This window comes from Neobacillus sp. SuZ13 (assembly GCF_030123365.1).
In the GTDB taxonomy this organism is placed as follows: Bacteria; Bacillota; Bacilli; order Bacillales; family Cytobacillaceae; genus Neobacillus.
In genome coordinates, this window is record NZ_CP126107.1 from 5,830,135 (window position 1) to 6,060,820 (window position 230,686).

220 protein-coding genes, 4 tRNA genes and 1 pseudogene (2 of these 225 running past the window's edge) are annotated in these 230,686 nt (G+C 41.7%); 55 read left to right on the plus strand and 170 right to left on the minus strand.

Annotated features, from left to right (window positions below; translation table 11 throughout):
* Positions 1 to 430 carry the 3' portion of a YwpF family protein gene (locus tag QNH17_RS28610; RefSeq protein ID WP_283876675.1) on the plus strand. Its footprint begins 5 nt before the window's first position, so only the last 430 of its 435 coding nucleotides appear in the window; its start codon lies off the left edge, out of view; its stop codon occupies positions 428 to 430.
* 52 nt (positions 431 to 482) lie between these two features.
* Here the strand turns inward: QNH17_RS28610 and QNH17_RS28615 are convergent, their stop codons facing one another.
* The 5 genes from QNH17_RS28615 to spoIIID all read right to left on the minus strand — a co-directional run bounded on the left by QNH17_RS28615 (position 483) and on the right by spoIIID (position 4,093).
* Positions 483 to 881, minus strand: coding sequence for a hypothetical protein (locus QNH17_RS28615; RefSeq protein WP_283876676.1), 399 nt, complete (start codon positions 879 to 881; stop codon positions 483 to 485).
* Between the two features lie 139 nt (positions 882 to 1,020).
* Complete coding sequence (gene fabZ / locus QNH17_RS28620; RefSeq protein WP_098571481.1) at positions 1,021 to 1,455, minus strand: 3-hydroxyacyl-ACP dehydratase FabZ; 435 nt, start codon at positions 1,453 to 1,455, stop codon at positions 1,021 to 1,023.
* 73 nt (positions 1,456 to 1,528) lie between these two features.
* Entirely contained in the window at positions 1,529 to 2,203 is a 675-nt protein-coding gene (locus tag QNH17_RS28625; RefSeq protein ID WP_283876677.1) for a DNA-directed RNA polymerase subunit beta, read from the minus strand.
* A 429-nt stretch (positions 2,204 to 2,632) separates the two neighbouring features.
* Complete coding sequence (gene mreB, locus QNH17_RS28630; RefSeq protein ID WP_283876678.1) at positions 2,633 to 3,634, minus strand: rod shape-determining protein; 1,002 nt, start codon at positions 3,632 to 3,634, stop codon at positions 2,633 to 2,635.
* A 186-nt stretch (positions 3,635 to 3,820) separates the two neighbouring features.
* Positions 3,821 to 4,093, minus strand: a complete 273-nt coding sequence (gene spoIIID, locus QNH17_RS28635) for a sporulation transcriptional regulator SpoIIID (RefSeq protein WP_026568271.1) — start codon at positions 4,091 to 4,093, stop codon at positions 3,821 to 3,823.
* Between the two features lie 651 nt (positions 4,094 to 4,744).
* Between spoIIID and QNH17_RS28640 the strand changes: the two genes are divergently transcribed.
* Positions 4,745 to 5,053 (plus strand): MGMT family protein, encoded by a 309-nt coding sequence (locus QNH17_RS28640; RefSeq protein ID WP_283876679.1) that lies wholly within the window; start codon positions 4,745 to 4,747, stop codon positions 5,051 to 5,053.
* A gap of 241 nt (positions 5,054 to 5,294) precedes the next feature.
* Here the strand turns inward: QNH17_RS28640 and QNH17_RS28645 are convergent, their stop codons facing one another.
* The 3 genes from QNH17_RS28645 to spoIIQ form a co-directional block, all read right to left on the minus strand.
* Positions 5,295 to 7,292 (minus strand): penicillin-binding transpeptidase domain-containing protein, encoded by a 1,998-nt coding sequence (locus QNH17_RS28645; RefSeq protein ID WP_283876680.1) that lies wholly within the window; start codon positions 7,290 to 7,292, stop codon positions 5,295 to 5,297.
* Entirely contained in the window at positions 7,225 to 7,392 is a 168-nt protein-coding gene (locus QNH17_RS28650) for a hypothetical protein (RefSeq protein WP_283876681.1), read from the minus strand. Before QNH17_RS28650 ends, QNH17_RS28645 begins: the two co-directional genes overlap by 68 nt.
* 164 nt (positions 7,393 to 7,556) lie before the next feature.
* Positions 7,557 to 8,414: a stage II sporulation protein SpoIIQ gene (spoIIQ, locus tag QNH17_RS28655; protein WP_283876682.1), complete on the minus strand. Its 858-nt coding sequence runs from the start codon at positions 8,412 to 8,414 to the stop codon at positions 7,557 to 7,559.
* A gap of 159 nt (positions 8,415 to 8,573) precedes the next feature.
* On the opposite strand from spoIIQ, the gene QNH17_RS28660 reads away from it, so the two are divergent.
* Entirely contained in the window at positions 8,574 to 8,990 is a 417-nt protein-coding gene (locus QNH17_RS28660) for a VanZ family protein (RefSeq protein WP_283876683.1), read from the plus strand.
* Here the strand turns inward: QNH17_RS28660 and QNH17_RS28665 are convergent.
* From QNH17_RS28665 to QNH17_RS28700, 8 genes are all read right to left on the minus strand, one after another.
* Positions 8,956 to 9,954, minus strand: a complete 999-nt coding sequence (locus QNH17_RS28665; RefSeq protein ID WP_283876684.1) for a nuclease-related domain-containing protein — start codon at positions 9,952 to 9,954, stop codon at positions 8,956 to 8,958. The two genes, QNH17_RS28660 and QNH17_RS28665, sit on opposite strands and share 35 nt — an antisense overlap.
* Before the next feature lie 611 nt (positions 9,955 to 10,565).
* Positions 10,566 to 11,603 (minus strand): stage II sporulation protein D, encoded by a 1,038-nt coding sequence (gene spoIID / locus QNH17_RS28670; protein ID WP_283876685.1) that lies wholly within the window; start codon positions 11,601 to 11,603, stop codon positions 10,566 to 10,568.
* Between the two features lie 305 nt (positions 11,604 to 11,908).
* Entirely contained in the window at positions 11,909 to 13,219 is a 1,311-nt protein-coding gene (gene murA, locus QNH17_RS28675) for a UDP-N-acetylglucosamine 1-carboxyvinyltransferase (RefSeq protein ID WP_283876686.1), read from the minus strand.
* 32 nt (positions 13,220 to 13,251) lie between these two features.
* A complete protein-coding gene (locus tag QNH17_RS28680; RefSeq protein WP_283876687.1) occupies positions 13,252 to 14,031 on the minus strand; it encodes a YwmB family TATA-box binding protein in 780 nt (259 codons plus the stop codon).
* A gap of 169 nt (positions 14,032 to 14,200) precedes the next feature.
* Positions 14,201 to 14,443 carry a DUF1146 family protein gene (locus tag QNH17_RS28685; RefSeq protein WP_144550790.1) on the minus strand — a complete coding sequence of 81 codons (243 nt, stop codon included), beginning with the start codon at positions 14,441 to 14,443 and terminating at the stop codon, positions 14,201 to 14,203.
* Between the two features lie 189 nt (positions 14,444 to 14,632).
* A complete protein-coding gene (locus QNH17_RS28690) occupies positions 14,633 to 14,815 on the minus strand; it encodes a hypothetical protein (protein WP_283876688.1) in 183 nt (60 codons plus the stop codon).
* Positions 14,816 to 14,888: 73 nt separating this feature from the next.
* A complete protein-coding gene (locus QNH17_RS28695; protein ID WP_283876689.1) occupies positions 14,889 to 15,209 on the minus strand; it encodes a YflT domain-containing protein in 321 nt (106 codons plus the stop codon).
* Positions 15,210 to 15,370: 161 nt separating this feature from the next.
* Positions 15,371 to 15,844 carry a TraR/DksA C4-type zinc finger protein gene (locus tag QNH17_RS28700; protein ID WP_283876690.1) on the minus strand — a complete coding sequence of 158 codons (474 nt, stop codon included), beginning with the start codon at positions 15,842 to 15,844 and terminating at the stop codon, positions 15,371 to 15,373.
* A gap of 163 nt (positions 15,845 to 16,007) precedes the next feature.
* On the opposite strand from QNH17_RS28700, the gene QNH17_RS28705 reads away from it, so the two are divergent.
* Positions 16,008 to 16,262: a GlsB/YeaQ/YmgE family stress response membrane protein gene (locus QNH17_RS28705; RefSeq protein WP_283876691.1), complete on the plus strand. Its 255-nt coding sequence runs from the start codon at positions 16,008 to 16,010 to the stop codon at positions 16,260 to 16,262.
* 108 nt (positions 16,263 to 16,370) lie between these two features.
* On the opposite strand, the gene QNH17_RS28710 is transcribed toward QNH17_RS28705, so the two are convergent.
* The 4 genes from QNH17_RS28710 to QNH17_RS28725 form a co-directional block, all read right to left on the minus strand.
* Entirely contained in the window at positions 16,371 to 17,837 is a 1,467-nt protein-coding gene (locus QNH17_RS28710) for an alpha-amylase (RefSeq protein WP_283876692.1), read from the minus strand.
* A gap of 13 nt (positions 17,838 to 17,850) precedes the next feature.
* Positions 17,851 to 19,350: a cardiolipin synthase gene (gene cls, locus QNH17_RS28715; protein WP_283876693.1), complete on the minus strand. Its 1,500-nt coding sequence runs from the start codon at positions 19,348 to 19,350 to the stop codon at positions 17,851 to 17,853.
* A 122-nt stretch (positions 19,351 to 19,472) separates the two neighbouring features.
* Positions 19,473 to 20,450 carry a CheR family methyltransferase gene (locus QNH17_RS28720; protein ID WP_283876694.1) on the minus strand — a complete coding sequence of 326 codons (978 nt, stop codon included), beginning with the start codon at positions 20,448 to 20,450 and terminating at the stop codon, positions 19,473 to 19,475.
* Positions 20,447 to 23,164: a CHASE3 domain-containing protein gene (locus QNH17_RS28725; RefSeq protein ID WP_283876695.1), complete on the minus strand. Its 2,718-nt coding sequence runs from the start codon at positions 23,162 to 23,164 to the stop codon at positions 20,447 to 20,449. Before QNH17_RS28725 ends, QNH17_RS28720 begins: the two co-directional genes overlap by 4 nt.
* A 297-nt stretch (positions 23,165 to 23,461) precedes the next feature.
* On the opposite strand from QNH17_RS28725, the gene QNH17_RS28730 reads away from it, so the two are divergent.
* Positions 23,462 to 23,926 carry a Dps family protein gene (locus QNH17_RS28730; protein ID WP_283876696.1) on the plus strand — a complete coding sequence of 155 codons (465 nt, stop codon included), beginning with the start codon at positions 23,462 to 23,464 and terminating at the stop codon, positions 23,924 to 23,926.
* Between the two features lie 210 nt (positions 23,927 to 24,136).
* On the opposite strand, the gene QNH17_RS28735 is transcribed toward QNH17_RS28730, so the two are convergent.
* The 4 genes from QNH17_RS28735 to QNH17_RS28750 form a co-directional block, all read right to left on the minus strand.
* Complete coding sequence (locus QNH17_RS28735) at positions 24,137 to 25,279, minus strand: PP2C family protein-serine/threonine phosphatase (RefSeq protein WP_481858642.1); 1,143 nt, start codon at positions 25,277 to 25,279, stop codon at positions 24,137 to 24,139.
* 95 nt (positions 25,280 to 25,374) lie between these two features.
* Positions 25,375 to 26,169, minus strand: coding sequence for an RNA polymerase sigma factor SigB (gene sigB / locus QNH17_RS28740; RefSeq protein ID WP_283876698.1), 795 nt, complete (start codon positions 26,167 to 26,169; stop codon positions 25,375 to 25,377).
* Complete coding sequence (rsbW, locus tag QNH17_RS28745; RefSeq protein WP_283876699.1) at positions 26,135 to 26,617, minus strand: anti-sigma B factor RsbW; 483 nt, start codon at positions 26,615 to 26,617, stop codon at positions 26,135 to 26,137. The genes sigB and rsbW overlap by 35 nt, the downstream gene beginning before the upstream one ends.
* Entirely contained in the window at positions 26,614 to 26,946 is a 333-nt protein-coding gene (locus QNH17_RS28750) for an anti-sigma factor antagonist (RefSeq protein WP_283876700.1), read from the minus strand. The genes rsbW and QNH17_RS28750 overlap by 4 nt, the downstream gene beginning before the upstream one ends.
* A 247-nt stretch (positions 26,947 to 27,193) precedes the next feature.
* Here QNH17_RS28750 and QNH17_RS28755 point away from each other — a divergent pair, with 247 nt between their 5' ends.
* On the plus strand, positions 27,194 to 27,361 hold the full coding sequence (locus QNH17_RS28755; RefSeq protein WP_186328727.1) for a hypothetical protein: 168 nt from the start codon (positions 27,194 to 27,196) through the stop codon (positions 27,359 to 27,361).
* An 82-nt stretch (positions 27,362 to 27,443) separates the two neighbouring features.
* On the opposite strand, the gene QNH17_RS28760 is transcribed toward QNH17_RS28755, so the two are convergent.
* Entirely contained in the window at positions 27,444 to 28,376 is a 933-nt protein-coding gene (locus tag QNH17_RS28760) for a magnesium transporter CorA family protein (protein WP_283876701.1), read from the minus strand.
* A 162-nt stretch (positions 28,377 to 28,538) separates the two neighbouring features.
* Between QNH17_RS28760 and QNH17_RS28765 the strand changes: the two genes are divergently transcribed.
* Together QNH17_RS28765 and QNH17_RS28770 are read left to right on the plus strand one after the other, a co-directional pair.
* Complete coding sequence (locus QNH17_RS28765) at positions 28,539 to 28,811, plus strand: hypothetical protein (RefSeq protein WP_283876702.1); 273 nt, start codon at positions 28,539 to 28,541, stop codon at positions 28,809 to 28,811.
* Positions 28,808 to 29,599, plus strand: coding sequence for a hypothetical protein (locus QNH17_RS28770; protein WP_283876703.1), 792 nt, complete (start codon positions 28,808 to 28,810; stop codon positions 29,597 to 29,599). Before QNH17_RS28765 ends, QNH17_RS28770 begins: the two co-directional genes overlap by 4 nt.
* Positions 29,600 to 29,789: 190 nt before the next feature.
* Here the strand turns inward: QNH17_RS28770 and QNH17_RS28775 are convergent, their stop codons facing one another.
* Together QNH17_RS28775 and QNH17_RS28780 are read right to left on the minus strand one after the other, a co-directional pair.
* A complete protein-coding gene (locus tag QNH17_RS28775) occupies positions 29,790 to 31,085 on the minus strand; it encodes a hemolysin family protein (protein WP_283876704.1) in 1,296 nt (431 codons plus the stop codon).
* Positions 31,086 to 31,160: 75 nt separating this feature from the next.
* Positions 31,161 to 32,666: a mechanosensitive ion channel gene (locus tag QNH17_RS28780; protein WP_283876705.1), complete on the minus strand. Its 1,506-nt coding sequence runs from the start codon at positions 32,664 to 32,666 to the stop codon at positions 31,161 to 31,163.
* Between the two features lie 275 nt (positions 32,667 to 32,941).
* Here QNH17_RS28780 and QNH17_RS28785 point away from each other — a divergent pair, with 275 nt between their 5' ends.
* The 3 genes from QNH17_RS28785 to QNH17_RS28795 are packed head-to-tail and all read left to right on the plus strand — an operon-like array spanning position 32,942 to position 34,035.
* Positions 32,942 to 33,247, plus strand: a complete 306-nt coding sequence (locus tag QNH17_RS28785; protein ID WP_283876706.1) for a hypothetical protein — start codon at positions 32,942 to 32,944, stop codon at positions 33,245 to 33,247.
* 19 nt (positions 33,248 to 33,266) lie between these two features.
* Entirely contained in the window at positions 33,267 to 33,437 is a 171-nt protein-coding gene (locus QNH17_RS28790; protein ID WP_283876707.1) for a CsbD family protein, read from the plus strand.
* A 37-nt stretch (positions 33,438 to 33,474) separates the two neighbouring features.
* Entirely contained in the window at positions 33,475 to 34,035 is a 561-nt protein-coding gene (locus QNH17_RS28795; RefSeq protein ID WP_283876708.1) for a general stress protein, read from the plus strand.
* 330 nt (positions 34,036 to 34,365) lie between these two features.
* Here QNH17_RS28795 and nuoN read toward each other — a convergent pair whose 3' ends face one another.
* The 44 genes from nuoN to QNH17_RS29015 form a co-directional block, all read right to left on the minus strand.
* A complete protein-coding gene (gene nuoN / locus QNH17_RS28800; protein WP_283876709.1) occupies positions 34,366 to 35,880 on the minus strand; it encodes an NADH-quinone oxidoreductase subunit NuoN in 1,515 nt (504 codons plus the stop codon).
* A 6-nt stretch (positions 35,881 to 35,886) separates the two neighbouring features.
* Entirely contained in the window at positions 35,887 to 37,395 is a 1,509-nt protein-coding gene (locus tag QNH17_RS28805; RefSeq protein ID WP_283876710.1) for an NADH-quinone oxidoreductase subunit M, read from the minus strand.
* The gene (gene nuoL / locus QNH17_RS28810; RefSeq protein WP_283876711.1) at positions 37,392 to 39,263 is read right to left on the minus strand and encodes an NADH-quinone oxidoreductase subunit L; all 1,872 of its coding nucleotides are present in this window, start codon (positions 39,261 to 39,263) and stop codon (positions 37,392 to 37,394) included. Before nuoL ends, QNH17_RS28805 begins: the two co-directional genes overlap by 4 nt.
* 179 nt (positions 39,264 to 39,442) lie before the next feature.
* Entirely contained in the window at positions 39,443 to 39,757 is a 315-nt protein-coding gene (gene nuoK / locus QNH17_RS28815) for an NADH-quinone oxidoreductase subunit NuoK (protein ID WP_026568243.1), read from the minus strand.
* Entirely contained in the window at positions 39,754 to 40,272 is a 519-nt protein-coding gene (locus QNH17_RS28820) for an NADH-quinone oxidoreductase subunit J (RefSeq protein WP_283876712.1), read from the minus strand. Before QNH17_RS28820 ends, nuoK begins: the two co-directional genes overlap by 4 nt.
* Positions 40,269 to 40,688 (minus strand): NADH-quinone oxidoreductase subunit NuoI, encoded by a 420-nt coding sequence (gene nuoI, locus QNH17_RS28825; protein ID WP_144551613.1) that lies wholly within the window; start codon positions 40,686 to 40,688, stop codon positions 40,269 to 40,271. The genes QNH17_RS28820 and nuoI overlap by 4 nt, the downstream gene beginning before the upstream one ends.
* A gap of 50 nt (positions 40,689 to 40,738) precedes the next feature.
* Complete coding sequence (nuoH, locus tag QNH17_RS28830) at positions 40,739 to 41,743, minus strand: NADH-quinone oxidoreductase subunit NuoH (protein ID WP_283876713.1); 1,005 nt, start codon at positions 41,741 to 41,743, stop codon at positions 40,739 to 40,741.
* Positions 41,743 to 42,843: an NADH-quinone oxidoreductase subunit D gene (locus QNH17_RS28835; protein ID WP_144551619.1), complete on the minus strand. Its 1,101-nt coding sequence runs from the start codon at positions 42,841 to 42,843 to the stop codon at positions 41,743 to 41,745. The genes nuoH and QNH17_RS28835 overlap by 1 nt, the downstream gene beginning before the upstream one ends.
* Positions 42,844 to 42,846: 3 nt before the next feature.
* Positions 42,847 to 44,172, minus strand: coding sequence for an NADH-quinone oxidoreductase subunit C (locus tag QNH17_RS28840; RefSeq protein WP_283876714.1), 1,326 nt, complete (start codon positions 44,170 to 44,172; stop codon positions 42,847 to 42,849).
* Between the two features lie 3 nt (positions 44,173 to 44,175).
* Positions 44,176 to 44,688 carry a NuoB/complex I 20 kDa subunit family protein gene (locus tag QNH17_RS28845; protein ID WP_283876715.1) on the minus strand — a complete coding sequence of 171 codons (513 nt, stop codon included), beginning with the start codon at positions 44,686 to 44,688 and terminating at the stop codon, positions 44,176 to 44,178.
* Positions 44,679 to 45,053: an NADH-quinone oxidoreductase subunit A gene (locus tag QNH17_RS28850; RefSeq protein ID WP_283876716.1), complete on the minus strand. Its 375-nt coding sequence runs from the start codon at positions 45,051 to 45,053 to the stop codon at positions 44,679 to 44,681. The genes QNH17_RS28845 and QNH17_RS28850 overlap by 10 nt, the downstream gene beginning before the upstream one ends.
* Before the next feature lie 865 nt (positions 45,054 to 45,918).
* The gene (locus QNH17_RS28855) at positions 45,919 to 46,323 is read right to left on the minus strand and encodes a F0F1 ATP synthase subunit epsilon (protein WP_283876717.1); all 405 of its coding nucleotides are present in this window, start codon (positions 46,321 to 46,323) and stop codon (positions 45,919 to 45,921) included.
* 21 nt (positions 46,324 to 46,344) lie between these two features.
* Entirely contained in the window at positions 46,345 to 47,766 is a 1,422-nt protein-coding gene (gene atpD / locus QNH17_RS28860) for a F0F1 ATP synthase subunit beta (RefSeq protein WP_098571519.1), read from the minus strand.
* 177 nt (positions 47,767 to 47,943) lie between these two features.
* Positions 47,944 to 48,801: an ATP synthase F1 subunit gamma gene (gene atpG, locus QNH17_RS28865; protein ID WP_283876718.1), complete on the minus strand. Its 858-nt coding sequence runs from the start codon at positions 48,799 to 48,801 to the stop codon at positions 47,944 to 47,946.
* A gap of 101 nt (positions 48,802 to 48,902) precedes the next feature.
* Positions 48,903 to 50,414 carry a F0F1 ATP synthase subunit alpha gene (atpA, locus tag QNH17_RS28870; protein ID WP_026568221.1) on the minus strand — a complete coding sequence of 504 codons (1,512 nt, stop codon included), beginning with the start codon at positions 50,412 to 50,414 and terminating at the stop codon, positions 48,903 to 48,905.
* 25 nt (positions 50,415 to 50,439) lie between these two features.
* Positions 50,440 to 50,976 carry a F0F1 ATP synthase subunit delta gene (locus QNH17_RS28875; RefSeq protein WP_283876719.1) on the minus strand — a complete coding sequence of 179 codons (537 nt, stop codon included), beginning with the start codon at positions 50,974 to 50,976 and terminating at the stop codon, positions 50,440 to 50,442.
* A complete protein-coding gene (locus QNH17_RS28880; protein ID WP_283876720.1) occupies positions 50,973 to 51,503 on the minus strand; it encodes a F0F1 ATP synthase subunit B in 531 nt (176 codons plus the stop codon). The genes QNH17_RS28875 and QNH17_RS28880 overlap by 4 nt, the downstream gene beginning before the upstream one ends.
* Before the next feature lie 99 nt (positions 51,504 to 51,602).
* A complete protein-coding gene (atpE, locus tag QNH17_RS28885) occupies positions 51,603 to 51,827 on the minus strand; it encodes a F0F1 ATP synthase subunit C (RefSeq protein WP_026568218.1) in 225 nt (74 codons plus the stop codon).
* A gap of 75 nt (positions 51,828 to 51,902) precedes the next feature.
* Positions 51,903 to 52,616: a F0F1 ATP synthase subunit A gene (atpB, locus tag QNH17_RS28890; RefSeq protein WP_283876721.1), complete on the minus strand. Its 714-nt coding sequence runs from the start codon at positions 52,614 to 52,616 to the stop codon at positions 51,903 to 51,905.
* 22 nt (positions 52,617 to 52,638) lie between these two features.
* Positions 52,639 to 53,013: an ATP synthase subunit I gene (locus QNH17_RS28895; protein ID WP_283876722.1), complete on the minus strand. Its 375-nt coding sequence runs from the start codon at positions 53,011 to 53,013 to the stop codon at positions 52,639 to 52,641.
* Positions 53,014 to 53,015: 2 nt separating this feature from the next.
* Positions 53,016 to 53,240: an AtpZ/AtpI family protein gene (locus QNH17_RS28900; protein ID WP_026568215.1), complete on the minus strand. Its 225-nt coding sequence runs from the start codon at positions 53,238 to 53,240 to the stop codon at positions 53,016 to 53,018.
* A 363-nt stretch (positions 53,241 to 53,603) separates the two neighbouring features.
* Positions 53,604 to 55,817 (minus strand): S8 family serine peptidase, encoded by a 2,214-nt coding sequence (locus QNH17_RS28905; protein ID WP_283876723.1) that lies wholly within the window; start codon positions 55,815 to 55,817, stop codon positions 53,604 to 53,606.
* A gap of 736 nt (positions 55,818 to 56,553) precedes the next feature.
* A complete protein-coding gene (gene upp, locus QNH17_RS28910) occupies positions 56,554 to 57,183 on the minus strand; it encodes a uracil phosphoribosyltransferase (RefSeq protein ID WP_283876724.1) in 630 nt (209 codons plus the stop codon).
* A gap of 133 nt (positions 57,184 to 57,316) precedes the next feature.
* The gene (glyA, locus tag QNH17_RS28915) at positions 57,317 to 58,558 is read right to left on the minus strand and encodes a serine hydroxymethyltransferase (RefSeq protein WP_283876725.1); all 1,242 of its coding nucleotides are present in this window, start codon (positions 58,556 to 58,558) and stop codon (positions 57,317 to 57,319) included.
* A 284-nt stretch (positions 58,559 to 58,842) separates the two neighbouring features.
* Entirely contained in the window at positions 58,843 to 59,409 is a 567-nt protein-coding gene (locus QNH17_RS28920; protein WP_283876726.1) for a TIGR01440 family protein, read from the minus strand.
* A 51-nt stretch (positions 59,410 to 59,460) separates the two neighbouring features.
* A complete protein-coding gene (rpiB, locus tag QNH17_RS28925; RefSeq protein WP_283876727.1) occupies positions 59,461 to 59,907 on the minus strand; it encodes a ribose 5-phosphate isomerase B in 447 nt (148 codons plus the stop codon).
* A 171-nt stretch (positions 59,908 to 60,078) separates the two neighbouring features.
* Complete coding sequence (locus tag QNH17_RS28930; RefSeq protein WP_283876728.1) at positions 60,079 to 60,516, minus strand: low molecular weight protein arginine phosphatase; 438 nt, start codon at positions 60,514 to 60,516, stop codon at positions 60,079 to 60,081.
* A gap of 69 nt (positions 60,517 to 60,585) precedes the next feature.
* Positions 60,586 to 61,143, minus strand: coding sequence for a manganese efflux pump MntP (locus tag QNH17_RS28935; RefSeq protein WP_283876729.1), 558 nt, complete (start codon positions 61,141 to 61,143; stop codon positions 60,586 to 60,588).
* Positions 61,144 to 61,362: 219 nt separating this feature from the next.
* Entirely contained in the window at positions 61,363 to 62,406 is a 1,044-nt protein-coding gene (locus tag QNH17_RS28940) for an L-threonylcarbamoyladenylate synthase (RefSeq protein WP_283876730.1), read from the minus strand.
* A 184-nt stretch (positions 62,407 to 62,590) separates the two neighbouring features.
* The gene (locus QNH17_RS28945; protein ID WP_283876731.1) at positions 62,591 to 63,037 is read right to left on the minus strand and encodes a GNAT family N-acetyltransferase; all 447 of its coding nucleotides are present in this window, start codon (positions 63,035 to 63,037) and stop codon (positions 62,591 to 62,593) included.
* A 144-nt stretch (positions 63,038 to 63,181) separates the two neighbouring features.
* Positions 63,182 to 64,144, minus strand: a complete 963-nt coding sequence (gene spoIIR, locus QNH17_RS28950) for a stage II sporulation protein R (RefSeq protein WP_481858643.1) — start codon at positions 64,142 to 64,144, stop codon at positions 63,182 to 63,184.
* A 140-nt stretch (positions 64,145 to 64,284) separates the two neighbouring features.
* Positions 64,285 to 65,199, minus strand: coding sequence for a peptide chain release factor N(5)-glutamine methyltransferase (gene prmC / locus QNH17_RS28955; RefSeq protein WP_283876733.1), 915 nt, complete (start codon positions 65,197 to 65,199; stop codon positions 64,285 to 64,287).
* The gene (prfA, locus tag QNH17_RS28960; RefSeq protein ID WP_144551670.1) at positions 65,192 to 66,265 is read right to left on the minus strand and encodes a peptide chain release factor 1; all 1,074 of its coding nucleotides are present in this window, start codon (positions 66,263 to 66,265) and stop codon (positions 65,192 to 65,194) included. Before prfA ends, prmC begins: the two co-directional genes overlap by 8 nt.
* Positions 66,266 to 66,624: 359 nt before the next feature.
* Entirely contained in the window at positions 66,625 to 68,139 is a 1,515-nt protein-coding gene (locus tag QNH17_RS28965; protein WP_283876734.1) for a DHA2 family efflux MFS transporter permease subunit, read from the minus strand.
* Positions 68,140 to 68,159: 20 nt separating this feature from the next.
* A complete protein-coding gene (locus tag QNH17_RS28970; protein ID WP_283876735.1) occupies positions 68,160 to 68,783 on the minus strand; it encodes a TetR/AcrR family transcriptional regulator in 624 nt (207 codons plus the stop codon).
* Positions 68,784 to 68,912: 129 nt separating this feature from the next.
* A complete protein-coding gene (locus tag QNH17_RS28975; protein WP_283876736.1) occupies positions 68,913 to 69,422 on the minus strand; it encodes a hypothetical protein in 510 nt (169 codons plus the stop codon).
* 355 nt (positions 69,423 to 69,777) lie between these two features.
* Positions 69,778 to 70,395 (minus strand): thymidine kinase, encoded by a 618-nt coding sequence (locus QNH17_RS28980; protein ID WP_283876737.1) that lies wholly within the window; start codon positions 70,393 to 70,395, stop codon positions 69,778 to 69,780.
* Positions 70,396 to 70,503: 108 nt separating this feature from the next.
* Positions 70,504 to 70,719, minus strand: a complete 216-nt coding sequence (gene rpmE, locus QNH17_RS28985) for a 50S ribosomal protein L31 (RefSeq protein ID WP_283876738.1) — start codon at positions 70,717 to 70,719, stop codon at positions 70,504 to 70,506.
* Positions 70,720 to 70,959: 240 nt separating this feature from the next.
* Positions 70,960 to 72,225 carry a transcription termination factor Rho gene (gene rho / locus QNH17_RS28990; protein ID WP_026568198.1) on the minus strand — a complete coding sequence of 422 codons (1,266 nt, stop codon included), beginning with the start codon at positions 72,223 to 72,225 and terminating at the stop codon, positions 70,960 to 70,962.
* Positions 72,226 to 72,719: 494 nt separating this feature from the next.
* Positions 72,720 to 73,682 carry a class II fructose-bisphosphatase gene (glpX, locus tag QNH17_RS28995; RefSeq protein ID WP_283876739.1) on the minus strand — a complete coding sequence of 321 codons (963 nt, stop codon included), beginning with the start codon at positions 73,680 to 73,682 and terminating at the stop codon, positions 72,720 to 72,722.
* 127 nt (positions 73,683 to 73,809) lie between these two features.
* Positions 73,810 to 75,096: a UDP-N-acetylglucosamine 1-carboxyvinyltransferase gene (locus QNH17_RS29000; RefSeq protein ID WP_283876740.1), complete on the minus strand. Its 1,287-nt coding sequence runs from the start codon at positions 75,094 to 75,096 to the stop codon at positions 73,810 to 73,812.
* A 181-nt stretch (positions 75,097 to 75,277) separates the two neighbouring features.
* Entirely contained in the window at positions 75,278 to 75,928 is a 651-nt protein-coding gene (fsa, locus tag QNH17_RS29005) for a fructose-6-phosphate aldolase (RefSeq protein WP_283876741.1), read from the minus strand.
* A 141-nt stretch (positions 75,929 to 76,069) separates the two neighbouring features.
* Positions 76,070 to 76,927, minus strand: coding sequence for a class II fructose-bisphosphate aldolase (locus tag QNH17_RS29010; protein WP_283876742.1), 858 nt, complete (start codon positions 76,925 to 76,927; stop codon positions 76,070 to 76,072).
* Positions 76,928 to 77,174: 247 nt separating this feature from the next.
* Positions 77,175 to 77,546 (minus strand): response regulator, encoded by a 372-nt coding sequence (locus QNH17_RS29015; RefSeq protein WP_026568193.1) that lies wholly within the window; start codon positions 77,544 to 77,546, stop codon positions 77,175 to 77,177.
* Positions 77,547 to 77,717: 171 nt separating this feature from the next.
* Here QNH17_RS29015 and QNH17_RS29020 point away from each other — a divergent pair, with 171 nt between their 5' ends.
* Positions 77,718 to 78,239 (plus strand): DUF2529 domain-containing protein, encoded by a 522-nt coding sequence (locus QNH17_RS29020; protein ID WP_283876743.1) that lies wholly within the window; start codon positions 77,718 to 77,720, stop codon positions 78,237 to 78,239.
* A gap of 247 nt (positions 78,240 to 78,486) precedes the next feature.
* On the opposite strand, the gene QNH17_RS29025 is transcribed toward QNH17_RS29020, so the two are convergent.
* The 10 genes from QNH17_RS29025 to QNH17_RS29070 all read right to left on the minus strand — a co-directional run bounded on the left by QNH17_RS29025 (position 78,487) and on the right by QNH17_RS29070 (position 92,266).
* Entirely contained in the window at positions 78,487 to 80,082 is a 1,596-nt protein-coding gene (locus QNH17_RS29025; protein WP_283876744.1) for a CTP synthase, read from the minus strand.
* Positions 80,083 to 80,323: 241 nt separating this feature from the next.
* Complete coding sequence (gene rpoE, locus QNH17_RS29030; RefSeq protein ID WP_283876745.1) at positions 80,324 to 80,902, minus strand: DNA-directed RNA polymerase subunit delta; 579 nt, start codon at positions 80,900 to 80,902, stop codon at positions 80,324 to 80,326.
* 198 nt (positions 80,903 to 81,100) lie between these two features.
* Positions 81,101 to 81,286: a hypothetical protein gene (locus QNH17_RS29035; RefSeq protein WP_283876746.1), complete on the minus strand. Its 186-nt coding sequence runs from the start codon at positions 81,284 to 81,286 to the stop codon at positions 81,101 to 81,103.
* A 161-nt stretch (positions 81,287 to 81,447) separates the two neighbouring features.
* Positions 81,448 to 84,693, minus strand: a complete 3,246-nt coding sequence (icmF, locus tag QNH17_RS29040; protein ID WP_283876747.1) for a fused isobutyryl-CoA mutase/GTPase IcmF — start codon at positions 84,691 to 84,693, stop codon at positions 81,448 to 81,450.
* Between the two features lie 48 nt (positions 84,694 to 84,741).
* On the minus strand, positions 84,742 to 85,380 hold the full coding sequence (locus QNH17_RS29045) for a TetR/AcrR family transcriptional regulator (RefSeq protein ID WP_283879625.1): 639 nt from the start codon (positions 85,378 to 85,380) through the stop codon (positions 84,742 to 84,744).
* 16 nt (positions 85,381 to 85,396) lie between these two features.
* Positions 85,397 to 86,536 carry an acyl-CoA dehydrogenase gene (locus tag QNH17_RS29050; protein WP_283876748.1) on the minus strand — a complete coding sequence of 380 codons (1,140 nt, stop codon included), beginning with the start codon at positions 86,534 to 86,536 and terminating at the stop codon, positions 85,397 to 85,399.
* 54 nt (positions 86,537 to 86,590) lie between these two features.
* Entirely contained in the window at positions 86,591 to 87,721 is a 1,131-nt protein-coding gene (locus tag QNH17_RS29055) for an acyl-CoA dehydrogenase (RefSeq protein WP_283876749.1), read from the minus strand.
* Between the two features lie 78 nt (positions 87,722 to 87,799).
* Positions 87,800 to 88,651 (minus strand): 3-hydroxybutyryl-CoA dehydrogenase, encoded by an 852-nt coding sequence (locus QNH17_RS29060; protein ID WP_283876750.1) that lies wholly within the window; start codon positions 88,649 to 88,651, stop codon positions 87,800 to 87,802.
* A gap of 76 nt (positions 88,652 to 88,727) precedes the next feature.
* Positions 88,728 to 89,915 (minus strand): acetyl-CoA C-acetyltransferase, encoded by a 1,188-nt coding sequence (locus tag QNH17_RS29065; RefSeq protein ID WP_283876751.1) that lies wholly within the window; start codon positions 89,913 to 89,915, stop codon positions 88,728 to 88,730.
* Positions 89,916 to 90,163: 248 nt separating this feature from the next.
* Positions 90,164 to 92,266 carry a 4Fe-4S dicluster domain-containing protein gene (locus QNH17_RS29070; protein ID WP_283876752.1) on the minus strand — a complete coding sequence of 701 codons (2,103 nt, stop codon included), beginning with the start codon at positions 92,264 to 92,266 and terminating at the stop codon, positions 90,164 to 90,166.
* Positions 92,267 to 92,453: 187 nt separating this feature from the next.
* On the opposite strand from QNH17_RS29070, the gene cls (QNH17_RS29075) reads away from it, so the two are divergent.
* Positions 92,454 to 93,656 (plus strand): cardiolipin synthase, encoded by a 1,203-nt coding sequence (cls, locus tag QNH17_RS29075; RefSeq protein WP_283876753.1) that lies wholly within the window; start codon positions 92,454 to 92,456, stop codon positions 93,654 to 93,656.
* A 74-nt stretch (positions 93,657 to 93,730) separates the two neighbouring features.
* The gene (gene uvsE, locus QNH17_RS29080) at positions 93,731 to 94,690 is read left to right on the plus strand and encodes a UV DNA damage repair endonuclease UvsE (protein WP_283876754.1); all 960 of its coding nucleotides are present in this window, start codon (positions 93,731 to 93,733) and stop codon (positions 94,688 to 94,690) included.
* Between the two features lie 48 nt (positions 94,691 to 94,738).
* Here uvsE and QNH17_RS29085 read toward each other — a convergent pair whose 3' ends face one another.
* The 5 genes from QNH17_RS29085 to speE form a co-directional block, all read right to left on the minus strand.
* Positions 94,739 to 94,918 (minus strand): H-type small acid-soluble spore protein, encoded by a 180-nt coding sequence (locus QNH17_RS29085; RefSeq protein WP_283876755.1) that lies wholly within the window; start codon positions 94,916 to 94,918, stop codon positions 94,739 to 94,741.
* Between the two features lie 331 nt (positions 94,919 to 95,249).
* Positions 95,250 to 96,920 carry an arginine--tRNA ligase gene (gene argS / locus QNH17_RS29090; RefSeq protein ID WP_283876756.1) on the minus strand — a complete coding sequence of 557 codons (1,671 nt, stop codon included), beginning with the start codon at positions 96,918 to 96,920 and terminating at the stop codon, positions 95,250 to 95,252.
* Complete coding sequence (locus QNH17_RS29095; protein ID WP_283879626.1) at positions 96,907 to 97,326, minus strand: YwiB family protein; 420 nt, start codon at positions 97,324 to 97,326, stop codon at positions 96,907 to 96,909. The genes argS and QNH17_RS29095 overlap by 14 nt, the downstream gene beginning before the upstream one ends.
* A gap of 312 nt (positions 97,327 to 97,638) precedes the next feature.
* Positions 97,639 to 98,511 (minus strand): agmatinase, encoded by an 873-nt coding sequence (gene speB / locus QNH17_RS29100; protein ID WP_283876757.1) that lies wholly within the window; start codon positions 98,509 to 98,511, stop codon positions 97,639 to 97,641.
* 36 nt (positions 98,512 to 98,547) lie between these two features.
* Complete coding sequence (speE, locus tag QNH17_RS29105; RefSeq protein WP_098571562.1) at positions 98,548 to 99,375, minus strand: spermidine synthase; 828 nt, start codon at positions 99,373 to 99,375, stop codon at positions 98,548 to 98,550.
* A gap of 199 nt (positions 99,376 to 99,574) precedes the next feature.
* On the opposite strand from speE, the gene QNH17_RS29110 reads away from it, so the two are divergent.
* Complete coding sequence (locus QNH17_RS29110; protein ID WP_283876758.1) at positions 99,575 to 101,641, plus strand: transglycosylase domain-containing protein; 2,067 nt, start codon at positions 99,575 to 99,577, stop codon at positions 101,639 to 101,641.
* Between the two features lie 124 nt (positions 101,642 to 101,765).
* Here QNH17_RS29110 and QNH17_RS29115 read toward each other — a convergent pair whose 3' ends face one another.
* Positions 101,766 to 102,275, minus strand: coding sequence for a YwhD family protein (locus QNH17_RS29115; protein ID WP_283876759.1), 510 nt, complete (start codon positions 102,273 to 102,275; stop codon positions 101,766 to 101,768).
* A gap of 16 nt (positions 102,276 to 102,291) precedes the next feature.
* Positions 102,292 to 102,954 (minus strand): site-2 protease family protein, encoded by a 663-nt coding sequence (locus QNH17_RS29120; RefSeq protein ID WP_481858554.1) that lies wholly within the window; start codon positions 102,952 to 102,954, stop codon positions 102,292 to 102,294.
* 223 nt (positions 102,955 to 103,177) lie between these two features.
* Between QNH17_RS29120 and QNH17_RS29125 the strand changes: the two genes are divergently transcribed.
* The gene (locus tag QNH17_RS29125; RefSeq protein WP_026568172.1) at positions 103,178 to 103,363 is read left to right on the plus strand and encodes a 2-hydroxymuconate tautomerase; all 186 of its coding nucleotides are present in this window, start codon (positions 103,178 to 103,180) and stop codon (positions 103,361 to 103,363) included.
* A 195-nt stretch (positions 103,364 to 103,558) separates the two neighbouring features.
* Here the strand turns inward: QNH17_RS29125 and QNH17_RS29130 are convergent, their stop codons facing one another.
* The 4 genes from QNH17_RS29130 to QNH17_RS29145 all read right to left on the minus strand — a co-directional run bounded on the left by QNH17_RS29130 (position 103,559) and on the right by QNH17_RS29145 (position 106,187).
* Positions 103,559 to 103,783 (minus strand): hypothetical protein, encoded by a 225-nt coding sequence (locus QNH17_RS29130; RefSeq protein WP_283879628.1) that lies wholly within the window; start codon positions 103,781 to 103,783, stop codon positions 103,559 to 103,561.
* 156 nt (positions 103,784 to 103,939) lie between these two features.
* Positions 103,940 to 104,443 carry a YwgA family protein gene (locus QNH17_RS29135; protein ID WP_283876760.1) on the minus strand — a complete coding sequence of 168 codons (504 nt, stop codon included), beginning with the start codon at positions 104,441 to 104,443 and terminating at the stop codon, positions 103,940 to 103,942.
* 52 nt (positions 104,444 to 104,495) lie between these two features.
* Positions 104,496 to 105,794 (minus strand): HD domain-containing protein, encoded by a 1,299-nt coding sequence (locus QNH17_RS29140; protein ID WP_283876761.1) that lies wholly within the window; start codon positions 105,792 to 105,794, stop codon positions 104,496 to 104,498.
* 171 nt (positions 105,795 to 105,965) lie between these two features.
* Positions 105,966 to 106,187, minus strand: a complete 222-nt coding sequence (locus QNH17_RS29145) for a YuzB family protein (RefSeq protein ID WP_144551753.1) — start codon at positions 106,185 to 106,187, stop codon at positions 105,966 to 105,968.
* Between the two features lie 275 nt (positions 106,188 to 106,462).
* Between QNH17_RS29145 and QNH17_RS29150 the strand changes: the two genes are divergently transcribed.
* Positions 106,463 to 107,254, plus strand: coding sequence for an RsfA family transcriptional regulator (locus tag QNH17_RS29150; RefSeq protein ID WP_283876762.1), 792 nt, complete (start codon positions 106,463 to 106,465; stop codon positions 107,252 to 107,254).
* 240 nt (positions 107,255 to 107,494) lie between these two features.
* Here the strand turns inward: QNH17_RS29150 and lipL are convergent, their stop codons facing one another.
* Together lipL and pta are read right to left on the minus strand one after the other, a co-directional pair.
* Positions 107,495 to 108,325, minus strand: a complete 831-nt coding sequence (gene lipL, locus QNH17_RS29155) for an octanoyl-[GcvH]:protein N-octanoyltransferase (protein ID WP_283876763.1) — start codon at positions 108,323 to 108,325, stop codon at positions 107,495 to 107,497.
* Positions 108,326 to 108,537: 212 nt separating this feature from the next.
* Positions 108,538 to 109,509, minus strand: a complete 972-nt coding sequence (gene pta / locus QNH17_RS29160; protein WP_283876764.1) for a phosphate acetyltransferase — start codon at positions 109,507 to 109,509, stop codon at positions 108,538 to 108,540.
* A gap of 259 nt (positions 109,510 to 109,768) precedes the next feature.
* Here pta and hemQ point away from each other — a divergent pair, with 259 nt between their 5' ends.
* Positions 109,769 to 110,512, plus strand: a complete 744-nt coding sequence (gene hemQ / locus QNH17_RS29165) for a hydrogen peroxide-dependent heme synthase (RefSeq protein WP_283876765.1) — start codon at positions 109,769 to 109,771, stop codon at positions 110,510 to 110,512.
* A gap of 228 nt (positions 110,513 to 110,740) precedes the next feature.
* Positions 110,741 to 111,223, plus strand: a complete 483-nt coding sequence (gene gerQ, locus QNH17_RS29170; RefSeq protein WP_283876766.1) for a spore coat protein GerQ — start codon at positions 110,741 to 110,743, stop codon at positions 111,221 to 111,223.
* A gap of 98 nt (positions 111,224 to 111,321) precedes the next feature.
* On the opposite strand, the gene QNH17_RS29175 is transcribed toward gerQ, so the two are convergent.
* The 14 genes and pseudogenes from QNH17_RS29175 to fdhD all read right to left on the minus strand — a co-directional run bounded on the left by QNH17_RS29175 (position 111,322) and on the right by fdhD (position 124,032).
* Positions 111,322 to 111,696 carry a DUF423 domain-containing protein gene (locus QNH17_RS29175; RefSeq protein ID WP_283876767.1) on the minus strand — a complete coding sequence of 125 codons (375 nt, stop codon included), beginning with the start codon at positions 111,694 to 111,696 and terminating at the stop codon, positions 111,322 to 111,324.
* A gap of 17 nt (positions 111,697 to 111,713) precedes the next feature.
* Positions 111,714 to 112,034: a YwdI family protein gene (locus QNH17_RS29180; protein WP_283876768.1), complete on the minus strand. Its 321-nt coding sequence runs from the start codon at positions 112,032 to 112,034 to the stop codon at positions 111,714 to 111,716.
* Between the two features lie 172 nt (positions 112,035 to 112,206).
* Entirely contained in the window at positions 112,207 to 113,226 is a 1,020-nt protein-coding gene (locus tag QNH17_RS29185; RefSeq protein ID WP_283876769.1) for a thiazole biosynthesis adenylyltransferase ThiF, read from the minus strand.
* Positions 113,227 to 113,231: 5 nt separating this feature from the next.
* Positions 113,232 to 113,465: a molybdopterin converting factor subunit 1 gene (gene moaD, locus QNH17_RS29190; RefSeq protein WP_283876770.1), complete on the minus strand. Its 234-nt coding sequence runs from the start codon at positions 113,463 to 113,465 to the stop codon at positions 113,232 to 113,234.
* Positions 113,458 to 113,922, minus strand: coding sequence for a molybdenum cofactor biosynthesis protein MoaE (locus QNH17_RS29195; protein WP_026568157.1), 465 nt, complete (start codon positions 113,920 to 113,922; stop codon positions 113,458 to 113,460). The genes moaD and QNH17_RS29195 overlap by 8 nt, the downstream gene beginning before the upstream one ends.
* Positions 113,923 to 113,927: 5 nt before the next feature.
* Positions 113,928 to 115,859, minus strand: coding sequence for a molybdopterin biosynthesis protein (locus tag QNH17_RS29200; RefSeq protein ID WP_283876771.1), 1,932 nt, complete (start codon positions 115,857 to 115,859; stop codon positions 113,928 to 113,930).
* A gap of 13 nt (positions 115,860 to 115,872) precedes the next feature.
* Positions 115,873 to 117,105 carry a molybdopterin molybdotransferase MoeA gene (locus QNH17_RS29205; RefSeq protein WP_283876772.1) on the minus strand — a complete coding sequence of 411 codons (1,233 nt, stop codon included), beginning with the start codon at positions 117,103 to 117,105 and terminating at the stop codon, positions 115,873 to 115,875.
* A 17-nt stretch (positions 117,106 to 117,122) separates the two neighbouring features.
* Positions 117,123 to 117,719 carry a molybdenum cofactor guanylyltransferase gene (mobA, locus tag QNH17_RS29210; protein WP_283876773.1) on the minus strand — a complete coding sequence of 199 codons (597 nt, stop codon included), beginning with the start codon at positions 117,717 to 117,719 and terminating at the stop codon, positions 117,123 to 117,125.
* 14 nt (positions 117,720 to 117,733) lie between these two features.
* Positions 117,734 to 118,543, minus strand: coding sequence for a formate dehydrogenase accessory protein FdhE (locus QNH17_RS29215; RefSeq protein ID WP_283876774.1), 810 nt, complete (start codon positions 118,541 to 118,543; stop codon positions 117,734 to 117,736).
* Between the two features lie 114 nt (positions 118,544 to 118,657).
* Entirely contained in the window at positions 118,658 to 119,395 is a 738-nt protein-coding gene (locus tag QNH17_RS29220; protein ID WP_283876775.1) for a formate dehydrogenase subunit gamma, read from the minus strand.
* Positions 119,364 to 120,188, minus strand: a complete 825-nt coding sequence (locus QNH17_RS29225) for a 4Fe-4S dicluster domain-containing protein (protein WP_283876776.1) — start codon at positions 120,186 to 120,188, stop codon at positions 119,364 to 119,366. The genes QNH17_RS29220 and QNH17_RS29225 overlap by 32 nt, the downstream gene beginning before the upstream one ends.
* Positions 120,188 to 122,590: pseudogene (gene fdnG, locus QNH17_RS29230) on the minus strand (formate dehydrogenase-N subunit alpha); the annotation flags it as partial. The gene QNH17_RS29225 and the pseudogene fdnG, both read right to left, overlap by 1 nt.
* Positions 122,591 to 122,602: 12 nt before the next feature.
* The gene (locus QNH17_RS30135) at positions 122,603 to 123,178 is read right to left on the minus strand and encodes a twin-arginine translocation signal domain-containing protein (protein ID WP_481858555.1); all 576 of its coding nucleotides are present in this window, start codon (positions 123,176 to 123,178) and stop codon (positions 122,603 to 122,605) included.
* A 77-nt stretch (positions 123,179 to 123,255) separates the two neighbouring features.
* Entirely contained in the window at positions 123,256 to 124,032 is a 777-nt protein-coding gene (fdhD, locus tag QNH17_RS29235; protein ID WP_283876777.1) for a formate dehydrogenase accessory sulfurtransferase FdhD, read from the minus strand.
* Positions 124,033 to 124,293: 261 nt separating this feature from the next.
* Here fdhD and pdxK point away from each other — a divergent pair, with 261 nt between their 5' ends.
* The 3 genes from pdxK (at position 124,294) to bshB2 (ending at position 126,360) form a co-directional block, all read left to right on the plus strand.
* Positions 124,294 to 125,139 carry a pyridoxine/pyridoxal/pyridoxamine kinase gene (gene pdxK / locus QNH17_RS29240; protein ID WP_283876778.1) on the plus strand — a complete coding sequence of 282 codons (846 nt, stop codon included), beginning with the start codon at positions 124,294 to 124,296 and terminating at the stop codon, positions 125,137 to 125,139.
* A gap of 172 nt (positions 125,140 to 125,311) precedes the next feature.
* Positions 125,312 to 125,659, plus strand: coding sequence for a YojF family protein (locus tag QNH17_RS29245; RefSeq protein ID WP_144551807.1), 348 nt, complete (start codon positions 125,312 to 125,314; stop codon positions 125,657 to 125,659).
* A gap of 29 nt (positions 125,660 to 125,688) precedes the next feature.
* Complete coding sequence (bshB2, locus tag QNH17_RS29250) at positions 125,689 to 126,360, plus strand: bacillithiol biosynthesis deacetylase BshB2 (RefSeq protein ID WP_283876779.1); 672 nt, start codon at positions 125,689 to 125,691, stop codon at positions 126,358 to 126,360.
* A 37-nt stretch (positions 126,361 to 126,397) separates the two neighbouring features.
* On the opposite strand, the gene QNH17_RS29255 is transcribed toward bshB2, so the two are convergent.
* The gene (locus QNH17_RS29255; protein WP_283876780.1) at positions 126,398 to 127,141 is read right to left on the minus strand and encodes a Crp/Fnr family transcriptional regulator; all 744 of its coding nucleotides are present in this window, start codon (positions 127,139 to 127,141) and stop codon (positions 126,398 to 126,400) included.
* A 242-nt stretch (positions 127,142 to 127,383) separates the two neighbouring features.
* On the opposite strand from QNH17_RS29255, the gene QNH17_RS29260 reads away from it, so the two are divergent.
* The 7 genes from QNH17_RS29260 to QNH17_RS29290 all read left to right on the plus strand — a co-directional run bounded on the left by QNH17_RS29260 (position 127,384) and on the right by QNH17_RS29290 (position 134,056).
* Positions 127,384 to 127,839: a c-type cytochrome gene (locus QNH17_RS29260; protein WP_283876781.1), complete on the plus strand. Its 456-nt coding sequence runs from the start codon at positions 127,384 to 127,386 to the stop codon at positions 127,837 to 127,839.
* A gap of 17 nt (positions 127,840 to 127,856) precedes the next feature.
* On the plus strand, positions 127,857 to 129,722 hold the full coding sequence (gene nosZ / locus QNH17_RS29265) for a Sec-dependent nitrous-oxide reductase (protein WP_283876782.1): 1,866 nt from the start codon (positions 127,857 to 127,859) through the stop codon (positions 129,720 to 129,722).
* Between the two features lie 89 nt (positions 129,723 to 129,811).
* On the plus strand, positions 129,812 to 130,381 hold the full coding sequence (locus tag QNH17_RS29270) for a hypothetical protein (RefSeq protein ID WP_283876783.1): 570 nt from the start codon (positions 129,812 to 129,814) through the stop codon (positions 130,379 to 130,381).
* A complete protein-coding gene (nosD, locus tag QNH17_RS29275; protein WP_283876784.1) occupies positions 130,382 to 131,722 on the plus strand; it encodes a nitrous oxide reductase family maturation protein NosD in 1,341 nt (446 codons plus the stop codon).
* Positions 131,686 to 132,483, plus strand: coding sequence for an ABC transporter permease (locus tag QNH17_RS29280; protein WP_283876785.1), 798 nt, complete (start codon positions 131,686 to 131,688; stop codon positions 132,481 to 132,483). Before nosD ends, QNH17_RS29280 begins: the two co-directional genes overlap by 37 nt.
* A complete protein-coding gene (locus tag QNH17_RS29285; protein WP_283876786.1) occupies positions 132,480 to 133,157 on the plus strand; it encodes an ABC transporter ATP-binding protein in 678 nt (225 codons plus the stop codon). The genes QNH17_RS29280 and QNH17_RS29285 overlap by 4 nt, the downstream gene beginning before the upstream one ends.
* Positions 133,154 to 134,056 (plus strand): FixH family protein, encoded by a 903-nt coding sequence (locus QNH17_RS29290; RefSeq protein ID WP_283876787.1) that lies wholly within the window; start codon positions 133,154 to 133,156, stop codon positions 134,054 to 134,056. The genes QNH17_RS29285 and QNH17_RS29290 overlap by 4 nt, the downstream gene beginning before the upstream one ends.
* Before the next feature lie 48 nt (positions 134,057 to 134,104).
* Here the strand turns inward: QNH17_RS29290 and QNH17_RS29295 are convergent, their stop codons facing one another.
* From QNH17_RS29295 to QNH17_RS29315, 6 genes are all read right to left on the minus strand, one after another.
* Positions 134,105 to 135,562, minus strand: coding sequence for a glycoside hydrolase family 1 protein (locus QNH17_RS29295; protein ID WP_283876788.1), 1,458 nt, complete (start codon positions 135,560 to 135,562; stop codon positions 134,105 to 134,107).
* Between the two features lie 66 nt (positions 135,563 to 135,628).
* Positions 135,629 to 137,548 carry a beta-glucoside-specific PTS transporter subunit IIABC gene (locus QNH17_RS29300; protein WP_283876789.1) on the minus strand — a complete coding sequence of 640 codons (1,920 nt, stop codon included), beginning with the start codon at positions 137,546 to 137,548 and terminating at the stop codon, positions 135,629 to 135,631.
* A 426-nt stretch (positions 137,549 to 137,974) separates the two neighbouring features.
* Positions 137,975 to 138,499 (minus strand): PQQ-dependent sugar dehydrogenase, encoded by a 525-nt coding sequence (locus QNH17_RS29915; protein ID WP_481858556.1) that lies wholly within the window; start codon positions 138,497 to 138,499, stop codon positions 137,975 to 137,977.
* A 28-nt stretch (positions 138,500 to 138,527) separates the two neighbouring features.
* Positions 138,528 to 139,049 carry a PQQ-dependent sugar dehydrogenase gene (locus QNH17_RS29920; protein ID WP_349632556.1) on the minus strand — a complete coding sequence of 174 codons (522 nt, stop codon included), beginning with the start codon at positions 139,047 to 139,049 and terminating at the stop codon, positions 138,528 to 138,530.
* Positions 139,050 to 139,065: 16 nt separating this feature from the next.
* Positions 139,066 to 139,920, minus strand: coding sequence for a Cof-type HAD-IIB family hydrolase (locus tag QNH17_RS29310; RefSeq protein ID WP_283876790.1), 855 nt, complete (start codon positions 139,918 to 139,920; stop codon positions 139,066 to 139,068).
* 71 nt (positions 139,921 to 139,991) lie between these two features.
* Positions 139,992 to 140,660 carry a DNA alkylation repair protein gene (locus tag QNH17_RS29315; RefSeq protein WP_283876791.1) on the minus strand — a complete coding sequence of 223 codons (669 nt, stop codon included), beginning with the start codon at positions 140,658 to 140,660 and terminating at the stop codon, positions 139,992 to 139,994.
* 120 nt (positions 140,661 to 140,780) lie between these two features.
* On the opposite strand from QNH17_RS29315, the gene QNH17_RS29320 reads away from it, so the two are divergent.
* Positions 140,781 to 140,939 (plus strand): hypothetical protein, encoded by a 159-nt coding sequence (locus tag QNH17_RS29320; protein ID WP_283879631.1) that lies wholly within the window; start codon positions 140,781 to 140,783, stop codon positions 140,937 to 140,939.
* 738 nt (positions 140,940 to 141,677) lie between these two features.
* On the opposite strand, the gene QNH17_RS29325 is transcribed toward QNH17_RS29320, so the two are convergent.
* The 3 genes from QNH17_RS29325 to ybaK all read right to left on the minus strand — a co-directional run bounded on the left by QNH17_RS29325 (position 141,678) and on the right by ybaK (position 144,109).
* The gene (locus QNH17_RS29325; protein WP_283876792.1) at positions 141,678 to 142,286 is read right to left on the minus strand and encodes a hypothetical protein; all 609 of its coding nucleotides are present in this window, start codon (positions 142,284 to 142,286) and stop codon (positions 141,678 to 141,680) included.
* A gap of 147 nt (positions 142,287 to 142,433) precedes the next feature.
* Complete coding sequence (locus tag QNH17_RS29330) at positions 142,434 to 143,537, minus strand: PRK06851 family protein (protein WP_283876793.1); 1,104 nt, start codon at positions 143,535 to 143,537, stop codon at positions 142,434 to 142,436.
* A gap of 95 nt (positions 143,538 to 143,632) precedes the next feature.
* Positions 143,633 to 144,109 (minus strand): Cys-tRNA(Pro) deacylase, encoded by a 477-nt coding sequence (ybaK, locus tag QNH17_RS29335; RefSeq protein WP_283876794.1) that lies wholly within the window; start codon positions 144,107 to 144,109, stop codon positions 143,633 to 143,635.
* Between the two features lie 283 nt (positions 144,110 to 144,392).
* On the opposite strand from ybaK, the gene QNH17_RS29340 reads away from it, so the two are divergent.
* Positions 144,393 to 146,201: a TIGR04190 family B12-binding domain/radical SAM domain protein gene (locus QNH17_RS29340; RefSeq protein ID WP_283876795.1), complete on the plus strand. Its 1,809-nt coding sequence runs from the start codon at positions 144,393 to 144,395 to the stop codon at positions 146,199 to 146,201.
* Between the two features lie 50 nt (positions 146,202 to 146,251).
* Here QNH17_RS29340 and QNH17_RS29345 read toward each other — a convergent pair whose 3' ends face one another.
* The 11 genes from QNH17_RS29345 to QNH17_RS29395 all read right to left on the minus strand — a co-directional run bounded on the left by QNH17_RS29345 (position 146,252) and on the right by QNH17_RS29395 (position 159,797).
* The gene (locus QNH17_RS29345; protein ID WP_144551853.1) at positions 146,252 to 146,959 is read right to left on the minus strand and encodes an ABC transporter ATP-binding protein; all 708 of its coding nucleotides are present in this window, start codon (positions 146,957 to 146,959) and stop codon (positions 146,252 to 146,254) included.
* Positions 146,959 to 147,738 carry an ABC transporter ATP-binding protein gene (locus QNH17_RS29350; RefSeq protein WP_283876796.1) on the minus strand — a complete coding sequence of 260 codons (780 nt, stop codon included), beginning with the start codon at positions 147,736 to 147,738 and terminating at the stop codon, positions 146,959 to 146,961. The genes QNH17_RS29345 and QNH17_RS29350 overlap by 1 nt, the downstream gene beginning before the upstream one ends.
* A complete protein-coding gene (locus QNH17_RS29355) occupies positions 147,713 to 148,687 on the minus strand; it encodes a branched-chain amino acid ABC transporter permease (protein WP_283876797.1) in 975 nt (324 codons plus the stop codon). Before QNH17_RS29355 ends, QNH17_RS29350 begins: the two co-directional genes overlap by 26 nt.
* A 15-nt stretch (positions 148,688 to 148,702) precedes the next feature.
* Positions 148,703 to 149,581, minus strand: a complete 879-nt coding sequence (locus QNH17_RS29360) for a branched-chain amino acid ABC transporter permease (RefSeq protein ID WP_026568127.1) — start codon at positions 149,579 to 149,581, stop codon at positions 148,703 to 148,705.
* Between the two features lie 163 nt (positions 149,582 to 149,744).
* A complete protein-coding gene (locus QNH17_RS29365) occupies positions 149,745 to 150,917 on the minus strand; it encodes an ABC transporter substrate-binding protein (protein ID WP_283876798.1) in 1,173 nt (390 codons plus the stop codon).
* Positions 150,918 to 151,234: 317 nt separating this feature from the next.
* Positions 151,235 to 152,440 (minus strand): MFS transporter, encoded by a 1,206-nt coding sequence (locus tag QNH17_RS29370; protein WP_283876799.1) that lies wholly within the window; start codon positions 152,438 to 152,440, stop codon positions 151,235 to 151,237.
* Between the two features lie 508 nt (positions 152,441 to 152,948).
* Positions 152,949 to 154,760 carry an ABC transporter ATP-binding protein gene (locus QNH17_RS29375; RefSeq protein WP_481858557.1) on the minus strand — a complete coding sequence of 604 codons (1,812 nt, stop codon included), beginning with the start codon at positions 154,758 to 154,760 and terminating at the stop codon, positions 152,949 to 152,951.
* Between the two features lie 50 nt (positions 154,761 to 154,810).
* Positions 154,811 to 156,541 carry an ABC transporter ATP-binding protein gene (locus QNH17_RS29380; protein ID WP_283876801.1) on the minus strand — a complete coding sequence of 577 codons (1,731 nt, stop codon included), beginning with the start codon at positions 156,539 to 156,541 and terminating at the stop codon, positions 154,811 to 154,813.
* A gap of 146 nt (positions 156,542 to 156,687) precedes the next feature.
* On the minus strand, positions 156,688 to 157,038 hold the full coding sequence (locus QNH17_RS29385) for an ASCH domain-containing protein (protein WP_283876802.1): 351 nt from the start codon (positions 157,036 to 157,038) through the stop codon (positions 156,688 to 156,690).
* A 79-nt stretch (positions 157,039 to 157,117) separates the two neighbouring features.
* Positions 157,118 to 158,833 carry a GMC family oxidoreductase gene (locus tag QNH17_RS29390; RefSeq protein ID WP_283876803.1) on the minus strand — a complete coding sequence of 572 codons (1,716 nt, stop codon included), beginning with the start codon at positions 158,831 to 158,833 and terminating at the stop codon, positions 157,118 to 157,120.
* Between the two features lie 223 nt (positions 158,834 to 159,056).
* Entirely contained in the window at positions 159,057 to 159,797 is a 741-nt protein-coding gene (locus QNH17_RS29395; protein ID WP_283876804.1) for a gluconate 2-dehydrogenase subunit 3 family protein, read from the minus strand.
* A 125-nt stretch (positions 159,798 to 159,922) separates the two neighbouring features.
* On the opposite strand from QNH17_RS29395, the gene QNH17_RS29400 reads away from it, so the two are divergent.
* On the plus strand, positions 159,923 to 160,633 hold the full coding sequence (locus QNH17_RS29400) for a hypothetical protein (RefSeq protein WP_283876805.1): 711 nt from the start codon (positions 159,923 to 159,925) through the stop codon (positions 160,631 to 160,633).
* A gap of 133 nt (positions 160,634 to 160,766) precedes the next feature.
* Positions 160,767 to 161,291 (plus strand): BsuPI-related putative proteinase inhibitor, encoded by a 525-nt coding sequence (locus QNH17_RS29405; RefSeq protein ID WP_283876806.1) that lies wholly within the window; start codon positions 160,767 to 160,769, stop codon positions 161,289 to 161,291.
* 79 nt (positions 161,292 to 161,370) lie between these two features.
* On the opposite strand, the gene QNH17_RS29410 is transcribed toward QNH17_RS29405, so the two are convergent.
* The 5 genes from QNH17_RS29410 to QNH17_RS29430 form a co-directional block, all read right to left on the minus strand.
* The gene (locus tag QNH17_RS29410; RefSeq protein ID WP_283876807.1) at positions 161,371 to 164,670 is read right to left on the minus strand and encodes an immune inhibitor A domain-containing protein; all 3,300 of its coding nucleotides are present in this window, start codon (positions 164,668 to 164,670) and stop codon (positions 161,371 to 161,373) included.
* A gap of 224 nt (positions 164,671 to 164,894) precedes the next feature.
* The gene (locus QNH17_RS29415; protein WP_283876808.1) at positions 164,895 to 165,695 is read right to left on the minus strand and encodes a DUF2705 family protein; all 801 of its coding nucleotides are present in this window, start codon (positions 165,693 to 165,695) and stop codon (positions 164,895 to 164,897) included.
* A 22-nt stretch (positions 165,696 to 165,717) separates the two neighbouring features.
* On the minus strand, positions 165,718 to 166,515 hold the full coding sequence (locus QNH17_RS29420) for an ABC transporter permease subunit (protein WP_283876809.1): 798 nt from the start codon (positions 166,513 to 166,515) through the stop codon (positions 165,718 to 165,720).
* Between the two features lie 6 nt (positions 166,516 to 166,521).
* A complete protein-coding gene (locus QNH17_RS29425; protein ID WP_283876810.1) occupies positions 166,522 to 167,406 on the minus strand; it encodes an ABC transporter ATP-binding protein in 885 nt (294 codons plus the stop codon).
* A gap of 43 nt (positions 167,407 to 167,449) precedes the next feature.
* Positions 167,450 to 168,073 (minus strand): TetR/AcrR family transcriptional regulator, encoded by a 624-nt coding sequence (locus tag QNH17_RS29430; protein ID WP_283876811.1) that lies wholly within the window; start codon positions 168,071 to 168,073, stop codon positions 167,450 to 167,452.
* 273 nt (positions 168,074 to 168,346) lie between these two features.
* On the opposite strand from QNH17_RS29430, the gene pepT reads away from it, so the two are divergent.
* Positions 168,347 to 169,579 (plus strand): peptidase T, encoded by a 1,233-nt coding sequence (gene pepT, locus QNH17_RS29435; RefSeq protein ID WP_283876812.1) that lies wholly within the window; start codon positions 168,347 to 168,349, stop codon positions 169,577 to 169,579.
* A 40-nt stretch (positions 169,580 to 169,619) separates the two neighbouring features.
* On the opposite strand, the gene QNH17_RS29440 is transcribed toward pepT, so the two are convergent.
* On the minus strand, positions 169,620 to 170,561 hold the full coding sequence (locus tag QNH17_RS29440) for a phosphotransferase (protein ID WP_283876813.1): 942 nt from the start codon (positions 170,559 to 170,561) through the stop codon (positions 169,620 to 169,622).
* 154 nt (positions 170,562 to 170,715) lie between these two features.
* Between QNH17_RS29440 and QNH17_RS29445 the strand changes: the two genes are divergently transcribed.
* Entirely contained in the window at positions 170,716 to 170,841 is a 126-nt protein-coding gene (locus tag QNH17_RS29445; RefSeq protein ID WP_144551913.1) for a DUF4023 domain-containing protein, read from the plus strand.
* A gap of 297 nt (positions 170,842 to 171,138) precedes the next feature.
* Here QNH17_RS29445 and QNH17_RS29450 read toward each other — a convergent pair whose 3' ends face one another.
* The 3 genes from QNH17_RS29450 to QNH17_RS29460 form a co-directional block, all read right to left on the minus strand.
* Complete coding sequence (locus QNH17_RS29450; protein ID WP_283876814.1) at positions 171,139 to 171,744, minus strand: hypothetical protein; 606 nt, start codon at positions 171,742 to 171,744, stop codon at positions 171,139 to 171,141.
* Positions 171,745 to 171,755: 11 nt separating this feature from the next.
* Positions 171,756 to 172,934 (minus strand): ParM/StbA family protein, encoded by a 1,179-nt coding sequence (locus tag QNH17_RS29455; protein ID WP_283876815.1) that lies wholly within the window; start codon positions 172,932 to 172,934, stop codon positions 171,756 to 171,758.
* Positions 172,935 to 175,009: 2,075 nt separating this feature from the next.
* Entirely contained in the window at positions 175,010 to 176,197 is a 1,188-nt protein-coding gene (locus QNH17_RS29460) for a L,D-transpeptidase family protein (protein ID WP_283876816.1), read from the minus strand.
* Positions 176,198 to 176,460: 263 nt separating this feature from the next.
* Here QNH17_RS29460 and rluF point away from each other — a divergent pair, with 263 nt between their 5' ends.
* Positions 176,461 to 177,168, plus strand: coding sequence for a 23S rRNA pseudouridine(2604) synthase RluF (gene rluF, locus QNH17_RS29465; protein ID WP_420491341.1), 708 nt, complete (start codon positions 176,461 to 176,463; stop codon positions 177,166 to 177,168).
* Between the two features lie 30 nt (positions 177,169 to 177,198).
* Positions 177,199 to 177,738 carry a helix-turn-helix domain-containing protein gene (locus QNH17_RS29470; RefSeq protein WP_283876818.1) on the plus strand — a complete coding sequence of 180 codons (540 nt, stop codon included), beginning with the start codon at positions 177,199 to 177,201 and terminating at the stop codon, positions 177,736 to 177,738.
* A gap of 69 nt (positions 177,739 to 177,807) precedes the next feature.
* Here QNH17_RS29470 and QNH17_RS29475 read toward each other — a convergent pair whose 3' ends face one another.
* Positions 177,808 to 179,349 (minus strand): flavin monoamine oxidase family protein, encoded by a 1,542-nt coding sequence (locus tag QNH17_RS29475; RefSeq protein ID WP_283876819.1) that lies wholly within the window; start codon positions 179,347 to 179,349, stop codon positions 177,808 to 177,810.
* A gap of 280 nt (positions 179,350 to 179,629) precedes the next feature.
* Between QNH17_RS29475 and QNH17_RS29480 the strand changes: the two genes are divergently transcribed.
* Both QNH17_RS29480 and QNH17_RS29485 read left to right on the plus strand, forming a co-directional pair.
* On the plus strand, positions 179,630 to 180,547 hold the full coding sequence (locus QNH17_RS29480; protein ID WP_283876820.1) for an aldo/keto reductase: 918 nt from the start codon (positions 179,630 to 179,632) through the stop codon (positions 180,545 to 180,547).
* Between the two features lie 332 nt (positions 180,548 to 180,879).
* Positions 180,880 to 181,686, plus strand: a complete 807-nt coding sequence (locus tag QNH17_RS29485) for a 3D domain-containing protein (RefSeq protein WP_283876821.1) — start codon at positions 180,880 to 180,882, stop codon at positions 181,684 to 181,686.
* 23 nt (positions 181,687 to 181,709) lie between these two features.
* On the opposite strand, the gene QNH17_RS29490 is transcribed toward QNH17_RS29485, so the two are convergent.
* The 6 genes from QNH17_RS29490 to dapA all read right to left on the minus strand — a co-directional run bounded on the left by QNH17_RS29490 (position 181,710) and on the right by dapA (position 188,554).
* Positions 181,710 to 182,426, minus strand: a complete 717-nt coding sequence (locus QNH17_RS29490; RefSeq protein WP_283876822.1) for a FadR/GntR family transcriptional regulator — start codon at positions 182,424 to 182,426, stop codon at positions 181,710 to 181,712.
* A gap of 109 nt (positions 182,427 to 182,535) precedes the next feature.
* On the minus strand, positions 182,536 to 183,663 hold the full coding sequence (locus tag QNH17_RS29495; RefSeq protein WP_283876823.1) for a glycerate kinase: 1,128 nt from the start codon (positions 183,661 to 183,663) through the stop codon (positions 182,536 to 182,538).
* A 201-nt stretch (positions 183,664 to 183,864) separates the two neighbouring features.
* A complete protein-coding gene (gene gudD, locus QNH17_RS29500) occupies positions 183,865 to 185,217 on the minus strand; it encodes a glucarate dehydratase (RefSeq protein WP_283876824.1) in 1,353 nt (450 codons plus the stop codon).
* A 160-nt stretch (positions 185,218 to 185,377) separates the two neighbouring features.
* Entirely contained in the window at positions 185,378 to 186,265 is an 888-nt protein-coding gene (garR, locus tag QNH17_RS29505) for a 2-hydroxy-3-oxopropionate reductase (protein ID WP_283876825.1), read from the minus strand.
* Positions 186,266 to 186,306: 41 nt separating this feature from the next.
* Positions 186,307 to 187,632, minus strand: coding sequence for a gluconate:H+ symporter (locus QNH17_RS29510; RefSeq protein WP_283876826.1), 1,326 nt, complete (start codon positions 187,630 to 187,632; stop codon positions 186,307 to 186,309).
* Between the two features lie 25 nt (positions 187,633 to 187,657).
* Positions 187,658 to 188,554: a 4-hydroxy-tetrahydrodipicolinate synthase gene (dapA, locus tag QNH17_RS29515; protein WP_283876827.1), complete on the minus strand. Its 897-nt coding sequence runs from the start codon at positions 188,552 to 188,554 to the stop codon at positions 187,658 to 187,660.
* Positions 188,555 to 189,129: 575 nt separating this feature from the next.
* Here dapA and QNH17_RS29520 point away from each other — a divergent pair.
* Complete coding sequence (locus tag QNH17_RS29520; RefSeq protein WP_283876828.1) at positions 189,130 to 190,173, plus strand: CdaR family transcriptional regulator; 1,044 nt, start codon at positions 189,130 to 189,132, stop codon at positions 190,171 to 190,173.
* A 58-nt stretch (positions 190,174 to 190,231) separates the two neighbouring features.
* On the opposite strand, the gene QNH17_RS29525 is transcribed toward QNH17_RS29520, so the two are convergent.
* Complete coding sequence (locus QNH17_RS29525) at positions 190,232 to 191,563, minus strand: hypothetical protein (RefSeq protein WP_283876829.1); 1,332 nt, start codon at positions 191,561 to 191,563, stop codon at positions 190,232 to 190,234.
* A gap of 153 nt (positions 191,564 to 191,716) precedes the next feature.
* Between QNH17_RS29525 and QNH17_RS29530 the strand changes: the two genes are divergently transcribed.
* The gene (locus QNH17_RS29530) at positions 191,717 to 191,866 is read left to right on the plus strand and encodes a hypothetical protein (protein ID WP_283876830.1); all 150 of its coding nucleotides are present in this window, start codon (positions 191,717 to 191,719) and stop codon (positions 191,864 to 191,866) included.
* 780 nt (positions 191,867 to 192,646) lie between these two features.
* On the opposite strand, the gene hprK is transcribed toward QNH17_RS29530, so the two are convergent.
* Together hprK and QNH17_RS29540 are read right to left on the minus strand one after the other, a co-directional pair.
* Positions 192,647 to 193,582, minus strand: a complete 936-nt coding sequence (gene hprK / locus QNH17_RS29535) for an HPr(Ser) kinase/phosphatase (protein WP_283876831.1) — start codon at positions 193,580 to 193,582, stop codon at positions 192,647 to 192,649.
* A gap of 126 nt (positions 193,583 to 193,708) precedes the next feature.
* Positions 193,709 to 194,896 (minus strand): amidohydrolase, encoded by a 1,188-nt coding sequence (locus QNH17_RS29540; RefSeq protein WP_283876832.1) that lies wholly within the window; start codon positions 194,894 to 194,896, stop codon positions 193,709 to 193,711.
* Positions 194,897 to 195,150: 254 nt separating this feature from the next.
* Here QNH17_RS29540 and tatA point away from each other — a divergent pair, with 254 nt between their 5' ends.
* Both tatA and tatC read left to right on the plus strand, forming a co-directional pair.
* On the plus strand, positions 195,151 to 195,348 hold the full coding sequence (gene tatA, locus QNH17_RS29545) for a twin-arginine translocase TatA/TatE family subunit (RefSeq protein ID WP_283876833.1): 198 nt from the start codon (positions 195,151 to 195,153) through the stop codon (positions 195,346 to 195,348).
* A 63-nt stretch (positions 195,349 to 195,411) separates the two neighbouring features.
* Complete coding sequence (gene tatC / locus QNH17_RS29550) at positions 195,412 to 196,134, plus strand: twin-arginine translocase subunit TatC (RefSeq protein ID WP_283876834.1); 723 nt, start codon at positions 195,412 to 195,414, stop codon at positions 196,132 to 196,134.
* Positions 196,135 to 196,270: 136 nt separating this feature from the next.
* Here the strand turns inward: tatC and QNH17_RS29555 are convergent, their stop codons facing one another.
* Together QNH17_RS29555 and QNH17_RS29560 are read right to left on the minus strand one after the other, a co-directional pair.
* On the minus strand, positions 196,271 to 197,713 hold the full coding sequence (locus QNH17_RS29555) for an alkaline phosphatase PhoX (RefSeq protein WP_283876835.1): 1,443 nt from the start codon (positions 197,711 to 197,713) through the stop codon (positions 196,271 to 196,273).
* 172 nt (positions 197,714 to 197,885) lie between these two features.
* Positions 197,886 to 199,049: a Gfo/Idh/MocA family protein gene (locus QNH17_RS29560; protein ID WP_283876836.1), complete on the minus strand. Its 1,164-nt coding sequence runs from the start codon at positions 199,047 to 199,049 to the stop codon at positions 197,886 to 197,888.
* Between the two features lie 241 nt (positions 199,050 to 199,290).
* On the opposite strand from QNH17_RS29560, the gene QNH17_RS29565 reads away from it, so the two are divergent.
* From QNH17_RS29565 to QNH17_RS29585, 5 genes are all read left to right on the plus strand, one after another.
* Positions 199,291 to 200,064 carry an IclR family transcriptional regulator gene (locus QNH17_RS29565; RefSeq protein WP_283876837.1) on the plus strand — a complete coding sequence of 258 codons (774 nt, stop codon included), beginning with the start codon at positions 199,291 to 199,293 and terminating at the stop codon, positions 200,062 to 200,064.
* Positions 200,065 to 200,130: 66 nt separating this feature from the next.
* A complete protein-coding gene (locus QNH17_RS29570; RefSeq protein ID WP_283876838.1) occupies positions 200,131 to 202,473 on the plus strand; it encodes a helix-turn-helix domain-containing protein in 2,343 nt (780 codons plus the stop codon).
* Between the two features lie 254 nt (positions 202,474 to 202,727).
* Positions 202,728 to 204,131 (plus strand): MFS transporter, encoded by a 1,404-nt coding sequence (locus QNH17_RS29575; RefSeq protein ID WP_283876839.1) that lies wholly within the window; start codon positions 202,728 to 202,730, stop codon positions 204,129 to 204,131.
* 32 nt (positions 204,132 to 204,163) lie between these two features.
* Positions 204,164 to 205,351, plus strand: coding sequence for an amidohydrolase (locus QNH17_RS29580; protein WP_283876840.1), 1,188 nt, complete (start codon positions 204,164 to 204,166; stop codon positions 205,349 to 205,351).
* A 312-nt stretch (positions 205,352 to 205,663) separates the two neighbouring features.
* Entirely contained in the window at positions 205,664 to 205,822 is a 159-nt protein-coding gene (locus QNH17_RS29585; RefSeq protein WP_283876841.1) for a hypothetical protein, read from the plus strand.
* A gap of 61 nt (positions 205,823 to 205,883) precedes the next feature.
* Here QNH17_RS29585 and QNH17_RS29590 read toward each other — a convergent pair whose 3' ends face one another.
* Both QNH17_RS29590 and QNH17_RS29595 read right to left on the minus strand, forming a co-directional pair.
* Positions 205,884 to 206,393 carry a hypothetical protein gene (locus QNH17_RS29590; protein WP_283876842.1) on the minus strand — a complete coding sequence of 170 codons (510 nt, stop codon included), beginning with the start codon at positions 206,391 to 206,393 and terminating at the stop codon, positions 205,884 to 205,886.
* 110 nt (positions 206,394 to 206,503) lie between these two features.
* Positions 206,504 to 207,250, minus strand: a complete 747-nt coding sequence (locus QNH17_RS29595; RefSeq protein ID WP_283876843.1) for a YqjF family protein — start codon at positions 207,248 to 207,250, stop codon at positions 206,504 to 206,506.
* A 160-nt stretch (positions 207,251 to 207,410) separates the two neighbouring features.
* On the opposite strand from QNH17_RS29595, the gene QNH17_RS29600 reads away from it, so the two are divergent.
* From QNH17_RS29600 to QNH17_RS29610, 3 genes are all read left to right on the plus strand, one after another.
* Positions 207,411 to 208,829, plus strand: coding sequence for an FMN-binding glutamate synthase family protein (locus QNH17_RS29600; protein WP_283876844.1), 1,419 nt, complete (start codon positions 207,411 to 207,413; stop codon positions 208,827 to 208,829).
* Between the two features lie 44 nt (positions 208,830 to 208,873).
* Positions 208,874 to 210,286 carry an FMN-binding glutamate synthase family protein gene (locus QNH17_RS29605; RefSeq protein WP_283876845.1) on the plus strand — a complete coding sequence of 471 codons (1,413 nt, stop codon included), beginning with the start codon at positions 208,874 to 208,876 and terminating at the stop codon, positions 210,284 to 210,286.
* Between the two features lie 141 nt (positions 210,287 to 210,427).
* The gene (locus QNH17_RS29610; RefSeq protein WP_283876846.1) at positions 210,428 to 211,618 is read left to right on the plus strand and encodes an MFS transporter; all 1,191 of its coding nucleotides are present in this window, start codon (positions 210,428 to 210,430) and stop codon (positions 211,616 to 211,618) included.
* Positions 211,619 to 211,733: 115 nt separating this feature from the next.
* On the opposite strand, the gene QNH17_RS29615 is transcribed toward QNH17_RS29610, so the two are convergent.
* The 4 genes from QNH17_RS29615 to QNH17_RS29630 form a co-directional block, all read right to left on the minus strand.
* Positions 211,734 to 211,952, minus strand: coding sequence for a hypothetical protein (locus QNH17_RS29615; protein ID WP_283876847.1), 219 nt, complete (start codon positions 211,950 to 211,952; stop codon positions 211,734 to 211,736).
* A 5-nt stretch (positions 211,953 to 211,957) separates the two neighbouring features.
* Positions 211,958 to 212,665 carry an ABC transporter permease gene (locus QNH17_RS29620; RefSeq protein WP_283876848.1) on the minus strand — a complete coding sequence of 236 codons (708 nt, stop codon included), beginning with the start codon at positions 212,663 to 212,665 and terminating at the stop codon, positions 211,958 to 211,960.
* Positions 212,658 to 213,395, minus strand: a complete 738-nt coding sequence (locus QNH17_RS29625) for an ATP-binding cassette domain-containing protein (protein WP_283876849.1) — start codon at positions 213,393 to 213,395, stop codon at positions 212,658 to 212,660. The genes QNH17_RS29620 and QNH17_RS29625 overlap by 8 nt, the downstream gene beginning before the upstream one ends.
* Positions 213,396 to 213,472: 77 nt before the next feature.
* Entirely contained in the window at positions 213,473 to 214,117 is a 645-nt protein-coding gene (locus QNH17_RS29630; protein ID WP_283876850.1) for a TetR/AcrR family transcriptional regulator, read from the minus strand.
* A gap of 360 nt (positions 214,118 to 214,477) precedes the next feature.
* On the opposite strand from QNH17_RS29630, the gene QNH17_RS29635 reads away from it, so the two are divergent.
* The 4 genes from QNH17_RS29635 to QNH17_RS29650 all read left to right on the plus strand — a co-directional run bounded on the left by QNH17_RS29635 (position 214,478) and on the right by QNH17_RS29650 (position 218,961).
* Positions 214,478 to 215,170 (plus strand): response regulator transcription factor, encoded by a 693-nt coding sequence (locus tag QNH17_RS29635; RefSeq protein ID WP_283876851.1) that lies wholly within the window; start codon positions 214,478 to 214,480, stop codon positions 215,168 to 215,170.
* Positions 215,167 to 216,171, plus strand: coding sequence for a sensor histidine kinase (locus QNH17_RS29640; protein ID WP_283876852.1), 1,005 nt, complete (start codon positions 215,167 to 215,169; stop codon positions 216,169 to 216,171). Before QNH17_RS29635 ends, QNH17_RS29640 begins: the two co-directional genes overlap by 4 nt.
* A 98-nt stretch (positions 216,172 to 216,269) precedes the next feature.
* Positions 216,270 to 217,031: an ABC transporter ATP-binding protein gene (locus QNH17_RS29645; protein ID WP_045514601.1), complete on the plus strand. Its 762-nt coding sequence runs from the start codon at positions 216,270 to 216,272 to the stop codon at positions 217,029 to 217,031.
* Positions 217,021 to 218,961, plus strand: a complete 1,941-nt coding sequence (locus QNH17_RS29650) for an ABC transporter permease (protein ID WP_283876853.1) — start codon at positions 217,021 to 217,023, stop codon at positions 218,959 to 218,961. The genes QNH17_RS29645 and QNH17_RS29650 overlap by 11 nt, the downstream gene beginning before the upstream one ends.
* Positions 218,962 to 219,061: 100 nt before the next feature.
* Here QNH17_RS29650 and rlmH read toward each other — a convergent pair whose 3' ends face one another.
* From rlmH to QNH17_RS29720, 14 genes are all read right to left on the minus strand, one after another.
* A complete protein-coding gene (gene rlmH, locus QNH17_RS29655) occupies positions 219,062 to 219,541 on the minus strand; it encodes a 23S rRNA (pseudouridine(1915)-N(3))-methyltransferase RlmH (RefSeq protein ID WP_283876854.1) in 480 nt (159 codons plus the stop codon).
* 101 nt (positions 219,542 to 219,642) lie between these two features.
* A complete protein-coding gene (locus QNH17_RS29660) occupies positions 219,643 to 219,807 on the minus strand; it encodes a CxxH/CxxC protein (protein WP_395947779.1) in 165 nt (54 codons plus the stop codon).
* 143 nt (positions 219,808 to 219,950) lie between these two features.
* Positions 219,951 to 221,198, minus strand: coding sequence for a S1C family serine protease (locus QNH17_RS29665; RefSeq protein WP_283876855.1), 1,248 nt, complete (start codon positions 221,196 to 221,198; stop codon positions 219,951 to 219,953).
* Positions 221,199 to 221,546: 348 nt separating this feature from the next.
* Positions 221,547 to 222,341 (minus strand): MBL fold metallo-hydrolase, encoded by a 795-nt coding sequence (locus QNH17_RS29670; protein ID WP_283876856.1) that lies wholly within the window; start codon positions 222,339 to 222,341, stop codon positions 221,547 to 221,549.
* 6 nt (positions 222,342 to 222,347) lie between these two features.
* Positions 222,348 to 223,148 (minus strand): two-component system regulatory protein YycI, encoded by an 801-nt coding sequence (locus QNH17_RS29675; RefSeq protein ID WP_283876857.1) that lies wholly within the window; start codon positions 223,146 to 223,148, stop codon positions 222,348 to 222,350.
* The gene (locus tag QNH17_RS29680) at positions 223,135 to 224,457 is read right to left on the minus strand and encodes a YycH family regulatory protein (protein ID WP_283876858.1); all 1,323 of its coding nucleotides are present in this window, start codon (positions 224,455 to 224,457) and stop codon (positions 223,135 to 223,137) included. Before QNH17_RS29680 ends, QNH17_RS29675 begins: the two co-directional genes overlap by 14 nt.
* Positions 224,454 to 226,280, minus strand: a complete 1,827-nt coding sequence (walK, locus tag QNH17_RS29685; RefSeq protein ID WP_283876859.1) for a cell wall metabolism sensor histidine kinase WalK — start codon at positions 226,278 to 226,280, stop codon at positions 224,454 to 224,456. Before walK ends, QNH17_RS29680 begins: the two co-directional genes overlap by 4 nt.
* A 5-nt stretch (positions 226,281 to 226,285) precedes the next feature.
* Positions 226,286 to 226,996: a response regulator YycF gene (yycF, locus tag QNH17_RS29690; RefSeq protein WP_283876860.1), complete on the minus strand. Its 711-nt coding sequence runs from the start codon at positions 226,994 to 226,996 to the stop codon at positions 226,286 to 226,288.
* A 281-nt stretch (positions 226,997 to 227,277) separates the two neighbouring features.
* Positions 227,278 to 228,696: a peptidoglycan DD-metalloendopeptidase family protein gene (locus QNH17_RS29695; RefSeq protein WP_283876861.1), complete on the minus strand. Its 1,419-nt coding sequence runs from the start codon at positions 228,694 to 228,696 to the stop codon at positions 227,278 to 227,280.
* 240 nt (positions 228,697 to 228,936) lie between these two features.
* A tRNA-Phe gene (locus QNH17_RS29700) sits at positions 228,937 to 229,009 on the minus strand.
* Positions 229,010 to 229,016: 7 nt separating this feature from the next.
* Positions 229,017 to 229,093: transfer RNA gene (locus tag QNH17_RS29705), tRNA-Asp, on the minus strand.
* A gap of 65 nt (positions 229,094 to 229,158) precedes the next feature.
* Positions 229,159 to 229,230 (minus strand) — tRNA-Glu (locus tag QNH17_RS29710).
* Between the two features lie 13 nt (positions 229,231 to 229,243).
* Positions 229,244 to 229,319 (minus strand) — tRNA-Lys (locus tag QNH17_RS29715).
* Between the two features lie 402 nt (positions 229,320 to 229,721).
* On the minus strand, positions 229,722 to 230,686 hold the 3' portion of the coding sequence (locus QNH17_RS29720) for an adenylosuccinate synthase (RefSeq protein ID WP_283876862.1). It continues 328 nt past the right edge of the window; only the last 965 of its 1,293 coding nucleotides appear in the window; its start codon lies beyond the right edge, outside the window — the gene reads right to left on this strand; its stop codon occupies positions 229,722 to 229,724.

A 230,686-nucleotide genomic window follows, 5' to 3' on the forward strand; every position in this document is an offset into this window, starting at 1 on the left:
ATCTTTTAAATTGTACTCATTAGATGTAGTGGAAGATGATACTTCGATTGAAGTTCCGTTAGTAGATGGCTTAATTCTCAATAAGGAAGACGAGCGCTCCACATGGCTGCTTGAGGCGTATACAGATTTGTCCCTCTATGATTATTTCCAAAAAATTTCCGAGCAAAATCGCGACATTATTATTGAGGCTGTGATTACGAAGAAGGAGAATGCACCTGCTTATTTTCAAACAAATATTGTCTCGCTAACTAAATTTGAAAAGCATATTAGCGTTTTGTTCGAGGGAAGAATCCGCCGGAATAAAAGCGACTATTCTGAGTTATTGCTCGAAAGTCTTCTTCAAAAAGGATTGGAAGGCCCCGCGCTGCTCAACGAATTTAGAGAAAAGATTCAAAGTAAACCGAAGTTAAAAGTGAAGTCGAACAAATAAATCATTAGTGAAGGGACAGGCTAAAGGCCCGTCCCTTTTTTATTGCTGTAAATTACTCGTCTTTATTGTCCGCGTCTCTTCTGTCAATATCATCTTCAATTATTTCTTCTTTTTTGGTGTTGCTGTCCTTTATTGGGTCTTTGTCGGTATCCGTATTTTTGTCCTCTGTGTTCGGATAATGATTGTTTCTGTTGTCTAAATCAAGATTGTCATCATCATACTTGTTTAAATTGTTACGGTTTAAATTGTTGTTATTAAAATTATTATCATTTAAATCGTTACGGTCTAAATTGTTGCGGTTTAAATTGTTGTCATTTAGATCATTATCATTTAGATTGTTATCGACGGCTGGCGGCGGCGGATTTTGGTCATCGTTATCATTATTACAGGCTGTTAACATTCCTGCAGATAAAATTGAACCAGCTAGCAAAAGAAATAACTTTTTCTTCAAAATCATGAACCCCTTCCAAAACAAGTTTTGACCTACCTCATGGGTCTAATTTTAGGTTGCCCAGTGTCTTTCAGATAATTGCTAGCATTTTTTTACATAAAAAAACGACCTGAATTTCTTCCCGGCCGTTTCGTTTTATTTATTCTTTTTTCTCCCCTAAGGCAAATGTGATTTCGGCTTCACATGCCACTTCACCGTCAACGGTTGCAACAGCTTTTCCTTTACCGACAGGTCCGCGCAGACGGATGATTTCTACTTCGAGACGAAGCTGATCGCCTGGTTTGACTTGCTTTTTAAAACGGCAGCCATCAATTCCTGCAAAAAAGGCTAAGCGGCCGCGATTTTCTTCTTTTTTCAACATTGCGACAGCCCCAACTTGTGCCAGAGCTTCAACGATTAATACACCAGGCATGACAGGGTAATCAGGAAAATGGCCATTAAAGAACTCTTCATTGGCACTAACGTTTTTAATTCCGACTGCGCTCTTTCCTTCTTCTACTTCTAAAATTCGATCCACTAAAAGGAATGGGTAGCGATGTGGGATAATTTCTTTGATTTGTTCGATATCTAACATTGGTTAGTACCTCCTACTAGTAACAAGTATTTATTTCTATTCTACTACTTAAGGTATACAAAAAGGAAGGGAATTACATCCCTTCCTCCACTTTTCTTTTTCCTTTTTCAACTAAATCAATAATATGCGTCCATGTGGATTCATTGAATACATCTTTAACATTCCCGCCGCCAAGCATCCCGTATCCAACCATAGCACCCAACGATAAGCTTATGAAAACAAAGACCACTAAAAGAATCAATCGCAGCCAAATGGGAATCAGGCGGATTCTGACCCGTTGATGTTTATTAGAGACATTCTTTTCTTTGTCTTTCGCGGTGGCATCTTTCGACCTTTTTGCCTCACGGCTTTTATTCTTCGCATTTAAAGCTTCCCGTTTTTTTACCTTTTTTTCACGTTTCTCGGCTTTCGCTTGTTTCGCAGCATCCCTTGTGCCTTGTACCACTGCTTTTGCAGGTTTTGCTGCAGTCTTAGTGACTACTGACGCCGCTTTTACCGCACCCTTTGCAATTGATACCGCGGGTTTTGCAGCGCTTTTCGTTACGCGAACGGTTTCTTTGGCTTGTATCGCAGGAGCATCCTTTGTTTGTCGTACCTCTTTTTTGGCATCTTTCACTGCGTCCTCTGTTCTTTGCGCCTCGTCCTTGGATGGTTTCGCTGCGTCCTTATTCCGTTGCTGCGCTTCGGCTTTGGCCCGCTTATATTCTTCTCTCGTACTGTATTCTTGATTTGGATTATTTATAGACATTTGTTAATTCCCCTTTAACTGAAATCCGCCCATTTATTTTTATCTGCATGGGAGATCCCGGACCCAGTGAGTTATACATATTATAACCAATTTTTCTTTTCAACTCTTATAGCTGGTTTATTTGGATTTATTTTTACAATTACTCATTCATTATTCTATTATAAAAAATAAATTCAAAATACTCATCAATTTTTTACAGGAAATAGTCTATAAAGGTAGAAATTACTCAAATTCTGTCGTTTTTTAAAGAAATTTCTATCGAAGTCCAAAGAAAAAAGCCCAATGACTAAGGCTTGTCCTGCCTGCTTCATTAGACTTTTTGTATCCCGCTCTTTTGAGGTATGATGTCTTACAACACCAAACCTAAAAGGGCCGCTAAGATTCCTTGTCAACTTAATTCCACTTGCAGGGACAATTTTTCAGAAAGGATCATCCAAACTTCCGACTTGGAATCTTGTCGATATTGTCAAGCATAATTCCTGTTCCAATCGCGACACAATCCATTGGATTTTCGGCCACTAGGACGGGAACTTTTAATTCTTCTGCTAATAACATGTCGATGCCATGCAGCAATGCGCCGCCACCTGTTAAAATAACGCCGCGGTCGATGATGTCAGCTGATAGTTCTGGCGGAGTGCGTTCCAGCACGCTTTTTGCAGCCTGTACGATTACAGCAACTGATTCACGTAATGAACCTTCGATTTCTTCGGAACGAACTGTGATGGTACGCGGCAGACCGCTTACCATGTCACGTCCGCGGATTTCCATTTCTTCCGAGCGTGAACCTGGGAATACAGTCCCGATGTTGATTTTAATATTTTCAGCTGTGCGCTCACCGATCAAGAGCTTGTATTCGCGCTTAATGTAGTTGAGGATTTCCATGTCGAACTTGTCACCGGCCATTTTAATGGAGGAAGAAGTCACGATATCGCCCATTGAAAGAACAGCTACATCCGTCGTTCCTCCTCCGATGTCCACTACCATGTTTCCGCTCGGTTGGAAAATGTCCATTCCCGCACCAATCGCTGCAACCTTTGGTTCTTCTTCTAAATAAATCTTTTTCCCGCCGCTCTTTTCAGCAGCTTCTTTGATTGCCTTCTGCTCTACACTTGTAATATTCGTTGGGCAGCAAATCAAAATGCGCGGCTTCGATAAAAAGCCTTTAACGTTTAACTTATTAATAAAATGCTTCAACATTGCTTCGGTTACATCAAAGTCAGCGATCACACCATCTTTAAGCGGGCGGATCGCGACGATGTTCCCAGGTGTCCGACCAACCATGCGGCGAGCTTCTTCACCAACAGCAAGTACGCGATTTGTATTTTTGTCAATTGCCACTACGGACGGCTCATTTAATACGATTCCACGGCCTTTTACGTGAATTAGCACGTTAGCCGTTCCTAAGTCTATCCCAATATCTCTTGCAAACATTCTCTTTTCTTTCCTCCTTAAAACGGAATCCACATACTTTTCCTAATTGTATATTGTACCACACTCATTAAGATTTCCATACTTTTAGCATAGAAAAGTTGTAAAATCTTGCAGAAGGATGTCGTATTGGAGGATTCCTAGAGAATGCCTTAAAACCTATTCTTTTTTCAGCCGAGTCATGACGGTTTATTTTACAGCTTCACCTTCCTTTTCTTCTTTCTGATATTTCATTTTTGTTGCCTCTCCCCCTCGGAGATGACGGATTGATTTATGATAGTCTAAAATACCTTTAACCTCGTTTGCCAGCTCTGGATTAATCTCAGGAAGTCTCTCTGTAAGATCCTTATGGACTGTACTTTTGGATACGCCAAACTCCTTCGCAATCACGCGAACCGTTTTCCTCGTCTCCACGATATACTTTCCAATCTTGATAGTTCTCTCTTTGATGTAATCGTGCACACTCTCGCCCTCCCTAAATTGGATGTGAGAAGTGTGAAATGAGACCCGCTTATCACTTCGACGAATTCTGCTTCCGTTTTGGTGTCTGCATTGGTCATCAACTTTGGTGTCAGGCACCATTAAAAGACATTTGTCCATTTATGGAGGACATTTTAAGTTGATGGTGTCAGGCACCAAACGGCAGAAAGTAAGTTACCTTCTGTCTATACGATGAATAATCATGTCCCCGACTGAATGTCCGCTAACTTCAAACGACTCTTCACCTCAAACACTCTCTTTGTAAAGGTTTGTAACCATTTTATTAGCTTGGATACGGGAATATGCTATAAATACTCAATAGGGACAAGGTGATATTCAAAGTTTTTTGATAATTGGACTTCTTACTTTTTTTCGACAGATAATTGAATCGCCCAAGAATCGCTTTGTTGCGCGGTTTTGGAATGGAAATATCCATAGCTTAATTTTATTTCCCAAGAAATTTGTCGATAAAAAAATTATTCAAAAATGGTGATTATGATTGGAATCGTGGTTTGAAAGTGGTTTGAAAGCCAGTACTTTGCATAATTTGGGGCATTTTTTTCTAAAAGCATTGTTAAAATCATTATATCTTTGATACCTTTTTGGTATGAGTTTTTTGAAAGGAAGGGAATTATGACACCTTTTACTGAAAATGTGGTAGAAATTATTCGCAGTATCCCCGAAGGTAAGGTGGCGACTTATGGACAAATCGCTCGGCTCGCAGGAAGCCCGCGTGCTGCCCGCCAAGTCGTCCGCGCCCTCCACTCTATGAGCAAGAAGTACCGCCTTCCCTGGCACCGTGTCATCAATGCTAAGGGGCAAATCGCCCTCCAGGATGATGAGTCGTATAATGAGCAGCGGTTGTCTTTGGAAGCGGAAGGCGTGGAGATCGGCTTGAGCGGGGTTATTGATTTGGAGAAGTATCAGTGGCGGCCGGAATAACAGGAGCTAGAGAGAGTGTTGATAGGGGTGAAAAAAGGATAGCGGGCGATATATCGGTGGCCGATATATTGACCAAAGTGGCCGATAAATCCTAGAAGCGGCCAATATATTATATTCCACCCGCTACTACCAAAAAAACTCCCCCTACTAAAAAAGAAAAACACCTAGATCCCTAGGTGTTAACTCAAAAAGTCCCACTGATGATGCGTGTAACCAAACCTTGGTGCTTAGAACCAACGTATTACTTCACCAATTCAAAAACTTTCTTCACTTTCTTAACCGGTATTTGCGAGCCGCCACGCTTCTGGACATTCTCGACCATCATCGCGACCATTAAACTCGGTGACTTCGTATTATATCCAATAAACCAGCCATTTTCCGTACCCGTTTCACCTTGCTTTTGTTTAATCTCCGCTGTCCCCGTCTTACCCGCCAGCGCATAATCCTTCATATCAGCCGCATGTGCCGTTCCGGCAGCATCACCAACCACCTTCCGCAAATCCGCCGTAATCACCCCGGCATGTTCTGCTGTGACTACTGCTTCCTTCCAGACCTGACTCTTCTGCTCATCCATCAAAAGAATCGGCTTGATCATATTCCCATTATTGATAAATGGCGTATACGTCGACAGCAAATGAACGATACTCATTTGAATCTGCCCTTGCCCATAGCCCGAATCTGCCAGCGCAATTTCCCGGTCCAGTGTGCCAATCGTTGATTTTTCGAGCGGGAATGGATACGCCAGTTCCTCCTCGAAGCCAAATTTCTTCAGCCCATCCGCGAACGCAGCTTTTCCCGTTTTTAACGCCGCTTGGGCAAAATAAATATTATCACTAAACACAAACGCCTTTTCCAGATTAACTGGCGCTGATCCTGCATGGACCCGGGTCACAAAATATCCGCCCCATGACTTATCCTTTTGCCACTTCTTCCCTAAAATCGGGACCGCCTGCTCCGGTGTAATCGCTCCGTTTTCCAGTGCCACCGCAGCCGTGATTGCCTTCATAACAGATCCCGGTGCAAAGGTCTGTTTAAACCTTGTAGAGAGCGGCTGTTGCTTGTTTTCCTGCAGTGCCTTCCATTCAGCCGCCGAGAAGCCGAGCATCGCTTGATTGGGGTCAAATGAAGGCGTACTGACAAGCGCCAGCGTTTCCCCCGTCATAGGGTTTATAGCCGCTCCCGTACCCGCTTCCTTGCCAAGTTGGTCATAGATTGCTGTCTGAACATCCACATCAATCGTCAGCTTCACCGTTTTTCCATCCTCGACTGGCTTTTCAGCAAGAACCTCCTTGCTGCCATTCTTCTTTTTAATGGTAATCTTCACGCCAGTCTTGCCCTTTAACTGCTCGTCGTACACTTGCTCAAGTCCTCTTTTTCCAATCATATCATTGCTTGTATAACCCTTATCTTTAAGTTTTTCCAACTCGTCCGCTGTGATCGCCCCAACATACCCAATTAGTTGTGCAGCAGCCTTATCATAAGGATAAATCCGTGCCTCCACCTTTCGCGTTTGTACCGGCTCGAGGGCAATCAACTGGGCAATCCGTGCCTCATCCTCCATTGACACCCGCTTCAAAGGTACAAACAGTTCCGGCTTCACCCAACTTGCACTAATCGCTTTCTTAATCTGCTCAGGGCTCATTTTTAAAAGTGAGGATAACGGCTCTAGCACCTGGTCCGTCACCTTCCCTGCCACCACACCGACCTCGTACACTTGGCCATTCACAGCCAGCCCGATCTCATTGCGGTCGAGAATTTCTCCTCTTTTTGGCGCAGTCGTATCAATGCCAATTTTATCTCCTTCTTGCAATTTTGGAAAAATGAACCCTGTATTCCAGTCTACATACCAATTCTTCTTGTCGGCTCGCTCTTCTTTCTTTAAGTTAGCTTTGTGAGTGAATTGAATCGGTCCCGCCACGCTATTCATACTTGCCGTAAACGAATATTGGGCTTGTTCTTTTTCCGCCTGTTTATCTTCTTTTGGTTTTTTAAAGTTAATCTTGAGGTCTGTTATCTGAAGATCTTTGTAGATTTTTTGATAGCGGTTTGTAAATTCCTCTTTGGTGATTTTCTTCTTCGCATTATTAGAAAGATAATCATACATCTGATCAAACTTCTGCCCATTCCATAACGCTATGTACTTCGCAAAACGATCCTGCGGCGTCGGCTCCTTACTGCAGCCAGCCAGAACCGCCATCATCAGCAGCACCACCAACATGGCCCCTACTAACTTCCTCAACAAAAATCCCTCCTTTAAAAAGTAACAATTGGTGTTCGGTGTTTGGTGTCAGGCACCACAAAAAGACATTTTCTCCATTTTGCTCACCAGTAACGGACACTAGTATCTACTCCTGGTGTCAGGCACCAATATTTTCATTATACCGTGAATATACAAAAAATGGTGTTTTGTCCATTTATTATGAGTGAAATATAGTGTGAATAAGTGCGAAATGAGTACAAAAAAAAGAGGAAAGAATTCCCCTTCCCCTTTGTTACGTTATGATTATGAGTTTGTTTTTTCTGTTGAGTTAGTAGAATTGTCGTCCACATTTTTATCTTGGTCTGAAGAGTTTTCTTGATCAAGGGAATTACCTGGATCCTCAATCATTTGCTCTTTTTCCTTCATTTGTGGAGTTTCTACTGATTCGCTTGCATTTTCATTCGAAAGTTTTGCTTCCTGTAAAGTGGTTAACGATTTGTTAAAATAGTCACTAGGGTTTACAGCAATTCCATCTTTACGAATTTCAAAATGTACATGTGTTCCAGCTTTTTCATTGAACAAGCTTTGTCCAGCCTTGGCAATAACTTGTCCCTGTTTTACCTCGTCGCCAACCTTGATCTTTATGTCTTTAACGGATTGATATTGTGTTACAATACCTTTGTCGTGTTCCAATTCAATGACATTCCCAAGGACTGCATCTTCTTCAACACGTGTGACAGTACCGCTTAGTGATGCAACAACATCAAACGATTCGCCGTCTTTCACGGTCACATCGATACCAGTATTTGGTTGGTAGGTATTATTATAGAATACCAATGCCGCTTCCTGGTCTTCAGTTTTTCCGTTGAAATCATAGAATTTCGTTTTTACGACAGCTGCATCTGCATTTTCCACCGGCATTTTGAAGTCTTCAAATGTCTTGCTAACTTCAACAGCTGGCTCTTGACCCTTTTTACCAGCAATATCCGTGGATTTGTAATCGTATTTGTCTGATGCGTTGTTGCTTGATTGATACCATAGTACCGCGGTCAAAATGATTGCTGCACTTGCAATATAAATGGCTGGAAATACCCAACGCTTTTTGAAAAAGCGTTTTACGCTGGAACTTTGAGAAGATCGCTTGTTTTCTTCCTCTCTCATTTTCATCACCTCAGCAATCATTCTGAACAGATAAGTAGAATTATATACACTAGTCAAAAAATTTTTTTTGAACTTATTTTTCGACAGTGATTAAGTTTTTATGCATGAAATTGGAAAAATTATTTTTCGAGGGGAAAGTACCATTATAGGAGGAATTTTATGAAAATCTTTAAGTGGGTATTGCGGGTGCTTCCGTTTGCCTATATGGCGGCTATTTTTATTATGTCGAGCCTGCCTGCTGACCATTTCGTTAAGCTGCCTGATTCCCAAATCGACCATACTATAAAGGAATCGCTGCATTTAATAGAGTTCGCGATTTTGTACGTTTTGCTAGTGCTAGCGATGTTAACCCGCCGAGGAGCGTTCACGTCGGCCTTAAACATAGCCTGCGCTGTTATCGCTGGCCTCTATGGTATCAGCGACGAAATTCACCAATCCTTCTACGCCTACCGCTCCGCATCCTGGTTTGACTTAGTCAAAGACTTCACCGGGATCTTGGTTTGCTTTTATTTTATTAGAGGAGCTTTGTTTAAAGGGAAATTTATGGGACTTGGTAAGGTATTGGGCCGTTTATAGTTTTAGGAAAATAAATTCTGCCCTTTAAGGCCCCTGTAAAGGCTAAGTTCATAGATTTAAGGATTTTATTTGCACTTTTAGGAGAGCCAATATGCAGATAACGTCTCAATTCTGAATTTGTAATCGAGGGCTTGATTAGAAGAAAGTAATCATATATTGCTTGGATATGGGCTGTTTTTGATTTGCACTGACAATTTGGACAGACCCATGTTCCATATACATATTTCATGGAAAAACAGTTACATCCTGGGCATTGAACACCTAGGAGGAGGTCATTTTGGCATAAATGGAAATGTTCTAGTAAATCGGGATTTTCCGGGGTATCATTGGTTAGCAGCAGCCGTTTAACCTTGTTCAGCTCTTTCTTATCAAGTTTCGCATGCTTATTTTGGCTGGCGATTTGCGAGATTTTTTCAATTAAACCTTCACTATTTATTATGTTTGCCAGTATTGATTCATGTCCCGGATCCACGCGAATTGTAGCCTTTTGGTTACTATTTACAAAAAGATAGTGAATCGGAATGTCCAGACAATGATGCTCCTTCAGCCATTTTTTTAGTTTTAACGCCTGCAGCCTGGCCTGTAAGACCGGATTCTTAATTCTTTCCTCGCTGCCGTTCACATGTAAAATAGTTTGGTTTAAGTATTTTTGAAAGAGGTATTCACCGGTACGGTTCTTTACTTCAAGAACTAGGGCAAATGCTGCTGTAAGGAGGATAAAATCCATTTGGAAAAAGTATTTCCCTGACTTTAAGCGAATATTATGGAAAATAAGGTAGTTTGATTCGGGGAGCATACTTAGGTAGAAATCTAGTGATTTCTCTCCATGGTAACCTGCCATCCAGTTCTTATATTCTGTTAAAATGGTTGGCCGTATAGGGTGATTCTCTGCGACTCTTCTGAGTAGTGCCTCATATTTTTTAATTCTCAACGGAACTACACATTCTTTCACAAACAATTGCATCAGTCCTTTCTCTTTTTTTAAAATTTCTCCTCTCTCTGAGAAAATCCTTCACCAATCGACATCAGTCCTTGTCCATTTTGTGAAATTAAGATACCTTTTTAGAGGGCTTTGGGATTTATAGGCCACTTTTTCTTTTTATCTGCCACTTTCACCGGCTTATCTGCCTCTTTACAATTTTATCTGCCACTTTCACCAGCTTATCTGCCACTTCCCATTTCAGCATCAAATCCTTCTACAAACCACCCAAATAAAGCTTAAAAAGACAGGCGTTCAGCCTGGCTCAGGTCATTGTCCCGTACTTTTATTAGAAATCAGCCCTATTCAGCCTGGATCTTATCACTTTTAGTTACCCTTTTTATTGCCCTTTCAAATTTATCGGCCGCTTTGGTGAATTTATCTGCCACTTTTTCTTTTTATCTGCCACTTTTTCTTTTTATCTGCCACTTTAACCAGCTTATCTGCCACTTCCCATTTCAGCCTCAAAATCTTCTACAAGCCACACAAATAAAGCCTGACTCAGGTCATTGTCCCATACCTTTATTAGAAATCAACCCTATATACTCACCCATACAAAAAAACCAGGCATCTCAGCCTGGTTCATTCAACAACAGCTATTTCTTCGCAGTAACTCTATCAAGCATATGGTCGGCTGCTGTAATCTCCACGCCCTTGTAGTAATGCTTCACGATCTCCTGATAAGTCTTTCCTTCTTTAGCCATCCCGTTCGCCCCGTATTGGCTCATCCCGACGCCATGGCCAAATCCCTTCGTCGTTATCACAATATTGTCGCCCTTGCGTTTCCACGCAAAGTCAGACGAGCGCAGCTCCAGTTTTTCGCGGATCTCTATCCCTGATAAAACTTTCCCATTGAAATCGACCTTACCCACGCGCTTGCCTGCCGTCCGGTCGATAATCTTGCCAATTGTCGATCCAGAACCAAGGTTCACGCCAAGCCTGGTTTCAAACTCATGAACGGACATCACCTTTTGACTGTTATATTTTGGGGACTTTTTATCCCACGGACTGGATACACTTCTTAGATAAGGGAATTTCCCTTTCCAAACGTCCTCTGAATTTTCCGTATAGCCATTGCCTGTCGAGAAGAACAAGGCGTCGATCGGCTTGCCGTCATAGGTCAAAATTTGTCCGGCTGTTGCCCGTACAGCATCTACGATCTTCTTCTTTTTCCATTCATAATTTGCGCCCCAGTCCCGCCTCTGCTCCGCATCATTCATATAAACCTGGTGGATTACAGTGTCAGTCACCTGAGCACCTTTTGGAACGCCCAGCGTATCTTTGTTAATTAATCGATTGACGATATACGTTCTCGCTGTTAATGCCTGGGCCTTGAGCGCTTCATCTTTGAAATCCACGGGCATCTCAGCTGCCACTACACCAACGAGGTAATCTTCTAATTGGACACTTTCAATGGTCGATTTCGCAGTCCGGAATACGGCGACATCTACGGCAGGATCGGACGAAGCCGGCACTGCTTTTGCTTCTTTTGCGGGGGTCTTAGTTAAATCTTCCCCTAACTTCCCGCTCGCGTGATGTTCATCAGAAAACGGTAAAACAAGGACTGCAGGAATGATCAATGTCAAGGCAATAAGGACTGCTGCTGCTACGACGAATGGTTTGATTTTTATCATGATAGTGCCTCCAGTTTGCAAATTCACAGCCACACCAAAACATACCAAAGGCGGGATGCGTCTCAATTAATACATATGGAGGCGGACAAGCATTTATTACGATTTTTTCATAAAACTGAACTAAAACGTGGTGTCAGGCACCGCTCATGGACAAATGTCTTTTTCCGGTGCCTGACACCAACCAAAAACCGCTAAACGCAAAAAAGGCCCGATTCTACATCAGGGCCCGTTGTTTTGCGATTGCACGTTATTACTGTATTTTTCCGCCTAACTTGATGCGACGGATAAATAAGATCCATTAAAACCTACGCATTCATATCCGATACAAGGTTTTGGACTTCTGTGAACGTTTCGTCTGCTTCGTTGATCCGTTCGATGTCGGCGCCTAGTCTTGCCAGTTTGCCGTGGAAGTCAACATAGCCGCGGTCTAAGTGTTTCAACTCAGTCACGCGTGTCATACCTTCAGATACTAAGCCAGTTAAAATCAATGCAGCAGCAGCGCGAAGATCTGTCGCTGATACTTCTGCACCTTGTAAATTTGAAGAGCCATTTAAAATAACGGAACGGCCTTCAATCTTGATGTCTGCGTTCATGCGGCGGAATTCCTCGACATGCATAAAACGGTTTTCGAAGACTGTTTCAGTAATCATCGAAGTACCATTTGCACGAAGCAGCAATGCCATCATTTGTGATTGCATATCTGTAGGGAACCCAGGATGCGGCATCGTCTTGATGTCGACAGCCTTCAAACGATCGGTTCCAATGACACGGACGCCATCTTCTTCCTCACGAATTGTGATACCCATTTCTACCATTTTTGCAATCAATGATGATAAATGTTCAGGAACAGCGCCTTTTACCAATACATTACCACCCGTAATCGCTGCGGCCACCATGAAGGTACCAGCCTCGATTCGGTCAGGAATAATATTGTGGTCTGCACCAAATAACACATTTACCCCTTCAATACGAAGAGTTCCAGTGCCGGCGCCGCGAACTTTAGCGCCCATTTTGTTCAAGAAATTGGCAAGATCCACGATTTCTGGTTCTTTTGCCACGTTCTCAATAATTGTCGTACCAACCGCAAGAGTGGCAGCCATCATAATATTTTCAGTGGCCCCAACACTTGGGAAGTCTAAATAAATCTTCGCACCTTGTAAGCGGCCGTTAACTTCCGCTTCAATAAAACCGTTCCCTACCTTAACCGTTGCTCCCATGGCTTCAAAGCCCTTGAGATGCTGATCGATAGGACGGGATCCAATTGCACAGCCACCCGGTAAAGCCACACGAGCACGGCCATTACGAGCGAGTAATGATCCCATGACAAGCACAGATGCTCGCATTTTCCGAACGTATTCGAATGGCGCCTCATCTTTTAACGCTTTGGATGCATCTACTACGACTGTATTGTTTTCAAACGACACTTCAGCATTTAGATTGCGTAAAACTTCATTAATTGTGTATACATCGGAGAGTGTAGGTACATCACGTAATACACTTTTTCCGTCACTTGCTAATAATGTTGCAGCGAGTACAGGCAGAACGGCATTTTTTGCACCTTCAACTTTAACCGTTCCATCAAGCCTTTTTCCGCCGCGGACGATAATCTTTTCCAAGAGTATTCCCCTCCGCGTCCATTTTCTCTATATTAATATTCAATCGTAATGATTGGTGTGCCAACTACGATGGTAGTCTTAGCGCCCATTCCTTCGGAGCGTATGCCAATTTGTAAATTCATGTTCTCTCGTTGATTCTCTATGGAGTCTGTAAACATCGGCGAATTGGCCGAAACAGACATGAAAGTCTCCTCTTTTAACGCTTCGATTTCTTTTGCTTTAAATCTTGACATCATTTGATTCATAGTCTTAGGTAAAGACTTATCCATCTTATCACCGACTGTACCTTTCATACAAGAGAAAACTGTTGGATTTCCTCGAAATATGTCAGTTAGCCTAGTTTTAAATTGACTGGTAGTGAAAAAGGCCTTTGTCGCCGAATTCCACGCTTTACCACCAACACTATATACTATATACGCATTAACAGGTTGTTTTGTGTGGGTTGCCATAATTTGAAGCATTTCTTTGTGGTGTTTTGATGTTGGAGATACTGCTGTGACTTCCCATTTTTGGCTGGTATTTTTCACAGACCATTCCCAATCAGGAAACTTTTCTTGAAGCTTTTCAGCATAGTCCTTAACTTCCTGCTCACTTTTCATGTCAGTCAAATGCTCTCTTGCATAAAAAGTCCATTCATCGAGCAAAATATTTTCGGCTTGTAACATCGAGCCGATTTTTATTAAATCCATTTCTTTTTCAAAAATAGAACTAGTCCCGCCGCCATTTGCTTCACTTGTTTGGTTCCCCATAACAACCAAGATTAAACTTATTATAATAACTACGCTCAATAGGATCTGACTCTTTCTCTTCATCTCTACTCCCCCTTACTACCATTGTTACCAGGTAGAGGAGTAGCATACTTGGGAAATGTCGTCACTTTTTGACAAGTTCTATGCTTTGATGTTATTTTTCCACACAAAGACGATTGTACTCAATTTCTGAACAAATAGAAACATGTATGAAGACCTAAATTTTTTCCAATTAGCTATTTTGCATAATCAAAGGCAGCTGCCTCGACCATTGGAGATAATCAAGGAAAAAGTTACTAACAGATGAACCAATGATTATGGCTAATAATATGTAAAGTAACCGCGCCTGAAATACGTGTCCTGCTTTCAGCAATTGATCCAAACGAATCGCTTGCAAGGCCCACCAGGAAACCGCTATAAAAATTAAATGTGACACAATACTTAACAAAGCCATTTGCCCAAAATCATTTATCATCCTATCCCCCCTTTTTTTCACACATTGTTTATTCTATCACAAACTTCGTCTTTATAGTTTCCTTTTCTATCCATTTTTCAAAAATTCTTTTATAAAATAAAATTCGCCCTCCACTGCATTTTTAGAAGGCGAATTTAATTTGGCCAGCTGACACGACCCCTTTTTCTAATTCCCTGCGACGATTCAAAATTAATTTACCTGATTCCAAACCCTGCCGATATTTAATGGTACATAAACTTTCTCGCCGTGTATTTGCTTGTGAACGATTGGATTTTCAAAGTTAACTTCATTACATTGTTCCCTTCTCATCTTACGTCGTGCTCGAACATTTCCTCCAAAAAAATCAGCCAAGTTCACTTTTGAAATTTTCATCACCTTTACCCCTTTCAATTTGTTGTATGTAAGAGGAAACAAAAGGAAATCCTTTTGTTCCCCCGCATGAATTTTATTTTGCTGCCACGACCATGACTCGTCCTCGGTCTAATTCCTTCTCAAAATGCTGTGCTTCTGTATCCGTTATTCCTAAAGATTCCATTTTTGAACGCAGCTCGTCCCCGCGGGAACGAAAAACATTTGCGATCGAATCAAAGAATCCTTGTTCGTTTACCCCAATCTCATTGGTATCCAGTGCCTCCGACAAATCCTCGGAACGTTCTTTGCCGTGAGCCAATAAGTAAACCTCATCTTTCGTAAACCCTTGATTTAATAATTGCTCAATTTCTTGTTTGGCTTGAAGACCATTCTCCACTAGTTTAACTTGTCTCATTCTAACTACCTCCTAAATAAATTTCGTTAGTAAGTTGAAATGCTACGTGATGTTAATTGGGTGTATAACCCTTTTTCTAAAATTGAAACCTTTTATTAAAATCAATCCATAACCTATTTTAAAATAACAATAAAATTTCTCCTTTCCCAAATAATTACTTGTCAGTACGATGAATTGCCATGCAAGTATAGAAGTTCATCCACGGTTTGTATTCGTTTATCACCTCTTACGTCATCCTTCGGCGTTGAAAATGATTGATCTTCATGATTTGGGATTGTTTCTTTCTCTAGCTTTTCTTGTGCATCTACTGTTCGTTTAGCATATGGAAGGACTACCAACCTCTCATAGGAAATGTTTTCTCCTGTGTCTACACAAACCCCATATGTTCCGTTCGAGATTCTCTCTAATGCCTCATTAACTTCTTCTAGTGTCCTTTTTGCATTCTCAATCAACATCATTTGTTTTTCCCTTTCAGCTAATTCTGTGGCGGTATCAGCAAAGTGATTATCATTACTGGTTAACTCCCCAGATTCCTCGAAGGATAATGGTTGGTTGGATGCTAACAATTGAAGTGTATCGGATTTGATTTGTTCCAATTTCTCCTTAAAATGCATCAGATCTTTTTCAGACAACATGGATTTTTACCTCCCTTTCTTTTCTTAACAGGTAGTTACCCTTTAACACGAAATTCTAAAACTCAAGAAAAGAATGTTTTTATCAAAAAAATGTTTGTCCTTAAAATTATCGGGTATTTATATATCAAGATTGATAAATACAATTTGAAAGGGATGAATTTTCATGGGATTTATTTGGTCTTTAATTATCGGAGGAATCATCGGGTGGTTAGGAGGTCTCGTCATTGGACGTGATATTCCAGGAGGCGTCATTGGAAATATCATCGCCGGATTTATTGGTGCCTTTCTCGGTTCATTGATATTAGGCGATTGGGGTCCTGAAGTCGGAGGATTTTATCTGATCCCGGCCATCATTGGTGCGATTCTTCTTACATTAATTGTCGGCTTCCTTATGAAAAGTATGAAGCGGACTGCTTAATTAAAATGTTCACTCAGGGAGACTGCCGATCACACGCAGTCTCTTTTTATGTTTTTCCACAAGGAAAAAACACCTCAAAAAACAAGGTGCTTCTAGTCTGACTCTATTTTAAAATAGCTCCTCTTCGGGTAGTCCCCAAACTGACACACTTCCGCCGTTAACAAGGAAAGTCGCAAATCCATCGTCTTCAATCTGAATATGCTCGTCGCGTGCTCCTGTAAGGTCCACCCATACTTCTCCTGCCCGCTCTTCACCGCCGAACATTCTTTTTTCACCATCGTCCTGATTAGAAATGAGGACAGCACAGCCTGAACCTTCCAGTTCCTTCAGGCCACGACGGACCCAGCCAATCAAATTGGGATCATCGAAATAATCTTCTTGTTCACCATAAGCTTTTTTACCACGAGCAAATAGGAGCGGATCGATCGCTTCTTTTTTTCCTTCAATCGGTTCCTCTCCTCCAATGCCGAAATAATCTCCATAAAATATACATGGATGACCATCCTTGCGAAGCAGGACCAGCGCATAAGCAGACTGCTTAAACCAATCCTCCACCCAAGATTCAAGGGCTTCGCCTGGCTGGGTGTCATGATTATCCACGAAAGTGACCGCATGCTCTGGATTCGCTTGAACCAAAGTATCATCGAAAATCGTTGTCAGATCAAAATCAGCCCCTGCCTTTGATGCTTCATGGAATTTATAATGAAGGGGAACGTCAAAAATCTGGAGCTTGTGCTCGACATTTTCTAAAAAAGTTTGGCATGCAGAAAGCTCCGGGACCCAAAATTCACCTAGAAAATAAAAGTCGTCTCCTCGCTGCTTCCTGACTTCATCTATAAATTTTTTTATAAAATGATAATCAATATGTTTAATCGCGTCTAAGCGGTAACCGCTGCATTGTAATGTATCAGCAAGCCAGGTTCCCCACTTGATCATTTCCTTCTGTACTTCTGGATGATGGTAGTCAATATTAGCAAACATTAAATAGTCGTAATTACCAAATTCATCATCGACATTGTCATTCCATTCCTTACCGTCTCCGACAATCTGAAAAATTCCTGTTTTCTCCGATTTTGCATCATAGTCAATGCCATTAAAATGCTCAAATCCCCATTTAAAAGCTGAGTACTTATCCTTTCGATTGGAGAACGTGAATTTGGTATAACCCTCTATTTCAAACGGCTCAGAAATCTCTTCTGTTCGGTCTTCCTGGCTCACTTCAATGACTTGAAATTGCTCAGTATCATCCGCCCCGCCTTTATGATTCATGACTACATCTACATAAACATGAATCCCCTGATCGGACAATGCGGCTATCGCGGCTTGTAATTCCTGCTTCGTTCCATACTTCGTGCGGACTGTCCCCTTTTGATCGAATTCACCCAAATCATAAAGATCGTATACTCCATAGCCCGTATCTTCTGCCGATTGACCTTTTGTTACGGGAGGAATCCACACCGAATCGATTCCTTTCCTTTTCAGTTCAGGCGCGATCTCTTTCAGGCGGTTCCAATGTGCCCCATCCGCTTCAATATGCCACTCAAAAAATTGCATCATCGTATGGTTTCGTTTCATGGTTTTTCCCCCTTTATAAAACTCCCGAAAATAGTCGAGCAAATGATTCCTTTACCTTTTCAGTCCATCGTCTTTTATAAAATTCCACTGGGCGGATTCTCAGGCAATCCTCCAAGTCTTCCTCATAATGAGATACAAGGTCCTGGATGGATTTCGCCCCTATTAAAAATAAATTCACCTCAAAATTAAGACGAAAGCTGCGCATATCCATATTGGCCGTGCCAATCGTAGCGAGATCGCCATCCACAATCATCACTTTCTTATGAAGGAATCCTTTTTGGTACGCATATACCTCAACGCCAGCACGCAACAGTTCCGGTAAATAGGAACGCGTCGCATATTGGGTGAGAAAACCATCATTGGTGTCAGGCACCATGATTCGGATCTGAATCCCTTTATGGGCAGCAATCCGCAGTGCGGTTCGAATCGCTGGATTGGGGACGAAGTACGGTGATGCAATCCAAATGGATTTGGTTGCACAGGAGATCATCGCATAATAATGGTCACTCATCCGTTTGGTTTCCGGGCCGGTGGCGACGACATGCACAAGACCATCACCGGATACAGGAATTGGTTTCATATAGCGTTCATCCGTCACCAGCATTTCCCCGCTCACATACCGCCAATCTAATAAAAACACAGCATGCAAGGTTTGGACCGCTTCCCCTTCCAGAAGGACATGGGTATCACACCAGAATCCAAAATTCTCGTCTTCCCCAAGATATTCGATCCCAATATTCAGTCCGCCGACAAATCCAACCTTCCCGTCAACGACAATGATTTTACGATGATTCCGAAAGTTAAACTTTTGATTAATCAGGCCGCTTTTTAATGGTAAAAAGGGCAGGACCCTAATCCCTGCATCCTTCATTCTTCTTACAGCGACGTTTGAAAGGGTAATACTTCCCACCGCGTCGTACATTAAACGAACTTCTACCCCTTCTTGCACTTTATCGATTAAGATGTCGATGATCTCATTTCCTAGCCGGTCATCTCGGAAGATGTAATATTCGAGATGGATAAAGTCCTTAGCATCGTGGAGTGCTTTTTTGATTTCACGGAACGTTTCTTCGCCATTTTTTAAAATTTGGGTGTGAGTATTGGAATTCGTTGGTGTAGCGGCCGCCCGATCCAAATAGTGAGTAAAATGATGCTGGTGATAATTTAATTGGGAAAAATCGATCTTCTCCTTTTTTTGGCTCATTCTTTCAAACACTTCACGGTCCTTGATACGCTTACTTTTAAAAAGATAGCCTTTTAATAACAATTGTCCTGAATAGACATAAATGATATAGCCGAGGATGGGAAGGAATACCAAAATATAAATCCATAAAAGCGTGTTTTGTGCGGTCCGATTTTCAAGAATTAATGAAAATACAGTGATCAAGATCATTCCCCCGTAGAATGCGATGGAAATCACTTTCGACAGGAACGGAACGTTTGTAAAAAACACTAAATAGGCTAACGCAAACATTAAAATGATAAAGACCAATTCCATTCTCCGTGTTTTCATAGCATCGTTCTCCCCATTAATTTATCAAGATACCCTTATGGGGTAATACCCGATTTTCCGGAACTTAAATCATCCTGCCAATAAAAAAAAGGTGCCTGACACCCAATTATGGGTATCTGCACCTACGCTTTTCTGTAAATTCGTTCATGTGGATTAAATTCTTGGTATTGCTTGCCCTTTGGCATAAACAGGATCGATTCTTTGCTGCCTAGGCCAATGAACCCTCCTTCAGCGAGACTGTCGTAAAATAAGCCATGGACTTTCTGCTGCAATTCGTTGTCAAAATAAATCATGACATTTCGGCATAAAATCACATGAAACTCATTAAACGAACTGTCGGCCACTAAATTATGCTGGGCAAAGGTAAGGTTCTCTTCCAATTTGGGAGAAAAATAAGCAAACTGATGATCAGTCGTATAGTACTCGGAAAAGGCCTTTTTTCCGCCTGACTTTAAATAGTTTTTGGTATATTGCTGCATTTTCTTGAGCGGAAAGGCTCCTTTTTGAGCAGAGGAAAGGGCCTTTTCATTAATATCAGTTGCATAAATGGTTGTTTTTTTCGCGAGCCCTTCCTCCAACATCAAAATGGCCATCGAATAGACCTCTTCACCTGTTGCGCAGCCAGCATGCCAAATCCGTATCTCAGGAAGCTCGCGCAATAAAGGCACAACCTGGTTACGAAAAGCAGCGAAGAAACTAGGATCTCGGTACATTTCCGTCATCCGAATCGAGAGATCATTTAATAATCGCTCCAAATACGCTTGGTCGTAAAGGACTTTTTCCAATAAAGCGGTGATCGACGGAAGCCGCTCCGCCTTCATGCGATTCAAGACCCTTCTGGTTAAGGAGGCACGGACATATCCCCTGAAGTCATACCCGTACATTTGATATAAACCCTCGAGCAGCAAATTGATTTCAATATTCTGCAACTCAGTCGGCACTATTGTTTCTGTGAATACTTTGGAATCTGATGGGTTCACTGGGTTTGCCGGATTTACTGGGTTTATCGTGTTTGTCATGTTTATCATGTTTATTGTGTTTGCTGAGTTTGTCATGTTTATCGTGTTAGTCGTATTTATCGAGTTTGTCTTTTTCGTCAATCCTGATCCACCTGCTCTGTCAGCCACACCCTCATCAAGGAGAATAGTTGATCGATATTTAATGGCTTCATAATATAATCAGAGGCACCTGCTTCCATACACTTATCACGTTCTCCTTTCATGGCTTTAGCGGTCAACGCAATAATTGGCAGACTTTCCATCTCCAGGTCATGACGGATCGCTTTCATTGCCTCATAGCCTCCCATCACTGGCATCATGATATCCATGAACACCAGGTCGAAGTCGGCTTGGCCTTGTAAAATTTCAATGGCGCGCTTTCCGTTCTCAGCGACTTGAACCACCACTCCTTTTTTCTCAAGTGCCGTCACAAGCGCGTATACATTCCGGCCATCATCCTCGACAAGAAGCACTTTTTTCCCTTTAAACAACCGTTCATCTGAAGTTTCCGCTTCTGTTCGGTCGACGGATGGCGATTCTGTTTCATCTATATATTCCTGGTCCTCAGTCATCTCACTAGCACTTGCCGCCACTTCCTCCAGCGCCAGAACATGAATCAAATCATGGCTGACAGGCGCAAGTCTGCTCGGTATATATAAGGTGAACGTACTTCCCTTATCTTGCTCGCTTTCAACTTCAAGCAGCCCGCCAAGCAAACGGGTAAATTCACGGCAAATCGATAATCCCAGTCCCGTTCCGCCAAATTGCCTGTTCGTGGTCCCGTCGACCTGTTGGAAGGCATCGAAAATAATTTGCTGCTTTTCTACTGGAATACCGATTCCAGTATCAGTGACAGCAATGGCCAGCACGTCGGCATCCTCATGCAGGTCAGGCAGTTCCTCGACTTTTTCAAGCGGAGCAAGTTCAATTCGTACCGTGACGCCGCCCTGTTCTGTAAATTTGAAAGCATTGGATAATAAATTTTTCAAAATCTGCTGCAATCTTTGTCCATCCGTCGAAATGACAGGAGGAACATCCGGATGTGTGACCACGTCAAAGGTCAAATTCTTTTTTCTTGCAACGGGGTCGAACAGATTCCTTAATGTCTGAGGAATTTCTGTTACGTTCACTTCATCCGTCAAAATTTCGATTTTCCCCGCTTCAATTTTTGATAAATCGAGGATATCATCAATCAGCCTCAACAAATCACCGCCAGCCGTATGAATAACACTTGCGTATTCTTCTACTTCTGACATGGTTAGCTCATTATTATTCTCCATCAGCATTTGCGACAGAATCAGAATACTGTTCAATGGTGTGCGCAGTTCATGCGACATATTGGCGAGAAAATCCGTCTTGTATTGCGAACTCATCTTCAGTTTTCCTGAATAGTCTTCTAATTCATCTTTTGCCTTTTTAAGTTCCAGCGCTCGCTGTTCGGCATATTGCTTTTCCATTTCCAAATATCCATTGGCCATTTGCAGCTGTTCTTGCTGCATTTGTAATTCTTCCGATTGCGCTTGGAGTTCTTCTGATTGCGCCTGTAGTTCTTCTGTTAGAATTTGCGATTCCCCTAAGAGCCTTTCCACTTCCATTCTTCCAGTCACATTGGTAATCGCTGAACCAAACTTGTCTTGCAGCAGATCGACTAAGGTAAGGTGCTGTGACAGGAATGGCTGAAGCGCTGCGAGCTCAATCACGGCCTCTACCTTGCCATCTACTAAAATCGGAGCAATCAATAGATTCCTTGGTGAGGAAGCACCTAGGCCAGAGGTTACTTTGATATGTTCCTCCGGCAGCTGGTCAGTAAGAAAGATTCTTTTTTCGACAGCAGCCTGGCCGATCAGTCCCTCTCCCAATCGGAAACTCGCTGCAGCAGCGCCTCCATCTGCAACTGCATAGCCTGCCGCTTTGACGAAATAGACTTCGCCCCCTTCATTTTTGCGAAGATACACTACACCAAAAGAAGCTTGGAGTAATGGCGCCAGTCTTGAAATAAACGATTGCGTCAAGTCGCTAATATCGGTAATTCCTTGATACAACGTTGAAATATCCGCCATACTTTTCTGAATCCAATTATGTTTCTCTAGATTGCTTAGCAGATTGTTCATGGCCTCCGCAAGCTCCTGGGTTTCGTCACGCGTATTCACCTTCATCCGTGTCGTCAAGTCGACCTCTGACTCCGAATCAGTGATCCCTTTAATTGTTTTTACCACCTGATTAATGGTTCGAACAATTGAATTAGACTGTAGCATCGCCATCACGATTGTGATGAGTGTTACCAAACCAATCAGCGCGTACAACGTCACTTTTAAATTTTGATTTTTTTGTTTGAGTTGGCTGATCCGTCCTGCCATCATTTTCTTTTCACTGGTCAGAAATGATTCAAACTGCGTGCGGAGCTGGTCGGACATTCTTTTTCCTGTTCTTTTCTTAAAATGTTCGTCCAAGGCCGATTGATTATTGGCTTTTTTAGCATTGATGACAAATTCTCCGGAATTGGCCATCCAACTTGAAATCAGCGGTTTAATCTCCTCCAAACTGCGTTGCTGCCTGCTGTTAGCGTCGAGCAGGGTATGAAGTTTATTGTAATTATCCAGCCAGTTTCGACTACCTTGATTATAAGGTTCCAGGTACTCCTCATTACCCGTGATCGCATACCCTCTCATTCCGGTTTCCATGTCGAGAACATTTTTTTGAATTTGGTTCGTTAGATCGTGTACCTCAATATCATGTCCCGATATGAAGTCCACCTCTTTCTGTAAATCTGCCATTCTATCAATCACGATGAGCAGGGATATCACCAAGCAAATCAAGATGGTAAAGTATCCTGTAATGATTTTCGCCCGAATGTTGTAGTTGAAGCCTTTTATTGTAACCGCCTCCTTGCAAAAGTGGTCTATAAAGATATCCTTATTCTAGCATATCACTATATCCGTATCACCCAACTCGGAATTGGAGATTCCGTAATCTGCATTTGTCCAACACCTCTTATTACCCGTTTCTATCATTTTTGAAACCTCTTTTAAAAAAATTTTTTCAAGGTTTCAACTGATGTCCTCCAGGGTAAGGAATAGATATCAACACTATTCCAACAAACGGAGGTAATGAACATGGCAAAAGCAAAAGTGAAGGAAAAAAACAATCTAGTAACTGAAACTCTTAACACACAGGTCGCAAATTTCTCCGTGCTTTATATGAAACTGCACCACTACCACTGGTATGTTAAAGGAGAGAATTTCTTCACACTGCACCCAAAATTTGAAGAATTGTATAAGGAATCAGCACTACATCTCGATACCATTGCTGAACGAATGCTGTCGCTAGGGGCTTTACCAACGGCGACACTTAAAGAACAATTACAGATCTCTTCCATCAAGGAAGCAGACGGCGATGAAAATGCCGAGGGAATGATCAAGAGCCTAGCGGATGATTTTAATACTGTCTGCACGGAACTGACAGAGGGGATCAGCCTAGCTGAGGACAACGAGGATCAACCGACAGCAGATCTATTCATTGCGGTCCGCACTTCCTTAGAAAAACACAGATGGATGCTTGAGGCTTATTTGGCGGAGTAGAATTAGAACTGGTTGGCGGGGAATTGTTCCCGTCTTCTTCTAAAAAGTGGATGGGTGGGCATTATTAATGGTTATTCGTTCCCTTCTCCTCCAAAAAAGCAGGCGAGCGGGCACAATTAATACGCCTCCTCCACAACCACCAGTTTTTCCAGCAACCCCCACCAATTAGTAAACAGGGTGTCAGCTCTCCCGCTGACACCCTTGTATTTTTTAAACGTTAGTCGAAATCATTACCAAGCAAAGGTCGTCCTTTGGAGCATTGTGCGGCTCCATACTTGGCTGCAGCTGATGAAGGAATGAATCAGGATTGTCCATGTCTTTCTCTTGTAAGGTGCTGATGAGTCTAGCGATCGCATCCTCATAATCCTGCTCGAGCCATTCCGACAGCCCATCGGTAAAGAGCAGAGTTCGTGCGCCCCGCTTGTAAGGAATCACACCTTTGATTACATCAATATCTTCAAAAAAGCCCAGGGCACAGCACCCGTCCGTTAATAGTTTTACCTCATCATCGACGATAGCAATCCCCGCTGGATGACCAGCATTGACGTATTCGATGGTTTGCATTTCTGTGTCGAGCACCAAGTAAATGGCGGTGAAATAATAGTTAATCAAATGATCTGGCATTTGAAGCTGATACATACGTCGATTCAGTTCCTTCATGACCTTCTCTGGATCAGACATCCCCGTAATCGTATCCTTCAATGCCGAGTATATGTACATACATACGAGTGAGGATGAAATTCCATGCCCCATCATATCAAGCAAAATCACACCATAACGGTGTTCGCTGATCGGATACCAGGCATACAGGTCTCCAGCCAGCTCAAATGAAGGCTTATAGATAGCCGAAATCGTAATATCCTCTTCTTCAATCGGATCACTAAGGATGCTTCCTTGCACCTGCTTAGCCAAGTCCAACTCATATTGCAGCCGTTTATCTCTTTCCTTCCGTAAGTCCTTCTCTTGCTTTAATCGGAGAACGGAACGAATCCGTGCCAGCAGTTCCACTTTATTAATCGGTTTCATGACATAATCGAGGGCACCCGCATCCATCGCCTCGGCCATTTTATTGGAATCTCCCATGGCTGTAACGAAGATGATCGGCAGGTCAGAATATCTCTCATCCGCAAGAACCGTTCTACACGCTTCCATTCCGTCAATTTCCGGCATCATCAAGTCCATTAGAATTAAATCGAACTGAACTTCCTCGGCATTAGCCTCATCTAGCTGCAAACATTGATATAATTCCTTGGCAGATGTCAGCAGAACCAACCTATTATAGCCAGCCTTACGCAGAATTTTCTCGATAATCATTAGATTGGTTTGATTATCGTCGACCACCGCAATTTTCATGGCCATAGCGATCCCCCCTTTCCCAAGCGTCAGTTCGTTTAGATGATGCCTGACACCAGTTATCTACTTTGCAGTGTCAGGCACCTTTTATCCATTCAAGCATCATTGATCCCTTGATAAACATCACAAGCGAGTGACTTTCGTAACTTCTCAATTGCCTTTTTTAGAAGACGGGACACATGCATCTGAGATATCCCCAAAAGCTCACCCGTTTCCTTTTGACTTTTATTTGCGACAAACGTGTAGTGGATGATTTCCTTTTCTCGCTCTGATAGAACATGCATCGCACTCTCGAGCAGGAGCTTTTGGTCGACTTTTTCGAAGCCTTCATCATCGGATCCGACAATGTCTAAAGTCGTCGACTTACTCCCATCCGAACCCGTTTCAATGGTTTGATCTACAGATGCTGTTTGATAACTTTTTCCCATTTCCATTGCTTCTAATACTTCCTCTTCGGAGATCTCTAAATAATTCGCGATTTCCTCGACCTTCGGTGAACGCTGATATTGATTGGTCAGCTCGTCCACCACCGTTTTAATCTTTGGCCATAAATCTTTGATCCGTCTCGGCACATGGACGCTCCAGGTTTTATCCCTAAGGAACCGCTTAATTTCGCCAATAACGGTTGGAATTAGGAAGGACTCGAAAGGTTTGCCCATGTCTGTGTCAAATCTTCTGATTGCTCCCAATAACCCAATCATCCCTACTTGCACAAGGTCCTCATGAAAGGATTTCCCCTTTGAATACTTTCGCGCAAGACTCCCGACTAGGGCCGAGTAATGTTCGACTAAGATGGTTTGCGCAAGCGGGCATTCCTTCTGCTGAAACTCGACGATCAGGGCATCGATTTCTTCCCTAGTTCGTTTCTTGGGTTGAGATGGTTGTGTCATGATTTTCACGCTCCCCACTTAGATACTTCACCATGAAGACCGTTACCCCGGAATGGTTCGCAACACTCACTTCATCCATAAGCGTTTCGATTAAATATAGCCCTAACCCTCCCTCTGCCAGCTGCTCCACTGTACTTGATTCTGTATAGGGACCTAATTCGTTTTTCTTCTGGATAAAATTAAAGCTCTTTCCGCTATCAGATATCATCGTTTCTAGCTTGTCTTCATAAATGCCAAACCCGACAATCACTTCTCCACCTTCGTCGTTGGGATAGGCGTGATGGACAGCGTTCGTACAAGCTTCACTTACCGCAATCTTAATATCTTCAATTTCCTCATATGAAAAACCCATCCGGCTGGCAATTCCCGACAACGTCAATCGAATCACACCCACATACTCCGGCTTAGCAGGAATTTTCATTTCGATATAATCCATCACTCTGCTCATTGTCTCCCCTCCTCGGTCGTTGAAGAAATGTTCATGACATTACTTAAGCCGGTAATCTCAAACAGTCGTTTTAGTCGATCCGATAAGTGAATCAGCCTTAATTCGCCGCCATTTGCCTTTAGCTGTTTAAATACTCCTACAAAAACACCCAAACCGGTACTATCTAAATAGGACACATCCTGTAGATTAACGGTAATCGACTTTTTTCCCGCTTCCGCCAGCGACAATAATTCCTCTCTAAGCTTTGGCGCCGTATACGCATCAATTTCCCCCGCAGCAAGCACCAAGATTTCCTCATCATGTTCATGTTTATCTATGGTTAAATTCATTTTCATCATCACCCCTGAAAGATTTATAGTGTATATACCCTTATTTTCAAAGTCTAAACCTTTCTTTTTAAAAAAATCTCTGTTAACTTGGCTGTTGATTTCCGCTCCAATCAACGAGGCTAAAAAAATATAATCTATTCCCAATATTATACCAAAATATTCAAATTAAACGAATCGACCTATTTTCCTGTTAGGTTTCATTTTTAATAAACGGGGTATGACAAGATTACAAAGGAGAGGTGTTCAAATGGATACTAAAAAAAGCGAGTTACAAGAGAAGGTAAAGGGTGAAAACAATAGCTCGATGGCACAGAATCTAGAGGAAATAAAGAGGCTTGGCAAGGAAATGGAAGAGGAAAAAACCGGTCCCGAGCTGAAGAAGGAAGAAAACCAAACTCCCGATCCGCAGCAATAGCAGCCTACCCACGTAACGGCCCTTTCATGGGTCGTTATTTTTTTGAATAGGGCTTGCCCCTGCTCAAGGACAAGCAAAATGATTATTTAAAAAAGGAATCTTTCTTTTTTCCTTTTAAGAGATCACCTGTCCAGCCTTTAAATTTTAAATAGCCATAGAGCAGGAGTGTCGAGATAACGATTAAAATAAATGAGAGAAGATAGCCGTACCGCCATTCGAGTTCAGGCATCTGTTTGAAATTCATCCCCCATAAAGCCCCAAGTGCCATAATCGGGGTAAAAAGGATCGTGATCACCGTTAAGGTTTTCATAATTTCATTGCCGCGATGAGAGGAAATGACCTCTTCTAAATTAATAATCGAATCTATTTCATGCTCGTACTCGTTGAGCAGTACGGTCATCCGCTCAATCCGTTTGACAAGAAGCGTGAAAATCTCCTTCCTGCTTACCTCATTCAGTTTAATTTCTTCAATCCCAATTTTTAGCTCGTTAATCGGAATCAAGAGACTTTTCCAGACCAATAGCTCATGCCTGCGCATATAAATTTTTTCAAGAATGCTCGTTCCATTCCTCTTTCGAATACTCCATATTAATGTTTTAAGCTCCTCTTCAAATTGGTCGATTTCATATAACATTTCATTCATCAGTTCTCCAAGGAGCATAAAAAATCCCTCGACTGCGTTTTCAGCATGCTTTATTTGCCTAAAAAGCGGTTCGGTACGGATATGCTTTAAGGTGGAAAAATTAAGATCAACCGTAATCAGCTGATCTTCCGTTACATAATAATGAAAAATTTTGTAGTCGCCTTCCTCTTCAAAATTTTGCTTATAAATAAGCGAACCCGTCACCACCTTCTCCCCTGTATCCAGAAGCCTTATCCTTAAGGAATTGGTTTTATTATTGCGCACTTGATTCAGCCATTCATTACATCCGGAGCGATCCTGTTTGAAAATTGGCTGGATACGCTCCTCCTCATCCTTCTTAATCTGATACCATTTCCAATTGATAGTTTCCATCGTATCTCCCTTCTCAATGTTTTTTATTTCTATATCCCCTAATCTGGAATCAATGAAACTTCAGGAAAAAGGTTTAATGGAAGCGGAAGCGGGTATTACTACTAGAAATAGAACTTTATTGAAAAAGTGCTATTTTAAGAGAATCTAATAGGAGGTTTTAATATGAAACGTATGGTACCTGTTACATCGATTATTGTGGCTGCTGGAATGGGAGCTTCGGCCGCGATGTGGCTGTCATCTAAATCGAACCGACTAAAAGCGGAAAGCGTACTTAGAGACTGGAAACGGAAAATTAAGCCTTCTCCGTTTGATAAAAGTGAAGAATTGCCGATAGAAAAAGGAGGACATCCACACCCGCGTGATCTAGACGATAATAACATGGTCAGTGAAGGGGCGATGTACTCCGTTCAATTTTATAATGAGAAAATGCAGTGATCAAGCAGTTGGGGTATGTGACTACCCCAACTAATTTTTTGATTACTCCTGAGGTTGGTGGCAGGATGAATTTATTTTTTTTACTCGTCTATTTCATCATCATTACAGCTGTGATCGAAATTTACGTCGTTTTATTTCGATTAACAGGGCTCAATATAAAGGTGTCAAGATTTCAGGTGATTTCGTTGATGACCGGAACGGGCTTCACAACGGAGGAATCTGAGCTTATTTTAGGCCACCCGATTCGCAGAAAACTCGCTATATTCCTTATCCTGTTTGGAGCCTTCTCCCTTGCGGTCATTATTTCTACGATCACTAATTTTCTTTCGGATGATTTGCGGATGATTCATATTTTTTACATTGCCGGCGGCGTCCTGGTTGTCTTTGGGGTATTAAAGCTAGCCTGCATTCAGACCCTATTATCGAGATTATTTCATAGAGAGATGAAGCAGCATGTCGAAATCGGCGATTTGCCCATTCGAGACGTGTTTTTAACGGAAAAGAGTGATTATCTGCTCAATCTGCATATCTATACCGACTCTTTGCTTGTATATAAGACTGTAAACCAACTGTTTAATGACCATGAGCGGCTAGAGTTTTTAGTGCTTTTTATCAAAAGAGGTCAATTGAAGCTAAGAGGAAATATCTACAACGAAAAAATACATGAAGGTGATCAGCTGCTTTTATATGGAGATAAAGAGATTTTAACCAAGCTCTTTCAACATGATATTCGGATTATGGAGAAAAAGTTGAAGAACCGGCATCCTAATGGGGTTATTGGCGGTTAAGATGGCTTTACTGGCGCATGGCAGCCGTTTACTAGCGGAGCGGCCACTTATTGGCTCATAGCAGCTATTTACTGGCGGATGGCCGCCGGTTTCTGGCGCATAGCACAAATTTACTGGCGCATAACCACCTTTTACTGGCGAAATAGCTAAAACCACGAAAAAACAGCCTCGATTTGAGGCTGTTTTTTGTTCATATCTTTTTAACTTCTACATTCAAAATGTGATAACCCTTACTAGCAATGGCCTGGAATACGTATCCATCCGATTCCACCTTACTGCCTATTGGCGCATCAGAGTTTTGAGTCAGATACCAGCCGCCAATCGTATCAATATCTTGATCGGCTAAGTTGATCCCTAGTAAATCGTTCACGTCCTCAATCAATAATTTTCCGTCCACCACATAATGGTTCTCCTCTATCTTTTGAATCTCGGCTACCTCATCAGCATCGAACTCATCTCTCACTTCTCCAACGATTTCCTCAATAATATCTTCCACCGTAACCAAACCTGAAGTCCCGCCGTATTCATCAATGAGAATGGCCATATGTGTACGTTCTTTTTGCATTTTCACCAATAAATCATGAATGGGAGTGGTTTCAATCACATGAATCGCGGGATTGATAAAGGAACTTACCTGGAACTCTTCCAGATCATCTGGATTCATCATAATCGACATTAACAGAGCCTTTACATTAATAATACCTATAATGTGATCCTTATCCCCATCCATAACTGGATAGCGGGTAAAATTTTCAGCATTCACCCTTTTTAAGACCTGATTCACCGTCGCATCCATTGGTATACTGCTTATCTCGGGCCGAGGCACCATGATTTCCTTTGCAATTCTCTCATCAAATTCGAAAATATTATTCACATATCGTAATTCATTTTGATTAATCTCACCGCTCTGATAGCTTTCTGACAAGAGGATTCGCAGCTCTTCTTCAGAATGAGCTCCTTCGTGTTCAGATGAATGCTTTAAGCCAAAAATACCTGTTAGCAGCCGGGCCGAACCATTTAAGAGCCAAATAAATGGAAACATGATCTTGTTAAACCAGATAATTGGCACCGCGAACAAAAGCGTGATCGCCTCTGCTTTTTGAATTGCGACCGTTTTCGGTGCTAATTCCCCTGCTACTACATGGAAAAAGGTAACTAACGCAAAGGCAAAACTAACCGATAAAATATGTGTCACCGATTGATTGAGGTCTAGTGCAGCTAAAAATGGATGCAATAGTTTTTCAACGGTTGGTTCTCCCAGCCACCCCAGTCCTAGCGCGGTCACCGTTATCCCTAGTTGACAGGCTGATAAATATTCATCCAGATGGGTGACGACCCTTTTTGCCGCAACAGCTCCCTTCTTCCCTTCCGCAATCAATTGATCAATTCTCGATGGACGTACTTTTACCATCGCAAATTCAACTGCGACGAAAAATCCAGTCAATGCGATTAATGCTACAATTAAGAGTAAATTTATTATCGTCAAGAGAAGCTTCACTCCCTCTCTTTTTAAAAAAATAACAATCCGAAGTCATCTGATTTTCGGATTGTTATCCTTCTTTTATTCGATTAATTTCTTGTCTATCTTATTATCTAGCCTATCTAGATATTTGCTAGCGAATTCCCTTCCTCCTAGGCCGAATGCCAGGCCAAATGCTAGGGCCACACCGCCTAAGACGAGAATAAAGGCAGCATTTACGATTGAATGTGCAACTCCAAGCTGGTCTAATGCCATAAAGACCGTAATCGCGAAGATGGCATATTTCCCCACAGCGGCTAGTGTCCGGGAGTAGCTGCTTTTTAAAACATTTTGTAAAATACGCTCGACTAAATGCCCTAAATATAAGCCAATTCCTAAGATCACAAGTGCAGCCAGTAACATCGGTAAATAGGCAATCACGCCTGTTGCTAGAGTGACTAAAAACTCTAGATGGACAATTTGTAATGCTTCCACTGTAAATAATAAGACAATCACAATTTTTGCAATCATCCCAACGATTTGCGAAAGATTGTATTTGGACTGCTCCGGATTTAATGACCCAATCCCCATATGGTGAAAAATGTTATTAAATCGTAAACGCCACAGCATTTGCGAAACCATTTTTTCAACCCATTTTCCAAGCCATAAGCCCACTAAGATTAAGATCACCGCAACAGCGATGTTTGGAATGAGCGAGAGTATATGATGAAGCATCGAAATGGCCGGGTCAGAAATCCCTTTTAGATCAAGCTTTTCTAATGCTGTTATAATCGTAGGAATTAAGATTAAGATAAACGCAATATTTCCGATCATACTTGAAAGACTGGTTCCCTCTCCTTTAGTGTTTAGACCAAAACGTTGGGCAAGTCTCTCCGTACCGACACTGCTTAAAAAGTTTGTTAGAATATCGCGGACCATTTTTGCAATCAGCCAGCCGACAAAAACAATTAGTGCAGCAGCAAATAACTTAGGAATAAAAGCTAACAAAGTTCCTAGGGTGTTGGCGAAAGGTTCTGAAACGCCTTCCATTTGCAATGCATCCAATACTCCTGGTAAAAATAGCAAGAAAACGAAATAGAATAGAACTTTGCCGATACTGTTAACCTTTCTTACTGCCTCCGCTTCATTATTTGCCATCTTCCATTTTACTAAAAGACGTTCTCCATGAACCATGGCTATCCCTTTTTTAAACAAAAGGCGCAACAGCGAAGCAACTCCCCAAGCAAGTAATAAAATAAGAGCTGCTTTTAATACGTTAGGGACCGCAGCTGTAATCGTTGATAACATTCCAACAAGCGGTGTGGCAATGAAGCTTAAGTTAAGCATATTGAAAAAGATAATCCACACAAACACTAGTAAAATATAATAAACGATTTTTCCAATAATCACTTCAGATGAGTATTTCCTCTTGCCCAGGTTGGAAAACAACCGATCATCAAAGCTCGTCTTCTTTAAAAGTGCTTCTACACCTTTTCCAATAAACTTAGCGATTAGCCAGCCAACCAATAATACCAATAGAGCAAACAGCAAAGTCGGCAGCTGCTGAAAATATGAGTACCATCCCGTCATCATTTGATCCATCTCCATCCTATCGCACTCCTTTTCCTGATATTCTGTTTCAACTTATTTACGTAAGTAAGTTTTCTATAGGATATATAACCTGTATTTTTGAATCGAAACCTAGTTTTTAAAAATAATATTTTTTCAAAAAAGGGCATTTAATAGAAGGAATATCATTTGGAGCCCAAAGAAAGAACCTCTTAGGAAAAAATAAGGTTTCAAGTTCTTTGCAGCGGGAATATAACCAATATGCAAGGCAGACTTGCACTTCTAAACAGTTCAATTAGAAGGAGGAGCTACCAATGCAAATGAGTTGGAAGAAACGATTACTAGTTGGCGGACTGGCTGTATCGCTAACATTCGGCGGGCTAGCTGGATGTGGTGATGGGGTCGACCAGGATAATGGAATCAGTGATGGACAAAAAAAGGATGCAGTAGACACTGATACAAAGAAGGAAGCCAACGCAACAATGGACGATGCGAAGCAGAATATTGAAGAGGCAGTGAATAATGTTGAGAAAAAATTGAAAGAGGACGGTGTTGGTGATGGAGTAGATCAAGATAATGGTGTTAGCGATGGCGAAAAGAAAGATGAATTAGATAATTAAAACTAGGAGGCTAAACAATATGAATAAAGATAAATTTTCAGGCAGTGTTGATCAAGTAAAAGGTGAGGCGAAAGAGCAATGGGGCCACTTAACTGATGATGACTCAAAGGTTGTAGAAGGAAAAGTAGATAAAGCCAAAGGTAAAGTAAAAGAAGGCGTAGGCGAAGTGAAAGATACACTATCAAAATAGCATTTATCCAACCTATTAAACTAGAGGAGGAGAAAAAGTGGACAAGCATGGAAAGAACATTGTAGGTGTGTATCAATCGGAACAAGAGGCGATTGCCGCCATTGAAGACCTGATAAAATGGGGATACGATAAGTCAGAAATCAGTGTAATTGGTAAAGATCAAAATCACTTAGATACCATCACAGAAGAAACAGGCACCGCCGTTGAAGACACGGCTGCCACTGGCGCGCTTACGGGTGGAGCAATTGGTGGTGCAACCGGGTTATTAGCTGGACTTGGCGCTCTGGCCATCCCAGGTATTGGCCCGATTGTCGCCGCAGGTCCTATCGCAGCAAGCATCATGGGTGCTTTAACAGGAGCAGGTGTAGGCGGACTAGCAGGCGCACTGATCGGACTTGGAATTCCAGACGATGATGCCAAGTATTATCAAGAGTCCGTTGAAGAGGGAAAGATTCTAGTCCTAGTTAATAAAAGAGACCACTCTGACAGAGATAGGGAGCAAGAGGCTCCTATTGAAGTAGAACCAACACCAGATAAAGAAGAATCACGATATGATAGCATTAGAGATCGAAATCCAGCCTTGAATACTAAATTCTAATAAAAGATGCAAAAAAGCTGCAGCAACGATTACGTTGTTTGCAGCATTTTTTGGTTTAGGCGGAACTGCGATCGAGGAGTTTTTCAGATAATATCCAGAAAATGTCATAAGTTTCGTATAATGTGTAATAAGTGTCCCGAAAATATGTTATAAGTGCTCGAAAATATGTCATAAGTTCTAAAAATGATGTAATAAGCACCTTTTAAATGCCAATAAAAAAAGAAGAGGCTCCCCAACCTCTCCTTTTTCCTGTATGAAAACCCCTTTAATTTGACAGGCTGCTTCCCCCAAAGCATCCTAATATTCCAACCGAACTTAACTGAACCTAACCTAACTGAAAAAATCCGATAGGTTATTCAGGTTATTTTGCATAAAGTCTAACGCGAAATTCGGCATCACACCAAACAATATTGAACCGACGACTGCGACAACCAACACGATCAAAATGCCAGCTGGAATCTTGAACTTGCTGTCGTCACTTGCCGGACGGAAGAACATTTGTGTCATCACACCAAAGTAATAGAAGTACGATACCACCGTCGTCGCAATCATCAATGAAGCGAGCACATAATGCGGTGTCGGACCAGAAAATGTACCGATAAAAATGTTTAATTTTCCAATGAAACCTGCTGTGCCCGGGAAACCGGCCAGCGACACAAGCAAGATGCCCATAACGACCGCAAGCACAGGCGAGCGGCGGTACAAGCCGGCAAAATCAGCTATCTTCGCTGAACCTGATTTTTCGGTAACGACCTGAATAATGGCAAACGCACCCATATTCATAAGTAAGTAAGCGAGCAGGTAGAACCAAATCGAGTAAAAGATATTCGAGTTCAGCGTCGTTAAGGCAACGAGAATATAACCGGCGTGCGCGATACTAGAATAAGCAAACATTCGTTTAATGTTGGATTGCTTTAAGGCCACCACGTTTCCGATAATCATCGTTACTCCAGCAATAAATGCTAAGTAATCCTGCATTTGCAGTAGGATTGGCTTTTGTGGATCGCTGACCGATGCCGCTGCGAGAAAGACTGTTAACAAAATCCGAAGCACAATCACAAATCCAGCTGTTTTCGAAACGACACTTAGAAATGCAGTAACCGGTGTAGGCGCGCCTTGGTAGACGTCAGGTGCCCACATATGGAATGGAGCTGCTCCCAATTTAAACGCTAACCCCACTAATACCATTAAAAATGCCAATGTTAACAGGTACGCCTGTTGACCGTCTGCCACTTGAGTTAGACTAGTGGCAATCTTCACTAAGTTGGTTGAGCCGGTTAAACCATAGATATAGCTCATCCCAAACAACGTGATCGCGGTGGAAATTCCGCCATTGATGACGTATTTCATCGCAGATTCGTTCGACTCCAAATGATACTTGCGGATTCCTGCTAAAATATAGGAAGAAACAGTTAACAATTCCAATCCGATGAACAGCGTAATTAAATCGCCGCTCGATGTCATAATCATGCCGCCAAGCAAGGCTGATAAGAACAAATAATAAAACTCACCGCGATATTCCTCTAAACCATCCTTCGCCTCGTAGCTGACGGCCAAAAGCATAACCAGACCTGCCCCGACAAGAAGTAATAATTTAAAGCCCATCGCGAAACTATCTAAGCGGAATGAATCGTCCAAAATCGACCTCACAGGTCCGCCCACTAAACTAAGCACGGACACGGTTGCAGCGATAATCGCGACAATTCCAATCCAGCCGAGAATTCTTCGATCTTGATTTTTCGGCATAAATAAATCTAAAAGTGTAAGAAGTGCGGATACACCAAGGATGATGAACTCTGGTGTCATGGCACTCCAATGAAATTGCTGCAAGGTATCAAGACTCATCCTTCATCACCCTCCTATCCCTAGCATGATGGTTTCAAGTGTAGTTTTTAATGGCGCGCTTAGGACACTTGGGTAAACACCAATTAATACGATTAACAGCATAAGTACGAGCACAGGCAAGAATTCGACGCCCTTCAAATCAAGGATGCCCGTAAATTCACGATGCGCCTTGCCGTACGTGATTCCTAAAACTGCACGAAGCAAGTAAGCCGCCGTCATAATAATTCCGAGCGTACCTACCGCTGCTATCACCGGCATTTCTCTGAAAAGTCCGAGGAAGGCCATAAACTCACTGACAAATCCAGACATCCCTGGCAAGCCAAGCGACGCCATCCCGCCAGCCAACAAGAAGCCTGCTGCAATCGGCATGCCCTTCGCCATTCCGCCAAGATTCTCGATAAGTGACGTATCGGTGCGTTCGTACAGGACGCCGACTAAGAAGAACAACAGCGCGGAAATCAATCCGTGCGAAATCACTTGGAAAATTGCCCCTTGAATCCCAGCCTCATTCATAGCAGCCAGTCCGATTAGCACAATTCCCATATGAGAAATCGATGAATAAGCTAAAACCATTTTAAAATCTGTTTGAATGAACGCTAGATACGCCCCGTAGAGGAGATTAATCACTCCAAGGATGGCAATCAGCGTCGCAAGAGTCCCGAATTGCTCGGGAAAAATGCCCATTCCAAATCGAATTAATCCGTACGCACCTATTTTCAGAAGAATCCCTGAGTGGATCATAACAACTGATGGCGGTGCTTGTACGTGGACTTTTAACATCCAGCTGTGTAATGGGAAAATCGGCAATTTGACACCAAACGCTAGCAAAAAGCCAATGAATAAGCCCATTTTCAGATCGCTCGAAAGCGGTACGTCTGGTTTTGCCATCAATTCTGTTAAATAGTTTATATTGGTTGATCCTGTTTTTGCAAAAAGAATCATAATCACAATTAATAGAATCGCAGAACCTAGTCCGTTATAAATCAAGAAACTGTAGGCTGCTTTTTCTTTTTCAAAATAACCCCATTTTCCGATTAAGAAGAAGGTCGGAATAAGCGTGATTTCAAAGAAGATAAAGAACAGAATTAAGTTTTCCGCCGTAAACACGCCGAGCATTCCTATCTCTAGGAGCAGGAACAGCATGAAATAACCTTTCCATTCCTTTTTCACAAACTTTGCCGCGGCTATCGCCGAAAGTGTCGCTACTACCGCTGTAAGGACCACGAGCAGAAGCTGAAAACCACTTAGGCCCAGTTCATAGTAAACGGAAAAATATGGTTCAGGAGCGTTGATCCCATGGAATTGAATCCACTTGGCTGAGACCGTAAAATCGGCTAAATCCTTACCAAATTGAAAATGCAGATAGGCTGCCAGGGCCAGCAGTAAGGCTGGCAAGGTCGCTAGAAAGCCGACCGCTTTGATTGGTTTTTCTGCCGTTTTCGGCATAAATGCTAAAAGCACGATACCTAGTAAAGGGGAGAATACTAGGAGTGAAAGAACGGATGTTAAATTCATCGTAAGTACCCCCCTGTTAATGCAAAGATGACGACGAGAACCGCAAGTCCGACAAAGGCCACCGCACCGTACGTTTGAACCTGTCCGGATTGCAGTTTCGACCCTGCGGCGCCAAGTCCTTGAACAATTCCGACCACGCCTTTGACAAGTCCTTCAACAAGAAACACGTCAATGAAACGTAAGAAGTAGCTGACCCCTTTTGTGATGGCCACAACTGTCAGTTGATAAAACTCGTCAACGTAATATTTGTTCAATAAAATTGTGTGTAGCGTATCGCCTGTACCGCTTAACCAGTTACGAGCAATCGAACGCTTGTTGTACATCAAGTAGGCAAGGAAAATTCCCGCTAAGGATACGACCGTTGCTGCGATCATGATCCAAGCCGGGCCTTCAACGTGGCCTTGATGTGCCAACGCTTCGTTGCCATCAACGAGCCAATCGCCAAGGAATGTACCGAACCACGGTGTATTGACGTAACCAGCGATTACGGCAAGAACACCAAGCACAACCATTGGTAAGGTCATATTGGATGGCGATTCATGGACATGCTTCTGGTTGCCGCGCGCTTCACCCGTAAAGACTAGGAAGAACAAGCGGAACATATAGAATGCGGTCATGAAGGCTGCCGCAAGGGCTAAGAAAAAGAGTACAGGATGTCCGCCTTCCCATGCCGCCACTAAAATTTCATCTTTCGAGAAGAATCCAGAAAGTCCTGGGACACCGCTGATCGCGAGTGTTCCGATTAAAAATAGCGGTCCGGTAAGCTTGAGCTTTTTCCAAAGTCCGCCCATTTCTTCGATGTTCTGAGTATGTACCGCGTGAATGACAGAACCGGCTGCCAAGAACAGAAGCGCCTTGAAGAAGGCATGTGTCATCAAGTGGAATACCCCCGCCACATAACCCGCAGACCCTAAGGCCAGCATCATGTAGCCAAGCTGTGAAACAGTTGAATACGCAAGTACGCGCTTGATATCGGTTTGCACAAGACCAATGCTTGCGGCGAAAATTGCCGTAAATGCACCAATCACAGCGATCGTAAGGAGCGCCGTATGGCTCGCCTCAAACAGTGGAAATAATGCCGCAACCAAATAAACCCCGGCCGCAACCATCGTCGCCGCGTGGATTAACGCCGAAACAGGCGTCGGACCTTCCATCGCATCCGGAAGCCACGTGTGAAGCGGGAACTGACCCGACTTACCAACCGCCCCGATGAAAATCAGGATCGCGGTCAAAGTAATCATGGTGCCTGACACCGCACCGGCATCAACAGCTGCGAAAATTTCACTATATTCAAAGCTTTTGGTTTCCCAGAATAGCAGAATCATGCCGATAAATAAGCCCACGTCCCCGATCCGGGTCATGATGAATGCTTTTTTAGCAGCTGCTTTTGCTTCGTCTTTGTAAAAATAAAAACCGATTAATAGGAAGGAACCGACGCCGACAAGTTCCCAGAAAATATAAGTTTGCAGCAGGTTAGGCGATATAACCAGTCCGAGCATTGCAAACGTAAATAATCCTAAATAGGCATAGAATACTGGAAACCGCTCGTCTCCTTGCATATAACCTTTGGAGTAGGTATGTACTAAGAAACTTACGAGCGATACGATAAACAGCATTAATGCATTTAATTGATTCACTTCAAAGCCCGCTGTTAGATGCATATCTCCTATCGTGAGCCAGTCAAATTTCGTGACATAGGTCGGCTCTTTGAAGCGCTCGAATAAAACCAAAATCGAGTAGACAAGTGATGCCAGCGTGAGGAGAATCCCCACATAGGCACTTGCTTCCTTCAGTCGCTTCCCGAAAAGAAGAAGGATCAAAAACGATAATAGCGGGAAAAGCGGTATGAGCCATGCATTCTCCATCATTATCACTATCCCCTTTCGAATGATACAAACTTCACCATTCGAATTTTGTTGAAAGACAATTTTGTCGTTGTACCTTTAGAGGTACATTTTCATTGGTATGGTGCCATTGTGGTACATTTTGGAGCCTGACACCCTTCGTGGACAAAAAGACCAAAGTGTCTTTTTGTGGTGCCTGACACCTAGTTTTTCATCGTATCCATTTCATCGATGTTAACGGTTTTTCTAGCGCGGTATAGCGAGATTAAGATTGCTAAACCAACGGCCGCTTCGGCTGCTGCAACGCTGATTGCGAACAGAGCGAAGATTTGGCCCGTGATTGACGGCGCCATTCCGTATTTACTGAAAGTGACGAGATTAATATTCACGGCATTCAGCATCAATTCAATTGAAATCAGGACAATTACGGTATTTCTTTTTGTCAGTGCACCGTATAAACCGATGCAAAACAAAATGAGTGCTAGTGCCAGGAAGGCTGAAGCGGGAACGGAACTCATTTATCATCCGCCTCCTTCTTCTCGTTTTTCGCTAGGATAATCGAACCAACAAGGGCGACTAATAATAAAACAGACGTTAACTCAAATGGAATGATATATTTTGAGTAAAGTGCTTTACCAATTTGCATCGTGTTATTTTCATGCAAGGTCGTCGGAACCTGTTCGATATTGAAATCGTAAATCCCAAGATACACGGCAAACGCAAAGCCTAAAATCCCTAGGAAGACAAGGATTTTTCTCCATTTGCCTGTTTTCGGTTCATGTTCATCATTATGCTTCGTTAACATTATTCCAAATAGCATAATGATTGTAATGGCACCGGAATAGATTAAGACCTGCACTGCGGCCACAAATTCAGCGGACAGCACTACGTAAATACCAGCGATTGCTACAAAGGTGAAGATTAGTGAAACGACCATATGAACAACCTTGGTAAGATTTAAAAGCAGCACACCTCCGATAATCGCGACAAGTGCGAGCCCCATAAATGCGAGGAATTCCCCCGAAAAGGTCATGGTTTATTCACCTGCCGTATGTTTTCGTCGTTTTCATCTAACCATTCTAGATTTTTAAATAACATGTCACGGCTGTATTCAGCGAGCTCAAAGTTATTGGTCATGATAATCGCTTCTGTCGGGCATACCTCTGTACATAGGTCACATAGGATGCAAATTTCGAAGTTAATATCGTAGGTATCAATGATTTTCCCTTTTTTCGTTGGATCCGGATGTTTTTTACCCGTCAAATCGATACAATCGGTCGGGCAGATATTCATGCACTGATTGCAAACAATACACTTCTCCGGATAAAACTTTTGAATACCACGGAATCGGTCGGGCAGTGGAATCGGCTTATTCGGATAATCATAAGTAACCTTTTCTTTCGTCAAGTTCTTTAGGGTATATTTCAAGCCTTTTGCTAATCCAAGCACGTTTTTCACCCCTTTTACATTTTAAAGATAGTTATTGGTGTCAGGCACCATTAAAAGAATAGTGACTTAATTAATGCTGTTAAGAAAATATTTGCTAAAGCGATTGGCAGGAGGACTTTCCAGCCAAATTCCATGAGTTTGTCGGCGCGGAAACGCGGTAAGGTGGCCCGAAGCCAGATATAAACAAAGACAACGGCACTAAATTTAACCGCGAACCAGACTGCACCCGGGATAAAGCTTAGGAAGCTAAACGGTGCCAGCCATCCGCCTAGGAACACGACAGTAATTAGGGCGGACATTGCGAATAAATACACATATTCTGCGAGCATAAAGAAGGCCCAGCGGAATCCAGTATATTCGACGTGGTATCCAGCAACCAGCTCGTTTTCCGATTCCGGCAAGTCAAACGGTGTCCGATTTAATTCGGCAATCGATGCTATGAAAAAGATAATAAAGCCGATTGGCTGCAAAAGTATGAACCAGCCATGCTTTTGTGCTTCGACCATATCATTTAGATTTAAACTTCCTGTTAAAAGGATGACACCTAGTACTGACATAACTAACGGTATTTCGTAGGAAATCATCTGGGCTGATGCACGCATGCCTCCTAAAAGGGCGTACTTATTATTTGAGGCCCAGCCGCCAAGCAGCATGCCGAAGGTGGTTAATCCGCTTACCGCGATATAGTAAAGTAATCCAACACCGATATCAGCGAACTGAAAGGCATCCGTGAACGGCATGGTGGCCAGCACCATAAACGACGGTGCGAAGGCAATGACTGGCGCAATGATAAATAAGGGTTTATCGGCAGCCTTTGGAATGATGTCCTCTTTTAGTAAAAGCTTGAGAACGTCAGCGACGGTTTGCAATAGTCCCCATTTACCGCCGACCTGGTTTGGACCATGGCGCAGCTGCATGTAACCCAAGACTTTCCGTTCTGCTAAAATTCCGTAGGTAACGAACCCTAATACAATTAAAAGCAAGACAGCGCCGAGTAAAAAGAAAATTCCAAAGTTAGCCCAACCTGGACTTGACTGGAGCAATTCTTCTATCATTAGCCGTCAACCTCCCCAAGGACAATATCCACTGCCCCTAAAATAGCAATCATGTTTGCAATATTTTCACCCTTTAAAAGTTTCGGGAGAATTTGCAGGTTATAGAAGGACGGCCTTCTAAACTTTAAGCGGTACGGTTCTTTTTTGCCGTCACTATAAATATAGCAGCCAATCTCTCCGCGTGGTGATTCAATTCGGACAAAGGCCTCTCCTTTAGGTGCCTTAATAATTTTTGGCACTTTCGCTAAAATTGGTCCTTCAGCTGGGAATTGTTCCACGGCTTGTTCAAGGATATTCAAGGATTGTTCAATCTCAGCCAGGCGCAAATGGTAGCGGGCCAAGCAATCGCCTTCTTCTGAAGTTGGCACATCAAATTCAAAACGATTATAGACGGAATATGGTTCATCTTTACGGAGATCCCATTTCACGCCGGTACTGCGAAGATTCGGGCCGCTCAATGAATACTGGAGCGCCTCTTCCTTCGTATACTTCCCAATGCCTTTTACCCGGTCAAGGAAAATTTCATTTCCGGAAACCAATTCGTGGTAGCCTTTCAGCTGCCCGCGCAAGTAAGGAACAAAGCTGCCTACTTTTTCAATCCAGCCTTCAGGTGCATCCCACTTCACACCTCCAACGCGCATATAGTTGAAGGTCAAGCGTGCCCCTGATAATTCATTCAGCATGTTGATAATCATTTCCCGGTCACGGAAAGCATAGATGAACGGACTGGTTGCACCAAGGTCAAGGATATAGGTACCCCAGGCAACAAGATGGCTGGCAATCCGGTTCAATTCCATCGCAATTACGCGCAAGAAATCAGCACGTTCAGGCACTTCAATCCCCATCATCGTTTCAACCGCGTGACAGATTACATAGTTATTAGTCATGGAGGATAGATAGTCCATCCGGTCTGTATATGGAATAATCTGCGTATATTGCAGGTTTTCAGCTAATTTTTCTGTCCCACGGTGCAAGTAACCGATGACAGGCGTTGCTTCGGTAATAATTTCCCCATCAATTTTAACAACGAGACGGAACACTCCGTGTGTACTTGGATGCTGAGGACCGACGTTTAATATCATTTCTTCTGTTCTGATCATTGGTTACACCTCCACGTCGTACGGCTCGTAATCTTTGCGCAGTGGATGGCCAACCCAATCTTCGCCAAGCAGGATACGTCGTAAGTCCGGATGCCCTGGAAACTTGATTCCCAGTAAGTCATAGGCTTCACACTCAGGCCATTCTGCCCCTGCCCAAAGCGGCTGCAAGGACTCGATTGTTGGTTCGTTACGGTCAATCTTTACTTTAAAAGCAACCGATTGACGGTTTTTGTATGAGTATAAGTGAACATATACTTCCATATGTGTGACAAAGTCTGTCCCATGAAGCTCGGATAAATAATCAAACCCTAACTGCTCATTGTATTTTAAAAATTGAGCTACTTTGAAATAGGTGTCAGGCTTCACCACAAGGGTTGGAACATCCTTAGAAAGTTTATTAATATAAGAATCTTCTAAAACATCCGCACCTAGATGCTCAGTTATGACCTTCACATATTTGTCTAGGTATGGCTGATTTGGTGATGGCTGCTCTGCAGCTGCTGGGGCTGTGTCATCCGCTTTTCCTGTTCCTGCGGCTTTTGCCTTGGCTGCTGCCGCTGCTTTCGCCTTTGCTTTGGCTGCCGCGATTGCTTTCGCTTTCTCGTCATCGCCACCCGCTGCGTCCTCTCCAGCTCCGCCTGCTTTGGCTTTGGCCGCTGCTGCTGCCTTTGCTTTGGCTGCCGCCGCTGCTTTCGCCTTGGCCGCTGCTGCCGCTTTCGCCTTGGCATCATCTCCGGCTGTGGTATCGGTTTCTTCGGCTGGGGCTCCACCTGCGAGTTCCATCGCTTTTTTCTTTGCTGCTGCTGCGGCTTTTGCTTTCGCTATCGCTGCTGCTTTTTTCTTCGCAAGATCATCGCCGGCGTCTGCTTCGGGTTCCGCTGGCGCCGTTTCTTCAGCTGGGGCTTCTCCGCCTGCAAGCTCCATCGCTTTACGCTTCGCTGCGGCTGCTGCCTTCGCTTTGGCCACCGCTGCCGCCTTTTTCTTCGCGAGGTCATCTGCATCGGTTGCTGCTGGTACAGACGGTTCTGCTGGCGCAGATTCTTCCGCTGGGGCTGAAGATTCGCCTTGTTCCATCGCCGCTCTTTTCGCTGCAGCTGCTGCCTTCGCTTTCGCGACTGCCTCGGCCTTTCTTTTCGCTAGATCATCTGCGTCATTTGTGGTTGCTGATGCTGGTTCTTCGGCTTTAACTGGCTCGGCCGGCTTTTCTTCTTGCTCAGGTGCTGGTGCAGCTTCTCCTGCGGCCTTCGCTGCTCGTTTCGCCGCCGCCGCAGCCTTCGCTTTCGCAACCGCTTCCTTCTTTAACTGTTCAAGATCTTTTTCCCCACTCATTGGTTAGATCACCTTCTTCCCAGTCTTCGCCTCATAGCGAATCTTTTCCTTTAATTTATTGATTCCATAAATTAAAGCGGCTGGGTTTGGAGGGCATCCTGGTATGTATACATCGACAGGAACGATTTGATCGACTCCCTTAACGACTGAATAAGATTTCACATACGGCCCACCTGCTGTCGCACAAGAACCCATCGCAATGACCCATTTAGGCTCGGGCATTTGGTCATATAATCTTCGTAAAATTGGTGCCATCTTCTTTGTCACGGTGCCAGACACGATCATACAATCCGACTGACGCGGTGACGTCCGGAAAAACGAACCAGAACGGTCCAAATCATAATTCGCTCCGCCTACACCCATCATTTCAATCGCACAACAAGCCAGACCAAATGTCACTGGGTAGATCGAACTGCTTCGGGCCCAAGCTTTAATTTGCTCTAGCGTAGTCATAAATACATTTCGCTGTAACTCTGCCATTTCGTGTTGTGAAAGGCCATCTAGTTTTAATTCCATCGTAGCACCTTCTTTTTCCAGGCATACACAAGGCCAATTAATAACATAATAACAAAAATCAACATCTCAATTAGCGCAAAAATCCCTAACTTATCATAGGCAACGGCCCATGGATATAAAAACACGGTTTCTACATCAAAAATAACAAACATTAGGGCAAAAATATAATAGCGGACATTGAACTGTACACGGGAATCGTGAAATGGATCAATACCGCTCTCATATGTGGTATACTTCGCCTCACTCGGTTTATGTGGACGCAGAAGCTTACCTAAATATAACGCCACCACAGGCAGCAGCACCCCAAGACATAGAAATGCAAAAACAATCAGATAATTATTCTGATATACATTTAGAAGTTCCATGTCTATCCCCTCCAATGTTGTAAATTTTCATACTAGTGAATATTGTAACCGAATTCATTATAGCATTGTTACAAACCCATGTCGACAAGCCGTATTCATAAAAATTGGAATTCTAACCGCCTCGAAATTCCCAGTTGAAAGGCTCTTGAGGGCTCGCTATCAAAAGAGACTTTCAATCGGGAATTTTGCAAACTCCAGCAAAAGCGGAAGAGGGCATGCCAAATAAAGGTCACGGTCAAATACCTAATAAATTCGACAACAACCTCTATTTAACACCAAAATGTGTCCAATGTCAGTGAGATTTGTCATAAAACGTTCACCCAATATCTCTTTTTCGGAATACCCTTATATTCTTCTGAAAAAGCAATTTATCTAAAACAAGTAACATGTCCTTCTATAATCATATTCATCTACTAACAAATCATGCAGATATTCCATTATCGAGCACAAATCCAACTGTAAAAGTCTGCGGATGGAGTGATCTATGCATCCTATATTCTAATTTCCGGGAAACAGCCTCTTAAATTACCTATTTTTATAAAAAACAAGACCCTCTAATCAAAATTTTAACCGCCCATTAGCCATATCGGCCACTTTCCTAACTATATCGGCCACTTTTAATATTTATCGGCCACTTTTCAATTATATCGGCCGCTTTTAAAAATTTATCTGCCGCTTTCCCTCTTTTATCGTCCACTTCCAATAAACGCACTATCCATCTAACCAAATTGCCAGTCAAACTAGGAATAGCCAAGGTAACCTTCTCCTTAAAGAAAAGGCTAAAAACCTATCACAACAACCACAAAAAACCCCTCCAGCAACAATTTTCGGAAAAATTGCCACCAAAGGGGTTTTATCTTTAATATTATCTTCTTTCCGATACGGCGAGGCGATTGATGGCACGCTGTAAAGCAAGCTCCGCACGTCTGAAATCGGTATGCGCAGCCTGATGATCTCTCATACGCTGTTCTGCACGTTCCTTCGCTCTTACGGCACGTTCCACATCAATTTCAGAAGCAAGTTCCGCTGATTGAGCTAAAATCGTCACTTGATCAGGACGGACTTCTAAAAATCCACCACTGACCGCAACATAATCCGTGTGACCGCCTTTTTTAAGACGAACAGACGTAATCTCCAGCGGGGCAACTAAAGGCATGTGACCAGGAGAAATCCCTAGGTCACCACTTGTTGCCTTGGTACTAACCATTTCTACATCTGATTCATACACCGGGCCATCGGGAGTAACAATACTGACTTTAATCGTCTTCATTTTTTACCCTCCAGGCTCAGTTTAGACCTCAACGCCCATGCGTTTTGCATTCTCAAGCACGTCTTCGATACGTCCAACCAAACGGAACGCATCTTCTGGAAGGTGGTCATACTTACCTTCAAGAATCTCTTTGAAACCACGAACTGTTTCTTTAACAGGTACATAAGAACCTGGCTGGCCAGTAAACTGCTCAGCAACGTGGAAGTTTTGAGATAAGAATACTTGGATACGACGCGCACGTTGTACTGTTAACTTATCATCATCACTAAGTTCATCCATACCAAGGATCGCGATGATATCTTGTAACTCTTTATAACGTTGTAATGTTGATTGAACTTGGCGAGCTACATTGTAGTGCTCTTCGCCAACAATATCAGGTGACAATGCACGAGATGTTGAAGCCAAAGGATCCACCGCTGGGTAAATACCCATCTCTGAAAGCTTACGCTCAAGGTTTGTTGTTGCATCTAAGTGAGCGAATGTTGTAGCCGGAGCCGGATCCGTATAGTCATCGGCTGGTACATAAATCGCTTGGATCGATGTAACTGATCCTAAGTTTGTAGATGTAATACGTTCTTGTAATTTACCCATCTCAGTTGCAAGAGTTGGCTGGTAACCTACCGCTGATGGCATACGGCCAAGTAGCGCGGAAACCTCAGAACCTGCTTGCGTGAAACGGAAGATGTTATCCATGAAGAACAACACGTCTTGTCCTTGCTCATCACGGAAATACTCAGACATAGTCAAACCAGTTAAAGCAACACGCATACGTGCACCAGGCGGCTCGTTCATTTGTCCGAATACCATCGCAGTTTTCTTGATAACGCCAGAATCCGTCATTTCGTGGTAAAGGTCATTACCTTCACGTGTACGCTCACCAACACCAGCAAATACGGAAATACCACCGTGCTCTTGTGCGATGTTGTTGATTAATTCCTGGATTAATACGGTTTTACCTACACCGGCACCGCCGAATAGACCGATCTTACCACCCTTAATATAAGGAGCAAGTAAGTCTACTACTTTAATACCAGTTTCAAGAATTTCTACCTGAGTAGAAAGGTTTTCAAATGTTGGTGCTTCGCGGTGAATAGAATCACGGCGCTCATTTGCTGGAATTGCAGGATCAAGGTCAATTGTTTCTCCTAATACGTTAAATACACGACCAAGAGTAACATCACCAACTGGTACAGAAATCGGTGCACCAGTATCTTCAACTTCTATTCCACGAGTTAAACCATCAGTCGTTGACATCGCAATCGTACGAACTGTATCATCACCTAAATGAAGAGCTACTTCAAGGGTAATGTTGATATCAACTTCGGAAGCATTACTCGCTTTACTTGAAATTCTCAACGCATTATAAATCGCAGGCAGATGACCGCTTTCGAACTTAACGTCAACTACCGGACCCATAATCTGAAGAACGCGTCCTTTGCTCATCGTTTTCCCTCCTAACTTACTCTTTCGCGAAAAACCACCCAAAAGCATTTTAGAAAATGGTCTAAGAATGGTCACGCGCATTGTTCTAAGCTGAACAAAATGAGTCGGGAACGGTATGATCGTTCCCAGCTCAAATCTAAATGGTTATACTGGATTATTCTAAAGAAACTACATTTCCTACTCTAACGCTGCGGCACCGCCGACGATTTCTGTGATTTCTTGGGTAATCGATGCTTGACGGGCACGGTTGAAGACTAGTGTGTAGTGATTGATTAGTTCTTTCGCATTATCTGTTGCATTTCTCATTGCTGTCATCCGAGCGGCATGCTCACTCGCTTTGCTGTCTAACAGAGCACCATAGATCAAGCTCTCAGCATATTGAGGCAGGAGAACTTCTAATATTTCTTCTGCAGACGGCTCAAATGTATAGGAAATAGGCTTGTTAGAAGCGGTTAAATCCGTTAGCGGAAGGAGCTTCTTCTCTTGAACTTCCTGTGAAATGGCACTCACATAATGGCTGTAATAGATATATAGTTCATCGAATGTGCCATCGGCAAACATTCCAACGGTTGCACGGGTAATGTCTTGAATGTCAGCAAAGTTCGGCTGAGCTGGAATCCCGATTGTTTCAAGGACTACATTCATGCCGCGCTTGACAAAAAAGTCACGTGCTACACGTCCGATTGCAATAATCGCAAATTCATCATTCGATTTATGACGCTCTTTAATTGTTTGACTCACTCGACGTAGCACGTTGCTGTTAAATGCACCAGCAAGTCCGCTGTCAGAAGTCATGACAACATAACCGGTTTTCTTAACAGGTCGAGATGTAAGCATAGGATGATTTACTCCGCCTGAGCCAAGTGCAATCGATGCCGTTACTTCTTGAATTTTTTCCATATAAGGAACAAATTGCTTTGCATTCACGACCGCACGATTCCACTTTGCAGCAGAGGTCATTTCCATTGCCTTTGTTATTTGACTCGTCTTTTTCGTTGAATTAATACGAGTTTTTATCTCACGTAATGAAGCCATAGGTTCTCACCACCCTTTTTCAAAGAATGTCTGGAAGGCGCGCGGCATCATGTGAAGTTTTCACACAGTACCGCTCACCTCACCGTTCTAAATGTCAGACCCTATTGTTCGGAAACTGCAAACGTCTTTTTGAAGGCGTTGATTGCAGAAGCCATATCGTCATCAGAAGGAAGATCCTTCGTTTTTGTAATATGGTCTAACAACTCTTTGCGGTTGTGGTCTAACCAATTAAGGTATTCTGATTCAAAGCGACGTACATCCTCTAATGGAATATCATCAAGGAAGCCGCGTGTTAATGCGTAAAGGATTGCAACTTGCTTTTCAACTGAAAGCGGCTTGTGCAGGTCTTGTTTAAGAACTTCAACCGTACGCGCCCCACGATTCAATTTCGCTTGAGTTGCTTTATCTAAGTCTGATCCAAACTGAGCAAATGCTTCTAATTCACGGTATGATGCAAGGTCAAGACGTAAGGTACCAGATACCTTTTTCATCGCCTTGATTTGTGCAGATCCACCTACACGTGATACGGATAAACCAGCGTTGATCGCCGGACGTACACCGGAGAAGAATAAGTCAGATTGTAAGAAAATTTGTCCATCAGTGATCGAAATAACGTTTGTTGGGATATACGCTGAAACGTCGCCCGCTTGTGTTTCGATGAACGGAAGCGCAGTGATCGAACCAGCACCAAGTGTATCGTTAATTTTTGCAGCACGTTCTAATAAGCGGCTGTGTAAGTAGAATACATCCCCTGGATATGCTTCACGACCTGGAGGTCGACGAAGCAGCAAGGAAAGCTCACGGTATGCAGCTGCTTGTTTAGAAAGATCATCATATACAATCAATACGTGTTTGCCAGCATACATAAACTCTTCAGCCATTGAAACTCCTGTATATGGAGCTAAGTAAAGCAATGGAGCAGGTTGTGATGCAGATGCAGTAACAACGATTGAGTATTCTAATGCGCCGTATTTACGTAGTGTTTCAACGGCGTTACGAACTGTAGATTCTTTCTGACCGATCGCAACATAGATACAGATCATATTTTGACCTTTTTGGTTCAAGATCGTATCAATAGCAACAGATGTTTTACCTGTTTGACGGTCACCGATAACTAACTCACGTTGACCACGTCCGATTGGCACTAGGGCGTCAATCGCTTTGATACCTGTTTGTAATGGCTCATGAACGGATTTACGAGCCATAACGCCTGGAGCAACTGCTTCAACTGGGCGTGTTTTTGTAGTGTTGATTGGACCCATACCATCAACTGGTTGTCCAAGTGAGTTTACAACGCGTCCAATAAGTTCCTCACCAACCGGAACCTCCATGATGCGTCCTGTACGGCGAACCTCGTCACCTTCTTTGATTTCAGTGAAAGGTCCAAGAATGATAATACCGACGTTATTAGCTTCTAGGTTTTGTGCCATACCCATAACGCCATTTGAAAATTCAACAAGTTCTCCAGCCATTACATTGTCAAGGCCGTGAACACGTGCGATACCGTCACCGATTGAGATAACTGTACCAACATCAGTTACTTGAATTTCCGCCTGATAGTTTTCAATTTGCTTTTTTATCAGGGAACTAATTTCTTCAGCTTTGATGCTCATGAGTTTCACCCCTAATCTTTCGAATCTAGCTTAACAATTTACGTTCTAAACGATCGAGTTTACCTCTTAATGACCCGTCATATATACGATTTCCAATGCGAAGGCGAATGCCTCCAAGCAAGTTGGAATCTACGATATTTTCAATTTTTAGTGACTTTTTGCCAATTTTAGCAGCAAATACAGATGAAATAGCTTCGCGTTCTGCATCCGTTAACGCACGTGTGCTGTAAACTTCAGCTTCGGCAACGCCCATCTCCTCGTTTGCCAGCTCTAAAAATTCATCTGCCAAATCAATGATTTGGTCTTCACGGTGGCGGTCGATTAAGATCAACAGTGTATTGAGTACATTTACATTAACTGATGCGAAAGCAGTCTTAATAATTTCTTTTTTCTTTACAAGTGAAAGCTTAGAAGAATTTAAGATGGCTTTTAATTCAGGATTGTATTGTACAACTTCTTTCACTACACGAAGTTCTTCTTCAATAACTCCGAGCGAATTCGTCTCTTTTGCAATATTTAGAAGAGCCAACGCATAGCGCTTAGCTACCATAGAGTTGCTCATCGCTCTTCTCCTGCCTCTTTAATATATTCGTTAATAAGTTGGTCTTGGTCTGCTGCAGTGATTTCTTTTTCAATAACTTTAGAAGCAATCAATACAGACAGGGACGCAACTTGCTCACGAATCGCGGCAACTGCTTTTTCTTTTTGCTGCTCAATTTCAAGCTTAGCTGATTCTTTAATACGGTCAGCTTCAGTGCGGGCTGCAGCGATAATTTCTTCACGCTGAATATCGCCTTGCTTTTTCGCACCTTCAATTAGGTTTTGAGCATCATTACGAGCTTCTTTTAAAAGATCGCGCTGCTCTTGTAAAATCTTTTGTGCTTCTAAACGGCTGTTTTCTGCCGCACTAATTTCGTTACCAATATGCTCTTCACGTTGTTTCATGATGCCCATTAATGGACCCCAAGCAAACTTTTTGAGCAAGGCTAACAAAACAATAAAAACGATAAGCTGGAAGAAGATATCTCCAGTATTAATGTGGCCGCCGCCTTCAGCAGCAGTCGCTAATACAAAACTGTTTGTTAACACCCTCGGTTCACTCCTTTCAAGAGTTGCTTAACGATAGAAAAAACGCATAAATGAATGGCGAGGATTTGTTGATCATCGCCAATGTGAATTTGCCTAAAATTATTTATTTAATACCATGAACGCGATAACTACCCCAATAATCGGTAATGCTTCAACTAACGCAACCCCGATAAACATTGTTGTTTGTAGTAAACCACGATGTTCTGGTTGACGAGCGATACCTTCTACTGTACGTCCTACGATAAGACCGTTACCAATACCTGCTCCTACTGCTGCTAAACCGATTGCGATTGCTGCTGCTAAAACACCAATTGATCCTGTCATTACTTTTTTTCCTCCTTAAATGTATGAAACATAAATTATTTTTTTATATTGTTCATAAAAATGAACGGTGTATTATTAATGGTCGTGACTCACTTTATGAGCCAAGTAAACCATTGTTAACATTGTGAAAATATAAGCTTGAATCGTACCAACGAAAATAGAGAACCCTTGCCATACCATTGTCAGCGGAATCGCTGCGATCGTGCCGGCAATACCTTGATGCGCTAAGCCTGCTGCTAATAGGGATAAAAGCAACTCACCAGCGTAAATGTTACCATATAGACGCAGACCAAGAGTCAGCGTATTGGCAAACTCCTCAATAATTTTCAAAGGGAATAAGAATTTCATCGGAGCGAAGAACCCTTCTCCATAACCCTTTGCACCTTTTAACTTGACGCCATAATAGTGGGATAGTCCCAATACCATAACGGCTAGTGTTAAAGTAATGATTGGGTCGGCTGTTGGTGATTTCCACCAAAGCTTTTCATCAATCACGATTGCAAATGGAAGACCTAGCATATTGGATACAAAAATATACATAATTAATGTAATACCAAGAATGTGGAATCTTCCGCCTTCTTTCCAGTCCATCGTACTGTTGATGATCCCTTTCACAAAGTCCATCACCCATTCAAAGAAGTTTTGCATCCCTGTAGGTTTCATTGCCAACTTCCGTGTAGAAAGGACTGCTATTAAGAAAACGATTAAACTAGCAATCGAAATCATCAGCATGTTTGCGCCATTAAACCAAAGACCCATAAATTCAAACTCTGGAGCCTCATGATGCATGTAAACTCACCTCGCTTCCGCTTCATTTATGTACATGCAAAGCATGGTAAAAATAATCTATCATAATGACAATATAGGATGTCATCAATCCTACCACTAAGGAAATCATATTGAACTGCTCTGGATATCTTAAGGCGATTAACGCGGCAATTCCAGCCATTGCCATTCTCGAGAGCGACCCTAAGGATTTAGGTTTTTTACCCTCTGTTACCTTTTTATCAAAGCTTTCCGTCTTTCTAACCAAGAACCACAGGTTCAGATAACTGAAGCATGTCCCAAGAATCAGTCCTGAAAATACGGTTTGATAAGAAGTGAAGCCCCAGCCTAGAACATAAATGGACAACAAGTAAAAAATCCATTTGCGCTGTCTGTTGAACATGACTCTGAAATCTGGCATAGTTATTTTTCTCCTGAATAGAAATGGCGGATTGAAAGAAGCATGGAATAGGTGCCCGCCGCAAGACCGATGAGCAGTCCGATTATTAAGAAAATTGGCTCGGTGCCCCAATGGCGATCCAGCCATCTGCCTGAGAAAATACCTATTAGAATGGAACCAACTAATTGGGAGACAATTGCGGACATTAAAGCCATAGCTTGTAATGGGTTGCGGTTGTTTTTACGCATATAAACACATCCTCACTCTGGAGAGAATGTCAAACGGGCAATTGGTAAAAATTCAGGCCAAAAAACTATCTTTCAATAGATTTTTTTACATGAAAACCCTATCATTTACACCCTTTGTTAGCATACAATAGCGCCCTGTCAATGTCAATGAATTTACGTGAATTATACCACAAAGTATTCGCCGAATTTTTTTCCATTTCAGAACTTTATCCAACATCACTATTGTATTGTAAAATGTGAATGAAATTTGCCCATTTTGTGTCTATTTTGTGAACGTTTAGAATTATACTAATGGTACAATTTTATGAACTTTTATTATGGTTTAGAAATATAGTGGACCACGCCCAGGAAAGGGCATGGTTGTTAGTCTTGTGTTTTCTCAATTGTGATCATCCGCTCGAGAAAATCCTCTTTATTCGCTTTTTTTGCAAAAATCTTTACCAGATAGGATCCATCCCGTGGGAGCTGTTCGCTTGGAATGTCCCTGTGAATTAGTCCTTTTTTCACATTAGTAATCGTATCTAAAAAGCCAACAAAACGGTAATCCTCTGGATTAAACAACGCAATCCCAAATTCCTCAGCCCCGCCTGGCAAATAAACCTCATAGCGATACTGCCCCGGTTTGTCGCCATTCGTAAAATCAAAGCCCATCACGCGTGGATAGTTCGGCTCTTCCAACACATATAGATAAGGAATGCGGACGGCTGCCGCTCCTGCCTGGAGCCTAAGATAACCGTCTTGAATTTTCCCCTTAAACACGTTCGGGTCAACCGTTAACTCCACAGTAATGTCTTTCGTTTGTTTCGGTTCGAGCGTAAACGATAACGGCAGCCGCCAGTGGAGCCCATCGACATGCGGAGGGATATCGAAGGAATAGCGCTGCGTGCGCGAACCTGTATTTTCCACATGTAGGCTGGTTTTCTGGACATCACTCTGCTCGGTAAATTTCCCAAAGCGGATACTGCTAGGCGATACGAGGGTGCTCGCTTTAATCGCTTCATCGACTTGTATGCGGCCGGCGCCCTGTTCAAAGGTGCGGTAATAAGCTTTGCCAGGATTCGCTGCTTCGCTTGATTTAGTCAGAGGAATCGCTGTATTCATCAGAGCCGCTTTGATCTGCACCGGCGTCCAATCCGGGTGGGCCTGCTTGATTAACGCACAAGCCCCCGCGACATGCGGTGCGGCCATACTCGTCCCCTGCAAAGACAAATACCCGCCTGGAATAGTCGAGTTAATCGCCACCCCGGGTGCGACAATATCCGGCTTGATTTCCCATGACCCTGTCACTGGACCGCGCGAGCTGAAGTCGGCGAGCTGGTCCCGATCTTCACTGACCAAGACTCTTGCCGAGGTCGTTTGTTTTTTTATTTCTTTTTGTAAAATAACTCCGTCACCCTTCGCGAGTGCTCCGACAGGGATGGTCAGCTGAGAGTCCAGGTTTCCCATGAAGCGGCCTCCGCTGACATTATTGTAGATCAGGACCGCTTTTGCCCCCGCTTTTTGGGCATTTTCCGCTTTTTGTGTGAAAGTTAGGATGCCCCGCTGGATGAGAGCAATTTTCCCATCGACATTTTTCAGTTCATCAGGTCGGCCAAGACCGCCATCGGCTAAGTCTACGGAACGGTCGAGGTTCCACGTGGCCGAGCCTTCCATCGGCTCAATTTGGAATTGTTCCCGACTTCCTTCTATAGATATGTAAGGAGTCTCGAGGGTTGGCGTCGATGCCCCAACCGAGATCGCTTTCGAGGCCGTCCCTGGTGAACCGACGCTCCACACATCTGGTCCTGAATTTCCCGAAGCTGCCACTGCCACGATGCCGCGGTCGACCGCACGGTTAAGGGCAAGGCTGATCGGCAGGTCAGGACCGTTGATATCATTTCCGAGGGAAAGATTGACAATGTCGACTTTATCCTTGATGGCTTGATCTATCGCGGCAAGCACCTGCTCTGTCGTTCCGCCACCACCCGGCCCAAGCGCCCGGTACGCCACAATTTTCGCCTCCGGGGCGACGCCTTTTATTTTTCCATTGGCTGCAATGATGCCCGCGACATGGGTCCCGTGGATGGTCGCCTTACCGAGAGCAAGCGTCTCCATCGGATCGCGGTCATTGTCCACCAAATCGCGGCCGCCGGCAAAGTTGCGCTTGAGGTCCGGATGCGTATAGTCGACGCCGGTATCAATCACCCCCACCGTGACCCCTTTACCAGTAAGCCGTTGATTTTTTTTATCAAAAAGGCTGCGGACTTCCTCCCCGCCAATAATTTTCACACTCTCTTCTGTTTGGGCCTGGTACTGGATGACTGGTGAAACGTTGATGATTTGTTTCTGGCCGCTGGCTGTGAGCTTGGCGAGTGTTTCGGCGCTGCCTTGGACGGAGAATCCATCTAGGGCGTCGTGATAAACTCTGCGCAGCTTGATATCTTTATACGGTTTAATGAGTTGCCGGATTTGCTGTTCTGTTTGTGGTTTGTCCAGAATAATAATGGCGGTAGTTTCCTTTGTGCTTTCAGTGATGGAAGGATGAATGAGTATTTTAGGAGTTTGAAAAGCTAGCAGTAACGCAAGTAGAAGTTTCATCAGCAGATTTCCCCTTTTTTCATATCGTTTTCTTTGTGGGGGGAAAGTATGCGTGTCATTTTGTAGGGATTGTATATTCATTGATTCCCTTTTCATCAAGCGGGCACAAGAGTTGATTTTTCGGAATGGTGTATTTTGTCCCTCGTTTTAATCCAGACGATGGGAGGTTGAGTGACCGCAGTTGATGCCCTGCGATGAAGGGGGAGTCAATGCCCAAAATTTCAGCGAACTATTTCCTGGTAATTGTCGGTCCTAATAAGAGCATATAATCATCGACTGTCTGAAAAAAAGCAGTTTTGGAGGAATGCCCGCAAATATGGCAGTTCCACTTAGCTGAATAGAATGCCATCGTACCGGTTGGGCGCTTAGGGCATAACACCCCTGTGCTAATGTCATCTTTGGATAATTTGTAGGTTTGGAGAATATCAGGAATAGGAGTTTGATGGTGGGCTAAAAGGATGTCGACTAACTGCGCGAGTTTCCTTTTACTAAAGGCAGGCTTTTGGTGCTTGCACATAAAGATATACGGCGAGAAGGAATGCAGCTTTTATCTTTCGCTTTTGCCTGAAGAGCAATTTTGAGAGGTTTAGTGCATCTTTTTAGATGCTTTGTACAATTATACATTTTTCACCAAAAAGATAACCTAATTTTGAAACCAAAAACCTTTTAATTACCCCTTTTTATAAAACCCCAACAAAAAAAGCCGAGTAAATACTCGACTTTTTCAAAAAAAATCCTATTTCGTACCAAACAACCGGTCTCCAGCGTCACCTAGACCTGGGACGATATAGCCGTGGTCATTTAATTTCTCATCTAATGCTGCGATATAGATATCGACATCAGGGTGGGCTTCCTTGACTGCATCTACGCCTTCCGGTGCTGCGATTAGACACATAAATTTAATATGTTTTGCGCCGCGCTTCTTCAGGGAGCGAATAGCTTCAATCGCCGAACCGCCCGTTGCCAGCATTGGGTCCACCACGATGAAATCACGCTCTTCGACATCACTCGGCAGCTTAATATAATATTCAACCGGCAACAATGTTTCAGGATCGCGGTAAAGACCAACATGGCCTACTTTCGCAGCTGGGATCAATTTCAAAATACCGTCGACCATTCCGATTCCTGCACGCAAGATTGGTACAATCCCGATTTTCTTACCGGAAAGCACCTTGGATTTCGCTGGACAAACAGGTGTTTCGATATCGATATCCTCTAGCGGCATATCCCTTGTAATTTCAAACGCCATCAGCGTGGCAACTTCATCAACAAGTTCTCGGAACTCCTTTGTTCCAGTGTTTTTATCACGTATGTAAGTTAGTTTATGTTGAATTAATGGATGGTCAAATACGAATACCTTGGCCACAATGATCGCCCCTTTTTTAAAATTAACAAACACTTCGTCTCATTTTACAGAAAAATAATCTAATGAGCAAATCAGAATAACTAGTTAGATTTTTCAAAAAAAATCGGCCCACTTGGGGCCGATTCTTAAATGTTTAATACTCTGGATATAGGGTGAATTTGCTTGTTAAAGCTTCGACGCGTCCTGCTGCTTCCTCAAGCTTCGCTGCATCTTCATGGTTTTTCAAGGTAAACGCAATGATGGATGCAATCTCGTCCATTTCCTCTTCAGCAAAGCCACGGCTTGTAACTGCCGCTGTTCCGATACGGATACCGCTTGTCACAAACGGGCTTTGTTGATCAAATGGAATCGTGTTTTTATTAACAGTGATACCAACTTCATCAAGGACCTTTTCAGCAACCTTACCAGTTAATCCAAGTGTTGTTACATCCACTAACAAGAGGTGGTTGTCCGTACCGCCGGATACTAACTGTAAGCCTTCCTTTTGAAGACTATCCGCTAGGCGCTGAGCATTGGCGATAATTTGGCCCGCGTAATCTTTGAAGCTGTCCTGCAATGCTTCGCCAAAAGCAACGGCTTTCGCAGCGATGACATGCATCAGTGGACCGCCTTGAATCCCAGGGAAGATAGATTTATCAATTTTCTTGCCAAATTCCTCTTTACAAAGGATCATCCCGCCGCGTGGGCCGCGTAATGTTTTATGCGTTGTTGTAGTCACGAAATCCGCGTATGGAACTGGGTTTTGGTGCAAACCAGCCGCAACTAGACCGGCGATGTGAGCCATATCAACCATTAAGTACGCGCCAACTTCATCAGCAATCTCGCGGAACTTCGCAAAGTCAATCGCACGTGGGTAGGCACTCGCTCCAGCAACAATCATCTTTGGCTTGTGTTCAAGAGCTTTGGCACGAACATCATCATAATTGATGCGGTGAGTAGTTTCGTCTACACCATACTCAACAAAGTTATACTGAACACCACTGAAGTTAACCGGGCTGCCGTGTGTTAAGTGGCCGCCATGGGATAAGTTCATCCCAAGGACAGTGTCGCCTTGCTCAAGAACTGTGAAGTATACTGCCATATTAGCTTGTGCACCTGAGTGAGGCTGCACGTTCACATATTCCGCACCGAAAATTTCCTTCGCACGGTTGCGGGCTAAGTCTTCAACGATATCAACATATTCACAGCCGCCATAATAGCGTCGGTTTGGATAGCCTTCTGCATATTTGTTCGTTAACACAGAGCCTTGTGCTTCCATGACTGCTTCGCTAACAAAGTTTTCTGAGGCAATTAATTCAATCTTAGAGCGTTGACGACCTAATTCCTTTTGAATCGCTTGAAAAACCTGTTCATCCGCTTGAGGCAAATGCTTCATGACAAAAAATCCCCCTTATATATAAGTGACTACTATTAACATGTTCGAAAATTCTTTTTTATTTTAGCACGAAACACTCATAAATTAAAAGAGAAACATTTTTCGGTTTTTAATTATTTTTCTCACATATGGCGAACCATTTTATCTGCAAGGACATTAATTTACGAACAAAAATTAAATTTTTATAGATAATATTCGTGTTTTAGTCGATGTCTTTTCTATTCTATTTAAATTTACCAGCTTATTATGGTGCCTGACACCCAATTGTGAGGCACCACAAAAATTTATGTACAGCTTAAATTGTCGGCTTCGCGCTCATAGACAGCCCGCGCCCCGCCAATCAGTTTCGGACGTACTTTAGCAAGTGTTACATGTGCCTGGCCGATCTTTTTTTGCGTCACGCGGACAGGAACGGCAACATGTTTTAGGTGCATGCCAATCAAGGTATTGCCAATGTCGATTCCGGCATCCGCCTTTACAAACTCCACCACGACTGCATCCTCCAGCGCCCCAAAGGCATAGGTTGCCATTGCCCCGCCTGCTTTTCGGACAGGGACAACCGAAACCTCATCAAAGCGCTTTGCTTCTGCCACCGCACGTTCGACGACCAAGGCTCGATTTAAATGCTCACAGCATTGGAACGCCAGATCAATACCTGTGTCCGCTTGAAGCTTTTTTAGGCTTCGAAAAATTATTTCAGCTACTTCGACTGTCCCAGAAGTTCCGATTCGCTCCCCGATCACTTCACTGGTGCTGCAGCCAACCACGAGCAGCTGTCCCGGTTTCAAATCTGCCTGTTCTTTGAATTCTGTTAAAATTGCTTCCAGCTCTTTTTCACATTCTTGGATCATACGCCTTCCCTCCCCTAACAGATTTCGCGTTCGACTCCAAATCTTGATGAATTAAAGGTGCTTATCCTCGTATTCGCCAATTTTCCCAACCCTGCCTGCATGGCGGCCGCCTTCGAATTCACCTGTTAGCCAGACTTGGGCAATATCACGGGCTAAGCCAGGGCCAATGACGCGTTCGCCCATTGCTAAAATATTGGAATCATTATGGGCGCGTGTTGCTTTGGCACTGAATGTATCATGAACCAGTGCACAGCGAATCCCTTTCACCTTGTTAGCCGCAATGCTCATGCCAATGCCCGTCCCACAAATCAGGATGCCGCGGTCAAATTCACCCTTCGCCACTTTTTCAGCAACAGGCAGTGCGTAATCTGGATAATCGACAGATGTTTCGCACTCACAGCCAAAATCTTGATATTCAATGCCAAGCTCTACGAGTAGGTTGGCGATTTCTTTGCGAAGATTAACCCCGCCATGGTCTGATGCTAAAGCTACTTTCATGAAAAAATCCCTCCTGTTTTCATTTTGATTTATGTATGTCCCAGCGCAGCACCCGCAACAATCGGACGCTTCCGCTCTCCTGATTTATTTTGACATACCCTCGCCGAAATAGAAAGTTCCTGCTCAAAAATAAAAGCCCTCTTCTAAAGAAAGAGAGCATTCCAGCAAGTATTACTTTAGTTTTCCAATCGCCTTGTCAATTAATTCATCTAGTTCACGAAAGGTTTGTTCATACATCGCCAGGGATCCGCCATAAGGATCGACCACATCAGGATTAAAGCTTTCACCGCTGTATTCCTTTAAAGTAAAGACCTTAGTACCCACTTGCGGGTATTGCTGGAGAATCGCCATCTTGTGTGAGGATGTCATGGTGAGGATGAGGTCGGCCCAATCGATTTCGTCACGGGTTAACAAGCTGGAACGGTGTTTATGCGCGATTCCATTGTCCTCGAGCACCTTTTTCGCATGTGCGGATGCCTCATTACCGTTCGCTGCATAGATTCCAGCTGATCTCACTTCGATCTCATCCATTTGTTTATTTTTCAAAATTGCTTCAGCCATCGGACTTCTGCACGTATTTCCTGTGCATACAAATAAAATGCGCTGCAATGTGTTTCCTCCTCCTTGAAAGATTCTTATGTAAATAATTTTACCATAGGAAGGCCGAGGATTTCTTCCTTACAAGAATGGGGCGAGCAGCTTTATTCCAAACGCAAGGAGAATCGCGCCGCCAATTGCTTCACTATATGCTCCTACCCAGCCCTGCATCTTTCGGCCGAGCAGTAATCCTAACCACGTTTGCACGGTTGCCATGATACCAAAACAGATAATCACCATGATTGTTTTCGCACCATAAATGCCTAAAGTAAGTCCAACAGAAAAACTATCCAGGCTTACGCTCAAGGCAAAAATTAACAAGCCAAAGCCAACTGGGGAAATGACCTTCTCCTCCCCCTTTTTAAGGGTCGACCAGACCATTTGTATACCGAGCAAAATCAGCAGAAAACCGCCGATAAAAGTCGCAAACGCACCAAATTTCTCTGATAAAAATTTTCCCGCCAATAAACCCAAAAGCGGCATCCAGACGTGGAATAGGCCGATCGTTATCCCGATATTGAATATTTTCTTAAGCCGAAGTTTGTACATTCCCATGCCAAGCCCGACTGAAAATGCATCCATCCCTAGCGCAAACGCCATTAACATCAAAGTTATTAATTCACTAATCATTTCAGACATTCGGACTCCGCCCCCTTGGACTAACTAACCTAAGCATATGCACGTCCAAACTATTTTAGAAGTCATATTGGAGACTAGAATCGACCTCACTTACATCTATTATACCGCTTATCCCACCCTTCTAATTCCAAAATTTGTAACGAAAATGACTATTGGTGCCTGACACCACAAAAAAACCACCAGCCCCCCTTTTTTATAGGGAGAACCTGGTGGCTACGGCTATTCTATAATTAATTTATTTCCCGCTGCCTTCTGAAGGCGGTTCATGATGGCATGTCCGACACCTGTGTTCGGAAAGACCTCACTATAAATGACATCGACCTTCTCTAGATTAAATCTTCGTAACGTATCATAAAGCGCAGCTGCCACTGTCTCCAGCTCAGCCCGTTTCCCGCACGTAAGCACCACATCAGCCTCGAACAACCGGGCATTTTCTTCCGTTGTCAACACTCCGACCCGCAACCCTTCCTGCCGCTTTTCTTCTACTAATCCTTGAAGAAATTTCGCGGTGCCTGACACCATAAAAAGCGGGGCATTTGGGGCGTAATGGCGATATTTCATGCCTGGTGCTTTTGGCCGCGCCGCTTCATCGGTTAACGCTGCATCAACATGAACTTCCCCAACAACGGATTCGAGCTGCTCCTTTGTTACCCCGCCCGGCCGTAAAATCACCGGTATCGCCTCCGTGCAATCGACCACCGTTGATTCCACACCAATTCCAGTGGCGCCGCCGTCAATCACACCCGCTATTTTTCCATTTAAGTCGTCCAAAACATGATCGGCAGTTGTTGGACTCGGTTTGCCCGAACTGTTCGCACTCGGTGCCGCAATCGGCAATCCACAACTTTTCAACAATGCCAGCGCAACAGGGTGGTCCGGCATCCTGACCGCAACCGTCGCTAAGCCTGCTGTTGCAGTTTCTGAGAGAACACCTTCTATCCTTTTAAAAATAATCGTCAACGGCCCTGGCCAAAAAGCTTCTATTAATCGTTCCGCTTTCTCCGGAACTTCAGCCACAAATGCCTTCAACTGATTTTTATCCGCAATGTGGATAATCAGTGGATTATCACTTGGTCTGCCTTTCGCGGCAAAAATCTTTTCCACCGCCGCATCACTTTTCGCATTCCCGCCCAGGCCATAAACTGTCTCCGTCGGCAAGGCAACCACTTCGTTATCCCGTAAAAAATTTGCTGCATCCACAACTTGTGGATTATTTTCAAGATTATCCACATACTTATCCACTTTCCAGACTTTCGTGTTCATAGTTATCCACCTTTATCTCAAACGAGTCTACTAGCGAAATTTGGCGAATTTAGTCACCTAGACTCATATTTTTCACTTAATACGTTTGAAAGTATAAAAGAAGGTGTGCATAAATACAAGTCTTATCCACAAATTGTGCACAACTTCCGTGAAAAAGTGGATAACTTTGTGGATATATCCACAATTATAATGAAAATTTTAAAAATAGTGAGTTATCCACATTTAAAACGTGTCGAATATGTTCTGACTGATAAAATTCGCTAGGTAATTCTTCCCGGCGGGCTCTCTGAAAGCCCATTAACTCAAAAAACGGTAAGGCTACGCTCTTATTAGTTGCCAAAAATAAACCTTTCATCCCTTTTTCTTTCGCCAATTGCACCATTTGATCAAAGAGGACGAAGATTTCCTTTTCAGCTTGTCCAGGTGACACCACGAGGGAACGCAACAAACCAAATTCCGTGAACGCCTCCATCCCCAGCGACCCCTTTAATGTCCCGCTTTCATCTTCTAACAACAAAAAATAGTCAATCGAGTCATCATTTATTCCATCCGTCCCCAGGTTCGCTCGCGATAAAAACGCTCGTAAATTGTCCAAGTCTTCTTTTTTAGCCCTGCGAATCAATGCCTGCATCCTATCATCCACCTCTTTTTCAGATTCTACTCTATGAATATGGATGAAATAGAAAAAATAGAACCGCTAGATTCAGGAATCTAGTAAAATTTATTCACAGTATACACACGACCGCAAAAAACCAGCCCCACGAATGGAACTGGTCTAGTTAAACATCTTCTCCCACATCTCTACCACAAAAAACTTCACTTCTACCGGCTTTTCATCTTCGGAAGTATACACAGGTGCTTCCTTCTTAGCCACTTCCACTGACACTTCCTCAATCATTATCTCATTGAACACAGGTCTCTCTTTTTCAATCAGCCTCTCTGGCTTCTTCACTTCTTGCTCTTTTTTCTCAACAACTTTTTCTTTCTTCGCTGCCACTGGCTCGTGCTTCACAGCTTCTGTTTCTTCCTTCACCGCTACTTTTTCATGCTTCTCAGTTGCTTTTTCTTCCTTTACCACGATTTCCTCGTTGACCCTAGCCACTTTTCTCTTAGACTCAGCCTTACCCTCTTTTTCTTCATCCTTCACCGTCTCAGACTCTTCTTTTCCCTTTTTCACCTTTGCCTGCGGCTTTTCTGGACTTACTGTTTTTGCTTTGGCCTTCTTCTCTTCAAACCCATCACTTACAGCCACACCATTTGAAAAGTCAAGGAAGCATAATGGCGGATAAAGCACACACCACCAGTTCGCCCCTTCACCTGAACCTAAAGTAATCAAAATTGCTTGATATTCTCCTGCTGGATATAAAAATTGACCATATAATTTCGTTGGAAACTGAACTTTGCCAAATTCAACCTTCACGGATTGTGTCGACCCTTGGTCACGAACCACTTTTTCCGAAATCTCTTGAATCTCAGGAAGCTTCGCATTGATGATCTTTCTTGCCTCTTCCATCGAAGTTAAATCCTGTACCCACAGTGTAATCTGCGCATTGACCGCATCGCGCACCTTCCGTTTAATCGCTTGATCCTTTTCAAAATCACTATTAGCAAGAATCCTGAGCCGAATCGCTTCCCCAGGAATCACAATCGATTCCTTCTGTGCTGCTTCCGTCTTCGGCATATATAAATTCAACATCGTCCCTAATGATAAAACGATAAGATATCCCCAAACAATCATTTTACTCTTCAATTCTAGCACCGTCCCTTCGATATCTTCATTTTGGACAAAATGCCAGAATCTTAAACTATTAAATTTTGATATATTTCAGAGATTCATGATGGCAATTCGTGGCGACCTTTAAAAAAAGGCCTCGGAGACTAATCTCCGAAGCCTATTTCAGCAAACACCATCCGGTCCCTGCCATTTATATCATTCACAATCTCTACCTTCGCACTAGCAAAAGTCTTTTGCAAAAGCTCCGCTACCGCTTCACCCTGACCAGCCCCAATCTCGAAACCAACCAGCGCGCGCGTCTCTAACACCTGCGGCAGCTCGACCATAAAGCGGCGGTAAAAATCCAAGCCGTCCGTCCCCGCAAACAACGCCCGGTGCGGCTCATGCTCCGTCACAACCTCCGACATCGTCGTGATATCACCGAGCGGAATATAAGGCGGATTCGAGAGAATCACATCAAACCGAGCCCCGCTCTCCAAAAACGGCCCCAGCAAATCCCCCTGCAAAAACTCCACCTCAGCCCCAAGCCGTACCGCATTCTCCCGAGCCACAGACAAAGACGCCTCCGCAATATCGGTGCCTGACACCATTAACACTGGCTGAACAGGACTATCGGTGCCTGACACCATCCTAAGCTCCGCTTCTTCCAGTTTCATGGTGATGGCGATTGCGCCGCTGCCGGTTCCGATATCTGATAGTTTGATGACTTGTTTCGTGCCGCCAAACAGCTGCTTGATCCGTTGGAGCGCGCCGTAGACGAGTTCTTCCGTTTCCGGTCTCGGAATCAGCACCTCTTCATTGACAAGAAACGGCCGCCCATAAAACTCCTCCGTCCCGATGATATACTGAACCGGAACACCTTTCACATGGTCAAAAACCGCTTTTTCAAAGTCCTCCCACACACCCGGAGCTAACTCATCGTGCATATTCGCAAACAACTGCGCCCGGCTCATCCCAGTGAAATGGCGCAGCAAAAGCTCACCCGCATTCGCATCACGATTGGCTGGACCTAAAAAAGAAGAAGCCCATTGAAGAGCTTCGAATACTTTTTTACTCATTTGAGGAATCTTCCAGCCTGCGCGCTTGATCATCCATAATCAGCGCATCGATGATATCATCGAGCTTGCCTTCCAAAATTTGATCAAGCTTTTGAATCGTTAAGCCAATGCGGTGGTCCGTCACCCGGTTTTGCGGGAAGTTGTACGTACGAATCCGCTCTGAACGGTCCCCTGTACCAACTGCCGATTTACGGACAGAATCATACTCTGCCTGCGCTTCTTGCTGGTACTTATCATAAATGCGGGCACGTAAAACCTTCATCGCTTTATCTTTGTTCTTATGTTGCGATTTCTCATCCTGGATCGAAACAACAATCCCCGTCGGAATATGTGTTAAACGAACTGCTGACATCGTCGTGTTAACGGACTGACCGCCGGCACCGCTCGATGCGAACGCATCAAAACGAATATCTTTATCGTTAATTTCCACATCTACTTCTTCTGCTTCCGGCAAACACACCACTGTCGCCGTTGACGTATGAATCCGGCCGCTTGATTCCGTCTCTGGAACACGCTGCACACGGTGTGCGCCGTTTTCAAACTTCAATTTCGAATAAGCACCCTGACCATTAATCATAAAGCTAATTTCCTTGTAGCCGCCAAGGCCAGTCGGGCTTGCATCAAGAACATCAATTTTCCAGCCTTGCGCTTCCGCAAAACGGCTGTACATGCGATATAAATTCCCTGCAAACAAAGCCGCTTCGTCTCCGCCCGCCGCGCCGCGGATTTCAAAGATAACGTTTTTGTCATCGTTCGGATCCTTCGGAATCAACAAGATCTTCATCTTCGCTTCTAATTCCACGATCTGCGCTTCCAGTTCGTTAACTTCTTCCTTCACCATTTCACGCATCTCAGCATCCAGCTTTTCATCCAACATCGCTTTCGCATCCTGAAGCTGCGCACGCGCCTCTTTATATTCACGATATGTTTGTACTGTTTCTTGTATATCAGATTGTTCTTTTGAATAATCACGTAGTTTTTTTGAATCATTAATGATTTCTGGATCGCTCAAAAGTTCATTCAACTTATCATAGCGATCTTCCACCGATTGAAGACGATCAAACACAGTCTATTCACCTCAATTTTTTGTCCATAACATTCTAATTATAGTATAGGTGAAAACAACCGTCAAAACCAAATTCTAGGGGGGATTTTTTTCGCAAGAGATTTTTTCATTTTAGGCTGTGTTAAACTAGTCTGTTGATTTCCGTTCCAGGCACAAGCGGTTCGCGGGCGTGCCGGGGAGCCTCCTCGTCGCTTTGCTCCTGCGGGGTCTCCCCTGACCCGTACTCCCGCAGGAGTCTTCGTGCCTGGAACGAAGGTCAACAAAGTGCCAAAATCAACATTAACCTTTAACAAAGCCTAATTTTAAAAAAAAGGCTGGCTTACCGTCACGATAAGCCAACCAGTTTAATTAAAATTTATTTATTGAATGGCTGCAGGCTCCATTTGTTTGTTCCCCTGCTGATCCAACTGTCTAACCACTTCTTCACTTGTATCCACACGTTTAACGAATAATGCTAATACGAGTGCGACAATATTAATGGCAAGTGTGACATAAAATGAATATTGAATACCTGCTAATAAAGCTTGTTTGGTTAATAGAGCTGTAGAAGCTGCTGTCAGCGTTGTCGGATCGACCCCAGCCATTAGGCTTGTAGCTTCAGTTTTTGTCACAGAATTCATGATGGTTATAAGAATAGCTGTACCAATCGAACCAGACACTTGCTGCGCTGTATTGTTGATAGCTGTACCATGTGGGTTTAGGCGAGAAGGTAATTGATTTAGCCCGTTTGTCATGATTGGCATCATTACCATCGACATACCAAACATTCTTAATGTGTAAACAAGAACAATATAGGTATAACTAGAATCAATTTGTAAGTTTGCTAGCATGTAAGTTGAAATTGCTGTAACCACAAGTCCGATTATTGCTAGAATACGAGGACCAAATTTATCAAACAATTTACCTGTAATCGGCATCATAATCCCCATCACAATTGCACCAGGCAGCATCATTAAACCTGAATCAAGTGGTGAAATCCCCCGTACATTTTGAACATACGCCGGTGTTAAAATCATACCGGAAAACATGGCAACTGCGTTCACAATCGCAATAACTGACCCAAGCGCAAACATTGGGTACTTGTATACACGCAAATCTAATAATGGCTCTTTCATTTTTAATTGACGAACAATGAAGGCAACGAGCGCGATACCACCCACGATTAATGTTGTTAATACGATTGTATCTGTCCATCCATCGGAACTCGCCGAACTAAAGCCGTATAGCAATCCACCAAATCCAATACTAGACAATACAATAGAAAAATAATCAAGTTTTGCACTTTTGTTTTGTTCCATCACATTTTCAAGTTTCCAAACAGCTAATAATAAACTAATAACCGCTAACGGTAAAATCATTTCGAAAAGGACGCGCCAGTCATAGTACTCTACAATGTAACCTGATAATGTAGGGCCAATTGCTGGGGCTGTAATCATAACTAATCCAAAAATACCCATGGCCGTCCCACGCTGTTCTCGTGGAAAACTTACTAACATAATATTCATTAATAAAGGTCCCATGACCGAAGAACCGGCTGCTTGAATCATTCGCCCTGTGAGTAACAGTCCAAAGTTTGGAGCAAAGGCCGCCACTGAAGTCCCTAAGGTGAAAATTGCCATCGATGTAATAAATAATCGACGATTTGAAAAACGTGTTAATAAAAAGGCTGAAGCCGGAATTAATATCCCACTGACCAGCATATAACCTGTCGATAACCACTGAACCGTTGAATAGTCTTTTATTTTTAAGTCAACCATAATTGATGGCAGTGCTACATTTAGAAGTGAGTTATTGAGAAAAGAAACCATTGCCCCGATAAATAAAATCGCGATCATTAAATATGGCGGTTTTCTTTGTTGTAATGTTGAATCCATTTATCCTATCTCCTTATCCTTTATTGAGACTCTTCTTTATAAAATCCTCTTTTTAGCAGGTCGATTTGCACTCTATAATTCATAAGTGCTTCCTCATCCGTCCAATCCTTTACAATCATTTGGATCAAATTCTGAAAGGTTACAGCCCCCATCATTTTTAAAATATGATGTAGTTCTTGATCACTTTCGATGTTTAAATTTTCTCTATCTATGAGGCTGACCATATTTAAGAACTGCGCTTTTTGATTTTGCTCATAAACATGATTAGCGAATGTATTCTCTACTTTATAATTCATATTTAAAAAAGCATGTTTAAAAAAGTTTTGGTGTTCTTGATTTCTATGGAATGTAATCAAAAATTGAAATGACTCCATAAATGTCTCAAATAAATCCCCATTCTTTTCTTTAAGAATACTAATAAATCGTTCACTATTTTTTTGCGCAAGTTGATTTAACAAGAAATAATATATATCCTCTTTATCCTCAAAATATTGGTAAAAGCTCCCCCTTGGAATTCCCGCACTTTTGATGATATTCGCAATAGATGCTTCATGTAATGGGACTCTGGAGAATTCCTCTTTAGCAGCTTCAATTAATTTGTCCTGCTTATCTTTCGGTAAGTGAAAATAGGTTTGTTTGGGCATTTTTCCTCTCCTATCTATATATGACACCATGTCATAAACCAATTATATATGACACTGTGTCATACGTCAACAAAAAAGTGACAGTGCGTCATAAAACTAAAAAAAACATGCCCTGAAATTCAGAGCATGCTACCTACGATCTTCTTTTACGCGCACCTCGATTTTATAGCGCGGTAAAGCCTGTATTAGTTTCCGGTGAAGGCGGGCTTCCGTCTTAACTTTTCCCTGTTCAGACTGCATTCCTTTTTTATAAACAGATACCCACATCCGGTCACCATTGACCCAGACCGAATCGAGCGTAAATTCATTTGAATCAGCAATCACTTGTTTTGCCTTGTTGATATCTTCGGCAGTGTCTTTTCCGCCACCCGTTTCAGAGCCGCTCCCCGTTCTACTCAAGTTGAGGAAATTGGGGTTTTGGTTGGTGATATCATCTTCGACCATCCGTTGCTTATTTTCGCCTCGATTGGCCATATTTGCAGGCGTATTGCCGTCACGGTTGGACATATAATTCGGTGCTGAACGGTCATTCTGAAGATCATAAGCTTCTTCATTCCCATGATTCCCGCCTTCATTCCCATTACAGCCGCTAATTAAAAACATCATACATAATGAGAGAAACAGCATAAACTTTTGCATCTTACACCTCCCATTACTATCATGCCCGGAGGCTGCCGGAACAGAGCGAGAGAATTCTTTCCAAGAAGCAAAATTCGGCCGCTCAGAATGGGATTTCGCCAATGCTGTGATGGATTTCGCTAAACTCCACCGGAATTTCGCCGAACACACCCGGTATTTCGCCAAACTCCTAGACTTTTTCGCCAAACCACCCAATTATTTCGCCAACACCCAAAAATCACCGCAACAAAGCCAACCTAACCAAACAAAAAAAACTGCCCGAGAATCCCCTTCTCAGACAGTTGTAGTTAACCATAGTGTTAAAATCAGTTACGGTGTCAGGCACTAATTATGTAAACTGACGACACCCTTTATATTAATTTGTTGCTTCCTGCTCGATGCTTGTCCGGTAGACGGCAGTTTTTGGGACTTCGTGGTGATGGCGGCAGCGAGGCTCGTACGCTTCGGAGGCACCTACTAAGATGACTGGGTCATGGTAAGAGGCTGGATGGCCGTCAATTAAGCGCTGCGTCCTGCTTGATGGTGAACCGCACACAGAACATACTGCCTGCAGCTTCGTCACCGATTCAGCAATCGCCATTAACGCTGGCATCTGACCAAACGGCTCGCCGCGGAAATCCATATCCAGACCCGCACAAACGACACGGTGCCCGCTGTCAGCCAGCTGCTGCACAATGCGCAAAATCCCTTCATCAAAAAACTGAACCTCATCAATCGCAATAATATCGATATCGGCTTCCACATGGTGGAGAATCTCCATCGAATGAGCAATCGGCTTCGCATGAAAAGAAGAACCATTATGGGACACAACCTGTTGATCGTGATAGCGATTATCAATTTTCGGCTTAAACACAGCAATCTTTTGTTTAGCGAACTGAGCCCGTCTCACACGGCGGATCAATTCCTCCGATTTTCCAGAAAACATACTGCCACAGATAACCTCAACCCATCCGCTTTGCTTCATTAAATACATAAAAACGGCGTCTCCTTCCTAGCAAATCCATAAAATCTATATCAAAAAGTAAATTTATTAAATAAAAAACAGGCAAGTAAGTTGCTTCTTGCCTGTACTGTTTTACAATTATTGTTGCTGTTGAGTTTTGATGCCATATTTCTTGTTGAAACGGTCAACACGTCCGCCAGCTTCAGCGAATTTTTGACGACCAGTGTAGAATGGATGACATTCTGAACAAGTCTCAACACGGATTTCGTTCTTAACAGAACCAGTTTCAAATGTATTACCACATGCACATGTCACCGTTACTGTTTTATAATTTGGATGAATTCCTGCTTTCATTCTTTTCATCTCCTTCCGCCCTGAATCTTTCGAAACAGAGTTATATAAAGCACCTGTCCAAAAACAAGCACTGAAATACTAAAAACACACTGCACCCATTATAACAAGGGTAACCTATTTTTGCAAGTTGGGATTTGTTGGTTCTTTTTTTGAAAAGGAACCTATCCAAGTCCCTCTACCAGGCTTGTCCCTTACTAAGTTGATCAGGTCCGGCTTGTTTCCAGTACTCCCTCAAGTAGGCTACGACCGTCTCGTTTTCAGCTCTTCCCCTAATTGGGCGAAGAACTCCTCATTCGATTTCGTCTGGCGTAATTTTTTCAAGAAACGCTCCGCAAAATCGGGTGAATCGGACATCGATTTTCGGATCGCCCATAATTTATCCAAATGATCCTTCGGAATCAATAATTCTTCCTTACGTGTTCCTGAACGGCGGATATCAAGCGCAGGGAAAATACGGCGCTCTGCAAGTGAACGATCGAGATGCAGTTCCATATTACCTGTCCCCTTAAATTCCTCATAAATCACGTCATCCATCCGTGAGCCGGTATCGACAAGTGCTGTAGCCAAAATGGTTAAACTGCCGCCCTCTTCGATATTACGAGCTGCCCCAAAGAAACGCTTTGGACGGTGGAAAGCTGCCGGGTCAATCCCCCCGGAAAGTGTCCGGCCGCTTGGCGGAATCACTAGGTTATACGCACGCGCAAGGCGCGTAATACTATCCATTAAAATGACCACATCACGCTTATGTTCGACTAAACGCATCGCGCGGTCGAGCACAAGTTCCGCCACTTTAATATGGTTTTCCGGCACTTCATCAAACGTCGAACTAACAACGTCACCTGCAACCGAACGCTCAATGTCGGTTACTTCCTCTGGACGTTCGTCAATTAACAGCATAATTAATTCTACTTCCGGATGGTTAGTGGTAATGCTGTTGGCAATTTCTTTTAACAGCATCGTTTTACCAGCCTTTGGAGGTGCAACGATCAACCCACGCTGCCCAAAACCAACCGGTGCGATGACATCCATAATCCTTGTCGAAAGATATTTTGGAGTAGTTTCCAATTTCATCTGGCGGTTAGGATAAAGAGGTGTCAGGCCTGGGAAGTATACCCGTTCCTTCGCCGATTCCGGGTCTTCTCCGTTAACGGCTTCTACGTGCAATAGTCCATAATAACGCTCATTTTCTTTCGGAGGTCGTACCTTACCGGAAACTTTATCCCCATTACGAAGGTCGAAGCGGCGGATTTGCGATGCAGAAATGTAGATATCTTCTGAGCTTGGCGAGTAATTGATTGGTCGTAGGAAGCCAAATCCCTCTGACTGGATAATTTCTAAAACGCCTTCCATGAAAAAGTATCCTTGCTGTTCTGCGCGGGATTTCAGGATGGCAAAAATTAATTCTTTTTTCGTTAATTTGCTGTAGTAGGTCACTTTATATTCGCGTGCCAGCTCATAAAGTTCCTTCAGCTTCATATTTTCTAAACTTGAAATTGTTAATTCCATTTGTGCACCACACTTTTATTTTTTTCAATCAGATGTTGTTAAGAGAGTTGAGGAATAATGATAGAAGTAGAAATGAAATGAATAGAATTGCAGATATAATGCATAATAAAACAATTACTATTTTACCCTCTATGCAAAAAATTAATCAACTTATTTTTCTATTTTGATTCATTGGGAATTTCTTCTTGTCGGAGTTAGTCCAAATTCCTAATGGAATGTAATAGGAGTTTTGGGCTGTGTTAAACTTTTCTGTTGATTTACGTTCCAAGCGCTTCGCTTTCCGCGGGCGTTGCGGGGAGCCTCCTCGGCGCTCTCAGCGCCTGCGGGGTCTCCCCTGCCCCGTACTCCCGCAGGAGTCTTCGCGCTTTCCACTCCAATCAACAGAGTGGCAAAAATCAACAATTACCTTTAACACAGTTTGTAATTTAAGTGACGATGCCATGAAGGGTGCCTGACACCAAATTTGTGTCAGGCACCCTTCCTTTCGGCACCGTTTATTTAATCACTAGGTTTGGTTTTTTCTTTAAGCTGTGACGGCCTTCGACGAAGCGGACGGTGCCTGATTTGGCACGCATGACGATCGAATGTGTTGAGCCGTATGAGCCTTTGAATTGAACACCGCGTAGTAATTCGCCGTCTGTTACCCCTGTTGCAGCAAAAATGGCGTCATCGCCTTTTACCAGGTCTTCCATCCGGAGGACACGATTGACATCGAGGCCCATTTTGATACAGCGCTCTAGCTCCACATCACTTTGCGGCAGCAATTTTCCTATGATTTCGCCGCCAAGGCATTTTAACGCCACCGCGGAAAGAACGCCTTCAGGGGCACCGCCAGAACCAAAGAGAATATCGACGCCGGTATTGTCAAACGCAGTATTAATCGCACCTGCGACGTCTCCATCATTAATCAATTTAATTCGTGCGCCAGCCTCACGAAGCTGGGCGATGATATGCTCATGACGCGGGCGATTTAAGACCGTCGCCACAACATCCTCAATATCTTTATTTTTCGCTTTCGCAACAGCTTTTAGGTTATCAAGAACAGACGCATTGATATCGATATGGCCGACCGCTTCTGGGCCAACTGCGATTTTTTCCATATACATATCGGGAGCATGGAGAAGATTTCCGTGATCGGCAACCGCCAGAACCGCTAAAGCATTCCAGCCGCCTGATGCTAATATATTAGTGCCTTCGAGTGGGTCAACAGCAACGTCAACGCGCGGACCATAGCCTGTACCCAGTTTTTCGCCAATATAAAGCATCGGTGCTTCATCCATTTCCCCTTCACCGATTACCACAGTTCCCTTCATTGGCACGGTGTCAAACACATCACGCATTGCCGAAGTAGCTGCACCGTCGGCCTCATCTTTTTTCCCACGGCCCATCCAACGGGCTGAAGCAAGTGCAGCAGCTTCTGTGACACGGACAAGCTCCATCGTTAAACTTCTTTCCATCGTCTCCATCTCCCTTAAGTCTCTTTAGCTGTCTTTTCAACTTCAGTAGCTTATGGTCAACGCCTAAGCTTTATCTATGTGTCTAGCACCAGCGCCTAGCGACTAGTGTCCAGGCGCTTCCGCTTTTCTAAGTGTTTTTCATCTGTTCGACTTCTTCTTTGGTTAACTCTTCCCGCCAAACTGTGGCACCGAGGCCGTTTAGTTTCCCGACGAGGTCGCTGTAGCCGCGGTCAATGTGTTCAAGTCCGGTGACTTCGGTAATTCCTTCCGCCATTAGTCCGGCAATGAACAGTGCGGCACCTGCCCTGAGGTCACTTGCCTTTACTTTCGCTCCCTGCAATTGCACTGGACCATTGATGATGGCAGAACGCCCTTCAACTTTAATGTTGGCGTTCATTCTTCGCAATTCATCAATATGTTTGAAACGGGCACCGTAAATCGTGTCTGTTACAACACTTGAGCCGGTCGCTCTTGTCAAAAGGGTAGTAAATGGCTGCTGAAGGTCGGTCGGGAATCCTGGATAGACGAGTGTCTTAATATCGACGGCCTTCAACTTCGACGACCCATCAACAAACACTTGGTCATCGCCAGATTCAACACGGACACCCATTTCACGTAATTTAGCAATCAATGATTCTAAATGCTGCGGAATGACGTTGTCGATGAGTACGCCTTCGCCAACCGCGGCACCCAAAATCATATACGTGCCAGCTTCAATCCGGTCTGGAATAATTGTGTGACGGCAGCCATGAAGCGCTTCCACACCATCGATACGAATGACATCCGTACCAGCCCCTTTTATCTTTGCACCCATACTTGTTAACAATGTCGCTACATCAATGATTTCCGGCTCTTTTGCGGCATTTTCAATGACTGTCCGCCCTTTGGCGCGAACCGCTGCCAGCATGATATTAATCGTTGCACCCACACTAACCACATCAAGGTAAATACGGGCGCCGCGAAGCTCGTCCGCTCGTAAGTAAATCGCACCTTGTTCATTGGTAATTTGAGCTCCGAGTGCTTCGAAACCTTTGATATGCTGATCAATTGGTCTTGGACCTAAATAGCATCCGCCAGGCAGGCCAATGACCGCCTTTTTAAAACGGCCGAGCATAGCACCCATTAAGTAATAAGAAGCACGGAGCTTTTTTACTTTCCCGTTTGGCAGGGGCATGGAAATCATGGTCGATGGGTCAACCGTCATCTCGTTATCAGAAAGCTGAACGTTACCGCCGATTTCTTCAAGGAGGTCCTTCAAGATTTCAACGTCTGAAATGTCCGGCAATCCTTCAATTGTCACTGGTGATTCCGCTAGAATGGTTGCAGGAATTAACGCAACGGCACTATTTTTCGCCCCGCTGATCCGAACCGTTCCCTTTAACGGATAGCCACCCGCAATTTTAAGTTTTTCCATATTCGACTCCCTTCTAAGCCCTGTAAGTCAATCGGTACAATTGCTTATTACGAAATGAGGCTCTAGGTATATTTTTCCATCATTAAAAGTCAAAATCCGACAACTTGTCTATCCTTTAGTTTACACCAAATTTTTATTTTCATGTATGGCAATTAAAAAAATTTGCACGAAATGGGAATAATTATGCTTCTGTACGGGAATTCCAATCTTTTAAGAAGCCTTCAATCCCTTTATCTGTTAATGGATGATGAAATAATCCCATTAATACTTTGTATGGAATGGTTGCAATATGAGCGCCTCGTAACGCTGCTTCTGTGACGTGAATTGGATTACGAATGGAGGCTGCAATGATTTCTGATTCAATGCCATGCACGTTGAAGATGTCTGAAATAGTTGAAATTAGGTCTAAACCGTTTTGGCCAATATCATCTAATCTGCCTAGAAATGGAGAAACATAGGTTGCCCCAGCTCTTGCCGCAAGTAAGGCCTGGTTCGCACTAAAAATGAGGGTTACGTTTGTTTTGATTCCTTCTTGTGAAAAAGCATGAGTCGCTTTTAACCCATCTGGAGTCATCGGAACTTTAACGGTAATATTCGGAGCGATTGCTGCAAGTTCTCTGCCTTCTCTAATCATGCCTTCTGCATCAAGTGCAATAACTTCTGCACTAACAGAACCAGGGACAAGTGCAGTAATTTCTCTTAAGCGGTCATGAAAAGAAACACCTTTTTCTCTAGCAACCAATGATGGATTAGTAGTTACACCTGCTAGTAATCCAAGGTCATGGGCTTCGCGGATCTCGTCCAAATTAGCTGTATCAATAAAGAATTTCATAGTTAATCCCTCCATTTTTCCGACTAAATACTCAAATTTCTTTTTACAGACTGAAACCGCCCTAAAAGTACGAGGACGGTTTACATTTTATCATATTCTGGAACAAATATGAAATGTGGTTAGACATTTACCATTGTTCGATTAAGCTTTACCTGAAGAACCGAATTCGCGAATTTTGCCAATAACTGTTGTTTTGATTGCTTCGCGTGCTGGTCCTAAATATTTACGTGGATCGTATTCCTCTGTTAACGCAGCTAACGTTTCACGTACTGCTTTTGCAGATGCGATTTGGTTTTCAGTGTTTACGTTGATTTTTGCTGTTCCAAGAGAAACAGATTTTTGGATATCTTTTAATGGGATACCAGTTCCGCCGTGAAGGACTAATGGAAGGCCAGTAATGTTTCCGATTTCTTCCATTTCAGCAAAACCAAGGTTTGGTTCACCTTTGTAAGGACCATGAACAGAACCTAAAGCAGGTGCAAGACAGTCGATACCTGTGCGTTTTACTAATTCTTCACATTCTTTAGGATCTGCGTAGATAACGCCATCAGCAACAACGTCGTCTTCCTGACCGCCAACAGTTCCTAATTCTGCTTCAACAGACACACCTTTTGAATGTGCATATTCAACTACTTTTGAAGTAATTTCAATGTTTTCTTCAAATGGGTGGTGGGAAGCATCGATCATAACAGATGTAAAACCTGCATCAATCGCTTCTTTACACTTATCAAAGCTTGAACCGTGGTCAAGGTGAATTGCTACAGGAACGGTAATTTTCAAATCTTCCATTAAGCCTTCAACCATTTTTACAACTGTTTTAAAGCCGGACATATAACGAGCTGCCCCTTCAGAAACACCAAGAATTACAGGTGAATTCTCAGCTTGAGCAGCTTGAAGAATCGCTTGTGTAAATTCTAAGTTATTTAAGTTAAATTGCCCAACCGCATAGCCTTCAGCTTTGGCTTTAATGAGCATTTCTTTCATGGAAACTAATGGCATTTCTATTCCTCCTTAAATTAGGCAGATATCTTTTCAATTTGGTCTTCCATATTAAGGTTTTCCCTCAATTTTACGGATTATGTATTCCTTGAAAAAGATAAACAACCAGTAAAAAGTTCATATGTATCATATCAAACCAGGGGTCGAAATGCCATTAATTTAACGCAGTTTTGTAAACTGTCATAATGAAAGCGTGCCCATTTTTACTGTAAGCACTTTCTTTATATTTCAAGCCAAAAAATGAAATTTAATTCATTTTTTGGGGAATGTGTTTCCTGACAGCTGCTCGAATATCATCGATATCAAACGGCTTAGCAAAATGAGTAATGGCACCAAGATCCTTGGCTTCTTGAATCATATCAAGTTCACCATAAGCTGTCATAATAATGACGCGGATATCTGGGTCGATTACCTTCATTCGTTTTAAAATTTCAATTCCATCCATTCCAGGGATTTTCATATCCAATAGGACAAGGTCGGGGTCATGTTTTGTCACAATTTCAAGGGCCTGAATGCCATTGGCTGCCTGATATGTTTGATACCCCTCTTTTTGAAACACTTCATTTAGTAAAATTCTAATGCCAAACTGATCATCAACGATTAAAATTTTCTCTTTCATAACTCCACCTCTTCCTTGTTTACTTGATGCTTTTTTATTATCCCAATTATATATCATTTGTTATATTTCTCTATTAGGAAATAATCTCCTGCAAATTTTCTTAGATTTTGTTATTATTTTTGCAATATCGAAAAAATGCCTATAATAAAAGGGTGAAAAGGAGGGTTTTTTATGTTGAAAATGTTTACTACCCAATTAACCGGCTTGTTTAAGCGGCTTGAGGAAAAGGAAGAATACTCGTTTGAAGACGGAGCACGTTTGCTTGCCCAGGCACCAGTTGGTGATGGGTCTATATATATTTTTACTACGAAGGAAATGAAAGCGGTCGAGTTCGAAGCTTTAGATGGGGAGGAACCGTTTAAGGGCGTGAAGATATTAGAGGAGATGGAGGAATTAACGGATTCCGATCGTGTATTGATGTTCACGCGATATTCTAGTGATGCTGCAGCGCTTAAGATGGCAGAGCAGCTTCACAAAAAAGGAATTCCATTTGTCACGGTGGCGACTGCTATTCCTGGGGGTGAACAATTGCAGGAATTAGCCGATCTCCTGATTGATTTGCGGCTGACCAAAGGATTGCTCCCGGATGATGAGGGAAATCGGTATGGATATCCTTCTTCGATGGCAGCTTTATTCGTTTATTACGGCTTGAAATTTACCATTGATGAGATTTTGGCAGAATATGAAGAGTAAAAGCGGGTTTAGTACCCGTTTTTTTATTGCCCTCTAATATTTCCCGGGGGGTAAAGTTGGGATTGTTCGACTTTCAGGAGCTTTTGTGCAATTATGGGACCCTTTTGTACATTTTTCATAAGGTTTTGTACAAGTTTTCCATACTTTTGTACAATTTTTTAGTGATTTTGTATAATTAGACAATATTTGGAAAAACGAGTGCCTAACACCAAAAAAAAGGACCAGAAAACTGGTCCTGAGTGCTAGCTTATTTTTGCAAAGAGGCTTTAATAAAGTCACGGAACAATGGCTGTGGACGATTTGGTCTTGAGACAAATTCCGGATGAAACTGTGATGCCACGAACCACGGATGGTCCTTCAACTCTACAATTTCCACTAAGCGGCCGTCTGGGCTAGTCCCTGAGAAAATAAAGCCTGCTGCTTCCATGTCTTGACGGAAATGATTGTTAAACTCATAGCGGTGACGATGACGCTCATAAACAACCTCATCCTCATACGCTTCAAACGCCTTCGTACCCTCAACAATACGAGCTGGATATAGACCTAGACGCAATGTGCCGCCCAAATCCTCCACATCTTTCTGTTCAGGAAGCAAATCAATGATTGGATAAGCTGTTTCCGGTACAAACTCGGCGGAATGCGCCCCTTCCAAGCCAAGGACATTACGGGCAAATTCAATCGTTGCCAGCTGCATTCCTAAACAAATGCCAAGGAACGGCTTCTTCTGCTCACGAGCATAACGAGTCGCTTCGATTTTCCCTTCAATCCCACGGTCACCAAAGCCGCCTGGAACAAGAACTCCATCCACATCATCTAAAAGTTCCGCTACATTTTCACGGGTCACATCTTCTGAATTAATCCATTTGATTTCCACATCGGCATCAAACGCATAACCTGCATGTTTCATTGCCTCAACCACAGAAATATAGGCATCTTGAAGTTCCACGTATTTTCCGACAAGACCAATGCGTGTCTTGCTGGAAAGATGGGTTACACGGTCTACGAGTGCTTTCCACTCGGTCATATCCGCTTCTTTCACCGATAATTTCAAATGGTCACAAACGATTTGATCCATGTTTTGCTCTTGAAGGGCAAGTGGAATCGAATACAGCGTGTCTGCGTCCATACATTCAATAACTGCTTTTGAGTCAATGTCACAGAACAAGGCAATTTTATCCTTCATGTCTTGAGAAACCGGCATTTCCGTACGCACAACAATTATGTTTGGCTGAATTCCTAGGCTGCGCAGTTCTTTCACACTGTGCTGGGTCGGCTTAGTTTTCATTTCGCCTGCTGCCTTGATATACGGAATTAATGTACAGTGAATGTACATTACATTTTCGGAACCGATATCGCTCTTGATTTGGCGAATCGCTTCAAGGAATGGAAGGGATTCAATGTCCCCTACTGTTCCGCCGATTTCCGTAATCACGACATCAGCATTTGTTTCTTTTCCGGCACGGAAGCAGCGTTCCTTAATTTCATTGGTGATATGCGGAATAACCTGAACAGTTGCCCCTAAATAATCACCACGGCGCTCTTTACGTAAAACCGTTGAATAAATTTTTCCGGTTGTTACGTTTGAATACTTGTTTAAGTTGATGTCGATAAAACGCTCATAGTGGCCTAAGTCCAAATCGGTTTCAGCGCCATCTCCTGTTACGAACACTTCACCGTGCTGATAAGGACTCATCGTTCCCGGGTCAACGTTAATGTATGGGTCGAATTTTTGAATGGTTACATTCACGCCCCGATTTTTCAATAAACGGCCTAATGAAGCTGCCGTAATTCCTTTTCCTAGTGATGACACCACACCACCAGTTACAAAAATATATTTTGTCATAAATATTTCCCCCTCTTATACAGTTTGTACATTATTCAGTTTGTTTAAGGGTTTTTGTAAAAAAATATTTTCCTTACGCCCGAAAAAAATGAAAAAACTCCGTGAAACATGAGTTTTTTGAACAATAAAAAACGCCCGCCTACTTGTGGTAGGGAGCGTATTATAAGTAACTAATGTATCGTCCTCTTTTTAAGGAGCCCAAAAAAGATATTACAAGGGCGTGAAAAAAAAGTCAAGTGGATTAATCTTCTTCGACTTCTTCCTCATCATCAAATTCTTCTTCTTCATCCTCAAGGTCATCGTCAAGATCGTCTTCTTCATCCAATTCAATGTCAAGATCATCTTCGATGGCATCATCATCGTCATCAAGGTCAAGATCATCATCTTCATCTAGATCCAGATCATCATCATCATCATCAAGAAGATCATCTTCATCGTCAAAGTCATCAAAGTCATCTTCAATCTCATCAACTTCATCGAAATCTTCGAGATCGTCTTCATCGACAACCTTCTTCGCCTTCTTCTTCTTCGGTTTCACGACTGCAACCACTTCTTCTTCAGCTGTATCGACTGGATACCAGACACGAAGTCCCCAGCGGTTACTTCCTAATGAAAGGAAACGGCCATCCACGTTAATGTCGGTGTAAAATTGAGCAAGTCTGGTACGAACTTCATCATCAGAGATTCCTGATGCTTTTTTAATTTCTTCTACTAGTTCATTAAAGGCAATCGGCTGCTTACTATTTTTCAAGTATTCATAAGCCATTTCCATAAGGGAAAACTCTTGTAATTCCTCTTTTGAGTATTGTGCTAAACTCAATATCGGCACTTCCTTTCTCTATTTAACACTCTTAAATGAGTGAATAACGGACTATCGTAATAATAAAATATGAGAACTGTCTAGCTGCAGCGCCTTATCAAGGCACATCCGCTTTTCTCTCAATTTTTGCATATTCTTCATTATAAACAAATTCTTCCGGTTTATGCTAGTGCTAGTGAGTTGTTTGACCCTGAATTTTTATGGACGAGGTTTTTTGTCATCATTTTTCTCTGCCTTCTTCTGCTTTTTCAACTCTTTCAGTGAAATCACTAGAAAGAAGATTGCTAGCAGCAAGAAGGAAACTGCGCCCAACTGACGCTGATAAAGATAATTTAATGGCCAGGCAAACACAATTAAAATGAGTAAAATATAACCAAACTTCATTCGCTCCACCTGCCCAAATTCCACTAAGTATGTACGCTAAATAGATTATATTAGATAACCGCACATAATAATATCTCATAAAACAAGTTTTATTACAAAAATTGGTGTCAGGCACCTTGTGAATACTTCACATGGTGCCTGACACCCTATAGTAAAACACGTTACATATTCCGGCGATATTGCCCGCCCACTTCATAGAGAGCACGGGTGATTTGGCCGAGGCTTGCGACTTTGACGGTTTCCATTAACTCAGCAAAGATGTTGCCATTTTTGACGGCAGCTTCTTTCAAACGTCCTAACGCTTCTCCCGCCACTGTAGCATGGCTTTCCTGGAAGGCACGCAGATTTTGAATCTGCAGTTCTTTCTCTTCGTACGATGCCCGTGCTATTTCCATATTATTGACGTCTTCCTCTGACGGAGGATTTGGGTTCAAATACGTATTAACACCGATAATCGGTAATTCACCGGTATGCTTTTTCATTTCATAATACATCGATTCATCCTGAATTTTGCCGCGCTGATACTGGGTTTCCATTGATCCAAGTACACCGCCGCGGTCATTCAAGCGCTCAAACTCTTGCAGTACCGCTTCTTCAACGAGATCCGTTAACTCCTCCACGATAAACGAGCCTTGGAGTGGATTTTCATTTTTAGACAAGCCATGCTCTTTCGTGATAATCATCTGAATCGCCATGGCGCGGCGCACAGATTCCTCGGTTGGCGTTGTAATCGCCTCATCATAAGCGTTCGTATGGAGAGAATTACAGTTATCCTGCAGGGCCATTAACGCCTGCAGTGTTGTCCGAATATCATTAAAGTCAATTTCCTGCGCATGCAGTGAACGACCAGACGTCTGAACATGGTATTTCAATTTTTGGCTCCGCTCGTTTGCTCCATACTTATCACGCATCACCGTCGCCCAAATACGACGGGCCACCCGGCCAATTACGGTATACTCCGGATCCAGGCCATTCGAGAAGAAGAAGGACAAATTCGGTGCAAAATCATCAATCTTCATGCCGCGACTCAAATAGTACTCTACATACGTAAACCCATTCGACAAAGTAAAGGCCAGCTGTGAAATTGGATTCGCGCCCGCTTCGGCAATATGATAGCCCGAAATTGAGACTGAATAGTAGTTGCGCACTTGATGGTCAATGAAATATTGCTGAATATCACCCATCATCCGCAGCGCAAATTCCGTTGAAAAGATACATGTATTTTGACCTTGGTCTTCTTTTAAAATATCAGCCTGCACTGTGCCGCGCACTGTCCGCAGTGTATAGGCTCGAACTTCTGCGAATTCCTCTACCGTTAACACCCGGCCAAGCTCCGCTTCCTTCCGCTGCACCTGCTGATCAATCGCTGTATTCATAAACATCGCTAGAATAATTGGTGCTGGACCGTTAATTGTCATCGACACCGATGTTGACGGATGACATAAATCAAAGCCGTCATACAACTTTTTCATATCATCTAAGGTACAAACACTGACGCCGCTTTCGCCGACTTTCCCGAAAATATCCGGGCGGTGATCCGGGTCTTCACCATATAGCGTCACCGAGTCAAACGCCGTACTTAAGCGTTTCGCATCATCATCCTTCGATAAATAGTGGAAGCGGCGGTTCGTGCGTTCCGGCGTCCCTTCACCTGCAAACTGGCGTTTCGGATCCTCACCTTCGCGCTTGAACGGAAATACCCCTGCCGTATACGGGAACGAGCCTGGGACATTTTCCTGATAAACCCAGCGGAGGATTTCCCCGTAATCCTTATACTTTGGCAGCACCACTTTTGGAATATCGAGCCCTGATAAGCTTTTCGATTTTAACACTGTAATAATCTCTTTATCACGGATTCTCGTCACGAACTTGTCGCCGGAATAAGCTTCCCGCGTTTTTGCCCAGCCATCAAGAATTTTCCTAGACTCTGGCGTCAGTTTCGCCTCTGTCTCTTGCTTAACCGCTTCTAACGCTGCAATTACTGCCGAATCCCTGACCGCTTCAATCGCCCCTTCTAACTGGAATAACTTCCGGGCAATCCCAGCCTGTTCTTCCGCTTTCCGGTGATAGCCGCGCACGGTTTCGGAAATTTCCCGTAAATAATAACGGCGGTCGGTTGGGATAATTACATTCTGTTTTTCAACTAAGGCATCTTTAGTAAAATTGCTCACCCAGCCTGTGCCCATTTTATCGTTAATTTTTTCAATCAGCGCTGCAAACAATCCATTTGTACCCGGGTCATTAAACTGGCTTGCAATGGTTCCATACACCGGCATGTCATCGATATCTTTTTCAAACAGCATATGGCTGCGCTGGTACTGCTTTTGCACCTGGCGCTTCGCATCCTCCGAGCCCTTACGCTCAAACTTATTGATAACAATTAGGTCAGCAAAATCGATCATATCAATCTTCTCAAGCTGTGACGGCGCCCCAAACTCACTCGTCATCACATATAAAGAAACATCGCAAATTTCGGTGATTCCCGCATCGCCCTGACCAATTCCGCTTGTCTCGACAATTACAAGGTCAAAGCCAGCAGCCTTCGTAACGGCAACCGCATCCTTAATTGCCAGCGAAAGTTCACTTTTCGAATGCCGCGTCGCAAGCGAGCGCATGTACACATTCGGTGAAAAAATCGCATTCATGCGGATTCGGTCCCCAAGCAGGGCACCGCCCGTCTTTTGCTTCGTCGGGTCAACCGATAGAATCGCTACCTTTTTATCCGGCAGTTCATTAATAAAGCGGCGAATCAATTCATCGGTTAATGAACTTTTTCCGGCACCGCCCGTCCCTGTAATTCCAACGACCGGAATCTCTTTCTCAAGCGACTTTACTTGATCGAGCACTCGCTCAGCGGTCGCTGCCGCTTCATTCTTTCCATCGACATGAAGCTCCGCAATCGTGATCAGCTTCGCCACCGCATTCACATCCCCGCTCGGCAGCTTCTCAATTTGATTCGCTACATCGACAGGGACAGTCGAAAAATCACACTCCTCGAGCATCCGATCGATCATGCCCTGAAGCCCCAACTTGCGGCCATCCTCAGGGGAGAAAATCCACGAAATCCCGTACTCATGGAGTTCATCGATTTCGCGCGGGATAATCACCCCGCCGCCGCCGCCAAAAATACGGATATTCGGCGCACCCTTCTCTTTCAACAAATCATACATATATTTGAAGTACTCGACATGACCGCCTTGATAGGAAGAAATTGCAATTCCCTGCACATCCTCCTGAATGGCCGCGTTCACAACCTCCTCAACCGAGCGGTTATGGCCAAGATGAATGACCTCCGCCCCGCTCGCCTGCAGAATCCGCCTCATAATATTGATGGAAGCATCATGCCCGTCAAACAAGCTCGAAGCTGTGACAAAGCGAATATGATGCTTCGGCTGATAATTCCCCATCGTTCTCCCCCTTTTTTTATAAAAATGAACTCCATTCACTGTTCAACATTACGACCTAGCTTGTGTTGACGAATGAATTCCGTGAAATAATTGCTCCGTTTGCAGTTCAATATATTCATCTAGTGTATATAATTTTTGGAGGGCCCAGCGCCGGAACGCCCACATTTGTCCCTCGACAATAATGTTATGGGAAATCAGTTCGATCTGTTTTGCCGATAACTCCAGTTCGCCGTTTTCGACACAGCGGACAATCAGGCTCTCAAACATCGCCGCCATTTCGATTTCTTTTTTCAGTACATAGGGAAGGGCATCCTTCGTCAGCGATTTGGCTTCTTGATACATGACCAGCACTTCATCCTGCATCTCATCCATTACCCGGAAATAATGTCCGATCCCTAGCTTCAGACTTGCCAGGGTGCCTTTTTTCTGTTCAAGGTCCTGCTCGAGGCGCTCGCTCACATGTTCATAAATGCTGTCACAGACGAGATACAGGACATCTTCCTTCGAGCGGATGTATTCGTAAAGGGTCCCAATACTGAATCCTGCAGCTTTGGCGATTTCCCTCGTCGTCGTCCGGTGAAAGCCTTTTTCCTTAAAAAGGCTGACAGCCCCTTTAATCATTTGGTCCCGCCGTTTCTGAACAAGACGTTCATCCTTTACAGAAGCCAGTACTTCTCGTTTTTTTATCATGTTCTAACCCGCCTTACTTCGTGATCATCCGCGAGATCACTAGTCGTTGAATTTCTTGTGTGCCTTCATAAATTTGAGTAATTTTCGCATCGCGCATGAAGCGCTCAACTGGATAATCCTTTGTATAGCCATAGCCGCCAAAGACCTGAACAGCCTCAGTTGTCACCTTCATCGCGGTATCGCCCGCAAATAACTTCGACATCGCCGACTCCTTGCCGTACGGCAGGCCTTGCGACTCGAGCCATGCGGCTTGATAGGTTAATAGTCGGGAAGCCTCAATCCCTGTGGCCATATCTGCAAGTTTGAAGGCAATCCCTTGATTTGCGACGATTGGTTTACCGAATTGCTGACGTTCCTTGGCATAGTCCGCGGCTGCGTCAAGCGCACCTTGAGCAATCCCCACAGCTTGAGCAGCAATACCGTTGCGGCCGCCATCAAGGGTCATCATCGCAATTTTAAAGCCTTCACCTTCTTCACCAAGGCGATTAGCAACAGGTACCTTGCAATCTTCAAAAATAATTTCGGTGGTCGGTGAGGATCGGATTCCGAGTTTCTTTTCTTTTTTCCCAACCGAGAAGCCTGGGAAGTCGCTCTCGATAATAAATGCGGTTGTTCCTTTTTGTCTGCTTGACGGGTCGGTTAACGCAAACACGACATAAATGTCCGCTACCCCACCATTAGTAATGAAAATCTTCGAGCCATTTAGGACATAATGATCACCTTCGAGACGGGCAGTCGTTCTCATTCCGCCGGCATCCGAACCGCTGCCTGGCTCTGTTAAGCCGTATGCACCAATTTTCATCCCTTCTGCCATCGGGCGAAGGTAGGTTTGCTTTTGCTCCTCACTGCCAAATTTATAAATCGGCCAGCCCGCTAGAGAAGTATGGGCTGAGAGCATAACACCTGTTGATGCGTCAACGCGGGAAAGCTCTTCTACTGCGATACAGTAAGCAAGATAGTCACTGCCAATGCCCCCGTACTCTTCAGGCCAAGGAATCCCGGTTAAACCCAGCTCCGCCATTTTGTCAAATATCTCGCGGTCAAAGCGTTCTTCCTCATCGCGCTCCGCTGCTGATGGGGCCACTTCATTCCGGGCAAAATCACGAACCATTTTCCGAATCATTTCATGTTCTTCAGAGAGTTTAAAGTTCATTTCAAGTCCTCCTAGTGGATATGTTTAAGGCTGTTTTCGCATAAAGAGCCATATTTATAAATGCTTACTAATCACAATTCGTTGAATTTCACTTGTGCCTTCATAAATTTCTGTAATTTTTGCATCACGGAAATAGCGTTCGACCGGATAATCTTCGGTGTAGCCGTAGCCGCCAAAGACTTGAATGGCTTCAGTGGTCACTTCGACCGCTGTTTTAGTTGCGAACAATTTCGCCATTGATGCCTCCAACGTACATTTTTTGCCGTGGGTCCGTAAATACGCCGCACGATAAACTAATAGTTTCGCCGCTTCCACACTGGTCGCCATGTCAGCTAACTTAAAGCCAATCCCTTGTTGAGCGGCAATTGGCTTGCCAAATTGCTGGCGGTCTCCAGCATAGGCGGTTGCGGCTGACAGTGCGGCCTCAGCAATCCCAAGTGCCTGGGTCGCAATCCCAATGCGGCCGACATCAAGGTTGGCCATCGCAATCTTAAAGCCTTCTCCCTCAGCACCCAGCAGGTTTTCTGCCGGAACATGCATATCTTCGAAGGTGAGTTGGACGGTTCTTGAACCGTGCAAGCCCATTTTCTTTTCATCCTTGCCGACGATAAACCCAGGGGTATTTTTTTCAACAATGAATGCGGAAATTCCCTTGCTGCCAAGTTCAGGATTTGTTTTTGCAAAAACAATATAAACATCCGCCTCACCGCCGTTCGTTATGAACACCTTCGAGCCGTTGATGACGTAATGATCGCCCTTCTTGACGGCACGGGACTTTAAGCTGGCGGCATCCGAACCGGAACTCGGCTCCGTTAAGCAAAACGCACCGAGGTACTCCCCTGAAGCCAGCTTCGGCACGTATTTTTCTTTCTGCTGGTCGGTTCCAAAATAAAGGATCGGGTTTGTGCAGACAGAGGTATGGACAGAAAGAATCACCCCAATGGTTGCACTTACCTTGGAAAGCTCATGGATCGCTAAAATATAAGAAGTGAAGTCCATCGCCGCACCGCCGTATTTTTCAGGGACGGGAATCCCCATTAAGCCAAGCGCGCCCATTTTGCGGAGGATTTCGCGTGGAAATTCCCCTCTTTCCATATTCTCAATAAATGGGACAATTTCGCTGGTAGCAAAATCGCGGACCATTTTTCGCATCATTTCTTGTTCTTCGGTGAATGTAAGATTCATGGTGGTCTCCCCTTTGGAGGAATGCACTATCGTGGTACTCATCATTATCACGACCCCTTTTTCGAAGAAATGCTGTGTTTATTCGTACGTATAAAAACCGCGCCCTGATTTCTTGCCAAGCCAGCCTGCTTTCACATATTTGCGAAGGAGCGGACAAGGACGGTATTTGTCATCGCCAAAGCCTTGGTGAAGCGTTTCCATAATATACAGACACGTATCCAAGCCGATAAAATCAGCCAAGGTTAACGGTCCCATCGGATGGTTCATGCCAAGTTTCATCACTTCATCAATGGCTTCCTTCGTGGCCACACCCTCATAAAGCGTATAAATCGCTTCATTGATCATTGGCATCAGAATGCGATTGGAAACAAACCCTGGGAAGTCATTGACTTCAACCGGAACCTTGCTTAAGGTTTTTGTCATATCTTCAATCACTTGGTAGACTTCATCAGATGTTGCAAGACCGCGAATGATTTCAACAAGCTTCATGACCGGAACCGGGTTCATGAAGTGCATACCGATCACTTTTTCCGGACGTTTGGTAGCCGCAGCAATTTCAGTGATAGGCAAGGATGATGTATTGCTCGCAAGGATCGCGTGTTCAGGAGTAATTTCATCAAGTTGGGCAAAGATGTTGGTTTTAATGTCCATGTTTTCAACCGCTGCTTCGATGACGAGGTCGACGTCACGGGCATCATTTAAATCGGTGGATACGGTTATGTTGCTGAGAATTTCTTGTTTTTGCTCATCTGTGAGGCGCCCTTTATCAACGTTCCGTGTAAGTATTTTATTGATTCCGGCTAGGCCGCGTTCCACAAACTCCTGTTTTAAATCATTAAGTACGACCTTGTACCCTGCCTGTGCACAAACTTGAGCAATCCCGGAGCCCATTTGTCCGGCACCAATGACCATTAGCTTTGAAATCTTCATTCAATCGCCTCCAAGAAGGCCGGAAATGAGTCCGGCCTAGAATTTTTTATTTGGTATCTACTAATCTAAAAAACTATTATCCGCGCGGAACCTCGATCATCACCGCATCACCCTGGCCGCCGCCGCTGCAAATCGCAGCAATTCCAATTCCGCCGCCGCGGCGCTTTAATTCATGCATTAATGTGAGAATAATGCGTGCCCCGCTCGCACCGATCGGATGACCGTAGGCGACCGCACCGCCATTGACATTGATCTTTTCTGGATCCAAGCCGGCAATTTTTCCGCTGACTAACGCCACCGCCGCAAAGGCTTCATTAATTTCAAATAAATCGACTTCGTCTACTGTTTTGCCTGTTTTTCGTAACAGCTCATTAATCACAAGTCCCGGTGTTTTCGGGAAATCCTTTGCTTCGACAGCTATCGCCGCATGACCAACAATCACTGCTTCAGCAACACGGCCTTCACGGGCCGCACGTTCTTCACTCATTAACACGAGGGCTGCCGCACCGTCATTGACACCTGGTGCATTTCCAGCAGTAATGGTTCCCGTTGAATTAAATACCGGTGCTAATTTAGCCAAACGCTCTAGCGACGTATCTTTTCGTGGTGCTTCATCTGTCGCCACCACGACCGGAGCTCCTTTGCGTTGTGGAACCTCTACCGTGACAATTTCTTCCGCCAATTTTCCGCTCTCAATCGCCGCAATCGCACGCACATGACTTCTAAGTGCCCACTCATCCTGTGCCTCACGGCTGATTTCCATATCTTTGGCCGCTTCATTTCCGTAAGTCCCCATGTGAACACCAGTGAAGCTGCATGTTAAACCATCATGAATCATTAAATCCTTCACTTGTGCGTCTCCCATGCGGAAGCCCCAGCGTGCTTTTGGGAGTACATATGGGGCGTTACTCATCGATTCCATCCCGCCTGCCACGATCACTTCCTCATCGCCAGCGCGGATGATTTGATCGGCTAACGTGACACTGCGCATCCCGGACGCACATACTTTATTAATCGTTTCTGTTTTCACTTCCCATGGCAGTCCCGCATGCTGCGCCGCCTGGCGTGATGGGATCTGTCCTTGTCCTCCTTGTAAGACCGTTCCAAGAATGACTTCCTCGACCTCTTCTGGCTTCACGCCCGCACGAACTAATGCCTCTTTTACCGCGATTCCCCCTAACTGTGAAGCAGTAAAGCTGCTCAAACCTCCTCCTAATTTTCCAAAAGGTGTTCTAACCCCGCTTAAAATAACCGTTCTTCCCATCTTACACACACTCCCCTATTCATAATATTCAGATTAACTTTCATAAAAAGATAGATCCGGTGACTGAACGCTCGCTCAGATACAAGCCAAAAAAGAAACGCAGCCCTCTGCTTTTAAAATGGTAATGTAAGCGTTTTATTTATATTTATATTTTACATAAAAAAGCGTAGAAGTTGAAATGTTTTATACGTAATTTTAAAAATTTTACGAATTAAATAAACAAATCAACTTCTACACTCCATTAAAACCTACGCGACTTCTCCACAAATGGCCTTTTCAAGTAGTTCTGCTACATCGTATGTTGATACCTTTTCTTCGACCTCTTTGGCCTTTGTTCCATCCGAGAGCATTGTTAAACAGTACGGACAGCCGGAGCTAATGACCGACGGATTCACAGCAAGTGCCTGTTCGGTTCGTGCCACGTTAATGCGGTGTCCGGTTTCTTCTTCCATCCACATCAAGCCGCCGCCTGCACCACAGCACATCGCTTTCTCTCTGTTCCGCTCCATTTCAAGGAGTTTCACGCCTGGAATCGATTTTAGAATCTCGCGCGGTGCATCATAGACATCATTGTAGCGCCCTAAATAACAGGAATCATGGAAAGTAATTGTCTCATTTACCGCATGTTTCGGTACGAGCTTCCCATCACGAACCAGCTCATAAAGGACCTCAGTATGATGGAACACCTCGACATCTGTTAAGCCGAAGTCAGGATATTCATTTTTGAAAATATTATAAGCATGCGGATCAATCGTCACGATTTTCTTGACTTCCGCTTTTTCAAACTCCTCAATATTTTTCGCAGCCAGCTCTTGGAACAAGAATTCATTGCCGAGACGGCGCGGTGTATCGCCAGAGTTCTTCTCTTTATTTCCGAGGATGGCAAATTTGATACCAGCTTCATTGAGCAGTTTCGCAAACGATAAGGCAATCTTTTGGCTGCGGTTATCGTAAGAGCCCATTGCCCCTACCCAGAAGAGGTATTCAAATTCCTCGCCTGCTTTATTCATTTCCTTCACGGTTGGTACATGAACATCCTCGCGGGCTTCACGCCATGTTTCACGTTCTTTTCTGTTCAAGCCCCACGGATTGCCTTGGCGTTCGATATTGGTCATCGCACGCTGTGCATCGGCGTCCAATTTCCCTTCAGTTAACACTAAATAACGGCGTAGATCGATAATTTTATCGACGTGCTCGTTCATGACTGGGCATTGATCCTCACAATTTCGGCAGGTCGTACAAGCCCAAATTTCTTCCTCGGTAATCACATCGCCAATTAAACTTGGACTATAGACAGCAGAAGCGGCAGATTCTTTTGCTCCTTGGCCTGCTGACGCAAGGGCCAGCTGATTCCCCGTCGTATTCCCAAAGGCAAAAGTTGGCACCCACGGCTGTTTCGAGGTAACAACGGCACCATGATTGGTTAAATGATCCCGCAGTTTAACGATTAAGTCCATGGGTGACAGCATTTTCCCTGTCCCCGTAGCCGGACACATATTCGTGCAGCGGCCGCACTCCACGCAAGCATAAAAATCGATCATTTGGTGCTGCGTGAAATCTTCTAATTTTCCTACCCCAAACGATTCTTGGGTTTCATCTTCAAAATCAACCTTTTTCAATTTTCCTGGTTTATCTAAACGGTTAAAATATACATTCGCAGGTCCCGCAATTAAGTGCGCATGCTTGGATTGCGGTACGTACACTAAGAAGGTTAACAAGAATAATAAGTGCGCCCACCAGGCAATGTAGAAGATTACAATGGAGGCAGTTTCACCAATTCCTGAAAAAATAACGGAAATCAACGATGCGATCGGCTCAGTCCATGACGTCTCCTCACCATGCCAGACGAGACTCATCCCATTGCCTAATAACACAGAGAGCATTAAGCCGCCAATGAAAATAAGAACTAGACCTGATTTAAAGTTGCGCTTCAAGCGGACTAATTTTTCGACATACCGGCGGTAAAAGGCCCAGATGACTGCCACTAAAATCATCAATGTAACGAGCTCTTGGAAAAAAGTAAACCCTGCATAAAGCGGTCCAAGCGGAAGGTGTGCCCCCGGTTTAATTCCTTTGATAATAAAATCAATGGCGCCAAATTGGACGAGGATAAAGCCATAGAAGAACATGACGTGCATGATCCCGCTTTTTTTATCCTTGAGCAATTTCTTTTGGCCGAACACATTGACCCAAATTTTGCGGAGTCGCTCTTTGACATTGTCATCGAACTCAACCTTTTTCCCGAGTTTAATAAATTCGATCCGGGTCTTGACCACATACACGAACAGGCTGATTGCGTAAGCGGTTACAATAAGAAATGCAATCAAATTAACCCAAAGTAATCCATTCATAGTTATGCCCCTTTCCTTGTTATCCACTGAGACAACTTTGAAAATAATTAATTTTCAGAATCTATACTTAACTCTATTATATTATGAATGAGCGTTCAGTCAAATGAATTTTTGTAAAGTTGTGTAAACTTATAGAAAAGGGCGCTTTCGGAAAAACTAACGAAACTGATTGGAGGAAAGAATCCTGATGAATGTGGCACTCATGTTGGGCGTATTCCTATTTTTCATCATTATATGGCTCGTTTTGGATTTTCAGTTAGGTCGAAAGAAGCATCTTTCCATTGTCAGTAGAAGAGAAACAGCCATTATTCATGGTGACATTGATATTTTTACGCACGGAAAAAAGTTGTTTGCGGACTATTTTCATGAACTGCGGAATGCAGAAAAGCATATTCATGTGCTCTTTTATATTGTCAAAAACGATGCAATCAGTCAGGAATTTATCTCTATTTTAAAAGAAAAAGCCCGTGCTGGGGTGGAAGTTCGGCTGCTCATCGACCGGCTCGGCAGCTGGAAGGTAAAAAAAACAGTGATTCAGTCGCTCCGGGAGGCGGGTGTTCGCTTTGCTTTTAGCAATCATATTAAGCTTCCCTTTCTGTTTTATTCTTCTCAGGTAAGGAATCACCGCAAGATTACGATTATAGACGGGAAAATTGGCTATCTTGGCGGATTTAATATCGGCAAGGAATATATCGATGAAGAGCCTTCCTTGGGGATTTGGCGGGATTACCATTTGAAAATAACCGGTAGGAGCGTTAATTTTTTGCAAACGGAGTTTTTGATCGATTGGCATGAATACGCCGGCGAGGATATCATGGATCATCCGGCCTATTTCCCAGTCATGACTGATGGTCAGGTCCGGCACCGATTTGTTCCGACAGAGGCTCAGCAGCTAGAACAGAATTATCTTACGCTCATTCACCAAGCCGACAACTCCATCATTATTGGTTCGCCCTATTTTATCCCCTGTCAAAAAATCTTAGCTGCGTTACTAGCTGCCTTAAAACGGGGGGTTCATCTCTCAGTAATTGTTCCCTATACCGCTGACCATGCGCTTGTCCAAGAGGGCTCGTTTCCCTATTTGCGTAAACTGATTCGAGCAGGTGCGGATGTTTTTCAATATAAAAAAGGTTTTTACCATGCGAAGACACTCGTGATTGATGACAAAATCTGCGATATCGGCACGGCTAATTTTGATAACAGAAGTATGTATCTAAACAAGGAAATCAATTGTTATATTTATGATCCGGCCTTTATTCAACGCTTGATGGAGATTTTAAAAAAGGATATTGAGGACTCTGTGCCGCTGACATTAGCTATCCTTAACAAACCGAACCCAATTCGCTCGATGAAAGAAGGCATCGCAGCTGCAATCTCTTACTTTTTATAAACCATTATTGTCCACGGATGGTGTCAGGCACCATAATTAAGAACAATTAAAAAAGCACCCAAGGAGTTATTGTTATGAAGATTCGGTTTGGTTATGTTTCACATGCGATTAGTTTGTGGGATGCTTCGCCGGCGAAGACGCTGACGTTTACTCGGTATCAGCAGCTAAGCCCTGAAGAGCGTGTGGAAAAGCTGCTTGAGGTGACGAAGCAGAATTTGAATCATACCCTGCGTATGCTCTACTACAATCTTGCTCACGAACTTGAACTCTATAGAATGTCTAGTTCGATTGTCCCACTCGCGACCCATCCGGAGGTGAACTGGGACTTTGTGACTCCTTTTCGCACGGAGTGGCTAGAGATTGGCAAGCTGGTGAAAAAAAAGAAATTAAGGGTCAGCTTCCACCCGAATCAATTCACCTTGTTCACCTCACCGCAAACAAAAATTACAAAAAACGCCGTGGTCGATATGCGTTACCATTATCGTATGTTTGAAGCGATGGGGCTTGAGCAAGAAGGGCTGATTAATATCCATATCGGTGGCGCCTATGGTGATAAACAAAAAACTCTACCGCGATTTCATCAAAATTTAACGACACTGCCCTCGCCCATTAAACAGGTAATGACATTGGAAAATGACGATAAAACGTACAACGCTGAAGAAACGCTATCAGCCTGTGAAAAGGAATCAATCCCGTTTTTGTTTGACTATCATCACCATATGGCCAACTTGTCCGAGGCAGCGCTCGAGGAACTGCTGCCGCGGATTTTCCGAACTTGGGAGCATAGGCCGCATCTCATTCCGAAAGTTCATATTTCCTCTCCTAAAAACGAGAAAGAATTCCGTTCCCATGCTGATTTTGTAGATCCGGAATTTATCATGCCGTTTTTGAAAATGGTGCGCGAAATCGGGATTGATATTGATTTCATGATTGAGGCCAAAGCAAAGGATCAAGCTGCATTGAAATTAATTGAAGATCTGAGCAAGCTTAGGGGTTATAAGCGGATTAGCGGCGGTGCGGTGGAGATTAAATAAATAAGCCGTGTAAAAAAAGAGTCTTCGAACCCGCTCGAAGACTCTTCACTATTCCTCAATTAAATTTAAGACCGGAACATCACGCTCATTATCCGGGTCATTCCGTGAATAAATTCTCGCTACTTTTGTTGCCTCATCCACATGTTGAATAATGACTGGCGTCCCCTCATAGGTAACATGAATCATTTCGGCAGATTCAACAATTTCCTTGGCTCGTCCCACATTCATTGGTTTCATCCACTCCTAGCTTTAATGTCCCTACTAGTATTTGCCATAAATTAGTTACTATTCATAAATATATGGACAAGTTTACCTAAATAGAGCACTTAGGAGAGGGAATAAATCTGTGCAAAATTTTGTTACTGTCCAGATTGGGTGATTTACTATCGACTTTACCAAGTTTACTGTCCATCTCGATGATTTACTGTCCACTTTGATGAATTTACTGTCGACTTTGGGAAATTTACTGTCCACTCCAAATCATTCTAAACCTTCACACAAAGTAACATCACCACCAATAAAAAAAACCCCCTTACCGAAGTAAGAGAGCCATAAGCCATTACATTTTTTCCGGAGCTGAAACCCCAATCAACGCCAGCGCATTGCGGAGCGTAATTTGTACGGACCGCACCAACCCGAGGCGGGCCTTAGTGCGCTCGACATGATCAAGATCAAGCACCTTTTCTGCATTATAAAAACTGTGGAACGTCGACGCCAATTCTACGATATAGTTCGTAATCCGGTGTGGGACGCGCTTTATTGCGGCCTCTCCTACAGCTGCCGGGAACTCCCCAATCTTCTTCAATAAATCCATTTCCTTCTCTGACGTTACCAATGAAAAATCAGCATCTGCCGTCACTTGAACACCCTGCTCCTCCCCAGAACGCAAGATACTAGAAATCCGCGCATGGGCATAGTGGGCATAATAAACGGGATTCTCATTCGACTCCGACACCGCTAAATCCAAGTCAAAATCCATATGCGTATCGGAACTGCGCATCGCAAAGAAATAACGCGTCGCATCGAGGCCGACCTCATCGACCAAATCGCGCATCGTCACCGCTTTACCGGTCCGCTTACTCATCTTCATCTTCTCACCATTTTTATAAAGGTGAACAAGCTGAATGATTTCCACCTCTAGAGTTTCACGGTCATAACCTAACGCCTGAAGCGCGGCCTTCATCCGGGGAATATAGCCGTGGTGGTCCGCACCCCAAATGTTAATCAACTTTTCAAAACCGCGGTCCAACTTGTCCTTGTGATAGGCGATATCCGGTGTTAAATACGTATATGAACCATCTTGCTTAATCAACACCCGGTCCTTGTCATCGCCGAATTCTGTCGAGCGGAGCCACGTCGCACCGTCTTCCTCATACACATAACCACTCGCACGCAGCGCCGCCAAAGCCTCATCAATTTTTCCATTCTTATAAAGTGAAGTCTCGGAATACCAAACATCAAATCCAACACGGAAATCCTCTAGATCCTGCTTTAACTTTGCCATTTCATATTTCAGACCGTACTCACGGAAAAACTCTTGGCGCTCGTCTTCGGACACATGCACATACTTGTCCCCAAACTCCTCTGCCATGGTTTTCCCAATGCCAATAATGTCCGCACCATGGTAACCGCCCTCCGGCATCTCTTTTTCCAAACCTAGAGCCTGGAAATAACGCGCCTCCACCGACAATGCAAGATTATTAATCTGATTTCCCGCATCATTAATATAATACTCACGCGAAACATCAAAGCCCGCCTTCGCTAAAATATTACAAAGCGAGTCACCCACCGCCGCACCGCGGGCATGTCCAAGATGCAAGTCACCCGTTGGATTCGCCGATACAAACTCGACCTGAATCTTCTGGCCGCCGCCAACTGTGGTCTCCCCGTACTTCTCCTCAGCATTCAGCACCGTCGGAATCAGCTCGGTTAAATAACTATTATTCATATAAAAATTAATAAATCCAGGGCCCGCGATCTCAATTTTTTCAATCGAAGCCTTTGAGCGGTCGATATTTGCAACCAACGCCTCCGCAATCACACGCGGCGCCTTCTTCGCAACACGAGCCAGCTGCATCGCCATATTTGTCGCATAATCGCCGTGCGCCTTCTCCTTTGGTGTTTCCAGAACCACATCTGGAATCTGATCCTCCGTCGCCAGTACCGCCTTCAACACTGCCGCCCGAATCTCTTCTTTTAACTTACTTTGCACTTGTTCAACTATGTTCATTGTTATCCTCCTGAAAGGTAATTTCCAAATGGTATGTACCAGCAGGTGAGCCCTGCATTGAAAAATCATAAAGAATGTCAATCAAACCAGCAGTATGCTCGATCCGTTTTGCCAGCGTGATCGTCTCAAAGGACCCAAACGGCATTTCATAACTGCCGCGGAGCTTCTTATGCAAACGAAACGGCAAGCGCATCTTTACTGCACCACCGCGCAAAATCAGCGCCTCATCACCAGCCACCTTGACAATCGTCCGAACGGTGCCCTCATCCTGCACCTCTTCATACTTAAGAAACGAAGCACCATCTTTTTCAAGATAGCGGCCAAACACTGCAAGCTCGTAAACTTCCTTGCCGCCTTGCTGATGAATCGTTGTTTTCACATTAATTTTCATCGGAATTTCAGTCATAGACAAACCTAATGGCACTTCCCTTTTTTCTTTTTTAAAAAAGAACCTAGTTTCATTCTTTGGAATGGTTCTAGTCCTAGTAATTGACGTATCTGCTTTAATGCATACTTTTTCTATTATAAACATTGCTGGTGAACAAATCAAAAAATGCCTGACCTCAAAAGTGTCAGGCACAAAAAGTATAAGATTGGCCAGCTCCAGCGCCTAGGGGCTCGCAGGTCTACAGCCAATCCGTCCTGAAGGTTAAAGAGCAACCTTCAAGCCGGCTCGCCTAGACTCACGCCCCTGTTCAAGGCGCTTCCGCTTTTCTATCTATTTCACCCAGCCAAGCAGCATTTCACGAATTAACTTACTCGCCGTATTGGCGGTTTGTTCTGATGGATCATAAATCGGTGCCACCTCGACAAGGTCACCACCGACTACATTCACTTCGGAACGGGCAATCGCATGAATTGAAGCTAACAGTTCTTTCGACGTAATACCGCCGCAATCCACTGTACCTGTGCCAGGTGCATGCGCTGGATCAAGGACATCGATATCGATTGTCACATAGACCGGACGGCCGGCAAGTGTCGGCAGGATTTCTTTTAACGGCTCGAGCACTTCAAATTTGGAAATATGCATTCCGTTTTGCTTCGCCCACTCGAACTCTTCCTTCATCCCAGAACGAATCCCGAATGAATAAACATTGCTAGGCCCAATGTGTTCCGCTATCTTGCGGATTGGAGTCGAGTGCGATAACGGTTCGCCTTCATAGTGCTCACGCAAATCTGTGTGGGCATCAAAATGGATAATTGCTAAATCCGGGTACTTTTTATACATAGCTTTCATTACCGGCCACGAAACAAGATGCTCACCGCCCATGCCGAGCGGAAACTTGCCAGCAGCTAGGACTTGATCGATAAATTCTTCAATCATATCGATGCTCTTTTGCGGATTTCCGAACGGAAGCGGAATATCACCGGCATCATAGTATTTTACCTCTTCCAACTCGCGGTCAAGGTAGGCGCTGTACTCCTCTAAACCGATCGACACCTCGCGGATGCGGGCCGGACCAAACCGTGAACCTGGGCGGTAACTAACCGTCCAATCCATCGGCATCCCGTATAATACAACCTGACTCTCCTCAAAATTCGGATAACTCTTAATAAACACATTCCCTGAATACGCCTCATCAAAACGCATCTATGTATCCCTCACTTTTCTAAAAACCTAATTAACTTACTTCACCAAATCCCCAACAAACTTCGGCAGCACGAATGCCGCTTTGTGCAGTTCTTTGGTATAGTACTTTGTTTCAATCTCATGGAAGCGGTCTTCACTTACTTCTAATGGATCATATTTCTTTGAACCGATCGTGAATGCCCATAAGCCGCTTGGATACGTTGGGATATTCGCGACATACAAACGCGTAATCGGGAAGATTTCGCGAACATCGCGTTGGACGTTACGAATCAAATCCGCTTTGAACCACGGGTTATCCGACTGCGCCACAAAGATGCCGTCTTCTTTCAACGCCTTAGAAATCCCAGCATAGAACCCTTTAGTAAATAAGTTTACAGCTGGACCGACTGGCTCGGTAGAATCAACCATAATTACATCATACTGATTATCGCTGTTCGCAATATGCATAAAACCGTCGTCCACTTGGACATCGACACGCGGGTCATCGAGCATGCCAGCAATCTCCGGCAAAAATTTCTTTGAGTACTCAATCACTTTGCCGTCAATATCAACAAGCGTCGCTTTTTTCACGCTTGGGTGCTTTAACACTTCACGAATGACACCGCCATCGCCGCCGCCGACCACTAGGACATTCTCAGGATTCGGGTGCGTAAATAACGGAACATGCGCCACCATTTCATGGTATACAAACTCATCGCGGACCGATGTCATCACCATGTCATCTAAAAGAAGCATGTTACCCCACTCTTCAGTTTCAATCATATCTAGTTTCTGAAACTCAGTTTGTTCTGTATGTAAGGTTTTATTTACTCTCATCGTGATTCCAAAATGTTCGGTTTGTTTTTCTGTAAACCAAATTGACATGCTTACCGCTTCCTTTCAACTGATCTCAGTTTTATACATACCAAGTTATTATTCAATTTTATAGTACCCAAACCATTGAATTACAAACACAAGAAAAAGTCTAGCAAAATTTAAATAAATACACCAATAAATGTTTAAAAAAACTCTATTTTTTCAATACTATTACTATCTATTTTTTTAAAAAGAGGTGGTGAACATCGTGGAAATCATGACTGATCAAGGGTTTCGGAAAACAATTAAATATTTACGGGCAGTTATTATCATCAGTTTGATAGGCATGGTTTGTATGCTTATTCTCTTCCTCGGGATTCTTGCTTATGCAAAAATTTTAGGGCCACCACCGCTCGCCGTTCCGCAATCGACGCTATTCTTCGCTGACGACGGAAAGCTGATTGGCGAGAGCAATAGCGGACAAAAACGTTATTGGACCAATTTAAAGGATGTTTCGCCCGATCTGGTTCATGCGACCATCTCCATTGAAGATAAAAATTTTTACGAGCATCATGGCTTTGACTTCAAACGGATTGCTGGTGCAGTGTTAGCCGATGTGCAAGCTTTCTCAAAAGTACAGGGCGCAAGCACCATCACCCAGCAGTACGCTCGAAATCTATTTCTTGAACACGACAAAACTTGGACGCGGAAGCTGCACGAGGCTTTTTATACCATCCGCATTGAGATGAATTATTCAAAAAAAGAAATTCTTGAAGGCTATTTAAATACGATTTATTATGGCAACGGTGCCTATGGGGTAGAGGCAGCCAGCCAATATTATTTTGGAAAAAAAGCAAACGACTTAACGCTTGCTGAAGCAAGTATGCTGGCCGGAATTCCAAAGGGCCCGGGTATCTACTCTCCATTGGCCTCGATGGAACATGCGAAAAGCCGCCAAGCGATTATTTTAAAAAGTATGGTGACCAATCATTACATCAATAAAAAGGAAGCAACCGATGCGGCTATGCAGCCTGTGACGATCGTGGGCACGCACAATACGCAAAAAGTGAAGGTCGCCCCTTATTTTCAGGATGCGGTCAAAAATGCCTTGAAAAATCAATTGCATTTAGATGACCGCACGATTGCCCTCGGAGGTTTAAAAGTTTATACGACTCTTAACCGCAAGCAGCAGGAAGCAGCAGAAAGCCAAATTCATAAATATGTAGCGAATCTATCAGAAATTCAAGTCGGTCTTGTTGCGATGGACCCAAAAAATGGCTATGTCAAAGCGATGGTCGGCGGCCGGGACTATGAAAAAAGTTCATTTAACCGTGCTGTCCAAGCCATCAGGCAGCCTGGTTCAACGATTAAACCGCTTCTATATTACGCGGCCCTTGAACAAGGCTTTACGCCATCTTCGACGATGCGCAGTGAGTTTACGACCTTCCATTTTGATGATGGCCAGCCTGACTATACGCCACATAACTTTAACAATAAGTATGCCAACGGGGAAATTACCCTCGCCCAGGCGCTGGCTGTCTCCGATAATATTTTTGCTGTCAAAACGCATTTATTTTTAGGAGAAGAGACCTTAATCGACACGGCGAAAAAATTCGGCCTTTCTTCAAAAATGGCGCATGTACCATCCCTGGCATTGGGGACATCTGGTGTCCGGGTCATTGAAATGGCGAATGCCTATAGTTTGTTTGCTAATGGTGGGAAAAAGGTTAATCCAACCTTGATTACGAGAGTGGAAGACTACAATGGCAACGTGATTTATGAAAAAGAAGAGGAAACAGAAAAGGTGTTAGACCCAGCTAAGGCATATGTGATGACGCAAATGCTGACGGGAATTTTCGATCCAAAGCTGAACGGATATGCGAAGGTCACAGGCAGCACGGTCATCAACGATATTACCCGGCCTTATGCAGGAAAATCGGGGTCAACTGAAACCGACAGCTGGATGATTGGCTACTCTCCGCAGCTCGTGACGGCCGTCTGGGCTGGCTATGATATGGGAAAACCGATTGAGCTGGTTGCTGAAAAGACGTATGCGAAAAATATTTGGGCCAATTTTATGGAAGAGGCTTTAAAAGGCAAGCCCGTCAAGGCGTTTAAGGCACCGAAGGAAGGTGTCATTGGGGTGTATGTCAACCCCGAGAATGGCAAATTGGCGACCAAGGATTGCCCGGTGCGCCGCTTCACCTATTACGTCAGCGGCACCGAACCAACGGAATATTGCACCGAACATCTAGACCGTCATGAGGCCTTACCAGAGAAACATAAGAGCACGAAAAAAGTCCCTTGGTACAAGAAAATCATGCCGTGGACTTAGCCGAATACTTTATTGAAATAGAAAGGCTCCGGAAAATTCCGGAGCCTTTCTTGTCCTAGTATTACATTGTTTTAACACTCAATATGATACTATAATTTTCAAAAAAATTACAAGCATAATTTTCCTATTCAGCCAATAAACCTCGTTTAAGTTCATCCGTTGAGTTGTTCCATAAAACCTCATTATGATTACGTAAGAATTCCGCTAATACCTTTTTCGAATTACCATCCATATCGTCGACAATGATATGGCGCTTCAGCGACTTATCCATGCGGTTGACATGCTCAGGCAAGGATTTGTAGCCGCGCCGGATTTCGCGGTCAACGGTCATAAAGCAGGCCGTCACACCCGCGTAGTATGGGCCTTCTTCGTTGCGGTCAATCGTTACCCAGACAAGCCAATACGGTTTTCCGTTCGGAACCTCTTCTTGATTTTTCAAAAATTTAATGCCCTTTTCCACGGCGCTGCGGGCATGCATGGCACCGACATCAATCTCCGCCTCGCCAGCGTCAACATCAATGATGACAGGTGACACATTATCAAGGCTCAAAGCTCCTTTTCCAAAGCCTTTATGGCCATCGGTCGGATCGCTTTTGATGATATTAAAACCGAGTTTCTTTTTATTTTCTTCCATTAAAACTCCAAACCTCCTAAAAAAACAACATTCTGAAGAATTGACTTAACCCATCCAAAACCCACGGAAGGACAACCGCGAAAATGGGTTCGATTGTATATCGATCAAGCGGGGTAAACACTAAAATTAGAAAAATCAATCCGCCGTACTGTTCATACTGCGTCATTTTTGCCCGTACATGGTTGGGGGCTAAGTCCTCAATAATCCGGTATCCATCGAGCGGCGGGAATGGCAGCAGATTAAAGATAAACAGAACAATATTCAGCCGGATAAAGATTTCCAAGAAATCATAAAAACTTTCAGGCGGGGCTGCACCAAAACGGTTTAACCCGAACGCGATAACAAAGCCGAGTGCAGCTAAAACCAGATTACTGAGCGGCCCGGCAACTGAAACGAGAATTCCAGCTAGGCGAGGCTTTTTAAAGAAAAACCGATTAACCGGTACCGGACGAGCCCAGCCGAAGCCAGCAATAAATATTAAGATCGTGCCGATCGGATCAAGGTGTTTGAGCGGATTTAACGTCAACCGGCCTTGTTTTTGTGCGGTCATGTCACCGAATTTATAGGCAACGAACGCGTGGGCAAATTCATGAAACGTAAAGGCAATCATCAGGGTAATCGCCAAATAGGGAATCATGCTTAACGGATAGGCAAGAAAATTAAAATTTTCCAACACCATATCTCCTTCCATCTCAAACGGATGTCACGCTTACGTGCGCAAACTCCATTTTCTATCTATCTATATTCCTTTTAGTATACATGAAACCGTTTAAAAAAAGAAAATCAAAAGCGTCATCGATTATTGCACTTTCCTTCGAATTATGGAACACTAACATAGAAAAGCTGTAACGATGGTTTGCGGCTTATTGACTACCCATACATAAAACGGAGGAGGAAAAAACATGCCATATGTAACAGTAAAAATGCTTGAAGGGCGTACCGACGACCAAAAACGTGCCCTAGTTACAAAAGTAACCGATGCAGTCAGCGAAACAACAGGCGCACCAAAAGAAGCCATCCACGTAATGATCGAAGAAATGAGCAAAAGCAACCTTGGAATCGCCGGCGTACGAAAAAGCGACCAATAAATAGAAAAGCGGAAGCGCCTTGCACAGGGGCGTGAGTCTAGACGAGCCAGCGTGAAGGTTGCTTTTTAACCTTCATGATGGATTGGCTGTAGACCTGCGAGCCCCTAGGCGCTGCAGCTAGACAGTTATCTCATTTGATTTTGGTGTCAGGCACCATGTGAAATTTTCACATGGTGATTGACACCTTTTTAGTTCCTACAAAAACTTAATCTCGTCTTTTGGGGTTTCAATCTTTAGTTTCTCTAGTTCGAGTTTCATTTTTTCAGTTTCGGCTAAATAATTTACGTGTTTGAGTTTCTCGAGCTCGAGTTCATCCTTCAGCATACCTGCTTTAATTTTTGACTGTTTCTGAAAATGAGTAGTAATAATGGCTGTAATCGGTATGCCAAATACCATAATGACGGCAATCGTTCCTGTCATTGCAAGCGCCTCCTCATATATCATAATTTTTACCTCTTTATACAAATCATAACAAATACCTAAACAAAAAAGTACCGAATTAATCAAAAACAAAAAACACCCCTCAGACCTTCGCACGCGAGCATTCGTGCTATAGTCCAAGCGGTGTATAACATCTTATTGAATTTTCGCCTTTAACGATTCGATATATTGAAAGGCCTCATCGATTTCCGCCTCGGTATAGCGCTGGCTTGCCTTTAACGTAAACACCTTGTTAGCCACTTCTTCTTTAGAGAGATTATCAAAATATAAAACCGTTGAAACCAATTCCAAGAATCTAGCATTCTGCTCATTCATATCAACGAGACAATCCTGCAAAAACGGCATGTCCACCTCATTTAAACTTAAAAACTCTTTCCCCGGCTCCGTCAATGTATAGCGATATTGAAAATAGCCGCCCTTTTTCTCCTTCACCTCATTGAGAAAGCCCATATTGCAAAGCTCCTCAACCCGTAACGTTAACTCCTCTGAGTAGGGGCCATAAAAATGAAACTGGAACCGCTCTTGAAAGGGAAATGCCACCTTTTTCGCAATATATATCATCTTTTGCAGCTTCTTACGGCCGATAATCTCACCGGAAACCATAACCGCCTGCATCAGTTTCGCATGATCATTTAACAACGTTCGTCATCTCCTACTCCATTTGGGTGTCAGGCACCAATCACCAATCGTTCTATAACTCTAAAAGGGCGCGAATTTGCTTTTTGACATTCTTTTTAGTCGAATCATCAAGAATAAAATCAGCCGGGTAGTAGAGCTTATGGTCGGTCCTTCTTTTCCCCGAAATCGCATCAACAATCTCCGATTCGCGTGAAAGTTCCTTCAATTCCCCATTATGCATCAACAAATGAATCGGGAGCCGCTCCTCCTCCTCACCGGGACGATAGAAATCATACGGCAAATCCGACGAGGAATCGACCACCAAATAATACTCAGGATCCAACCCTGCCTTTTTGAATAATGAACCTAATTCAGCGAGCTTTTTGTATTCTTTCGCTGGGTCAAATTCAGCAAACTTGAAGAGATTGCGATTGACAAACCGACGGCAGAGGTCACTTAACACAGGGTCAGACTCTTCCTGCCAAATTTGAAAATAATATAAAATCACTGATTCATCTAATTTTAAATAGTCTTCTAAGGTTACTTTTTCATTGAAAATCGATGTAAAGTGGATGGGTTCGTATTTAAAAGTATAGTTTTCTTCAAATAATTGCTTGGCGCGGTGGAGAATTTTTGTCAAAATAACCTCCGCACTGCGCGATACCGGGTGGAAATAGACCTGCCAATACATCTGGTAGCGGCTCATAATATAATCTTCAACTGCATGCATGCCGCTCTTTTTAATGACCACCTGATCTTCGCGCGGCCGCATGACCCTCAAAATACGCTCCATATCAAATTGACCATAGCTGACGCCGGTAAAATAGGCATCCCGCTGTAAATAATCCATCCGATCGGCATCAATTTGACTGGAAATCATGCTGACTACTAGTTTTTTCTCCGATGTTTTCGCAATCACTTCGGCTACTTTTTTAGGGAAATCTGGACCAACACGCAACAGCACGTTATTGACTTCGGTATTCCCTAAAATAATTTGCCGGGTAAACTCCTCATGGTCAAAATCAAACACTTTTTCAAATGAATGAGAGAACGGGCCATGTCCAAGGTCGTGAAGCAACGCGGCACATAGGGTCAACAGGCGATCGTCATCATTCCATTCCGGTCTCCCTGCAAACACATCATCAATAATGCGGCGGACAATTTCATAGACACCTAGAGAATGGTTGAAGCGGCTGTGCTCAGCACCATGAAAGGTTAAAAATGTCGTTCCTAGCTGTTTGATGCGCCGTAAGCGTTGAAATTCTTTCGTTCCGATTAAATCCCAGATGGCCAGGTCACGTACATGGACGTAGCGATGGACGGGGTCTTTAAAGACTTTTTCTTCACTAAGTTTTTCCGCCGAATAGGCCATAGACTTCCCTCTCCCTCGTAAACTTGCTCCTGGCGTTTAAGGACATCTCGCCCTTTTCTTTGTTATTTTCTATTATATCCCAAAAACCACCCTTTTTTCAGCAAAATTCTACACGACTTTTCGACATGGATGGGGGGAAAAAAATCACCTAAGTTTCTACGACTGAGGTGATCATTTTATCTTTTTATTTACTTTCTCCATTAATTCCTCTTCCGTTAATGCGGCAACGGGGCGGTTATTGACGAAGGCAAAGGTTTTTTTCCGGCCAGGCCCGCAGTAGGATTGGCAGCCGATTTTGACTTCAGCCTCCGGATCCAGTTCTTTTAACCGAGGGATTAATGTCTTTAAATTCACGGCCTGACAATCGTCGCATACGCGAAATTCATTGGACATGTAAGACAACCCTTTCTTTGGTCACAATCTATATCTATAGTTTATCCAGCTTGGATAGCTTAAACAACCGATTAACTCCTCTGGTATTTTACATTTTCTTGTATTCGAATGCAAGTTGCAATCTTTACTAAACTCGTTAAAAAAATCTACTATCCTTGCAACCATTTTGGTATAAAGGTTCAAAAACTTGTCCATCCTAAGACTAGAACTTTTAAAAACTCGTCAAGATGCTCGGGCGGGTTCATCCAAAAAAACTATAAAAGGGAGTTGAACATATGAAAGTTCGTCAAGACGCATGGACAGATGAGAATGATTTGCTTTTAGCCGAAACTGTCCTAAGGCATGTAAGAGAAGGAAGTACACAGCTAAACGCTTTTGAAGAGGTAGGCGATAAACTAAATCGTACGTCTGCTGCGTGTGGATTCAGATGGAATGCCGTCGTTCGCCACCGTTACGAAAAAGCACTACAATTAGCGAAAAAGCAACGTAAACAAAGACAAAGAGTATTAGGAAAAGAGCAAGGCGGTAAGAAAAAGCTGTTATATAGCCCGCCGCTCACTGGGGCACCAGATTTTGATGCAATCCCAGCTCAAGTTGATATGCCGCTGGAAACTAGCTTTGACATGCCAGATATGACGGCAGAGATGGCAGAGGAAACTTATGTAACCCCTGCTGCTTCAACACCATCACAAGCGCCTGTTTATGCACAAGCACAGGTTCAAACACCCGTTCAAAGCTATCGTCAGGCAAATAACACAGGGCTTTCGCTTGATTCCGTTATTACTTACTTGCAAAACTTTCATCATTCCAATCTGCAAAATGAAGCATTAAAAAGTGAGAATGAAAGATTAAAAAGAGAGTTGGCAGAAGTAAGACGCCAAAATGAAGAAATGGCCGCTAAAATTGAGGGTCTTGAGCAGAATACAGAAACGATTCAAGAAGATTACGAGACCTTAATGAAGATCATGAACCGTGCCCGCAAGCTTGTGTTATTTGAAGAAGAAGAAAGACCAGCTACGAAATTTAAAATGGACCGAAACGGAAATTTAGAAAAAGTAGCAGAATAAGAAAAGCGGAAGAGCCCGTTTAGCGGCGTATGGACTGGAGCACTCCAACTGAGATAAAGGAAACACGAAGAGCGTAGCGATTCGATGTTGACTTATCGTAGGGCGGAGGGCGAAGTACACTAGCCGTTGGGCTCTGTAGCTAGACAGAAAACACAGTTAATAGAATTGGGGAGAAGAGCAATAGCGCAACATCTCTTTGAAAAAAAGCCGTAAATCCGCTCAAGTGGGATTTACGGCTTTTTACATAGCATTGATTTTTTCATTTCGGTCAATGACCCGTTGATAATAATCTGGAAATAATCCCAGTTCATACTCGTTTAATGGACCCGCATATAATAGCCCGCTCTGATCCTTTAACTGGTTTAATAGACGGAGCATCACGTCAGCGATGGTAAGATCCGTTCCGAGCAGTTCCGCAAGCGAAGCCATGACTTCTGGAACAATTTCTGGATAAGCAAATTTTGTTTCTGCATCCTGTTTTGCAAGTTTATAAAATTCCCTGACCAGTTTGGCCCGCTTCGCACCGCTGCCGTTCACACAGAGATAAATCTGGACAGCGACCCCTTTTTTAAGACGGCGCTGCGAAATGCCAGCAAACTTTTTCCCCGCAATGCTCAGATCGTAACTTCCCGGGCAATAAGAACCGACAATTTCTCGAGCCTCAATCTGATGCGGGAAATCGGCAAACATGTTTTGAATAAGCTGCCACATCGCATCATAGCCGCGATTAATATCAATCCCTTTTTCCGCCTCTGGAAAAATTAACGATATATTGAGGACGCCTTCATCGAGGACAACCGCGAGGCCGCCAGAGTTTCTGACAATCGTATGATAGCCTTGCTCCTGTAAAAATTGAATACCTTCTTGTAAAAATGGCAATTTAGTATCCTGAATGCCGAGAACGATTGTATTGTGGTGGACCCAAGTCCTTGCTGTGGCCGGTGCCTGCCCCGATCCGACAGAGGCACACAGGGTATCATCGGTTCCAAATGATTGCAATGCTTGAAAATGAATACCCGCCGCTGATTGATCGATAATTCGCCATTGCGGCTGGCGCAGTAATCCTTCCATTTTGATGGCTCCTTGAGTTGAATTAATAGTTTTTTACACAGTTCGGTAGTTTTTATACAAAGTATTATACTTTATTTACGAAAATCAGGATAATTTTACGAAAAATAAGCTAATTTTACAAAACCCCAGACATTTATTCAAAGTTTGGAAGTTTAACCCAAAAAGGCCGATCCACCATAACAATGGACCAGCCCCTTTTGAAAAACAAACTTTTATAACCCTTGCGCTGCCGTAATTAACGCCAGCTTATAGACATCTTCTTCATTACATCCGCGTGATAAATCGTTTACCGGCGCGTTTAAGCCCTGTAAGATCGGTCCAACTGCTTCAAAGCCGCCTAAGCGCTGCGCAATTTTGTAGCCGATGTTTCCTGCTTCAAGACTAGGGAAAATAAATACATTCGCATCCCCTTGGAGCGGTGAATCTGGTGCCTTGCTTTTTGCCACAGATGGAACAAAAGCCGCATCAAACTGGAATTCTCCGTCTAAAACAAGCGATGGGTCACGACGCTTCGCTTCTGCGACTGCCTCAGCCACTCGCTCGGTTTCAGGAGATTTCGCTGAACCCTTTGTGGAAAAACTGAGCATCGCAATGCGCGGTTCCATATCAAACATGTGAGCCGTCTTCGCACTTTCAATCGCAATTTCAGCTAAATCATTGCTGTCTGGGGCGATATTAATCGCACAATCGGCGAACACATATTTTTCATCCTCACGAACCATGATAAATACGCCGGACGTTTTCTTGACGCCTTCTTTTGTCTTAATGATCTGTAATGCTGGGCGCACTGTATCAGCTGTGGAGTGGGCCGCACCGCTGACAAGACCGTGTGCTTTATTTAAATAAACAAGCATAGTGCCAAAGTAGTTTTCATCAAGTAAAATTTTGCGTGCATCCTCTTCAGTTGCTTTTCCTTTACGGCGGTCAACAAAGGCTGAAACCAGCTCGTCCATGCCCGCATAGCTTGCTGGGTCATAAATTTCTGCCTCATCTAAAGAAACGCCAAGCTCTGCTGCTTTCGCCTGCACTTTCTCGATATTGCCAATTAAAATCGGTGTAATTAGTTTTTCCTCAGCTAAACGGCTTGCCGCACGGACAATCCGCTCATCTAATCCTTCTGGAAAAACAATTTTCAACTCACGACCAGATATTTTTTGCTTTAAACCTTCAAATAAATCACTCACTACTAAATCCTCCCTTAATCAATCTACATAAATTAGCATACTTTACCTTTTTTAAATTTCAATGATAAGACTCACTGATAACGTTTTCATACTAAAAGTTTATGTTTTCAAAAAATTACGCGCTAGTTTTTATGATTTACTTTTTCCCGGAAAAATATCCACTGATTTGCTTAGATAGGTTTATTCGCGCGCCACTGGGTCAAACTATGTTATAGTAAAGATTGTCAATAAGAAGAATGATTATTTAGGAGTGATTATAATGAGTGAAGCAGCAGTAACGCTTGATGGCTGGTATTGCCTCCATGATTTCCGGACCGTTGATTGGACTACTTGGAAAATGCTCCCTAGTGATGAGCGCCAAGCCGCCATCCACGAGTTTTTAAGTCTAGTTGAAAAGTGGAATACCACACAGGAAAGTAAAGAAGGCAGCCATGCTTTATATACAATTGTTGGTCAAAAGGCAGATTTCATGATGATGATTCTTCGTCCAACGATGGAAGAACTGAACCAAATTGAAACTGAATTCAATAAAACAAGATTGGCTGAATTCACGATTCCTGCCCATTCTTATGTGTCGGTTGTCGAGCTCAGCAATTATTTGCCTGCTGGAGAGGATCCATACCAAAATCCACAAATTTTAGCACGCCTTTATCCAACGCTGCCTAAAACAAATCATGTCTGCTTCTATCCGATGGATAAGAAACGCGAGGGTAACGATAACTGGTATATGCTGCCGATGGAAGAACGTAAAAGTCTTATGCGCAGCCACGGCATGATTGGTCGTACATACGCTGGAAAAGTAAAACAAATCATCACCGGTTCCGTTGGTTTTGACGATTATGAATGGGGCGTTACCCTGTTTGCAGATGACGTTCTGCAGTTTAAAAAGCTTGTCTATGAAATGCGTTTTGATGAAGTAAGTGCTAGATATGGAGCGTTCGGCTCATTCTTTGTGGGGAACATCTTAGAAGAAGAACGGGTAGCTAGTTTCTTACATGTTTAAATTCTTTAAAAGTCCTCAGCTGCGGCTGGGGACTTTTTTTTGCTGTTCCTCCCCTGTTAGCTAGTCATATTTCGCCCCTTGTGCTCATACTATTTAAACAGCGAGTCTTAGAAAGAACTCCATTAATCTCAGGGCTATTATTTTCCTATTTGTAACCAATTTGGGATAAAAGGAGTATTAATAGGATGTTGTGCCACTCGTTTTATTCACTTATTAGGAGGGAAAAGGATGAATCAATACTACAATCCACAGGGCTTTCAGCCTTATACTGGAGCGGCAGATCAACAACAGAGAGCTCAAGGGATGCCTGGAGCCGGGCAAAGCTTTTATCCCGCACCTGGTGCACAAGGATTCCCGCAATTTCCACCAGCCGGTGCCGGGGGCGGAGGCGTGGCTGGCGCACCATCAGGGCAAACAGCGGGCCAGCTGCCAATAGAGCAGTCATACATCGAAAATATTTTACGCTTAAATAAAGGCAAATTGGTCAGTGTTTTTGCTACTTTCGAAGGCAATAATCAATGGAACGCGAAGGAATTTAAGGGGATCATTGAAGCGGCAGGAAGAGACCATGTCATCCTGAGTGACCCACAAGTCGGGACTCGTTACCTGATTCCAATGGTCGCCGTTGATTATATTCAGTTTTCTGAAGAAATTGAGTATGAATATCCATATGGCAGTTCGACACCTATGGCCACCTTCCCTCCAAGATAAATCCTATGAAGCCAACACCAATTGACCGTCAATTGGTGTTATTTTTTTGAGGGACAAAATAGGCATCGGGTGTTTCTCCCCCGATGCCTAACTTTCATTTATAGATGTTTCACTGCTCCAACTATGATTAAGATCCAAGCGGCTAAGAAGCATACTCCTCCAATTGGTGTGATTGCTCCTAAGATACCGATCTTTGTTAAGCTCAGCACATACAAACTTCCGCTGAAAAAAATAATTCCCGCCAGCATTAACCATCCCGACCAAGTGAATTGCGGGCTGGCAGCTGCCATTTTACCAATTAACAGACCAACTATTAATATCCCAATCGCATGGAACATTTGGTAGGTAACTCCTGTTTTCCAAATTTCCAAATAATGTGCATCGAGTTTATCCTTCAATCCATGGGCACCAAAGGCACCTAGCGCGACTGCGATAAAGGCATTAATAGCACCAACTATAATAAAAGCTTTCATGTTATATTTCCCCCTTTTTAAAAATCAAACAATGAATCCCCGTTTGCTTCGTCTTCCATATCAAGTTTTTTTGGCTGTTGTATTGTTGATGCTTGTTGAATGATGGGTTGATTCATCACGGGCTGTTGGTAGGCCTGGACCGAGATAGCCGGCTGAACGGCCTGCATTGGAGCGGATGGAACCTCGCCTTTCCGAGATGGCGTTTCATCTAGCAATAACTCACATAATGTTTTAATAGAGTAGACTTTTTCTCGCATGCTTTCTTCCTTTGTACTGCTCTTCGCTAGTTTCAATTCCTCTTCTATTTTCGCTAATAGTTTTTGGACAGATATATTCACTTGTCTAGCACCTCTAATTTCAGTCTCGTTTCTATTCTACATGAGTATCGCCTTTTTTTCGAAAAATTAGCCCGCAAGATGTGTTCACACTTCGACATGATCTTCAATGTTTCACGTGAAACAAGTCGAATACTGAAAAAATAACCCGCACCAATGACGGTACGGGTTCAAATTATCCTAAAATCCGCTGGTAAACTGATTTGGCATGAGTTAAATCCTTGGTGCCGTGAATAAGGGCGCGGCCATCTTGAAAAATAACCATCCGCTCTTCGCCCATTTCAACAGAAACCAAATAAGGGTTGCCCTTAACCGCATACCCAAGTGAACTAAGCTGCCCTGCGAGGCGTTCTAACGAGATCTCACCACTCGTCGACGGGCGGATTTGCACGGTATCACGACCGCAAAGTACCGTCGTCTTCGTCATATTTTCCTGATCAAGATAAGGATAGGACCGCTCCTCGCCACATGATAAGCAACCTGCAAACTTCGCTTTCGACATCTTCAAGCTCGTGTACTGATTTCTCCATAAATCAAAGCTGACAAAGGAAGTCCTGACCGCATCCCAATCCTCCACCAACATCTTCAGCGCTTCCGCGGTCTGATGGGCAATGACCATTTGGACAGCTGGAGAAATTATTCCTCCTGTATCACAGGTCATCCCCTGGAGTGGAATAGAGCGTAACAAACAATTCAAACACGGGGTTTTCCCAGGAATTATCGAAAACGTCATCCCAAAGCTGCCGACACAGGCCCCGTAAATCCACGGAACCTTATATTTTTGCGAGACATCATTCATCGCCATCCGCGTTTCGAAATTATCAGTCGCATCCATCATCACATCAACGTTCACAACAAGCTCTTCCAATAACTCAGGTGTAGCATCACCAATAATCGAAACCACTTCCACATCTGAGTTAATTGCACGTAAACGTTTCTCCGCCGCGGCTGCCTTAGGAAGCTTCTCAGCAACATCTTCTTCCGTATAGAGTTGCTGGCGCTGCAGGTTGCTGGCTTCTACATAATCACGGTCGATAATTGTAATCTTGCCGACACCGGCACGAGTCAGTACCTCGGCACTCCCTGACCCTAACGCCCCTGCCCCGATAATCAGCACATGCTTGCTCCGGATCTTTGCTTGTCCTTCTTTTCCGATCCCCGAAAAGAGGACCTGCCGTGAATACCGTTCATTCATGGCCATCAGCCCCCGCTTACTGGCGGAATAAAGGCGATTTCATCCCCATCTTGGATCACTTCATCGTTCGAGGCAAACTCTTCATTGACAGCCGTCATTACCGTGTCCATCTTTGGCAGATCATACTTAGCCGCTAGCTCCGCTTTTAACTCTGCCACCGTTTTTCCACCCGCATCGACAGTAAGAAACTCTTCGCCGACCGCATCACGTAAATGAGCAAAAAATAACACCTTATTCATTTAAGTCACTCTCCTCTGGCTTACCGCTCGGATAGGCGACTGTTTCGAGTTGATTTCCCATCCACGCTTCGCCTTCCTCCCAATGTTCTTTCTTCCAGATTGGGACGATTTCTTTGATCCGTTCAATTGCATAGCGGTTGGCATCATAGGCATCGGCACGGTGCGGCGTCGAGACGGCAATGACCACGGCCACATCAGTGATGTCTAAACGGCCGACGCGGTGAGTGATGGCCACGCACGCACCCTCCCAGCGCTGTTCAATTTCCTCGCCGATTTGCGCCAACTTCTTAACTGCCATCGCTTCGTACGCTTCATAAATTAAAAATAATGTTTTTTTACCTTTGGTTAATTCCCGAACAGTGCCGATAAATGTGGTAATCGCACCGGCATTGCGCTGGACCACTTTATCTATGACAGCTTGAATATCGATTGGTTCTTTTGAGATTTCATACATCATCCTGATTACACCTCTACCCCTAAGCACTTTGGCTCTGCATTTTCGACCACTTCGTACCCGCCAATTTTTTCAACCTGCTCTTTAAAGACTGCTGATTGGATCATCGCAATTAGCAGCTGGCCGCTCTCACTTTCATAAAAGCTTCTTGTCATCAGTAAATCATATTCCTCATCAGCAACAGGCACAAAGTCAAGGTCCATCGCCTTTGCAGCCGGATAAATACCAAGGCCAGCCCCGTCAGCATCCCCGTTCACTTCCGCAGCCACTGCTAAATGCGAAAACATTTCCCGGTCATACCCGGTAATATCGTCTGGTGTCAGGCACCCTTCTTCTAGTAAAAGGTCAAATAGGATCCGCGTTCCCGCTCCTTTTTGGCGGTTGACGAAGTTCGCCTTCGTCCGTGCTAAATCTGCGGCTGATTCAATTCCAAGCGGGTTGCCTTTCGGCAGGATCCAGCCTTGTTTTCTTTTTAAAAATGGATAAAGAATCACGTCTTGATTGGCTAATAGTTTGCTTACATAGGAGATATTGTATTCCTTTGTACTAGGGTCAAGTAAATGAATCCCCGCTACATGGGCCTCTCCTTTACGAATGGCCATAATGCCGGCCATACTTCCGACATGGGAGGAGACAATTTTCATGTCTGTCCGCGCCCGTTTTAACTGTGACGATAACAAATCAATCGTCAGATCGTGACTGCCGCAGAACACGATGGCATGTTTAATTTCCTCAAGCGGCCGCATTAATTCAACTTCAGCAAGATCGCCTTGTTCATAACCAATAATGTTCGGCGGGACGATTAACAAGCCGTCTGCTCTGACATAAGACATCGTAACGCCAGCCGCACGGGTGAGCGGATTGGCCACGAATTGTCCATTCACATAGCCGATATTCATGCGCACGAAGTCTTCCGCACCCATGGAAGAAACAATCCGGCGTCCTAACTTAACGGTCACGGTCTGCCTTTTAGGCTCAGGAATTTGCAGGTATTTACAGATAAGCGGTCTGACAAACCATTCAAGTGCTAAATAGGCAGAGACCGGATAGCCCGGAACTCCAACGACAATCTTGCCATTTATTTTACCTAAAATCACAGGTTTTCCTGGCCGTGCGGCGACCCCATGGGTAAAGACTTCGCCGATTTCACCAATAATGTGAACCGTGTAGTCCTTGGAACCCGCAGATGAGCCCGCATTAATAACAATGATATCAGACGTTTCTGCTGCATCTAAAAGAACGGCTTTAATGTTTTCCGGTTCATCCTTCACAATCGGATGGAGGTTCGGTTCTCCGCCCCAATCCTTAATGAAGCCCGCAAACACGGTGCCATTGAATTCAATAATTTTTCCAGGCGCTAGCTCTGCATTGGCTTCCACTAGTTCATTCCCTGTTGGAATAATTGTCACGACTGGTTTTTTGGCAACTGGAATGACCGATTGCTGTCCAGCTAACAGCACACCTAAATCTGCCGGCCGCAGGAAATGTCCCTGTGGAAAAAGCATTTCTTCTTGAACCACATCTTCGCCGATTGGACGAATATGCTGCCAAGGGGTGGCGGGTTCAATAATTTCAATCGTTTCCTCATCAATGACATCGACATGCTCTATCATAATAACCGCGTTAAATGGTGCGGGAATGGCATTCCCTGTATCAACATAACAAAATTGTCCGCCTAGCGTGAGACGAAGGGGATTTTGCTCATGGGCTTGATAGGTGCTTTCTGCGACGACGGCAATTCCATCCATGGCACTGGCATGGTAATGGGGCATCGAAACTCGTGCAAAAATGGGTTCAGCTGTCACACGCCCTAATGCGTTCACTGTTAAGATTTCTTCCTTTTCAGGGGTTACGCTTTGAGCCGCAAGAATTTCTTCTCTGGCTTGTGCTCGGGGTTTATCTTCTAAATATATTTTTCTCTTAAAGTGTGTATAATCCATTCCTAGGCCCCCCTTATCGTGATGCAATCACAGGTACAGAATCCCCCTGTGAAATTCCTTCCTTTTCTGAACTAATCTCAACAATTCCATCACTTTTGACCAAAGTTGTGATTAAACCGGATTTACCAATAATCGGCTCAGCCCACCATTCCCCCTCTTTTTCAAACAAGCGGACACGAATATAATCGGACCGGCCCATTGAGGAAGGTATATTTTTGGTGATTTTAGCAAAAATACGCTCTGGTTTCCGTTCGATCTCCTCGCCCTTTAGCTTACGTAATACCCTTTCGCCAAACAGCTTGAAGATAATCATCGCAGAGGCGGGATGACCTGGCAGCCCAATGACAGGTTTTCCATTTGCCATTGCTAGAATTGTAGGTTTACCCGGCTTAATCGAGATCCCATGGACAAAAACACCAGGGTCTCCTAATGACTGGATGACTTCCGTTGTATAATCCTTTGCGCCGACCGAGCTTCCGCCGGAAAGGATTAAACAGTCCACTTGTTCATACAGTTCTCGTGCTTTTTGTTGAAATTCCTGATAATCATCACGAACAATTCCGCCGTAGATGATGTCTACATTCCATTCACTGGCTAAACCGGCAATCGTCAAGTAGTTGATGTCGCGAATTTGACCCTCAGCCAAGGTTTCCGTTTGATAAGGGACTATTTCATCACCCGATGAAAGATAACCGACCTTCAATTTTCGATAAACGGATACTGCAGCCACACCTAGAGAAGCAAGAGCCCCTAACTCCTGCGGACGAAGTTTTGTTCCCGCTGTTAAAAGTGTTTCACCCACTTTAATGTCTTCGCCGGCACGAATCACATTTTCTCCAGGAGCGACCTGCTTGTACGTATTTAAAAGCTGGTCGACATCCTCACAATGCTCAATCATGATAACGCTGTCACTGCCAACCGGAAGCATCCCGCCCGTGGGCACATAAACAGCGTTACCAGGGCCAGCTTTTGCAGTAGGAACCTCACCCATTTTCACTTCCCCTGTTACTGTCAGGAAGCCTGGCATGGATTCAGAAGAACCATACGTATCCTTCGCACGAACGGCATATCCATCCACAGTTGAACGATCAAAGCTTGGCACATTTTCCTTTGCAATCACTGGCTCCGCAAGGATATAGTGGAGCGCCTCTTCTAGCCCCCGCACCTCAGTTTGTCGGATCGCTGGAATCTTTTCCTCGATTAAGGCAAATGTCTCTTCAACTGTTTTCACTTTGAAAAATTGCATGGTTCCCTTTTTCCCCCTTATCTATCTTCCGCCCACTTTTTAGCGTCTTCATACTCATTTGGGTGATTCATATTAAAAAAGACTCGCTCCAAATCGATGCTGCTGTATGCCTGAAGGTCCTTTTCTGATACATACAGGACATTTAATCGATCAAGCAGATGTTTCATCCGAAGTTGTCCCGTTTCAATACTTTGTGCTGCCACTTCCGCCACCCTTTTTTGGAAGACGGCAAACAATGGGTGCTGAACTCCATTAATGACAGGGATGACAGCATCAAATCCGCTGCTCTTTTTTACAAGCAGTTCGGCAAGTTTAGCGGAAACAAAAGGCATATCACAAGCTACGACAAAATTCGTCTCATACGGAGAAGACAGCAAGCCTGCATGTACTCCTGCTAGGGGTCCCTGACCAGGATACTGATCCGAGACCATCTTTACCCCTAAAAATTGATATTCTTCAGGATGATTGGTTACAAGAATTATATCATTAAACGACAGGTTAAGCGCATCTGCAATTCTCTCAATATTCGTTTTTTCGTTTATTTTTAGAAGGGCTTTATTGGTGCCCATTCTGCTTGATTTTCCACCAGATAAAATAATAGCGGCAGCCTTCATAACCCTTCACCCTCTTAATGTATATCTTTTTCCTCGCCCACTGCTTGATAGCCATTGTCCTGTGCCACATAATCCAAATGGATCGAGTTCAAATCCAGTAAGGCAGCCGATGGCTTTTCAATATATTGACGTGTATCAATAATTTTAATATAGCCCTTACAGTCTTCGCAAACTTGAATTTGTGATACGGCATCGCCTTCAATGGTTAGGAACTTCATGGTTTTATGGTCTTCATTGCCGCAATGTGCGCATTCTAAGCGTTTGGCTTGCCAGTGCGCGAGGCAGCGCGGGCATTGGATCACCTTTTTACCGTCTTCTTCCATTACAGCTAAACGAACAGGTTCACCACATGCAGGGCAGCCGGCGCCTGGGATGGCACGGTCAATTTCAGGTTGGATGTGTTCTGCTGCCATTTGTAAATAAGGGCGGAGCGCCGTTTCTGCCAGGAAGTGTGGTATCCAATCATCCACCCCGTTCTCGCGGGCAATTTCAATAAAATATAGATGGTTGAATGCGAAAGCCTCTTCCATCCAACGGATAGCTGTTTTTTCCGTTAACAGACCGGTAATCCCTTCGAGCTGTGTCTCGAGTTCAGGATCATGGTTGATTAAAATTTCATTTATTTCCTCTACACACTGTAGGAATAGTGAAATTTCAAAATTAAGAGACGCATGTGCGACCAAAGGCATTCCTGCTTCCATGCCGTCTTTCTCAAAGCTAAGGTGAATTGATTCCGAATCAAGTTGCTGCTTCCATTTATCTTGAAGTAAAACTATTTCGGTTTGAAGATCCTGATATTCCTTTGAAACGACGGACTTAATCATCTGATGCTGCACCTCTTTCATTTAGTAAAGAAATGGCTGTCTTCGGTGCGACAGCCACTCCTTTTTTATCAACGTTCTGTTAGATGAGCTTTTACACATCCTATATTAAGACGTTTAAGCGCCTTTATTCTTCTTATGCTTTGGATCGTCTAGGTTAGGGAAGTTGCCTTTTTTGACTTCTTCGTCGTACCAGTCTGGATAGTGCTCTTTTGCCCACCAAGCTGGAACTTCACCGGAGACGACACCGGAATAGCCAGGACGTGAGTTTTTGTGAACTACACTTAGGTACACGTGGCCGACAATAACTGCAATCGCTAAGCCAAAGCCGACATTATGCAGGAAGTATCCCCATTGGACGACAGCTCGTGGGAAGAACTGCGGGAACCACATAAGGAAACCAGAACCGATAATCAAGATCGCTGTGAAGATTTGAATAAGCGAGTTGATTTTTTCACCGGCATTAAAGAATGATTGTCTAATATGTTTAAAATTAAAGCCGAATAGCTCTTTCACAAATTCAAAAAAGAATTGCAGGTCGCGTTTTTTCCACGTCACGAGCTCTTTTGTCCAAAGTTTAAAGCCTTTGAAATCAAAGATAACCCATATAAATGTTGGAGTCATGAATGTTACCGCAAAGATGCGGTGAAGCAAACGGGCATTGGCCGGACCACCAAGAATTGGGTAGAGCCAGTCAAAGAACTCCGTGTACATCGGCAGTGCAGTAATATACAGAGCAAAGAAGGAAATAGCGTTCACACCATGCGCCCAAACAAATGCTTTTGAAAAACGGCGTACTTTTACATCAGCCTTCGGATGCTTTTTACTCATGGCTGCCACCTCCATCTTCGTCATGATTACTTCTTTTACTAAGAATGCTGTTGGTGATAAAAGCACCAACAACCGCCATCGTTGTTGCCCCAATCATTGCTTTTCCGATTGGCTGTGCGTAGTCTTTCCAAAGTACAGCTGAAGTTGGTACCTTAGGTGATTCTGGAAGTCCATAGACGCTTGGTTTTTCAGCCAGCACATAAATCGTGTGCGTACCGCCCACACCTTGCGGATTATAAATATTAGCATTCGGGAAACGGTCTTTAATTTGAGATAACCGTTTTTGTGCTTTTGCCAGCATTTCGTCTTTTTTACCAAACTGCATTGCATCTGTGTGACAGGTTGTTACACAGGCAGGCTGTAAGCCTTCTTCTAGACGATCTGTACACATCGTGCATTTTTGTGATTTTCTGTACTCTTTGCCATTTTTGTCCTTGTATGTCTTTAGAGAAATGACTTCAAACGGGCAGTTTTCAACGCAATAGCCGCAGCCAACGCACTTATCCTGATCAATGACAACAGAGCCAAATTTAGAATAACTGATGGCATTTTCCGGACAAACCTTTTCACATGCAGCTTCCTTACAATGCATACATGAGGAATGGCGGAAAAGGTATTCTAAATCACCTTTGCCATTTTCATGTTCAATATACTGAAGCACATTCCATGTATCAGCACTTGTTTTAGGATGGGACTGAACACTTCCTTGGAAATCCGTTATTTCGGCAGGAAGGTCATTCCAGTTTTTACAAGCTACCATACACGCCTTACAGCCATCACATTTGGTTACGTCAACATATTTTACAAATTCAGCCATTAGTCAGCCCTCCTTATATCACAAAGGAATGCTTTATATTCTGGAATCATTGTGTTGGCATCTCCAATATGTGGAGTCAGGCGGTTTGCAATATCTCCTTTGGCATATCCTTTAAATCCAAAATTCCAAGGCATCCCTAGTTGATGGACTTTTTTGCCTCTAACGGTAAATGGTTTATAGCGTTTTGTCACCATGGCGTAGGCTGTGATTTCACCGCGTGCGGAAGTAACGATCACTTTGTCTTTATTTTTAATGCCTTTTTCCTTTGCCAGCTCTTCACTTATTTCAACAAACATATAGCGGGCAATTTCAGAAAGCCACTCTTGGTTGCGAGTCATCGAACCTGACTGCCAGTGTGCTTCGACACGGTACGTGGTCGCAACAATCGGGAAGTCGACCTTGAAGCCTTTTTTGTTAAAATCGCCGTCATTAATGACAACCGCAGGGTTCAATTCTACTGATGAGAATTTATTCTTAGCTGGGCTTTCAAATGGCTCATAGTGTTCAGGGAATGGACCTTCCTTCATTGTTGGTGCAAACAATAAGCCGACACCATCTTTATTCATCATGAATGCGCCCGTACCGCCTGGTTCGCTTGGTGAAAGAACCGCTTTAAAGTCAGGAACATCGTTACCAACCCAAGACTTCGCTACTGCATCCCACCAGATAACCGCTTTTTCTTGGCTCCATGGCTTACCACTTGGATCAGCAGAAGCGCGGTTGTAAAGAATACGACGGTTTGCCGGCCAAGCAAATGACCAGTTAAGGAAGTTCGCATTACCTGTATCTTTATTATCACGGCGTTTGGAAAGGTTCTTACCCTCTTCAGGATAGAAGCCTGCATAAATCCAGTTTCCGCTTGCTGTTGTTCCGTCATCTAAGATGGCCAGAATGCCTGGTAGCAGTTTACCAGTTTTTAAGTCATATCCATTGATTTCTTTTGCGACAAGATCAAGATCTGGTGCCGCGCCTGTTCCATAGTTCCAAGTAAGAGCTAAGAATGGCTTATCTGCATCTTTCGGACTATTTGCATATAGCTTTTTAAGTTTAAGTGCTAGTTCATGGACAATGTCAAGGTCTGGTCGTGCTTCGCCCCTTGAATCGATTGCTTTCCAGCGGTATTGCATCCAGCGTGAGCTGTTTGAAACACTTCCTTCCTTTTCAAACGAAGCTGATGCAGGAAGTAGGAATACTTCTGTATTAATCTTTGATGGATCACTGCCCGCTTCTTTTTTCCAGAAGGCTGACGTTTCTGTTTCCCAAAGGTCAACAGCAACCATCCATTTCAGATTACCTAATGCTTCTTTTTCTTTACCAGCATTTGGACCACCGACAACTGGGTTTGTACCCCACAGGAAAGCACCCTCTAGTTCCTTGTTGTACATTGCCTTAAATAAGTTAATATGCGAGTAGTTTTTGTTGCCTTTTGGCAGGAACTGATAACCGAACTCGTTTTTCTCTGTTGCATTATCGCCATACCAAGCTTTCAATAAGCTGACAACAAATTTTGGTTTGTTGCTCCAGAATCCTGTTGGCGGTGTTTCTTTCTTCAAATAGCCTTCAAGTGTTGCGTGCTCAGGAACGCTTGCTTTTGGAACCCCAAGGTAACCTGTAAGGTTATCCCATAGTAAACCAAAGTCTGTTGAACCTTGTACGTTTGATTCACCGCGCATTGCGTTGATTCCGCCACCCGGTAAGCCCATGTTACCTAACAGCATTTGGATGATTGCGAAGGCACGAACGTTTTGTGAACCAACTGTATGCTGAGTTGTACCCATTGCATAAAGAATCGTTCCAGCTTTACCGACTTGACCTGTTGCACAGAACGTCTTATAAACATTTAATAAATCCTTCTTAGGTGTACCTGTTACTTCTGATACTGTATCCATATCATAACGAGAATAGTGCTGCTTCATTAATTGGAAAACAGTACGCGGGTTCTGTAATGAGGGATCCTTTTTCGGAGTTCCATCTTCATTTGTTGCAATTGTCCATTTTGTATTGTCATACACGCGTGTAGCTTCGTCATAACCTGAGAAAAGGCCATCATTAAAGCTAAATGTGTCTGCTACGATAAACGAAGCATTTGTATAGTTAACAACATAATCTTTGTGGAAACGATTGTTGTCGATTGCATATTTAATCATACCGCCCATGAAGGCAATATCTGTTCCAGAACGAAGCGGTGCATAAACATCAGATACCGCAGAGGTACGAGTATAGCGCGGGTCGACGCTAATAATTTTTCCACCGTTTTCTTTCGCTTTTGTCAGCCATCTAAAGCTAATTGGATGATTTTCGGCAGGATTTGCGCCCATGATAAGTGCACAATCCGTATGTTGTAAGTCGTTCCAATGATTTGTCATTGCGCCACGACCAAATGAAGGTGCCAGACCGGCAACCGTAGAACTATGTCATATTCGTGCCTGGTGCTCTAAGTAGGTAACACCAAGCCCTCTCATTAATTTGGACACTAAGTAAGTTTCTTCATTATCAAGTGCTGCGCCGCCAAGGCTAGCGATTTTTTCTGTTTTATTTACAGTAATTCCATTTTCAGTTACAACAAAAGAAGAATCTCTTGTTTCTTTTGTACGCTGGGCAATTGTGTCAATCATCCATTCCCAACTTTTTTCTTCCCACTTACTGCTGCCCGGGGCACGATAAAGTGGTTTGGTCATCCGTTTTTCAGAGGTATAAAGCTGTCTTAAAGTTGTTCCTTTGCTGCAAAGTTTTCCTTCGTTAATCGGGTTATCCGGATCCCCCTCCGTATAAACCACGGTATTATTTTTGGTGTGAACGAGGATCCCGCATCCTACACCGCAAAAGCAGCAAATGGTTGGTGTTACAGTAGCTTTGGCAATTTTAAAGTCCTTTGATTTCGCATAGACTTTGTTCTCGTTAAAGCCCAATTCAACAACCGCTAATGTGGCAGCAGTCGCGCCTGACAGCTTTAAAAATTGCCGACGATTTAGATTCAATTCAACCATCATCATTCTCCTTCCCAAAATTGTTTAGAATCTCCCTATTTTTCTCTCTATTGTTTACTTGTTGTCATTGACTGGTGTTGTTAATTCCCCCCTTCAATGCTTCTCATATCATCTAACTCGCGTGTGATATCATTAATGACTCTGCCTGCTGTGGTATAAATCGTCGCCATTTTCCCCCGTAAATAGCCAACCACCTCAAGATTTAAGTATTTAGCCAGCTGTACGGCCTGCTTTGTGGCCGCCGTGCGCGAACCAACCACAGGAAATCCAAACTTTGCGGCCTTGGAGAGCATTTCATATGAAACCCTGCCGGTTGTTAGTAACATTAACCGCTCGGGCTGCAAGTGATTTTTGACAGCGTAACCAATTATTTTATCGACGGCATTGTGTCTGCCTATATCCTCACGAATGGTGATACTGCCGTCTTCATCGACAATACAAGCACCATGCATGCCGCCGGTTTCAAGATATAATTCTGATCTTTGAGCGAATTCACTTCGCTTTTTTAGCAGATAGCTTAATTGATAGCTGACTTTTGAAGTTACTTTCGTAAAATTCTTCACATCTGTCATTGAAAAAAACGTGACCCCACGGCCGCAGCCCGCGGTATAATGCTTCTTTTTCGAAAAGAACTGCTCCTCGTCAAAATTTGCACGGAGCTTCACATTAATCGTACTTAGTTCCTCATTGATTACAATCGAATCAATTTCATTTGCATCCTGAATGAATCCTTCAGAAAACAAATATCCATATGTCCAATCGTCTAGGTTGTATTTGGTTAGTTGAAAAACAGCGATTTCGTAACCGTTAATCAGCAAGGAGATAGGATATTCATCAGGGCAACCTTTACGGTTCATTGCTTTCCCTCCTCATCAGGAATACTGCATTTCTTGGTGTTTCCTTACATTTTTACTATAATCGTACTTCCGCCTCCGTTTTTCGAAAGTAACAATTGTCACTAGAAATGAGTACAAATAGGACTATGGACGTATTTGTCATTGGATTGTCAACTATTGACTCAAACTGACCATACGCATCGATTATTTAGTGACCCTGTTAAATTTTAAAAAATGTCCTATAATAACTAAGAGTAGAAATTAAAGGAGGAGTACGTACATATGACAATTAAAAAAGTAATGACGATCGCTGGTTCTGATACAAGCGGCGGCGCGGGCCTGCAGGCAGACTTAAAGACTTTTCAAGAACTTGGCGTTTATGGAATGACCGCAGTGACATCGATCGTGACAATGGACCCAAAAAACCATTGGCACCACAGTGTATTCCCAATTGCTGTTGATACCCTTGAGACTCAACTTGAAACCATTCTTTCAGTTGGGATCGATGCGATGAAAACAGGGATGCTTGGCACAGTAGAAATTATTGAATTAGCGGCGCGGAAAATTGATGAAAATAAACTTGAACGTGTGGTTATTGACCCTGTTATGGTTTGTAAAGGCGAAGATGAGGTCTTAAATCCGGAAACCACCGATGCGATGCGCGAGTTTCTATTACCGCGTGCCTTAGTGGTGACACCTAATTTATTTGAAGCTGGACAGCTGGCTGGAATGAAAACACCACGTACTGTGGCGGAAATGAAGGAAGCTGCAGAAAAGATCCACGAACAAGGGGCCAAATTCGTGTTGATTAAAGGTGGCAGCAAGCTCGAATCGGAAGAAAAAGCTGTTGACCTGCTATATGATGGAAAAGAATTTATGCTTTATGAGTCGGAAAAGTTTGAAACCACCTACACACACGGGGCGGGCTGCACCTACTCATCAGCGATTACAGCAGAATTAGCAAAAGGAAAATCCGTTTATGCTGCCGTCGATGTTGCAAAAGAATTTATCACAGCTGCCATCCAACAAGGTTTCCGTCTCAACGAATACGTCGGACCTACCTGGCACGGGGCTTACCGCAGTGCAGAAAAAGCTGTAACCGAGTACTGCGAGGATTGTGTGGAATAAGAAAGAGTGAAGAAGAGCCGATCGCTTGATCGACTCTTCTTTTTTGAGGTCATCTTTGGTGTCAGGCACCAGTTTCGCATTTTTTACCTAATTTTAGTATGATAGTTACATTATTAACTAAAATAGACATTAGACATAATCTCAATTTGTTGAAGGGAAAGGAGGTTGTATTTTGGAACTTATTGATGTAAAAGGTGCACAAGCTGCCATTAACAGCTTTGCTAATAAAGATGTCTACATTCACCTTGAAACGACCAACGGTGCCTATGCTTCACATAACGATCAATCTTTCTTTTCAGCAGGTGCATTTATCCGCAATGCCCTTGTCCGTTATGAATTAGGAAAAATAACAGGGAATGGCCCTTTTCGGGTTGGGTTGAAAATCCAGCTTGGCTGGATTTATGCAGAAGGGATCACTCATTACGAAATTGATGAGGACAATCATCTCTTATTAGCTGGTCACGACCATGATGGAAAGCTAGCGGTTGCCTTGGAAATTTCCAGCACCCCTTTTGAATAAGAATGTAAGGCCCGAAAGGAGAATAATTTATGGAAAAAGAACGCCAATTATTGGTCGTTTTCCCTCACCCTGATGATGAGGCATTTGGGGTGTCAGGCACCATTGCCACCCATGTGCAGAACGGAACCCCTGTTACCTATGCCTGTTTAACTTTAGGTGAAATGGGACGCAACATGGGAAATCCCCCGTTTACTAATCGTGAAAATCTGCCGAAGATTAGAAAAGAAGAATTGAAGGAAGCGGCGCGGGTGTTAGGTATTCAAGACCTGCGTATGCTCGGATTCCGTGACAAAACGATTGAATTTGAAGATGAAGAGAAACTTGCCAATCAAATGTTAGCCTTGATTGAGGAAGTTAATCCTTCTCTTATCATTACGTTTTATCCTGGCTACTCGGTCCACCCTGACCATGACGCCACTGGTGCGGCGGTCATTCGTGCCGTTGGAAAAATGAGCCCAGCCGTACGGCCAACCTTACACTGTGTCGCATTCTCGAACAATTGTGTTGATGAGCTTGGGGAACCAGATATCCTTAATGACATTAGCCCTGTTGCCAAAACAAAAATGGCCGCCATCCAAGCGCACCGTTCGCAAACCGAGCAAATGTTTATGGGGATGGAAGAGAAGTTAAAAAACCAAGACCCGCAAGTAATGAAGTGGATTAATAATGAACGGTTTTGGACCTATAAATTTGATAAGTAACCGAAAGCCCCTCATAGTGAAGGGCTTTTTTTCTATGTTAATATTCCCGATGCAGCAGCGTGCACAGCCTACACCAATCACGAATAATAATCTTCCGTGATTTCAATTCAATGATGCCATCTTTTTTTAACTTCGAGAAAACGCGACTGACACTTTCTCTGGTTGTTCCGACCACGGTGGCAAATTCCTGAATGGTCAAGGGAATCTCTATATTCCACCTGTTAAGGCCATTATTAAATTTATTTCCGAGGCGTTCTAGTGTCTTTACTGTCTTCGCGTACACATCGAGCAGGGCAACGTCTCGTAATTGTGAGGCCATTTCCCGGAGCGCATCACTCATATAACTGATCATTTGAATTGAGAGTTCCGGATGGTCGAATAAGTCCCGCTCAAGTTCCAATTTATCTAAAAATAAAATCTTTCCATCCTGGAGCATGGTCGCAGTTGCCGGGTAGTATTCTGTCCTTTTTGTAAACAAACAGGCTTCTGCAAACACATCCCCTTGTTGCTTTACACAGACAATAATTTCATTGCCCTGTTCATCCTGCTTCGTAAGCTTCACTGCACCAGTATGAATGAAATAAATCCCCTTGGCCACTTCCGCTTCGGAAATGATCCTTTCCCCTTTTTTCAACTCGAGTGTATGAATTCTTTTTTCAATAATCGCTAGCGACTTCTCTGATAAATCCTTAAAGATGACAATTTTTCGAAGTAAATCCGTTTGGACAACGGGTTGATAAACTGCTAGATTTGGATCTTTTAAACAATCGACTTGAATCATCCTTTTCACCACCCTTTTAAAAAATCCTCTGTTGATTAAACACTTACCTTATATTGTAAAGAACATTGTCACTTGATGTAGTGACGAATTTCACAAAATGTTCATTTTTTCAATTCGCTTCCTACAAAGCACTTTCACAAAACGTTCAAAAACTACAAAATATGTGTGCGTCAGGTCACATTTTTCTCAAATGGAAGCGTTTAGGATGAAGGTGTTCATTATAGAAAAAAGGAGGGAAAAAGATGAATAAAGCCATTATTAGTTTTGTTATTTGTACATTAATCGGCTTTGGATTAGGCTACTTAGTGTTTGGCGTGATCATGGGGGATTCCGCAAAACAGCCTCAAGTGGCACAAACTGAAACGAAAGAAACGACAGAAACAGCTGCTGCTAAAGAAGATACAACAACCGAGTCAAAAGAAGCAACGACGGTTTCTGCCAATGAGGATAACATCCTTAACAAGAAAGGCTGCCTTGGCTGCCACAGTGTGGAATCTCTTAATATTACAGGTGGAGCAGTCGGACCAGACCTTTCCCAAGCGTTTGTAAACGTAGAAGGCAAGCATGGCAAGCCGATTGAAGAATTCTTAAAAGCACCTACTTCTGCAGTCATGTCAGGAGTGATTGGCAAAAATCCGTTATCCGATGAAGAACGTAAGCAAGTATTAGACCTACTGAAACAAGCATCTGAAAAATAAAAAAGGTGGTGTATATAATGAAAAAATGGATTCCGATTGCATCGGGTCTCTTAGCCGGGTTTGTCGCAGCAACGATTTCGTTTGCTGATTTCTCAGCTAAGACAAGTACCGAAGCAGCGTCAACCACAAAGAGTGATGCCGAGAAGGTATATGTTCCATTCGGCCAAAAAGATGATTATTACCTATTTGCTTCCGGCGGCCACTCCGGTCAAATGTTTATTTATGGAGTTCCATCGATGCGTCATATTCGAACGGTTCCGGTCTTCTCACAAGATTCGGCTACAGGGTATGGCTTTGATGAACACTCGAAGAAATTAATGGGCGGTTATACATGGGGCGACCTTCATCACCCGGCCTTCTCTGAAACAAATGGTGACTATGACGGTAAATACATGTTCGCGACCGACGTTGGTAACAGCCGTGCGGCCGCGATGGACTTAAAAACGTTCACCGTGAAAGATATTATTAACGTTCCAAATACAAGCGGACCGCACTGTGCGGCCTTCGTTACGGAAAATACCGAGTATATGTTCCTGCCGACTCGTTTCGCTGTGCCGCTTCAGCACAAGTACGAATCACTGGATGATTACAGTACAAAATACCGCGGCGTAATGTCTGCTGTTACGTTTGATCAAAACAAACAAAAGCTAAATATTGGATACCAAGTCGCCCTTCCACCATGGTCTTATGACCTTTCTGATGCAGGTAAAAAAGAATCGGCCGATTGGGCGGTTATGACGACTTATAATACCGAAGAATCAACTACTAATCTTGAAATTAATGCTTCACAAGCCGACCGTGACTATATTGTTCTTTTCAACTGGAAAGAGCTTGAGAAAATGGTCAAGGAAGGCAAGTACGAAAATGTGGGCGGTCAGAAAATGATTTTCCCTGAAAAACAAAAAGGCGGCATTTATTTAATTCCAGTCGCTAAATCACCACATGGTGTCGACGTAACACCAGACGGAAAGCACTTTATCGCCTCTGGAAAATTGGCACCAACCATGACAGTCTTCTCGTTTGAAAAGGCATTTAAAGCTGTCGCAAACAAAGACTTTGCTGGTGAACGGAATGGAATTCCAGTCCTCAATTACAAGTCCGTCATGGAAAGAGAAGTTAACCCTGAAAATGCCTTAGGACCACTGCACACTCAATTTGATGACAAAGGCATGGCCTATACAACAATGTTCATTTCTTCAGAAATTGTGAAATGGGATCCAAAAACAGGTGAAACTTTAGATCGTGTCCCTGTTCAATATTCTCCTGGACACTCTGTTGCCGCAGAAGGTGACACGGTTGCACCAGATGGAAAATATATCGTTGCACTAAATAAGATTGCGAAAGACAGCTATTTATCAGTTGGCCCTTCTCATCCTGAATCGATGCAGTTAATTGATATCAGCGGAAAGATGAAGATCATCCAATCGGCACCAGTTAACCCAGAACCACACTATGCCCAAATGATTAAAGCGGATAAAATCAAAACGATTGAAGTCTATCCGAAGGACACAAAGAATAAAGAGGCTGTTTACAAACAGAGCGATACAAAAATCGTTCGCAATGGTAACAAAGTCGATGTATATGGTATCGCGATGCGTTCGAAATTCATCTTTGATGCCAAAGCAAAACGTCCAGATGTAATCGAAGTAAATGAAGGAGATCACGTTACGATTCATCTGACAAATATTGATTTCGATGAGGATATTACCCACGGATTTGCCATCAACAGCTATAACTTAAACATGGAAGTTCAACCAGGACAAACCAACACGATGGAATTTGTCGCGAATAAAGCAGGAACCTACCCACTTTATTGCACAAACTTCTGTTCTGCACTTCACCAAGAAATGACCGGTTACTTCCTTGTAAAACCAAAACAGTAACTCAGCAATATGTTGGTGATGGGTATCAATGAAAAAGATTGATACCCTTCTCCGTTTTACAACGATTTCACTAAAAAGGCGATGTTAATATGAAAGGTAAAACAAAAAAATTATCAGTGGTTTCTTCATTATTGCTTGTTACTTCAACTATTTTAATAGTCATCTCATTATTTTTCCCATGGTGGAAAATGGTCTTTGTTGCTCCCCAATATCCAGAAGGGTTAAATATCATCGTGTACCCGAATAAGCTCGAAGGGGAAATCGATATCGTTAATGGGCTTAATCACTATATTGGTATGGCGAACTTCAGTGAAAAAAACTTCCCTGAATTATCGTATTTACCCTATCTAGTTGGAGGATTAGCGGTGTTGACTCTTTTAACCGCCCTGCTTCGCAAAAAATCTGTTCTATACGGATTAATCGGCTTATTTGTGATTGGCGGCGGGCTGGGTGTTTATGACCTTCACCATGCATTGAAAAAGTTTGGCACTAATTTAAGTCCCGAAGCTCCCATAAAAATGGATCCATTTGTTCCGCCTATTTTAGGACATAATACAGTGGCGAACTTCCAAACCAACAGCCTGCTTGGCCTCGGAACATACTTGGTGATCGCTGCGTTTATCCTCTTACTCATTCCGTTATGGAAGGATCGAAAGTAAATGAAAAAACTGGCGCTCTTATCTTTCATTTTTTCTCTATTGCTAGTCATGAGCCCTGAGAAAAAGCTGGCAGCCGAACAATTACAAGCAACCATCGACAGCCTGAAAGAAGGGGCGGTCCTAAGGCTTGAAAATAAAACCTACCAGGGCAATATTGTCATCAACAAACCGATAACGATTATTGGCTCAAAAAAGACCATGATCAAAGGAGATGGTACCGGAAATGTCATTTCCATTAAGGCTCCTGATGTGAAACTGAGCCATCTAACCGTCATGCATGGAGGTATGAACCGGAACTCTGCCGAGGAATACGCGGCCATTAAGATTTACACAAATAACAATGTCGTCGAACATATCAGCATCCGCGACTCCTTTCACGGCATTTATTTAAGCCAGGCTCACAAAAATACGATTCGTTCCAACCATATTAAAGGGCTGGGCAAAGGCGAAATTGCGTCCCAGGGAAATGGGATCCATGTTTATTATGCTAATGATAATCTTCTTAAAAATAATACGATTGAAGGCACCCGGGACGGAATGTTCTTCGAATATGCCAACAACAATAAAAGCTATGAAAATAATATCAGTCACACAAGATATGGTTTGCATTACATGTATTCCGACGAGAACATTTTCAAGAAAAATATATTCACGATGAATACCGGCGGTGCAGCGATTATGAACTCGAATCATTTGAAGCTCGAGGATAATCAATTTCTCGTGAACTACGGCAACCAGTCTTTTGGATTATTGCTGCTTCAAGCCAATGACAATGAAATTGACAATAATACCTTCTATATGAACCAACGCGGCATGTACATTGATCAAGCGACCAGAAATGAATTTCGCCACAACAAAATCGTTCAAAACCAAGTCGGAATTGAACTGTGGTCAAGTTCCAATGACCAAGTTTTCACCTTAAACCAAATCACTGAAAATACGATTCCTGCTGTAACTCTTGGCGGCAATAGTCAGAATAATTCCTGGAGCAAGAATGGCAAAGGGAATGACTGGGGCGGCACGTTCCCCATCACCGATTTAGACCAAGACAGCATTGGGGATTTTCCAATAACCTATCGTTCTTCTTTATATCAATTAATAGAAGACCAAGAATTATCCTATTTATTTTTAAAAAGTCCCGCATTGAAGATTTATGAAAAAATGAACGCGGCGCTGTCAAAGGAAGCAGTCATGTTTCATGACCCACACCCGCTAACAGCGGCAAAAGGATCGCATTCGAAAGCAATTTTCCTTATTGCCACCTTACTAATTGTGGGGATTTTACTAAAGGGGAGACACTTACTATGCATTACATTTGGAAGGAATGGAAGGAAAATATAAGAGGAAAAGGACTTTGGCTAAGTTTAAGTATTATTGTTCTGATTTCAATCGCAATTTTATTTCGTTCCTCAGCCCTTTCATTTGATAAAGGCTTTTATGTGCTCTTAATCAACTTGTTTGATACGATTATCTATTTTATTCCGATTCTATGCTTATTTATCGGGGCATTCTCGATTTTTCAAGAAAAGGAACAAAAGACATTGATTATGCTGCTGACAAAGACAGACCATTTTGGAAGTTTCCTAATCAAAAAAAGCCTAGGACTCTATACAGTTGTGCTTGTCCCGTTGATTACGTGGTTTTTCATTTATTTATTACTACTAAAATTTAACTTTCAACTTGATGTAAAAAGCTATTTCATCTTTGTGGCAGCCATTGTTTGCATGAGCCTTATCTTCTTGCAAATGGGTGCTGCAATCGGAAGTATCAGCCATTCGAGGATGCAGATTTTAGGGTTTACGATCTTTGTCTGGTTCTACTTTTTCTTTTTGCATGATTTTATCTTGCTGTCGTTTTTACCCGATGTGACGCACGAAAATGTGAAACTATTTTCTTCGGTTTACTTTTTAAATCCACTTCAGGCTGTTCGAATGTTCTTAGAAACAGGCACGGGGGTATATTCTTTCGGCCATATGTCGAGACTCTTACAAGCGTTTATGTGGACGAAGCCGGCATTCTTCCTGCTCGGAAATCTATTGTTCTGGCTCATCACTTCATTTTTCACAGCGATTGTTTTCAATCGTAAGGAGGGGTACGAATGATCACCGTAAGAAATTTAAACCAATCATTCGGAAAAAAAACGGTCTTAGATTCAATCAATCTAGACATTAACCGAAATGAAATTTGTGCCCTGGTTGGCCGCAATGGTGCCGGGAAATCGACACTTATCAATAGTTTGCTTGGATTGCTTCCAGTCAAACAAGGGGAAATTTTGATAAATGGGATTGCTGTGAACAAGAAAAATGAAGAGTGGAAAAAAGAAATAGCCTATCTGCCTGAAAAATTTATGCTTTATCCGATGTTGACTGGATTGGAAAATATGACATTTTTTGCAGAGGCGGTAGCTAAGACCGCCAACCAGGAACGCATCGAGCAGGTGCTTCGTTCGGTCAGTTTGTGGGATGACCGCAATGAACAAGTTAAGAAGTACTCGAAAGGGATGCTGCAGCGCCTTGGTTTAGCGATTACCCTTTATCAGGATTCCAGCCTGCTCATTCTTGATGAACCAACAAGCGGTATTGACCCGCTCGGAAGAAAAGAAATTTTAGATGTACTCAGTTCCCTTCAGGATAAAACGATTCTACTGTCATCGCACCATCTAGATGAAATTAAGCAGATTTGTACCCATGTTGCTTATTTGGAAAATGGGAAAATGGAGAAATATAAAGTAGAAGAGTTTTTACAAACTCATAATTTAGGAGGAATCAGCTCATGAAGATACGGGTAATCTCCGCCATCCTTCTTTTGATTGCCGTGATCACAGGATGCAGTTCAGACCCTGACTATAAAGTGGCCGTCACAAAGGATCTTTATTTCGTCAAGGATACTGCCATGCCTTTTGAAGTAAAGGTAACCGAAAACAAGAAGGCGGTAAAGGGGCTAGATGTGTCTGCCAACCTAGCAATGACGGAAATGGATCATGGCAGCTTTGATGTCAAGCTTGAAGAAGGAAAGAATGGCACCTATAGCGGCAAAGTGAATTTGCCAATGGGCGGTAAATATGAGGCCGTATTTACGCTTAAAAAAGACGGGAAAAAGACGGAGAAAGTCATTGAACTGAACGTAACCAAGCCAAAAGGGGTTGCCAAGGTGAATGATGAGTGGATCACTGCTGAGGATGTCAGCTTTTATAAGTTCATTAACCAATTGCAGCTAGCAATCAACCGTGAGAGTGCAGAGAAACAATATAAGGGCGAGCAGTTAGAGGAAGAACTCGCTTATTTAGAGACACAGGAAAAAACACTTGAAGATAAAAATCAGTTATTAACACAAATCATCCGCCTCCGGGCGATGACCCTACTGGCGGATGAAAAGGGCCATGAAGCAACGGAGACAGAAGTGGATGCGGCCCTTAGCAAAGCACGCGAGCAATATAATCAATTCAAATCAGCAAAGAAATTGATCAATGAGTACGGAGAAGAGAAGTTTTGGGCAACAGAAAAGCAGCAGTATCAAATGATTGTCATGTCCCAGAAGGTTCAAAAGGACTTAATTGACAAGGCCAAAAAGGAAAACCCTAAAGCGGGTGACCAAGAAATCTATTACCAAGCTCAAAAGGAATACGAAGAACTACTGGTTTCGCAAGTGAATTCAATAAAGATTGAGATTCTGTAAGAAAAGGTGAAAAAAAAGAGATTGGAAGCTCCAATCTCTTTTTCATATTTACAGTTCTTCGCCGTTGGTTGCGATGACATTTTTATACCAATTGAATGATTTTTTCTTCTTTCTTTCTAATGTACCGTTACCATAGTCATCTTGGTCAACATAGATGAATCCGTAACGTTTAGACATTTCTGAGGTACTTGCACTAATTAAATCGATACAGCCCCAGCTGGTGTAACCCATTAAATCTACTCCGTCTTTGATCGCTTCGCCCATTTGTTCAATATGTGCGCGCATGTAATCAATCCGGTAATCATCGTTGATCGAGCCGTCATCCTCGACTTTATCGTAGGCACCTAAACCATTTTCCACAATGAATAAAGGTACTTGATAGCGGTCGTACATTTTCTTTAATGTAATACGTAAGCCTTTAGGATCAATTTGCCAGCCCCAATCAGATGCTTTTAAATAAGGGTTTTTAATACCATTAAAGAAGTTCCCTATTTCTTTTAATCGCTCATCATTACCACTCGCCACCATGGACATATAATAGCTAAATGATAAGAAGTCTACTGGATGCTGCAATAAGATTTCCTCATCACCTGGCAGCATGTCAATTTGGATATTCTTCTTTTCAAAATAGCTTAACATATAGCTTGGATAATAACCGCGCACTTGAACATCTGTGAAGAACAGGTTCTTTTGATCTTCTTCTAATGCTGCTAAGACATCATCTGGGTTGCACGTTTCTGGATATACTTCCATACGAGCTAGCATACAGCCAATCTGTGCACCAGGAATGATTTCATGACAGGCTTTTACCGCACGAGCACTTGCCACAAATTGATGGTGGAGCGCTTGATATACGGCTTGCTCTTTATTCTCGACACGATCTATTAAAATCCCGCTGCCGATATACGGAGAGAAGGTTGAGATATTAATCTCATTAAAGGTTAACCAGTATTTTACTTTGTCTTTATAACGAGTAAATACAGTTTCTGCATAACGGACAAAGAATTCCACTAAATGGCGGTCAGTCCAGCCATTATATTTTTGCACCAAGTGAAGCGGCATTTCATAGTGTGATAGAGTCACCAAAGGCTCGATGTCATATTTTAATAGTTCGTCAAACACTCGATCGTAGAAAGCTAGTCCCTCTTCATTCGGCACTAACTCGTCCCCATTTGGAAAAATACGCGGCCAAGAAATCGACATTCTGAATGTTTTAAAACCCATTTCAGCGAACAGTGCAATGTCTTCTTTATAGCGGTGATAAAAGTCAATTCCACGGCGTTTAGGGAAGTTATCTCCCTCTTTTCCTGCTAATAACGCCTCTAATTCTTCTTCACTTCTGACATCCATCTCGATATCATTTGTGCGTTCTTCTTTTGGGATAAAGGTAACCATATCAAAAATTGATAGTCCCTTACCGCCTTCATTATAGGCACCTTCTAACTGATTGGCAGCAGTTGCGCCGCCCCATAAAAATCCTTCTGGAAATGATGTTTGTCTTGTCATCTTTATTTCCTCCTCCATTTTTAGAGACTCCGATTGTGAGCAATCGGAATCTCTCTATTTTAAAAATCATCCACAAATCGTTAATAAAGTTTCTTTCTGATCAATTGCTGTTTTTCCTGTTGGATTAATTTCTGCATAATCGCCGCTATTAGTGATAATTATAGGTGTAGTCACTTCACAACCTGCTTCTTTAATTTTAGCGATATCAAATTCTACCAAAAGATCACCTGCTTTGACGGTGTCACCTTGGTTGATATGTGCTGTAAAGTGTTCTCCTTCTAACTTAACCGTGTCCATTCCCACATGAATGAGGATTTCCACGCCATTTTCAGATGTAATTCCAATCGCATGTTTGGTTTTAAAAAGTGTAGTTACAACACCATTGACTGGAGAAACTACTTTTCCTTCTGATGGTTCAATCGCAATCCCTTTTCCCATTACTTCACTTGAAAAGGCAGCATCTTCTACTTGATTTAATGGAATTACTTTTCCTTTTAACGGACTTGCAACCTCTTGTGTACGGGTTTTATCGAACACTTTTACTGTCTTTGGTTCATTAGTTGCTTTTTCTTTATTTGCTGGATCTTTGAAACCGAATAAATAAGTTAAAACAAACGCTACGACAAAACCTGCAACTAACGCAATCAAAGCTCCCCAGACAGTCATATCAAGTGATGAACCTGGCTTGATAAAGGTTGGTATAACGAAAATACCCATTCCACCGAACATCCATAATTTCCCTGCAGTAGCACCAATAATTCCGCCTCCTACTGCTCCACCAATACAGCTCATAATAAATGGCTTTTTAAGTGGTAACGTTACACCGTAAATCGCTGGTTCTGTCACGCCAAAAATACCTGAAATGAAAGCTGGAAAACTTAGTGTTTTCAATCCTTTGTTTTTTGTCTTTAACATAACCGCTAAAACTGCACCAACTTGTGCAAAACATACCATAACTGTGGTTGCTAGAACTGGATCGTAATGTAAAGTTGTTAAGTTGTTAATTGCAATTGGAACAAGTCCCCAGTGAAGTCCAAAGATAACAAATATTTGCCAAAATCCTCCGAGAATTAAACCAGCTACAACAGGGCTTAACTTATAAATCCATAATGTTGCTGCACCAAGAAGAGTACCTGCCCATGTAGCAACTGGACCAATCACTAAGAAAGTTAATGGAACCATTATGATAATGGTCAAAAATGGAACGACGAAAGTTTTTACAACATCTGGAACAATCTTTTTGAAACCTTTCTCTATCTTTGTTGCAAAAAACGCTGAAAGTAAAATTGGAATAACGGATGAAGCATAACTCATCATGATGACTGGAATACCTAAGAATGTAATACGTATATCTGACTGGATTAACGATCCTTTAAAAAGTGTATAAAGTGGATCTCCTGCTGTTAACGTTGATAATGTTGGATGCACCAAAGCGGCAGCGATTGCCATTCCGACAAAAGGTGTACCACCGAATTTTTTCATGGCTGTGTAACCTAAGAAGATTGGTAAGAAATTGAATAAACCGTCTCCTGCGATATTCAGTAAGTTATAAGTGCCTGATGTTGCTGTCACCCAGCCTAAAGCTAGTATTAGTGCCGCCAAACCTTTAATCATACCTGTTGCAGCTAAAACGCCTAGGATTGGAGTAAATACTCCTGAAATCATATCTATAAATCTAGCACCTAAACCTGCTTTGTTTGTATCTTCTGAATCACTTTCAGCTGCTCCACTCATATTGGCAACTTGTAAGAATGTTGTATAAACATCTGGTACATGGTTCCCAATGACCACCTGATATTGACCGCCGCTTTGCATTACAGTCACAACGCCCTCAAGATTTTTAATCTCTTCCGTTTTGGCGATCTTTTCGTCCTTTAACTTAAAACGTAGTCTTGTCACACAATGAAACACACTGTTGATATTGTCTTTCCCGCCAACTAACTCTAAAATATTGCTTGTTAAGCCTGTGTAATCCTTTTTAGCCATTAAAAAACACCTCCAAATTTTATACAACCTAAATTGTATCCGCTTTCCAGCCCAAGAAAACAAAAAACCTAAATTACGCAAACATAAGAAAATAATCCTCATGTATTGAGTAATTTAGGTTTTGCCTGCCGAACCAGTAACAATCCTAAAATAATTATCAAGTTTTTAGTCAAATACACCGTTACAGGAAGGCATCCGCCCTGAGTCCCTTTTTTCCGGATCAAAAGTGTCCCAAGAATACAAAAAAACCTAAATTGCGCGCCTCAAACAAATGTTAAAGACGACAATTTAGGTTTTGCCTGCACGACCAGTAACAACCCTAAAGAATCGGGTGTATTTAATTTATAGATTGATAGTATCATGGTGAGTTATCCGTGTCAACGCTTTCATTTTATTTTTTTAAGAGGGTGTCAGGCACCCTTTCACTTACAAATCCCTTAGTAATACACGATATAGTTTATCATCATTTTCGTCTGGGTTTCCTCGTCCGTCGGTGTTGTTGCTTACGAAGTAGAGGTAGTCACCGTCGATATATAGGTCTCGGATTCTCCCTAGTCCAGTAACCACCGAGTTCGTCTGTTTCTTGCTCAATTGAAATTCACGGACGGCATTGCCCCTTAATGTCGCGGCGTAAAGCTTTCCATTCGCTTCTGCCAGCCCTGACGGTGCCCATGTTTCCTCACCGGACTGGTATAAAGGCGTTATCATCCCCGTCTTCTGCTCATTCCCCTGAATTACCGGCCATCCATAGTTAGCCCCTGGGGTAATCCGATTGATCTCATCATGAGCCGATTGTCCATGCTCACTTGCATATAAGATGTTCCCCACCCATACCAATCCCTGCGGATTGCGATGTCCATAGCTGTAAACATACGAGTTCGGGAATGGATTGTCAGAAGGAATCTTGCCATCCAACGTCATTCGCAAAATCTTCCCATTGATGCTATTCACGTCCTGAGCGGTTTCCGGAGTGGTCGCATCACCCGTCGTGATATAGAGTATTCCATCTGGACCGATTTTTTAGCCGGCCGCCATGATGGTAAGCCGCACTCGGAATCCGGTCGATCAAGATTCTCTCTTCGGTCCAGACCGAACCATTCGTCCTTAGAACAACGACTCGGTTAAACTGACCCTTTCCATCTTCGCTATAGGTATAGTAGGCATACGCATTTTGATTCTCAAGAAACTGAGGGTCAAGAACAAAGCCCAGCAGCCCTGCTTCCGCCGCTTTAGCCAGCGGCTGTGCTAAACGGACTGATTGACGTTCTGTTTTACCGTTTTCAATCTTCACGATACTTCCGGTTCGCTCACTGATGTAAAATCCTTGATTCACCTTATCAATCGACCAAGGGACTTGCAGCTTTTGAGCCATCACTTCAACATTTGGCTGTTGCGTAACTACGGCCTCGTCTGCTTCGATTCCCTCGTCCTTTTTTTCAACCAGAGAACAGCCCGACAACATCACTACCATCACAAGTAAGATAGAACAAACCTTATTCATTGACTCCTGCCTTTCCTCAAATGACTTCAAGTATCGCCTTTGCTACGCCGCTTTCTACGTTGGTGTCTGTAATTACATCACAAAGAGATTTGATTTCATAATTGGCATTTCCCATCGCCACTGATCTGCCGGCTTTTTCAAACATCGACACATCATTATAATTATCACCAATCGCCATCGTTTCCGCCAAGTCAATTCCTCTTTCTTTCACAAACGATTCAAGTGCAATTCCCTTTTGAGCCTCACGGTTCGTGATTTCGAGGTTTTCATGACCAGAAGATGCGATTGCAAGTTCTTCTAAGTCTGCTAATGCTTGATTTGCTGCTTCTAATTTTTCTCCATCAAACGAGAAGACCAGAAATTTATAGATTTGATACTGATCATTCGCAAATAGCAGTTCATAATCTTCAATTGTTTGGATTAAGCCATCACGGATTCTTGCCCCTGCGGCTTCAATGATTTCAGCCTGATTGGCTTCTGGGTTCGCACTCATCACGATATCAACAAGAATGGAAACGGCCTTGTCTGGGTCAATCGTGAAGGCACCCTGATTTGTGTAAACTTCGAAATACACGTCCTTTTCTGTAAGCCTTGCAGCAACCTCACGAGCTAATTGTTTCCCGATTGGAGTAGCTGAAAGAACGTCTCCCTCTTTGGAACGTACTTCCGCGCCATTCACACAAATAACTGGGCAGGTTAAGCCCGCCTCAGAAAGGACGTAAGTAGCCTCTTGATACGACCGGCCTGTTGCAACCACTACTTCAACCCCTTGTGACTGCGCTTTTAAAATAGCTTCCTTATTCGCTGAGCTGATTTGTTGAACTGAATTCAATAATGTTCCATCCATATCTGTTGCAATACATTTAATCATGCTGTCCACCCTCTATCCCTTTTCATTATTGCCATTTTAACAGATTATCCAAAACATTATCTCCCTAATGCTCAAGCTAAATACTTACTTCCTTCGCGAACACTTAACGGTGCTAGCTTTGTCGCTTCGATAAATTTTTTCACGGAATCAGGATTGGTCTTTGAATATTCCCGTAGCGTCCAGCCAATGGCTTTTTGGATAAAAAACTCCTTGCTGTCCGCATTAAGGCGTATGTATTGATAAAGCAACTCTTCATTTGTGTTCTCTTTATACTTTAATTGAAAAAGAAGTGCCGCCCTGCGCAGCCAAAGGTAATCATGGGTGGCCCAGCTATCAATTGTTTCCGCCACGACGTCAGGAAACCTTTTGGCAATTTCCCCAACCGGTTTAGGGGAAATCGCATCAACTGTATCCCACCACGATTTGGTTTGAATCAATTCCTCCATAAATGGTAAATCCCTCTTCTCAAGCTTTTTTAACGATTTTTCCATATAAACCAATCCTGTATATTGGTATTCACGTTCATCCTTCGCCCAAAGATCGCGAATAAACTGTTGATTAAACGGCTCCTTTAACAAACCAGTTTCATGAAAAAATTGCTTCTCGAGCACACTTCGATCTGGTTTCTTGATGCCAAGGAAAGGAAAGTGGTCTTTCATATACTTCTCCATTGGTCCAGCATTTGCTTCATTGCGATTTGCCTCAAATAGTTTTGTTAACAAATCTATATTTGACTGCATCCAATCACCCTTTCAAAAAATTCCCGTCCGCTATCTAATAATTCAAATATTACCTTTATTTTACCTGCATAAACAACTTACTCGAAACCAAACTAAATCATAGTAGAAAAGGAGGGATCGATGATGACGAAGAAATACAACAAAGGCAGCAAGAATCAAAACTCCCCGCAAGCAGGTCATGCAGAGGCTGAATTCTCGAGCGAATTTGTCAGCGGTGATAATAGCAAAGGTAATAAGCGCAACAAGGGTCAACAAAGCAAAACGAATCCGCACTCTTAAAATGAAAAAATCGGCTTTAGAAAGTCGATTCAGGCTGTCGATAAACTTTCGACAGCCTTTTATTTTTTAAAAAAGTCCGTCCTTTTACAATGAAGATATTGGCCGCCCATCTGTCTCCTTAATTCTTTTATAAAATATAGGGTACCTTTTTGGTTTTCATTCCGAAAGCCAACATAAAATAGGCTTCCTTCGCAGTTTTAAATCAAAGTCAATCACATCAAAGCCTCATTTCAGTGTAAATTTACACCTTAAACAATAAATCTCATAAATTTTTTTACGGTCTAACAAGTCTATGGGCGAATTATGGTGGTTAATGGGCGAATTATCAGCCTCAATGAGCGAATTTCGATGTACAATGAGCTAATTTTCAGTCCCAATGGGCGAATCTAAGAAAACAACAATCCTTTAGAAAAAATCGTAAAAGGACATGTATATAAAGAGCACAAAGGAACGGTGTGGCAATTCTTAAAGTTGAATTGCTCCCTGTTGATTGGAGCGGATAATAACAGTCCTGTTAGCAGGCAGGAGCCCACTCTGAACCTTAATCATGAAAATAAATGTCATCAAAAAAGAACTGCCCATTATTCAGGACAGTTCTTACATGTTATTGACAACTAAATGACCTGATTCTGCTTAAATCCATTCCGTAATATTCCCAGTGATATCCACTCCAGCGATATCCGGCAATAGAGGTCCTGCCAACATAAGTCGGATAATACCAGAAGTTTCTACCATTTCTCAACCAAATATAAGTATAGCGGTACAGACAGTGCCGAATTCCTCCTGGGTCAACCGCATATAAGCCAACTGTTTCATGCGGAATAAAGGTTGGTGGCGGTCCGGTCGGGGCACCACCATAATGTGGGCCTCCTCCATATGGTGGATGATAACCTCCTCCATGCGGCGGCGGTTGATATCCTCCCCCGTGTGGCGGCGGTTGATGGCCTCCTCCATGTGGCGGCGGTTGATGACCTCCCCCGTGCGGCGGCGGTTGATGACCTCCTCCGTGTGGCGGCGGTTGATGGCCTCCTCCATGTGGCGGCGGTTGATGACCTCCCCCGTGCGGCGGCGGTTGATGACCTCCTCCGTGCGGCGGCGGTTGATGACCTCCTCCGTGCGGCGGTGGTTGATGGCCTCCTCCATGTGGCGGCGGTTGATGACCTCCTCCGTGTGGCGGCGGTTGATGGCCTCCTCCGTGCGGCGGTGGTTGATGGCCTCCTCCATGCGGCGGCGGTTGATGGCCTCCTCCGTACGGCGGCAGTTGATGGCCTCCTCCGTGCGGCGGCGGCGGTTGATGGCTTCCTCCGTACGGCGGTGGTTGTGTTTGTTGCCGATAGTTGTTTTCATAAGGAAAATTAGGCATTCTACCATGACCCTGAGGGTAATTGAAATGATCCAAGGTTATTAATCCCCTTCTATTTAATTTTCCCTTTAACGTATGCGCCCTGCCTAATTTGGTGAAAGGTAAAACATTAGTCCTATTTGAAAATTTTGTTAATCTACTTTACTTGCTGCTAACTCTCTTATTTCCTCTGCAATTTTATTCTGGATCTGTTCTACAACAGAGAAATCCATCGCAGCAATATATATTTCCTCTAACTCATCATGAAGTTCCTTTGCCCTTGCTAAATAGGAGATTGCCTCATTCATTTTATTTTTATAATTGGTTGAAATTTTAGTAATGATCTCTTCAAAAATTTCATCTGTCCCTGGAGCGATTAGTAGTTCATACATATCAATGATTTCATCGCCATCTCGGCTTGGGAAGTACTCATGTGGTGCCGTGCTATCAAAGATCGCAATTCCTAGCTCTCTGAAAATAACCATATCAAGGCTGTGCGGGTCAAAGCCACAATGGTAAACCTCTACATCCACCCCTCTGACTTCAGCCGCTGCCGCAAGCTTCTTCAGCATGGTTGACTTCCCAGAGCCTGGGCGCCCTTTAATAAAGTAACGTTTTGGAATCTCTTCGGTTAGATTCGGAACATAATCAACCGCTCCTTTAGGCGTTGCTGCCCCTAAAAAGCGATGACGGATATCTGATTTTTTACTCAGCTTCATTTTTCCAAAGAAAGTATCAATTAATTTGTCCGTTAATTGGTCTGCCTTCTTAAAATCCATGCTGTTGATATAGATCTTTTCCCAATCATCATGAATATCCAATGCTTCTTTAAACGTATCATATGCCTTATGAAAGGACTGGCTGATTTGATTGGTTAACTTCAGGATTGTACTTTTATGGATCGCTAAGGCACGGGCATTCCAAGCCTCACCGAGGTTAATATACTCATCCACCGCACCTGGTGCCTTTGGTTCAATCACATGCGGGGCGGTTCCATCAACGATTCCCACCTTTAACGCCGGGACAATCACGCCATCAATGGAATTATTATCGGAAGAACAATGTAAGAATTCAACATCATAGCCCTTTTCAAGCCACTCATTGCCGATTTTTTTCATAAGTGAGGATTTACCTGTTCCTGGTCCGCCTTTTAAAATAAATAGCCGGTCGAGACCTTGAAGATTTGAATCGTATAAATTATGAAAACCTCTAGCTGTATTACCGCCAGCAAAGTAGTTTTTAATTTTTCCTGCCACTGAATCAACACTCCCTTTTATCGTGACACTCGAAAGATAATTTCACCCTATCTTATGCGATTGCCACCTATAGGTGAGTGCCTAGTAAAAAAATCTTACTTAATGATCGGGACAATGTCAGCTTTTGTGACCTCTTGCAATTGGTCAGGGTCTAAAGCAATTTGAACACCAATTTTCCCGGCACTGACAATGATGATCTCCAACCCCTTGGCATGTTCATCAATAAACGTCTTATACTCCTTTTTCATACCGATCGGCGAACAGCCGCCGCGGATATACCCTGTCCATTTCTGAATATCCTTGACGGGAAGCATTTCAATGTTCTTTTCACCAGCTGCCTTCGCGGCCTTTTTTAAATCCAATTCCTCAGCAACGGGAATAACGAAGACATAGATATTCTTGCTTGCACCCTGTGCAACGAGAGTCTTATAGACTTCCTTAGGATTCTTACCAATTTTCTCAGCAACAGAGACACCGTCAATTTTTCCATCTTTATTATCATAGGTAAACATGTCATAGCTGACCTTTTTTGCATCTAAAATGCGCATCGCATTCGTTTTTGGTTGTGCCACGTTTTCATTCCTCCCTGACTTTGAAGACTACAAACTAGTTTCTAGCATACTGGATTAGTAGAATTTACACAAAATCACCCAGAATCTGTCACCCATTTGTCACTATAATAAATAATTATTATAGTACACTAAAATTAACAATTATTAATTACTTTCATTTCCAAAATAGATAATATCTTCATTATTACTATTTAAAAACCGTTTATGTTCAATACTTCACAAACATTATACAAACATATAGAAAGACGCTGTTTTCTATACTATTTTCCATGAGGTGAAATAAATGAAATACGATTTAGTCCTTTTGCATGCACCAAGCGTCTATGATTTTCGAAAAAACTCCCTGCTTGCCGGTCCCATAAGTGATGTAGTTCCCTCATCACCCGTATTTGAAATGTACCCAATTGGCATTACCAGTATCGCGGAATACCTGGAAAGGTACGGTCTTCGAGTGAAAATCATTAATATCGCCAATCGCATGCTCATGAGTGACAAATTTGATGTCGAAGCAAAGTTAAAGAACATCCAAACAAAGGCCTTCGGAATTGACTTACACTGGCTTCCACATGCACACGGCAGCATCGAGTTAGCTAGAGTGGTTAAAAAGCTTCATCCTGATACCCCGGTGATTTTTGGAGGCCTGTCTTCGACCTATTATCATAAAGAATTGATTGATTATCCGTGTATCGATTTTGTTATGCGCGGTGATTCCACTGAAAAATTGATGCTGCTGTTGATAAATAAAATCGAACAAGGGAATACCCACTATGCTGACATCCCCAATTTAACGTGGAAGAAGGGCGACGATATTGGCTACAATCCACTTACCTATGTACCAAAGGATTTAGATGATCTAGATGTGCCGGGATATCGCTATGCGATACGCTCTGTCTTTAAATATCGGAACTTCCTTGACCCGCTGCCATACAACGGCTGGCTGCAGTACCCGAACACGGCCTTACTAACAGCGCGAGGCTGCTCACAGAACTGCCTCATTTGCGGCGGTTCTAAGGATGCTTATGATCAAAACTGTAACCGCAATTCGCTTGCCTTACGGTCGCCCGAAAAGCTCATCGAAGATATTAAATTCATTTCCCGCTTTAGCCGGGCACCCATTTTTATCCTGCATGATTTACACCAGGGTGGACGTGAATATGTAAAAGAATTTTTTAGCCGACTGAAAGAACTTAATCTCAAAAATGAAGTCGTTTTTGAATTATTCCAGTATGCCGATGAAGAATTCTTTCAACAAATGAATGAAAGCGTTCCAAAATATAGTATTGAAATCACGCTTGAAACCCATGATGAAAAGATTAGACGTTACAATGGGAAATTTAATTGTACCAACTCAAAAGTCATCGATACGCTCAATTTTGCCTTAAAGCATGGCTGTAAAAAAATCGATCTATTCTTCATGGTTGGAATTCCAGGCCAAACGTATGACAGCGCCTTAGAAAACATTGATTTCTGTGAAAAGATTCATCTTGCCTGTCATCAAGACAAACGGATTTTCTATTTCGTTGCACCGCTTGCACCGTTCCTAGATCCTGCCAGCCCAGCCTTTGAACATCCTGAGCTGCACGGCTATAAAAAGTTCTGCCATACCCTTGAGGACCACCGCAAGGCGATCACCCAGCCATCTTGGAAGCATATGCTTAGCTATGAGACTAAAGATATGACCCGTGATGATATTGTGAATTCCACCTATGAATCTGCTAAACTACTAAATGAATTTAAATTAAAATATGGGCTGATTGATGAAGACGGGTATCTTGAAATCAATTGGAAGATTGAGAAATCGATTAATTATATTGCAAAAATAGACTATGTTCTCTCGCTTCCTAAAGAGCAGCAAGGAGCAAAATTAGCGAGGATTCGGGAGGAAATAGAAGAGCTAAATAAATATAGTATTTGTGGAAAGAACGATTTAAAGTGGGAAGTCCAAAAGAATTACGCTAACTTCTTTTCACTAACATTAGTAGGACTTGAACAGTTGTATGAGGATTATGCAAACAAAATTAGACATCTAATGCAGCCGAAACGGCGACAGCAATTCCGGCTGGAACCTGAACAACGGAAAATGAAGATATAATGTTAAAAGGAGTTGGGGGATCCCCAACTCCTTTTTGAAGGCAAATCGAATTAATGCCCGCCAAGATAAGCATTTCTAATTTGGTCGCTCGAGCTAAGCTCTTCGGCTGTACCAGAAGCGACAATTTTTCCTGTTTCAATAACATAAGCACGGTCAGCGATCGAGAGGGCCATATTGGCATTTTGCTCTACTAATAGAATCGTTGTGCCTGTTTTATTGATTTCCTCGATAATTTTGAAAATCGTTTTTACTAATAGAGGAGCAAGACCCATGGACGGCTCATCTAACAGCAATAAACGCGGCCTAGCCATCAATGCTCTTCCCATCGCGAGCATTTGCTGCTCTCCGCCTGAAAGGGTACCTGATTGCTGCTTTTTACGCTCTAACAACCGTGGGAACAATTGATATACCTTTTCAAAATCTTCTTGAATCCCTTTTTTATCTTTCCTCAAGTACGCACCTAATTCAAGGTTTTCCTCCACTGACATGTTCGAGAACACGCGGCGGCCTTCCGGTACTTGTGAAATTCCCCGTTTCACAATTGATTGCGGGACCTTCCCGGCTACATGTTCACCCTCAAACAATACTTCACCATTTTTCGGTTTCAATAGTCCTGATATTGTTTGTAAAAGTGTACTTTTTCCTGCACCATTAGCACCAATCAACGTAACAATTTCTCCCTGATTGATCTCGAGGGAAACCCCCTTTAATGCGTGGATATTACCATAATAAACATTTATATCATTTACTTTTAGCATTAGGAGACCTCCTCTCCAAGATAGGCTTCGATGACTTTTGGATTATTTCTGATTTGTTCTGGTGTCCCATCCGCAATTAATTGTCCATGGTCAAGCACATAGATGCGCTCGCACACACCCATAACAAGACCCATGTCATGTTCAATTAAGAGGATTGTTAATGAAAATTTCTCACGGATTAACGCAATTAAGTTCATTAATTCTTCTGTTTCCTGCGGGTTCATCCCGGCAGCCGGTTCATCAAGCAGTAATAATTTTGGTCCGGCTGCTAATGCCCGGGCAATTTCAAGGCGACGCTGCTGACCATACGGTAAGTTCTTTGCTTTCTCGTGCATTACATTTTCCAACTTGAAGATTTTCAAGAATTCAATTGCCTTTTCTTCCATTTCCTTTTCACCAGTAAAGTGAGCTGGAAGGCGGAAGATAGAGCTTACCATCGAATGCTTAGCCAATGAATGATAAGCGACCTTTACATTATCGAGAACAGACAGATCACTAAACAAGCGAATGTTTTGGAAGGTCCGGCTGATTCCTTTTTTGGTGATTTTATAGGGTGCTAATCCATTAAGTTTTTCACCAGTTAACGAAATAGTTCCCTCCGTTGGAACATAGACACCTGTTAGCAAGTTAAAAAATGTGGTTTTACCTGCACCATTGGGGCCAATTAAACCGACAAGTTCACCCTGATTTAATTGCAAGTTTACATCAGATACAGCTTTTAAACCGCCGAAACGAATCCCGACATTTTCTACTTTAAGCAACTGGGTTTTTGTTGTCATGCTTTACTCCTCCTTTAGCCGCTTTACCAACTTTAAAGAATGAGGTAATTTCTTTTGTGCCGAGCAGGCCTTGCGGACGGAAAAGCATCATCACGATTAGGACAAGACTGTATATAACCATCCGAACCTCTGGATAGCTAGATAGATAAGTTGAAATGATTGTTAACAGGATTGCAGCAATCACTGCTCCTGACATACTACCTAGCCCGCCTAGAACAACGAATATTAAAATATCAAAAGATTTCAAGAATCCAAAGTTTGTTGGCTGGATAATATAAAAGTTATGTGCATATAATGCACCAGCAATTCCGGCAAAAAATGCACCGATGGCAAAAGCTGTTACCTTATAATAAGTTGTATTAATCCCCATCGCATCGGCAGCAATTTCATTTTCTCTTATCGAAATACACGCACGACCATGAGTCGAATTTGTAAAGTTTGCAATTACTACAATTGTTAAAATAACACAACCGATCAACCATGGCCATGTGGTAAAGTGGGAAACTGTCATTCCGCTTGCTCCACCGACGTAATCAATATTTAAGAAGACAATTCTTACAATCTCACCGAATCCAAGTGTGGCAATCGCTAGATAGTCACCTTTTAATCGAAGGGAAGGAATCCCAATAATGAGACCGGCTACTGCTGCAGCTACACCGCCAACAAGAAGGGCCACTGGAAATGGGAGGCTAAATTTCATTGTCATAATGGCTGAGGCATAGGCACCAACGGCAAGGAACCCAGCATGTCCAATCGAAAACTGACCGGTAATACCAATAATTAAATGAAGACTTACTGCAAGAATAATATTTATTCCAATAAAAAATAGCGTATTTACATAAAACTGATTCAATGAACCACCATTAATTAAAAATTGCATGACGACCGCAAATACTACGGCTAAAACGATCGAGGTCCAGAAAAATTTTGCTTGTTTTAAAATTGTCATTGCTTAAAGACCTCCTTACACCTTTTCCCTGATATTTTTACCAAATAAGCCAGCTGGACGGAAAATCAAAATTAAGATAAGTACAACAAACGCTACTCCGTCTCTCCATAGAGAGTAACCTGCAGCACTTACAAGTGACTCAATAACCCCTAACAATAAACCACCGGTCATCGCGCCAGGAATAATTCCAATTCCACCTAAAACGGCTGCGACAAACGCTTTAAGCCCTGGGATAATTCCCATTAACGGCTCAATTTTTGTATAGTATACCCCAAAGACAACGCCCGCCGCTCCTGCTAGGGCAGAACCGATCGCAAAAGTTGCTGAAATCGTGTTATTTACATTGATTCCCATTAATCTTGCAGCATCCATGTCATGTGATACAGCCCGCATGGCTTTACCAATTTTTGTTTTATGAACGATAAATTGCAGTAAAATCATTAAGATGACAGATGTTCCTAAAATAAGGATGGACTGACCGCTAATTTTTACCCCAAAAATTTCAAGGGTTTTTAGTGGAACGATTCCATCTGGATAAGCTTCCGGCTGAGCACCGCGGATATAGATGGTTCCATACTCGATAAACAGCGAGACTCCAATCGCTGTAATAAGGGCAGCGATTCTTGTTGCATTTCGGAGAGGTTTATAGGCAATCCTCTCAATTAATACACCGAAGATTGCACAGGCAACCATTGAAATAAGTAATGCCGGGAAAAATCCTAAATCAAGAATAGTAATGGAATAGAAACCTATAAATGCACCGACCATGAAGACATCCCCATGGGCAAAGTTAATTAGTTTTACAATACCGTATACCATTGTGTAACCTAGGGCAATTAGTGCATAAATACTGCCCAAGGAAATTCCATTGACAAGCTGCTGTATTAATTCCATATGTCTTACACTCCTTTGGACCGACTTCAACGAATCTTTTTTTAAATACAATTAACAATGTTTACATGTTGGGAAACTTGCATTTCTTTTAGAAAGTGGAATAGGGAGACATTACGCTCCCTATCCCTCTGGCAAACTATGAAAATTTGTCTAGCAGATACTATTATGGGTTGATTTTTGTCTTAAATTGTTGTTCACCGTTCTTGTACTCAAGGATAACTGCTGCTTTGATTGGATCATGGTTTTTATCAAGCTTCACTTTACCTGAAACAAGCTCTAATCCATCAGTCTCTTCAAGCGCCTTTTGAATTTTACTAGAATCACTGCTTCCTGCACGCTTAATCGCATCAGCAAGGAAGTATACTGTGTCATAACCTAGAGCTGTAAAGGCATCTGGTGATTTACCATCGTATTTCGCTTTGAATGCAGAAACGAATTCTTGAACCTTCTTATCACTATCACCTGAAGAGTAGTGGTTTGTAATAAATGTGTTATTAAGTGTTTTTGCGCCAGCGATTTCTACTAGTTTAGGAGAATCCCAACCGTCACCACCCATGATTGGTACATTTAAGCCAAGCTCACGAGCTTGTTTGATAATTAACCCTACTTCTTCATAGAAACCAGGAACAAAGATATATTCTGGATTTGCTGCTTTAATATTTGTTAAAGTAGCACGGAAATCTGTATCCTTTGCCACATATGCTTCTTCTTTAACAATTTTCCCGCCATTTGCTTCAAAATTCTTTTTGAAAGAAGCAGCAAGACCTTTAGAGTAGTCGCTTGAGCTATCAATTAAAACAGCCGCACTCTTAACCTTTAAATCATTGGTTGCAAAGTTCGCTGCAACTGTACCTTGGAATGGGTCGATAAAGCATGTACGGAAGACAAAGTCATTTAGCTTTCCGTCTTTATTTGTGATCGTAGCGTTTGTTGCAGTTGGTGTGATTAATGGAATTTTGTTATCTTGAGCAATCTGTACTTGAGCTAATGTGTTTGTACTTGTTGCTGCCCCAATCATTGCCACTACTTTATCTTGAGTAGCAAGTTTCAGTGCACCATTCGTTGCCTCAGCTGCATCCGACTTATTGTCGACTGTTACTAATTTCAATTTTTTGCCATTAATTCCTTCTTTGTTAATTTCTTCGATGGCTAATTCAATACCTTCTTTTGCTGATTGACCATAAGAAGCTACTCCGCCAGATAGTTCAAGGTTGGCACCAATTTTAATATCGCCGCCTTTTTCCCCATCACCACTAGCACTTGAATTACATCCTGCCAACACCCCTGCTGCTACCATAAAAGACATAAATACACCAGCTAATTTTCTCTTCCTCATGACTTACCCCCTAATTTTTTGAAAAATTTTCCCAACTACTTTTGTCTAACTGTTTTAAAAAAAGATAATATTCTGAAAACATTGTACATAATATTTAGGGGTTCGTCTAGTGGTATTATACATTATTTTAAAATAATTTGCAATATATTAAAAATACTGTTTTATCAAAACAAAAACTTTATTCCACTAAAGTCCAAAAGGATTTGCTTATATTAGGGGGAAAAGTACTGTTTTTCAAATATTTTAGTTAAATATGTTTCCCTATTTACAATAAAAGAAAGAGACTCCAAATTAAGGAATCTCTACACCCAAAATTATTATACTAATTCTTTTCTTTTCGTTTCTTTTCCCAAAAAGAGGACCGAAAGAGCACCGACAAGGACAGCGATACAGAAAATCGTGAAAATGGTTGAAATCGACACGTTTTTTGTAACAAGCGACCCTACCAATAATGGTCCAAGAACCCCGCCGATCCGTCCAAACGAAGCAGCCATCCCAGTACCCGTTCCACGGATGATCGTTGGGTATTGTTCTGGTGAGTAGGCATAAAGGCCGCCCCAAGCTCCAAGATTAAAAAATGATAAAAGGATACCCGCTGTCAGCAATTGAGCCGTGGAATCTGCCGTTCCAAAGAAATAGGCACTGACTGCAGTTCCGAGTAAATAAACGACTAAGACAAATTTCCTTCCGAACTTTTCGATAAACCATGCGGCCGTGAAGTAACCTGGCAGCTGTGCTAAGGTCATAATTAGAACATATTCAAAGCTTTTTACTAAGCTAAAGCCCTTCATACCCATGACGCTTGGAAGCCAAAGGAACATCCCATAATAGGAAAAGACGACACAAAACCAGACGATCCACAGCATTGCGGTCTGACGGCGATACTCTTTCGACCATAATTTTGCAAAGCTTTGAAAAGCAGAGATTCTTTCGGTTTTCTTTAATGCTGTAAAGCGCGGCGAGTCAGGTAAACCAATTCGTAAATATAAGGCATACAAAGCAGGAATAGCACTAATAATTAAGGCAATCTGCCAGCCATACTTTGGAATGATAAAGTAGGAAATAAGGGCGGATACCAACCATCCGCCTGCCCAAAAACTCTCCAACAGGACAACCACTCTGCCGCGTTTTTCAGCAGGGACACTTTCTGATACAAGGGTCGAGGCAACTGGCAGTTCTCCCCCAAGACCTGCGCCAATGAAAAATCTTAGCGCTAAAAAGACACCTAGTGTTGTTGCAAGCGCGGAAAGACCGCTTCCGATAGAAAATAATAATAAAGTGATGATAAATACATTTTTACGGCCGATTTTATCTGCCATTAAACCAAAAATAAGTGCCCCAACGGCCATCCCGATTGAATTGATACTCCCAATCCAGCCCATCTGTCCAGGAGTTAGATCCCATTCTACTTTTAAGGCTGCGATGATAAATGAAAGCATGCCGACGTCCATAGCATCGAACATCCAGCCCATCCCGGCGATGCCAAGCAATCTCCGGCCTGATATTTCCTTTTTGTTGTTCATGTCGATCCCCCTAAGCTTGTAGCTATTTTTTACATTATTCCCTAAATTTCTTAAGTTTAGGTACAGAAAAATTCTATTAATCATTAGTATTCTACCAAGTGTCTTTACAGTTGTCATTATTTAGTGTCATTTTTTGATAGAGATATTTGGGATTTTATAGGGAAATAACATGGGATGGGGCATTTAGCATTTAAAAAAACATCGCTCCGAGGGTGGTTCATTTACGGCTATATGTTAAAGGATGCTTCAACGGTCAATCCAAGGCGTCTCCTTTTACCGCTACAAGCCAAAAGTCCATTCATCGGGCAATCCAAGGCGCCTCCTTTTACCGCTACAAGCCAAAAGTCCATTCATCGGTTAATCCAAGGGCCTCCTTCTACCGCTACAAGCCAAAAGTCCATTCATCGGTTAATCCAAAGCGTCTCCACCTCAGCAACCTAAATATCATCCCTTGAGTAATGAAAGCTAAATTATGTACAAAAAAAAGACTGGTTCCCCAGTCTCCACATCATTCTAAACCCGCGTCCACGTTTTTGAATTGATTATAAAACATACTATAATATTTACCTTCCTGGCTCATTAATTCCTCGTGATTACCGTTCTCGATGATTTCTCCGTGGTCGATGACCATGATGGTATCAGCACCCTGAATTGTGTTGAGGCGGTGGGCAATGATGAAACTGGTCCGGTTCTCCATCAAGGATAGTAAGGCTTCTTGAATATGAAGCTCGGTTCGAGTGTCAATACTGCTCGTTGCCTCATCTAGGATGAGCAAAGCAGGCTTCGCTAGGATCACTCTCGCTATCGCTAACAGCTGCCGCTGTCCTTGACTTAAATTGCCGCCATTTTCGGTTAAGACCGTGTCATATTGGTTGGGCAGCCGCTTAATAAACGTGTCGGCATTGGCCATCTTCGCCGCACGCTCGACCTCGTCGTCGGTTGCCTGCGCATTTCCATACTTGATATTTTCCTTGATTGTCCCAGAGAATAAATACGTATCCTGGAGGACAAATCCAAAACAGCTCCGCAAACTGTCCCGTGTGTACTCACGAATATCATGGCCATCAAGCAGAATGCGTCCACTGGTCACGTCATAAAATCTCGTCAGCAAGTTTACAATTGTTGTTTTCCCAGCACCGGTTGGACCAACGAGGGCGGTACTGCTGCCGATAACAGCTTCAAAGCTGACATTTTTTAGAATCGGAACATCGGCCCGATATCCAAAACTAACATTTTCAAAAATAACATGGCCTCTTGGCTTTTCTAAATTAATAGCGTGAGGATGGTCGAGCGGTTCCTCTTGTTCATCGATGATTTCAAAGACGCGCTCTGCACCAGCCACGCCGGACTGAAGAATATTAAAAATATTAGCCAAATCATTAAGCGGGCGGACGAATTGCCTCGAGTAGGTAATGAAACTAGCAATCGCCCCAACCGTGATGATGCTTTTTACCGCAAGAATTCCACCAACTACGGCGACGATAGCAAAGCCTAGGTTATTGATCACGTTCATGATTGGCATCAAAAACCCGGACCAGATTTGCGCCTTGAGGCCGACTTCACGCAATCTTGTATTAACCACATCAAACTCTTCAATGACTTTCTCCTCATGATTAAAAGCTTTAACAATTTCAATTCCAGATATAGTTTCCTCAATATGTCCATTTAATTTTCCGAGCTGGACTTGTTGGTCTTTAAAAAAAACACTGGTCCGTTTCGCAATCGTCCTCGTCAATAAAAAGACGAGCGGTACGGTAATTAAGCTTGCCAGCGTTAATAACGGGCTTATTAGAAGCATCAATATTAATGACCCGGTAATAATGACCACTCCGGACATTAATTGCGTCGTCGATTGCGAGATGGTGTTACTCACGTTATCAACATCGTTTGAAAGCCTGCTCATTAACTCACCATGTGAACGAGCGTCGAAAAATGATACCGGCAAGCTTTGTAACTTTTTAAAAAGGGCATCTCGTAAGCGTTTGACAATCCGCTGCGATACACCTGCCATCAGCCAGCCTTGTAAAAAAGTAAGCAAACTGTCTGACACATAAGCAGCTACCAAAATGGCAATCATCACTTCAAGAAAGCCAAAATCGACTTTACCGCCCTGACTACTCATCGCATCAATTGCTTTCCCAATCAGGAAGGGGGCAAGCAGCATCAGGGCAGAATCAATCACTATAAAGATAAAAATGACCGACAGCATTTTTCGCTCTTTGCCGAAGTATTCCCACAGCCTTTTTAGCGTTCCTTTAAAGTTCTTCGGCTTTACAACCGGGCCGCGGCGATGAGCACCGCCAAATCCGCCAGGTCGCATTGGCGGCGGGGTTGCGGGGGTGGAGGTCGTTTGTACGTTTTCCTTTGACATTAATGCGACATCTCCTTACCGACTTGTGATTGATAAATTTCCTGGTAGACCCGGCAATCCTTCAATAGATCCTGATGGGTTCCCATCCCAACCAACTCACCGTGATCGAGGACGATGATTTTATCGGCATCGATAATCGAGGTGATCCGCTGCGCAATTAACAAACAAGTGAGCCCCTTCGCATATTTCTTCAGGGCCTCCTTGATTTTTGCCTCTGTGGCAACATCCACGGCACTTGTACTATCATCTAATATCAATATCTCTGGTTTTTTCACTAACGCCCGGGCAATCGAAATCCGCTGTTTTTGTCCGCCCGAAAAATTAACACCGCCCTGACCAATTCTCGTTTGGTAGCCTTCTGGAGATTTCTCGATAAAATCATGCGCCCCTGCGATGGTCGCAGCAGCTGCCACTTCCGCATCAGTTGCGTCTTCTTTCCCCCAGCGAATATTTTCCGCGACACTGCCTGTGAATAAAATATTCTTCTGAGGAACCATCGCAATTTTCTCCCGTAAAATCTTCGGATCGACCAGCTTACTATCTACACCATCGACCTTAATCGTTCCGCTCACAATATCATAAAAGCGGGGAATCAGTCCGACTAGCGTACTTTTCCCCGATCCGGTTGAACCAATGATGCCAACCGTTTCTCCGGGCAGAATAGTGAGATTAATATTTTTTAAGACGGGATCACCCACACCGCCTTCATAAGAAAAAGAAACATCTTCAAATTCAATTCGTCCTTTTTCTATAAAAGGTTCGTCCTGCTGTTCATTCCAAGTAGGGGGATCCTCTTGTAAAAATACTTCATTGATTCTCCCAGCGGAGGCTTTGGCTCTGACAAACATGTTAAAAACCATCGAAATCATCATCAGTGAAAATAATATTTGTGTCATATAGTTGATAAAGGCAATAATATGTCCAACTTGAATATCACCAGTATCCACGCCGTTTCCGCCAATCCAAAGGACAGCGACAATGCCAAGATTCACAGTCAACATAATCAGCGGGCTAAAGGTGGCCATCAGGCGGTTCGCTGCAATGGATTTTTGTTTATAGTCGTCATTCACTGCTTTAAATTTGCCAACCTCAACATCAAACCGATTAAAGGCCTTCACCACCCTGACACCGGATAGGTATTCCCGCATCACACTGTTCACTCGGTCCAATGCTTTTTGGACACGAGAAAAGCGGGGGAAGCCTAATCGTAGATTAAAAATAATTAACAAGGCAACAATCGGAACGACCACAGCCAGAACAACCGAGAGCTGCAAGTTTAACCGTGTCGCCATAATCAACCCGCCGATCGCGAGTAACGGAGCTTTAACGAATATCCGCATTAATCCATTGACAAACACCTGAACTTGGGTAACATCATTCGTTAGCCTTGTCACTAATGAGGCACGGTCAAATTTATCAATGTTTTTAAACGAAAGCATTTGAATTTTTTTAAATAAGTCCAATCTTAACTCGGTCCCGAAGTTTTGGGAAACAATGCTCGCAACCACACTTCTAGTCGAAGCAGCCACAGCGCCACCGGCTGTAATGAGCAACATTAGTCCGCCCATTTTCAACACATAATGGATATCCCTGTTAGCTACCCCTTCATCAATAATTTTTGCCATAATGGTAGGCTGCAATAGATCACTTAGGGCCTCAAAGGTAAGAAATAGAACCGCTATGCTAAAAGATTTCCAATATGTCCTTATGTATTTTGATAAAAATTTCATGCTCTCACTCCAGCCTGTCGGAAATCTCCCTCTAGGATTATTATATTTTTTTCCAGTGATTTAACCAAGTAATTACCCTGCTATTTTGGTTTAATTGCCCATAAAAAAAGCGGCCCATTGATGAATGGACCACGTTTCTGATGTTTCTATTTTTGAACTGGGCTAAACTCATGAACCCAAACTCGCATTTGCGGAAGCCAAGGCATTCCAGGGTGATAGCTTAGAATCGACTGTTTATACTCTTCAACCGTTGCAAAACCCTCGCGACGGGCATCGTCATCTGTTAGTTCACCTAATGCTTGGGAATAGACGCGATCGACCACAAAATCACGGCCTTCTAGTGTCATGATTTCACCTGGGTCTGCATAGCGGCCATTACGGCGTGTCGCTGTTTTTTCTCCTGCTAGGACTTTTTTTACATCGGCTTCCATCGTTATTAAGCGTTCTACCGAGCAAGTTTTTGGTGGTAAGGTATTGTTATCGTTTACTGTCGTCATTTTTTCTTCTCCTCCTATTTCCAATTCATTTATCTATATTAACACTATCAAGATGATTAAATCCATTTTTGAAACGAATTTAAACCACTTGTCCGCCTTTATCCTTGTATTTAAGAATGCCTTCGGCCGCACGGTAGGCTAAGGCTCCGACAGTATCGGTTGGATTGTAACCGGAATTGTGTGGAAACGCGGTTGCACCCACAACAAACAAGTTATCATAATCCCACATTTGCAAATAATTATTTACTGCTGAAGTTGCAGGGTCATCCCCCATGATGACGCCGCCAGTATTGTGTGTGGATTGATAAGTAGTGATATCATATGGACCTAATTCTTTCATCGTATCGATATGATTCGCTCCCATTTCTTTCAGAACATCCGCACATTTGGAGGCAAGGAACTTAGCAAGATTCCGATCTTGATCCTCAAAATCAAACGTTATGCGTATTAATGGATCTCCGTAAGCATCTTTATAGGTTGGGTCAAGGTCTAGATAATGGTGTTGAAACGGCATAGAGGAACCTTGAGCACCTACGGATAAAAAGCGGTTCGCATATTTGACCGACTTTTGCTTGAATTCTTTTCCCCAGGTTGGTTTGCCGCCAGGAACTGGGTTATTTTGAATCGGTCTCATCCCCGTTTGGCTGAGCGAAACCATTCCGCCATGGATAAAATTGACCTTAGAGTGGTCAAAATTATCACCATTATAGTCATCCAAAACCATGCCAAGCGATCCGGCTCCGGCAAAGGTATTAAACTCTTTATCATCAAAAAAGCCAACCGCATTTCCTTTGATGACTTGATACGCATAATTTTTTCCAATCACGCCTTTACCTGATTGCGGATCATATGCTTTTCCTACGTCCGACATTAATAATAGACGGATATTATTAAATACATAACTGGTCATTACAACAATATCAGCCGGCTGCTCAATTTCCTCACCAGTAGTCACATCGGTGTACAAAACGCCCGTTACTTTATCGCCTTTTTTTAATATCCTTCTTACATTTGAATGAGTTCTTATTTCAAAATTTCCTGTTTTGTTGGCGACAGGAATAACGGTTACCACAGGGTCAGCCTTTGCTCCATATTCGCATCCAAAGCGCTCGCAGTATCCGCAATATTGACAGGCTGAGCGTGAGACTCCATCTGGATTTTTGTAGGATTCTGAAAGATTCGCAGACGGCATCATATACGGATGCAGTTTCAACTTTTTCGCCGCTTCCTCAAACATCTTCAGCGGCGGTGACTTTTTCATTGGTGGAGTAGGATACTTATCCGACCGTTTACCGGCAAGTGGATTTTCCTCCCCAGAAATCCCGGTAAGTTTTTCAAACTTATCATAATAAGGTTCCAGTTCATCATAGGTAATACCCCAATCCTGAATGGTCATCCCGGCTGGAATTTTATTTTTCCCATACCTTTCAACGGTTTTGCTATAGATTTCAAAATCGTAGGGCAAAAAGCGGAAAGTCTGACCGTTCCAGTGGACACCCGAACCCCCTAAACCATCGCCAAGCAAAAATGAACCATACTGACGCATCGGCAAAGCTCGAATTCGTTCATTTCCTCGGAAAGTAATCGTTTCTTTGGACAGATCTTGCATCAATCCATAGCGTAATGCATAACGAAGTTCGTCATGAACCATAAAGTAATCTTCCGTTTTGCGTTCCTTGCCCCTTTCCAAACCAACGACTTTCAATCCCTTTTTGGTCAGTTCAGAGGCAATGATTCCACCTGCCCAACCTACACCAACAATCACTACATCGACTTTCGGTAATTTCCTTGCCATCGCTGCCACCTGCCTCTTCGTAGTTAGAAATGAATCTTTTAAAATTTAATCCCTGTCTAGCTTCCGCTTTTCTTGATGTCTAGCTCCAGCGCCTAGCGGCTAGTGTCCTTCGCTCTCCACCCTACGATAAGTCAAGCACGAATGCGCTAACGCTCTTCGTGTTTCCTTTATCTCAGTTGGAGTGCTCCAGGCCATACGCCGCTAACCAGGCGCTTCCGCTTTTCTAGTGATTCAAATGATTTTTTAGACTTTGTGGATTTATCTTCTTAAAATCTTTTTCAATAACATCTGTGTACGCCATTTGACTGCCTGGATAGTTTCGCATTTTCCAGCCGTCCATATTTCTATTTCCTCCATAGAGTGGGTCACTGTAAGCACCTTCTAGCGTTGCGCTTCTCAGCAAAAGGAAGAATCCACTTGGAGAAATGGTCGTCAAATTCACCTTATCTTGTTCAAAATCACTAAGAATGGCATCCTGTTCTTCCTCTTTTAGTTCAGTGAATTTTTTCTTATGAACCGCCATACTGTGATTTTGAAGTTCCCTTAGGCCAATATCAAAAATATCTCTGCGTCTTAACCGACCTTGGTAGCCTTGGACTTTTTCCCCTTTAAAAAAAGGGGCCTGCATATATTCCCTTGCATTAAATCCCCAATCACCGGCTAACTGATGGTCAATGAAGAAAGCTACCCCGAGTGCTTTAGCACCTGGTCCAGACTCATCCTCAGGAAAAATCCGTTCTGTTGCGGCTTCGGTCAGTTGAAATTGTTCAGGTGTAAAATACATCAATGCCTGATTAAAATTCTCTGCCGCTGGTGGTGGTGCTTTTTGTTGTTTATCATTATTTCGAGGGATGAGACTACCCAAGACACCACCAACAGCTAGACCGCCAACAGTGAAGCCTGTATTGCGTAAAAACTTTCTTCTTGATAAGGTTTCAGGATTCTGTTTTTGTTCTTCAGCCATTTTTAAACCTCCATGATTTTTCGACATTATTCTAAATCAACTAATTTTAATATGTTCCCAAAATAATCCACTAATACTTAGAAATAGCAGCGGAGAAAATAATTTTAAAAAAAGGAGGCATTTTTATGTTGAAAAGAAAATGGAAAATCTGGGGCTTCCCATTCTTTGGTGCGGTGTTAATGCTAACAGCTTGTGCAAGTCAAAACGGAATAAAGGAAAATGAAGTAGGGGCTGCAGAAAATATCAACTATCATGATCAGTCGGTGAACAACAAAGGAAATGGGCATGTCCACAATCAAAATAGTGTCAATGTCATCCCAAGCGTAGATCGAGCAAAGAAAAGTACAACCAATCGAAATGGCCAAACAACCGAAGGGGTAGGCACAAATGTTTATAGTTTGATTGGCAGTTCCAGCCTTCATGACGGCGGGATATCCTCCCATTTGGAATCACGTCTATCCGGAGAGGGCATCCCTGGAATAAAGGTATTTGTCCTTGATGACACGGTTATTTTGGCACGTGCTAAACAAGAAGTAACCTCAACTCGTTATGATGAACTTCAAAATAAGGTGTTAAAAAGTACTTCCGGCTTGTCAGGCAAGGGTAATCTTGATGGGGTTGATCAAGACAAGTTAAATAATGACGATAATTTGGATCGAGCGAAAGAAGTGATCGATAAAGCCTTTAACGGCAATGTTCAGGTCTTAACGATTACAAACCCAAAAGCGTTGCCGCTGATTGATGGAATCAAGGCCAATATAAAGGCAAAAAATCCATCCTATAGCAAGCTTTCAAGCGATATTATTACCCTTGTGAAAATGTCTAGTGAAAAGTAAGAACATGGAGATATTCCGAAGTTAGAAAATAAAGCTCAGATTCTAAAAAGAATCTGGGCTTTATTCTTTACCACAAAAGTGGTGAAACTAATATAAAGATAGTTCGTCTAATTACAAAAGGAGAGGGTTGAATATGAAAAATCTAATTATGCCTGGCCTGTTTCTAGTCATGCTATTATTCATTACGAGTTGTTCCCAACAGGAAGGTCTTGATCCAAAATCGAACAACTCCAATCAACCAATGTCTTCCCAAGAAGAGTCTGCAAGCACCACAAATACCCAGTCCATTGAAAATCAACCAGGCACTGTCACAAAAGGGAAATTAGTAGAATCAAGCTTAACCTATTCAGTTAAGTCGGATGGAATTGAATTTCATTTCAAGGTAAAAAACTCCTTAGACCACCCACAGACACTCCATTTTAAAACCCTCCAACGGTATGACTATATTTTAAAATCAAGCAATGGCACGGTTGTTAAACAATTGTCAAAGGAACAACCAAACCCTAAACTTCCTAGTGAGGAATTCCTTAAACCGAAGGGCGAGTTAAATTATACAGGAACGATTAAAAATCTATCAAAAGGAGCATATTCCATTACCTTTATTTTGCTGGCAAAAGAGGAACCAGCAAAAGTAAGCTTAAAATTTACCATTCATTAGAAAGTGCAAAATAATAAATGAAAAAACAAGAAATACCCCTGAAAGATCTTCAGGGGTATAACCATGTAAAGATGGTTAATTATTTCTTTACAACCTTAACTGTTGTTGAAGAGCTAGTGTTACCAGCTTTATCTTTTGCAGTTACTTTTAAAACAGTTCCTGTTTTAAGAGCTTTTTTAAGCTTCACACTGTATTCGCCTTTCGAATTAGCTACATCAGTTCCAAGTGTTTTTGAACCAGCTTTAACAGTTACAGTTGCGCCTGCTTCTGCTTTACCAGTTACTTTTTTATCATTGCTGTCAACTTTCTTAACAGAAGGTTTTGCTGGTTTTGTTTTGTCCTTAACTGTAGTTTTGGCTACCTTACTTACGTTTCCAACACTATCAGTTGCTGTTACGGTGACAACAGTATTAGCCTTAATCGCTTTCTTTAATGCCGCGCTATACTTACCATACTTGTCAGTAGTAGCGGTTCCAATTGTAGTAGAACCTACTTTAACAGTTACTTTTGATCCAACTTCTGCTTTACCTGTTACTTTCTTATCATTATCATCTACTTGATAAACTGTTGGTGTGACAGGTGCAGTATTATCAACAGTATAGGAAGCTTGACTTGAAACTGATTTGCCATCATCATCTGTAGCAGTTACTTTTACAGTATATTTACCTGTGGCGCTGTTAGGTATTGTAAGTGTATTTTTAAATGATTGTTCGATACCAGTTACAGTCTCGGAATCAGTTAAAATAGCTCTACCATTTTTGTCTTTCAACTCATATTTAAGAGCTAAGCTCTCACCTGAACCGTCCTGGTGAACAGTACCAGAAACTGCTAATTCTTTGTGTGCTGCTTGGTTTGAATAAGTAGTTTTGCTTAATGGATTTATTTTTACTGAATGAACATCTCCTGTGTGAAGCTCAATCGCCCCAACAGACATATCATCGGCTTGACCGACAACATGGATTTTCAAACCATATTTTGGTACATTACGACCAGAGTAAATTTGACCAGGATTGCTATAATCTCTGGAATCGTCAAATGCAGTTACTGCTGGTTGTGCACCTAAGGACATATATCCACCTAAAATGTCCTTATAATCTAAATATAACTTATCTGTTTTGTTTAAAGAGAAAGCCGCATCTTGAATTTGGTATCTTGTTGCAGCCGGACCTGTAACATCTTTTGCATCATTAGGATTTGAGTCTTTCCAGATTGCCGTTTCTTGATGGGCATCAACAACTCCTAAGAACCCTTCACCTGGATGATCGCCTACCCAGTTATCAGTATATTTATTGTCAACATACCAAAGAACAAGCCCTGGATCATGTGTTAATTGAGATTTACCGCGAGTAGTGGTAGCTAGTCCTGCATCCGTACCAGCATGTGAACGCCACTCAGCTAAATAGTATTGTGTTGATAATTTAATACCATTATTTTTCTCAAAGCCATCAAAAGTAAATGGTGAAGTTGCACCTTCAGCATCGTCTGATAATACATCTGCGCCATCGGCCTTTACTTTCACAGCATCTACATAGAAACCAGGAAGGGAAACGCCAGCATCAGTTACATAACTGAATTGTAGTGATACTTTTTTACCTGCAAATGCAGAAAGATCAAATGTAGCATCTACCCAGCCGTTAGAGTCGTTAGTAATTCCGTTACCCAAATTTGCTTCATATGGGTTAGTAGTAGTTGTGATACTACCTGGAATAGAAACATAATCTTCCGCGCCCTCTTCTTTTACTTCAACATAAGCATAGTCATAACCATCTTCAATCTTATACCATGTCTTAAATGTTAATTGTGCAGATGTTTTACCTGTTAAATTAACATCTACATTCATAGAGTTGTTTAATTCATCGGCACTGCCGCTAAAGTATTCATATTGACCGCTGGCAGGTGTGTTAATAGTTGTTGATTTTTCTGGCAAGTTAATTTTCACAGCATCAGCATTGGTACCTTTCTCGCTTGCTTGGTCCAATCTAACTGTTTTACCACTTGCTAGGTCCTCAAGGTTATATTCAACATTTTTGAACCAATTTGAACCTGGCATAGTTGCTTGTAAATATTCTTTATCATATGGGCTAAAACCAGTTGGTTCTGTTCCGTTGATTTTACCTGCCCAGCTTCCAGCTGACATGATTGTCCAATATTCAGTAGGAGCACCAACAGAGTTATGTGTGTACATTGTATCGTATTCATCTGGCAGACCTAAGTCATGACCAAATTCGTGCGCGAATACACCTGCTGCTCCGTCTTCAGGTTCTACTGTATAACCATAAGCAATCATCTGACCGCCCCAATATGGAACCTTTGCTGTCGAGCCAGCAATTCGTGGTAAATCAGTAAGAGCCGAGCTGTGAGACCAAATAGCGTCCCCGCCGAGTTGACCGCCGCCTGCTTCTTCACCAATACCAGAGTGAACAACCATTAAATGGTCGATAATTCCGTCTGGCTCAAAGTAGTTTCCATCACCATCCAAGTCAAATTCATCTTGAATATCATAATCTTGTAAGTTAATATCAGGATCTTGAGCTGCTTTCGTTAAAGCTTCTTTGATTAAATCACGCGGATGTGCATCATTTCCATCCGGTGTTGGCACGTTGCCGCCATAGTATGCTGCAGGATTGTCCGCTGTATACCACTTTGAAACTTGTCCATCAACAGTATAACTGCCGCCTGACTGTTCTTCGTAATATTGTTTCATAGACACAAGCTTTTCACCATTTGGACCAACATACCCATTTTCACCAAAAATCATATCTTGGTAATGTTGTTGAGTATAATCGTCATATTGAAGAACAGCTCCATCACCTTCTTCAATCGTACTATTAGGTGCATCAGAATATTCCATTAATAGAACAAGTACCTTATCTGTTCTTTCTGGACCATCCCATGTTTCCTTCTTAATCGGATCTACCTTAGAAGAAGTAACAGGATTAGAAACGTTACTCTTAGAGGCTTTGTTGGCTTTTGGAACACCTGCATCTTTTACTTTTAATTTTGCCTTTTCTTGCATTTGAGTACGAATTTTCTTAACTTCTTGTTGATTCGTACCGGCAACGTTGGCTTTAGCCGCACGTTTAGCAAAATAAGCATTCATTTGTTTTTGCTGCTCTTGAGGAGAAGCATTTTTATTCACGATCCCTTGATCGATTAATAGATTAAGAACTTTATCTTCATTCACTAGACCAATATCAAAAGGACCGCCAGTGTGCTTACCAAGGAATGGCAGTGTTGATCCTTCTGGAGTTTGTAAAACATTTGAGTAAGGAACTTTTGTAACAGTACTAGATTGCGCAAATACAGCAGGTGCGAAAGAACTAAATACAAGACCAGTCGATAATAGTGATGTCCCAAGGACATTCTTCCAATTCACCATCGTTTTTCCCCCTAATTATTAAACATATGTAATCTGCTAAATTACTTTATTTCTCGTTTCATCCCTCCTTTAAGAATTGTAATCTACTACAGAATTTCCATATTTTAATAGATTACAACCGTGGAATTTTATTCTATCATTAAAATATTCCAAATTCACTAACTATTTATAATATTTTAAATTGTTTTTTCGACAAAAAAAAGACCTCAAATATCGGTCTTATGTCATGCATTCAAATCTCTTTTTTTATAAAAAGTGAAGGTAATTACTAATAATAGGGCAGCAACAATTACTGATATAATAAGATATATTGGTTCAAGCCCACTGCCTAACATTAGATTCTTAGCCTCGAAGTATTTAAAGGGGGTTAAATATTTCAATTCATCCATGTTCTCATTCAAATCAATTGCGATTGACAGCATATACGTTAGTAAAAGGATACCCGTTGCTAGTGATGGGGCTGTTTTTGGTTTCTTTTTTACAGCTGCCAGCGCGCTGCCGATAACCAAGAACAAAACTTGTAAAATAAACATGCCCACCTGGGTGAGGACAATTTCACCATTAACGGATTCACCAGCGCTGTTGTATTTCTCAATAAGAGTTATTGATGAAATCAAAGTAACAAGATTAAAAATAACGATATTCGTGAACGCAGCTAACAGTTTTGCCGTAATAATCTTTGTTCTGGAAACTGGCTTAACGAATAAAAACTCCGCTGTTTTGTCACGCTCTTCTTTCGCAATGATTGAAGCCCCGAGCATCACCGCATGAATTGTCGCCATCAATAACAAATATATATACAATAATGAATAGTACCCGCTAATCTTCGATAAATCGACCACACCAAACCCCATGACTGCCTTTAGCGATTTAGGCAAATCAGCAATCAGATCATTGATGGATTGGCCCGATGAGGAATAGGCAGCGTATTTTGCCATTCCTGATGCTACCATGAGGAAGACACCGATGCTCCAGAAGATCAGCGACCTTCGGTACGATTTCAGTTCTTTTACAAATATATTCATAACCTAATCCTCCTTTTCACAGCTATACAGCATGGATATCCTTTTTTAGATAAACAAAATAACTTGCCGTAATTGCCAAGATGATAATAACGGCACCAGCCACTAGAAAGGAAGTTTCATAGCCAGAATGTTTGATGATATAGGCAGTGTCAAAGTATTTAAAAGGTGAAATATAGCGTTTTGCTTCTTCACCCGTCGTGCTGCTAAACATCCCCAAAAAGTAGAACGCGAATACGGTTGTAAGTGAAACGGAAAGGACAGACTTAATCTTAGGAACAATGACCGAGATCATAATTCCTATCGCAAGGAAAATCAACTGAATAAAAAACATGGTAAGTGAGAGCAAAATTAATATTTTTACGCTGAAATCATCTGTCTTGACTTGAAAAACCATGATCATTGTAACCACTAGATAAATAATATTGGTAATGACGATTGAGACAAAGGCTGCGAACAATTTTGATGTTAAAACCTTTGTTCTCGTCACTGGTTTTGTTAACAGAAAATCAGCTGTTTTCTCGCGGACTTCCTTGCTGACAATGCTGGTGCCAAGGTTCATCGCTTGAATCGCCCCGCACAAGGTAATGAATGATAACGGAAAGCAATAGAAGCCTAGAATTGTAAAGAAGTTGCCAAGGTTAAAACCGATCGCATTTCTAATCGCTTCAGGATATCCTTCCATGATCTTTTGAAAGTCCTCTGCATCATTTGCGAAGGCAGGATAAAAGGACATAAACAGTGCGATAATCAGCACTAACGATCCTGTCCAGATGATTGTTGATTTCCGGTACGCCTTCAACTCATGAAAAAATATATTCATAGTTTCCTAGGCCTCCTTTTCATAATAATGCATAAAAATCTCCTCAAGGTCTGGCTCCTCTATCCATAAATTCACGAGTTCAATATCGGCAAGTTTTTTCATGATGGCATTTATATTTCCTTTAAATAAAAAGCTGGTGATGTTGTCTTTGACTTCTAAATTGTTGGTGCCGTTAATGTTGAAATAGTTGGGATCCAGCGGTACTTTCGTTTCTACTTTAAACTTCTTGTAGTTGTTTTCTTGTAACGTACTAATCTTTTCAACGGTTACAATTTTACCTTCTTTAATGATCGCCACCCGGTTACATAAACGCTGCACTTCGCTGAGGATGTGCGATGAAAAGAGAATGGTTGCCCCTTTTTTATTTTCTTCTTCTAAAAGTTCAAAGAATTTCTGCTGCATCAGCGGGTCAAGACCGCTTGTTGGTTCGTCGAGAATAATTAACTTTGGTTCATGGAGCAGCCCTTGAACAATTCCGACCTTCTTTTTATTTCCTAAGGAAAGGTCATCAATTTTTTTATTAAGATCCAGGTCCATAATCGCAGCCAATTCTTTGATTCTCTTACTGCAATCTTTTTTATAAAAACTAGCTGAATATTTTAATAGATCCTTTACCTTCATATTGTCATAGTAAAAAACTTCAGAAGGTAAATAACCGATTTCCTTTTTAATTTCCGGTGCAAATTGAACAGTGTCTTTGCCAAAGATGGTTGCACTGCCGCTTGTTGGGTAAATCAGCGACAAAAGGGTCCGAATGGTAGTTGATTTTCCTGCACCGTTTGGCCCGATGAACCCAAAAATTTCGCCTTCCTCAACATGAAAGCTAATGTCAGTGATCCCTCTTGACTTACCATAGGTCTTGGTTAGATGGTTAATTTCAATTACATTCATCGTGACAGCCTCCTAATGTTCGTTGGTATTTAACCTCAAGTGTTTATTTATAAAAACACTTAATCATGACCTCAAAATACGCTTCTGCTTCGGCTTGGATTGTTCGATAATCAATCTCATGGCCGGGGGACAACTTTGCTTTTTCCATCGCTTCATCACTCATTTTTTCAAATGTCCAACTGATCATTTTTATGATTTTCGTGAGGTCAACATCGTCCCTAAACTTCGAATAATCAATTCCTTCATACGCTTTTTCAATATTGATATGCGTCAGTTCTGACTTCTTTTTATCAAATTCAACCTTTATTTCAGGCGATTCCTCCATAAATACCTCTTGGATGAACTTGAAGATATCTGGATAAGTTGAGAGCATCTCCATTTTGACGATAATGGCTTGACGCATTCGTATAAAGAAATCTGTCTCTTGAAGATTAATTTTCTTGTAAAATTCGTCGACGACCAGTTCGTAGCAGTAATCAAAGGCAAATAAGAACAGTTGCTTCTTGTTTTGAAAATAATGAAACAGCAGTCCCTTGGAAATTCCGGCTTCTTTGACAATTTCATTGGTCGATGCCCGGTCATATCCTTTCTCGGCAAATTCCTTAATGGCAGCATTTATAATTCGGTCTTGTTTTTCTTTATCTAAGTTGAGAAACTTCGAAAACATGGCCGCGGCCCTCCCTCTTTTGTTATTGACCACATCAGTCAACCACATTGTACTCCCGTTGACCCATATGGTCAATAGTGGTCAAGTTATATTTTTTACAAAAATATGAAATGGCTAGTTGATTTATAGTATGGCCTGCGGGGATATGCTACAGATGCAGGGTGAAGGTACTATTTTACAGAGGTGATGGACAAGATTCAAAAACGTGTAACCGCTCTCTCATAGTGATATGATATTCATGAATTCAACTCAATAACGAGGAGTGTAGTGGAATTGAAGAACGAACTCATTGAAAGATTTACTTCCTATGTTAAAGTGGACACCCAGTCCAATGAAAACAACGAAACTTGTCCATCCACCGAGGGTCAGTGGACACTAGCCCGGATGCTTGTCGAAGAATTGCAAGCAATTGGAATGCAAGAAGTCACGATCGACGAGAATGCATACGTGATGGCGACCTTACCGTCAAACACAGACAAAGAAGTTCCAACGATTGGCTTCCTTGCCCATGTCGACACAGCCACTGATTTTACAGGCAAGAACGTAAACCCGCAAATTGTTGAAAACTATGATGGGAACGAAATTGTCTTAAACGAGGCACTTAAAGTCATAATGTCACCGAAGGACTTCCCCAGCCTTCCTGACTATAAAGGACATACCCTAATCACAACGGATGGTACAACGCTACTGGGTGCAGATAACAAAGCCGGCATCACCGAAATCATGACTGCCATGGCTTATCTGTTGAATCATCCGGAAATTAAACACGGTAAGGTCCGCGTTGCGTTCACTCCAGATGAAGAAATCGGCAGGGGACCACATAAGTTTGACGTTGCGGCCTTCAATGCCAAGTATGCTTATACCGTTGATGGCGGTCCACTCGGAGAATTAGAATACGAAAGCTTTAACGCGGCTGCTGCAAAAGTCACCATCAAAGGCAACAACATTCATCCAGGTTCCGCAAAAGACAAAATGGTCAACTCGATGAAAATTGCGATGGAATTACATAGCAAGCTCCCAGCACAGGAAGCACCAGAACATACCGAAGGATACGAAGGCTTCTTCCATCTGTTAGCCTTCAATGGTGATGTGGAACTTACCAAGCTTCACTACATTATCAGAGACCATGATATGGACAGCTTCAAGGCGCGCAAGACGTTAATTGAAAGCATCGCGGGTGAACTAAATGCCAAATACGGCAGTGACACTATCCAACTCGAGCTCAATGATCAATATTACAACATGGGTGAAAAAATTAAACCAGTCATGGAAATTGTCGACATTGCACATGAAGCAATGGTGAGCCTTGGCATTACACCAATTGTTAAACCAATTCGCGGCGGCACTGATGGATCTCAGCTTTCCTATATGGGTCTGCCGACACCAAATATCTTTACAGGCGGGGAAAATTTCCACGGCAAATTTGAATTCATTTCCGTGGATAATATGATTAAAGCCACTAACACTGTCATTGAAATCATCAAATTAACTGAACAAAAAGCATAACTAAAAAAGCTCGCTTTGACTAATCAAAGTGAGCATTTTTTCATAAAAGCAGTGCTGCTGCACATTGTTGAAGACTTGACACTGTTTCTTCAAGCTGGGTATATAGCTGCTCAACCGACCATTTTCCGCCATTTCCTGCTAAATCTTTTTGAATCAATAATAGCATCCAAATCGAAAACACAGCTGCCACTAAAAAATACTCCTTAAAAAACAAAGCCCGGTCATACTCAAACGTCACCTGATTAAGGTACGTTTCCAGGATCGTCTCCCGCAATGAACTAGTTATTTTTTTTGGAAAAAGGGGATGGGACATATCAATCAGATGGTATAGGTCCCAGTGTGGTGAATTTAGATGGGCGTGCTCCCAGTCTAAAACCTTCAACTTGTTGCCAGCAACCGCATAATTTCCGGTATGTAAATCACCGTGGGTCAGCACTTGAAGCTTTGACAGCTGCCAATCGCTTAATTTATCAAAAATATCATCAACAAATTTTCGCTCCATGTTCAAAGAAGACAGTAAACGATATACTTCATCCTTCTTAACAATAACCTCAGAAACAATCTCCTCTATTCTCGGCTTCAGCCCCTTATTGGGGAGAACTCCCAATTGCTCAACCGGGAGGGAATGCCACCATGCAGCCCACTTTATGACTTCTAATACAATATCCTCGTTAAATTCATGTGAGAGCTGACCAAGGTCCTCAAGAATCATCCAGTTAAGTTCGGTACATTTATCTATGGAGTAAGCAATAATTTTTGGAAAGATTGCTGGAAAATGGGGGAGAATATGTTCATAAACCCAGACCTCTTTGCCTAATTGACCATTATTTGTTAGTGGTTTAAAAATATAGCTTGTTTCTGGAGTCAGATAAAATCTTTCCACAAATCTTCCATTCATCCCTTTATAGAGGATTTCCTTTTTTAAAATTAACTTTTCATTTAATGCTCCGTTGGCCTGAACAAGATTGTTAGGCAGCTCCATTGACACACCACCAAACCTATTAATAGTTTCATAGATTTATTTTTCCTAATAATATTGGTAATCTTTATGCACATCATGTAAAAAGCATTACTGAATATTTTCAAACAGCTTGGTCAAAATAACAGTGGTTCGATTTTTCAAGGAGGTTAGACGGATGGATAATCGTGACACACATGAATTTGTAGAACAACTGCATGAAAAGCAGGCAAAAGATCAAAAAAATAAGCAACGGCAAGCGACTAGTCAAAAAAGCCAAAGGATGCCGAATAAACAGCATTAATAAGAAAAGCGGAAGCGCCCTGGTCAGCGGCGTATGGCCTCCTCGAATGAGCTAACGCTCTTTCTTCGTGCGATGCTTATGCTGCCGAAGTCTTCCTTGTGGAGCGCTCCAACTGAGATAAAGGAAACACGAAGAGCTGGAAGCGATTCGATGTTGACTTATCGTAGGTCGGAGAGCGAAGGTCACTAGCCGCTAAGGTGCTGGAGTTAGACAGTAATCTAAGTTCTAAAACTTATATTTTCTTATCATTGAACAAAAGGGACAGCCTCACGATACTGTGAGGCTGGCCCTTTTAAATTACTTATTCATGTTAGCAAGAAAACCACCAAGTAAGTCGTCGATATCCGGCTCCACTTCGTTTTCCTTTTCTTCAAGTAAAGGCTGCTTTTCTTTTGCATCTTCCCAGTCAAACTCACTGAGGTCGTCATCCATATCACTTAAATCGATAGGGGTGGGTGGAACCTCTTTACCAGCAGCAATCTGCAGATAACTGTCATCTTTTTGAAGTTTCTCGGGAAATACCTCTTCTTGAAGATACAAAGCTTCATCGATATCAATTGAATGACTGTTTAATGAAGCAAGCAGTGAGGTCGAACGAACTGGATCAGAAATCAGCTGATAAAGAATACTCCCCAGCAAAGCTTCTGAATGCTCATGCTTTAACCAATTTCGCTGGGCTTTCGTTAACTTCTGGGGGAGGGGAATCGTAATGGTCTCCTTTTCCCGCGAAACAGAACTACTTACACCTTGCATCACAAACTCGGCAATTTTACTGGAAAAATTCCTTCGTTCTGTATCCTTCAACCTTTGTAAATGCTTTAAGATATGGTCAGGTGTATCAGAGGGGATGCGAAAGGATATCGCTTGTCCCCGCTGAACCTCATTTGAGGCTGGTTTTTTCATATATAATCACCTTATTTAGCTTTTACAGGTTCAACTCTAGGCGCTGTTTGTTTTTCTGACTTTCGAACAAAGTCCATGATTAGTTTATAATAAGCATTGGCCATCATCCAAATACTTTCTTTCCCATCTTCAAAGAAATCAATATTATAACCATCTAAATTGTTATTCAACGTTTTAATATATTCCTTTAAGACGTTGGCTCCGCCACCGACAAAGTAGCAAATTTCCGTTTGCGAGTTTCTCTGCCAAACATTACGTAACAAACGATATTGCTTTTTAGCTAAATCAAGCAGGATTCGGTCGGTAATATCATGAACACTTGTCCGGCTTCCCTTTACCATAATATGGTTGCGGTCACTTGTCTTCGTGATAATCTCAACCACATCACGGCGGCTATCGAGTTCAACTCCGTGCTTTGTTCTAATCTCTTCGCGAATAGCTTCTAATGATTCTGAAACCCCTAGATTAAACCCTTGGGCTTTATCATCATCAACATTACGATTTTTGATGACGGCGATATCTGTTGATAATCCACCGATATCTTGAATTAAGATACGCTTATCAATAAGATCTTTATTGATAATTTTTCCGCTGTTATCCAAAACAAGATTGATAAATGCAGCGAAACCTTCAGGATATACTTTTACTTCATCAAATTTAATATTTACTTTCAATCCTTGGTACTTTGGAGTGACAAGGAATTCAACTTGATGGACTGAACCAACTAATTTAGAGCGGTAGCCAGCATCCTTTCCTTCTTTTACTTCACGAAGGGGAAGACCTGTTCCTAAAGTATAATTAGCATCAATTATATTTTTGGTGCGTGGAAAAGCATTTGAGTTATTTTCCTTTACTGCATCCAAAGCTAATGTAGCAAAAAGCATAATTAATGTTTGGTCTTCCTCAGACTTGCTGCTGCCAGGATCTAGCTCAGTGGCATTAATACTTTTCGTAGCTAAATTACCAATACGATAAATTCCGTTGTTTTCTTTTAAAGCAGGGGAGTGGACTTTGATGTGAATTCCATCTAATGGATTTTTATTATCAAGTTCTTCAATTCCAATAACAGGTCGATCTTCTGTATCCCTAGCAATAATATTAGGAATATTTAATTCATATTCTAATTCTCCGAAAATGGCTTTAATAGAGTCATTCCCAACATCAATAGCTGCAACTCTGGATTTAGTCATTAATATCATTCCTTTTCAATTTTTAGATTTATTTTTAATAGTGGGTATGTAATTCTAGTTCCTTCTTTAAGGTTATAGAAGATTAATAGATTCTTCAAGATTTCTCAGCAAAAAAAAATATAACTGTAAAGTTGTAAACAACATGTAAACTTCAGTGCGGTGTATACATTTTTGTAAACAACGATGACAAATCCGTATACAAGGTTCTATCTTGCCATGTGTACACATTTGTTTACATGTAAACTATTTTGTAAACAAAAAGTATACAAATTGTAAACAAGTACACAAAAATGTATACTTGCGATAATCCCCATGACTGATTCTCCATTTTAATCATTGTATTTCTAAGTAAAAAAGCACCAATCAAAATTTAACTTTAACTACTCAGTTTTAGGACATAGTGCGCTGACCTACACTCAACGAGCTTGCAAACTATACTATCTATCCCAAGATATAGGCTGTATTGAACTTAAGTGTGGATTTCCGTTCCAATCAACATCTATACAAATTCAAAAATGACCTTTGCCACGACCTAGATAAAAGTAAATTAATTTCAACCACAACTTGATTATTTTGTCCTTACTATAAGTTTGTACCTTTCCTTAAATAAATTCGAACTAATTTAATCATAAACATCATCTTTTTCGAGAAGATTCCCCACTGATTGTTGAAGAGGGGAGCCAAGTGTTCTTTCTACCCTCATTATCATAAAGAAAGATCATCTTACACCTATCTCAGAGCTGACCTGAGAATTTTCATGAAACAAGAGATCAAAGAATAACATTCCTCATTCCGCTATCCAACCTGCTGCACAACAATGACATAATCAAGCTTTTGTATACAATGATGACAGATCTGAATTCATGGCGTGATTACAAGATGTGTACAGGTTTGTCTACATGTAAACGAATTTGTAAATACCAAGCATACAAAACGTAAACAGGTATACAAATCCGTAGACATGTCTGCAAGGATGTATACTACTAGCATCATAACTCCTCTCGTAACCACAAACCTATAATTTTAAGTCCTTATCCTTCTCGCAAAAAAAACACACCATCGAAGGTGCGCACAATCATCAAAAGATAGGGAAGGCATAGTTCCCTACCTCTATTCATGGAGCTGGCAACCATGTCTTCACGAACATAGAGGTAATACCATTTCTACCTGTAATTCAACCAGCAGGTCACGACTGATTCATGACTGTATAATTTGTCCTTTTCTGCTAATAAATTCGGCTCATCAGATTCTATATCTTCATTATTGTCGAGATATCCCACTGATTATTGTTAACGAGCTCCTGCGTATTTTTCATCACGCCATGATCATTAAGGAGATACCATCTGCCCTCAGAGTTAACCCAACCCACTGGTTTTCATCACGAACGTGCTATCAAATAATCCCATTCTTCACATCAGCTAACTAAATAGTACCGCTGTTAATAAGATAATTGTAAACAATGATTACAAATATGTATACATAGTGCCATTACTATATGTGTACGAGTTCGTATACATGTTTACGCTTTTGTAAACATCAAGTACACATAATGTAAACATGTACACAAAAATGTAAACTTACCTTTTTTATGAAATCTACCAAAATTAATCATATCTATTCAGCACTATTAACAGAATATAAATGATTAGCTTTAATTTCCTTCCTCCCCTACTAAAAACAAAAAGGTAAAATTTATTAATCAATTTGTAAAATATAAGATAGAATTTATTAACTAATAGCAATAGTTCAGACATTATCACTAATTTTGTCGTAATTACTATTGGAGTCATAAAGCTGTTGTTTCCACTCGCTATCAAATGCATAATGCTGGCCATAAGGTATCAAATTACGGATTAAAATTCCGTGAAGTTGGTGAAAGTGCGGTTGGTACAGTTGACAAGGTTTTAATCTTCAAATAATCTAACATAAAACCTACCTTCAGAGGGTTCTGAGGGTAGGTTTTTGCTTGTCTAGATCCGTTTGGATACTCCAAGGTCCATGACAAAAAAGCGCCTTCATAGAGGCGCTTTATGGTATCTATTAATCTATAAGGCATTTTATCCTATCAACCATAATTACCCTTCACTCATCGCACTGGCAACCATATCCTCACTAACGTAGAGGTAATACCATTTTTCCTTGTAATTCAACCAACCGGTCACGACTGACTCATGACTGTTTAGTTTATACTTTTCTGTTAGTAAATTTGACCAGCCTGCTTCAGTATCATCATTTTTGTCGAGATAATCCCACTGACTATTGTTAACAAGTTCCTGTGTATTTTTCATGACACCCTGATCATTAAGGAAATACCATCTGCCTTCAGAGTTAATCCAACCTGTTTTCATCAGCCCTGAATCATCGAGATAGTACCATTTTCCCCCTTCAGCCAGCCAGCCTGTTTTCATTGCACCGCTGTTATCGAGATAATACCGATTCGCTTCGAACGATAACCAGCCTGTTTGCAGAACCCCTTTATTGTCCAGATAATATTTTTGTCCGCTGTCAGCAATCCAGCCCTTTCTCATCACACCCGTTTGATCAAGATAGTACTTCTTACCGCCTTTTTCGAGCCAGCCTGTTTTCATGACACCTTTTTTATTTAGATAATATTTCTGCCCATTCTGGGTAAGCCAGCCGGTCTGCATTACCCCTTCGTCATTAAAGAAGTATCTTTTTCCGTTGATTGATTGCCAGCCAGTTTTTACATCACCATCCACATAATAATACTTGTTCCCGCTTAATTCTACCCAACCGTTACCATATCCGTTCGCTTTTGCAATTGAATCAAAGCTGCTATCCGTATGGGTGATAATAACTAATGTATATTTTTTAACGTGACTATAAAGCCAGCGTACTTCTGAATTATGCATCCGAACGCATCCTGAACTTGCATAGGTGCCAATTGAATTTTCATTGGCATTTCCATGAATCGCATAGGTTGTACCATAGGTCCCTCTTGCTTCTAATCCCATCCAGCGATTACCTAAAGGGTTCCGTGGATCTCCTCCAGGAATTTTCAATTTATAATAGGGCCGATTAACGATTTTAGTAACAATTCTAAATGTGCCTTCTGGAGTAAGTGACCTGGTTCGACCTGTAGCCACACTAAATGTTTTAACTAGTTTTCCACTATCGTAAAAGGCAAGAGTGTTAGTCTTTTTATTAATAATAATTAACTGTGAACCGCCACTAGCATCTGCTTGACTAGTAAATAGGAATATACTAAACAGCAAGACAAAAATAATAGATAGTTTCTTCATCGTAATCTCCCCAATTATGTAATTATTACTATTAAAAATAACATAGGTAACCGGAATATTTTGTCAAATAATAAGAGGAAAAGTAATCCTACTTTCCTGTTTTTAAAGAAATTTAATTTGAAAATATCACTCTTTTCGACAACTTTCTCACCAAGATGAAATATGAAATTCTTCTCTATCTGGTGTCAGGCACCAGAAGGACTTGAAAAAACGATGGCAGTTGGGTATGGTAAAAATACAATTCTCCATATAGGGTGTGTATCATGCGTATTAATAAGTTTATTAGCGAGTCTGGGAAGGCATCTAGAAGAGGCGCGGATAAGTTAGTTAGTGAAGGAAAGGTTACGATTAATGGGCAAGTGGCGGTAATGGGCAGCCAGGTGGAGCCGGGGGATGATGTTCGAATCAACGGGAGCCAGATTAGGGTTGCTCATAATTATGTCTATATCGCCTTAAATAAACCTGTTGGAATTACGAGTACAACAGAAAGACATATCAAAGGAAATATCATTGATTTAGTCAATCATCCCTTACGAATCTTCCATATTGGACGATTGGATAAGGATTCGGACGGCCTCATTCTTCTAACGAACGATGGCGATATTGTTAACGAAATCTTACGTGCTGAAAATAAGCATGAAAAGGAATATATCGTCACTGTCGATAAACCAATCACTCCAGAATTTTTAAAGAAGATGGCAGCTGGTGTGGAAATTCTCGATACAAAGACACTGCCATGTAAAGTAACCCAGATGTCTAAATATGTATTTCAAATCATCTTAACACAAGGGTTAAACCGCCAAATCCGCCGTATGTGCTCAGCGCTTGGCTATGGGGTTGTCCGTCTGCAGCGGACAAGGATTATGAACATTCATTTAGGCAACTTGCCGATTGGTCAATGGCGCGACTTGTCGAAAAAAGAAAAGAATCAATTATTTGCTGACTTAAACTATCAACCTAAAGAATGGTAAGGAAGAATCGGATCACCAGAGGTGGGTCATTTGGAAATAGGAGCAAAAATTCGTGCAATACGAAATCGCAAGAAAATCACCATTGCGCAAATGTGTGAAGGGACAGGGCTGTCCAAAGGATTTATCAGCAATGTCGAAAACAATAACACCTCCCCTTCGATTAGCACACTGCAAACAATCGCAACCTTTCTTGGGGTTCCTTTACCCTATTTATTATTAGAAAAAAAAGAGCATATGCGTGTTGTTAGAAAAAATGAGCGGACTCATTCTACTTTTAACCACTTGAAAATCGAACATTTAACCTCTAAAGGAGGATTAAGAATGATGCTTGTCGAATTTCCTGTGGGTGCTTCGATGGGTGAATTAAATGCTCATGAAGGGGAAGAATGCCACTTGGTGCTAGAGGGAAAAGTCCTAGCTGAACAAGGCGAAGATTCCATGATTATTGAAGAAGGAGATTCCTTCAGCTGGAACGCAAGTGTACCTCATTTTGTTAAAAATATCGGTGACGGCAAGGCAGTTGTCCTCATTTCAATTTATTCTGATAGTGAACTAAGAGATATTTTTTAATTTATCCCACAAAGGGCTGACAAGGAGGGCCGACAGCAGCTTTCAATATGTCAGCCTTTATTTATGCTCCTACTTTGTTTTCAAATCATGAATTACATCCCGTGCAGCCCTCTCACCAGTCTCGACTGCACCATTTAAATATCCTGGATACAGGATTGATGTGTGCTCACCAGCAAAAAAGATATTGCCTTCCCGTTCTCCTAAAATTCCGGCAAATTTCGTATACTGGCCTACCTTCCAATATGAATAAGCCCCTTTACTCCACTGATTACTAAGCCAATGGTCGATCGTGGCTAACCCGTTCCACTTATTAACACTTCCTGGCAATACAGGCTCTAGCTTGTCCAGAAAGCTAATCGTCGCCTCTTTTAGCTTCTCATCTGTAACAGCAAACAGCTGAGCCGCCGTTTCACCTCCAGTATAATTAACAAGAATTCCGGATTTACCTCGTTGTGCCCGTGATGATTCAAATGTCTGCTGATAACCTGTATCCGCAAATGTTTCACCATTATTTCCAAGCTCATTCCAAAACCGATTGATAAATTGAACATGCAGCTTTGTATTTATACCCATTCCTAGTTCTTCAATCGCAGCCTCCTTTAACGGACAAAATCTTGCATTCTGATAATCTATTGTTCTTAAAATACTAAAAGGGATTGCGAGAATGACTTTGTCAGCTAAAACTTCCCATTCACCTTCTTTATTCCGAAAAACGAGCCTTATATTCTCTGAATTGTCTTGGTCGATCTTTATCAGTTCGGAATTAAAGTTTATTTGTTCTTGAAGATTTTTTGCCAATAAAGCAGGAATTTGATCATTGCCTCCTCTAATATGAAGACTTTCATCTGAATCACCGTACATTAGAAAGTTCTCTTTTTCCGCAAATCCTAATAAATAAAGAAGATTTAGTGCACTCAGCACATGGGCGTCTGCTCCAAATTCAATCGAATAGGCAACAGCTAATAGTTTACCGAACCTAGACCCGATGCCTCCTGGTACCGTTTCATTGATATAGTCAACAAGAGACATATGATCGATCTCAAAGCCTCGCTGGGTATAACGATTATAAAGGGTCGTTTCACCTACTTCTTGAAGATCTTTTTTTAGTTTGGGGAGGATTGTTATAAAGTCATTGGTGACTTCCTGAAAGGAATAAGGGCGTTGATCAAAAAAATAAAATGGCTCGGTATTGAAGGATTCCGACATGATTAAATGATCTAATTCTAAGTCTAGTTCCTTTGCAAGTTCTTGAATCTCCTTATGGCAAGTATCAATTAATTCCCCGCCACGCTCGACAATTTGTTCGTCCTGGAAGTAACCTCTCCTCGTCCAACAACGTCCTCCTACCCGTTCAGAAGCCTCATAAATTGTTGCTGTGATTCCAGCTTGTTTAAGCCGATATGCACACGTAAGGCCGGCCAAACCTGCCCCCACAATGACAATCTTTGAATTTATCTGCTGACTTTTAACCTTTGTCGGGGTATTCTGCGTATTTTGTATTTGATTGTGATCTAATGTATTAGCTTGTCCCGTAGATAATTTGTTCTCCATTTCAGTATCTGCCAACACAAATGATTTCTGCAGTATACTAGCTAATGGTGTTCGTGCCAAGAAAAACCAACTCCTTTGTGCAAAATAAAACCATGCGAAAAGATTGATGAACTATCGCGGGATAGTAGTTATCAATAAAATATGCATGTCGGTTAAATTTGCCTGAGACAAGCAGCCAGTTCCTTGATTTAAATTTATTTTAATTAATAACGATAGAATTCTTTGAGATATCCTTCTCGTGTGTCAAAATATTTATGAATGAATGTGGTGATCATGCCGGTAGAAATTATCCAATAAATCGACATCAATCACCAAGTTTCACAAATTGGAGGGAAAAATGATGAGGACAATGAAACTCGGAAGCAGTGCGTTAGAGGTGCCAGTCGTAGCTGTTGGTTGTATGCGTATTAACTCGCTCGAGAAAAACGAGGCGGAGCGTTTTGTTCAATCTGCCTTAGAAGAAGGAGCAAACTTCTTTGACCATGCTGATATTTATGGCAGCGGCACATGCGAGGAAATTTTCGCAGATGCGATCCACATGAATGCAGATATTCGTGAAAAAATCATTCTGCAATCTAAATGCGGGATTCGAAAGGGAATGTTTGATTTTTCAAAAGAATATATTTTGGAATCTGTCGATGGGATTTTAAAAAGGCTGAAAACCGAATATCTCGACGTTCTGCTCTTGCACCGCCCGGATGCACTTGTCGAGCCTGAGGAAGTGGCGGAGGCCTTTGATATTCTTGAAACTTCGGGAAAGGTTCGCCATTTTGGCGTTTCCAACCAAAACCCGATGCAGATTCAACTCCTAAAGAAGTTTGTGAAGCAGCCACTTGTAGCTAACCAGCTGCAATTAAGTATCACCAACGCCACGATGATCTCAACCGGAATTAATGTCAACATGGAGAATGATTCTGCTGTTAACCGAGATGGAAGTGTACTCGATTATTGCCGTTTGAACGATATCACTATCCAACCATGGTCGCCGTTCCAATACGGGTTTTTTGAAGGGGTATTCCTTGGAAGCGAAAAGTTTCCGGAGTTGAATCAGCAGATAGATGATATTGCCGCTACATATGGAGTCAGCAATACTACCATCGCAATTGCCTGGCTTTTACGTCATCCAGCCCATATGCAGCCAGTAATCGGGACAATGAATATCGATAGATTAAAGGATTGCTGCAAAGCGTCGGATATTCAACTGACTCGTGAGGAATGGTATCGTATTTACCGGGCAGCCGGCAATATTCTTCCGTAAAGAAACTCCAAATTGGGAAGAAAATTAGCTTTTCAAGATAAAAAATAGTGGTAGTAATGGTATATACTGTAAATTTTTTGATAAAAAATCTGAAGTATGTAACATTATTGTAATAAGGAGAAGTTAAGCCCAGCATTTGCCACTGCTGGGCTTATTACTATGAAGAGTTGTAAAATACCCATGTTTTCAGATTATTAAATAAACTCAGAAATACTATCGCAATATACTTGCCACAGATGTAAAGAGATTAACATACCCCTGTTCTTTGTTTCAGAAAATTCTATGTTACTATTTAGAAAACTTAGCAACCAAAGAACATGGAGGGTAAAAGAATGCTTAAAAGAATACTATCAATTTTAGCAGTTGCTGTACTCTCAGTAACTGTAAGTGCTAATGTACAAGCTGCAACAATAACAGTCCAAAAAGGGGATACCCTTTGGGAACTATCACGTACAAATAATACATCTTTAGAAAATATACAAAAGTTGAACGATCTGACTTCGGATCTTATTCACCCTGGGGATGTTTTAACCATTGCACCAGAAAAACATTATGCTGTTAAAAGAGGTGACTCATTATGGGAGATAGCCAGGGATTATCAAGTAACTGTTCTGCAACTTAAAGAATGGAACAATTTAACTACCGATCTCATCCATCCTGGATTAAATCTATTAATCTATGAAGGTTTAAATACTGCTACTACTACTACAGATATTACTACTACAACTACTGTTGTGACAGAAAGAACAGTTAAGCAGACAGTACATAAAGAATCTGTCAAGCAAGCTGCCCAAGCACCAAAGAAAAGTGAACCTAAGGTGGAAGCTGCGTCAACGAAAAATGAAAATTCAAAGAAAATAACAGTGAAAGCTACAGCTTACACAGCTTCATGTGAGGGATGTTCTGGTACTACCGCTACTGGCATAAACCTAAAGGCAAACCCAGATAAGAAAGTAATTGCCGTTGACCCATCAGTTATACCTCTTGGAAGTAAGGTATATGTAGAAGGCTATGGAGAAGCAATCGCTGGAGATACTGGCGGAGCTATTAAAGGAAACCGAATTGATGTCTTTATTCCTTCAGAAGAGGATGCCATTGATTTTGGCGTAAAACAATTGAAGGTAACCATAATAAACTAATCTGCTTAATAAATGCCACCCCTTTATTTATCAAGGGGTGGCATTTTAGGATATTCTTTTAAAACCTTATGGCGAACATAATCCAGGTGTAAAAACATTTGATGAAATGCCTCAAAAGGATCTCTTTTTTCCAGTGCTTGATAAATAGCCGTATGATGTTGAATGGTTCGTTCTGGTTCGCGAAATTTTATCTCACTATTGATTTTGACAAGAGTAACGATTAATGTATCAATCATTCCTTCGACAATCGGATTATTGGCACTTAAGGCAATGATCCGATGAAATTCAAGGTCTGCCTCACTATAGTTACTATCTTTATTGTTGGCAATCTCATCAATTGTTTGTTTCAATCTTTTGAGTTCTTCGTCACTGATTTTTTCAGCCGCCATCGTTATTAATCCTAATTCTAAGGCCATTCGGGCTTCTACCAATGCCTGCAGATTATCGTGTGCTAGGGATAGCATGATGGAAAAGGGATGACTGCTTATTTTATTATTAAAAAAAGTACCTTCCCGCGTTTTTCGGTGAATAACGCCCAATGATTCGAGAGAACTAAGTGCCTCCCGTAACACAGGGCGGCTGACATTAAGTATTTCCATTAATTCCATTTCTGTAGGAAGTTTCTCTCCCGGCTTCATCTGACCACTAACCAATAGTTGGATAATATTTTCGACTACCTGCTTGGATAAAGTATTGCGGTTTACTGAATCTACTTTTATTTTTTTAGGAGTTTCGTCCATCGTTAGGCCCCTTGTGTTACCATTTTTGTAAGCCTATTATAATCTATTTATATCCCTTTTCACCAGCGATTACAAAAAACGCTGCCGTATATTAGCAGCGTTCAGTTCACTATAATTTCAATACACGGCATACATTTTCCGCCGCAAAAGCTAAGTTTTCTTCCCCGCATTCAAGTGCTTCCTCTAATGTAGTCACACCTTTTAAGATCCCAATAATGGCAGTAAATCCGTTGTCGTAAAGGGATTCTACTCCATTGCCAATTCGACCAGCAAACGCGATCACCGGAACAGAATATTTTTCAGCGATTGCAGCAACGCCATAAGGTGTTTTACCAAACAAAGTCTGGCCATCAATGCTGCCTTCTCCTGTAAAAACGTAGTCTGCTTCCTTGACTTGCTCCTCGAGGCCGGTATACTCAATGACTAGATCAATTCCTTTTTTAAGATGGGCATTTAAAAAAGCCAATAACCCCGCACCAAGTCCGCCTGCGGCTCCAGCACCATCCAAATGGGCAATATCTTCACCTAATTGTGTTTTAATCACATCAGCAAAATGTGCTAAATTTTGGTCAAGAATTCTTACCATTTCCGTAGTGGCTCCTTTTTGGGGACCAAAAATAGCTGATGCTCCATTGTCGCCAATTAATGGATTAGTGACATCACAGGCAACATCCATTTGCACGGTTTTGATCCGTTTATCTAATCCGCTCATGTCAATGGAATGTAGTCGATGTAACGCTCCACCGCCAAACGGCAGTTCATTTTCATCTTGATCCTTAAATGAAACTCCCAGTGCCTGCAGCATTCCTGCTCCGCCATCATTGGTGGCACTTCCGCCAATTCCAATCAGGAACCGCCTTACACCTTTGTCTAAAGCATGTTTAATTAATTGACCCGTTCCATAGGTTGTTGTCAGTAACGGGTTTCTTTCTTTTGGTGTGATTAATTCAAGACCACTTGCACTGGCCATCTCAATCACGGCCGTTTGTCCTTCGCCTAAAAGGCCATATTCCGCAATCACTTTTTCTCCTAATGGACCAATGACTTCTGTCTTTATGATTTCTCCGTTCGTCATACTCACGAGGGACTCTACTGTTCCTTCTCCGCCGTCAGCCATTGGAACGATCACACATTCCGCATGAGGAAATACTGCTTTTACCCCTTTTTCCATTGCAAGGGCAGCTTTCTTTGCCGTCATACTTTCCTTAAATGAATCGGGAGCTAGTACAAACTTCATAACAATCTGTCCTTTACATTTAATAAATTTTGATGTTTTGAAAAGAGAAGGGTGACTAAGAAGTCACCCTATTTAAAGAATTGTCTAGCTACAGCGCCTAGGGACTCGGGTCATAAGCCAATCCGTCAAGAAGGCTAAAGAACAGCCTTCTCGCCGGCTCGTCTTATGCCTGTCGTCCCTGATCAAGGCGCTTCCGCTTTTTTAGCGAACAAGGCAAGGACGTTTGTTATCAAATTTCCAGCCAGGGATGTAGAACTGCATACCGACTGAGTCGTCACGAGAGTTAAGTCCCATATTATTGTATACTTCATGCGCCTTCAAGATTTGGTCCATATCTACTTCAACACCTAAACCAGGCTTATCTGGAATCGCTAAGTGCCCATCCACGATTTGGAATGGATCCTTCGTTAAACGCTCAATTCCTTCCTGCCAAATCCAGTGTGTATCGATTGCTGTAATTTCACCAGGAGCTGCCGCAGCCACATGCGTAAACATCGCAAGTGATATATCAAAGTGGTTATTGGAGTGAGATCCCCAAGTTAGTCCCCAATCATTACACATTTGTGCTACACGCACAGAACCTTGCATCGTCCAGAAATGAGGGTCAGCAAGCGGGATATCAACTGATTGCAGTGAAATTGTGTGGCCCATTTGACGCCAGTCCGTCGCGATCATATTCGTTGCAGTAGGAAGACCTGTTTGTCTTCTGAACTCCGCCATAACTTCACGGCCTGAGTAACCATTTTCCGCACCGCATGGATCTTCTGCATAGGTTAGAATACCATGCATATCCTTACAAAGCTCAACCGCTTCTTTCAATGACCAAGCACCGTTTGGATCAAGAGTAATTCTAGCATCAGGGAATCTTTCTTTTAGTGCTTTAATCGCTTTGATTTCTTCTTTTCCTTCCAAAACGCCGCCTTTAAGCTTAAAGTCTTTAAAGCCATAAAGCGCTTGTGATGCTTCGGCTAGACGTACAACTGCTTCAGGGGTTAACGCTTCTTCATGGCGGATTCGGTACCATTCTACTTCAGAATCCGGATTGCCGTAATAAGGTAAATCAGTCCGGTTACGGTCGCCAATATAGAACAAGTATCCAAGTGTTTTTACTTTATCACGCTGCTGGCCTTCACCAAGAAGAGCGGCAACAGGAACATTTAAATGCATTCCTAATAAATCAAGCAGGGCAGCCTCAATCGCAGTAACGGCGTGAATCGTAATACGTAGGTCAAATGTTTGTAAACCGCGGCCTGCAGAATCACGGCCAGCAAATTCTTTTCTTACTTTATTTAAGATATTATTATAGTTACCAATTGATGAGCCGACTACAATAGCTCTTGCATCTTCAAGCGTTTTACGGATGCCTTCGCCGCCTGGAACTTCACCAACACCGACATTACCATTGCTGTCCTTTAAAATCACAATGTTCCTAGTAAAATAGGCACCGTGTGCGCCGCTAAGATTTAATAACATACTGTCACGGCCGGCAACAGGATATACTTCCATTTCTGTAACAACTGGAGTAGCATTTATCACTTTCTCAACTGTTTTCATGGGGATATCTCCAATCAAAATGATTTAGTTTTTGGCTGTGTTAAACTTATCTGTTGATTGCAGCGAAAATCAACAAATAAATTTAACACAGCCTCGTTTTTAAAAGGAAAGAACGCAGAATTCTAATATGCTGCGTTCTCTATAGTATTTTTCCAATGAATTATCGTGAAATTTCGACATTCGCTAATTTTTCATAGTATTTTAAGAGACTGCTGTGGTCATCGAATTCATGACCGTCTACTTTCAACTGATACATCATTTCAAGAACTGCTGCAGTTAATGGAGCTGGAGCGCCGAACTCATGGCTAGTTTCCATCGCATTTGTTAAGTCTTTAATGTGTAAGTTGATACGGAAACCTGGGTTGAAGTTACGGTCTAACATCATTGGTGCTTTTGCATCTAAAACAGTACTTCCAGCTAGACCACCACGGATGGCTTGATAGACAGCTTCTGGATTTACACCAGCTTTTTGCGCTAGCACAAATGCTTCAGACACTGCCGCAATGTTTAAAGCAACGATGACTTGGTTTGCAAGCTTTGTTACGTTACCTGCACCGATTTCACCCACGTGGACAACTGATCCAGCCATGGCTGCTAAAACCTCTTGCACTTCTTCAAATACTTCTTTCTTACCGCCAACCATAACAGAAATCGTACCATCAATTGCCTTTGGCTCTCCGCCGCTAACAGGAGCATCTAGCATTTCCACGCCCTTTTCAATTAATGCACGATATACTTCTTGAGAAGCAGCCGGTGCGATGGAACTCATGTCAATATAGATTAATCCGTCACGTGCACCTTCGATTAGTCCATTTTCTCCTAAAGCAACAGCTTTTACGTTTGGAGAGTTTGGAAGCATAGTAATCACGATATCTGCTTTTCCAGCGATTGCTTTTGGAGTTGTTTCTACTTCTGCACCTAATTGTTCAAGTTCTTTTACAGCATCTTTATTAAAATCACTAACGATTAACTGATAACCAGCTTTGATCAAGTTTTTACTCATAGGCTTACCCATAATTCCTAGTCCAATAAATCCAATTTTCTTCATTTCTACTTCACTCCTACAGTTTTTTTATTAAAAAGAAGTTATTATCCTACAAACATATTCAAAAGTAACACACCGATTAAACCAATGATGGCAAGTGCGGTTGTATAAGTTGTTCTTATTTTTATTGCTTGAGGTACCGATAAATTGAGGTATTCCTTAAACATCCAGAATCCTGGATCGGTTACGTGAGAGAAAGCAATACTTCCGCATGTAACGGCAAGTGTCATTAATTCCATGCTAATTCCTGATGCTTGAGCAATAGGAAGTACTACCCCAGAAGCTGTCATAACGGCAACTGTTGCAGAACCAAGGGCAATACGTAAGAGAGCAGCGATGATCCAAGCAAGCACGATTGGAGACATGTTCCAATCAGCTGTGATATCCTTGATATAATCGGCAATTCCACCATCAACAAGTACTTGCTTAAATGCTCCGCCTGCACCAATAACCAAAATGATCATTGCCATTGGCTTAACCGCATTAGAACAAGACTGCATCACATCTTTTAGCGGACGGCCAATTCTTGGTCCTAATAGCCACATAGAGATTAAGAGAGCAATTAATAAGGCCATTTCAGATGAACCGAAGAAATCCATTGCGTGCCTAAAACTGTTTCCTTCTGGTAAAAATACAGTTGAAAAAGCATCAATAGCCATAAGGATTACTGGAATAAGAGCAACAAAAATACTTGATCCAAAGGATGGCATTTCTTCTTCTTTAAACGTTTTGTTCGTAACAATCCCTTCAGGAATGGCTGGATTAATTTTCTTAATAAATGGTAATCTAGTCCAAGTAAGGGCGATGAAAGTAGCCGCAGGTATAGCAATGATTAAACCGTATAAAAGAGTCAATCCCATGTCGGCATGGAAGACGCCAGCAACTGCTGCTGGTCCAGGGTGAGGTGGAAGAAAACTGTGACAGGTTGATAACCCAATTGACATTGGTAAAGCAACCCATAATAGATTTAATTTTGTTTGACGAGCAATAACAAATACTAGTGGAATTAATAAGACAAACGCTACTTCAAAGAACATCGTTATACCAAGCACAAATGCAGCAATTAATATTGAAATTTGAATCCTTTTAATTCCCATCTTGTCTACTAAACTAGTGGCAATACGTTGTGCGGCTCCCGCATCAGCCATAACCGTTCCAAGCATAGCACCGATCCCAACAATAAGCGCCGTGCCGCCCAGTTGGCCTCCAAGGCCATCACCAATGGTTTCCCAAATTTGATCCAATGGCATTCCCACGAGGAGACCAACAAATATAGAACTCAAGAGAAGGGCTATAAACCCGTTCATTTTTAGCGGAATCATTAAAACTAGTAAAAGGACAACTGCTAAGGCAACATACAATAATGGCATGTTATTTCTTCCTTCCCTTAGGAAATTAATAAATTTGGTAGAGTTCTAAATCTTTTAAAACATTTTCTAAGATTGTCTTGCTTTCTGGATTCATCTCTGCAGCAGGTGCAAATGCATACCCCACATCAATTCCTACCATTCTTAAACCTTCTTTTAACACAACAGGGAATGTTGCTTTGTCCACAGCTAAACGTAATGGGGCAAGTTTAAACTGCAATTCTAGTGATTTTTGATAGTCGCCAGCCACAAATGCATTGTAAATATCTGCCACTAATTTAGGAGCAATATTTCCTGTGCTTGCGATCGCACCAGTGGCACCATGACATAAACCTGCATAAATGAGCGTGTCGCGTCCGAGTAATATGGAAAAAGATTCACGAGGAGTCACTCGTAAGTACTCAGCAGTTTTCGTCATATCACCGCTTGAGTCTTTAATTCCAATAATGTTGTCAACCTTACTAAGTTCTTCACACGTTTTCACATCAATTTTCACTTGGGTACGTGCTTCATTTCCATACAAAATAACGGGAAGGTTGGTTGACTTGGCAATCGCTTTAAAGTGCTCCGCTAACTCCGTTTGGGTTGGTGACATAAAGTATGGAGTAAGGACAGATAGTGCTGATACACCGCCAATTTCTTCAACCATTTGAGCAGTTTGGATACAGTCTCTCGTAGTAATCTCACTGGCTCCACAATAAACTGGAACTCTGCCAGCTGTATGATCGACTGTGACTTCTACAACCCGGCGCTTTTGCTCTGGTGTTAACCCGTAAATTTCACCGCTGCTCCCTAGAATGAATAAACCGTGAACACCGCCTGCGATTGTGTAATCAATTACTTTTCTTAAAGAATCTTCCATCAAGTTACCATTTCGATCTAAAGGTGTGACTAATGCGGGAATGACCCCTTTTGGCTTAAACATTGATTTAACTCCTCCTCGCTCTTCATTTTTTACAAATTTCCTGAAACTCCATTAAGCTTGTCAAAATTGTGAACTACTTCACATAGTTTATTTTTGAAAAAGATTATTATTTTGATTAGTACTATTTCTAACTTAGTAATCTAATAATAACCTCTTGGAGTAAGCTTTTATGCGAAGGTTGTTACAAATAATAGACATGTGTAATGGAGTACATTTAAAGATTAACTGACTTTATGTTTATTTGTGAATTTCTTCACATGTCTATTGTAAACGGCTTCGGTGTAAATATCTTCATTCAATTTGCTGAAGTATATCTATACTTTTTTAGGCAAATGAACAAGAGGATTATGGTTTTATAAATGTTTAAAATTGTCAAGATAGCTCATGTGACCGTTTTATTACAATAAATCAAACATATTTTAAACCTTTTTTCATTTCTAGTAACCGTTTACATTTTTATTGTATAATTGTCTTACAAATAAATCAATCATTCAAATTACTAAGAAACCTTATTATTTTTTAGGCAAACTTACAAATCATTTAGAAAACCTTTATTCCTAGAGGAGGAACTGCATATGAAGATAAATAGAGCTCTCGCCCAGGAGATTGCGGATAAAGTAATGATGGTTATTCCTTATAATGTAAACATCATGGATGCAGTGGGGATGATTATTGGAAGTGGGAACGCCAATCGAATCGGCACTTTTCATCAAGGGGCCATCTCAGCCGTTAAACGTGGTACGATTGTCTCCATTTATGATTCAGAAGGCTCATCCAAGCCAGGTGTTAATATCCCATTCCATTTCAAGCAGGAAATAATCGGGGTAATTGGAATTAGCGGTGAACCTACGATTGTCGAACCTTTTGCTGAGTTAGTCCGCGTTACGGCGGAACTATTAATTAACCAGGAATTTTTGTTTAGAGAACGCAGAATACAAGAGCAAATGAAGGAAGAGTTTTTATATCAGTGGGTATTTCGATTGGATGAATATGATGCAGCTTTTATCAATAATGGGGAGGCTATTGGCATCAATCTTAAATTGGAAAGAAAGGCCATTATCGTGAAGGGAGAGACGATAAAAGAACCATATTTAAAAGAACAGGAATTTACATTCAAACTGAATAAATCTAATGTTTTATTCATTGTGCCAACTGATAGTGATCTCTTAAAGCGATTAGAACCGATGATTACCCAGCAGAGTACTAAAATTGGAATCAGTGATAGCAGTACGCATGTAGCAAAATCCGTGCATGAGGCAAAGCGAGCAATCGATATCGCAGAAAAACTAGGAATGCCCTCCACTTGCTGCTATTATCAGGAGCTAAAGTTTATTGATTATTTGACCAATAAAGATCAGTCGTTTAGCGAAATTAGTCATTTTTTTCAGGAGCTTGAGATTACTCCTAAAGGCCAAGAGCTTATTGACACACTTCTTTGCTATATAAAAAACAGTGGGGATATGAATGCCATATCTAAAGAACTTCATATCCATCGGAACAGTTTAGCTTATCGTTTACAGAGGATTGAAATTTTGACAAACAAAAATCCTAAAAAATTCACAGATTTATTTCAACTCTATACTGGTTATGTTATTTATAAAATGCAGGATTCAGAGTAAAAGTTGTTTTTGCATAAAAAATCAGCCTATGAAGGCTGATTTTTTTTGAATCTATATTTCAACCAATATATGAAATAATGACAATTCCAATAAGAGCAAAGATTGATAGATGGAGTCCATTCGCGCGCAGTCCCGTTTGAACACCTGAAATTCCTGAAAAACGGCTGACCATTAAATTCAAACCTGAGAATGGACTTAATGCCGTCGAGATTGACCAGACAAGTAACAGAAGTAACGCAAGGCCTATATTACTCATCCCTAATTCGGCCGCATTTAATTGCATGGCTAGGGCGCCCACTGCAGCAATCTGGTGAATTCCAATATAAGTGATACATAAGACAATCAGCATTACAGCCAAAGCAAATAAGATAAATGATTGGTGCGCCAATTGGCTGAGGAAGGAACTAACTCCATTGGCAGCACTGGTTCCTTTCAAAGCAAAGGCTAGCATGCCGGCACTCATAAATAACATAATTTCATTATTCAGCATGGGTACTGTTCGATCGCGAAAATCGATAATTGGCGGAATCAGCTGTTTCCAGCCTTTAGTCACAACCCCAAATACGACGGGAATAAGGATGGACACCAGGCAGACAATAACAATCATCGACCAATGGGTCAATATCTCAATGACCAAACAAGAAACCATCAGGATGATCACAAATAATACTAACTTAATCAGCTGATTACGATGTGATTTTTCTAATGGTATCACCGGCGCCAGCTCATCTGCAAGAGGATGTGCTTTTTCCCAGAAGGCAAACAAAATATTCCCAACCAATAAGGACAGTAGGGATAAGCCGATTCCATAAGCAATATAGTCTTTATACGAAATATTTAAATAAAGAAGGACGAGTGACACAGACCCAAAATACGGTGACCACAAGATCGCCGTGGTAAATCCTACATGATAGCTTTTCGCAGACATGAGGGAAGGAAGCTTTATTTCTTCCAAAAATTCATGAATGATTCGAACGGAACCTAAGTTTAGGATGGGTGCTAATAAAAAAAGCGTACCAGTTATTCCCGCGTACAGCCTTTTTGGCTGGTGCAATAGATTACGTAATAGAACTGCGATGGACTCAAAATAACCACCTAACCTTAATGGGATGGATAATAACGGTGCCAAGGTCAAAAGGCATAGCAATGGCAGAATTAAAAAGATCCCATCACTTATTCCTTCTACACCGGTCCCTTTTTCCCATTCAATCACTAATCCAGCCGTCATCATAAAAATACCGAGCCAGCGTGGAAAGAGGTTTGCCTTAAAGGCACTGCTGATAAAAGCGGCTAAAGAAAGCCCGACTACCACAAATTGAAGCCATTCAAGCCCTAAGAAATACTGTATTAAAAATAATACACACATCCCCAAAATGAGATAACTCCGCATATAAACCTCTCCCTGACTGAATATGGGAAAAAAATCTCCTATTCGTTTTTTTTAATTTTCATATGAATCCTACTAAGAAGTCAATTTAATTTTCTGTGACCACCGGAGTAATTTATCCTTTCTTACCCAGACTAAAATCGAAAGAGGTGATAAATGATGGAAAAAGAGCATTCAAATGAAATAAAAAATGACGATGGGGAAAAATCAACAATATATGAAGAAGTGAAAAGAAAGAATATAATGGACTGGGGCATAATCGAAACTGCAGAAAGCGTCATGCCAAATAAAACTCGGAAAAGTTAATCCGAGTTTTTTTATTGTATCGACTTATTTCTTCAGCTATCACTGTTTTCATTCATTTAGTATTGGGAGTCCTGATGATTGCTTCGTCTATTGATATCTCATGGGAGGTGCTTCATGTCGGAGCAGGCACGGGTTTATGTGGGCAGTGAAGCCTTTATGAAAACGAGTCTAACCATTGTAACAAATCATCCAGTTCCTAATAAAAATGATGTTTAGAAATGCGAGAGAGAATGCTAAGGTTATTATGTAGCCAGTGATGACCTTAACTTTGCGAGATTGAAATTGAAGAAGAAAAGGCCATCATTAAGGCGATGATGACCAAGTCTCCGCATGATTGAAGAGGAAAGGGTCATCATCAATCCAATGATGACTAAATCTCCACATGATTGAAGAAGAAAAGGTCATCATCAAGCCGATGATGACCAAATCTCCACATGATTGAAGAAGAAAAGGTCATCATCAATCCAATGATGACCAAATCTCCACATGATTGAAGAAGAAAAGGTCATCATCAAGCCAATGATGACCAAACCTCCACATGATTGAAGATGAAAAGGTCATCATCAATCCAATGATGACCAAATCTCCACATGATTGAAGAAGAAAAGGTCATCATCAAGCCAATGATGACTAAATTTTCACATGATTGAAGAAGAAAAGGTCATCATCAATCCAATGATGACTAAATTTCCACATGATTGAAGATGAAAAGGTCATCATCAAGCCGATGATGACCAAAATTCCTAAATGACGTTCTCTAGCAAACTATTACTTAAATCTTTATTCCATACCAGAGTTTACAATATCGGCCTCAATCCTGCTCATGAACTCCTCTGCAGCGCTGTATCCTTGCTGCTTTAAATACCAGTTATTTGCGGCTGCTTCAATTAACCCCGCCACATCACGTCCAGGCTGGAGCTGAATTTCCATTGAGGGAATCTTAACACCCATATAGTCTGTATAGTGGAACTCCTGATCCAGATCATTATATAAGGCATCCTTTTCCCATTTAGTTAAATGAATATCAAGAGCAATACGGGTTTCATCTTGAAAAGCCTTGCGGCCGTATAGGCGAACCACATTCAACAAGCCAATACTTCGAAGAGCCAAAAACTCCTTGGTTTTTCCATCATGAGTGCCCAGAATCGTTTGCGGACTAAGCTTCTTTAGGACAATAATATCATCCGAAACCAGCCGATGTCCCCGGCGAATTAACGTGTGGGCCGTCTCACTTTTTCCTACCCCTGAATTCCCGCGAAGTAAGATTCCAATACCAGACACATTCATACAAACTCCATGCACAGCGATTTCTGGTGCTAATTCCTTTACTAAAAATGCATCTAATTTGGTAATAAATTCTGATGTTATCTCTGGTTTATTCGTCAATAACAAAGGAATACCTTGTTCAACACAATGATGGGTTAAATAGGTAAGTCCTTCTTCGCCAGCTGTAACGATAAAACATGGCGGATGATAATGAACAATATTTCCAATTCGTATTCTACGTTCCTCTTTACTTAACTTATGTAAATAAGTAATTTCCTTTTTCCCTAAAATTTGAACTCGTTCTGTTGGAAAAAAATCAAAGTGGCCAACAAATTCCAAGCCTGGGCGATGAACCCGTGATTGCGTTATCATTTTTTGCAGTTGATCTTCACCGGCCAGTACTTTCAATGAAAACTTCCGAACCAAGTTTTCAACTGTTATTTTTTTCACCCTATATTCACCGTCCTAATAGTCTTCCTATAGTTGAATTATACTGAAGAATAATGGAACAGTCATCCATTTACGAACGAATTCCTGAAAGTCTGGATTAAATCAAACACCTCTCCACAAGGAAAATCAATCTAGCTTATAGTACCTGCAAACTACATAGCCTACTGATTTAGCGGCAACGATCAGTGCATCTTCATCGATATCAAATTTTGGATTATGATTGAAATATGGCTTTTCCACACCTTTTGGCGTACATCCAATATAAAAATAACAGCCTGGGATTTTTTCTAAATAATAAGCAAAGTCATCGGATGGTGACATCATAGGGAACGGAGCAACTTGCTTAATATCAGGATCATTTGCATTTTCCAAGCTCTCTTTCACTGCTGAGGTTACTTCTGGGTTATTATAAAGTGGTGGATAGTCAGAAGCATAGGTTAACTCGCATTGTACTCCAAATTCGGATTCACTTCCCTTAACAATCCTGCGTAATTCCTTCTCAATGATTTCCTTAGTTTCCCCAGTCATGTAGCGGATATCACCTTCTAATTCAACACAATCCTTTATGACATTGAAGCTACCCTTTCCATCAAAGGAACCAATTGTAATAACTCCCATATCAAACGGATTTAACCGGCGGCTGATAATCGTTTGCACAGCTGTAACAAAATAAGCGCCAGCGACGATCGCATCATTTGCCGTGTGTGGGGAAGAGCCGTGTCCGCCAACACCCTGAATCCTCAGCTTAAAATATGATCTTCCGGCCATCGAAAAGCCACTGTGATAGCCAACATGACCAGCAGGAGCCATAGGTAGTAAGTGAATCCCAAAAATGTTTTCAACATCGGTAAGCACCCCGGAGTCAACGATACTTTTGGCACCGCCCGGCGGCACTTCCTCTGCATGCTGGTGAATAATTTTGATGGTGCCTGGTATTTCATCTTTTAATTGAATAAGGCAATCCGCAAGAATCATTAAATAGGCCGTATGCCCATCATGAGCACAGGCATGCATGACACCTTCATTCCTAGATTTGAAGGGCAGCTCTGTTTCCTCTAAAATCGGAAGGGCATCAAAATCAGCACGAAGGGCAATCGTTTTTCCAGGCTTTCCCCCCTTAATTGTTATGATAATCCCATGACCATTCCCAACATTGGGCTGAATTTCAACATTCTTTCCCTTATAAAAGTCTAAAATATATTGTGCCGTTTTTTCCTCTCTAAAGGATAACTCCGGATTTTCATGCAGATATCGGCGAATTTGAATCATTTCATCTTTCCGAGTTTCTAACATTTCCATTAATTGTTTCTTCATTTTCAAATGCCCCCAATATTTTACTATCTCAAAGGTGCTAACTCTTCCATTCCAATCATGTTCTTAGCATGTCCTTTTTGAGTATTATTTTTCCATTATTTTCAAAGACAAAATTAATCATTAATTTACAATTCTTTACACACCCTTAATTAACATAGGAATAGTAGTAACCTATAATCATAGGTGGAGATGAAAATTTACTAGCACTTTACAGACAACAATGGGAAAAACGAATTAAAGGAGGAAATTTTTAAATGCTGCAAAATATTGGAGTACCTGGTTTGATTCTTATTCTTGTCATCGCCTTAATCATTTTCGGCCCTTCTAAATTACCAGAACTAGGCCGAGCGGTTGGCTCAACATTAAAGGAATTCAAGAAATCCACAAGAGATTTAGTTTCCGACGAAGAGCCCATAAAAACACAGCTCAAAAAAGAGGAGAAGGCGATATAATCCAAATCACTTTTTAAGAGGATGTAAGGAGGCTTGCATCTTCTTTTTCATAAGGAGGTCCCGATGAAAAACCACGATATGGCTCTTATTGGTCATTTTGAAGAATTACGCAAACGACTTATTTTCGTCCTAGGAACCTTTATTCTGCTCTTCATTTTATCCTTTATCTATGTGGAGGATATTTATAACTGGCTAGTGAGGGACTTGGAAGTAAAGCTGGCCATATTAGGACCAAGCGACATTTTATGGGTCTATATGATCCTATCAAGTGTTGCAGCGATTGCGGGAACCATCCCAATGGCCGCCTATCAAACTTGGTTATTTGTCCGTCCCGCTTTGAAAGAAACAGAACGTAAAGTAACGCTGGCATATATTCCGGCTCTATTCCTACTATTTATTTTCGGAATTTGCTTCGGCTATTTTGTCATTTTTCCTACGGTTTTTCAATTCCTCCTCTCGATGTCAGAGGATATGTTTATGACTTTTTTCACAACAGAAAAGTACTTTATGTTCTTAATTCATATGACATTGCCTTTTGGTTTTTTATTCGAACTGCCAGTGATTATTATGTTCCTAACCAGTGTCGGAGTGCTGAATCCCTACCGATTGCAAAAGATTCGAAAATACGCCTATTTTGTGCTAATTTTAATCGCAATCTTCATCACCCCGCCTGATTTTCTATCAGACATCTTAGTAGTCATTCCTCTGATTTTCCTATATGAATGCAGTGTTGTATTATCAAAGGCCGTTTATCGACGAAAACAACAATTGAATCTAGCTGCATAAGATGAACAAAAAGTCTCAGACAATGTGCTAAGACTTTTTTTATGCAACGGTCGATCATCGTTAGCTATGTATATATCAAAAAGATGTAAACCAGACACGGGGCTTGTTTACATCTTTTTATAGATTCCTATAAAGTTTAAATCTTGAGTCCGTGGCGCTCAAATGCTGCGGCTTCAAGAACTGACATCCCATTTTGCTCAGCAAATGCAACCAGCTTGTCAGAAACTTGTGGTGCAAATTGCTTTGAAGGAGTAGCGTAGGACATTTCCCTTGCACGTGCCGCGTTGTGACGTTGGAATGGCCCCCAGATAGCAAAGGTTTTGCCCGGGCTTTGAATATTAACAAAAAGCGTGTTTCCGTCTGGCGAGAAGGTAGGGCCTGTCATTTCAGATCCATTGAGACGATTATGTGCAAAAGGATAGATCTTGCCTTCAGGTGTAATCCCCATAAGTCGGTCGTCGCCTGCTCCATCTTCTACGAACCAAAGGTCGCCCCATGGGGTCATGGAAATATTATCCGGAGATTCCATATCTTTTGCATCTGTTGCCTCATAGAAAAGCTCCAAGGTATTCGTGTGGGGAATATAGCGATATATACGTCCAAGATTTTTTTCGCCGGCAGAGCTGTCATCAAACCAAAAAACACCCTCTTGGAAGAACGCTCCCTCTAACTTTTTGAATTCAATACAGCCTTGTGCCTTGGCATCCTCACGGCATAAATGAGGATCTAGTTCCTTCCAGACTATCTTAAATGTTTGTCCTGTTTTAAAGGTGCTTGCTGATGGGCCAGCCACCTCTTCAATCGCCGCCGCATAAAGCTTGCCGCCTTTTTGCAGGGCACCCGTTTGTTGGGTGGTGTCATTTGGGATGAAACGGTAGAAATAACTTGGGGATGCATCCTCAGTCAAGTAAACATATCCTGTCGCCGGATCAATCGCACAGGCTTCGTGAGAAAAGCGTCCCATATCCTTAATTGGGGTTCTCGACATTTCATTCTCCGGCTGCTGCGGGTCCACCTCGAATACATATCCATGTGTCGCGGTACGTGTTTCTTCACAAGTCAGCCAAGTACCCCAAGGTGTTGCCCCTCCTGCACAATTTCGAATGGTACCTGAAGAGGTTACATATTCTTTAATGACGTTTCGATTTGGACCTACAACTAGAGCAGTTGTACCCCCTGCAGATGCAGCATCATATGGCTTGGTGCCAATCACAGGATTTGCTGCACCATTGCTTAATTCATGATTACGAACAAGAATGGTCGTATTATTAGGTCCTTCAAAAGCTGCCATTCCATCAAAAGCGCCAGGAATTTTTCCGCCGTTTGTCAGTTGACCGCCTTCTTCAGAGATAATTTTGTAATGGAATCCTTTTGGAAGATCAAGAATTCCATTCGGATCCGGTACCAAAGGACCATACCCGCCAAAACCACTCGTTGGATTATTGGTCGTATCCGCAAATGCTTTTGAACCCAGTGCTAACACTCCTGTTGATCCAAGGGTAAGGGCAAGCGTGCTCATTCCACCCACTTTTAAGAAATTGCGTCGATTCATGCCATTATTAGATACTTGATTTTCCATAAAATTAATATTCCTCCTTATTTATGCTTTGTCTAACTATTTATAGTGTAACTAGCAATCTTTAAGGATTAATGGAAATTAAGTAAGGATTAGGTAAATATGATTAAAGAATTGTAAAAATACTCTAAAGGGCTAAATAAAAATGACTTTAATAAATTGTTGATTTCCTGTGCTAATGTGTCCCTCTAACATCTAATGTAGTGTTAGTTACATTCTTTTTCACAAATGTTGAATAGTTGATTTTTTCTTGCAATTTTTCATAAAAAAGGTCTGGATCAATTGGCAAGACTACCGTTTCGTTTAACCATGAGGATAAATAGATGGCATTTGAAATTTCGAGTGCTTTCACACCCTCTTCACCTGGTGAAAGTAAGGGTGAATTCTTACCAATTGCATCAATCCAGTTTTGAATAATGATTGCATGATTGGCATTATCACTTTTTACAGGAATTTTGATTCTTTGGGATTCAGGCTGGCCGAATCCACCTTTATAAGAAGAATTAAACTCACGCTCAGATTGTGTTAATTGGTAAAAAACAAGGTCCTCATTTTCAACGACAATTTTCCCACGGTCCCCAACAATCTCATAGCGATTCGTACCTGGTGCCTCTCCAGTTGAAGCAATAATTACGCCTGTCGCTCCATTTTCATATTCCAAAAATGCAGTGACATCATCCTCCACTTCAATATCATGATACTTTCCAGAAATGCTCATTGTACGGATGCTCTTTGGCATAACCCCCGTTGTCCACTGCAAAACATCGATATGGTGAAGTGCCTGATTTAATAAAACACCCCCGCCTTCTCCGTTCCATGTCGCCCTCCATTTACTCGAATCATAATAGCTTTGTGGACGATACATATCCGTAAAAATCCAATTCACCCTTTTTAATTCCCCTAGTTGGCCTGATTGAATAAGATCTCGAATTTTTTGATACAGCGAATTTGACCTTTGGTTATACATAATGCCAAACTTTTTCCCAGAAGCTTTCGCTGCAGCATTCATTTCCAGTACATTTTTGGTATAGACGCCAGCCGGTTTTTCGATAAGGACATGCTTCCCCTTTGCAAAGGCCTTTTTGGCTAATTCCGGATGACTGTAATGCGGTGTTGCAATCAGTACAGCATCGATTCCTGATTCATTGAAAAAGGCCTCTTCCTCCTTGAAAATTTTTACAGCTTCATTTGTATTTCCTTTAACCCATGCTCTTCGGCCTTCATTACTGCTGCAAACCGCCGTTAACACAGCTCCTTTAATTTGCCCTTGATGCAACATTTGAACATGTAAACTACCGATATTTCCTATCCCAATTACACCAACTTTAACTAAACTCATCTAAATTCCCCATCGATTTTTGACGTATTGTTTAACAGTTTATATAAAGAAATCATTTGGGTATTTTCATTAATTTTGCGAATAGCGAATTTACTTATTAACCACATAGTGGTACACTTGTATCATATAATGGTTAACTCTATAATAATGAATGCTAAAATCATTTGTCAATAGATAGCTCACTTTTGATACTTTCAGCTATTATTATAAAATGGAGAAAATGATGGAGGAGTACATACTCATGAACAACGACAGACTAGAACAAACTAAATCATCTAATGTTCAGGTGATCTCTCGTGCGGCTAAAATATTGAGGACTCTTAGAGTTCATCCAAAAGGAATGAGCTTATCGCAAATTGCAAAAGAAGTAGGCATGGCCAGGTCTACGGTTCAAAGAATTGTTATGACACTAGAACAGGAGAGGTTTGTGGCGGCAGCTTCTATTAATGGCGGTTACCGGCTTGGACCTGAGATCGCCATGCTGGCTTCCGCTGTTCACAGTGATTTAAGAGAAGAAATCAGACCATTTTTAGTAAAACTTTCGCAGCAAGTCAATGAAACGGTAGATTTATCCGTTTTGGATAACGGTAAGGTGCTTTTTGTCGATCAAATTATCGCTCCGCACCCGTTACAGGCAACTTCCCAACCCGGTGCATCTTTCCCTTTACATTGCACGGCAAACGGAAAGGCCATACTCGCTTCCATGCCTTTAGAAGAGGTGGCGAAACTATTACCTGAACACCTGCAACATTATACTGTTCATACCATTACGAGTCGGGATGAATTGTTAAAGGAGCTGGAGGTGGTTCGTAAAATAGGAGTTACATTTGCAAGGGAAGAGCACATTGATGGGATTTGTGCAGTAGGTGCGTCTTTTAATGACAGTATGGGAAATTTAAGTGCTGTCTCCATTCCGCTTCCATCTACTCGCTTTTATGGTAATGAAGAAAAGCTAGCGGCTGCCCTTCTCGAAACTTGTAAAACTATCAATCAGCACTTTAAAAACAAAAAATGAAGGTCTCCCATTACTGTAATAAAACTTAGTTCAGATAGTAAAACTAATGCTTAGGAGGGGAAAAAAATGCCATCTATAAGTGATATTCAGCTACGTATACAGAATATTGAATATTCATCCACAACGATTTACTCTGGCCTTGAAATTCTCCTTGTATTAGATGGTGAACTAACTGTTGAAACAGATCGATCCATGCACCAATTACATGTCGATCACTTATTTGTCATTAATCGTAACCAACCTTACGAGATTCGCGGTATCAATAAAAATACTGTACTGAAAATAAGTATTCCAGATTCATTTATAACCCACTTTTATCCCGAATATCGCTTCCATACCTTCAATTTATTTTCTCCACAAATTGATAGAGGTAAAGAAAAGACGATTATAGAATTACGGAAACTTCTAGCTGAGATAATGGTCATCCATCTTCGCAAAGAAGAAGGGTATAAACTAGAGATGAGTGAACGGATTGCTAAAATTTTGCTTATCTTGATTCGGAGATTTAAAGAAGATGCAGTAATGGATGTCGATGTACATGTGGAGGATGAGCGATTAAAAGGTATTTTAGCATTCATTGAACAGCATTATGATGACCCGCTTACATTAGAAGAAGTTGCTAATAAGTTTTATTTATCTTTTAGTTACTTTTCGCGTTATTTTAAAAAGCAATTAGGGATTGGGTTTACCCGATATATGATGAATATTCGCTTAAAACACAGCTTAAAGGATTTATTATACACAAAAGATTCCATTACTTATATCGCATTGAAGCATGGGTTCCCTAACTCAAAAGCCTTTACCAATTTATTTAAAGAGGTCTATGGGGAAACGCCCTTTTTATACCGTGAAAAAAATGCGAAGGAACACGTAAAAATCGTCCAAACTTATCATTTTGAAGATAAAGAAACACTTTTAAGTTCACCTGAAATTTTAATAAAACTTAGACTTTTAATTGCAAAAGGTGAAGATACAAAAACGATTAGTGATATTGAAACAAATTTTGAGTCCATAACGATTGATATCCATTCTCTACCTAAACGGAAATTACATCATCCTGACAATCTTTTAATGATTGGTGAACTTAGGGAGCTGCAGAAAGAAAGCGTACGAAATCAAGTATTATTAGCAAAACAGGATTTACAAATAAAGTATATTGGGATACATAAACTGCTAACGGGAAGAACCATTGCCCCTGATGTAGAAACGGATGAATTAATTCCAACTACATCACCTTATTATAATTCAGATGCGGCGATTGAATTTTTAAAAGCCAATCATTTATCTTTATATGTTCATGTTAGATATAACCCGATTGCTGCTGAACAAGAAGCCTATTTGGAAAAATTACAGAGATTCTTTAAACATTGTGTAACAGTGTTTGGATACAGTTATGTAGAATCATGGTGCATCATGATTAATGACGCTATAGATAACTACTCCAATCAGAAGGAACTAGAACTTTTTTATTTTAAAATACACGGATTACTAAAATCCATGATGCCTACCCTTAGAATAGGCGTTCTTTTACCCTTCTCATTTAAACAAGCTGCTATAAGCAGTCATTTTCTTTGGGTCCTCGATCAAAGTGAATATCTTGATTTTATTGCATTTCAAGCAAATACACATGAAATCATTGATTATCAAGAACTAGACGACTCGAGCTTTGATTTAGCAAAAGATTTCATTAAAGAAAAGACGGAGAAATTAAAACGATATTTAAAGCATTATTCCATCGAGAAACCTCTTCATTTAATTACTTGGAACACGATTTCGGGAAATACCCGTTATACTAATGGCACTTTTTTTCGCGGAGCTTTAGTTTTTAACGATGCGATTAGTATTTCAGATTCGATTGAAACGCTCGGTTTCTGGATCAACACGGAGACACATGAAAAGAGTTTGGATATGAATAGTATTCCATTAGAAGGAATGGAGTTGTTCCATTATTTTAAAGGTAAACGGCCGGTATTTTTCGCTATGTCATTTTTCAACAGATTACGCGGGAATATCATAGCTAGAGGACCATTATTTATTATGACAGAAAACGAATTAGGTTATCAGCTTGTTCTAATGAACTCAACGATTATCAACCCTTTTTTATCAATTGAAGATTCGTTTCTTCAGAAATTAATGAAAGAAATGAGAGTAACGATTAACGGTATTCCTAGCGGGAAATATCAAATTCGGAAATTTATTTTTGATAAAAATCATGGTGCATTATATAAGCTTTGGTGGGAAAACAACAGTGAATATGGGATTGATCGGGAAATTATTGACTATATTACACGTTCAAGTCACCCATCATTGGAAGTATTTGATGAAACAATTGACGGGGAATGGACCATGTATTCATACTTAACTGTCAATGCCATTCACTTTTTTGAAATACGAAAGGTATTCTACTAATTTTAGTGGACACGGGACACTCTAAGGTAAAAAAAGTACCGTACATTTTTATCTCCTATTTCCAAGTGTTAAGAATTTCATGTAGGAATGGAAAAAATACAGCAAACAAAGCCTCCTTATAAATGGGGGCTTTGTTTTATAATAATCAACGAAAAGAACAAACACCGGTAGTTTCCTAATCTTTTCATGTTCTAACATCTATTCTTATTTGGAATTATAAAATAACCGAAAAGTTCTACTTAGGAGGTAGAAACATGGAAAACAACTATAAAGGAACAAATAAATTAATCACAGGGATTGTCTTTGGTGTCCTCACATTTTGGCTATTTGCTCAATCTTTAGTCAATGTAGTCCCTGCAGTCCAAGAAGATTTAGGAATTTCCCTTGGTACATTAAACATTGGTATTAGTTTAACGGCATTATTTTCTGGTTTGTTTATTGTAGCAATGGGTGGTTTAGCGGATAAAATCGGCCGAAAGAAGATTACCAATATCGGACTGATTTTAAGTATTATTGGTTCTCTATGTTTAGTTTTCGCAAATGGTGCAGCTCTTCTCATTATTGGCCGTATTATTCAAGGTTTCTCAGCAGCATGTATCATGCCTGCAACGATTGCTTTAGTCAAATCTTATTATGAAGGCTCAGATCGTCAACGTGCACTTAGTTTCTGGTCTATCGGTTCTTGGGGTGGATCTGGCGTATGTTCATTTGCTGGTGGTTTAATTGCCACCTACTTAGGTTGGAGATGGATCTTCATTTTCTCTATCGTGATTGCCGTTCTCGGCTTATTTTTAATGAAAGATACGCCTGAAAGCAAAGCAGAAACTTCAGGGAAATTCAAATTCGATTTTGTAGGGTTAATGCTCTTTATTATTGTCATGCTTGCATTAAACGTTTTAATTACCTTCGGTTCTGATTTAGGTTGGACAAGTCCTATTTCCATTATTCTAGCTGCAGTGACGATTGTTGGGGCTATCATCTTCTTTAAAGTAGAAAAAAGTAAAAAAGTTGTCCTAATCGACTTCTCATTATTTAAAAACAAACCCTATACGGGGGCAACCTTCTCAAACTTCTTGCTAAATGCGATTGCAGGTACAATGGTTGTTGCCAATACGTATGTACAAGTAGGCCGAGGTTTTAGTGCTTTCCAATCCGGTATGTTATCACTTGGTTACTTAGTAGCAGTGTTAGCGATGATTCGTGTCGGTGAGAAAATTTTACAAAGAATTGGTGCTAAAAAACCGATGCTTTGGGGATCAATGATTACAACAATTGGTGTCGCCGTAATGGGTTTAACATTTTTACCCGATTTACTCTATACCATTATGGTATTTATCGGTTACGCCTTATTCGGTCTTGGTCTTGGAATTTATGCGACTCCATCTACTGATACTTCTGTATCAAACGCTCCATCAAATAAAGTTGGTGAAGCCGCTGGTATTTATAAAATGGCAAGTTCACTGGGAAGCTCTTTTGGGGTAGCTATTTCTGCAACTGTTTATACCACCATGTCTGCCCATAATCTGGAGGCAGGTGCAACATGGGGTATTATTACAAACGTGATCTTTGGTGTACTAGCCCTTCTTTCGATTATCTTCATGGTTCCTAAAAATGCCGGTAAAGAAGATTATGCTGCAAAAGAAGATCATGCCGCATAGGAAAACAATCATTATGAGCGGGGGAATTGACAATGAAAAGTAAATTAATGCAAATGCTTGAAGAACGCAAAGAAGAAATCATTCAGATACGCCGTCATTTGCATGAACATCCCGAGCTTTCTTTCCAAGAAGAAAAAACCAGCCAATACATTGAGGATTTTTATAAAGGCAAAGATGTTCATATGGATACAAAAGTAGGCGGAGGCCATGGATTGATTGTCACCATTAAAGGCGGGAAACCAGGGAAAACCATTGGGCTGAGAGCAGATTTTGACGCACTTCCCATAGAAGAAGAAACAGATGTACCGTTTAGATCGAAAAATCCAGGTGTTATGCATGCCTGCGGCCATGATGGGCATACAGCATACCTGTTAGTTTTGGCAGATTGTTTGATTCAATTAAAGGATGAACTAGCTGGTACAATTAAAATTATTCACCAACCTGCCGAGGAAGTACCACCAGGTGGTGCCATCGGCATGATTGAATCTGGTTTATTAGATGATTTAGACAATATCTTCGGTATTCATTTATTACCACTTGGACCCTCTGGTTTAGTAGGGTATAACAGCGGGTACGTATTCCCGGGCCGGGCTTACTTTAAATTAAAAGTGCAAGGTGTTGGCGGACATGGTTCTTCACCGCACTTGGCAAATGACTCCATCGTTGCGGGTGCTCACTTTGTTACAGCTATTCAAACAGTGGTTAGCCGCCGGTTAAATCCATTTGATATGGGTGTAGTAACAATCGGTTCATTTGATGGAAAAGGAACCTTTAATGTCATTAAAGATAGCGTTGAAATCGAAGGCGACGTCCGCGCGATGACTGAAGAAACGAGGAAAACGATTGAACAAGAAATTCGCCGCATTGCAAAAGGAATTGAAGAAGAATTCAATGTTACCTGCGACTTGACCTATGCACCAGACTATCCACCACTTTATAATGATCCTGAAGTGACTGAATTAGTCGTTTCTTACTTGAAAAATGCAAACGATCAAGACATTGTGGAGGTTCGAGAATTTGCACCAATGGCTCCCTCAGAGGACTTTGCACATTATGCAAAAAAATTCCCAGCTTGTTTCTTCTACATTTGCTGCACACCAAAAGGGGTTGAAAAACCATACTTCAACCATCATCCTAAATTTGATATAGATGAAGACGCTCTTTTAGTAGCAGCAAAGGCTGTTGGAACAGTAGTTTGTGGATATTACGATATTAATTAACAGTGCCTGTCACCACCCGAATAATGCCGATGAATTCGACAAAATATGGGTGGTGACAGGCACCATTTTTCACATAATAACCCAAATATTCCCATATAAGTTTTTTTTATTTGTAATTATAATTTTATAGCATTTTATTTTTTTCCATTATTGAATTATGATTGGTATGAGCAAATGAAAGATTACTTTTTTAAATTCTAGAGTGCGGATTTCATCATGCTAAATCATCCTTGAGGTTAAACAAATATATCTTTTAGCCAAGACGTCTGTCTGTAGGACAGAAATGATTTTCAAAAATAGGAGGAATTTTTTATGTGGATAATCACTCGTTACTTAGATTCAGATATTTCTATGTTTGAATATGAAACTGAAGATGCAGCAAGAGAGGCTTTTAAATATATGGAAGGCAGTAAAATTCTTTCTGAAGTTGTATACTTCAATGATCCTTGTTTCCAGCAGGAAGCAGCTTAAACTATTTAAAATAGGACAAGTTGTTAGTTGTCAATTGACCTTCTAACCACTTGTCCTTTTTTTATCTGTTGTCTAAACCACCATGCTCTCTTCCGGAAAAAATGCCTGCCTTCCTAATTGATTGTTCTACAACGTACTGAAAACCATAAATAATGATTGCTAAGAATACACAAATAAAATACCAAGTGGAATGTTTCATCTTTATGAAATTAACAATTCCGAATTTTTTTCCTATGTAAGGTAATGGAAAAGCATTAATTACATCCAATACCATATTTGTAAGTAAGTACTTGGGAAAATTCCCAAATGTTAATTTAAAAATCCAAAGTGTGGCTACAAAATAGGGACCCAATATATATGTAAAATCAATAGGACCAGGAGATATAGGGTTTTTAGTGACCCACCATTTTTTCCTATAACAAATTAGATTAAATACGCTTAAAACTAAATTGACAAAACTTGCTACAGGTAAAAACCTAAAAAAACTTCTTTTCCCCATAAAAGGAACGGTAAGCCACGGAAGAATTAATGTGGCTAAAGAAAATGCGACTTTCGTTTTATACTTAACCATTGAGTTCCACCCTCGAATTGATATTTTACAGTAATAATTTCCATAAATATATAATTTATCCTCACCATTCAAAATATACATAATTAATGCTTTTCCCTTGAATTGTTTTACTAGATTCGTTTTTTCTTAATATTCCACATTAGCGAATCAACCCCTGAGGAGAAATGAGCTATTGGAGTAACATGTGAAAGTTCAAAATGAAATGGAGAAAAAAGGGTATTCTCGACAATCTGTATTTCTGCTTTTTGCAAGGGCCAAGGCTGATGGTGGATTTCACCGCAATAAACGTTTACTCCATTATTCGAACTATAGAGGCAATACCGCTCAGTGAGCCAATGATCTAGCGTTCCTTCCTTTGGAAAATAAACCTCCGATACCGGAATGTAATTCCCCTTAAATGATATAGGAGTATTAAAATTACCATTCCGACTAGTATGAAAATGGAAGGTTTGTCCTTCTTTTCGAAAAGAAATTTGTGCCGGATAATAGGGTAAATGAAACCACCTTTTTGCAAGATTTAATGAAGCCCAGTTCCCAACATCAATAGATAAAAAATAAATACCGGGTTTTCCATCGCATGTAACATATGTCCTTACATTTATTTCTGGAAATTTGGATGTAAGGGAAATAGATGATAAGCCACGAGGAAAGATTCCCTCTAAAACAAATACAATGACACCTAACCATGCGGATCCATTAAAAGTATCAATTTGTAAAGAAGAAGGAATATGTGGCCGTAGTAAATTAATTGGAATTGGCCAATGTAAAAATAATAAATTTCTCCAAGTTTGCCGCATAATCCAGTATTTTGAGGGTAATGGCCAAGTACGATGACCAATATCATTCATTATATTCATCCAATAATCCCCCTGTTTTTATATGTATATAGTTTGGAGTAAATTGATAATTTAATACGATTTTAAAAATACTATCTTGATTTATAATATTTTCCTTTTTTTGACTATACTAAGATTAGTTGGTTTTATTATTAACTATGCGGAATATGGAGCAATAACTATGGAGAATATTTTTTATTATTTAACTTTTGGAATGGTAACAATTATTTTTACCACTTTTATATTCATGCTTTTTGGATGGCGTTGGTTCATGAAACTGATGGTGAAGCATATGGGAAAAATTATTTTATCTGACAGTTATCAAGAAAACGTGATGGAATTGATGCCGGGACTCAGGCATATGGGCATTCAAAATATGCTTGAAAATAGCCTGCGTGCAGAAACAGGTGACGTCCTCCACCGCCCGATGGGATCTTCAAAAAAATGGCCGCACTTAGATCCGATTACTTTTATCCCTGCCCAAACAACACCATTTCCAATTGACGGTGAAGAAGATGTAGATGTGCAAGTAACCATTGGTCCAAATGCAAAAAAACCAATGGAAATAAAAATCCCGTTAATGATCAGTGGAATGGCCTATGGAATCGCACTCAGTGAAGAAGTGAGACTTTCCTTAGCTAATGCTGCTAATAATGTTGGAACTGCTATTAATTCCGGTGAAGGGGCCGTCTTACCTGAGGAAATAAATATAGGTGGAAAATATATTTTACAGTTCTCCAAAACAAACTGGGCAAAGGAAGATGATTTAATTAAGCGGGCCGATATGATTGAAATTAAGCTGGGACAGGGAGCTTTATTTGGGACAGGCGGAAAAATTTCTCCTAAAAATTTAACGGGCCGGGCCCGTGAACTGATGGGTTTAGAGGAAAATGAAGATGCCGTGATTTATGATAATTTTGTTGAAAACCAAACGCTTGATGATTTGAAAGAACTTGCTGATGAGCTACGGAGAATTACAGGGGGTGTCCCCATTGGGGCAAAAATAGGGGCTGGCGGAAAAATTGAGGAGGATATTGATCATTTAATCTACATAGGTGTTGATTATATTGCGGTTGATGGAGGACAAGCAGCAACTCTCGGTGCCGCTCCTATTTTATCTGATGACGTTGGAATCCCAACTCTGCATGCGATTGTAAGGGCGGCTAATCATTTAGAAATGAGAGGCATGAAGGGAAAAATTAGTTTAATTGCCTCTGGCGGGCTACTAGTACCCGGCCATTTTTTAAAAGTACTCGCCCTCGGAGCGGATGCAGTCTATGTAGGATCAGCTATGTTATTTACCGTCTCACACCCTCAATCATTAAATGCCCTTCCATTTGAACCTCCCACTCAAGTTGTTTGGAATCAAGGGAAATTCAAGGATCAATTTAAGATTGAAGAAGGCGTAAAATCGGCGGAGAAATTTCTAACAGCAAGTATTGAAGAAATAAAAATGGCATTAAGGGCAATGGGAAAACGATCTTTAAAAGAGTTATCTAAAAGGGATTTGGTTTCCTACGATGAATTGACCGCCAAAATGATTGGAATTCCATTTTCCTTTGAACCATGGGAAGAAAAGCAAGGACATTTACCATCATAGAAAAGCCTATCCCCATTTACTGTACGAATATTGGAGAAATGACTATGCCGAACCTATTATTTTATCTGACTTTTACAATGGTGACCCTATTATTTATCGTGTTGGTATTCATGCTCATCTGCTGGCGCTGGATGATGAAACTCATAGTGAAAAAGGCCGGAAAAATTATTTTATCTGACAGTTATCAAGAAAATGTGATGGAGTTGATGCCGGGACTCAGGCATATGGGCATTCAGAATATGATAGAAAATAGCCTTCGTGCAGAAACAGGGACTGTCTTGGATCGTCCTCTTGGCGGCTCTTCTAAAAAATGGCCGAATTTGGATCCCATTACCTTTATCCCTGCACAGACCTCACCATTTCCGGTCAATGGTGAGGAAGATGTAGATATATCTGTTACCATTGGGCCAAAGGCAAAAAAACCAATGGATATAAAAATTCCACTTATGATTAGTGGCATGGGTTACGGGATTTCACTTAGTGAACAAGCAAGGCTATCTTTAGCAAAAGCAGCTAAAAAGACCGGAACGGCGATTAATTCAGGGCAAGGTGGAATCTTACCCGAAGAATTAGACGCTGCTGGAAAGTATATTTTACAATTTTCTAAAACAGATTGGGCAAAGGAAGAACATTTATTTAACCGTGCAGACATGATAGAAATTAAATTAGGCCAGGGTGCATTAGCTGGAATGGGAAGAAAAATCCCTCCACAAAATTTAACAGGTCGTGCTCGCGAAGTAATGGGGCTTAAGGAAAATGAGGACGCGGTCATTTATGAAAACTTTTATGAAAATCAAACGCTAATAGACTTAAAACTACTTGTGGAGGAGCTTCGCGTAAGATCAGGCGGTGTTCCTATAGGAGCCAAAATTGGTGCAGGTGGAAAAATTGAAGAAGATATTGATCATTTGATCTTAATGGGAATTGATTTTATAGCAATTGACGGCGGTCAAGCAGCCATGCACGGTGCACCACCTATATTATATGATGACTTTGGAATCCCGACATTACATGCGGTAGTTAGAGCTGTGAATCATCTAGAAAAAAGAAAGATGAAGGGAAAGATTAGTTTAATCGTTTCTGGAGGCCTTTTAGTACCCGGTCATTTTTTGAAAGTGCTTGCACTTGGGGCTGACGCTGTATATTTAGGCTCTGCCATGTTGTTTGCTCTTGCTCATGATCAAGTATTGAATGCCCTCCCATTTGAACCTCCTACACAAGCTATATGGTATGATGGCAAGTTTAAGGATCAATTTAAAACCGAAGAAGGGGAAAAAACAGCTGAAAAATTCTTAACTGCTAGTGTAGAAGAAATGAAAATGGCATTAAGAGCAATAGGAAAACGATCTTTAAAAGAGTTGTCAAAAAAGGATTTAGTTTCCTATGATGAATTAACGGCTAAAATGGTTGGAATTCCGTTTTCCTTTAGACCATGGGAAGACAAGCAACAATCGTAAACGAAGATCTCTATCTTTCTATAGATCATAAATGACTTGTAAAAAGTATGAACTATCCTAGTAAAAATGTTTTGTGGTATGATAATTAAATTGTTTACTACCTTGTTTCACATTAACATTCAACTAGGAAAAGAGGTATTTATGTACTCTACTGAATTATCCAAGCGACATTGGTTGCTCATCTTTACACTTTCTTTATTAACATTTGTTCTCGGAACAAGCGAATTTGTTATCGTCGGGATCTTAACCGATATTTCCTCAGGTCTCCATATAGCAAATGCAAAAGCAGGGACACTTGTTTCTGCGTTTGCCATTACGTTTGCTATTGCCACACCGCTCGTGATGAGCGTAACAAGTCATTTTCCTAAGCGTAAATGGATGTTGTTTTTAATAGGATCGTTCATCATCCTGAATGCTTTCTGTGTGATTTCGACGAACTACATCATGCTCCTTATACTTCGGATGCTGACGGCGATTGTAACAGGAGTTTTAATCTCCCTTGCCATGATTGTTGCAAGTGAAACCATTCCAAGCCCCAAACGAGGACTTGCTATATCATTTGTTTTCGGTGGCTTTACTCTTGCAAACGTGGTTGGAGTACCAATTGGAACTGCCATCGCTGAATGGTATAACTGGAATGCAACCTTTCTGTTAACAACTTTTCTGGGGGGAATTGCGTTTTTGGCATCTTTCTTCATTTTGCCTAAGCGGCTCAGTCAATTTCGAAGTTCCATGCGTGATCAATTTTCTTTGTTGACACACCCGCGAATCTTAATGGCATTTTTCATTCCATCTTTAGGATTTGGAGCGACGTATGCCGTTTATACGTACCTTGTACCGATCCTGAATGGAATGGAAGCACCGAATAATTTAATCAGTTTGATATTGTTTGGATACGGATTTATTTCGATATTCAGCAACATACTTGCTGGTAAAATTGCCAGCTTCAATGCGATTGGTCGCCTTCGCATTGTTTTTATTGTCCAAGCAATCGTTCTGGTCAGTTTATATTGGACGACAAATAATTTGCTCTTTGGATTGATTAACATTGGCTTGATGTCATTAATGGCCATCCTTTTAACGACATCTACCCAGCTTTATTTGATTGACCTTGCAGGCATTTATCAGCCAAAAGCGACAGGACTCGCTGCTTCTCTGATGCCAGTCGCAAGCAATGTCGGAATTGCCTTGGGTTCCGCAGTAGGTGGAATGGTTTACCATCAAGGGAATTTGATGAGTGTGACATTGGTCGGCGGATTGATTGCTATCTTAGCAAGTCTTTTAACTTTTCTAAGCCATCACTTAGACCAAAAACAAACAAAACCCGCATAAGTTTCATGCGGGTTTTTTGGAATAACCTTTAAATAAAATTAGCACACTCTATTAAAGAAGAAAGGCTGTGCTCCTTAAATCTCGCTTTTATTTTCCTTCTAGCTCATGGCTGCTGTTAGAGTTTCATTTGCACCATACCACTGAGTATGGTGAATATACCCATTCCTATACAAATCAAGCAGACAGTTCTTAACTTCTTTTTGGATGATTTAAGGAAATATAATGAAATTCCTAATAAGACCAAAAGAATACCTATTATTATACTAGACAGATAAAATAGTGGTGCGAGGTTTTCAAGAGCATGATCTATTTGATTTTCAATTTTTTGTTCCATATTTCTCATACCTCCATGCAGTTAATCTTTCTTGTGATTATGTTGATGACAAGAACACTTATTAATAAAAGAATTATTGTAAAAATAATGATTGGACTATCCGCAGATATAGATCCTGCAACGACGTTACTTAGTAGAGAGCAAAGCAAGACTGAAGATATAATAGTGGTCGGTATAGATTTTTTTATAAAGCCGAGTGCCATAGAAATAATACCAACACTAACTGCAGAAATAGACATATAAAATGTGGTTTTGGCAGCCCTGCTTATAATTTCAAAAGTGATGTTTCCATCTACGACTGGGGAAATGGATTCGCTAATACCAAAAATAATAAATATACTTATGCATGAGGTGATCATTGCAGTTGCCACAAATAGTGAAACGACAGCAATTTTTGCCAGAAAAACTTTTCTTCTGCTGACTGGGTATGAGAATAGCAGAGTAGTGCGTTTCCCTGAATATTCTTCAATTATTATTTTTGAAAACATTACAGATGATAATAAGCTGAAGGCAAACATACATATTGTGCTAAATAATGGAATGATATTTTCATATCCTGCAAACATTTTCATGTCCGGATCTTTTGGCTCAATCTTTGGAGCATAGGCGAATAGATATATTATTCCTAACATACAGATTCCAATGATAGAGGCAGAAATAATGTATGTACGAATATTTGTCTTTTTCAATTCAAGTTTCAATAGGTTAATCATTTCGTTTCATTCCTCCATTCACAATACTAAAAAAATATTCTTCTAAGCCATCTGCAAAATCCTTTTCGATATAGGCTAACTCTATTTCTTCAACAATGCTACCATCTACGATAATTCCTATAACATCTGAGATTTGTTCGATTTCACTTAAAATATGGCTGGAAACAAGTATAGTCATATCATGTTTTTTTACAAGGTCTTGAAAAAGCTCCCTCATTTCCCGTATTCCCACTGGATCTAGCCCGTTAATCGGTTCATCCAAAATTAAAAGTTTTGGATGATGGATGATTGCTCTTGCAATCCCTAAACGCTGACGCATACCTAGAGAAAATTGAGAAACGGGTTGATTACCTATATTATGTAACCCAACTATTCCTAACGTTTTTTGAATATCTGTATTTTGAATACCCATATAGGAAAGATGAATTTCTAAATTTTCAATAGCGGATAAATGTTCATAAAAAATGGGAGTTTCTATCATACTTCCTACATCCCTTAGAATACGGTTTTTACCAATCTGAATATCTTCACTGAAAATTTCTATGCGTCCGGCAGTGGACTGAAGTAATCCTAATAGCAGTTTAAAAATTGTTGTTTTTCCAGCTCCATTTACGCCCAATAGTCCATAAACTCTTCCTTTTGCAACAGTCATGTTACAATTTCTTATGACTTCTTTTTGATTGAAGGTCTTTACTAATCCAGATACTTTTACAGCAGATTCATAATCCATATCAATTCCTCCTAAAGTGTTACATACATTTAAATGTATGTATATGTGTAAAAGTAAACTGCCCAAAGGCAGTCCACTTAGATATTTAAAATAGATTCATGAAATTTTTTAAGAGTATCAAGTATCTGGTCATCAATCACTGGGAGTCCGATACTATTAAATAATTCTTGTAAATGTTTTGCTTTTAATAGATATTCCTCCGTGTCCACTGAAAAGATAATAGGACTTAACCAAATATTGGTCAATAACATAAATGTTTCAGATGCCTGCTTAGGATATTGAACAGAAATAGACCCATCCATTACCCCTTCATCGATAAAGGCGAGTATATCAGGAGCCCCTGAATTTACACAATCCTGTAATTGTTTGGCAATCAATTTGGGATTGTTTAGGATTGTTGGGATCGTTTTAACGGCTTCTAATTGTCCAATATTTTCAAATGACAGTAAAAATGCCATTCTCAACTTTTCTAGTCCGTTTAATCCAGAAATATTTTTAGACCTTTTGAACGGGTCGTTTTCAGTTGCCAGTCGATTGAGAACAGCTTGAATTATATCCTCTTTAGATTTAAAGTGATGGTAAAATGCACCTCTGGTTAAATCCCCTAAATCATCTACAATATCCTGAATGGTAGTTTCTTCCCATCCCTTTTCCACAAACAACTTTGTTGCTGTGTCCAAGATTCTTTTTACTGTTATTTCTGGATATTTATTTCTTGGCAAGATGCTACCCTCCATACATACATTTATATGTATGTATAATATCCCTTATTAATAAAAATGTAAAGTATTACTAGCAGAAAATTTGAATAGAGGTTTTTATACAATATCGGTAAAGGTGAGGCTGGAAGCTACCACCGCATGAATTATAATTATGACTTCAGTTGCTGTACACTTCACATGTTAAAATGTATAAAAATATTCATGTAAGAAGTTTAATTAAAAACCTCATTTACTTATGATACGGTTCACCGTAATGTATCTAAATGAGAACAATTTACGATTAAATTCCTCCACTCTGGCACACAGGAAATTTTTACTATACAATTCAATTAAGGAAAAGTAAAAAGTGTGGTGATTGCCTTGTTTAAGTTATTGCTAATAGAAGATGATAAAACATTGTTTAATGAAATCAAAGAAAGATTGACTGGGTGGTCTTACGATGTTTATGGTATTGATGATTTTAGTAAAGTGATTCAAGAATTTACAATCATAAAACCTGATTTAGTCATTATTGATATTCAATTGCCAAAATTTGATGGGTTTCATTGGTGTCGAATGATTCGATCCATTTCGAACGTTCCCATTCTATTTTTATCTTCACGTGATCATCCTACCGATATGGTGATGTCTATGCAGCTTGGAGCGGATGACTTCATTCAAAAGCCATTTCATTTTGATGTTCTCATTGCTAAGATACAGGCGATTCTTCGCCGAGTATATAATTACAATAATGAACCAATTTCACTTAAAGCATGGTGCGGTGCAACAGTAGATTTTGAAAAAAATACTGTTGCAAATGACTCAGGTTCAATTGAGCTTACAAAGAATGAAATTTATATCTTAAAACTTCTTATTGAACAAAAGAATAAAATTGTGAGTCGAGAAGAATTAATCAAAAGCTTATGGGATGATGAGCGCTTTGTGAGTGATAATACCTTAACTGTCAATGTAAACCGGTTACGAAAAAAACTGGAGGAGCTTGGCTTAGGACAGTATATTGAAACAAAGGTTGGTCAAGGTTATCTCGCTAAAGAAGAGGAAAATTTTAGATGATTAAAAAATATTTAATTGAAAGGCTCGGCTGGATTATTCTATTTTTATTTCTACAATTATTTATCATCCTTGTCTCTTATTTTGATCCAACAATCCCGTTAGATCCTATCGTCTATATTGTCTTTTTATCATTGATTATTTTCACCATATTTTTAATTATCCGCTACAATAAGGAAACTAAATTTTATAAAAGTATAGAAGCGTGGGAAAACAATCTTGATTTAACGAGTATTTCTACTCCAGAGAGTCCTTTTGAAAAAATTATTGAGAATAGTGTTACGAATCAGACTGAATTGTTGAAACAGATTGCTTCACAAAATCTGATGTCCTTAGAGCTGGAGAAAGATGAATTATTATCTTGGATTCATGAAGTTAAAACACCGTTAACCGCTATGCGATTAATGATTGATCGATTAGAAAATGAAACAATGAAAGCTCATTTGATTTATGAATGGTTACGAATTCATCTACTACTTGATCAGCAGCTTCACCAAAAACGTATACCATTTATTGAAAATGATTTATATATTGAGAATACAGATTTAAAAGCCTTAATCATTAAGGAAATTAAAGATTTACAATCATGGTGTATTCAAAAAGGAATTGGCTTTGATTTACATATTGAGGTTAACGAAGTCCTTAGCGATGCCAAATGGCTGGCTTTTATCATCAGACAGCTTTTAACAAATGCCATAAAATATAGCGAGGCATCCGATATCATCATAAAGAGTTACCAAAAAAAGGAACAAACAATCCTTGAGGTAGAGGACTTTGGACGCGGCATTGACCTAAAGGATCTACCGCGCATATTTGATAAAGGCTTTACATCAACGGCAAAACATCAAGATAATGCTGCAACAGGCATGGGATTATATTTAGCAAAAAAAGTAGCAAAGCCATTATTAATAAATATAGATGTACATTCAAAATTAGGAATTGGTACAACTTTCACTTTAATCTTTCCAAAAAGAAATCAATTCCTAAATATCACAGGCATGTGACAAAATTGTCACATGCTTTTATTATTTGTATGGTCAATCAAAGGAATCGGACAGCGAAGCCCTCTATAATAAAAATATCAAATCAAGAGGTGTGGGATATGAATATTTTAGAAGCAACAAAAATTCATAAAAGCTATGGTAATAAATTTAACAAACAAGACGTACTGAAGGGTCTAGATGTTAGCATTAAAAATGGGGAATTTGTGAGTATCATGGGTGCATCGGGTTCAGGGAAAACAACCTTACTTAATATTCTTTCCTCAATTGATAAGGTTAGTAACGGGTCAATTTATATCGAAGGAAAAGAAATGACAGCCATGAAAGAAAAGCAATTAGCAGAATTCCGAAAAAATCATTTAGGTTTTATTTTTCAAGAATATAACTTATTAGATACCCTAACAGTCAAAGAAAATATTCTATTACCATTATCGATTACAAAAACAGCCAAGAGAGAAGCAGATGAGAAATTTAATACATTGGCTAAAGAGCTCGGCATTTATGATATAAAAGATAAATATCCAAATGAAATTTCCGGTGGTCAAAAACAGCGTACATCTGCAGCTCGAGCCTTTATTCATGAACCAAGCATTATTTTTGCTGACGAACCAACGGGGGCGCTTGATTCAAAATCAGCTTCCGATTTGTTAAACAAACTAAGCGATTTAAATCAAAAACGAAACGCCACTATACTAATGGTCACTCATGATGCAGTTGCAGCCAGCTATTGCAGCCGGGTCATATTTATTAAGGATGGCCAAATTTATACTCAATTAACGAAGGGTGAGGAATCGAGACAGGATTTCTTTCATGACATCATGAAAACACAAGGTGTATTGGGCGGGGTGCAAAATGAGCATTAATCATCTCATCCTTCAAAACTTGAAAAAGAATTTGAAAAATTATTATCTCTATGTTTTTGCCCTAGTTTTTACAGTGGCACTGTATTTTGCCTTTGTCACGCTGCAATTTGATCCTGCAATGGATGAAACAAAAGGTTCGATTAAAGGGGCAGCTGCAATCAAGACAGCTTCCGTCTTACTCGTTGCGATTGTCTCCATTTTTCTTTTATACGCCAATAACATTTTTATTAAACGACGCAGTAAAGAAATTGGTTTATTTCAGTTAATAGGGATGACAAAAAGCAGAATTTTTCGCATTCTTACACTTGAAAATTTTATTCTATATTTTGGTTCCTTACTCATTGGAATCTTTATCGGGTTTTCTATTTCAAAATTAATCATGATGATCCTATTTAAAATTACCGGTGTTGAGGACGTCGCCACATTAAGATTTTCAACAGAAGCATTGATTCAAACTGTTGTTGTTTTTACTATAATCTATTTCTTTATCATGTTGATAAATTTTTTATTTATTAAAAGACAAAGTATCTTATCTCTATTTAGAGTTCTTTCATCGACAGAAGAAAAAGTTAAAAAAGTGTCTTTTTTTGAAATGATCTACGGAATTTTAGGGATCTTAATGATCCTTATAGGCTATTATATTTCATCCAAATTATTTGGTGGGGACTTTACAACAATGAATGAACTATTCTTAGCCATGATCTTCATTTTAGCATCTGTTATTATCGGGACTTATCTTTTTTACAAAGGATCTGTTCGATTTATCTTTTTTGTTATACGAAAAAAGAAAGATGGTTATTTAAATATTAATGAAGTATTGTCTCTTTCATCTATTATGTTTCGGATGAAATCAAATGCTTTACTATTAACCATTATTACGACCGTATCCGCACTTGCTATCGGCTTGTTATCCTTAAGCTATATTTCGCACTACTCAGCAGAAAGATTAGCCCAAGATAATGTGGTTGCTGATTTTTCAATGACAAATAAACAGGATGCTGAAAGCTTTAAAGAAGCATTAAAAGAAAATGAAATTAAGTATAACGAAAAAATGATTGATGTCATTCAAGTACATGCTAACTTAGAAAATATAACGGAAACAAAATTAGAGGGGCTGAATTCTGATCCAAGGAATATGACTATTCCTGTCATCAGTGACAAGGCCGTCACTAATGTTGATTTATCTGCAGGGGAAACCCTTTTTACAGGTTATAATGATTTACTACAAAAATTTATGCCACTAAAAAGTTCAGGTCAAATCGAATTAAAAGGGAAAAATGAAGTGATACCGCAAAAATATTTAGGCTTAAGGAAGGAATACATCATATCATACTATTTTACAAGCGGTGGATTACCTGTCGCAATTGTGGATGAAACTGTTTTTGAGCGATTAACAAAAGACCTTAACCCAGAGCTTCAAAAAGAATCGACTCTTTATATTGGAATTGATTTGCAGGAGGAAGCCAATATAGAAGAAGCTAATGATCTTTTTCAAAATATGACTTTTAATGGTAAAAATAATTCACTTCTAGAAATGAGCAATAATCAGAAAAGAAACATGGGTCTTATCATGTTTATCGTTGGATTTTTAGGATTAACCTTTTTAGTTACATCTGGATGTATTTTATACTTTAAACAAATGGATGAAAGCGAAGAAGAAAAGCCGAACTATACCATATTAAGAAAACTTGGATTTACACAAGGTGACTTGTTAAGAGGCATTCAAGCTAAGCAAATCTTTAATTTCGGTATCCCTTTAGTCATTGGCTTAACCCATAGTTATTTTGCAGTAAAATCCGGATGGTTCATGTTTGGTACTGAATTGTGGACACCGATGATGATTGTCATGTTATTATATACCGCATTATACTCAATTTTCGGTATACTATCTGTACTCTATTACAAAAAAGTAATAAAAGAAGCACTATAATAATAGAAAATAATAAAGCTCCAGTCCAATATGGCTGGAGCCCAATTTATAATTATCTCATACTTTTTAAGCTTTTACATTCAGCTGTTAAAAACCTCATTTACTTATGATACGGTTCCCCACGATTAATCCGAAACGCTCGATAAATCTGTTCAACGAGTATGAGCCTCATCAATTGATGGGGGAAGGTCATCCGTGAAAAGGAAAGCTGCTCATTCGACCGTTTGATTACTTCCTCACTCAAGCCCAGCGATCCGCCAATCACGAAGGCGATTTTACTTTTTCCATAGGTTGCAAGTTTATCTAGTGAATCCGCTAGTTCTTCGGATGATCCTAGTTTGCCTTGAATCGCTAGTGCAATGACATATGTATCTTGGCTAATCTTTGCTAAAATTCGTTCGCCTTCTTTTTGCTTTACTTGCACCATTTCAAGGTCACTTAATACTTCTGGTGCTTTTTCATCAGGAACTTCAATCACGTCTACCTTTGCATAAGCTGTCAGCCGTTTTAAATATTCCTCAATACCTTGCTTTAAATATTTTTCTTTTAATTTGCCAACCGTAATAATGGAGATATTCACAATCCACAGCCCTTTTCAACTTTATTACAAACAGTTTACAAACAAGATATCCACAGAAGTTATCCACATATTCACACTTTCTATCCACATCTTGTATGAAATCACTTGTTCGCCACAACATATGTAGCTTGATTTTGACAATATTCACAGTGTGTTGATAAGTTATCCCCATCTATTTTCGATAAAACAGGAAATGTCTCAAATTGATCCACAATATCATCTAAGGCAATATCCACATGTTCCTCACAACTATAAATCATTTTCATCCGTCAACCTTTCTTACACGTATTATTTAATATTATTGTTTGCAGGAGAAGCAACTGCCATACAAGTTCCCTCAATAACCTATAAATAATACCACAAATAAAAACAGGAAGGTGACTTGTTCCTTCCTGTTTTTTATCGAACATTATTGGGTTGTATCTCCTGATAAGGTTAAAGTCGTTTGCTTCAACTTTCCATCGCGATAAAATTTAATCTTCAATTGCTCGCCAATTTTCTTTTTCTGGTATAAATGCTTCCGAAGATCAATGACGTCATTAATTTTTTCCCCATCCATCTCAACAATAACATCTAATTCTTGTAAACCGGCTTGCGCCGCTGGAGAATTCGGTACAACTTGCCTTAAAGCAACGCCATAATTGATATCTCGAGGTAATTTCAACGCTTCTTCTTGGTAGTAGGCAGGAATTTCAGAGACTGATTTTAAATCGACGCCCATATAAGGACGCTTAACGGATCCAAACTTTTCAAGGTCATCAATGATCGGCCGTGCTGAGTTAATAGGAATCGATAAACCAATTCCTTCAACAGCATTTTGGGCAATCTTCATGGAGTTAATTCCAACAAGCTGGCCTGCAATATTAATCAATGCCCCGCCGCTGTTACCAGGATTGATTGCCGCATCTGTTTGCAATACTTCAGCATTCCAGTCAATGATCCCATCTTGATTAATATCAACAGGAATCGTCCGCTTCAGTCCAGAGATGATTCCTTGTGTGACGGACCCTGAGAAGGTTGCACCAAGCGGATTTCCGATCGCGATGACCGGTTCTCCCATTTTTAAACTATCCGAATCACCAAACTCAGCAACCTTTTTAATCTTAGCTGCATCAACCTCGAGCACCGCTAAATCCGTCCAAACATCACTGCCTAGCAGTTTAGCTGGAATCTTTGTCCCATCGCTAAAGCTTACTTCTAGCTTAGTTGCTCCTTCAACCACATGGTGATTCGTGACAACGTAAGCCTTTCCGCCTGCTTTCTTATAGACCACACCTGAGCCTGTTCCGGCTGCTTCTTCCTCTGAGGCCGCTTCATCATCTGACCAAAAGTTTGATGACTGGATGTTATTAATTCCGACAACGGCATCGGCCGCCTTCTCAACTGCTTTCGTTGTGTTTGTGTTCACATCATAGGAAATCTGTTTTTGAGTGAAATTTTGATTCTGATTATTATTATTGGTAGTTGATTCTAATGTCTTGTTTTGATTTGTTTCAATTTGATAGGGAAGAATCCCGCGATTTGATAGGGCAGGAATAGAAATAATAACAAGAATGGCTCCAAGAATCGCCCCAACAACACTGGCAAGGAATATTCCGCCTCTATTTCCTTTCTGTTCCCTGAAGCGGTTTTGTGATTGATCATCATAATAACCCACTTTACACCATTCCTCACTTTCCGAAAGATTGCTACCTTTTATTTTGGCTTATAATTACAATTATACTCGCTCTTATTTAAATTACTAATTAATTACTATGTATTAATAAAAACTTACGACTTTGTTCATAGATTTTTAATAAATCGCTTCTTTAATATTGCATGTTGACTTCCGCTTCAGGATGCTCGCTTTCCGGGGCGGGAGTTGAGCCTCCTCGGCACAACGCACCTGTAGGGTCTCAACTTTCCCGCTGCTCCCGTAGGAGTCTCGCACCTTCCGCTCCAATCAACATGGTGCCAAAAAAAGAACGAGGTACCTGGAATAAGGCACCTCGTTCTTTTAAATAGACTACACAGCTGTTAATGCTGTTGGTATTTTCGGGTCTGTATCATAGAGGCTGAATTGTTCGCCGACAATTAGACCTCGCTCTTGAAGGGTTTGAGAAACTGCCATTTTAGCTAAGTCCTTCATGTTATTATCTGCGCTTAAATGGGCAAGATAAATTCGCTTGGTTTGATCGCCAATGACATCACTCATTGCTAAAGCTGCATCCTCATTGGAAACATGGCCGACATCACTTAAAATCCTACGTTTAATATTCCAAGGATATCTGCCCATCCGCAGCATCTGCACATCATGATTGGATTCAAAAATATACACATCGGCATTTGAAATGGTTCCCTTCATTCGGTCACTAACATAGCCCGTGTCCGTGATAAGGACGAGTTTTTTACCAGAATGGTGGAATACGTAAAACATCGGCTCCGCCGCATCATGTGATACTCCAAATGACTCGATATCAACAGAACCAAAACTCTTCACTGTTTCCATATTAAAAACAAATTTTTGTTCCGTTGGAATGGCACCAACAGAACTTTCCATTGCCCGCCATGTTTTTTCGTTCGCATATACAGGCAAATGGTATTTACGAGCAAGAATACCGATCCCTTTAATATGGTCACTGTGTTCATGCGTCACAAATATTCCGGAAAGCTTGCTAATATCACGATCAATTTGTCCAAAAAGTGCCTCCATTTGCTTTCCGCTAAACCCTGCATCCACAAGAAACGAATGCTCATCAGACTCTACATATAGAGCGTTTCCTGTACTCCCGCTTGCAAGAATGCTATAACTTAAAGACATACGATTTCACTCCACTTTACTTTTTTCATCGCTGTTAAATTGAATAATCTGCCCTTCAAATGCGTTTACAAATAGGCTCTCCTTGCCATCAACCTCAAAGCGCCATGTAGGTGCTAAAACTTGGGAAGCCGCCAACTGAATGAGTGTGGAATAACCAAGCTCAATCTTGGTGATATTGCTCTTCGACTTCAACATTCCCTTCTGATGCAAGGTTTCAATCGCCTTTAACGGCGCCAAAATTTCTTCCTTGGCCGTTAACTTTTCCATTTCCACCAGGTAGGTCTGATCATAGGAGACAATCTGGTTCTTATCACCGATTTTAAATGTAATCATCCCATTTATATTTTTAAATAAAGGGACATTCTCTGCGGTCTGAAAATAAGTGATGGATTGATCCTTGTCACTTTTCTCCCCATATTGATAATCCTCACCAAAAAGGACATTGTCATTTATAAAAGTGGACAGCTCGGCCGGTTCAAATTTTGCCGTGATCTTAATCGGCTTCTCTAGTGTGACATGGAGCGTTGTCGTTCCCGTACCCCTTATGTCCTCAGATTTTCCTTTCAGCTTATCAGTATCAACCTGAGTAAACACCTTAGGCTTTGCACTAAGATACTGGGCTTTAATCGGGTCCTTAGGAAAGTCTTTATACGTGATCTCATCTGCTTTTAACTTTTCTTCAAACGAGGCCTCAGAAATGACCTCATACTTATTAGCATCACGGATTTTCATGAATTGGTATAAGAGATACACATCTAAGATTAAGAAGGTGATAATAAAAATAGTTTTTATCTTACTCCAATCCATGCTGTGATCCTCCTAGGTCTTCCATCGTAATCTGTCCCCATGATTTACCATAGCGATAGAACCAGGCAGGTTCTAAGATGATTAGTTTATTCTCCTTTGAATCTCGTTCCATTCGATAGCCCAGGATCATATCCTCAAGAAGGCTCGGTTTAAAATTCTTCTTGTTTTGTAAAAATTTCAAAGCATCGTGCCCTGAAGGACGGGTCACCTTTACCATCTCTGTGGTTAATGGGAGTTCAAGCGCTATATTTGGACGAATATACTTATTGATTTCATCGCGGCCCCAAACCTCACTAATTTCAGTCATGCCATTTCCATTAAAGACAGGATAGCCGTCCATACTATATAAACGGAAAGTGACGGTATGGGTGTACTCATTTTTATCAACATAGCGATACGGGTCTGTCCAACCGCCATGTTGATTGACAAAATCAATGCTTCGTTTCACTAAATCATATGAAGTGTTGATAAAATTCTCTTCTACAGTCGGATTGACGTACCTAAGAAGATTACTTTCAAAATTCACCGTCATTTTACTAGAATCGTTTGTGTACTCTTCGCCTGATGGGACAAAGCTCTTTTGTACAAAACTAGGGTCGCTAAAAAGGGCTTCTTTGAATTCTTCAGAATCAAGGGTAACAGGCAAATATTTATAGGTTGTCATCTCTGTGGCCGCCTCAGGCAGGAAAATGGTCCGTTTTTCAGATGCTTGAAAAGCAAAATAACGCGGGTATTTCGTTGCCTTCAAATAAAAATTGCGGTTAAACTCACTTAAATTTGCAGAAGAGATGTGACTAATATAAACCTGTTGATTCTCGGTGGAAACAAAATAAACAATTCCATTTTCCTTTGCGGAATTCTCTGTATTAATAATGATTCGATTGAAGTTGAAGGTAGGTATCTTTTTTCCTTCAATATTTAATACACTACGATATAACTCTATTGGAACCTCTCCCGGAAAGATAATTTCCGTATTGCCGCTATCATGGATTAACTTCTTGATGTCCTTGACCTCATTCGTATATTTTTTCACATCAAAGAAAGCCCAACGGCTGAGTTCCTTAATTACCTTTTCCATATCAGCTGTGTTATTCGTTCCGTAATGCTGACCTTTTATATGGTAAAGCAATAGATCAGGTCTAATAATTTTTTGGACCTCTTGTTTTTCACTTAACGAGACCTCTTTTACATTATCGCTGCTTTCCATTGTTTCATAGTTCGGTTGGTACGTCCAAAGGTTCCAAGTTAACAATATACTGACCAGGACTAGTACGATTAGAATCCATGATTTAATATTTTCGTATCTCATGACCAATCATCCTCTTCAGAACGTTCATATGGGAGTGAAAAGGAGATCTTTGTTCCTTTTCCTTCCTCACTTGTTGCCCAGATTGCCCCGCCATGAGCATTAACCATTTCCTTTGCAATTGCCAAGCCTAGACCTGTACCGCCTAATTTCCGCGTTCTCGCTTTATCGACACGATAAAAGCGGTCAAAAATATTTTTAATATTCTCTTTTGGAATGCCAACCCCTTGGTCTGATATGCTCACAATAATTTTATCGTCCATTTCTTTAATCGAAAAAGTGACTTGACCGCCTTCAGGCGAGTACTTTAAGGCATTGGAAATAATATTGTATAAAACCTGTGTCATTTTATCTTCATCAACTTCAACAAAGATCGCTTGCTTAGGCAGCTTTCGTTTAAAAGAAACGTTTTGTTCCTTTGACATTTCGAACCTGTCGATGATGCGGTCAAAGAAATCAACAAAGTTAACCCACTCAATCGTCAGTCGATAATCCGTACTATCCATTTTTGAAAGCTGGAGCAGGTCATTCACTAGACGAATCATTCGTTCCGTTTCAGTCCGCGTCACTTCTAAAAAGTTCGGCGCAATCTCCTCATCACGCCAGGCGCCATCTGCGAGGGCCTCTAAGTAACTCCTCATCGTTGTCAACGGTGTCCGCAATTCATGGGATACGTTGGCGACAAACTCTCTCCGTTCCGCATCTATTTTTTCTTGGTCGGTAATATCATGCAGAACGGCAATTAAGCCATTGACAAAGCCCGTCTCTTTTTGAATCACGGAGAAATTGGCACGAAGAAAATAACGTTCTTTCTTCGTACTATAGTCTAAAATAATCGAATCCTTTTCTTCCAATAAGTCCTCAAAGGAATTGGTATCGTCTAAATCTAGTAAGTCTACTATGGGCTGCGTCAGCACTGTTTCACGTGAAACATTCAGCATCTCCGCCGCAGGCTCATTAATCAAGATCACCCGGCCTTTCCGGTCGGTGGCGATAACACCATCGGTCATATAAGACAAAACAGTGGAAAGTTTTCTTCGTTCCCCTTCGGTCATAGCCTGTGCTTCCTGCAGTTTCTTCGTTAAATTGTTAAAGGTAATCGCCAGAGTTCCAATTTCATCATTTCCATATACTTTAACTTTTCTTGAAAAATTACCCTTGGTCATCGCTATCGCCTGCTTTTTCATATCAGCAATCGGTCTAGTGATAGTTTGGGCTAACAAGATGCCCAGCAGAGCAGTAATGGATAGAGCAATTGCTGTACCAGTGGCAAAAATCTTATTAATGGTTTTCATTTGTTCAAAAACATTTTCAATTTTAGCTACCAAGTAAATGGCACCGATAACCTTTTTTCCTGACTTAATCGGTGTAGAGAGGACCCAAATCCTGTGTCCGGTTTGTTCATCGATATTAATGGAACTTTGATCCTCTTCCAATACCATCGATTGCTTCACTTGAAGTTTGGTGGTCCGTTGACCAACCACGCCTTGGTTACTTGGATGGGAGGTACCCAGAATTTTTAGGGAGTTGTTTTCAATTACTTGAACTTCTGAAATATCACCTGCATCAAAGTCCCTAAGGATTTTTTTGATATCTTCTTCGAGTGTTGGATCTTCAGGCGTTCTCTCCTTCTCCATTTCCTCGACAATATTATAGGCAAGCAAATCCACCCTCTGTTTTAACGATGTTTGGAAGTTGGTTCGTAATGTTTCCTCCAACTGTTTAACAAAATAAACACCGATAATTTGCATGGCCACTAATATAAGGAGGACATAGATGATAACGAACTTTACGTGTATAGAGCGAAAGAAACCAACCTTCTTCATTCCTTTTACTCCTGTTCAGGATTGCGCAAATAGTATCCTACCCCGCGCCGTGTCACAATCCAAGTCGGATGGCTAGGACTGTCCTCAATTTTTTCCCGCAATCTTCTCACTGTTACATCGACTGTTCTTACATCACCATAGTAATCGTAACCCCAAACGGTTTGTAAAAGGTGTTCCCTTGTCATCACTTGGCCGATATGTTTCGCTAAATAGAATAGCAATTCAAATTCACGGTGGGTCAACTCAATCGTTTCACCGCGTTTTGAAACGATATAGGCATCTGGATGAATGGTCAGTGATCCTATCTCAATTTCATTCGTTTCAGATTCAGCTTCTGCCGGTGTCAGAATTTGTTGATGACGACGTAAATTAGCCTTAACGCGAGCAATTAGTTCTCTTGTGCTAAACGGTTTCGTCACATAATCATCGGCACCCAACTCAAGTCCTAAGACTTTATCAATTTCGGAGTCCTTGGCGGTCAGCATAATAATCGGCATTTCATATTTCTTACGGACTTCACGGCATACTTCCATCCCGTCTCGTAAGGGAAGCATAATATCTAAAAGGATTAAGTCTGGCTGTATTTCTTCAACCAATTCAAGTGCTTCATTCCCGTCATAAGCACAATAGACAACGTATCCTTCTTTTTTTAAGTTAAATTGCAGAATATCAGCAATTGGTTTTTCATCATCAACAACAAGAATTTTCTTTTCCATACATTTGCTCCTTTTCAATTTTTTATTTTCATCTATTTAATCAAATAGGACTAGGAGTCATAACTATACTATTTTACTGTATCATGTTATTCATATAAATTCACCTATTACCATTTGGTAAGACTGGAAGATTAAAAAAGCGCAAGCGCCTTGCTCAGGGGCTTATGACCCCGAGCCCCTAGGCGCTGGAGCTGGACTCAGAGAACTATTTCAAATTATCCATAATTAATTTTTGTGTATCCATAATAAAAGCCTCTAGCATTAAGCTAGAGACTCATCTTTTATCTTAAATAAGAAAGTGGGTTTACCAAGCTGCCGTTTTTATAGACTTCAAAATGCAAGTGAACACCAGTAGCATCTCCGGTAGCCCCCATAATTCCAATGGCGGAACCCTTGGAAACCTTCTGACCTACGTGAACCTTAAGCGATGACATATGCCCATAAAGGGTACGGTAACCATTTCGATGGTCAATTACAATTTTATTACCATAACCGCCCCCCCAGCCTGCAGAAACAACCACGCCATTATCAGCTGCCTTGATGGTTCTGTTGCTTGGTCTAGCAATATCAATCCCTTTGTGCATTCTGCCCCATCTAGGACCTTGCTTACTGGAAATATAGCCACCCACTGTTGGCCAGGCAAAGGTACCGTCGCCGCGTGATGGAATAACCTTTGTTCCCTTGATGACAATCTCATTAACTGGCTGTTCAAGGATTGTTTCATTGACCTCGTCCTTGTTTACGGTTACACCATTTTGTTCAGAGATTTTATAGGTAACGGAGCGAGCGCCTTTTTTACCTTCTTGTTTTACTTTTGTTTTCCCCTTTAACAGAGTTTTATCCTCAATTACATTCTTTTTATAAGGGATTTCTTCCTTTTTATTTACTTCTTTTTCCACAATCACTTCAATAAATGGTTTTGGAACCGTCATATTAATTTTCTGCCCAATCTTTAGAAGTTTATCTTCAGATAGACCGGGATTCACCGCTAAGATGTCCGCCATCTTCATATGGTGATCATGGGCAATAATTTCAAGTACATCGCCTTTTTGAATCACATATATCTTTTCTTCTAAAGTCCCTTTTTGTAAAAAAATCACTGCTTCCTCTGCAGACATAATTTTCCTAGGAGCAGTATCTTCATTTGAAAATGAAACATTTTTAGATAGGCGTACGTCTAATAAGCGAGACTCATTTTCTTTTAATGCCGGTACACTCGTATTGTCAGAAGCTTTTCGAGCCTTAAGTTCAGTTAATTGATCCTCAGGCACGTATTGTTGAATTAGTTTCTTCATAACTTCTTCCGCTGTCGATTGATTTTCTACATAAGCAACTGGTTTCCCGTCAATCATGATGGCAGACGCCTCTGTTTGAAGCTGGAAGATATTTCGGATGGTCTGAACGGTTTCTGTCTCCGTTTCAGCCGTTGGAAATACTTGATATGGAACGTCTTGAATTTGCTGCATAAAATCAGTATCTGCGGCTTTTTTAGCAATGATTTTATTTACTACGCTTTTATCCGCAACATTACCTATATATGTACCTTCAAGATAGACATGATAATCCCTCGATGATTCGGACGAATCAGCCAATGCAACCGGACCGTTACTAAAGGCAATCAGTGAAGATGCCATGGCTGTCACAAGTGTTGTTTTAAGTAATAACTTTTTTGTTTGTAATATTTTATCTAAAAATAACATTTTTCCTCCCTAAACCACGGTAAAACACTCTTAATCTATTGAATTTACTATTAAAGAAGTTCCCAGAATTTTAGACCTTCTCCACTTTACCATAACTTTCTGTAAATAGATTAATAGTCTTTATACTGTAACAAAACTGTATAATTACTGACATTATTAGCAGGGAGGAACTGTTCATTTTTGTAAAAAGAGGATATAGCAAAAAAAAAGAAGCATGCATTTGCAAGCTTCCTTTTTTTATGGCTCAGGACGGAATCGAACCGCCGACACAAGGATTTTCAGTCCTTTGCTCTACCGACTGAGCTACTGAGCCACTTATATGGCGGTCTGGACGGGACTCGAACCCGCGACCTCCTGCGTGACAGGCAGGCATTCTAACCAACTGAACTACCAGACCAATATTAAATTGATTGTCAGCAAGGAGACCGTCCTTGCCAGCCATTTACTGACAATCAAAAGCCATGACCCCTACGGGATTCGAACCCGTGTTACCTCCGTGAAAGGGAGGTGTCTTAACCACTTGACCAAGGGGCCATAAAAATATAAATGGTGAGCCATGAAGGACTCGAACCTTCGACCCTCTGATTAAAAGTCAGATGCTCTACCAACTGAGCTAATGGCTCGTACTAAAATAATTCCCTAAACCTATATTTCTGTCGGATGCCCACGCCTCAGAAAGCTTATTCAAGCAGCAACTCGGCGTGTGCCCTGAAGCTGTTTCAAGGAAGCTTATTCGATCGTGCTCTACCAACTGAGCTAATGGCTCGTACTAGTTATCGTATCGTGACGACGCTTTTTATAATAGCACGGACTATACACTAAAGGCAATACTTTTTTTAAAAAACTTTTTTAAAAAGTTTGAAGCCCTCAAAAATGAGGGCTTCATTAGTAAGTTCAAAGTTAAATTGTCTAGCTCCAGCGCCTAGGGGCTCGGGGTCATAAGCCAATCCGTCATGAAGGTTAAAAAGCAACCTTCACGCCGGCTCGTCTTATGCCTGTCGCCCCTGAACAAGGCGCTTCCGCTTTTATATTTGTCTCCAAGGGCTGCGGACGACATTTGTTTGATTACGATCTGGCCCAACTGAAAACGTAGTTAATGGAATTCCAGTTAATTGAGTCACGCGTTCTACATAATGACGGGCATTTAATGGCAACTCGTCTAAAGTTTTAACGCCCGTAATATCTTCTGTCCAGCCTGGCAGCTCTTCATAAACTGGTTCACACTGTGCTAATACCTTCAAGCTTGCTGGATATTCCGTAATAAGCTCACCATTATAACTATACGCTGTACAAATTTTTAGTGTTTCAATCCCTGTTAAAACATCAATAGAATTGAGGGACAGGTCCGTTAGGCCACTTACACGGCGGGCATGGCGTACAACGACACTGTCAAACCAGCCAACACGGCGAGGACGGCCTGTTGTGGTACCATATTCACGGCCAACTTCACGGATCTGATTGCCGATTTCATTATTTAATTCTGTCGGGAATGGCCCGTCACCCACACGAGAAGTGTAAGCTTTGCACACTCCAACGACATGGGTAATCTTCGATGGACCCACTCCGGAACCAATTGTAACACCGCCAGCTACAGGATTAGAAGAAGTAACAAATGGGTAGGTACCTTGGTCAATATCAAGCATAACCCCTTGAGCGCCTTCAAAAAGAACCCTTTTGCCTTCATCTAATGCATCATTCAAGACCACAGATGTATCACAAACATATTGTTTTACTTGTTGACCATATTCATAATACTCGTCAAGGATTTCTTCTTTCGTAAATCCTGTTGTTTCATAAATACGCTCAAACAAACGGTTCTTCTCTTCCAAATTACGTTCAAGCTTTTCTTCAAACACATCGCGTTCTAGCAGGTCAGCAATTCGAATACCTACGCGCGCTGCTTTATCCATGTAAGCTGGTCCAATTCCTTTTTTGGTGGTACCGATTTTGTTGGCACCCTTACTTTCTTCCTCAACCGCATCAAGTTTTA

What these genes read in the sequence shown, in the direction of transcription:
- QNH17_RS29640 (WP_283876852.1), top strand. Translation starts at nt 215,167, where the DNA reads ATGATTAAAAAATATTTAATTGAAAGGCTCGGCTGGATTATTCTATTT.
- spoIID (WP_283876685.1), bottom strand. Translation starts at nt 11,603, where the DNA reads ATGATAAAAATCAAACCATTCGTCGTAGCAGCAGCAGTCCTTATTGCC.
- dapA (WP_283876827.1), bottom strand. Translation starts at nt 188,554, where the DNA reads ATGTTTAAGCCAAAAGGGGTCATTCCCGCATTAGTCACACCTTTAGAT.
- QNH17_RS29065 (WP_283876751.1), bottom strand. Translation starts at nt 89,915, where the DNA reads ATGGGAAGAACGGTTATTTTAAGCGGGGTTAGAACACCTTTTGGAAAA.
- QNH17_RS28680 (WP_283876687.1), bottom strand. Translation starts at nt 14,031, where the DNA reads ATGAAGAGAAAGAGTCAGATCCTATTGAGCGTAGTTATTATAATAAGT.
- QNH17_RS29035 (WP_283876746.1), bottom strand. Translation starts at nt 81,286, where the DNA reads ATGAAGTTTGGTTATATTTTACTCATTTTAATTGTGTTTGCCTGGCCA.
- QNH17_RS29270 (WP_283876783.1), top strand. Translation starts at nt 129,812, where the DNA reads ATGAAAGGTAAAACAAAAAAATTATCAGTGGTTTCTTCATTATTGCTT.
- QNH17_RS29055 (WP_283876749.1), bottom strand. Translation starts at nt 87,721, where the DNA reads ATGAATCTTACATTCACCGAAGAACAAGAAATGATGCGAAAAATGGTC.
- rluF (WP_420491341.1), top strand. Translation starts at nt 176,461, where the DNA reads ATGCGTATTAATAAGTTTATTAGCGAGTCTGGGAAGGCATCTAGAAGA.
- QNH17_RS29495 (WP_283876823.1), bottom strand. Translation starts at nt 183,663, where the DNA reads ATGAAGTTTGTACTAGCTCCCGATTCATTTAAGGAAAGTATGACGGCA.
- yycF (WP_283876860.1), bottom strand. Translation starts at nt 226,996, where the DNA reads ATGGAAAAGAAAATTCTTGTTGTTGATGATGAAAAACCAATTGCTGAT.
- prmC (WP_283876733.1), bottom strand. Translation starts at nt 65,199, where the DNA reads ATGAGTAAAAAAGTATTCGAAGCTCTTCAATGGGCTTCTTCTTTTTTA.
- QNH17_RS29580 (WP_283876840.1), top strand. Translation starts at nt 204,164, where the DNA reads ATGAAAAGTAAATTAATGCAAATGCTTGAAGAACGCAAAGAAGAAATC.
- gudD (WP_283876824.1), bottom strand. Translation starts at nt 185,217, where the DNA reads ATGAAAACAGTTGAGAAAGTGATAAATGCTACTCCAGTTGTTACAGAA.
- QNH17_RS28945 (WP_283876731.1), bottom strand. Translation starts at nt 63,037, where the DNA reads ATGCAGGCATTGATTCGCAGGGCTAAAAAAGAAGACTTGGACAATTTA.
- hemQ (WP_283876765.1), top strand. Translation starts at nt 109,769, where the DNA reads ATGAGTGAAGCAGCAGTAACGCTTGATGGCTGGTATTGCCTCCATGAT.
- QNH17_RS29485 (WP_283876821.1), top strand. Translation starts at nt 180,880, where the DNA reads ATGCTTAAAAGAATACTATCAATTTTAGCAGTTGCTGTACTCTCAGTA.
- QNH17_RS29130 (WP_283879628.1), bottom strand. Translation starts at nt 103,783, where the DNA reads ATGACAGGAACGATTGCCGTCATTATGGTATTTGGCATACCGATTACA.
- QNH17_RS29610 (WP_283876846.1), top strand. Translation starts at nt 210,428, where the DNA reads ATGTACTCTACTGAATTATCCAAGCGACATTGGTTGCTCATCTTTACA.
- QNH17_RS29430 (WP_283876811.1), bottom strand. Translation starts at nt 168,073, where the DNA reads ATGTTTTCGAAGTTTCTCAACTTAGATAAAGAAAAACAAGACCGAATT.
- QNH17_RS29015 (WP_026568193.1), bottom strand. Translation starts at nt 77,546, where the DNA reads ATGAAAGAGAAAATTTTAATCGTTGATGATCAGTTTGGCATTAGAATT.
- QNH17_RS29415 (WP_283876808.1), bottom strand. Translation starts at nt 165,695, where the DNA reads ATGAATATATTTGTAAAAGAACTGAAATCGTACCGAAGGTCGCTGATC.
- QNH17_RS28750 (WP_283876700.1), bottom strand. Translation starts at nt 26,946, where the DNA reads ATGAATTTAACCATAGATAAACATGAACATGATGAGGAAATCTTGGTG.
- QNH17_RS29660 (WP_395947779.1), bottom strand. Translation starts at nt 219,807, where the DNA reads ATGAAAATGATTTATAGTTGTGAGGAACATGTGGATATTGCCTTAGAT.
- QNH17_RS29095 (WP_283879626.1), bottom strand. Translation starts at nt 97,326, where the DNA reads ATGACTGAAATTCCGATGAAAATTAATGTGAAAACAACGATTCATCAG.
- QNH17_RS29670 (WP_283876856.1), bottom strand. Translation starts at nt 222,341, where the DNA reads ATGTCTTTAAGTTATAGCATTCTTGCAAGCGGGAGTACAGGAAACGCT.
- QNH17_RS29510 (WP_283876826.1), bottom strand. Translation starts at nt 187,632, where the DNA reads ATGCCATTATTGTATGTTGCCTTAGCAGTTGTCCTTTTACTAGTTTTA.
- mobA (WP_283876773.1), bottom strand. Translation starts at nt 117,719, where the DNA reads ATGAAGGCTGCCGCTATTATTTTATCTGGTGGAAAATCAAGCAGAATG.
- atpA (WP_026568221.1), bottom strand. Translation starts at nt 50,414, where the DNA reads ATGAGCATCAAAGCTGAAGAAATTAGTTCCCTGATAAAAAAGCAAATT.
- QNH17_RS28765 (WP_283876702.1), top strand. Translation starts at nt 28,539, where the DNA reads ATGAAACGTATGGTACCTGTTACATCGATTATTGTGGCTGCTGGAATG.
- QNH17_RS29285 (WP_283876786.1), top strand. Translation starts at nt 132,480, where the DNA reads ATGATCACCGTAAGAAATTTAAACCAATCATTCGGAAAAAAAACGGTC.
- moaD (WP_283876770.1), bottom strand. Translation starts at nt 113,465, where the DNA reads ATGAATAAGGTGTTATTTTTTGCTCATTTACGTGATGCGGTCGGCGAA.
- QNH17_RS28875 (WP_283876719.1), bottom strand. Translation starts at nt 50,976, where the DNA reads ATGAGCAACTCTATGGTAGCTAAGCGCTATGCGTTGGCTCTTCTAAAT.
- bshB2 (WP_283876779.1), top strand. Translation starts at nt 125,689, where the DNA reads ATGGAAAAAGAACGCCAATTATTGGTCGTTTTCCCTCACCCTGATGAT.
- nosZ (WP_283876782.1), top strand. Translation starts at nt 127,857, where the DNA reads ATGAAAAAATGGATTCCGATTGCATCGGGTCTCTTAGCCGGGTTTGTC.
- QNH17_RS28735 (WP_481858642.1), bottom strand. Translation starts at nt 25,279, where the DNA reads ATGAAAATTGCGGTGGTCGACGATAATCAAACCAATCTAATGATTATC.
- QNH17_RS29220 (WP_283876775.1), bottom strand. Translation starts at nt 119,395, where the DNA reads ATGACGAAGATGGAGGTGGCAGCCATGAGTAAAAAGCATCCGAAGGCT.
- icmF (WP_283876747.1), bottom strand. Translation starts at nt 84,693, where the DNA reads ATGGGGAATTATCAGCCGAAGCATCATATTCGCTTTGTCACAGCTTCG.
- atpG (WP_283876718.1), bottom strand. Translation starts at nt 48,801, where the DNA reads ATGGCTTCATTACGTGAGATAAAAACTCGTATTAATTCAACGAAAAAG.
- QNH17_RS29050 (WP_283876748.1), bottom strand. Translation starts at nt 86,536, where the DNA reads ATGAACTTTAAACTCTCTGAAGAACATGAAATGATTCGGAAAATGGTT.
- garR (WP_283876825.1), bottom strand. Translation starts at nt 186,265, where the DNA reads ATGAAGAAAATTGGATTTATTGGACTAGGAATTATGGGTAAGCCTATG.
- QNH17_RS29140 (WP_283876761.1), bottom strand. Translation starts at nt 105,794, where the DNA reads ATGGCCTATTCGGCGGAAAAACTTAGTGAAGAAAAAGTCTTTAAAGAC.
- uvsE (WP_283876754.1), top strand. Translation starts at nt 93,731, where the DNA reads ATGAAGATTCGGTTTGGTTATGTTTCACATGCGATTAGTTTGTGGGAT.
- QNH17_RS29585 (WP_283876841.1), top strand. Translation starts at nt 205,664, where the DNA reads ATGTGGATAATCACTCGTTACTTAGATTCAGATATTTCTATGTTTGAA.
- QNH17_RS29555 (WP_283876835.1), bottom strand. Translation starts at nt 197,713, where the DNA reads ATGGAAAATCAAGTATCTAATAATGGCATGAATCGACGCAATTTCTTA.
- QNH17_RS29450 (WP_283876814.1), bottom strand. Translation starts at nt 171,744, where the DNA reads ATGAAAAAACCAGCCTCAAATGAGGTTCAGCGGGGACAAGCGATATCC.
- QNH17_RS29370 (WP_283876799.1), bottom strand. Translation starts at nt 152,440, where the DNA reads ATGAACAACAAAAAGGAAATATCAGGCCGGAGATTGCTTGGCATCGCC.
- QNH17_RS29070 (WP_283876752.1), bottom strand. Translation starts at nt 92,266, where the DNA reads ATGAATGGATTACTTTGGGTTAATTTGATTGCATTTCTTATTGTAACC.
- QNH17_RS29560 (WP_283876836.1), bottom strand. Translation starts at nt 199,049, where the DNA reads ATGAGTTTAGTTAAAGTTGGTGTAATTGGGATAGGAAATATCGGTAGT.
- QNH17_RS29625 (WP_283876849.1), bottom strand. Translation starts at nt 213,395, where the DNA reads ATGGATTATGAATCTGCTGTAAAAGTATCTGGATTAGTAAAGACCTTC.
- QNH17_RS28665 (WP_283876684.1), bottom strand. Translation starts at nt 9,954, where the DNA reads ATGCAATTGTTTGTGAAAGAATGTGTAGTTCCGTTGAGAATTAAAAAA.
- QNH17_RS29000 (WP_283876740.1), bottom strand. Translation starts at nt 75,096, where the DNA reads ATGGAAAAACTTAAAATTGCGGGTGGCTATCCGTTAAAGGGAACGGTT.
- QNH17_RS29590 (WP_283876842.1), bottom strand. Translation starts at nt 206,393, where the DNA reads ATGGTTAAGTATAAAACGAAAGTCGCATTTTCTTTAGCCACATTAATT.
- pdxK (WP_283876778.1), top strand. Translation starts at nt 124,294, where the DNA reads ATGACAATTAAAAAAGTAATGACGATCGCTGGTTCTGATACAAGCGGC.
- QNH17_RS29315 (WP_283876791.1), bottom strand. Translation starts at nt 140,660, where the DNA reads ATGCAGTCAAATATAGATTTGTTAACAAAACTATTTGAGGCAAATCGC.
- nuoN (WP_283876709.1), bottom strand. Translation starts at nt 35,880, where the DNA reads ATGAGTCTTGATACCTTGCAGCAATTTCATTGGAGTGCCATGACACCA.
- QNH17_RS28730 (WP_283876696.1), top strand. Translation starts at nt 23,462, where the DNA reads ATGGCAAAAGCAAAAGTGAAGGAAAAAAACAATCTAGTAACTGAAACT.
- QNH17_RS28855 (WP_283876717.1), bottom strand. Translation starts at nt 46,323, where the DNA reads ATGAAGACGATTAAAGTCAGTATTGTTACTCCCGATGGCCCGGTGTAT.
- QNH17_RS30135 (WP_481858555.1), bottom strand. Translation starts at nt 123,178, where the DNA reads ATGATGGTTGAATTGAATCTAAATCGTCGGCAATTTTTAAAGCTGTCA.
- glyA (WP_283876725.1), bottom strand. Translation starts at nt 58,558, where the DNA reads ATGAAGCATTTGCCTCAAGCGGATGAACAGGTTTTTCAAGCGATTCAA.
- QNH17_RS29255 (WP_283876780.1), bottom strand. Translation starts at nt 127,141, where the DNA reads ATGATTCAAGTCGATTGTTTAAAAGATCCAAATCTAGCAGTTTATCAA.
- QNH17_RS29260 (WP_283876781.1), top strand. Translation starts at nt 127,384, where the DNA reads ATGAATAAAGCCATTATTAGTTTTGTTATTTGTACATTAATCGGCTTT.
- QNH17_RS28700 (WP_283876690.1), bottom strand. Translation starts at nt 15,844, where the DNA reads ATGTTGTCTGAAAAAGATCTGATGCATTTTAAGGAGAAATTGGAACAA.
- QNH17_RS28805 (WP_283876710.1), bottom strand. Translation starts at nt 37,395, where the DNA reads ATGAATTTAACATCCGTTCTTTCACTCCTAGTATTCTCCCCTTTACTA.
- QNH17_RS29295 (WP_283876788.1), bottom strand. Translation starts at nt 135,562, where the DNA reads ATGACAAGACAAACATCATTTCCAGAAGGATTTTTATGGGGCGGCGCA.
- nuoH (WP_283876713.1), bottom strand. Translation starts at nt 41,743, where the DNA reads ATGATAGAAGAATTGCTCCAGTCAAGTCCAGGTTGGGCTAACTTTGGA.
- rho (WP_026568198.1), bottom strand. Translation starts at nt 72,225, where the DNA reads ATGGAATTAACAATTTCAAGTTTAGAAAATATGAAGCTGAAGGAACTT.
- QNH17_RS28790 (WP_283876707.1), top strand. Translation starts at nt 33,267, where the DNA reads ATGAATAAAGATAAATTTTCAGGCAGTGTTGATCAAGTAAAAGGTGAG.
- QNH17_RS29525 (WP_283876829.1), bottom strand. Translation starts at nt 191,563, where the DNA reads ATGCGGAGTTATCTCATTTTGGGGATGTGTGTATTATTTTTAATACAG.
- QNH17_RS28625 (WP_283876677.1), bottom strand. Translation starts at nt 2,203, where the DNA reads ATGTCTATAAATAATCCAAATCAAGAATACAGTACGAGAGAAGAATAT.
- QNH17_RS28685 (WP_144550790.1), bottom strand. Translation starts at nt 14,443, where the DNA reads ATGATAAATGATTTTGGGCAAATGGCTTTGTTAAGTATTGTGTCACAT.
- QNH17_RS28710 (WP_283876692.1), bottom strand. Translation starts at nt 17,837, where the DNA reads ATGAAACGAAACCATACGATGATGCAATTTTTTGAGTGGCATATTGAA.
- QNH17_RS29420 (WP_283876809.1), bottom strand. Translation starts at nt 166,515, where the DNA reads ATGAATATATTTTTTCATGAGTTGAAGGCGTACCGGAAATCAACAATC.
- QNH17_RS28760 (WP_283876701.1), bottom strand. Translation starts at nt 28,376, where the DNA reads ATGGAAACTATCAATTGGAAATGGTATCAGATTAAGAAGGATGAGGAG.
- QNH17_RS29115 (WP_283876759.1), bottom strand. Translation starts at nt 102,275, where the DNA reads ATGGAAGAAAATAAAAAGAAACTCGGTTTTAATATCATCAAAAGCGAT.
- QNH17_RS29410 (WP_283876807.1), bottom strand. Translation starts at nt 164,670, where the DNA reads ATGGTGAATTGGAAGAATGTCCTTGGGACATCACTATTATCGACTGGT.
- QNH17_RS29355 (WP_283876797.1), bottom strand. Translation starts at nt 148,687, where the DNA reads ATGACAATTTTAAAACAAGCAAAATTTTTCTGGACCTCGATCGTTTTA.
- QNH17_RS28845 (WP_283876715.1), bottom strand. Translation starts at nt 44,688, where the DNA reads ATGGAATTAAAACTAGATGGCCTTTCACAACACGAAATGGCAGAGTTA.
- fdhD (WP_283876777.1), bottom strand. Translation starts at nt 124,032, where the DNA reads ATGAACCGTAAAGGTTGCCCTGATGAATATCCTATCTCCTTGCTGATT.
- QNH17_RS28900 (WP_026568215.1), bottom strand. Translation starts at nt 53,240, where the DNA reads ATGCGTAAAAACAACCGCAACCCATTACAAGCTATGGCTTTAATGTCC.
- speB (WP_283876757.1), bottom strand. Translation starts at nt 98,511, where the DNA reads ATGCGTTTTGATGAGGCGTATTCAGGGAATGTGTTTATTAAGAGTTAT.
- QNH17_RS29650 (WP_283876853.1), top strand. Translation starts at nt 217,021, where the DNA reads ATGAGCATTAATCATCTCATCCTTCAAAACTTGAAAAAGAATTTGAAA.
- QNH17_RS29695 (WP_283876861.1), bottom strand. Translation starts at nt 228,696, where the DNA reads ATGTTATTTTTAGATAAAATATTACAAACAAAAAAGTTATTACTTAAA.
- atpE (WP_026568218.1), bottom strand. Translation starts at nt 51,827, where the DNA reads ATGACAGGATCAATTGGTGTTTTAGCAGCAGCAATCGCAATCGGTTTA.
- QNH17_RS29385 (WP_283876802.1), bottom strand. Translation starts at nt 157,038, where the DNA reads ATGACGACAGTAAACGATAACAATACCTTACCACCAAAAACTTGCTCG.
- QNH17_RS29025 (WP_283876744.1), bottom strand. Translation starts at nt 80,082, where the DNA reads ATGACAAAATATATTTTTGTAACTGGTGGTGTGGTGTCATCACTAGGA.
- nuoL (WP_283876711.1), bottom strand. Translation starts at nt 39,263, where the DNA reads ATGATGGAGAATGCATGGCTCATACCGCTTTTCCCGCTATTATCGTTT.
- nuoK (WP_026568243.1), bottom strand. Translation starts at nt 39,757, where the DNA reads ATGAGTTCCGTTCCCGCTTCAGCCTTCCTGGCACTAGCACTCATTTTG.
- QNH17_RS29020 (WP_283876743.1), top strand. Translation starts at nt 77,718, where the DNA reads ATGTTGAAAATGTTTACTACCCAATTAACCGGCTTGTTTAAGCGGCTT.
- QNH17_RS28940 (WP_283876730.1), bottom strand. Translation starts at nt 62,406, where the DNA reads ATGAACACGAAAGTCTGGAAAGTGGATAAGTATGTGGATAATCTTGAA.
- QNH17_RS29390 (WP_283876803.1), bottom strand. Translation starts at nt 158,833, where the DNA reads ATGGCAAGGAAATTACCGAAAGTCGATGTAGTGATTGTTGGTGTAGGT.
- QNH17_RS29120 (WP_481858554.1), bottom strand. Translation starts at nt 102,954, where the DNA reads ATGGTGTTGGAAAATTTTAATTTTCTTGCCTATCCGTTAAGCATGATT.
- QNH17_RS29145 (WP_144551753.1), bottom strand. Translation starts at nt 106,187, where the DNA reads ATGTCCAATGAATTTCGCGTATGCGACGATTGTCAGGCCGTGAATTTA.
- QNH17_RS28840 (WP_283876714.1), bottom strand. Translation starts at nt 44,172, where the DNA reads ATGAGTGGGGAAAAAGATCTTGAACAGTTAAAGAAGGAAGCGGTTGCG.
- tatC (WP_283876834.1), top strand. Translation starts at nt 195,412, where the DNA reads ATGAAAAACCACGATATGGCTCTTATTGGTCATTTTGAAGAATTACGC.
- nosD (WP_283876784.1), top strand. Translation starts at nt 130,382, where the DNA reads ATGAAAAAACTGGCGCTCTTATCTTTCATTTTTTCTCTATTGCTAGTC.
- rsbW (WP_283876699.1), bottom strand. Translation starts at nt 26,617, where the DNA reads ATGAGCAGAGTGATGGATTATATCGAAATGAAAATTCCTGCTAAGCCG.
- QNH17_RS29460 (WP_283876816.1), bottom strand. Translation starts at nt 176,197, where the DNA reads ATGAAGAAACTATCTATTATTTTTGTCTTGCTGTTTAGTATATTCCTA.
- QNH17_RS29325 (WP_283876792.1), bottom strand. Translation starts at nt 142,286, where the DNA reads ATGAAAACAACTATCGGCAACAAACACAACCACCGCCGTACGGAGGAA.
- QNH17_RS29395 (WP_283876804.1), bottom strand. Translation starts at nt 159,797, where the DNA reads ATGGCTGAAGAACAAAAACAGAATCCTGAAACCTTATCAAGAAGAAAG.
- QNH17_RS29300 (WP_283876789.1), bottom strand. Translation starts at nt 137,548, where the DNA reads ATGGCTAAAAAGGATTACACAGGCTTAACAAGCAATATTTTAGAGTTA.
- QNH17_RS29320 (WP_283879631.1), top strand. Translation starts at nt 140,781, where the DNA reads ATGATGACGAAGAAATACAACAAAGGCAGCAAGAATCAAAACTCCCCG.
- QNH17_RS29345 (WP_144551853.1), bottom strand. Translation starts at nt 146,959, where the DNA reads ATGCTAAAAGTAAATGATATAAATGTTTATTATGGTAATATCCACGCA.
- QNH17_RS29605 (WP_283876845.1), top strand. Translation starts at nt 208,874, where the DNA reads ATGCCGAACCTATTATTTTATCTGACTTTTACAATGGTGACCCTATTA.
- QNH17_RS29425 (WP_283876810.1), bottom strand. Translation starts at nt 167,406, where the DNA reads ATGAATGTAATTGAAATTAACCATCTAACCAAGACCTATGGTAAGTCA.
- sigB (WP_283876698.1), bottom strand. Translation starts at nt 26,169, where the DNA reads ATGACACAACCATCTCAACCCAAGAAACGAACTAGGGAAGAAATCGAT.
- QNH17_RS29540 (WP_283876832.1), bottom strand. Translation starts at nt 194,896, where the DNA reads ATGAAGAAACAATTAATGGAAATGTTAGAAACTCGGAAAGATGAAATG.
- QNH17_RS29490 (WP_283876822.1), bottom strand. Translation starts at nt 182,426, where the DNA reads ATGGACGAAACTCCTAAAAAAATAAAAGTAGATTCAGTAAACCGCAAT.
- QNH17_RS28935 (WP_283876729.1), bottom strand. Translation starts at nt 61,143, where the DNA reads ATGTCTGAAATGATTAGTGAATTAATAACTTTGATGTTAATGGCGTTT.
- QNH17_RS29645 (WP_045514601.1), top strand. Translation starts at nt 216,270, where the DNA reads ATGAATATTTTAGAAGCAACAAAAATTCATAAAAGCTATGGTAATAAA.
- fabZ (WP_098571481.1), bottom strand. Translation starts at nt 1,455, where the DNA reads ATGTTAGATATCGAACAAATCAAAGAAATTATCCCACATCGCTACCCA.
- QNH17_RS29405 (WP_283876806.1), top strand. Translation starts at nt 160,767, where the DNA reads ATGAAAAATCTAATTATGCCTGGCCTGTTTCTAGTCATGCTATTATTC.
- rpiB (WP_283876727.1), bottom strand. Translation starts at nt 59,907, where the DNA reads ATGAAAGTAGCTTTAGCATCAGACCATGGCGGGGTTAATCTTCGCAAA.
- QNH17_RS29195 (WP_026568157.1), bottom strand. Translation starts at nt 113,922, where the DNA reads ATGATGTATGAAATCTCAAAAGAACCAATCGATATTCAAGCTGTCATA.
- QNH17_RS29595 (WP_283876843.1), bottom strand. Translation starts at nt 207,250, where the DNA reads ATGAATATAATGAATGATATTGGTCATCGTACTTGGCCATTACCCTCA.
- QNH17_RS29360 (WP_026568127.1), bottom strand. Translation starts at nt 149,581, where the DNA reads ATGGAATTAATACAGCAGCTTGTCAATGGAATTTCCTTGGGCAGTATT.
- QNH17_RS29615 (WP_283876847.1), bottom strand. Translation starts at nt 211,952, where the DNA reads ATGGAACAAAAAATTGAAAATCAAATAGATCATGCTCTTGAAAACCTC.
- QNH17_RS28660 (WP_283876683.1), top strand. Translation starts at nt 8,574, where the DNA reads ATGAAAATCTTTAAGTGGGTATTGCGGGTGCTTCCGTTTGCCTATATG.
- QNH17_RS29380 (WP_283876801.1), bottom strand. Translation starts at nt 156,541, where the DNA reads ATGAAATTTTTATCAAAATACATAAGGACATATTGGAAATCTTTTAGC.
- QNH17_RS29445 (WP_144551913.1), top strand. Translation starts at nt 170,716, where the DNA reads ATGGATAATCGTGACACACATGAATTTGTAGAACAACTGCATGAAAAG.
- QNH17_RS29675 (WP_283876857.1), bottom strand. Translation starts at nt 223,148, where the DNA reads ATGGATTGGAGTAAGATAAAAACTATTTTTATTATCACCTTCTTAATC.
- QNH17_RS29365 (WP_283876798.1), bottom strand. Translation starts at nt 150,917, where the DNA reads ATGAGGAAGAGAAAATTAGCTGGTGTATTTATGTCTTTTATGGTAGCA.
- QNH17_RS29575 (WP_283876839.1), top strand. Translation starts at nt 202,728, where the DNA reads ATGGAAAACAACTATAAAGGAACAAATAAATTAATCACAGGGATTGTC.
- QNH17_RS28850 (WP_283876716.1), bottom strand. Translation starts at nt 45,053, where the DNA reads ATGGAACTTCTAAATGTATATCAGAATAATTATCTGATTGTTTTTGCA.
- gerQ (WP_283876766.1), top strand. Translation starts at nt 110,741, where the DNA reads ATGAATCAATACTACAATCCACAGGGCTTTCAGCCTTATACTGGAGCG.
- QNH17_RS29150 (WP_283876762.1), top strand. Translation starts at nt 106,463, where the DNA reads ATGAAAGTTCGTCAAGACGCATGGACAGATGAGAATGATTTGCTTTTA.
- QNH17_RS29310 (WP_283876790.1), bottom strand. Translation starts at nt 139,920, where the DNA reads ATGATTAAATGTATTGCAACAGATATGGATGGAACATTATTGAATTCA.
- QNH17_RS29680 (WP_283876858.1), bottom strand. Translation starts at nt 224,457, where the DNA reads ATGAGATACGAAAATATTAAATCATGGATTCTAATCGTACTAGTCCTG.
- QNH17_RS29520 (WP_283876828.1), top strand. Translation starts at nt 189,130, where the DNA reads ATGAAGATAAATAGAGCTCTCGCCCAGGAGATTGCGGATAAAGTAATG.
- atpD (WP_098571519.1), bottom strand. Translation starts at nt 47,766, where the DNA reads ATGAGCAAAGGACGCGTTCTTCAGATTATGGGTCCGGTAGTTGACGTT.
- spoIIQ (WP_283876682.1), bottom strand. Translation starts at nt 8,414, where the DNA reads ATGAGAGAGGAAGAAAACAAGCGATCTTCTCAAAGTTCCAGCGTAAAA.
- QNH17_RS28640 (WP_283876679.1), top strand. Translation starts at nt 4,745, where the DNA reads ATGACACCTTTTACTGAAAATGTGGTAGAAATTATTCGCAGTATCCCC.
- QNH17_RS29185 (WP_283876769.1), bottom strand. Translation starts at nt 113,226, where the DNA reads ATGAATGAACGGTATTCACGGCAGGTCCTCTTTTCGGGGATCGGAAAA.
- QNH17_RS28980 (WP_283876737.1), bottom strand. Translation starts at nt 70,395, where the DNA reads ATGTATTTAATGAAGCAAAGCGGATGGGTTGAGGTTATCTGTGGCAGT.
- QNH17_RS28755 (WP_186328727.1), top strand. Translation starts at nt 27,194, where the DNA reads ATGGATACTAAAAAAAGCGAGTTACAAGAGAAGGTAAAGGGTGAAAAC.
- QNH17_RS29085 (WP_283876755.1), bottom strand. Translation starts at nt 94,918, where the DNA reads ATGAATGTGGGACGAGCCAAGGAAATTGTTGAATCTGCCGAAATGATT.
- QNH17_RS28820 (WP_283876712.1), bottom strand. Translation starts at nt 40,272, where the DNA reads ATGACCTTTTCGGGGGAATTCCTCGCATTTATGGGGCTCGCACTTGTC.
- speE (WP_098571562.1), bottom strand. Translation starts at nt 99,375, where the DNA reads ATGTCAATTTGGTTTACAGAAAAACAAACCGAACATTTTGGAATCACG.
- QNH17_RS29205 (WP_283876772.1), bottom strand. Translation starts at nt 117,105, where the DNA reads ATGCAATTTTTCAAAGTGAAAACAGTTGAAGAGACATTTGCCTTAATC.
- QNH17_RS29620 (WP_283876848.1), bottom strand. Translation starts at nt 212,665, where the DNA reads ATGATTAACCTATTGAAACTTGAATTGAAAAAGACAAATATTCGTACA.
- QNH17_RS28695 (WP_283876689.1), bottom strand. Translation starts at nt 15,209, where the DNA reads ATGAGACAAGTTAAACTAGTGGAGAATGGTCTTCAAGCCAAACAAGAA.
- QNH17_RS28975 (WP_283876736.1), bottom strand. Translation starts at nt 69,422, where the DNA reads ATGCAAAAGTTTATGCTGTTTCTCTCATTATGTATGATGTTTTTAATT.
- QNH17_RS29200 (WP_283876771.1), bottom strand. Translation starts at nt 115,859, where the DNA reads ATGGATTATACACACTTTAAGAGAAAAATATATTTAGAAGATAAACCC.
- QNH17_RS28895 (WP_283876722.1), bottom strand. Translation starts at nt 53,013, where the DNA reads ATGCCAGATTTCAGAGTCATGTTCAACAGACAGCGCAAATGGATTTTT.
- walK (WP_283876859.1), bottom strand. Translation starts at nt 226,280, where the DNA reads ATGAAGAAGGTTGGTTTCTTTCGCTCTATACACGTAAAGTTCGTTATC.
- atpB (WP_283876721.1), bottom strand. Translation starts at nt 52,616, where the DNA reads ATGCATCATGAGGCTCCAGAGTTTGAATTTATGGGTCTTTGGTTTAAT.
- QNH17_RS28920 (WP_283876726.1), bottom strand. Translation starts at nt 59,409, where the DNA reads ATGATCCAAGAATGTGAAAAAGAGCTGGAAGCAATTTTAACAGAATTC.
- fsa (WP_283876741.1), bottom strand. Translation starts at nt 75,928, where the DNA reads ATGAAATTCTTTATTGATACAGCTAATTTGGACGAGATCCGCGAAGCC.
- QNH17_RS28965 (WP_283876734.1), bottom strand. Translation starts at nt 68,139, where the DNA reads ATGGATTCAACATTACAACAAAGAAAACCGCCATATTTAATGATCGCG.
- QNH17_RS29570 (WP_283876838.1), top strand. Translation starts at nt 200,131, where the DNA reads ATGCCATCTATAAGTGATATTCAGCTACGTATACAGAATATTGAATAT.
- rpmE (WP_283876738.1), bottom strand. Translation starts at nt 70,719, where the DNA reads ATGAAAGCAGGAATTCATCCAAATTATAAAACAGTAACGGTGACATGT.
- QNH17_RS28780 (WP_283876705.1), bottom strand. Translation starts at nt 32,666, where the DNA reads ATGGAGATGGATCAAATGATGACGGGATGGTACTCATATTTTCAGCAG.
- mreB (WP_283876678.1), bottom strand. Translation starts at nt 3,634, where the DNA reads ATGTTTGCAAGAGATATTGGGATAGACTTAGGAACGGCTAACGTGCTA.
- spoIIR (WP_481858643.1), bottom strand. Translation starts at nt 64,144, where the DNA reads ATGATTGTTTGGGGATATCTTATCGTTTTATCATTAGGGACGATGTTG.
- QNH17_RS29280 (WP_283876785.1), top strand. Translation starts at nt 131,686, where the DNA reads ATGCATTACATTTGGAAGGAATGGAAGGAAAATATAAGAGGAAAAGGA.
- QNH17_RS28905 (WP_283876723.1), bottom strand. Translation starts at nt 55,817, where the DNA reads ATGAAACTTCTACTTGCGTTACTGCTAGCTTTTCAAACTCCTAAAATA.
- QNH17_RS29565 (WP_283876837.1), top strand. Translation starts at nt 199,291, where the DNA reads ATGAACAACGACAGACTAGAACAAACTAAATCATCTAATGTTCAGGTG.
- glpX (WP_283876739.1), bottom strand. Translation starts at nt 73,682, where the DNA reads ATGGAAAGAAGTTTAACGATGGAGCTTGTCCGTGTCACAGAAGCTGCT.
- QNH17_RS29440 (WP_283876813.1), bottom strand. Translation starts at nt 170,561, where the DNA reads ATGGAGCTGCCTAACAATCTTGTTCAGGCCAACGGAGCATTAAATGAA.
- QNH17_RS29350 (WP_283876796.1), bottom strand. Translation starts at nt 147,738, where the DNA reads ATGACAACAAAAACCCAGTTGCTTAAAGTAGAAAATGTCGGGATTCGT.
- QNH17_RS29530 (WP_283876830.1), top strand. Translation starts at nt 191,717, where the DNA reads ATGATGGAAAAAGAGCATTCAAATGAAATAAAAAATGACGATGGGGAA.
- QNH17_RS29290 (WP_283876787.1), top strand. Translation starts at nt 133,154, where the DNA reads ATGAAGATACGGGTAATCTCCGCCATCCTTCTTTTGATTGCCGTGATC.
- cls (WP_283876693.1), bottom strand. Translation starts at nt 19,350, where the DNA reads ATGAAAACACGGAGAATGGAATTGGTCTTTATCATTTTAATGTTTGCG.
- argS (WP_283876756.1), bottom strand. Translation starts at nt 96,920, where the DNA reads ATGAACATAGTTGAACAAGTGCAAAGTAAGTTAAAAGAAGAGATTCGG.
- QNH17_RS29920 (WP_349632556.1), bottom strand. Translation starts at nt 139,049, where the DNA reads ATGAATAAGGTTTGTTCTATCTTACTTGTGATGGTAGTGATGTTGTCG.
- QNH17_RS28690 (WP_283876688.1), bottom strand. Translation starts at nt 14,815, where the DNA reads ATGAAAATTTCAAAAGTGAACTTGGCTGATTTTTTTGGAGGAAATGTT.
- QNH17_RS29225 (WP_283876776.1), bottom strand. Translation starts at nt 120,188, where the DNA reads ATGGCTGAATTTGTAAAATATGTTGACGTAACCAAATGTGATGGCTGT.
- QNH17_RS29600 (WP_283876844.1), top strand. Translation starts at nt 207,411, where the DNA reads ATGGAGAATATTTTTTATTATTTAACTTTTGGAATGGTAACAATTATT.
- cls (WP_283876753.1), top strand. Translation starts at nt 92,454, where the DNA reads ATGAATGTGGCACTCATGTTGGGCGTATTCCTATTTTTCATCATTATA.
- QNH17_RS29340 (WP_283876795.1), top strand. Translation starts at nt 144,393, where the DNA reads ATGAAATACGATTTAGTCCTTTTGCATGCACCAAGCGTCTATGATTTT.
- QNH17_RS28785 (WP_283876706.1), top strand. Translation starts at nt 32,942, where the DNA reads ATGCAAATGAGTTGGAAGAAACGATTACTAGTTGGCGGACTGGCTGTA.
- QNH17_RS29060 (WP_283876750.1), bottom strand. Translation starts at nt 88,651, where the DNA reads ATGAAGATTTCAAAGCTAATGGTCATTGGTGCCGGACAAATGGGCTCC.
- QNH17_RS28970 (WP_283876735.1), bottom strand. Translation starts at nt 68,783, where the DNA reads ATGCCCAAACAAACCTATTTTCACTTACCGAAAGATAAGCAGGACAAA.
- QNH17_RS29455 (WP_283876815.1), bottom strand. Translation starts at nt 172,934, where the DNA reads ATGACTAAATCCAGAGTTGCAGCTATTGATGTTGGGAATGACTCTATT.
- lipL (WP_283876763.1), bottom strand. Translation starts at nt 108,325, where the DNA reads ATGGAAGGATTACTGCGCCAGCCGCAATGGCGAATTATCGATCAATCA.
- QNH17_RS29125 (WP_026568172.1), top strand. Translation starts at nt 103,178, where the DNA reads ATGCCATATGTAACAGTAAAAATGCTTGAAGGGCGTACCGACGACCAA.
- QNH17_RS29215 (WP_283876774.1), bottom strand. Translation starts at nt 118,543, where the DNA reads ATGATTAAGTCCGTCGTTTCAAAGGAATATCAGGATCTTCAAACCGAA.
- QNH17_RS29175 (WP_283876767.1), bottom strand. Translation starts at nt 111,696, where the DNA reads ATGAAAGCTTTTATTATAGTTGGTGCTATTAATGCCTTTATCGCAGTC.
- QNH17_RS29010 (WP_283876742.1), bottom strand. Translation starts at nt 76,927, where the DNA reads ATGCCATTAGTTTCCATGAAAGAAATGCTCATTAAAGCCAAAGCTGAA.
- QNH17_RS29375 (WP_481858557.1), bottom strand. Translation starts at nt 154,760, where the DNA reads ATGCGACCTGGCGGATTTGGCGGTGCTCATCGCCGCGGCCCGGTTGTA.
- tatA (WP_283876833.1), top strand. Translation starts at nt 195,151, where the DNA reads ATGCTGCAAAATATTGGAGTACCTGGTTTGATTCTTATTCTTGTCATC.
- QNH17_RS29480 (WP_283876820.1), top strand. Translation starts at nt 179,630, where the DNA reads ATGAGGACAATGAAACTCGGAAGCAGTGCGTTAGAGGTGCCAGTCGTA.
- QNH17_RS28835 (WP_144551619.1), bottom strand. Translation starts at nt 42,843, where the DNA reads ATGATCAGAACAGAAGAAATGATATTAAACGTCGGTCCTCAGCATCCA.
- QNH17_RS29400 (WP_283876805.1), top strand. Translation starts at nt 159,923, where the DNA reads ATGTTGAAAAGAAAATGGAAAATCTGGGGCTTCCCATTCTTTGGTGCG.
- QNH17_RS28705 (WP_283876691.1), top strand. Translation starts at nt 16,008, where the DNA reads ATGGGATTTATTTGGTCTTTAATTATCGGAGGAATCATCGGGTGGTTA.